Genomic DNA, 230,686 nt, shown 5'->3' with positions numbered 1-230,686 from the left:
CATGGGTTATTGAATATGAGTATGGAAGAAGAGGAAGTGGATAGCCCTGATACATTGAGCCAACGAGAGAAAGAAATTGTGATTTGTGTAGTAAAAGGTATGACGAATAAAGAAATAGCTGAAAAACTATTTTTGTCTATTCATACTGTCATTACTCATCGTAGGAATATCAGTAAAAAACTACAGATACATAGTGCGGCTGGTCTGACTATTTATGCTATTGTAAATAAGCTGGTTGAGTTGAGTGACGTGAAAAATTTATAACTCAAAAATAATGTTATAAAATATGAACTCGTTTGTGGACACAGAGATTCTTTGTATATTTGCAGTGCAGTTGTGAAACTGTTATTAGTTTATAAGGTAAAAGAAAGATTTTTAGGTATTTAAATTAATTAAGGTATTAAATTTAGTTTTCATAGGATAAGTTTTAACAGAAGGTAAAGAACGTTTTTAGGGAAAAGAGGTAAATTAAAGAAAAGCCAAAAGGCTTTTCTGATGTAGGGCGAGTGGTTCCATCTAGGGAATTGGCTCGTTTTTTTATTGCTAACTTTGAAGATATAACGGGTTGCATTAGTTGTAAAATGATAGCTCTTAGAGAAAATAAAATAGCCTAGAATACGCTGAATTCAGCTACTGCTGAGAGAATGAGTCTTGATTGAAACGGTTAATGATGAACTGAAGAATATAGTACAGATTGAACATTAAAGACATCGTTCTTTTAATAACTTCATGGCTAATGTATTATCTGCTATTCTGCTTATTGTTTCTTTAAAAAGAAATTTGTCATTGATGTAGATTTCATTAAGGACGGACAACTTACATGATTTCTTACAAATATACTGAAACTCGCTCACATACGGATGGATTTCGCAGGAATAATGCAAACCGTTGGAATTAAAGGGAGATATGTAGGTTTTACCTATGTTCATCCATTATGGGTTTTTCACCCGTTTTGGAGGAGTTAGGAAAATAAATTATACTTATCCGTTGCCGATTCAAGGTCGAAAACAGTACGGAGAAAAGGTCTTTGTGCTGCCCTTGAAATCACCGTAAAGAATGCTGTTTCACTTATGTTTTGCGCTTACAAAGTTAATACTTTTTTCGCGAAAGGGAGAAAATACAGGTTCTGAATGTTATGTAATGGAGCTTCTTTCCATATTCCGCTATATTCGTCATGCCGTTCATTTGCTCGATATCCGATAATTTTGCAAACAAAGTAAAAGGTTATGGATCAAGTAAATGTAAAGGTATCGTTTTACCTCAAAAAGAGCGAGACGGATGCCGATAGGATGTGCCCTGTAATGGCGAGGCTGAACATCGGAAAGTATTCTGAAGCGGCTTTCAGCGTGAAATTCCGTGTGCCGCAGTCCATGTGGAATTCGGGACGTGCCTCGGGTAAAAGCGTGAAAGCAAAAGAAATCAACAACCGTCTGGATGAAATTCGTGCGATGGCACTGGGTGTATATACGGAGTTGTCGGCTGTCCGTGACGGTATGACGACCGGGGATGTCAAAAGTCTGTTGTTGGGCATGGCGGGAGGACAGGCAACACTGTTGAGCTATTTCCGTACATTTATCGAAAACTTTGCGAAGCGGGTGGGTGTGAACCGGACTGAAGGCAGTTTATACACAGGCATTCTGTACAGTGACATGCGGCTTCTGTCGAAAGAGCACCTGTCTCTTGCCGACGACGGCACATGGTGGATCAGAAGCTCGCGCCGGAAAACCGGAGTTGAGTTTGAAATACCTCTGCTAGATTTGCCGTTACGCATCATGGAGAAATACAGGGACACGACACCGGACGGCAGGCTGCTGCCCATGTATTCCAACAGTACGATAAACCTTAACCTGAAACGTATCGCGCAGCTTTGCGACATAGACTGCCCACTGGGCTTCCACCAGGCAATACAAGCGAAACTTTCTTATTTGCTGAAAATAAGTGATTTACAAAGAGTTATTTCTTAATAGGTAACGATTTAGAAACGAGCAAAGTTCTCAATCTTGTTACATTTTGCATTAAATCAAAAGAACCTTTATTCGAATACAAAGGTATAAACAATCATCAAATTAGCATTTATATTCCCAATATAATTTTCTCTTTATATCAAAATACCACATCATCCATAATGTGAACAAGTAAAATTGCCACAAGGTAAAAATAAACAAATTGTATTTTAAAGCATTACATATTATCCGGCTTAAGACAAAGGAGGGATTATAAACAAGCAAAGTCGGCTATTTGCAATAACCGACTCCATTGTATAATGAAACCATAAGATAAATTTATAGTTTCATCCCGTCCTTAAATGCCTTGCCGACAATATCACCAAGTACACGATAAGAACGAGAAACTGAATCAAACGAGATAGGTTGTAACTTATTGAAATCCACCTTACCTTGCTCATTCAATATTGACTCATCGGCTTGCACATTCATAACCTCACCGACAATATGCATTTCATCTAAGGCTTCCTGCATTTCAACGACCTTGCATTCAAGTGTCAAAGGATATTCGTAGATGACAGGAGCATTCACAAATTCACTTTGCGAGATATGTACTCCGGCTTTCTCGATTTTGTTTTCCTTGCGTCCAGACACAAGTCCGAAATAGTCTGACAATGTCAGCGTATTCACTGTAGCAATGCTCAATGTGAATGCCTTTGTATGCTTCAAGTTGTCGGTAGTCTTATGGTTCAGCGAGAGGTTTAATGCGACATGATGATAGCCACATTGTCCTCCCCAGGCTACATTCATTGCGTTGGGAGTCCCTTTTTCGTCATAGGTTGCGACAATCAGTACAGGCAGCGGAGTGACAACGGGAGTATTTCCTAAATTCTTTTTCATATTCATCCCCTCCATTCCATAAACATACGAGCGGTTTCCGCATCATGGTGGTCAAAGAACAAACTCTTGCCTGTGTCAAGTGTGGCAATTATAGCCATATCCTCATCAGAGAGTGTAAAATCGAAGATGTCTAAGTTCTGTCGCATCCGTTCGATGTGGGTGGATTTGGGGATGATGATAACACCACGTTGAATAAGCCAACGCAGGGCAACTTGCGCAACGCTCTTAACATATTTTGCTCCAATAGCAGCCAAGCGTGCATTGGTGAAAAGACTGTTGCGTCCTTCGGCAAACGGTCCCCATGCCATAATGTGTGTACCGAACTCTTCCATAATCCGTTGCGGTTCTATCTGTTGGTCGAACACGTGGGTTTCCACTTGATTGACTGCCGGAACAATCTCCATGTTGCTGGCTATGTCGATAAAGTGGTCGGGATAGAAGTTGCTTACACCGATGGCACGGAGCTTTCCTTCTTTATAGGCTTCTTCCAAAGCCCGGTATGCTCCATAGCGGTCGCAGAAAGGCTGGTGCAGGAGCATCAGGTCAATGTAGTCCGTCTGCAACTTGCGCAGACTCTCATCTATTGAAGCCTTCGCTTTTTCATAGCCATAGTTGGAAATCCACACTTTCGATACGAGGAAAATTTCTTTTCGGTCAATATCGCTTTTGCGGATAGCATTGCCCACACCCTCTTCATTGTGATAGGCTTGTGCCGTATCAATCATCCGATAACCTACACTGAGGGCATCGCTTACACAACGCTCACACTCGGCGGGTGATACCTGATAGACGCCGTAACCCATCTGGGGCATCTCGACACCATTGTTTAATGTTACTGTATTCATTGTTTTATCCATTTTTTAATTTCTTCCGGTTTGGCAGGCAGACGAAGCCCTTTTCTGATTTTCAAAGCCGGATATCCTTTCTTCAGAGTGGCATCGGCTTCTGACATTGGGCTTTCGTAAGAGGTACAGAAAGGAAGTATAACCTTACCTTTCAGTTGTTCGCCATAATTATCGAGAAAAGTACGGATTACTGCCGGTTCTTCGTGCCACCAGATAGGAAAACCGATGAACACGGTATCCGCCTTTGCGAAGTCGATATCGACAGGTTTGATAGCCGGACGAAGCGATTGATTGAGGTGCTCCTGCGTGCAACGCGACTGTTCGTTTGTCCAATCGACATCTTCCGATGAATAGGACTGTTCGGGCAAAAGCCTTATCATTTTAGCTTCTGTCACTTCGGCAATTTGCTTGGCTGCAAGTTCTGTATTGCCGGAATGTGTGAAATATACGATTACCGATTTTATATTATCACTTGTTTTTGTTTGGGCTTGTACCATATTACTGCATGATATAGCTATAACTGTTGCTATAGCAAGAATGTTTTTAAGAATGTGCATATTTATGTAAATTTATCTATTATTTGATTACTCCGATATCTTTAAGCCATGATGCAATGTTCTGTTCATTTATCCGTCCGCTTGTCAGTCCTTCTCCAGTCAGATGTTCGGCATCGGGAGTAAGCTCTACGATGCGTGCTAGTGTTTCATTGCGATAGGTTGCAGCGTAGGTACAGAACGGAACGACCGTTTTGCCCTTGAAGTCATAGCTTTCGGCAAAGGTACAAATAATCATCGGAGTGGTCCACCACCATACAGGACAACCGATGAATACGATATCATATTGTTCCCAATTTTCCACTTTGCCTACAATAGCCGGACGTGCGTTATTGTCTTTCTCCTCACGTGCAACTTCTGTGCAAGGAGTATATTCCGTAGGATAAGGTACAACCGGTTCTATGCGGAAAACATCTGCGCTTGTTTGTTTGACGATTTCTTGCGCCATACGTTGGGTCGTCCCTTCCCAACTGAAATAGGCAACCAAAATCTTGCTGTCACCGTTTGAAGTGTCAGGTGTTTCCGGTTCATCTGGATTTTTCGAATTATCAGGGTTTCCCGGATTCTCTTCTTCACCATCATCAGGTGTTTCGGGCGTTTCTACTCCCGGAATTTTGGGTTCGTAGTCTTCATTGGGAGAACAAGCTCCGAATGTCATGACGGCAACAACCATCATCAGATAAATCAAATATTTTTTCATATGTACATTATTTAATTGTTGATTGTTCTTATGCTAATCTGAGTGCAAAGTTAAAGATACCTGTTCATTTCACAGGAACAAAAAATGCGGCATGAATTACCATTTTTTCGGAAGTTGATATTGAGCTCTAACACCTTAAATATCGGAATATAAAAACCGAAATATGTGTAGTTTCAACCGAATTTCTTGTAAAGCCTGCCCAAAAGGTTCTCTCTACCTTTGCAAAGTCGGATAAAGACAGTGTAATCAATTAAACAGATAAAGAAATGAGAAAGACAATCGTTACCGGACTTATGGTGCTGGCTTCAATAATAAGCAACACCTCTTTTGCGCAGAATATTTATAAGACTGCGGCTAACGTACCTATGGTACAACTCAACAATGGAATCCTGATGCCGCAATTCGGGTTGGGCACATTTCTCCAGCCTTCCGATGAAGTGTGCGAACAATCGTGTTTGACCGCTTTGAAAGCCGGATACCGCCACATCGACACCGCACACGCTTACAATGACGAAGCGGGAGTGGGACGTGCTGTGAAAAGTAGTGGCATTCCGCGCGAAGATATATGGATTACCAGCAAAATTTGGCCGACCGAATACGGTGAGGGCAAGACGCTGAAAGCCATTGACGAGATGCTGGAACGTATGCAACTGGATTACATCGACCTGCTCTATGTGCATCAGCCCGTAGGCGACTTTGTAGGTGCATGGAAAGATATGGAGAAAGCCGTGGCGATGGGCAAAGTGCGTGCATTAGGTATCAGCAACTTCGATGCAAGCGACGAGGTTTTCAATAAGATTATGAGCGAATCGACCGTGAAACCTGCTGTTCTCCAAATCGAATGTCATCCGTATGCTCAACGTTTGGCAATGCGTGAAAAGGTAAAACCCTATGGTATTCATATCACCTGCTGGTTCCCGTTGGGAGGTGCAATGAGCAACGGTGCTTTATTCAAGAATCCGACCATCATTGAGATTGCGAAAGCACACGGCAAGACACCCGCCCAAGTCATTCTTCGCTGGCACATGCAGGAAGGTTTCTCCGCCATTCCCGGAGCATCGAATCCAGATTACATCAAAGAGAACATCCAGATTTTCGACTTTGAACTGACTAACGAGGAGATGGCACAGATGCGTGCGCTTAACAAGGAGGAACGTTTCTTCAATATGTCACTTGAACAGAAAGAACGGGCTTATCTCGGCAAGATGCAGCTTTCGACAGAGAAAAAGTAAGAGTAAAGACACATAAAGACAAGATAGCAATGAAAGATTTTATTTTCAGAAACGATACCAAACTGTTTTTCCGCAACGATATTCGGGAGAGTGTTCTTGAAATAGCGAAAGGACATAAAGTAATGTTCGTCTATGGCAGTGGTTCCGTCAAACAGAACGGCTGCCATGCCGACATCATATAAGCGCTGACTGAAGCCGGGATTCCTTTTGTGGAGTATGGAGGTTCTTCCAGAGAATTTGCCAAAATCGAAGAGGGTATCCGTTACGCTAAGGCAAACGGTGTGACGATGATTATAGGTGCGGGCGGCGCCAGTGTGATGGACAGTGCCAAGCTGATTGTCTTCGGCTTCTACCACGAGACAGACCTTTGGGAATATCTGAAAGGCAAATCGCCCTACGGGCTGGAACGGCTTCCGTTGGCTCTTATCCCGACTTATCCTTCCAGCGGCTCTGAGAATGGAATGGGTGCGGTGTCGGTCGATTCAAGAACCGGAGATTTCGGGACGGCTTACGGCATCCCTGCCGATTATGCCTTGCTTTGTCCCAAATACTCCTTGACTTTGGACAAGGGAATGACTACCTATACCGGATTGGTGACACTCGTGCAACTCTCCGCCTGCATCTTGGGCGACAAGAACAAGATGTCGTATGATGCAGGAATCTCCTATATAAGAAATGTACTTGAAGCGACTCGGACCTTGCAACAGCATCCCGATGACCTTGATGCAAGAGGCACTATCTTGATGGGTGCTTCACTCTCCACCTCTTCCCGTTTAGGTATCGGTAAGGAGGAACCGTTTGCTTATGAGATTTATGAGCTGGAGTTCCTGCCCGAAGTACTGTTCGGAAGTTCTTATCGTCGTAGCCTTACTTCCGTTTTTCCCCGATTCCTCCAAGCAATGGGAAAACACCATGCGGAAGAGATTCGGGACTACTACCGGGATGCTTTCGGCTTCGATGGTTCCATTGAAAAATCTACCCAAAAGCTAATGAAGCTTTTCACCGAACTGTGCATACCGATGTACTATGAAGGAACGGTCAGTCGTGAAAAGGTCGATGCCATCCCGTGCCAGACCGAACTGAGTAAGGAAGAGGTATTTGATATAATGCAAGCATTGATTCATTAAAAAGACAAGGGCGACTATGTATTACAGAACATTAGGACTAAGCGGTCTGCGTGTCTCCGCCGTAGGGCTGGGCTGCATGGGTATGAGCCATGCCTACGGTGCGCCTGCCGACAAACAGGAGATGACGGAACTCCTTGCCGATGCCGTGGAGATGGGCTACACTCTCTTTGACACCGCCGAGCTGTATGGCACGTTCGACCGTCCACACCATAATGAAGAGCTATTGGGGGAAGCTCTGAGACCGTATCGTGACCATATTGTTATCGCCACGAAGTTCGGCTTGGCTTTCGATAATCCCGATGCAGCAGGGCCTCACGCACTCATTCCCAACGCACGTCCCGAAACTATCCGCCGCTCCGTAGAGGGGTCGCTTCGCCGATTGCATACCGACCATATTGACCTTTATTATCAGCATCGCATCGACCCTTCGGTAGAACCCGAAGAAGTGGCAGCAACTATGGCAGACCTTATTCGTGAAGGGAGAATCCTGCACTGGGGCATTTCGGAAACGACTGAAGAATATCTGCGCCGTGCCCACCGTATTTGTCCTGTGACAGCCATACAGAACCGTTTTTCCATGCTGGCACGTTGGCACGAACCACTGTTGCCCGTCTGCGAGGAATTAGGTATCGGCTTTGTGGCGCACTCTCCGCTTGCCAACGGGGTATTGACCAATCGTTACACTGCCGACACGCCTTTCGACTCCGCAACAGACTATCGTGCTTCCATGCCGCAATATCGTTCGGAAAGTTTCGAGAAGAACCGTTCGCTGTTCTCTTTGCTCGAAAAGCTGGCAGAGGAACACCGTGCCACCGCCTCGCAAATCTCGTTGGCGTGGATGATGAACAAGCGTCCGAATATCGTACCCATACCCGGCACACGCCATCTGTTCCGATTGAAAGAGAATATCAGTGCAGCAGATATTCATCTGGTTGACGAGGAAGTGAAGGCGATAGACATGGCTCTCGACAATATGGAAATGAGCGAAGTGTTCGGAGGATCACCCATAAAAAAGTAAATTATGAAACCGAAAATAATATGTCATATCATGAGTTCCGTTGATGGACGACTGATAGATAGCCGTTGGACTGCTCCCTATAAAGCGGAACACGGAGAACTGTTACAAGTATATTCAGCCATTGGTTGTGAGCTAAATACAGATGCATGGATGTTTGGAAAAAATACCGTCCGAGGTATATTCCCTTATAAGTTCAGTGTTACGGGGCACGTCATAAAGCCTGATACACCGACTCTATTTATTGGTGAACGTCGTTCTAAACGTATGTTTATTATTGCAGACCGAGAAAGTGATATATACTTCACTTCCGCTACTGTGCGAGGAGACAATATACTTGTCATTGCAGGACAGAATGCAACAGAGGAATATCTTGCCCATTTACGGGAGAAGCAGATTTCGTATGTCATCATTAGTGATGCCGCTAATCTTCGAGAAGGACTTGAAGCGGTCGGGCGTGAGTTCGGAATCCGTTCCATATCGGTACAAGGAGGCGGGATCTTGAACGGAGCGTTACTTGCCGATAAATTGATTGACGAATTGAGTCTTGTCATCTATCCCGGTATCGACGGACTTTCGGGCGTGCCTTCTGTTTTCGAGTATGTAGGAGGTACAACAGAACATCCGGCACAAGGACTATGCTTGCAACTAATCTCTGTGTCTGAACGGGAACACGGAGTAATGTGGATGCGATATAAATTTCATAAGAATACACACAAATGAAAAAGATAATGTTACAGACTATGCTGCTTATTTGTATGTGCATGGCTTCTTGCTTGGACATCGAAGATAATAAACCGATTTTATCGCCGGATCAAGAGCAGGAAGAACCCGTAACTTCCAACCGTCCACAGGATTATGAGGGGCTGATAAACAAAACCTATTCTGTTTCTGCCAATTATGGTGGAAAATCCAACGTACGTGCCCCCTGTGTCCACTTTAAATTCCCCCCCCTGTTTCTTTCTCTTCAAACCACTCTGGTTCTCACTTTCAAAATCACTCTGATCTCTATCAGTATGCCAGGATTATAATTAATGTATCCTTGTAAATATAGTAATTTTATTTTTATATTGTAACTTTCTGATCGAGTCACCATGCAGTTCGATCCTGACAGTCTGATGAACAATTCTATCAAGTACGGCATCCGCTATCTTTTTCTCCCCTATGATATCATACCAGTCTTTCACTGGTACCTACGATGTAATTAGTGTGGATTTCTAACCATGTCTATCTTCTATGATATCCATCAGGTTCATTCTCCCTCCGGCATCAAAGGGGTGTATTCCAAAGTCATCCAAAATGAGCATGTCCGTCCGCTCGATTTTCTTCAGTTCCCGCAATATACTTCCTTTTGCCTTGGCAACCTTGAGTTGTCCCATTAATTTGGCAGTATTCGCATACAGGACTTTCATTCCTTTCTGGCAGGCCCTGTATCCTAATGCTGTAGCTATGTAACTTTTGTCCGTTCCGGAACTCCCCGTTATAAATAGTTCTTTACCCTCCTTCACAAAAGTGAGTTCGGCAAGCCTTTCCAGCAGGTTGCGGTCCAACCCTCTTTCGATGCCGTAGTCCATCTCTTCCATATAAGCCTTATAGCGGAAGGCTGCTTACCTGATCAGCCTTTCTATCATCTAGCTACACCAGTCATCCCATTCATTGGCGACAAGGCACGATACGAACTGGTCGGTTGTCATGTACTCTGCTTTAAAGCTGTCCATGCTTGTTTTAAACGCGTAGTACATTCTGGAAAGACGCATTTGACGCATCTTCTCCAAGGTCTCTTGATTCATTTCCATCATTCTAAAGTATTTACTTGTAATATTCTTTTCCACGTATATTTTCATGTGCGGGCATATCCGCCGCTTTGTCCGGCGTATGCTCCTCCAAAGGCAATTCATCCTGCCTGTTCCTGAGTATCTCTTCTATGGCCGGATAATTATATAGCCCATAAGAGGAAGCCCATCTGCAGGCGTTTACTCACCTTTTCCAACCTACCCTTGAAGCGAAGGAAAGTATTCCCCTGCATGACTTGTAAGTTTGTTCTGGGTAAGGCTTTGCCTCGATAACCTGACGGATGTAGTTTTTTACATCCTTGTGTCTCGAAGCCGCTTCCGTTAGGAACTTTTCGGGATTCCATTTCGTAATGACACGCTGGCTGGAAACCTGATGCTCGGGTTCATAAGTATATCCGTAAGGCTTGCAGTTCCTTTTATGGGCGGCTACTTTTTCGTATTTTAATAGATTTCCACCACTGTGCTGTTATACAACACGTTTACTTTCTTGCCAATATGAGCGTAGGGTATACTGTAATAATGCCTTTCCAGGCGTATGTATCCATTCTTCTGGACAGTGGCGGTATGTCGCTGTTTGAGTTCAAAACGGACGGGGTTCAGTGACCCCATGCAGTCACGCTCGATCTCCTCGTATTGTTCGCGGCGGTTGTAGTTCCTTCCTGTCAGCAGGGCGTTGTTATGTAATTCCAGAGCCACGCGTATGGCCGCGTTAAAGGATTCCGGATCATAGAACTCGCGGCCTTCCAGCTTGGTGTAAATACTCCGGTAGATCAGCTTGACGGCCCCTTCAACCAAGGCCTTATCCCCGGTCTTGCGGACCCTGGCAAGCATGACCACGCATCCGTAATGTTCGGCAAAAGAAGAGAAGTCCTCGTTCAGTTCGGCCTCATAGCGGCTGGGCTTGGTGACGGCAGATTTCAGGTTGTCGGGGACGATAGTGGCGGGAGTACTGCCATACAAAAGGAGAGAGACTTCACAGGCATGGATCAGGTCCTCCTTGTGTTGGCTCATGACTGCTTCAACATAAGTCAGCTGGCTACAGGGGAGAATGGCTACAAAAACCTCCACGGGGATGATTCCACCCGTTTCACGGTCAATCAGGGATAATTTGTCACCGACATAGTCGATGTAAAGCTTGTCTCCGTCCTTGTGTTCCAGATGGGCTATGGGACAGGACAAGGCAAGATAAGCCTGGTAATAGGTGTAAAAATGGCTACGGGCATACCCCTTGGGATGCGTGTCCTGGTACTCCTTGAATAACTGGCTGCGGATCACACCTTTTTTCTTCAGACGTTTGGAGTAATCGGGAAAAAGGGCATGGAGTACTTTGTAACGAGAGGACATCTCTTCAGGTTGCTTCTCACGTTCCTGAAAAAGGGAACACAGGGAAGAATCGTCAAAGGAAAGAATTTCCTCCAAACAAAGACCGCTCTTTCGGTAAATGTGTAACTACTTTTTGACGGTGTTCCGAGAGACATTCAGCATATTGCTAATGCTTTTGGTTCCGGAACCAGATGCGTAGCATCGTAACACTTGCCGAATTTTATTCATACTAATCGCTTTGTTGGGCATCTATCTGTTTTTGATTTATTTAACAGACAAAATAGCGATTAGAGGACAAGAAAGCAAGATTTGAAGGGGTCAATTTCAATTGTAAAAGAGGGAGCTGTTTAGAATGGATTCAGGGGATCAATTTCAATTGGACGAGAGGGGGAAACGGGACTGGATTTTCCAAATATAACAAGCAAGTAATTAGTTCTCATGTGAATAAATCAAAAAGAAGTTAGAAACCGATAGGCATTCAATATTTATTTGTACTTTTGCTAAATATTAAAGTACGCATGATAGTAGAGCAGAAAGATATAATCGTTACAGATACGCTTGGTTTGATAAGGACAGATATTGAAGTGGAATATCTGGCGCATCTGCTCTGCCTCGGCGGTAATTGCCGTTTCACCTTCAACGGCAAAGAATTTGAGTTGCAACCGGGCGACCTCTCCATCGTCCGCCGCCGCTCTTTGATAGAGAAGATACGTCCGTCCGATGATTTCCGTTGCAAAATCATCTATGCCCGACCTTGCTTTATCGAATTGAGCACGCCACAGAGTAACTATGCTACGAAAGGGCAGTTATCGCTCTTTAACAATCCCCTCGTACATCTTTCCCCTGAACAGCAGATTATCTGTAAGCGGGATTTTGACATTCTGGAGCAACGCATCCATGATACCGAGCATCGTTTCTACCGCGAAACGCTTATCAACGCTATGCAGACGGCAATCCTCGACTTCTTCGATTTCCACGCCCGCTTTTACGGTGAGAGCGACATTTCCACGCAGAACGCCTCTATTATGAACCGCTTCCTCTCCATGCTCGAAGAGGGTGTCTATCGTGAACATCGGGAGGTGAGCTACTATGCCGACCGTCTCTGCGTCACCTCCAAATACCTCTCCGAAGTGTCGAAGAAAATCAGCGGATATGCCGCCAACTATTGGATAAACCGCTATACGATACTTGACATTTCCCGGCAATTGCGTGACAAGTCGCTGACCTTCGTGCAGATTTCGGATATGTTCGGCTTCTCGTCACCTGCCTATTTCAGTCGCTATGTGCAGCAGTACTTAGGGGTGAAACCGTCGGATTATAGGGAATAATCTTATTATTGGATAATTGCAAAATCGGTAAAAATAGCAATATTTTCCGATTTTTTTGTATCGTCACTTCCCAGCAACACCGCTACCTTTGCAATAGTAATAACGCAATAACAATCAGAATGGTATGAAATCATTAATCATTACAGCGATGTTGTTCCTTACGCTTGCCGTCGGAGCAAACGCACAAGAGAATCAGAAAGTATTCACAGTCGAGGAACAGGCAATCGTGGATTTGTCCAACAACAAATGGGATTGGATGTCGGAGAAGAACGTGGAGCGGCTGGCAGAACTCTTTCACGAGAACTCGCAGTTTGTCCACATGGGCGGCTATTGGGGCAAACAACAGGAATTGGAAACTATCCGCACGGGTGGCATTTGGTACAAGAAAGCCGAGATACACGATGTACAGGTGAAGTTCGCCGCAGGAACGGCAACGGTTTACAGCCGCATCCATCTGAACTCGGTGGTCGGCGGCAACTCCGTGCGCTTCCCCTTTATCGTGACAGAAGTATATGTGATGGAAAGTGGTCGGTGGCAGCTCTCCACGCTTACCTTTACAAAAACATTGGGAGAATAATCCTATAAGACACAGATATGAAAATAAAGACTTTATTCATTACAACGATGATGGCAACACTATCCGTTACAACATACGCACAGATCGTAGAAACTTTCTGTCAACCCTATCCGCTGGGCGACAAACTATCCCCAATCCGAATTTCACGGGCGAAGTGTGGCTTGCTCCTCTGACGGAGAAGAAAGAGTTGAATGTCCTGATGGCAAACGTCACCTTCGAGCTGGGTTGCCGTAACAGTTGGTACTCGCACAAGGCTGGGCAACTTCTAATAGCTACGCAGTCATCGGCTACTATCAAGAGAAAGGACAACCCGCCCGCCTCCTCTTCCCGGGTGACATCGTGGAGATAGTTCCCGATGTGGAGCATTGGCACGGAGCCGTACCGGACAGTTGGTTTGCCCACATAGCCATCACCACCAACCCACAAACAATGCCGTCGTGTGGCTCTCTCCGGTAAGCGACGAGCAATATCGCGTAGCCATCACAGAAGCCACTAACCGTTATGCTGAAGTGAACAAGGCACTGACCGTCCGCGAACAAGCCATCGTCACCGTAGCATCCTATACTGGCAAAGGCGATTTGAAACATTTGAAGCCCGCCTTTGTCCAAGCGTTGGAGGTCGGTATGAACATCAACGAGGTAAACGAAGTCTTGATTTACGTCTACGCCTATTGCGGATTCCCTCGCAGCTTGCGTGCCATTCAGACCTTCATGTAGGTGGTGGACGAGCGGAAAGCCAAAGTCATCAACGACACCGTAGGTCGTGAAGCCTCTGCCCTTGCGGACAGCCGAAGTCGATACGAGCGTGGACGTGATGTGCTTGCCGAAATATCAAGCGTACCAGCCGATGCTCCCCAAGCAGGTTATGCCCTCCTCGCCCCAACCACACGTAACATTCAGAACCTGTATTTTCTCCCTTTCGCGAAAAAAGTATTAACTTTGTAAGCGCAAAACATAAGTGAAACAGCGTTCTTTACGGTGATTTCAGGGGTAGTACAAAGACCTTTTCTCCATACTGTTTTCAACCTTGAATCGGCAACGGATAAGTAGCAATTTATTTTCCTAACTCCTCCAAAACGGGTCAAAAACCTATAATGGATGAACATAGATGAAACCTACATATCTCCCTTTAATTCCAACGGTTTATATTATTCCTGCGAAATCCATCCGTATGTGAGTGAGTTTCAGTATATCGAGCTCTGGTTATTTTAGAAAACTGTTTTCATCTTTATTGTTTCTTTTACTTTTGGGGGTGAAGGATTATCTCCTGGAGACAATTTGCTCTTTATAAAAACATATGGTTTTACTGGTATTTTGAGATCTGGCAGATGAATATTTGTTGAAGCAGATTATGATTTTAGAATAAAAACAAAATCCCGGCGAAATCACTTCGACGGGACTCTATTTCATTTTTACTTAAATGTGGCTACGTAATAAAATTATGACTAATTAATTCAATTCTGATACTGCAAAGATAGATTGTTTTAATTAGTGCCACAATCCCCTTTAAAAGGTATATTGTAAACTAATTCTCATCATTTATAGTTACTAAAGGTTGATTATTACCTTTTTTCCCATTCTTTTGTTTCAAAATCGTAGGACTTAATCACTTTAGCCGGACTTCCGGCACAGACAGAATAAGGGGGAATGGAACGGGTAACAACACTTCCGGCTGCTACTATACAATGTCTTCCTAAAGTTACTCCAGGCAATATAACTGAATTGGCTCCTATCCATACATCATCTTCAATAATGATGGGCTGAGTACTGACTCCTTGTTCATCAATTAATTTTTCTACATTCTGGTAATTATGATTAAGACCAGTGACTGTTATATTCTGAGCCAGATTTACATGATTTCCGATACTGATCGGTCCAATAATTGTGTTTCCTAATCCGATACGAGAGTAATCTCCAATAATAATATCGCCAACTGCATTATTCAAACAGCAGAAATCTTCTATTACGGAATAACGTCCTAAAGAAAAACGATTGAAAGGAGGAAGATCTTTACGGACACTACGATATATGATTGAACCTTTTCCACATTTCAAATAGGTGAAATAGAATAATCGTATCCACCAATTAGGACGTGTCTTGACTGGGTGCATAATAAAGCAATGGATTATCTGTTTTAGAGCAGGATGTTGCTTGATTCGTTGTTTTAAAGTCATCGTTTCCATATTAAAAGTTTTTTTCTTTTTTTCTCTTTAACTAGATAATCTGGTATTGCCAGACTGCATGTAATTGCAAGTCCGAATAATATTATCCACCATTTGAATGATTCCCCAAAATCATAGACTGTCATCAATAAAGTCCAAATACTGGCACAGATATATAATTTAGTTGGAGATGGAAGTAATTGTTGGATTATTCGGTTACAGAAATTCCAGTTTCCTTCAAAAAGAGAAGAGAAAAAATAAGAAAGGAATTTTCTGGTCCTTTTGCGATAGAGATGAGCAGGAATTGAATTGCAATATACTATTGCATCGGGTAAATATTCAATATATATATTCTGTCTGAATAATTTTCGCTCTAGATTCGTTTTGGAAGTTTTTAAGTTGTTTTGTAGCCAAGTCAGATCAATAGCCATATTCGTTCCATATAAATTAGATGAAAAACCAAGTTGGGTATTTCCGGCTCTAAATAAACTATTATTTATTTCTTCGCATAAGGATTGTATATATTTTTGAATTCCTTTACGCTTTTTTATCACGGTATGTAATTGAATAACTTTTATTCCGGCATCATATACATTACAGACTTTTTCTATAAGGCAAGAAGAGAGACTGCCGGTAACATTGGAGAGAAGGATTACTATATCATACTGCTCTCTGTCCAAAGAATAAACAGTTTCCTGTAGATTTTTATATGTGATTAATTCGTATGACGCTTTCTCGTCAGTATCATTAGAGAATTGATTTTCTTCAGGGATGAGAACGACGCAACGGTATTTGCATTTAGTTTTAGAATACTGCATGTGTTTGCAATGTGAAGCAACAGCAAGAATAAACCAATATAACAATATAACTCCTGTGCAAAGCAGTAGTAAGTCGTCTATCATATAAATGAAGGTATTCATAAGTAGAGGGAATTATACATTCTCTTTTTGTACAAAGGCAGTGACTGTTTTCAGGATTATTTTCATATCCAACCCGAATGAAAAGCTTTTTGCGTATTGGATATCCAACTGCTTACGTTCTTCTGCAGATAGTTTTCCAGCTTCACCTCTTTTTTCTACTTGCCATAGTCCGGTAAGTCCTGCTGGTCCCATAAAACGATCGATATGTTCGTCACTGGTCAGTAGCTCTGCTTCGTAAAGTGGGAGAGGACGATTACCAACAATAGACATATCACCTTTCAAGATGTTAATGAGTTGTGGCAATTCGTCAATGCTATATTTGCGAATAAAACGTCCTACTTTGGTTATTCTAGGGTCATTTTCCAGTTTTACGAAAACGTTACTTTTTCTTGGGATTTTTGGTGAATATAATCTTCTTCGGAAATAACAAAGTCGTCAGACACTAAAAGAATTTCTTCAAGGTCTTCTTCATTTATATCCGACGTTTCTTTTTCCTCATTTTCTTTTATTAATATGTCCTCTTCTTGTTGATATTGATTTAGAGCATTAAAATCCTTCAAGTGTTTATCTGCGTCCGTATACATTGAACGGAATTTTAGAAAATCGAATATTTGATAATTGCTTCCAACACGTTTGGATTTATAGATAATTTGCCCTTTACTTTCCAACCGAATAGCTAATGCTGTCGCAATTAGAAGTGGAGAGAGAAATAGTAAAGCCATACTGGAGAAAATAATATCAAAAACTCTTTTCCATAAAGGTAAATGGAAGCTGTATTGATTTTGAGTTTTAAGTTGTAGATCCTCTATTTTTTGTTCTTTTCTGCAATTAAGAAAAGTAGATAGACTAACAAATGTATCACGAGTCGTTTCGTGTTTGATAGTATTATTAGCGCCGGCTTTTAAATATTTTACTCCTTCTTCCTGAGTGATGGAGTCAGTTACTAGTACCATATAAAGCCCCGGATATTTCTTACGTATAAAAGAAATATTCTTAATGTCTTCGAAAATGGTGGACTGCTCAACGAATAATACGGCATCATATTTCTCATGAATATTGTCTAATATACGAAATGCCTTTTGGCAGGTAGGAACTGCACAAAATACTCCTATACTCAGCTTTGAGAACAGTTTTATCGTTTTATTGTTTTTGCCTATGTAGACGAAATATTGCATGATATTACCGTGGATTAATCTATAATTTTTTTGATACGGATTTTAAGTTCCAGCGGATTAAAAGGCTTCAATATATAGTCTTCAGCTCCTTCTTCCAGAAGTCTGATTCTTTCTGTAGTACTTTCTTCACTGGATAACATGATGATAGGGATTGATTTGAATAGTTCGTTAGTTTTCATGTAGTGTAAAAATTCATCTCCCATCATAAGAGGCATACGAATATCTGAAATAATTAGATCCGGCATATTTCCTTCATTAAGCCATTGTATTGCCTTTAAAGGATTCTCTATATAGGTAAAATCATAATCTTTACCTAAATATATACCAGCTACTTTTCCGATGGTTTCTTTATCATCAACCAATAATATTTTCTTTTTCATATAAATACAATTAAGACCGTTTTTAATGTTTGTTTTGTCAATCGGTTTTAAATGGATACATTAAGTTCTTTTGTCATATTTCTATGACTCTATGCAAATATAGCTATTATTTTGAATATTCTTTCAATCTGTGCAGATAAAATTCTGAAGACAGCATCATTAACGCTATTTATATATTGTTTTATACATAATAAAGGCACGAATCCCTTGTGTTTAATGGGGTTTGTGCCTTTATATTAAAAACTAAAGTTAGTTTTTATTTGTTTGAAAAACTTTTGTTTCGTCCCAGTCATTCCACCAATTTTTATTTCCTGTGCCACCACTAGTTACCCAATTATTAAATTGGTTATAAGCTGTTTTAATATTGACGTACTCCAACGGCCATTTAAAATTAGTGGGAACAATGATTCCCCAAGCAAGATTTTCTTTACTCAAATAGTATTTTTTAGCAGAGATAGAGCTATCATCATCATTTCCTCCAAATGAACTCATATCCGCTAACTGAGTAGGTTGATAACCGGCTACATGGATTTCTCTACGGTTTGTCCCATTACCTCCAGTAATGATAAATATATTTAATTTATTGATATTAAAAGCATCTGCAGATACAGTCGGTTCATTAAAACTTATAGTAAAACTTATAGTTTTTACTTCTTTGACATTACTTGAATGATCGGAAATAGTGTTTATTTGTATATATTGATCTCTACCTAATGCCTTATGTGCATCATCAAATAATGGTATTACTACATATTTCTGCCCACTTTCAATATTCTTATCATTTAAATTAAAACTCTGTGCTTGAGTATCATTAATTTCTACTGCTTTCGTAATATCATTTGCGAGAACTTCGTCAAACATAATAGCTGCACCAATTTTTTTTGTAGCTCCAACAGCACTTAATTCAATATCCATTTGGAATTCCTTAACTTTATTTTTAATGGTGCTTATTTTTCTTTTTTTGATAGTCATAACAATATCATTCATGTCGTAGTCTCCATATAAAGGCCATTGATGCTCAAAAAGGTAACTATATTCATGATTGTCCTCTAGTTCGATTGGGAATTGTGGATCTTTGGGGTCTGTTCCTGGGTCTGGTACTTCTGTTGTTTCACTGCATGAAGTGATGATTGTTTTAGAACCATTTGGAGAATATTGTGCAACAGATTTTTCCATTGTGTAACCAAGGTAATTTTGTGATGCTCCTATAAATTTTCCTTCTGGGCATTCAATATCTAAGTTACCCCCAAAATATGCTTCCGAACCGGTAGATATACTTTCGGTTGCTTTTAATAATGAACGAGTTCCTTCTGTTCCTGCTTTGATAGTAGTTCCTGGAATGCTAATAATTTTAGCCTTAATCATGGAACCGTCATTTAGTTCGAAAGTACTACCGCTGTTTCCACATACAAAGGAAGGAATAGCTATAAAATTATCACCTTCTATACCTCCTGCAAGAATCCCTTTATTCATTATAATTTTTCCACTAGTACCTTTAAAATCAAAAGATTCTTTAGCATATAAACTACAATTGTTTGTGAAGGTAGGATTACCACCGCCATTATTCGTTATTTTAAGGGTATTAATTGTTCCATCATTAGTTCCGATTCCACCCATAATGAAAGTTGGCGTATTGATTACAGCTCCATCTCCATTATAGAAAAAACAGGTGGTGTCTTGAGAATTAATTTTAAGAACTCCTTCTTGAACAGTTATTTCTCCGAAATTGTATATAGCACCCATGGTGTATACTGCTTGTTCCCACGAATTTACAGATTTACCTGCAACCGTAATAGTCGCTTTTGGTGCGTTATATAAAATAGAACCTGTATTTAACTGTGTCATGCTATTAACAATGATTGTCCCGAAGTTTTTCATCAATATCTTTGTCGTTAGGTTTAAATTATCTCCAACTAAACTTCCTCCGGATTGGATAGTCAATGTAGAATTATCCGCAATTAGAAGAGATTTCAATATGTTAATTTTACCATTCTTTAAAACTACAATATTGGCATTGTGCATACGATCTTGAGAAGGAGTCCATTCGCCTTCTATAAATATAGTACAATTTCCATTATTTAAATATGCTCCAGTATTATTGATTGCTCCGCTAAATTTATCTTTTATGATATATTTCTTACCTGATTCTAGATGTTGGCTACTTTGATTCCAGTCCGCACCACCAACCAGTTCAATAGCTCCTGTTGTGTCATAAGTTTCTTCTGGATATTTTTCAGGGATCTCATTACTACGAGTACCCGCTTTTAAAGCTTTTGCGGTTCTTACGGACAAGTCTTCTTGTTTATCTCCGACAGCCAGAGCGTTAACGGATACTCTACCTCTAGGATCTGTTTTACGGATATATAGATAAGTAATACTTTGTGGATAAATAACTTCTTGTGAAAAAGCCTGTCCAGGTTTAGCAGTTCCTTTAGCTAATACATTGTAGTCAGAAGTCGAAAATGGATTGGCATCTAATACTTCGACCAAAGAATAATATTGGGCATCTTCATTGTCAGCTTCCACATTGACAGTAGTGCTTGCAGTCATTGACCAATTAAAACCATCAGGAGCAACAAAATCGTCTCCCATTGGATTAGGCATTCGATAAGATGAATCATAGAAATTTTTATCGGAATCAACGCAACTAAATAAAGTGCTTACTATTGCTATCGCAATAATTGATGCATATAGGTTAATTCTTCTCATACTACTGTAAATGTTTGATTGTTTGTTAATTAGTTTAGTACAAAGATACTTGTATATTTTGAAATAAAGATTTTTTTATTGATTTTTTTATTGATTAGAACAACATATTTCTTTTTTAGTTTCAATTTTTGCTTTACAAAGTGAAAGACCTTTGATTTTTTCAATTTTATGCTCTATGAAAAGAAAAAATCAAAGAGATAATTACATGTATGATGTATGCTTTTATGACTTAGTAATTTCTCCAATCAGGCATGAATTCATTTTATTACGAATTTCCTTGTTGGGTAATTCATGTCCCAATAAAAACATCAATTTAGTAATTGCACATTCCGGAGTGCTATCATAACCACTGATAACTCCTGCTTCTAATAAATGCATTCCGGTTTCATAACGTTCCATTTCTACGGCTCCCGAGGAACATTGTGTAATATTTACTATGATAATTCCTCTTTCTGTTGCCTCTTTTAGTTGTCTGATAAACCACTCTTTTTGTGGTGCATTCCCTGAACCGAATGTTTTCAGAACAACAGCTTTCAAACCGGGAACATGGAGTAGAGAAGTGACTATCTCTTCTTGAATACCAGGGAAAAGAGTTAATATGACAACGTTCGTATCAAATAAATAGTGCGGTTTGAGTGGCTTGTTTGGATCTGGTTTGCGAATAAGGTTAGGTTCATATTTAATATGGATGCCTACTCGTGCCAGTGGGGGATAATTAAAAGAACGAAAAGCATTGAAATTTTCAGCGTTTATTTTGGTTGTACGGTTACCACGCATTAAGTGATTTTCAAAGAAAATACAGACTTCAGGGACTATAGCTGTCCCGTCAGGATGTTTCGCAGCTGCTATCTCAATAGCTGTGATCAGGTTTTCTTTTCCATCTGTACGCAATGTTCCAATAGGCAGCTGAGAGCCTGTTAAAATCACCGGTTTACTCAGATTTTCGAGCATAAAACTTAGTGCAGAAGCAGTGTAAGCCATTGTATCTGTCCCATGAAGGATGACAAAACCATCAAAATCATCATAATTGTAATTGATAATTTTAACTAACTTGGCCCAGTAGACAGGCTCCATATCCGAAGAATCAAGAGGAGGATTGAATTGATAAGAAGAAATACGGTAATTGAATCTTTTTAATTCGGGAACATGCTTGAGCAAGTGGTCGAAATTAAAGTTTTCCAAAGCACCTGTTTCGGGATTTTCTATCATTCCGATAGTACCACCTGTGTAAATTAACAAAACGGATGGGGCATCTACTCTCATAATTGACGGATCTTTGTTAAATTGCTAACAAAGATATAGATTTATCATGAATAATAAATAGTGAATGATGTATTTGTTGGTAGTTTATATTATAATGTTATAAAAATGAATATTTATTCGTATATATACTGCGAATTAAAAGAAAAAACAACTGAAATAAATCATTCACTATTTGTCATTGGGGGGATATCTTTATTTGAGTGCTTCTTTTAAGCGAATGATCGCTTTCTCAGGATTCTTTTCTTCTTCAAGTAAAGCTACGAAACGACTACCGATAATAGCTCCGGAAGCATGTTCACAAGCTGCTTCGAAAGTTGCTTTATTAGAAATTCCGAATCCTACCATCAAAGGATTACTCAGATGCATGTCCTCTATCTTTTTAAAATAGGCCTTTTTTTGTCCATCGAAGTCTTGTTGGGCACCAGTAGTAGCTGCCGATGATACCATATAGATGAATCCGTCTGTATGTGCATCAATTTCCTTTACTCGTTCTTCACTTGTTTCAGGAGTGATAAGCATGATAACTTTGATGTTGTAACGTTCAGCTATGATACGATACTGTTCCTGATAGTCTCTGAAAGGTAGGTCTGGAATAATAACACCGTCGATGCCACATTCCACACACTTCTGGCAGAAGTTCTCAAATCCAAATTGCATGATTGGATTTAAATATCCCATTAATATGAGTGGTATCTTTACATCTTGACGAATATCACGTAACTGTTCAAAAAGAAGTTTCAGAGACATACCGTTACGTAAGGCTTGAGTGGCAGCATTCTGAATAACAATCCCGTCAGCCATGGGATCACTGAATGGAATCCCGATTTCAATCATATTGACACCTTGTTTCTCAAGGGTACGGATTACATTGGCAGTACCATCTAGGGTTGGGGTACCGGCACAAAAATAAATGGAAAGCAAATTTTTCTTGTTGCTGCTGAAAAGTTGGTTTATTCTATTCATGATTTTGATTATTTTTGATTGATTATATAATTTCTAATTTATGGAGAAATTCCTGAATGCACTTCGTATCTTTCTTTCCCGGTTCCAGCTCAAAACGGCTGTTGATATCGTATCCTGCTAAACGTGGATGCTTGAATCTTTTCAATTGCTGAATACTATTTATATCGATACCTCCACTTAGAAGAAATGAAGTCTTCCCATTGTAGGTATGGAGAATATTCCAATCGAATTGTGAACCAGAACCACCGTGTTGTTTACATTTAGTGTCGAATAAGAAATAATCACAGACTTCTTCGTAATTGCATACATTTTCCAAATCTTGGATATTGGATATAGAGAAAGCTTTGATAATTTTTATTCCGTGAGTAGATAGGGAATGGCAATATTCGGGTGATTCGTTGCTATGGAGTTGTACATAGTTCAGTCCAAAGCGATCAGCATAAGTCGTGATAACTTGTTTGTCTTCGTTAACAAATACTCCGACACGTTGAGAATGAGCTGGCAAATAGGAGGGTAACTCATATACAAATCGGGGAGATTGAGGATAGAAGATGAAACCTATCATGTCTATACATCCAAGTGCTTCCAAGCTTTGTATATTCTCAGCTTCTCGCATACCGCATACTTTGATTATTTTTCCATTTACCATGATACTATTCGTTTTGAAGATTTGGGATTATTGAATTGATTGTATAAAACTTTGTAGAGTTTCTCCTGGTTGTGGAGTTCTCATAAATGTTTCTCCGATCAAGAAGCCACGAAATCCGTTTGCTTGAAGTTGTTTTACTACTTCAGGATTAGAGATGCCACTTTCCGAAACCAACACTGTATCTTGAGGAAGTTGTCCGGCCAGACGGAAGGAGTTCTCTATGTCAGTAATAAATGTTCCCAAATTACGGTTATTGATGCCTACCATATCAACGTCCTTATTTATATAAGATAATTCTTCGGTACTATGAATTTCTAACAAAACTTCCAATCCCAATATATGCGCTTGTTCTGTCAATTGCTGACATTTGTCTTTTTCCAGTGCGGCAGCAATGAGAAGTACTGCATCTGCGCCAACAATCTTTGCCTGATACAATTGGTATTCATCAATGATAAAATCTTTTCTGAGGATTGGTATATCAACTAAAGGACGTACTGTACGAATGTCTTTCAAAGAACCACCAAAAAACTTTTCATCGGTAAGTATCGATAATGCAGAAGCACCTGCTGCAACATAAGAAGGAATAATCTTTTCTGGACATGCATCCTGCTTGATCCATCCTTTTGAAGGTGAACGGCGTTTGAATTCGGCAATAATGCCTGAACTGGAAGATGATAAAGCCTGCTTCATGGAACGTGCCATCGGAATATCCCCGATGCCTTCTTGCAATTGTTCGAGTGATATTGTTTGTTTTTGCAGATCAACTTCGAATCGTTTGTTAGCTATGATTTCGGATAATATATCTTTCATACGAGTTTTATTTATTCAGTTCGATAAATTTTTTGAGGGTTGCCAGAGCTCGGCCACTTTCCAATGATTCTTTAGCGAGAGCGATGCATTCTTCAATTGTTTTTTCAGGGCGAATCACATGAATAGCAAAAGCTGCATTGATCATTACTACATTTTTTTGTGCATTTGTAGCTGTATTATTCATTACACAGTCAAAAATCTTTGCAGCATCTTCAGGAGTTTGCCCACCATCCAGTTCTGCTTCGGTGCATCGGGAAAAACCAAGTTTTTCCGGAGTATAAATTTTCTCGTGATCACAGGTGGCAACTTTAAATTCGTTAGTCAGAGAGATTTCATCGTATCCATCCAGACTATGAACTACTGCGAACTTTGTTTTACTTTCCTGATAAGTGTAAGTGTAAAGACGTAACAGAGGGAGATTATAGACACCCAATAATTGATAAGCAGGAAGTACAGGATTTACTAATGGACCGAGCATATTGAAGAAGGTACGTACGGCTAGTCCTTTACGTACAGGTGCAACAGCTTTCAGAGCCGGATTAAATAACGGTGCATGTAGATACGCGATGTTACACTGTTCAATGCTTCTCCGTAATTGATCTACATTGCTAGTAAATTTAACTCCATGTTGCTCCATTACATTACTAGCTCCACTGACAGAAGTTGCCCCATAATTACCATGTTTTACAACCGGAAAACCTGCTCCGGCTACAGTAAAAGAAGCCGCTGTAGAAATGTTGAAAGTGTTCTTACCATCACCTCCTGTACCCACAATGTCTATTGGTGAAAACTCACTTAAATCGACAGGGACCCGCATTTCTAACAGAGCATCGCGGAATCCGCATAATTCTTCTACGGAAATATTACGCATCAAAAAGACAGTAATCAGTGAAGCGACTTGTACATCATTATACTTTCCTTGTGAAATGTTTTGTAAAATAGTGCGAGCTTCGTCGCGTCCCAGATATTGATGTTCAAAAAGTTTATATAGAATCTGTTTCATAAGTTTAGCTATTTAAAAAGTTCTTGATAATTTCTTTACCTTGTGGAGTAAGTACGGATTCCGGATGAAATTGAATTCCGTGTACATCATAAGTTTTATGGCGTAGTGCCATGATCTGTCCTTCTTTACTTTCTGCCGTGATTTCTAGACAGTCGGGGAAATTATCACGACTGACTACCCACGAGTGGTAGCGTCCTACAGAAATTTCTTTCCCTAAGCCTTGAAAAAGAATATCTTCATGAAGGATGGATACTGGAGTTTGTACTCCATGATACACTTCTTTTAGGTTTTCCAAACGGGCACCGAAAGATTCTCCAATGGCTTGATGTCCTAAGCAAACTCCCAAAATGCTTTTAGTTGGTGCATATCTTTTGATAATAGGTAGTAACAATCCGGCTTCTTCTGGTATTCCTGGTCCGGGAGAAAGGATAATTTTATCGAATTGTTCAACTTTGTCAAGAGATATCTGGTCATTACGGAATACTTCTACATCTAGAGCACCAAGCTCTTTTACAACGTGTAAAAGATTGTAGGTGAAAGAATCATAGTTATCTAAAAGTAATATTTTCATTTTTATATTTTATTTCTAAAGTTGATATCTTAAAATGAAGTTTTAAGTAGAGTTATAAGATCAATTCTTTAATGTAACAGCTAAATCAATCGCTTTTTTCAAAGCTCCTAGTTTATTGTTCACCTCTTGTAGCTCATATTCTTCCTGGCTACGTGCTACTATACCCCCTCCGGCTTGAAACCACAATTCATTGTTACGACTAACAAAGGTACGTATAGTGATAGCCTGATTTAATTCTCCGTTCAATCCGATGAATCCGATACAGCCTCCGTAAGCACCACGATTGTGCGGTTCTATTTCGCTGATCAGTTGCATAGCACGGACTTTGGGAGCACCGCTTAAAGTCCCTGCCGGGAAAGTGTCGATAAAAGTCTTTATTTTATCCGCTCCTTCGTTTAATACTCCGGAAACACGACTAACCAAATGGATGACATGACTGTAATATTGGGGTTCTTTATAGAATAGCACTCGTACATCATGACAATTTCGTGAAAGATCATTTCTTGCCAGATCTACCAACATGACATGTTCTGCATTTTCCTTGGGATCGGCTAATAATGCTTCTGTTAATTCACGGTCTTTGACTGTATCTCCTGTACGGCGTGTTGTTCCAGCAATCGGATCAATATAGGCGTGCCCATTTTCTATTTTACAATGTGTTTCGGGTGAAGAACCAAATATGCGATATCCTCCGAAATCAAAGTAGAAAAGATAGGGAGAAGGATTTATACTACGTAAGGCACGATAAACTTTGAAATCATCTCCCGCGTATGGCTGTATAAATCTACGGGAAAGGACGATTTGGAATACATCACCACGCATACAGTGAGCAATTCCTTTACGCACATTGGCTTTGTGTTGTTCGTCGGTAATGGAACTGGTAACAGGGCCTGTGACTGCAAAATTGTAAGAAGCATAATTACGGTTTTCAATCGCTGCCTCTAGTTCTGCCAAGCCGCTTTCTTCGCCTTCGGAAAGCATTTCTACTAATGTCAATTCATTTTTGAAATGATTGAAGACAATTACATATTTATATAATATGTATAGTAAATCCGGTGCGTCATTTTGTTCATCATGGCTTTCTTTTACAGGAATCTGTTCGAAGTACTTTACCGCATTAAAAGTGGTGTATCCATAGAGTCCACATACATTTTTGTTTTCTCCGCTGACATGAAACTGATTAATAAAACGATTCATGGCTTTTTCTACAGTGAAAGTCTTACTTAATGGTTCTTGGCTCTGGGAGTGATCCGGATAAGTAGTAGTTACGACGCCACTATTTATTCCGATAGTTGCCAATGGACAAAGTGCGATGAATGACAACGAATTTTCTCCGGCATGATAGTCGGAACTTTCCATTAATGCAGATTGCGGATACATATCACGTACTTTCAGATAGATACTGACAGGAGTATGCATATCTCCAAGTACCTGTTTACTATGAGTGGTGTAATTAAATGTTTTCATCTTTGTTAATTTTGAATGGTCGATCATTTTTTGTTAATCGTTAAATGCTAAATATGTTTCAACATCTTTATCTCCACGTCCTGATACAGTAAGTACGACTATATCATCAGCTTTGAACTTCATCTTTTTCAAAGCACCAAGAGCATGTGCCGATTCTAATGCAGGAATAATACCTTCAAGTTTGGTTAGTTCATAGGCTGCTTCTATCGCTTCATCATCATTTACAGCCAATACGGTAGCACGCTTTTGTGCTGCAAGATTGGCGTGGATAGGTCCGATACCGGGATAATCAAGCCCGGCAGAGATAGAATAAGGTTCTTCAATTTGTCCGTCTTCGTCTTGGATAACGTAAGTTCGTGCTCCATGGATGATTCCCATTTTACCTAACTGAATGGTTGCGGCAGTCATTCCTGTTTCTATTCCTTTCCCGCCAGCTTCTGCAAGAACGATATTGATTCGTTCGTCATTGATAAAATGATAAATAGTTCCGGCAGCATTACTTCCTCCTCCTACGCAGGCGATCAGATAATCAGGATGGTCACGTCCCTCTTTCTCCAAAAGTTGTTTTTTGATCTCTTTGCTAATAACAGATTGCAAACGTGCTACCATGTCGGGGTAGGGGTGAGGTCCTACGGTAGAACCGATAATATAATAAGTATCCGAAGGATGGCAGCACCAGTCGCGGATTGCTTCATTTGTTGCGTCCTTCAAGGTCATGTTACCTGAAGTGACAGGGATTACTGTTGCTCCTAACATTTTCATTTTTTCTACATTAATGTGTTGGCGTTCAACATCTGTTTTGCCCATATATACAATGCATTCCATATTCATCAATGCACATACGGTAGCTGTTGCCACTCCATGTTGTCCGGCACCCGTTTCAGCAATAATCCTTTTTTTACCCATGCGACGTGCCAATAGGATTTGTCCAATAGTATTATTGATCTTATGGGCGCCCGTATGATTTAAATCTTCTCGTTTGAGATATAGTTTACAACCATACTTTTCGGAAAGTCGTCGTGCCGGATAGAGAGGTGAAGGACGTCCTACGTAGTCACGTAATAATTGGTCGAACTCTTTTTTAAATTCTTCACTTTCGAGTACTTCAAGATACGTATTCTTCAATTCCTCTACACATTTGTGGAGTATTTCCGGTACATAAGCACCACCGAACTCTCCGTAATAACCATCCTGATCAACTAAAAAACTTTTCATGATTCTTATTTTTATTTGTTAAAACTCTAACTAGATTTGAAATTTGAGTATATGAAAAGAGCCCTGTCGCAAGTTGCGACAGGGCTCTTTCAAATATCTTATAACTTTAATGAAGTATATACATACGAGCACTGCTCCCTTACGACTGTCGGAGTTGTAACGGGCGCCACCACCAATATGTATTTACTAACATTGTTCTCATATCTTTTTTCTTTAATTCGCAGCAAATATAGACACTTTGTTTTAAACAACAAACTTTTGATGACTTTTTTTCTTCCTGTTTTTGATTTTTTCTAAAATAGAACAATTCCCTTTCTTAATCTGTTCTAATAAATATTGAATATTAAAACAGAAACAAATTATGAAACAGAGAAAGATTTTAGTAGGCATTGCCGTAGCTATTTTTATTATACTTTTACTTTATTGGTTGCTTGTTGCAGAGGATATGAATGCATGGTTATCAGCTATGGTTCTTTGACATGTGCGCCATTGGAGCATATGCAGCCAATTTGAGCGAAAACTTTGAAAAAAGTCAATTACTCGAAATCTTTTTAATAAAAATGTGAGAATCTGAAGTTGAGAAGATGTTTTATGACTAGTTTAAACCTCAGTGATTACTGGAATTTTGAACTGGAAACAGGAACCTTCTCCTTCTTTTGATTCGACTCCAATACTTCCTCCCATACGTTCGACGATTACATTGCTAAAAGGTATACACAAAATTTTAGGAGTGCAGTTCAGTTATAATATCCATAGGGTAGCTTTCTGTTAGGCAACTTTTTCTTTAAGTAAAAAAGAACTTTTATTTTATTGTATTCGATTTGTTAAAACTGTACTTTTATAGCGGAATTGTGATTGTTAATATAATAATGACGTATGAAAACGATACGAATATTCATTGCATCTTCGGAAGAATTATATGATGATAGGAATGTCATTAGCCTTTTCATTGAGCAACTAAATGAAATCTATGAATCTAAAGGGCTACAATTCAAAGTTGTCAGATGGGAAAATCTGAATCCGGCCTATGAAGGTGTGAGAAAGCAAAGCGAATACAATGATAAAGTGCGCAACAGTCAGTTATTTATAGCACTATTTTATCATAAAGTCGGAATGTTTACGTTAGAGGAGATATCGGTAGCTCAGGAATCATTGAAAGAAACGGGATCTCCTGCTATTTGTTTTTACATAAAATCTTTGCAGGTTGGAGAAGAGGAAAAAGAGGAGATGAGGTTATTGAAAGATCGGATCCTAAATGAAATGAAGCATTTTATTGAAAAACCATATTCACATCCGGATTCATTAAAACTAAATATTGTATTGCAATTACAGCGTTTAGAAAATGGAAATGTTATTCAGGCCAAAGCCGAAGAAGATAAAATAATGGTAGATAGCATTTGTATTGGCAGTTTAAATAACATATCCTTTGTTAACAGAAATAAGGTGTTCAGGCAGATAAGTGATACAATAGAATATTTGCAGAATGAATTGATAATGCTGAGAAATGATGAAAAAGATTTAGAAGAAGACGTTCAGGATTTGAAAAGTAGTGGTATCCAAACAGAAAGATTGCAGAGGAAACAGCATCGGTTGGATGAAGTGCGAAAAAGAATTGCCGATCTTATGTTAAGATTAAAAAAACAGAAAAATGAGCTTAACATGCAAAGTAAGTCTTTATTGAATACGGCAATACAGATTAATCAATTTTCCATTGATAATCAGAGTTATAGGCTAAGAACTGCAATCGATTTATTTGAAAAAGGAGAGACTGAGGCTGCGGATGCACTTCTTGATTTTGATGAAATAGCTGATGAAGCTCATAAACATATTTCAGATATTCATCTAGGAGCGAAATTGATGGAAGAATCTATCAAAGCTTTAAAAGTAAATATTTATCAGTTGCTGCTTAAAGCTAAGAATTTGAGGAATAACAGACGTTCTCATGATCAGACCGAACAGATTGATACAATATATAAACAGGTGGTTAAATTGATATCAGAAGTACCTGATGAGAATTTCCGGGCTATGACTATTTATGAAATAGCTCGATCTTATCAATCATGGGAATACAATGCTGAAGCTATTAAGTATTATGTCAAAGCGTTGGATTGCTATCAGAAAATAGCTTTATCTCCGGAGGGTGAAGAAAAACTAGTTGAGACTCAAATAATGATTGCTACTATTAAAAATAATTGGGCATATCTTCTGAAAAGTACAAATCGGAATAGTTCTCGTGTAGAAGATTTATATAAAGATTCTTTGGGGATCTATGCGATGTTGTCTGAAAAGTTTAATGAAATCTATAGATTGGATTTGGCACAAGTACTTAATAATCTAGCTGGTTATTATCAGCAAGAACATCGAATGGCGGATGCAAGGCTGACTTGGAAGGAAGCTTTGGAGATGTATAAAAATGTTTCTCATAAATTGAATAAAAGAGATTGGTTAACGATTGCTTCAATTAAAAATAATTTGGCTGGGATATATGCGCGTACGCATAATCGGAAGAAAGAAGGAGAAATGTTATACAATAGTTCTTTGGATATTTATGCTTCTTTATTGGATAAGTCTAATGGAGATTCTTTTTATCTTCAGGAAGTGGCTAAAATAAAAAATAACTTGGCGACTCTTTATGTTGAAATGAAACGATACGACGAGGCAGAAATTTTGTACAGTGATGCATTGGGATTGTACAATAAGATGAAGGAGCAAGAACAAACCTTTAATGAAACTCATATTGCTTGGACTCAATGTAATATGGGATATTTATATAAAAAAGAAAAAAGATATGATGAAGCTGCTTGTCTTTATGAGAAGGCGATAGACATTTATAATAGTTATGTATGCTGGGACGAAGCTACTTATTTACCGCAATTGGCTTGGGCAAAGGCTTGTTATGGAGGTTTATACTATTATACTCATAAAGATAAAGAAAAATACGAAGCACTTTATCAAGAGGCTTTGAATATTTACCAGAAAATATCTGTTGAAAACAATTATATTTATTTACCGGATATAGCTTCTATTCAGAATAATTTGGCGATACTATATAAACGTAATAATGACTTACTGCATGCGTATGAACTGTATTCCAGGGCATTGGAGAATTATCGTTTGTTGGATGAAAAGACTCCTGGGGTGTTTACAAGAGCTATGGAAGTGATACAGGGTAATATGAGTGCTTTAAAATAAGTATAGAAACAAATTTTCGATATGTTTTTGCCAATTGGTAGTCATCTATAATTTTTATTAAAGGCGGTATGCAAATGCTTATGTGCTGTTTTATTGTTTAAAACTTAGATATGATAGCTTATGAAAAACAATTATATATTTCTCAATTACTATATAGGGATTGTGTTATTGTTATTTCTACCTTTGTTGTTAGGGGATATCAATAATGTTTGGGCTATCTCTGATTCATATTGGAAAAATAAGAGGCAAGGGATAGACAATGCTATTGGGAAAGATAGTTTGGGAGCTTATTATACTGGTGTTTATCCTAACTTGTTTAAAGAGTATTTGGGAATTTCACAGCAACAAACAGATGAAAAAATAGAGCAAATATGGGAGCATTTCTTTGTAAAGGATGCAACGAAGGTTTATTTTGAAAGTGATGACAATACAGCTTACATTTATGATACAGGTAATCGGGATATAAGGACAGAAGGAATGTCCTATGGTATGATGATTTGTGTTCAGTTGGATAAGAGAGCGGAATTTGATAAGCTATGGAGATGGGTTAAGAAGAATATGTTGTATACATCGGGAAAGTGGGCCGGATATTTTGCATGGCAATGTGATATAGAGGGTCGGAAGATAGGAGAGGAGCCTAGTTGTGCTCCGGATGGTGAAGCCTATTTTATAACCTCTCTGTTTTTTGCTTCTCATCGATGGGGAGATGAAGATAGTTGTAATTATGGTCGTGAAGCACAGGAAATCTTGAAGAATATTATGTCAAAAGATGGGACGATTGGTGTTTTTAATATGTTCAACCCGGATTCCAAATTAATAACCTTTGTTCCTTCAGGAAATATGTGGAAAATTACGGATCCTTCCTATAATCTGCCGGCATTCTTTGAACTTTGGGCTGCTTGGACGGATACAAATAAAGATTTCTGGCAACAAACTCCGGATGCGGCTCGCTGTTTATTGGCTGAAGCTTCACATCAAAAGACAGGATTATTTCCTGATTATTCTACTTTTGAGGGGAAACCTTATCAACCGGAGTGGAAAAAAGATTATGATGCAAGACGGTATCAGTTTGATGCAATAAGGTGTGCGATGAACATCGGCATGGATTACTATTGGTTTGGGAAGGATGCTGAAAAACAAACGATTATGATGACACGTTTACTGAAATTCTTCAAACATGATAATTTTTTGCATGGGCAGTTTAACTGGGATGGAAGTGGTGCAAGTGGTAAATATTCGGAAGGAATGGCAGGGGCAAATGCTGTTGGAGCTTTTGCTCTTAAAGATGATAATTTGAAACGTGAATATCTTCAATACCTTTGGGATGTAGCGATTCCTAGCGGTACTTATCGTTATTATAATGGTATGGTATATATGCTTTCCATGTTACATGTAACTGGTAATTTTAGAATATTCAAACCCTGATTCTCGAGAATTCCATACAATTGAATGAACTTGAAATGTATTTATTTTGTTTTTATTAAGGTGGAAAAGAATTATTTTTGTTCACTCAAATAAATTTTTATCCAATCAAAATAAAACATTCATTTTATTTTTGCCTATGCAGGTAACTCTTATCATTCTAGTTCTTTCAGCTGCTTTCTTCGTAAATGGCAAGATACGTTCGGACCTTGTCGCACTCTGTACATTGGTTGCACTACTTGTTTTTCAGATATTAACGCTGGATGAGGCATTGTCCGGGTTTTCCAATTCAGTGGTCATCATGATGATTGGACTTTTTGTACTAGGAGGAGCCATTTTTCAGACAGGATTAGCTAAGATGATGAGTTCACGAATTCTTAAACTTGCCGGGACTAGTGAGATATTTTTGTTGTTGGTTATGTTGGTAACTTCTGCTATTGGCGCATTTGTTAGTAATACAGGGACAGTGGCGTTGATGCTTCCTATTGTTGTTAGTTTGGCGTTGAGAGCCGGTATGAACCAAAGTCGTTTACTAATGGTTCCTGTCCAAGAAAGGGCAAAAAGAAGAGAATGCACTTACAGGTAAATCGTTAAAACAATTAGTCAAAGAGTATGGATTGTCCAGCAATCTTTTTCGTTTACAGGTTATCGGAGATTCCCGGTTGTTGGGAAAAACGATCATTGAACTGGATATTCGCCGTAAATATGGACTAAATATTTTAGAGGTTCGTTGAGGAGATGTATCACAATATCGTTTTCTGAAAACGATTACACAAAAGTTAGCGGCTATATTGCAGGCAGAAGATATTTTGTATGTAACAGGAGATATTGAAAAGGTGCAGCTGTCTGCCGAAGATTATTTGTTAGGGATGTTAGATGGACATGCAACAGAGGAAACGCTACAAAAGAATAAATCGTTGGACTTCTAAATTATAGTTTAATTTACAGCAATGGGTAACAAGAAATTAACAGTAGCGGAATTTATTTGTATGTTGCTACAAATGGCCTCTTTGTGTACGGACAAAGGTACGATAAAAAAGTGAAATTTCATGTAGCGAAAAAGAAGAAGACAAAGGCATTGCGGATTTTTCCATTGTGGTTACGTTATTAGAGTTTGTACTGTCCAGTCCGAACCTGCGTGCAATTTGCGAGACGTTACATTCAATATAGTCCAGACTTCCGCACGTCTCGATAGCATCCTTGTATTTGAGATGGGTGGCAGGTAATTGTCCGCGAAGTTGTCCCAACTTGATATGGTAAGCCTCCTCCTTACTGCAAGTGATGTCATACCCCGTGCCAATAACAGATGACGGTGATACAAGGAGAGGTAGCGTCGAAATCCAGAAACCGTTACCTTGCAGGTACGGCAGATTTCCGCACATGACAAACACGTAGAGCGATACAGTTTGATTGCCTGACGATATTTCTCTTCTGTCTCCGATCGAATCCCCCGGAAACGGTTGCATGGATTATCTTTTTTATCGGGAATATTCACAACAATGCCTTGGCTTTATGCATTAGGAGACTAAACAAGCAAGCCAACTTTCGTTGTTTACCGGAAGTTGGCTTGTCTGTTCGTGAATGCTATCGTTTTGCGTTATAAATGTTATTATTTTTTGCGTGCGGCACGTATCTTATAAGTATTCATGCGATCTTGCTGTGAAACAGCACTATTATATATATATGCATTCACATTATCGCTGGCTGCTGTTGAACTCCAATAGTCATTTGAGAGAGGATAAGCCGTATCGAATAAATCACTTTGCTCATTACTTGCGGGTAAATACCACACAATGTCATCCCTCATAATTTCAGGAATCCAAATCGTTACTTGCTCTCCACCTTGTTCTATAGTAATTTGTTTTTTTGTGAACTTGTTTTTCATGACAGCCATACGGGCAGCAAAGTTCTCAACTGTAGTTTGTTCGCCACCTGTGACGGTCTCCGTAAAATTACCAACTGCATTGTTACGCAACTGGTTCTCTACATCTACGATATCACCAATTCCCTGATGGAAATAAAGGTTACGGGTGTTTTCTAATCCGTCTGTTTCATTAGTTACCCCTTCCAAAGAACTAATTAGAGAATAATCCAGTGTGACTATCGTTTCTGTAATTACATCACCTATTATAGTACTTATTGTTTTTAGTTCCATATTCAGATAATTAGGATTCCCATGAGTCTTCATAGCCTCTTGTGCAATGTCACGAAACACGTAAGCACCAAATAATTGCTTCAAATTTGGGAAAAAACCTTGCCATTTGGGTTTCGCTGAAAACACCACTTTCCTATTCCATTTAAAGCCGAATGGATAGTTGCCGCCGTTATTCTCCTCAATGCGTTCATAACCTATACCCTGTGCATTCCAACTCGGACAGAGTTGTTGTACGGTGGCGGTAGTTGGAGTAGCTCCGGTAACATTATCTGGAGTGACTTGGAATTGGAGGTCGCGGATGTCATCACCAATATTCTCGGTCACATACACGTGGTAAATAAAACTACCACTGCCTGTACCGGATATTGTATTTGCCCCCTTGTCATCATTGATCCAATAACCTTGTTCCTGCAAGGCTGTCTTGGTCTGGGTAAAGAACACATCGTTCGTAAGGTTGGAAGTCAACTTCCATGTTCCGTCGTAGTCTTTTACATTCACGGTAATCGGGAAAGTAATATAGTGAGCATCTTGTGCATCAGTCGGAACTTCAATATTCATCTCATATTCCGGTGTAATGGAGAGCTTGTAAGTCACGGTAGTCCCCATTGTCCATTGCGTATTTCCAATGGAAGCGGTGAGTGTGCGGTCTGTGCCTGAAGCATTGGAGAACACCACTTCCACCATCGCACCTGCGGGCAGTGTCTGCGGCAGCATCATGAATGTGCCTTCCGGTGTAGTGATTGCATCCCCGTTAGCTTCGCTTCCAGTGGTGGTTTTATTCAAAGTCTGCGAGAAATCCGTGATCGCATCATCTAGAGTCCAAGTACCGGTAGCCATATTGTAAGTTCCGGCATTCTTCACCCCTTTTAAGGCTACGCTCTTAATCTGACCAGGTTGCATCTGGCTACCCACGGCAAAACGCACGGCGGTGCAGATGTGTTTGAAGGTGAGAGGTACGGCAGTGTTATTGTTACCTTGTATCTCTGCGGTAGTGGCCACCACAATGTCTTTCTGTGCGGCTGCATCTGCTGGAACTGCATAGCTGAGTTCTTTGCTTTGCGGAGTGGATGGGGTGGTCAGACCACTGGCAGCTGTCGGTGCCCAGGCATAGAATTGGAACGAATGATCTGCTCCCGGCCAATAATATATTTGATTCGTACTCCAAACAGAACCATTATTGGTGGCATCCTCGTCCATATAGAACTGGCTGTCAACGAGCGTTCCATTCTTACTCCAGTATGCCAGCACATGGAACTTGTCATAGAAACTAGCATTTGTGACGGGCACACCGCGTGTCAAGGCTTGTTCGCCCTCGAAGTCGGATACGTTGATGCCGTCTGAAACAATGGTACGGACACAAAGCGTGTCTGCCGAGTTGTCCGACCGCAACACGAAGCGACCAGCAGTATATCCTTCGTCATTACCACTGGCATATCCCCTTGTCTGTATGTTCTTATCGGACGATATGCCAAAACAAATGTTGTCACAGGCTTTCTCCGGATTCCCGCTTTCGAGAAAGTCTTCGTTTTTGCACGAGAAAAGTAGTGTACAAAGCAACATCGTTGCCATGCCACCTGCCATCCTACTCAGATTTTTCTTATGTACCTTCATTTCTTCTGTTTTATATTTGTTTGCCTGAAGCAATACGCCTCAGCTGTTAGTGAGTGTAAGGGGAACATTCAACCCCTTACACCCTGTAGGAAGATCGTTTACTTTATGGATGATAATCCCAGATACACGATCCTAAATCGGTCTTATGAAAGATCTTGAATTAGTTGCCGCTCTGAGTAGTAGGAACCTTCAATGTTTGCTCAACATCAGTGTTGTTCCAGTCATCAACATTAACAACTTGAAATTCGATAGGCTGCAGCGGGTTCTCAGGATCCATGATATTCTCGTGAGTCAAAGTAGCCTTGAAATCGTAGCAGTAACCGAGCTTGAACTCAACGTTCTTGATAGTTACAGTGTGGACGAATGTACCCAATAAAACTTTATCCTTAAACAGTTCGGCGGTGAAAGTTACAGTGTATGTAGCGGAATTATTCATCGGAATCATCAGCTTCTCATTGTAGCTTTCAAGAGTAGTAGCATTTGCGATGACAGCGGCTTCGTCAACGGTAGTATTGTCGGCTACTACATTACCGAAGTTCAATTCAAGATTGTTATTTTCTTGACCACTCCAAGAGTTACCGACAGCTGCTACAGTCAAAGTACCCTTTGTATAAGCATTTATGATTTTCACATTCTTTATTTTTACATTGTAACCTTCGCCCACTGCGTTCTCGAACGAGAATTTCACTTTTGAAAGCTGGTGGCTGAATGTCATGCCAACAGGAGTTTTATATGTTTTCGTTACCTCTGTTCCGGTAATTTGCGCGGGAGCAGCGTGGAGCAAGTCTACTTGGTTTGCGTCCGTGTTGGTGAAAGCCACCTGCATTTCTACTTTTGTGGCATTTTCAGACAATGTAACGTCAGAAACATTCTCCGCAACACTGTAAGGTGCAATGGCACCGAAAGTGTAAGTGTTGCCCGGAACCCAGTACTGTAACTGATCGTATGACCATCCGGTAGAGGCCGTACCTCCTTTATACACCTTGTCTCCCTTAAAGATCTGGCCTTTTTGAGTAAAACCATACACGGCAAAGTCTTCCAAATTGTCCTTCGTAAAACTTGGGTCAACAATGCTACGTGTTCCGTTGTTCACGAATGCGTTGCTGAAACCGATAGCTTTTGACTGAGCCATTTCCACAGTCTCGTCGTTGCTGCAGCTTGCTAACATAGCTGTTGCTGCCAATCCAATCAAAAAGATCTTTTTCATTTGATTAAAAATTAAATTGTGAATAAAAATGTTTTAATAACTCTCTATATAAATCAAAGAGGAAGTTCTATGTCCTCGTAATTTCCCCAGTCTTCCACGTCCACATCGAAGCCGGAGCCGCCTTCCGTACCCTCTTCATCGGATATTTCAATGCCACGCACCACAATGACACCTCCCTGCGGTTGTGCCGCAACCTGATTTGTTACGTCGAAATCGAACGACTTGATTTTTCCGTTCTTCAAGCGTACTTCCAAATTCAGTCCGTATTTCCGGACGGCCCTTGTGCCGTAATGCCCGTTAGGAAAATCTGGTATTCCGAAAGAACGGACCAAGGCTTGTGTGCCAAAATCTTCCACCGTACAGTCGTATAGTACGGTGGCAGCGTCTCCCGAAGTTTGACCGCTGTTCAGCCATACCGACTGCGCCATGCCCGCCAAGGCACCACGTGCCAGCGACACGTATTCTACCCCGTGGCTGAACTCGTAACGTATCAGATAGGTGAACACCAACGGGTGCATGGTGACAGGTATTACGTCGGTCTCGGTCGAGCGTTCTGCCACGTATGAATCCATATAACTGCCATAAAGCATATCGGGCTGGTTTACCGTATTCTCCGATGCCTTCTCCATGTGGGAATTGCCAAGATAAGAGGAACGGGTACGGGTTCGGGTGGTCGCCTTTGCTGAAGCGAACGACTGCATCTCGTCGAATACGATGTATTCCGTATCGTTGTTGTAGAACAGCAGGGAATGTTCACCCGGTCGCATGTACACGACATCCCCTTCGGGAACAATGTTGATGATGTCATCGGAACCATCCGCATTATACACCTGTACGCGCAGACCATCCGGCATTCCGGGGCCTAATGCATCGTATTCCATTCCGAACGATTCCTGCCACGTGGGGTAATTCTTCCAATTTGTACTGCCCTCGTAGGTATATTGCCATTCTTTTTCGTATTGAGCCTCTATGCGCACCTCCGATTTCGGGGCATGCGGGTCATGGTCAAAACATAAGCCCTTGTGTTCGCAAGATGAAAGCAACATGAGCATTCCCACGAACAAGGGAACGTATTCCATTACAGTGTATATCCTTTTCATTTCACGCCTCCTTTCTTATTGTTGCTGTTGCTTCTTCTAATAAGCCACACCAGGGAGATTTCCGCTTTCGTCGGGCCGAACCAGTGACGGTTTTTAGTTGCCTTCCATACATAGTGACCGTCTAAGGGGGTATATTCGTAATATTTCCCTCCCCAGTAACCCACGCCAAGCGTGAAGTCGATGTTCAGACGGTTTGTAACGGGCAACGAGTAACCGTATTCCACGCCTGCTGCGTAATTCGTCTTGTCCCAAAGTGTCCCACCGGGTTCACCGCCCATGTAACCTTTGCCTCCCCATTCGAAATCGTATGTGAATACCTGTCCGTAAACACCCACGTGATGTCCCGTGAGTGGCTTTTCATTAGCTTTCTTTCCGAACCATTTACGCACGGCGATGTCACCTCCGTATATACGCCAATAACGGTGGTTGCTGTTCTTTTTCCACCACCCGTACATCCAGTTGCCGCTGATTGACCAGTTCTTGCCCAAATAGAATTCCACCCCGATATTGGGAACGGCCAGCACGTCATAAAGCATGTTGGTCTTGAGGGCCATGTAGAAAGGTGTTGACGTTTCGGCGGGAACTGTCACGACCTTGTCTGCTTTTTCCACAACGGATGTCGTGTCGGCAGGAGTCGGCACAACCGGGTCTTCCTTGACAACCGGCTTTTCCTCGATTATAGGCTTTTGACGGATCGTCACGAGAATAACACTGGCATTCCGGATCTGGTCAAAGAAATGTTTGTGCATGTAATGCCAAGTCCGGCCATATTGCAGCTCCATCAGGTGTTTCTTGCGGCTGTCAACCAGTACACCTTTATTATTATAGGTAAATTCGGGTACGTTGCGCAACACGTCCACCGCCTCTTCCTTGTGGGGCATATCGGACACCTCGACCAGCTCCGCGAGGCGTTCCCACGCGATAAATCCTTCGGGACGTGATATGATACCATCCGGAAGTGATATGCGTTCACGTACATAACGCTCCAAAGAATTGCGGCGTTTTTCCGCTAATTCCTTGTTTATTGCAAATCCGCCCTCGGGTGAAGCGGAACCGCAAAAAGACACTTCGACCAATTCGAGCGTACTGTCTTTTTTCACACTTTCCAGAAACGACACCACTTCGGACAGGCGTGTGGCGTTGTCACCATAAGCCGTGTCCAGTGTCGAGTTGCCGACCGGAAATCCGATACAGACCTCCTTCCGGCTCTCTTGCCCGAACGCCTGGATGCACCCGAGCAACATGAACGCTGATACTATTAAACCTCTCATGTGCATATTATCTTTATTTAAATCCGTTTCTTTGTAAGAAACGGATGTTTTGAATAATAAGTTGATAATCAATAGGTTTAAGAGTGGAGCTAGTCGTTTTGATTAACAGAAAAACGTGTTATTGAATATAAAATGTGAAAATATATATTCCAATGTGTTACAATTCAAGATTTTTGCTTACCTTTGCATTGAACATCTGTTTCTTACAAAGAGACAGATGTTTTTGTTTGACGAATGGATTATTGTAAATCGCTAATAATCAATTCATTTGCCCGATCAATCACAGTTGAGTCAATCGAAGCGAGATATATTTGCGTGGTAGTAATGGAATCATGCCCGAGCGCGTCCGAGATGACATTGACCGGCACATTCTTCGACTTGGCGATGGTTGCCCAGGCATGGCGGCTGACATACGTCGTGAGCGTAACGGGCAGTTGTATCATTTCGGTTATGATTTTAAGGGATTTGTTCACGCGGCGCAACGCTGTCTCGTACTGCTTGCGTTCATCCCTTCCGGGACGGATTATAACAGGAAGCAGGTATGGCGAGTCTTTATTTGAATAGCGGTTAATTATTTCTTCTATTTGCTTGATAGCTTTTATGTGCAGCAACTGACCGGTCTTGTGACGGCGATAAGACAGCACCCCATTCTGAATGTCTGACTTCTTCAGGAACGCCGCATCTATGAATGACATTCCCCTGCAAAGGAAGAGAAAGAGGAAGAGATCGCGTGCAAATTCAAGGCCGAGTTTTAGCGAGAGGTCAAGATTTCTGATACGCCTGATGTCGTTGATTGATATGGCCCGTTTAAGTGTCTTCTCCATCCCGGTAAACACCGTGCGGAAGGGTCTTCGGTCTTCGGTCAGTCCTTGTTCCACGGCACGGTTATAGACCGCACGAAGTATACGCATGTAAAAGGATATGGAGTTGGGTACAAGTCCATTCGAAATCAGATATGCCTGATAATCCTCCATGAGTATGTAGTCTATGGAATCAATGGAAACATCCCCGTTACCTCGGAATTGTTTGAAACTGCCTAGTGCGGCACTGTAATTTTTGGCTGTCCCGATGTGATTCAACTGCCGGAGGCGGACGATGGCATTCTCCATAAAATTAAAAAAGGAATTCTCCCCTCCGGCACGCCGGAACTCGGCCACCACGTCATCCGATGAATAGCTGTGGCGCCTGTTCTCGAATCGTTTGATGATTGCATCCAGCCGTTCCATATCCGAACGTAACTTTCGGGTTATCGACTGCACGATAGCTGTACGCCCGTTATTGTCTGCCGGTATCGGTTTGGATTGTTCCTCATCCCATTCATGGGGAAACACTTTATAACTGGTGGTGATCTGTCTGGTGATACGGCGGTGAGTTACCAGACAGACGATAGTTCCCGGACGACCTTCGACCGTCGAGGGACGGAATTTTACTTTTACTGTAGTCATACTTATATTTTTTTAATTGATAATGTACCATAGTCAGCGCTTTAACTTGTGGCATGTAAAAATGGTCAATGCAATACAGACGGCAAGAAGGCCAGCGGAATAACCGAGTATTTTCCACAGCATGAGACTGTGTATGAACCGGACGTTGGCCATGCAGGTGCAGATGAAAGCCACCAAAAGAAAAATGATCACCTCTATCATGCACTAGAATGCGGTGGTGGAGATGACCACACGGTCTTTCATCGACAGGTGGTCAAGCAGTTTCGCGCTTTCCTTGTCAATCCTGCCGGCTATCTTCTGGCAGACCGCCTCTCCTTCCCGTTCAAGTGCACGTCTGGATTCCTCGCCAATGGTAATTTTACTCGCTCCGCGCAGGGAGGAAACAGCGTCGTCCAATTTGGGCAGGGTTTCCGAGAACCTGCTTTCGAGTTTTTCCACCTTGTCATAAAGAATGCCTACGGCCTTGTAATTGTTTTCCAGCGCGTCGGTCAGGCGGTCTTCCTCCTGCATCTTTTTAGTGAAGGAAAGATAGAAGGAAGATATATCTTTAAATTATTCAAGTCCACAAAGGAGATTATTTAGGTCTGTAATGAGAGCATCTAAAAGAGGGGGTATTTGATGAATAATATATGAATCGTGAATATTAAAAAGATACGATTTTTTTATATTAATAACATTTATCCATAAAAATCGCTGATTCACTAACTTGTCTGTTTGGGATTTTTCCTCTATTACATAACAATAATGCATATTATTCAATAAAACTAGTGCTTAACTTACAAAAAGACCCTATAGTTTGATTGATTTCTCCTTAATGTTTGACAAAAACAATAGGAAGAATGGATGAAAAGATACGGATGAAGTCACCCAAAGGAGCGGATAATGTCATTAAAAGATACAGATGGTGTAAGCAAACTGTCTTTATAGTATCATTATACAAAATATATGTCTGTAATTTATACTTTATAGCCTTTTAATTTCCTACTTTACTCTTTTAAATGAACGAACTGCAAAAGATAAACTGAAATAAAATAGATATAAAAAGTAATAATCAGGTATTAAAATTACGAAAGAACTGTCTTTAAGGAAGACAATAAATTGAAATATGAGAATTATGACTTTGATTGATGTCTCTGTATGCGCAGAAAATAGTGTGCACTTGAATAAGCATCGAAAAAAGCCACTCTTGGCACTGTACAAAATACAAAATGTCAAAAGTAGCTTTTTGTCAAAGTCAAAATCCGATTATATTTTATTCTTGGTATATAAACTGTCAATGATTCCATCGGACAATCCAATAGTCGGTACTGCGATTCCTGTAGCATTTACTTGATTTGCAATTTCAAGAAATATTTCGGCAGCAGGTACAATAACATCTGCACGATCCGGTTTCAATTTGAATTGTCTGATACGCTCTTCGGGTGAGAGGGCTTTCAGTGCTTCATAGGTATCACGTAGTGATTTGATAGGCAGAAATGAGGCCTTTTTATCTTTTTTATCCGCTAAACGGAAAAGCTTATTGATATTACCTCCCGAACCGATAATATTAATAGGCACATATTCCCGGGCAAGTTCTGCGAGATCAGTACGTAATGCTTCTTTTTCTTTTTCTTTTACCATACCACTAAGCATACGTACTGTGCCGATATTGTAAGACCGTGAATTTTTTAATTCACCATTGCTGATGAGATTGATTTCAGTACTACCACCGCCTACGTCTACATACAAATAATTCTGTCCGGAAATAAACATTTGTTCAATATGGTTATTATATACGGTGTGTGCTTCTTCCTGCCCGTCGATAATCTCAACGCGGATACCGGTCTTCTTGGCAATGCGTTGAGTAATTTCTTTGCCGTTGCTGGCATCACGCATGGCAGATGTGGCACAAGCACGGTAATCGACTACATCATATATTTTCATCAATTGCTTATAAGCCTTCATCAAACGGATTAATTTTTTTTCCTTTTCTTCCGAAATGACTCCTATTGTAAAAGCATCCTCACCTAGTCTCAAAGGAATACGGATGAGCTGTACTTTACTCATTAGTTCCGCAGAGTTCTCTTCATTTATACATTTCACTAACAATCGCACAGCGTTGGAACCTATGTCGATAGCTGCATAATTAACCTTCTTCATTCTGTATTCTTTTTATATTCTTTATAAAGCTCTTTCTGAGAACGGAAAAGAGATTTCTTTGTTTCATCAACTGGTTGTTCCGAAAGAGTAGGGGAAATATCTTTCCAGGGTAGATTCTCTCCACTACCGTCCACGATACGTCCTTTCGCAGTATCTTGCAAACCATAACAAATAATTTGTTTCAAGTCTGCTTGTATTTCTTTATTGTAAATAGGTACAAGTACTTCAATACGGTTATCCAAATTACGTGGCATCCAGTCCGCAGAACCGATGTAATACTTCTCTTCTCCGCCGTTAGAGAAAATAAAGATACGCGAATGCTCCAAATAACGATCGATAATTCCATTGATATATATATTTTCACTAACGTCCGGAATACCAGTTACTAAAGAACAGTTACCTCGTACTAGCAGATCAATTCGAATACCGGCAGTTGAAGCCTCATAAAGTTTTTCTATCAGCGTGCGGTCGGTTATATGATTTACCTTAGCCAGTATATAGGCATCTTTACCCTGCTTCTTATTTTTGATTTCTTTGTTGATAAGAGCTATTAGTCGTTTCCGCATATCATTCGGAGAAACCAGTAACTCACGAAAATTTACAGGAGTATAAGGTTTTTCAATAAAATTGAATACATCATTCACCTCTTTTACGATTTGCCGATGAGCTGTCATAATTGTGTAATCTGTATACATACGTGCATTTCCTTCATGGAAATTGCCTGTACTTATACAAGCAATATCTCCATGACGAGTTGCAATATGAACGAGTTTTGAGTGTATTTTCAATCCTTCCACACCAAAAATGACGTGAATACCTGCATCTTGCATTCTCTTGCTCCAATAGATATTAGAAGCTTCATCAAAACGAGCTAATAACTCGATAACTACTGTTACTTTCTTTCCGTTCTTTGCAGCACAAATCAGTGCTTTAACCACTTTCGAATCTTTAGCTAGGCGGTAAAGTGCTATTTTGATACTTTTTACTTCCTTACTGATAGCTGCTTCACGAAGTACCCGTATAAAAGAGTCGAATGAATGGAACGGATAATGTAACGAACGATCTTTATGACGGATTAGTGTTAATAAACTTTCATTACCGTTCAACTCCGGTTTGAAGATTGGAGACCAGACCGGATATTTTAAATCTTTACGATTACAGTCCGGAAATTTCATCAGGTCTTTGAAGTTATGATAACGACTACCTGCTACACGAGTATCATTTTTGTCTATATTTAGACGTGTAATCAGTTTTTTTAGCAGATCTTTGGGCATTTGTTGATCATAAACAAAACGTATCGGTTCTCCTTTTTTTCTACTTTTCACCCCTTTTGAAATCTTTTGAAGTACTCCGTTACGAAGATCACTGTCTATTTCCATCTCAGCATCTTTGGTGAATTTAAAGGTATAGGCTTCGTAATCCGTGTATTTCATACCGACAAATATCAGAGGCAAACAATAGCGAATGACATCATCCAGAAACATAAGGTAGGTTTTTCCATCTACATCCGGGAGTTGAATGAAGCGTCCGAAATCGGCAGTTGGAAGCTCAATTACTGCATAGTCTTTTTCCTTTATTTTTCCTTCCGTATCTTTTCTGATGAGACGGGTTGCCAGATAGATATTTTCGTCGTTTTGATCCTCTAGAGGACGACTGTTATTTAGAAAAACCGGATTTGTAGAGCCATTTAGTCTGCTACGATAAAAGGAACTGATAAATTCTTGTTGTTCCGGAGTCATCTCTGTTTCTTTGATGACGAAAATATTTTCCAGCTTCAGTTCCTCCATGATTTTGGCAAACGTTTCCTCAAACTGTTGATAGTATCGGTTATGTAGTTTGCCAATCTGTTTTAGAGTTTGTGAAGCTATTTCCTGTTCTTTTCGGATGTTTTTGTCGTCATATTCGATAATACGATTTAAAGTTGCTACACGTACACGAAAAAACTCATCCAAATTGTTCGAATAAATACCAAGGAAAGTCAGACGTTCCAATAAAGGGACTTCCGGGTTGGCAGCTTCGAGTAAAATGCGTTGGTTGAAATACATCCAACTGATGTCACGTTCCACATAAGGAAGTTTTTGTTTTTCGTCGTTTGATTTCATAAAGAAAGACCTTTATTATTATTTTTGCAAAAGTATCGGATGCAGATGTTATTGATATAACTTTTTTAATACGAACTTATTACAATCCGAGTTTGTTATTTTTATATATGGATAGAAACACTTATATTCGCAAAAGTATTGAAATAGACTTCGTTAAAAAATATAGAATATATGAAAACAATGAATTTTTCTCTTATTCGCATTCTATTTGCACTAGTAATAGGTTTAGTATTGGTACTTTGGCCCGATGCGGCTGCCAATTATATTGTTATTACAGTAGGAATTGCTTTTTTACTCCCCGGTGTGGTCAGTCTTATCAGCTACTTCGGACGGAAAAAACCGACAGATGGAATGTCTTTGCGTTTTCCGATTGAAGGGGTAGGCAGTTTGTTATTTGGTCTTTGGCTGATCGTGATGCCTGATTTTTTTGCTGATGTATTGATGTTTTTGTTGGGTTTCATTCTGATGATGGGTGGAATTCAACAGATCGCTTCTTTATCAATGGCACGACGTTGGATGCCGGTTCCGGGAGCCTATTATCTGCTGCCTTCGCTGATTCTTATTGCAGGAATTATTGCTTTATTCAATCCGACCGGGGTACGTAATACTGCGTTTGTTATTATCGGAATCAGTAGCTTGGTATATTCAGTTTCAGAATTGATAAATTGGTTTAAGTTTGCACGTCGTCGTCCTAAAAATCCGGTTTCACATTCAGATGACGATATTGAAGATGCCAAAATAATAGAGTGAGTATAATGAGTATAAAAAGAAGAGGACTACTTCACAGTACCCCTCCCCACAAACTTAAAACAACCAACAAAAGAAATAGATAATCTCAATTTGAATGAGGCTATATCCAAAGTGATATAACCTCATTTCTTTTTTATCTGATAAATAAGAGTTCTCGGTATTTCGGTAGTGTCCACATCTGGTTATCCACAATAAGTTCGAGCTTGTCGATGTGATAACGGATTTCTTCCAGTGCCGGGACAATCGTGTCATGATAAGCAATTGCTTTCTCACGTTCACTCTCAATCTTGTTTGCCACCTTGCGGGCTTCGATCATTGCATCCACGTGTTCTTTGATGAAAGCCGTACGGTCTGCAATCTCTTCGATCAGTTCCAGATTTTTGGAGGAAAGTTTGGCAGCTTTTTCAGCCGGGAATAGAGACTGCATTTTATATACATTATTAATTAAGTCGGTCTGATACTGAGTAGCGACCGGGATAATATGATTCATAGCCAAGTCTCCTAAAACACGTGCTTCGATTTGAATTTTTTTGGTGTACATTTCCCATTTCACCTCGTTACGTGCCTCCAGTTCTTTCTTTGTCATAACTCCGGTAGCTTCGAACATTGCAATGCTTTCCGGTTTCAGATAATTATCGAAGATGACAGGAACACTGGTTTCGCAATCCAACCCACGACGGGCTGCTTCCGCTTTCCATTCGTCACTGTAACCGTTACCGTCAAAATGAATAGGTTTACATTCTTTGATATAACCGCGGATAATTTCCAGAATGGCGGAGATTTTCGGTTCTCCTTTCTCAATCAGAGCGTCCACATCTTTTTTGAACTTATTCAGTTGGTCGGCAACTGCCGTGTTCAAAGCTATCATAGCAGAAGCGCAGTTTGCTTCGGAACCTACGGCACGAAATTCGAACCGATTCCCGGTGAAGGCGAAAGGAGAAGTACGGTTACGATCAGTGTTATCAATTAACAGTTCGGGGATTTGCGGAATATCCAGCTTCATACCCTGTTTACCGCTAAGGTTGATCAAATCGTCTTTGGTACTGTTTTCAATGTGCTCTAATACTTGAGACAACTGCTTGCCAAGGAAAGAAGAGATGATTGCGGGAGGTGCTTCGTTGGCTCCCAGGCGGTGAGCATTCGTAGCGCTGGAAATAGAAGCCTTCAATAATCCGTTGTGGTGATAAACTGCCATTAAAGTATTCACTACGAATGTAACAAAACGCAGGTTGTCTTCAGGAGTTTTGCCCGGTCCCATTAATAAGATACCCGTATCGGTACCTAGCGACCAGTTGTTGTGCTTACCGGAACCATTGACACCTTTAAACGGCTTTTCGTGCAGTAGTACACGAAAACCGTGGCGACGGCTTACCTTCCGCATTAATGACATGATAAGCAAGTTGTGATCATTTGCTAAGTTGCATTCTTCAAAGATAGGCGCCAATTCGAATTGGTTCGGAGCAACTTCATTGTGACGGGTTTTCACCGGGATACCTAGTTTCAAAGCTTCAATTTCCAGATCCTTCATAAAAGCAGCTACCCGGGTTGGAATAGCACCGAAATAATGGTCTTCCAATTGTTGATTCTTTGCGCTATCGTGTCCCATAAGAGTGCGTCCCGTCATCAATAGATCCGGGCGGGCTGCATAGAGTCCTTCGTCTACAAGGAAATATTCTTGTTCCCAGCCCAGATACGCAACCACTTTCTTTACTTCCGGATTAAAATAATGACAAACGGAAGTTGCTGCTTTATCTACGGCACGAAGTGCTTTCAATAATGGAGCCTTATAGTCAAGTGCCTCACCGGTATATGCGATAAAAACAGTCGGGATGCAAAGCGTATCATCAACAATAAATGCAGGTGATGAAGGATCCCATGCACTGTAGCCGCGAGCTTCGAATGTGTTACGAATACCACCATTGGGGAAAGAAGAAGCATCCGGTTCCTGCTGTACTAACAGTTTGCCTGTAAACTCTTCCATCATACCACCTTTCCCGTCGTGTTCGACAAAAGCGTCATGCTTTTCTGCCGTACCTTCGGTCAGTGGTGCAAACCAATGTGTATAATGGGTAGCACCCATCTCAATAGCCCATTTCTTCATACCGGCAGCTACTTCGTCAGCAATACTGCGGTCGAGTGGGGCACCGTTGTCAATTGCGTCAATCAGTGTGTTGTATACCTTGCTGGGCAGGTATTTAAACATCTTTTCTTTGTTGAAGACATACTTGCCGAAATATTCCGAAGGACGTTCGGCAGGCGTTGCTACTTCCACTGCTTTCTTTTTGAAGGCTGTTTCTACTACTCTGAATCTTAGTTTTGACATAATTACCTAATTAATTTGTTGTTAAATATATTAGAGTCCATAATCACTTTCTTTTTAAACTTCCGGGTAGGCGGTCAAACCTGCCCGGAATGATATTTGTTTCGTTGTACAAAATCTATTTTATAAGCGATCAACCGTTTTTTTAGTTATAAGCAGACTCTCCATGCTCGTAAATGTCGAGTCCTTCCTCTTCCACACGTGCCGGAACACGAAGTCCATGAATTTTATCAAGTGCTTTGAATATGATGAATCCCATACTTGCCGCCCATGCTCCGACAACCAAAGCACCGAATATTTGTGCCCCGAAGAAACCGAAACCGTGTCCGTAGAATACTCCCTCACTGATGGAGAAGAGCCCGGTCAGGATAGTTCCGAGGCATCCACATACTCCATGTACGGAAGAGGCACCTACAGGATCATCTATTTTCAGAATGCGGTCAATAAATTCGACAGAGAAGATCATTACCACGCCACAGATTGCACCGATGATAACTGCTCCTGCTGCGGAAACTGTATCACATCCTGCAGTAATACCTACCAAACCTGCTAAAATACCGTTCAACGTTAAGGAGAGTGAGGGTTTGCTATATTTTATCCAGCTCACTAACAGAGCAAAGAAGCCACCCGCACAAGCTGCGAGGTTAGTAGTCAGAAATACGTGTGAGATAGCTTCCTGATCGGCTGTCGTAGCAGCAGCCAGTTGTGAACCGGGATTAAATCCGAACCATCCGAACCATAGAATAAATACTCCGAGGGCAGCAATGGTCAAGTTGTGTCCGGGTATTGCTTTTGACTTACCGTCTTTTCCATATTTACCGATACGGGGACCCAGAACGGCGGCACCTACTAATGAAATCCAACCTCCGACAGAGTGGACAATGGTTGAACCCGCGAAATCATGGAAGGTAGTTCCGAAAAGATCCATCATGAAAGATCCTTCTTCACCATTCATCAACCAACCGCCTCCCCATGTCCAGTGACCTGAAACCGGATAAACTAATACACTGATAAAAATGGTGTAGACTAAATACATAGAAAACTTTGTACGTTCTGCCATTGCTCCTGATACAATGGTAGCAGCAGTTGCACAAAATACAGTTTGGAAAATCAGGAAACCTTCTCTAGGTAATTCGGAATCCAAAAAGGAAAGATTGAAGAAGTGAGGCATTCCAATGAATCCGCCTACTCCAAACATTAGTCCAAATCCGATGAACCAATACAAAAGAGAACCAAACATAAAGTCTACAAAGTTTTTCATTAAGATGTTTGCGGTATTTTTTGTACGGGTGAATCCTGCTTCCACAAGAGCGAATCCCGGTTGCATGAAAAATACCAGCATTGCAGCTAACAACATCCATACGGTATTCAATCCTGTTGCTAATTCTGTGATATTATCGGCTGCTGCTTCCGTAGTAGGGGAGGCTACTATGGTCTCTGTAGTCGTTTCTATTATTTCTGTACTTGTGGGGGCAATACTGTCTTGTGCGAAAGTTTCTGTTGTGAAGATCAGTGCAAAAAGCATAGCACTGGCTATACACAGCTTTATAAGGCTGCGTTTTTTATATGTATCCATAATGTAATATCTTTAGATTTGTAATACCTATTTGTTGTAATCAGAGGTACTCCGATCCTTATTGTTTATCCTGAAATTAACGTTCCTGTTCGGCATTATAAAGAGCGATATCACCTCTTTCTGCAGTCCGGATACGGATGGCATCTTCTATGGGAATGACGAAGATACGTCCGTCACCAATTTCTCCGGTTTGCGCAGCCTTGATGATCGCCTGTACGGTCTTTTCTGCATTTTTATCACGTACTACAATAGAAATCAAAATACGTTCGATGCTACTAGTATCATACACTACGCCGCGGTAGATACGTCCTTGTCTTGCTTTTCCAATACCTCTCACATCATAGTATGAGAACCATTCGATATCCGCTTCAAGAAGAGCTTCTTTCACGTCTTCAAATTTTGTTTTGCGGATAATTGCTTCAATCTTTTTCATACACCTTACTTGTTAGTGTGACTTATTCTTTTTTACTCTCTTAAAAACTTAGCCCGAATGTGAAATAGGCTCCCTCGGTACGGGGATTTACTGTTACTTTGGCAAAGGCAGGAAGGGTGAACGAGCTAGATACCTTGATGTCTTTTGCCGCACTGAGACTGACATCGGAAACACAGAAACCACTGGTGTAACCGTTATAGAAAGTCGTTTCCCAAGGTACCATACCTAAATCCACATTCCATTCAAGTCCTCCGAAAGTTAATGGAACACTGACTGCCAGATAGGAAGAATAAGCTCTTTTCCCATTTTCTTTGATGCCGTCGTTTCCTGCAAAGTTGGTATACCAATTTATAGCCAAAGGACCGAAATCATAGCCAACCTGTGCTTCGAATACATGTGCTGTAGAATAAGTTCCGTAATGAAAATATTCCCCGGAGGTAGGTATTCCTGTTTTAAAGTTGTCACCTTGATTAAACCAATAGTCGGTTACTGAGAAACTGAAACCTTCGGTCGAATATCCAAGAGTTAAATCCAGTTCTTTCGTATCGGATGACTCAATACCGACCGATCCCCAGGCTCCCAGTGAGAAGCCTTTGTAGGTGGCTGCTAAAGAAGGTTGTATGCTAACTCCGCCTAAATTCTGACCACGCCAGATATAACCACTAACCAAATCTGCTCCTACGGAAGCTTCCAATTTGTCCTGTGCCATCATTCCGGATGACGGGACAAGAGTTACAAGTATAGCCAATGCTATCACTTTCAATTTTTTGTTCATCGTCGTTTTCATTGTCTTTTTACCTTATAATAGTTAAAAAAATGTGGATGTACGGTCCATGTGTTATATAGTAGCGCGCAAAATACTATTTAAAGCCAGTTCTTGATTCTTCTCATTGCTTCTATGCAATCATTACGGTCCCCGAATGCTGTTAAGCGAATGTAGCCTTCTCCACTGGGACCGAACCCTACACCGGGAGTGCCGACTACATTGGCTTCATATAGCATTTGTTCGAAGAATCGCCAAGAAGAAACTCCGTTGGGCGTTTTTAGCCATAAATAAGGAGCGTTTACTCCTCCATACACTTTCAGACCTGTTGCTTCCAGTCCTTCTTTCATGATTTTAGCATTAGTCATGTAGTAATGTATGGTTTCTTTCACCTGTTCTTTCCCTTCTGTGCTGTAGATTGCTTCCGCAGCACGCTGGGTGATATAAGAAGTCCCGTTAAATTTTGTACATTGGCGTCGATTCCATAATCTGTTGAGTGGAATGCGGTTACCTTCTAAAGTTGCAGCAGTCAGTTCTTTTGGTACAACTGTATATCCGCAACGTACTCCCGTAAAACCTGCAGTTTTTGAGAAACTGCGGAACTCAATGGCACACTTCTTGGCTCCTTTGATTTCATAAATGGAATGGGGGACATCTGCATCTTGAATATAAGCTTCATAAGCAGCGTCAAATAAAATCAGCGTATCGTTTGCCAAAGCATAATCCACCCATTTCTTTAATTCCGGTTTAGTCAATGTAGTCCCGGTAGGATTATTCGGATAACAGAGATAAACGATGTCTATCCTTTTATCCGGGATTTCCGGAATAAAATTGTTTTCGCTTGTACAAGGCATATAAGTAACATTACTCCATTTGCCTGTCTCTTCTTCTAATATTCCGGCACGTCCACACATCACGTTACTATCAATATATACCGGATAAATAGGATCTGTTACTCCCACGCTGTTGTCATGACGAAGAATATCACCAATATTGCCAGTATCGCTTTTCGCCCCGTCATTAATGAATATTTCTGATGTTGAGAAATGGATACCTCGTGAAGTGAAATCATTTTTTATAATTGCTTCAATTAGGAACTCATAACCCTGCTCAGGACCATATCCGCGAAAGGTATCTTTGTTAGCCAGCTCATCAACTGCCTTGTGCATGGCTTCAATACAAGCTTTCGGAAGCGGTTGGGTGACATCACCGATACCTAAGCGGATGATGTCCTGTTTAGGGTGCGTTATCCTGAATGTATTAACTTTTTTCGCTATATCCGAAAATAAATAACTTCCGGGTAGTTTTAAAAAATGTTCGTTTACTAGTGCCATATTGTTATTGTTTTAAGTTTTTTCAATTTATTGTTGTTATGCCTTCAATATCAATTCTCTATTTCTCCATCGAAAACCTTAGTGGCAGGTCCGGTCATCAATATATGTCCCGAAGCTTGTTCCCATTCGATAGTGACGGTTCCCCCGTCCATTATGATTTCACATTTTCTTTCGGTTAGTCCGTTCTCAAAAGCTGCTACTGCTGTGGCGCAAGCACCGGTTCCGCAAGCTTGGGTAATGCCTGATCCTCTTTCCCACACTCTCATCCGTATTTTATCTTTGTCGATAATTTGTGCAAACTCTACATTGGTCCTGTCCGGAAAAAGAGGATAGCACTCTAATTCGGGTCCTGTTTCTGATAGATTGATTGAAGTAATATCTTCTACAAATGTTACCAAATGAGGATTTCCCATTGATATCCGGGTGGATTGCAGAGGATATTTTCCTTCTAACCGGATTCTTTCTATCTCTAGAGGAGTGCCCATATCTACGGTGACTGATGTTACTTTACCGTTTTCGATATTTAGTTTCAGAACTTTAATACCAGCCAGCGTTTCAAGAGTGATTTCAGTCTGACGGGTAAGGCCATATTCATATACATATTTGCCTACACAACGACTTCCATTACCACACATCATCGCTTCCGAACCGTCTGCATTGAATATGCGCATACTGAAATCTGCTATTTCTGAAGTTCCAATCAATATAAGTCCGTCGCTGCCGATTCCCGTATGATATTTACTCCATTCGATTGCTTTCCTTTCGGGAGTCACTATCGGATACTTGGTAACATCTACATATATATAATCATTACCCGTTCCATGCATCTTGGTGAATCTTATTTTATTTATCATTTCGCTTTTTAATAACTGGTTGTTCTTTCTTTTTGTTTTATTTTAATGCAAAGATATGACTTTTTGATTTATCTTTTTGTTAAAAGTGTGTCTAATATCTATTTGTTTTTTATTCAACTTTCATTTGATATAAATATGGGTATGAATAGTGTTAAATTATAACTATATAGATATTAATAATAGTATATTGTTATTTTTGGGAAGGATACTGCATATCTTTTCATTAAATATGAAGAATGAATAGAGTAAAATAGACTCTGTTTTTGAAGAACTTTTTCTACTGATCTGTTGTTTTAATCACTACTTATAATTAATAAATAATAGAGATGGACATAAAGAAGCAATTAGAAATAGAAGCAAAAGGTGACCATTTGGTTTTAGTCGTTTTTTATGCGGATTGGACTCCTCATTATGAATGGATTGGTCCGATACTGCGAACGTATGAAAAAAGAACGGTTGATTTGATAAAGGTGAATACGGAAGAGAATCAAGATATAGCTGACTTACATAATGTAGAGACAGTTCCGGCTTTTATTCTGTTACATGGGGGACATGAGCTTTGGAGACAGGTAGGTGAGCTGACTGTAGATGAGTTGAAAGAGGTATTGGATGATTTCAGGTAAATCGAAAGGGGTAAAAAGATTGTAAAGCCTTCATTTCCGAATTACAAATTCCGGAATGAAGGCTTATACTTAGTAGGGATATCATTATTTAATTAGCTCTTGCAAAACAACAGGTTCATTCGTTGTGATGAAATCTGCCTTTTGGTCTATGAGCCATTTCATATCTTCTTCTTTATCAATGGTCCATGAATTGACTTTCATCCCCAGATCATGGCATTCTTTGATCCATTCCGGATGTTTCTTGAACACCCCGAGATGATAATCAGGTCCTGCGCATCCAAGCGCTTTCAGTTCTTGAGGTGATAAATCTCCATTTAAATAAAAAACGGGAGTTCCTGTCGGTGCCAGCCGAATAAACTCTTTGATAGCATGCAGAGAAAAAGAGATATATTCCATGCGTTTCTCCAACCCCAACTGTTTAACCAGAGCTATAATTTCTCCCACAGCTTTTGTTTCGCGTTTTTTACTATTGTGCTCTTTTAGTTCCAAAATGAGCTGTGTCGTTCCTTTTTGAGCCGCTTTCAGATATTGTTCCAGCGAAGGCAGTTTTTCACCGTTAGAGAGTCTTAGACCAGTCAATACATCTCCTTTAGAATATTCCATTGCTTTCATCTTGTACATCGGATCATGATTGACTACTAATTTATTGTCTTTAGTCATCCATACATCAAATTCTGAACCGTAACATCCTATTGAATCTGCTTTTTGGAGCGAAGTGATACTATTTTGTGCCGAACCCGGAGTTTTCCAGAAACCTCGGTGAGCAATGACTTGTGTTTGAGCTTGCACATAGCAAGCAGAGACTACTAAAGCAGAGACCATCAATATTTTTATTAACTTCATTTTCTTATGATTTCAAATAGTTTTATGTGCTAGAATTAACCTAGGCTTCAAATTTATAAAAAAGAAAGCGCAAATTAGCTAATAAGAGTGCTAATCTGCGTTAATCGATGCAGAGGATTTGTTTCATACGCTGAATTTCGTTCTTATTATAGGATATTTTATTTCATCTATATGAAAGTTATGGTGTCTATTTAGTTCGAAATAGGTAAATGCTTACATAAAAAACGAAAGAACAATAGGGTATATGTATATAGGATACATATACTTTTTCAGCTAAATTCATTGTATTTCAGAAGTTAAATACATGAATGTCTTTGTGGTGAGGGTGTCGGAACGACATAAAGTGAGGGCAAACATTTGCTCTCACCTTGCTACCACTGGATCTCTAATAGCTGAAACAATGATGAATAGGGGAGTGTATAGAGAAAGTGAGAGCGTGAGAGCAAATTGAATATAAATTGTGTAAATAGTGTTTAGTCAGCATATGCTTCTTCATGTACTCCCTTTACTGCCCTTCCGCTCGGATCATTCAGGTGTTGAAAGGCAACATCCCAAGCCAATGCTTCCGCTGTGGAACATGCCACACTGGGAACACTGGGCACACTGCGTGCAGCGCTTTCACTAGGGAAATGTTCTTCAAAGATACTACGATAATAGTATTCTTCTTTATTCATCGGGGTATTGATCGGAAAGCGTTCGGCAGCATGTTCCATTTGTTCGTCACTGACCGTAGCGGCTGTTACTTCCTTTAGCGTATCAATCCATGAATAACCTACACCGTCACTGAATTGTTCTTTTTGGCGCCATGCTACACTGGTCGGTAACATGTCTTCAAAAGCTTCGCGCACTATTCGTTTTTCAATTTCTTTTCCCGGACACATTTTGGCTTTAGGATTCAATCGCATGGCTACATCCAGGAATTCTTTGTCCAGAAAGGGAACGCGTCCTTCTACACCCCATGCTGCCAGGCTTTTATTTGCACGAAGGCAATCATACAAATGAAGTTTGCTTAATTTACGAACGGTTTCTTCGTGAAAAGCTTGTGGGGAAGGAGCTTTATGAAAATAAAGATATCCACCGAATACCTCATCGGCACCTTCACCGCTCAGCACCATTTTGATTCCCATCGATTTAATAACACGTGCTAATAAATACATCGGTGTGGAAGCTCTGACAGTGGTTACATCATAGGTCTCGATAAAATAAATAACATCCCGAATAGCATCCAGCCCTTCCTGAATGGTATAATTGATTTCGTGATGTACGGTTCCGATATATTTTGCCACTTCGCGGGCCTTGATCAAGTCGGGCGCACCTTTCAGTCCGACGGCAAAGGAGTGGAGTTGAGGCCACCAAGCATCGCTGGCACCATCCGTTTCTATACGTTTGGCTGCATATTTCTTGGCAATAGCAGAAATAACGGAACTGTCTAAACCACCGGAAAGTAGTACGCCATATGGCACATCACTCATTAACTGTCGTTGTACAGCGTCTTCCAGTGCCTTTTTTACATCACTTACTTTTGCATCATTATCTTTTACTGCATTGTATTCCGTCCAGTTACGGGTATACCAGCGTTTCATTTCTCCCTCTTTACTATAAAAGTAGTGTCCGGGAAGAAAAGGCTCATATTTATCACAAAATCCTTCTAATGCCTTGAGCTCACTTCCAAAATAAATTCTTCCCTCTTTATCCTTACCTATATAAAGAGGAATGACACCGATAGGATCCCGTGCAATGAGAAATTCATCTTTTTCCTCGTCATAAAGGACAAATGCGAAAATGCCGTTCAGCTCTTCCAGAAAATGAATCCCTTTCTCTTTATAGAGAGCTAGGATCACTTCGCAGTCACTACCGGTTTGAAAGTGATATTGACCTGTATATCGGGTACGGATCTCACGATGATTGTAGATTTCACCGTTTACAGCGAGCACTTGTTTTCGATTGGGTGAGAACAAAGGCTGTCCTCCGCTTTCCGGATCTACGATCGAGAGCCGTTCATGAGCCAAGATGGCACTTCCACCTACATAAATGCCACTCCAATCCGGTCCGCGATGACGAATTTTCTGAGCCATTTTCAGTACTTTGTTTCTCAGTTCTCTAGATTGAGATTTTATGTTGAGTATACCAGCTATTCCACACATAACTTTTGCTTTTGAAGGTTGATGAAAAACTTTGATTATTATATTGAGACAGAATTTATTTACTCAAATAGGCATCGATTTCCGTAGCGGCTTTCCGCCCTTCTGCCATGGCACGTACTACCAGACTGGCGCCTGTAGCTGCATCTCCTGCAAAAAATACGTTTTTCGCAGGTTGAGGATGTTCAGGTTTCAGGAATCCCATGGCAAGTAAAACCATATCGGCTTCGATGATTTCTTTTTTACCTGTCGGTTTCATGGTTGGTCTGTCACCGTTTGGTGAGGGTATCCATTCCACCTCTTCGACTTCTACTCCCGCCACTTTGCCGTTCTTTCCGATGAATTGGTGGGAAGCCAGACACCATCGTCGGATACAACCTTCCTCATGACTGGAGGTCGTTTTAAAAACGATAGGCCATTGTGGCCATGGAGTAGAAGGATTGTATCCGACAGGCGGTTGAGACATGATTTCAATCTGTGTGACACTTGTCGCTCCCTGACGAATACTGGTTCCGATGCAGTCGGACCCCGTATCTCCGCCACCGATGACCAGAACTTTTTTCCCTTTTGCATTGACTGTTTTATCTTTAGGGAAGTTTTGACCGGCCAGTATACGATTCTGTTGTGAGAGCATTTCGAGCGCGAAATAAATACCTTTCAATTCTCTGCCCGGAATATTAAGGTCACGTGCTGTCGGAGTTCCGGTACAGAAACAATATGCGTCAAAACCTTCGGGTAAATGATTGACATCGATCTCTGTGCCGAATTTGAACTGAATGCCTTCTGCTGTCAGAATCCTTATTCGACGATCTATCACGTTTTTGTCCAGTTTGAAATTTGGAATGCCAAAACGTAACAGTCCTCCGGCAGCTTCGTCCTTATCAAATAAGGTAATCGTATACCCTTTCAGGTTTAACTGATTGGCAACAACCAAGCCGGCAGGACCGGCACCGATCACCGCAACCTTCTTGCCATTTCTTTTAGGTGACTTTACTTGTATGTACCCTTCCCGGAAAGCTGCTTCCACAATTGCCGCTTCATTTTCACGAATGGTAACCGGCTGATTGCATGATAGTTTTAGCACACATGACTTTTCACAGAGCGCCGGACAGATACGTCCTGTAAATTCGGGAAAGTCACAAGTGGATGATAATACTTCATAAGCCTCTTTCCATTTTCCTTTATAGAGTGCATCTTGCCATTCAGGCTGCTTGTTGCCTAACGGACATGCCCAATGGCAGAAAGGTACACCACAATCCATACAGCGTGATGCTTGCAGTTTGCGGCTGTTCGTGTTTAACGTTTGTTCTACTTGACTGAAATCTGTGATTCGCTCGCTTACAGGACGGTATCCTGCTTCTTGGCGGGGTATATTTAAAAATGCTTTAGGATCTCCCATATTACTTTCTAACTTAATTATCAATAGACATTAATGTCGGTTAATAGTCTCTTTGCATATCTGCTATTTTTTGCTGTAACTTTTTCATCTGTTCTTCCTGTAATACCTTCTTGTATTCGATTGGCACTACTTGGATAAATTCATCTGCATAATGATTCCAGTCATCCAACATTGTACGTGCCAGTTTAGAACCTGTATACAGATAGTGTTGACGAATCAGTTCATGGAGTTCTTTTCGGTAACTGGCTTCCTCGATTAGTGATAGTTCCACCATTTCCATGTTGCAGAAATAATCGAAGTTACCATCCTTATTCCATACATAAGCAACACCTCCACTCATTCCGGCTGCGAAATTACGTCCTGTCTGACCGAGTACTACGACACGTCCTCCTGTCATATACTCACAGCAATGATCGCCTACACCCTCTACTACAGCAATTGCTCCGGAGTTACGGACTGCAAAACGTTCACCTACCCGTCCGTTAATATATACTTCTCCACTTGTTGCACCATAAAGTAGCGTGTTACCTGCAATGGTGTTTCTTTCAGCTTCAAAGTTACTGCGGATGGGAGGAAGTACAGCTATACGACCGCCACTCAGACCTTTACCCAAATAATCATTGGCTTCTCCTTCTAACTTGAAATTAACTCCCGGAACAAGGAAGGCACCGAACGACTGGCCGGCAGCTCCTTTGAACTTGATGTTCAGTGTATGTTCCGGTAATCCTCTTTCTCCATATTTTCCGGCAATAACTCCAGAAAGCATGGCACCTATGGCCCGGTCTGTATTGGCAATCGTATATTCCAAAGAAACTTCTTTTTCATGTTCGATTGCTTCTTGTGCCGCATCTATGATAGTGACGTCTTTTACAGAAGAAACTCCGTGCTCCTGATTGATGACATGGCGGATAGCCGCACTATTGTCTATACGTGCCAGCATTTTTGTAAAATCGATTAACTCGTGTTTCGGGTTTAGATCATCTTTCATTGATTTACGTTGAATTAAATCCGTACGTCCGATGATATCGTCTAAGCGAGTAAAGCCCATTTCTGCCAGATATTCACGTACTTCTTGTGCCAGGAAAGTAAAGAAGTTGATCAGGTATTCGCTGCGTCCATGAAAGCGTTGGCGTAGTTCCGGGTTCTGAGTGGCAACTCCTACCGGACAGGTATTTTGATGACATTTACGCATCATGACACATCCCAATACGATCAGTGCGGAAGTAGCAAACCCATATTCTTCAGCTCCCATCAGTGCCATAAGGATAATGTCACGTCCGGTTTTCAACTGTCCGTCAGCTTGTAGAATGACCTGCCCGCGCAATCCGTTCAGAACCAATGTCTGTTGGGTTTCACTCAATCCCAATTCAGGAGATATTCCTGCATACCTGATAGATGATGCCGGAGAAGCTCCCGTACCGCCTTCGGCACCTGAGATTACAATTAGGTCGGCTTTTGCTTTTGCCACTCCTGCTGCGATGGTTCCTACGCCACTTTCCGCTACTAATTTCACACTGATTTTGGCCTTTGGATTTACGTTTTTCAAGTCGAAGATCAATTGTGCCAGATCTTCGATAGAATAAATGTCGTGGTGAGGAGGAGGAGAGATCAGTGAAATACCCGGTATGGAATGACGGGTTTTGGCTATCACATCATCTACCTTAAATCCGGGAAGTTGTCCGCCTTCACCGGGCTTGGCTCCTTGAGCTATTTTTATTTGTATTTCATCTGCATTGACCAAATATTCAGTTGTTACTCCGAAACGACCGGATGCTACTTGTTTAATAGAACTTCTCAGAGAGCTCCCGTCTGGTAAAGGCTGGAAACGAGAAGAATCTTCTCCGCCTTCACCGGTATTACTCCGTCCGTTAATCTTGTTCATAGCAATAGCCATCGCTTCGTGTGCCTCTTTACTGATCGCTCCAAATGACATTGCTCCGGTAACGAAACGATGCAGTATATTTTCTGCTGGTTCTACCAAGTCAATGGAAATGGGGTTGCGACGGAAATCAAGGAAGTCGCGTAGGAAGATGGGAGTTGCCTTGTCATCGACTAAATGAGTGTATTCTTTGAACTTTTTGTAACTTCCCAAACGCGTAGCAAGTTGCAGAGTACTGATCGTTTCTGGATTCCATGCATGTTTTTCTCCGTCTTTACGGAAAGAATACAACCCTTTGTTCGGCAATAAGCCGGTGATTTCTTCTTTTGCCAAAAAGCCTTCATCATGGAAGGTTATTGCGTCCTTTGCAATTTCTTCTAGCCGGATACCGCTGATAGGAGAACTGATTCCTCCGAAATAAGCTTTACTTAATTCTGCACTTAATCCGATGGCTTCAAAGATTTTGGCTCCCCGATAAGAACGGATAGTGGATATTCCCATTTTACTCATGATCTTGAATAAGCCTTTGCAGATAGACTTTATATAGTTTTTCTCAGCAGTAGCGTAATCCAGCTGGATATCTTTATCTTTTACCAACTGATCTAAGATTGCAAACGCCATGTATGGATTCAAGGCACTGGCTCCAAAACCTAATAGCAAAGCCGCGTGCATGACTTCACGAATTTCTCCGCTTTCTACAATCAGTGCGGTTTGTACCCGCTTTCCTACAGAAATAAGATGATGATGAACAGCACTCACTGCAAGTAGGGAGGGAATAGCGGCATGTGTAGTGTCTACTTCACGATCTGTCAAGACAATATAATTAACTCCTTCCGTAACGGATGCTTCCGCCATTTTGCAAAGTTCATTCAGGGACTCCTGTAATCCGGCTTTTCCTTTGGCTACTTCAAACAACATAGGTAATTTCACTGTTTTGAAACCTTTGTAGCGAATGTTGCAAAGAATGTCCAATTGCGTATTACTTAAAATCGGATGGTTCAGACGTACCATCTTGCAGTGGCTTTCGTTGGGAGTGAGAATGTTCATTCCCACAGCTCCGATATATTCTGTGAGTGACATTACCAACTCCTCACGAATCGGATCAATTGGAGGATTGGTTACTTGAGCGAACTGTTGGCGGAAATAGTTATAAAAAAGTTGTGGCTTGTCGGAAAGTACTGCTAACGGCGTATCGTTACCCATAGAGTTTACAGGCTCTGCTCCTGTACTGGCCATCGGTATGATTAACCGTTCGATATCTTCTTTAGAGTATCCGAAGGTACGAAGCATTTGGTTATAGTTTTCTATATGGTGAGGCACTTTACGTCCACTTTTCAGCTCATCCAACTCAATACGGTTGTTTGCCAGCCACGTACGATAAGGTCTGGCTTCTGCCAGTTGTCTTTTCAACTCGCCATCGTAATAGATTTCTCCCTTTTCCGTGTCTACCAACAATATTTTCCCGGGTTGAAGACGACCTTTTTCTTTGATATCTCCCGGCTCGAAATCCATAACTCCTACTTCAGAAGCTACTACCATCATGTCGTTCTTGGTGATTAGGTAACGTGCCGGTCGCAAACCGTTACGGTCGAGCATACCACCGGCAAACCGCCCGTCACTGAACAATAAAGCAGCCGGTCCGTCCCAAGGTTCCATGAGGATGGAATGATACTCGTAAAACGCTTTTAGATCTTCACTGATCGGATTCTTTTCATTGAAAGACTCCGGAACCAACATTGCCATAGCATGAGGTAAGCTTAATCCGGACATTACCAGAAATTCAAGTACATTATCCAGAGATGCACTATCACTCATTCCCAGTTGGATAATGGGTTTTATCTCTTTAATGTCTCCTAATGTCGGAGTGGAAAGTACACTTTCACGTGCTTCCATCCATCCGCGATTACCGCGGATAGTATTGATCTCTCCATTGTGGGCGAGTAGGCGGAAGGGTTGCGCCAAACCCCAGGTTGGGAAGGTATTGGTGCTGAAACGTGAATGCACCAATGCCAGGCCACTGGTAAAATAAGTGTTTGTCAGATCGGGAAAGTAATTGCGTAGTTGCAATGATGAAAGCATTCCTTTATATATAATGCTTTTTGTTGAAAGTGAAACGACATAAAAGTTCTCTTTTCCAGGAATTGCTGACAATCTGATTTTATTTTCAATCCTTTTTCGGATTAAATATAGTTTGCGGTCTGCAGTCTCGGTTTCTGTAAATCCGGTAATAAATGCTTGTTTGATGTCTGGTTCATTTGCAAGAGCCGACTCACCTAGAATTTCCGGGCAAGTAGGTACATTACGCAGATGCATCAATGTAAGTCCTTCTTTTTCGATCTCTTCGATAATGATACTTAAAATACAGGCCTGATCTTTCTCATTTTTAGGCAGAAAGAGTAATCCGGTACCGTAACGTCCTTTCTCGGGGACGGGAATACCTTGTAATAATATAAATTCATGTGGAATTTGCAGCATAATACCTGCACCGTCCCCTGTTTTGTTATCCGCACCTTCAGCACCACGATGACGCATGTTCTCTAATACTTTTAATGCCGACTCAACAATGTCGTGTGACTTTTCTCCATGAATATTTACCAACATACCGACACCACAGGCGTCATGTTCATATGCTGAGTCATAGAGACTCGCCTGTTGAAGCTGTCGTTGGTAAATGAATCCTTTTGTTTCGTTGTTAAAAAGCTCTTTTTTCTTCATCTTTTCTAGCTTTATTGTATGATAATACCTGTTTGTTGTATCAAAATGTTCTGCAAAATTAATAATTTAATTTCATAATGATATTATTTTTCGGTTTTTGTGTGACACTAAATCAGGAAGCTTGCTTTTATTCTTTTAATTTGTAATCAGAATACTTTAATTTAGTTTTAAATTGATAGTAACCGAATAGTTATTTGAATGTGATTGTAATTTGTTTCTTTTTGAGATAAAAATAATATATTATTTAACTTTTTGATGTGTTTGCAACTTTTTTATGTGCTTATGTCAAATAAATATAGAAATAGTTGTCTTTATGTTATTTAAAATATGTATCTTTGCACACGAAATAAAAACATCATAATATATGTGTGGAATCGTAGGCTATATTGGCAAAAAAAAAGCCTACCCCATCCTTATAAAGGGACTGAAGCGATTGGAGTATCGAGGATATGATAGCGCGGGGGTAGCATTGATCAGTGATAACCAACAATTAAAGGTGTATAAGACGAAAGGTAAAGTCTCAGAGCTGGAAAATTTCGTCGCTCAGAAAGATATTTCCGGTACAGTCGGAATCGCCCATACCCGTTGGGCCACTCACGGGGAACCTTGTTCCGCTAACGCTCACCCTCATTACTCTTCTTCTGAAAAACTCGCTCTCATTCATAACGGCATTATTGAAAATTACGCTGTTCTCAAAGAAAAACTTCAAGCCAAAGGCTATACTTTCAAAAGTAGTACTGATACAGAGGTACTTGTTCAATTAATCGAATATATTAAAGTAACCAACAAAGTTAATTTGCTTGCGGCCGTTCAGTTGGCATTGGGTGAAGTGATTGGAGCGTATGCTATTGCTATTCTTGATAAAGAACATCCCGACGAGATCATAGCTGCTCGTAAGAGTAGTCCACTAGTAGTTGGAATTGGTGAAGATGAGTTTTTTCTGGCTTCAGACGCTACTCCGATAGTGGAATATACGGATAAGGTTGTTTATTTGGAAGACGGAGAAATAGCTGTCATTCATCCGGGGAAAGAACTGAAAGTCGTTGATTTGAATAATGTGGAAACAACTCCTGAAATAACGAAGGTAGAGCTAAATCTCGGACAGTTGGAGAAAGGAGGATATCCGCATTTTATGCTGAAAGAAATTTTCGAGCAGCCGGATTGTATTCGTGATTGTATGCGTGGGCGTATCAATGTAGAAGCGAATAATGTAGTACTATCAGCAATTATCGATTATAAAGAGCATTTGCTGAATGCAAAGCGATTTATAATTGTTGCTTGTGGTACTTCTTGGCATGCGGGATTGATCGGCAAGCATTTGATTGAAAGTTTCTGCCGCATTCCGGTAGAAGTAGAATATGCTTCTGAATTTCGTTATCGAGATCCGGTGATTGATGAACACGATGTAGTGATTGCTCTTTCGCAAAGTGGTGAAACAGCGGATACGCTTGCAGCCGTTGATTTGGCAAAAAGCCGCGGAGCATTTATATATGGTATATGTAATGCTATTGGCTCTTCTATACCTCGTGCTACCTACACAGGCTCTTATATCCATGTCGGCCCGGAAATTGGGGTAGCTTCTACCAAAGCATTTACCGGTCAGGTTACGGTATTGGTTATGTTGGCTTTGACACTTGCTAAAGAGAAAGGTACGATTGGCGAAGAACAATATTTGACTATCGTAAAGGAATTGAGTCATATTCCTGAGAAAATGAAAGAAGTCTTGAAACTGAATGATACATTGGCTGAATTATCGAAGACTTTCACCTATGCTCATAATTTTATCTATCTGGGACGCGGATATAGTTATCCTGTAGCTCTTGAAGGTGCATTGAAATTGAAGGAAATTTCGTATATTCATGCCGAAGGCTATCCGGCTGCGGAAATGAAACATGGTCCCATTGCTCTGATTGATGCAGAAATGCCGGTAGTGGTGATCGCTACTCAAAATGGACTTTATGAGAAAGTGTTGAGTAATATTCAGGAAATTAAAGCTCGTAAAGGAAAGGTAATTGCATTTGTGACTAAGGGAGATACGGTAATCAGTAAAATAGCAGATTGTAGTATCGAACTTCCTGAAACAATCGAGTGCCTTGACCCGTTAATAACTACGGTACCTCTTCAATTACTCGCATACCACATTGCGGTATGTAAGGGAATGGATGTAGATCAGCCACGAAATTTGGCCAAGTCGGTAACAGTAGAATAAGAATCTGGTAATTTATAAATTACAAATCTATCAATGGAACAATTGAAACATGAATGTGGCGTTGCCATGATACGCTTACTCAAACCGTTAGAGTATTATGAGAAGAAGTACGGAACGTGGATGTACGGTCTCAATAAACTCTACCTGCTGATGGAGAAACAACATAATCGCGGACAGGAAGGCGCGGGATTGGCGTGTGTGAAATTGGAAGCGAATCCGGGTGAAGAATATATGTTTCGTGAACGTGCTTTAGGTTCTGGTGCCATTACAGAGATTTTTGAAAACATTCAAAGTAATTTTAAAGATCTCACTCCCGAACAATTGCACGATGCGGATTTTGCTAAACGCACTTTACCTTTTGCCGGTGAAGTCTATATGGGACATTTACGTTACTCTACGACCGGTAAGTCCGGTATTTCGTATGTTCATCCGTTTTTAAGAAGAAACAATTGGCGTGCCAAAAACTTGGCTCTCTGTGGTAACTTCAATATGACGAATGTTGATGAGATATTTGCATGTATTACTGCTATCGGCCAACATCCGCGCAAGTATGCTGATACTTATATTATGTTGGAACAGGTTGGACATCGTCTCGACCGTGAAGTGGAACGACTGTTCAATCTTGCGGAAACTGAAGGTCTGACAGGTATGGGAATTACCCATTATATCGAAGAGCAAATTGATTTGGGAAATGTTTTACGTACTTCCAGCAAAGAATGGGATGGGGGATATGTCATCTGTGGCGTGACAGGAAGTGGTGAATCGTTTGCTATTCGTGACCCATGGGGAATTCGTCCGGCATTTTGGTATCAGGATGATGAAATAGCTGTGTTGGCTTCCGAACGTCCGGTCATACAGACAGCTTTGAATGTTCCGGTAGAAAAAATAAAAGAATTGCAACCGGGACAAGCATTGTTTATCAGCAAGGAAGGTAAACTACGTACATCACAAATCAATAGGCCGCGTGAAAAACATGCCTGTTCCTTTGAACGTATCTATTTCTCTCGCGGTAGTGATGTCGATATTTATAAAGAGAGAAAATTGTTAGGAGAAAAACTAGTACCGAATATATTGAAAGCGATCAATAATGATATTGATCACACAGTTTTTTCTTTTATCCCTAACACTGCTGAAGTAGCCTTCTATGGAATGTTACAAGGCTTGGATGATCATCTGAATGAAGAGAAAGTACAACAGATAGCGGCATTAGGCCATAATCCGAATTTACAAGAGCTGGAGGTTATTCTTTCTCGTCGGATTCGCAGTGAGAAGGTAGCAATTAAAGATATTAAGCTTCGTACTTTCATTGCAGAAGGCAATAGTCGTAACGACCTTGCTGCCCATGTGTACGATATCACCTATGGAAGTCTTGTTTCCGGTGTCGATAATCTGGTGATTATTGATGATAGCATTGTGCGTGGAACGACATTAAAGCAAAGCATTATCGGTATTCTCGACCGTCTTGGTCCGAAGAAGATCGTCATTGTTTCTTCTTCTCCTCAAGTCCGCTATCCCGATTATTACGGTATCGACATGGCAAAAATGAGTGAGTTTATTGCTTTTAAAGCGGCCATCGAACTATTGAAAGAACGTGATATGAGAGATGTGATTGCTGCTGCGTATCGAAAATCTAAAGATCAGGTCGGTTTGCCCAAAGAACAAATGGTGAATTATGTGAAAGAGATCTATGCTCCGTTTACTGATGAAGAGATTTCTGCTAAAATGGTGGAACTGTTGATTCCGAAAGGGACAAAAGCCAAAGTCAAGATTGTTTATCAACCATTAAATGGACTACATGAAGCCTGTCCGAATCATAGGGGGGACTGGTATTTTAGTGGTGATTATCCGACTCCGGGTGGTGTTAAGATGGTAAATCAAGCGTTTATCAACTATATCGAACAAATGTATCAATTCTAAACAACCCTACAACGATTCAATAATAAGAATGAGAGATGTGACATTAATCCTTGACGACGGGAGCCGTTTCAACGGTAAGTCGTTTGGCTACGAGAAGCCGGTGGCGGGCGAAGTAGTGTTTAATACCGCCATGACGGGATATCCGGAGAGTCTGACTGACCCTTCGTATGCTGGACAGTTGATGACTCTTACTTTTCCATTGGTAGGTAATTATGGAGTTCCTCCTTTTACAATTGAACCGAATGGACTCGCTACTTTTATGGAAAGCGAGAAGATTCATGCAGAAGCGATTATTGTAAGTGACTATTCTTACGAGTACAGCCATTGGAATGCAGTAGAAAGTCTTGCTGATTGGTTGAAGCGTGAGAAGATACCCGGTATTACTGGTATCGATACCCGCGAACTGACTAAAGTTCTTCGTGAACATGGTGTAATGATGGGGAAAATCGTGTTTGACGAGTCAGATGAAGAATTAATAATTAAGAATGAAGAATTTCCGTCTTATGCTGATATAAATTATGTTGATCGAGTATCCTGCAAAGAAATTATTCATTATTTCCCTGATGGAACCAGTAATTGTAGCGCAACTGGTTCTTCATTCCTCATTCCTCATTCTTCATTAAAAAAAGTTGTTTTAGTGGATTGTGGGGTGAAGACTAATATTATTCGTTGTCTGTTGAAGCGGAATGTAGAAGTGATTCGTGTTCCTTGGAATTATGATTTTAACGGACTTGAATTTGATGGATTGTTTATCTCTAATGGTCCTGGGGATCCTGACACTTGTGATGCTGCAGTACAGAATGTTCGTAAGGCAATGGCGAATGAGAAACTTCCGATCTTTGGAATTTGTATGGGTAATCAGTTATTGTCAAAAGCCGGAGGAGCTAAAATCTATAAATTGAAATACGGACATCGTAGTCATAACCAGCCTGTACGTATGGTAGGCACTGAACGTTGTTTTATTACTTCTCAAAACCATGGTTATGCAGTAGATAATAATACATTAGGTACAGATTGGGAACCACTGTTTATTAATATGAACGACGGATCGAATGAAGGAATCAAACATAAAAAGAATCCTTGGTTTTCGGCACAATTTCATCCTGAAGCCGCTAGTGGTCCTACAGATACGGAATTCTTGTTTGATGAGTTTGTAAAATTATTATAAATAGACTTTCGCCACTCTATTGCGTAGTCTATAGATCATTTGGAGCTATGCTAATCTGTGGCAATCCAGAAAATAGAATCAATGAAAGAAAATATAAAGAAAGTATTACTGTTAGGTTCCGGAGCTCTGAAAATCGGTGAGGCCGGTGAGTTTGACTATTCCGGTTCGCAGGCGCTCAAGGCCTTGAAGGAAGAGGGGATTGAGACAATCCTCATCAATCCGAATATTGCTACTGTGCAGACCTCTGAAGGAGTTGCGGATCAGATTTACTTCCTTCCTGTGACTCCCTATTTTGTTGAAAAAGTCATTCAGAAAGAAAGACCGGGAGGTATCATGCTGGCGTTTGGCGGTCAGACAGCTTTGAACTGTGGTGTGGCATTGTATAAGGAAGGTATACTTGAAAAATATAATGTGAAAGTACTCGGTACTCCTGTACAGGCAATTATCGATACGGAAGATCGTGAATTTTTTGTGCAAAAACTAAATGAAATAGACGTAAAAACGATTAAGAGCGAAGCTGTTGAGAATGTGCAAGATGCCCGTCGTGCTGCTAAAGAGTTGGGTTATCCTGTGATTGTTCGTGCTGCTTATGCGTTGGGAGGGTTGGGATCCGGCTTTTGCGACAATGAAGAGCAATTGGACGTGTTGGTAGAAAAGGCTTTCTCTTTCTCTCCACAAGTATTGGTCGAGAAATCTTTGAGAGGGTGGAAAGAAGTGGAATATGAGGTAGTACGTGACCGTTTCGACAATTGTATCACCGTTTGTAATATGGAAAACTTTGACCCGCTGGGTATCCATACCGGTGAATCTATTGTAATTGCTCCGTCGCAAACATTGACCAATAAAGAATATCACAAACTTCGTGAACTTGCTATCCGCATCATCCGTCATATTGGTATTGTTGGTGAATGTAATGTTCAGTATGCTTTCGATCCGAAATCTGAAGATTATCGGGTGATTGAGGTGAACGCACGTCTTTCCCGTTCGTCTGCATTAGCATCTAAAGCTACAGGATATCCGTTGGCTTTCGTAGCTGCCAAACTTGGGCTCGGTTATGGACTTTTCGATTTAAAGAATTCGGTAACAAAGACGACTTCTGCGTTCTTTGAACCTGCTTTAGACTATGTGGTATGTAAAATTCCTCGATGGGATTTAGGTAAATTCCATGGTGTAGACAAAGAGTTAGGATCTTCCATGAAGTCGGTTGGCGAAGTGATGGCTATCGGTCGTACCTTTGAAGAAGCAATCCAGAAAGGACTTCGTATGATCGGTCAGGGAATGCATGGATTTGTGGAAAATAAAGAACTTGTCATTTCTGATATAGATAAAGCTCTTCGTGAACCGACTGATAAACGTATCTTTGTTATATCTAAAGCTTTTTGCGCCGGATATACGATTGATCAGGTTCATGATTTGACAAAGATTGACAAGTGGTTCCTCCAGAAGTTGATGAATATAATGAAGACTTCTGCAGAACTGCATAACTGGGGCAAGAATCATAAGCAGATTGCCAAGCTTCCTGATGAATTGCTGAAAAAAGCAAAAGTGCAAGGATTCTCTGATTTCCAGATTGCCCGGGCTATCGGCTACGGAGGAGATATGGAAGATGGCATTCTCTATGTTCGTAATCATCGTAAGAAAGTGGGTATTCTTCCGGTTGTGAAACAGATTGATACGTTGGCAGCCGAATATCCCGCACAAACCAACTACCTGTATCTTACTTATAGTGGCGTAGCAAATGATGTGCATTATCTGGGTGATCATAAGTCTATTGTTGTTCTTGGTTCCGGTGCTTACCGTATCGGTTCGTCCGTAGAGTTCGACTGGTGCGGCGTTCAAGCTCTGAATACTATCCGTAAAGAAGGCTGGCGCAGTGTCATGATCAATTATAATCCAGAAACTGTATCTACTGATTATGATATGTGTGATCGTCTTTATTTCGATGAACTGACGTTTGAACGTGTGATGGATATTCTTGAACTGGAGAATCCTCATGGAGTAATCGTTTCTACCGGTGGCCAGATTCCTAATAACCTGGCTTTACGTCTGGATGCGCAGAATATTCATATTCTCGGGACGAGTGCCAAAAGTATTGATAATGCTGAAGACCGCGAAAAGTTCTCCGCTATGCTCGACCGTATTGGAGTAGATCAGCCACGTTGGCGTGAATTGACTTCTATGGATGATATCAATGAGTTTGTGGATGAAGTAGGTTTCCCTGTATTGGTTCGACCTTCTTACGTGCTTTCCGGAGCAGCAATGAATGTTTGTTCCAATCAAGAAGAATTGGAACGTTTTTTAAAGTTAGCGGCAAACGTATCAAAGAAACATCCGGTAGTAGTAAGCCAGTTTATTGAACACGCCAAAGAGGTGGAGATGGATGCCGTAGCACAAAACGGAGAAATCATAGCCTATGCAATCAGTGAACATATTGAGTTTGCAGGAGTGCATTCCGGTGATGCAACGATACAGTTTCCTCCGCAAAAATTATATGTAGAGACGGTACGTCGCATCAAACGTATTAGTCGTGAGATTGCAAAAGCACTTAATATATCTGGTCCGTTCAATATTCAGTATCTGGCAAAGGATAATGATATTAAAGTAATTGAATGTAACTTACGTGCCAGTCGTTCTTTCCCGTTTGTCAGCAAAGTACTGAAGATTAACTTCATCGAGTTGGCAACGAAAGTGATGCTTGGTCTGCCTGTAGAAAAGCTGAACAAGAATCTATTTGAATTGGATTATGTAGGAATCAAAGCTTCTCAATTCTCGTTTAATCGTTTACAAAAAGCCGATCCTGTATTAGGAGTAGATATGGCTTCTACCGGAGAGGTTGGTTGTATCGGAAGCGATACTTCCTGTGCTGTTCTTAAAGCTATGCTTTCTGTCGGATATCGTATTCCGAAGAAGAATGTTCTGCTATCAACCGGCACTATGAAGCAAAAAGCAGATATGATGGATGCAGCTCGTATGTTGGTGAACAAAGGTTATAAACTTTTCGCTACCGGTGGTACTCAAAAGGCACTTGCCGAGAATGGAATAGAAAGCACTCTTGTTTACTGGCCAAGTGAGAAGGGGCATCCACAAGCTTTGGAAATGCTTCATAACAAAGAAATAGATATGGTAGTCAATATTCCGAAGAACCTGACTGCCGGGGAGCTTGATAACGGATATAAAATTCGTCGTGCAGCCATTGACCTGAATATTCCGTTGATTACTAATGCGCGTCTGGCAAGTGCATTTATTCAAGCCTTCTGTACAATGAGTATTGATGACATTGCTATCAAGAGTTGGGATGAATACAGATAAGAAATGATAATTTGTTGTTTTTAAGTTGTGAAGGTCGTTTTCGTTTTTCGGAGGCGACCTTTTCTCTGTATTAGAAATGTAATAGCCTCGTCATACATATGTATTTCAATACTTATTAATTTGCACTTGCAAAATGATAGAAATACATTAGTATGAGAAAAAGGGACATGATTCTGTTGTCCGGGTTATTAGTAGCAAGTTCATTATGGGCACAGGACTCTTCTTCCGACGTGGAAGATGAAACAGGTAAAGTTCCTGTGAAAGCTTATTTTGAGAATGGAAAATTTCATTTTTCCTCTAAGAATGAAAAGTTCCATTTATGGTTTGATAATCGCATCTATCTCGATGCAGTAGTTTACTCCCCTTCGTCAGACTATCCTATCTGACTTCTAGGACCAATAAAGATTTGGAAAGTGACGATAATCAATTTCGTTTTAGTAATTCTGCTTCGGAGTTAAAGCTACATTATATAATAAATGGTTTGCAGAATTAGATTTGGACTTTACCTATAATGAGGTTGAAATAAAAGATATGTATTGGGGATACAAGTTCAATGATCATTGTCAGTTTGCAGAGAGGCGGCAGATTTTTGATTTTGACTAGTAACTTTCTGATATCTAGATAATAATGTGTCTTCTAATTCTTTTGTAGGGAAATCACTCTATTTAATAAAGGGGTTAATTTCGCGTAATATGCTTTCATGCGGATATCCTCTTCTACATGCTTTATAAGCGAGTTTGAATAGGTTGGTATGTCGTTGTTCATTTATTAATGGTTTTAAGAAAATATAGGACGATAAGAATAGCTTGATTTCTTTTTGGGATACTTTTGTTTTAGTCTTATCAGGAACAATATTCCCGAATGTTTTTTGGGAATTTGTAGAATTCACTGTAGAACAAGAAAACGTATTTATAACTGAGGAACTGCATATTTCCAGAACGTATATTAGTATTATGAAATGTGGTTAGGATTTGGCGATGCATTGTTACTTGTTGTATATCAGTTTTGTGATGGAAATGATTGATTTGAAGATATACTACTTAAACTACTAAGAAAGGTGCTGTTAGAAAAATGGGATTTGGTGATTGGAACAGTGCCTCACCACGTACATGGAAATTGTATTTCGAATGATTGGGTGGAAATTCAGGGTTGGGAGAAAATACGATATAAAAAGAATTTTGATTTTTAAGTTGTGTAATTACATTATTTGCCGTATCTTGCATAAATATTATATTAAAGAGAAAAATGGATATGGATAACCATGTTGTTATTATGGCAGGCGGTATTGGTAGCCGTTTTTGGCCGATGAGCACACCTGAATGTCCGAAACAATTTATAGATGTGATGGGGTGTGGAAGAACGTTGATTCAACTGACAGTAGATCGCTTTAGTGGTATCTGTCCACAAGAAAGTATGTGGGTGGTGACTTCCGAAAAATATATTGATATTGTCCGGGAACAATTGCCCGAAATTCCCGAAAGTAACATTTTGGCAGAACCTTGTGCGCGCAACACTGCCCCTTGCATTGCCTATGCTTGTTGGAAAATAAAGAAGAATCATCCGAATGCTAATATGGTGGTGACTCCTTCGGATGCATTGGTAATTGATACGACTGAGTTTCGTAGGGTGGTAGAGAAAGCACTTCGGTTTACAGACAAAAGTAGTGCTATTGTGACATTGGGAATTAAGCCTACTAGGGCGGAAACCGGATATGGGTATATTGCTGCCGGAAATATGCTTCAAACTGATAAGGAGATTTTTACAGTTGATGCTTTTAAAGAGAAACCGGATAAAGATACGGCTGAGCTTTATCTGGCAGAGGGTAATTATTTCTGGAATGCAGGAATTTTTGTTTGGAACGTCCGTACCATAACTTCAGTAATGAGGGTTTATGCTCCGGGTATTGCACAAATTTTTGACCGTATTTTCCCTGATTTCTATACTGAAAAAGAAAATGAATCTGTACGGAAATTTTTTCCAACTTGTGAAAGTATCTCTATAGACTATGCTGTGATGGAGAAAGCACAGGAAATTTACGTACTTCCGGCTTCTTTTGGTTGGTCGGATTTGGGTACGTGGGGAGCTTTACGAGGATTGTTGCCTCAGGATAAATCAGGAAATGCAAAGGTAGGATCTGACATTCGTTTGTATGACAGTAAAAACTGTATAGTGCATGCAAGTGAGAAAAAACGGGTAGTAGTGCAAGGATTGGATGGGTATATTGTTGCTGAAAGAGATAATACGTTATTGATTTGCAAATTGGAAGAAGAGCAGAGAATTAAGGAATTTTCTAAATAAATTATTTTTGATGTTTTTTTAAGTCAAAGTCTGTTTGATTTACACAGAGTAATAATTTTATTATTTTCTATATTGCTCTGTCGAAACGAGTATTAGTTCGTCGTTTCGGCAGAGTTTTCCGTTTCTAATGTATTTGTCAGGTGTTTCTTGCATGGGAAAACATTTCTTTTATTTTACTTTTTTTTAATCAAATATAGGCTTAATACCCAAATTTGCTATTTGCGTTCAATTACAATCGTAAATAGTCTGTTTTAATAAGAATATTTTAAATTTGTAAATCAAATATTGATTTATACCAACTAAAACAAACATTAAATTTTGATGATATATACTGACATATCACATCTCCCTCTAAATATACATGAAGCATATCTGAAAGAAGGTTTCGGAGGATTATGTACAAGTGGGACTGCTGTTATAGAGATTTTTTCGGTCAGCCACCGGATATTTCCAAATGATATTGTTACTGTTTTACCGTTGCAATTGGCATCGATACGTGAGGTAAGTAATGATTTTTCTATGACTTTTTTTAAGTTTGATAAGGTTTTGTTTATTGATATTATGAGTAGTCTGGGGAAAATAACTCCAGATTTCTTTTTCTATATGCGGAAGAATTTTCGGTATCACTTAACTAATGGTGAGGCTCAGAGATTTCTTGGCTTTTGTGAGATTATTAAATTCCGGAATAGTAGTGATGATCCTACCTTTCGCAATGAAACTATATTGCACTTATTACGTATTTATTTCTGGGATTTTTACGTTTCTTTTTTGAAAGCAAATAATGATAATAGCAATTCCTTTACAAATTCTAATAAAGAAAATATTGCTATTAAGTTTACAATGCTGGTTGCTGAGCATTATCGTAATCATCGTGAGATTTCTTTTTATGCTGCTGAATTATGTATATCACCTACTTATCTGACTAAAGTGATTCAAGAGATGAATGGTCAGTCTCCTCATGAACTAATTGCTGATTATGTGATTATTGAGATAAAAAAATTATTGCGAAATCCACTTGTTGATGTAAAAAATGTAGCACAACAGACTAATTTTGCCAGTCAATCGTCGTTAAGTCGTTTTTTTCGTCAGCAGACTGGGATGTCTCCTTCGGAATACCGTCGTAGAATTCATACCATACGGTGAAATTACTATTATAGCTTTAATATTGAATACTGAATGATTCTATTGTATTTAAATAAAAATATCATGTAATATGGAACAAAACAAAGAATACCTTCACGAGAGTGATAAAGAGTGTTTTGAGGAAAAAATGTCAGAATTGTTGGCAGATCAAATCTTGTTTCCGGAAAGTGTTTATGTTCGCTTACCAATAGGAATTGAAATATATGATAAGGAAGGTCTTCTGCGTGGTATCAACCATCGCGCATTGGAGATATATGGGGTGGATGATGCTTCTTCGGTTGTGGGAACAGTTAATCTTTTCAATAGTCCATATGTTGATGATAAACTTAGAGCGAGTATAAAATCCGGAGAGGAAATAACTTTGGAGTTTGAGTATGATTTTGACCGGATAAACAGAGAATATTATTCTTCCCGCCATCAAAATACAATTATTTATGAGGTGAAAGTTGTTCCGATTCGTAATAAACATGAAGCTCTTCTTGGGCATATGTTACTTACTAATGATGTGACTGCCACAAAAGAAGCGGAGTTTCGTACAGAAGAAAGCAAGAAGAATTTGGAAATGGCTATGCAAGCTGCAAATATGTCTTCTTGGGTATATGATTTACAGAATAATGTGTTTGGTTCATTATCTGGAGATACAATTGTTAAAGAAGGCATGAAGTTGGAAGAGTTGAAAAGGATACTTCATGTACAGGATTACGTTACATTGACGAAACTGTTTGATCAGTTGATCGAAAGAAAAATAGAACAAGGGCAAATTACTATACGAGCTATCAATGGACAAGATAGTCCGTATCGTTATTATGAAAGTCGAATGCGATTGTCATCTGAACATTTAGGTAAATTATTGATTATCGGAACACAGCTTGATGTGACTGAAAAAATAGAAATGGCGAAAAACACACAGGAACTGATTACTAAGCGCGAATTAGCTATGAAAGTTAGTAATATAGTTCATTGGGATTTTGACGTATCTTCCCATACTTTTGAGTCTTTCAATGATCCGGTGAATGATTATGTATCGGACAAGCATATAACTTTGGAAGAGTATATGAATGTTATTCATCCTGAGGACCAGTCTATTGCTTGGGATGCTCTTCAATCTATGGTGATGGGTAAGGAGATTAATATTGATTTTGTATGTCGTATGCAAACCAAATATGATGACTCTTGGCAATATTGTAACATAATTGGTGTTCCTTTTGAAAAGGATGATAATGGAAATGTGATTCGTTTCACGGGGCTTAGGCAGAATATCTCCAAGCAGCATCAATTGGATGAGGAGCTCAGAGAGCGTAACTATAGAATGGAGTTGACATTTAAAACTGTTGGTATGTCTTATTGGGTTTTCGACTTGGATACCAGAAGGTTTCGTGCGTTCAATGATCCTGTTAATGATTATAATTCGGAAAAAGAAATTTCATCGGAAGATTATCTGCTCGTTACATTTCCTAATGATGTGGACATTGTTCGTGAGAATATTGACGGAATGGTTCGGGGAATTAACAAGGAATTTAGCTTTCAGTACCGCTCCAGGACTAAATGGGATCAGGAATGGCAGACTTATATTGTGACCGGAATTCCGGCGGAAAGGAATAAAAAAGGAGAAGTAACTCGCTATACCGGTATTGCATATAATAATACGAAATGGGAGAATATGGCTAATGAATTGAAAGTTCTAAAAGAAAAAGCCGAACTTTCAGATCGAATAAAGTCTGCATTCTTAGCTAATATGAGTCATGAAATACGTACTCCTTTGAATGCTATAGTCGGATTCTCTGAATTGTTGGTGGACTGTGATGATCCGAATGATAAAAAAGAGTATATGGATATCATTGAATTTAATAATGAATTATTGCTTCGTTTGATTAATGATATTCTGGATCTTTCGAAGATTGAATCGGGGGTTCTTGAACGTAAAAGGGAAAAGTTCAATTTGCGTAGAGTTTGTGGTGAATTATGTATTACAATTCAGCAAAAGATCACTAATCCGGATGTAGAATTTCGGGCTGCCTCAGGTCCGGATTGTCAGGTATTCCTAGATCCTAACCGACTTAAGCAGGTATGGATGAACTTTTTGACTAATGCTGTGAAGTGTACCAATGCAGGATATATCAGGATGGGATATTCTATTGAAAGGGGAGGGATACGTATTTATGTGGAAGATTCAGGAGTGGGTATTCCATATGAATTACAAGACAGAATATTTGGTCGGTTCCAGAAACTCAATGATTTTGCTCAGGGAACTGGGCTAGGGTTAGCTATTTCCAAGGCTATTGTAGAAGGGGCAAAAGGAGAAATAGGTTTCAATTCAGAACCGGGGGTGGGGGCTACTTTCTGGGCATGGATACCTTGTGAAATAGAGATGTTGGATAATGGTGATGAAGGCGATTCCAGTTCTTCGTCGCAACTTGTTTTCAGAGATATCATTGAAAATGAAAAAGATTTGAATATTTTGATTGCTGAAGATAATGACAGCAATTATATGTTGGTAAAAAGTATTCTTAAAGATTATCACCTCAATCGGGTATGTAATGGAATAGATGCTATACGAAATGTTCTCGGCGGAAAATATGACTTTGTCATTATGGATATGAAAATGCCGATTATGGGAGGATTGGAAGCGACGCGTAAAATTCGTGAATTCAATTCTGGAATCCCTATTATTGCGCTTACCGCTAACGCATTTGATTCTGATAGAGTGAGTGCTATGGAGGCCGGATGTAATGCGTTCCTTACAAAGCCTGTGAAAAAACATCAGTTGCTTGATTTGTTTGCAAGATATGGCGGTTGATCTGAAATGGTTACATAAGGGACAGCATAGTCTGTCCCGTTCTTTCGAATCAGTTGCTTGAGGTTTTGTAAGCCATAGAATACTCCTGACTTGTTCCCGTATCCGATAGTTATTCCTTTTTTATGGTTAGTTGGTAGGCTTCGTTTGCCAGATTCTTCATTTTCTTGAATTTGATAGCTCCGCTTTTTTGTGCTATGAATTTTATACCATATCCTTCTGCCTGTGAAATAATGGTGGCAGGCTCGTTTATTTGATAACTTTCACCCCTTTGGGAGCTTTTATCGTTGATTTGACAGAACCGTCGTTTCTTTGCTCATGGCGTATCTTGATGATGCCGTAGGGAGTAGGGAATGTACCTTCTGCCCATTGCAGATCACCCAGATGAGGTTCTATTTTTACCACTTTAGATCCTGGTTCTATCACTTTTACTCCCAATACATATTCGCTCAGATAAGAAGTGGGACCGGAAGCCCAGCCGTGGCAAAAGCTATGGCGATACCCTTTGTAACAGTAGTTGCCATAACTTTTATGTACGTCCACCTTACCTTCAGAGACTATTTCGTCAATGCGGGCGGCATTTTTAATCCATTCGATGTTGAAGTCTTCCCAAAATGAAGTCGCTCCTAAATCGAGCATTGCTCCCCAGAATTCGCGGATACGATCTAATGCATTTGTATAATCGCCTGCGGCAGCCATTGCTTTTAGCATATAATAACCGTAGAAAGTGGAAAAATTCTTAGAACCACCTATCGATAAAACTTCGTTGTTGGCTGTTTTCGCATCCATTAACCCCGATAAGGTCATCAAAGCAGCTGCCTGTTTTGACTGATTGTGATCTGGACGATAGGTACGCAATCGAACTGCAGCATCTTCGCACTTCTTCGCCATTTCGTTGTCTTTGAGTATGGAAAATAGTTCTTTGCCACAATCCATTGTCTGCACCATTAGTGCTTGTAATCCGGCATCGACTCCTTTTTGATTTTCGCTTGATGGCCAATCCAAAAATCGCATTCCGTCCAATGTTTCTTTTCCGTTTGCATCTATTTTGGTCAATAGATGGTTAATGAGTTGTGTCAGGTAAGTTTTTTGCTCTTTCAAGTAATCTAAGTTACCTTGATAGAAATACCAGTCGCGATGAATGATGATCCACCACAAAGAATATGAACTGATACCGTTCATCCATGCAGGAATAGGGGTAGCATCCCGAATCAGGTCAAGGCTCTTAGGAACAACCTCGTTGTAACCGAATACAGTATTAACTGTCATTATTTCCGGATGCAGGTCACCCACCCATACCAGGCGGTCTCGTTTGATAGCATCCCACAAATATTCTTGCATATTGAGATGCACTGTATATGCTCCAGTCATCCAAATTTCGTTTAATCGTTCGTCATTGCAACGGAATGAACCTAAATAAGGAATGTCACGATAATTAAAAATGGCGAGCACCTCTTTTAATTGCAGTTCAACATCAGTGTCAAGTAAATCGATACGTACAAAGCGGAATCCTGAATTTCCAACCTCCAATACGCCTAACCAAGGAAGTTTGAGCTCAAAATCGCGCATAGCGTGGTCGTTGCTTGCACCATTTTTTCCATCAATATCGCACATGGCTTCACTAACGGATTCACCGAAACGAATTCTTACGCGAATAGGGGTGTTATTGGGAGATTGCCCTGTGACAATTTGAATTCCTCCTTGCAATTCTCGCCCGAAATCAAGCAAGATAGAGGCTGTATCGGTAGTTGTACTGCGCATGCGGCAGACATTTTCGCTGCCTAAAATGGATTGTCTGATGCCGGGACACATTAAATTCTGTTCATCGCTAACTTGCGCAGTTGTGTGATTGGTTTTCCAAATAATACGAGTGGGGGATATATAGCTTCGTGTACGTGAATCTTGCTGTACAGATGTGTCTTTCCATACGGGTGGGAGTTGATGCTTTTGGGCTATGCCCATTTGTGCTGAAATAAGCAAAATAACAATTAGGTATAGATTTTTCATATATTAAAAATGATTTACTTAGATTGAACAAAGATCTTCATTGTTGAACTGTTAAAACAGTGGTACAAATATATAGAAAATTTTCAGATGAAAAGAAATGTATCAGAAAATATTAATTATATAAATGGAATTGATATTGAAATACTTATTTTTAACTTTCTATGAGTGTCTATGAAATACATATGAGACGATAAATTTAATAAGTAGCTTTTGAATATCTTGAAATATTCATATCATTAGGAACCTATTTGAAATAATGGGGCTGACTAAAAAGGTTGAAAAACTGAATTTTACCTCTATATAGATATCTGTAGAGGAAAAAGTTGTAAAAATCTCTTTTTTTGGTCAGCCTCGCGATTATACTCTTGTTTCAATTATAAATGCTCTCCTGTTAGGGTTTTATTTAATGATTACTATTCTTAAATTATATAATATTAGTATAGGATTTAACTCACTATTTACAACTTCGATAGACGTTTCTTTTAATTTGTTGAAGATGTTATTGGGTAATTCGCTTGGTACAATTTGATACATAATTTTTTACTTTCGAAATATTTTTGATTTCGGGTAATGGTGAGACTATCGTTTTTTCATCATGAACAACATTAAAGGTATAAATTTTCATCTTTGAATTTTTTAATGAGATATAGCAATTAAATCCTTCATAATGTATTTTGTCACTAGAAGCATAGTTAAAAGAAAAGAATAAATGATCTCCATAAAGATGAACATTATGGATGTGTCCTTTATAATTATCTGTGTTTATGTCTTCTGATTCTTTGTTTTTACCAAAATCTAGCGCAATAAATGGCGCAATGTTATCTTTGTAGGTCTGGTTTAATCCCGAACACGCAAATAAATCGTTCAAGTATATAAGCATTATGTATGATTGACTTGCATGAGGAAATAGAATAAGATATTCCAAGCCTCTTGCATGCTGCTTTGGCTAAATTTACAGTAGTCAGTGATGCGTTGAAATGAAAAGCCAACTTTCTAAAGTTTGTAGACTGACAGTTGGTGATTCCCGCATATTGCTTACTATCTATAAAGCAAAATTCCAGTTGAAACCTGATCCTTTAAAAATCCAGAACTTCGCGTGCATCTTGAGAATCATCTGTAGAGAAATACAACTGCCACTTGCCTGTTCTGCCATCCATCGGGTACCAAACGGATAGGGGCACATATCGTTTAAGCGCTTTAGCATAAGCTCTCAAACTATAAAGTTTTCTTTTATTCACTTCGTACTCTGCACACCTTATCAGATCTAGATTGGTAAAGTCAATCGTACCATCATACCATTTAGGATGTCCACGTTTTCCTGTTTTCTTTATTAATGTAGGGTAATAGAGAACCGCATCATTCCTAAAGCGACTGATAACATGGAAGTTATTCTCATATATGGGCGTTATGAATATTTTTGGGGAGAAGAATGTGTCAGCAACTACGATATTGGATATTTCCTGCAGCCGGTCTTTTGGGCTAATAAGATAGCTGTTGTACCAATCTACGAGGTTTTTATCCATGTTTTACAATCTGGTGTCTGCATGGAACCTAAGGTCATACATTCATGGTTGTCGATGTCAATGACTCTGATGCCCATGATTTCCAATCCGTGCTTATAGTCTCCTGCACAACCTGAGCAAAAGTAACCAACCCATAGTGTTTTATGACTCGACTTTTGGGGATATAAGATAAATCAATAGTAATGGTCTTTCTGCTGTCAGTGAGATGCTCATTGATGATTGAATCATTAAATGCAAACCAATCGAATTGGTCATTCTCAAAATGGATGGTTATGGTATGTCTGTTCCGAAAAACGTCCATACCTGCCCAATTGGAGAAAATTAATACGGTCTGGTATGGCCATGGATAATTTCATTGCATCCATGAAGACTTTGTCAAAAGGTTTGCTTATATTTACAACTGATTTAAGAGCTGTTTGGCACTCAGATTGGTATTGTATAAGGAGTGTTCTTTAGTCATAATCAGAAGAGTTCAGAGACTTCTAATTTACTAAAATAACGAATTATACAACATTTCTCCTTTATTATCAGTGGCTTATCTCCCTTTTTAAGCCCGTTTTTATTGCTTAACTATTCGTTTTTGACAATATTTCAATGACCTTTTTAGTGTTTTTGAACCAGCAATAGCCGATTTTATTGTTTAATTTTAAAGTTTCGGTAAAGATTTACCGAAGTATTGAAAAACCTACTTATAAGAAATAATTGAATTAATAATAAAAGCGCAATAAGCTAATTAAATATTAATTGCTCTACAGAGTATAACAAAAGTATTAAACTTGCAAGTAAGAATAATAAAATATATTTGGAAATGCGATTTTTTGTTGAGTGAAAAATGATTTTTAGTTGTGATATTAAAGAATTGCCTTACATAGATATTTGTTCTCTTTAATATTTCTTTTGATAATCTTGTGGTGTCATTCCTGTCATTCTTTTAAAGAACTTACAGAAAAAAGACGGATTCGGAAAATTCAATTCATCTGAGATTTGATATACGAGAAGATCGCTATGTTTAAGTAAAATCTTGGCTTCCTGTATAATGGATTGATTGATCCAATCCATTATTGTTTGTTGACTGGTTTGTCGAATAACAGTGTTCAGATAGCGGGAAGTAAGACATAATTTGTCTGCATAAAAGCTAACGTTCCTTTCCTTTTTGCTGTGCGTATTGACGAGAGAGATAAAACGTTGGAAAATGTGTTCTTGGTGTGTTAGATGTTTAGCTGTAGTTCGGGTATTACTCGCTATACATTCTATGTTATATAAGAGGCTTGCTACAAGATGCTGTATGACCTCACGGCGAAAAGTTGTTTCCTGTAATATATTCCATATTAATGTGAAATAACTTTCAATACGAGTTTGCTCTTGTGGAGGTAATGTTAATAGAACATTATTAGGATACTGGGGAAAATGTATGAGAAAATCGTCTTTACTGGTGAAAGGCAGAAAGTTGTTATCAATAGCCATCATTTTCATTTCAAGATCAGGGGATATATTGATGGCTTGTATGATGGAATTGGGAGTAATGAGTGATATAGTGCCGGACTTTAGGGTATATTCTATTAGGTTGATTCGTGCTTGTAAAGATCCTTGTTTGATAAATACGATTCGTCCCTCTTTTATACGGTAGGGTTGATCAAAAGTGAAAAGTTGAGATTCCATTTTGACGAAGCTATTGACAAAACCAAAATCAGAAGTTATGAAGCGAAATTCATTGTGACGGACAATTTTCAATTCTCCTAATAGTTTCAGTCCTAATTCTACCGGTTCTTTCTTTTCCATTTTAATTTTATCGTTTTCCTGCAAAGATAATAAATCATGCCATATCTTTCTTTAAAATTCCAACTTATCGAACTATTAGAACATATTTCTCAACTCTTGGAATGTGAAGCAATGCTTGAAACACCTATCTTTGTCTTTAGAAGAATTCATAGAAAATATGCGTATGAAAAGAATGATTTTTACTCTCTCTCTGTTTGCTTGCGTATCTGGAATGTATAGTCAGGTGACACTGGAAGAATGTCAGCGGAAAACACAGGATAATTATCCGTTGGTACGTCAATATGATTTGATAGAGAAAACAAAGGAATATACTCTGGAGAATGCAGTTAAAGGTTATTTGCCGCAGTTCGCTCTTTCGGCAAAAGCGTCTTATCAGAGTGATGTAACCGAATTGCCGATAAAGATTACAGGAGTAGATATAAAAAGGATGCCTAAAGACCAGTATCAGGTAATGGTGGAATTACAGCAAAATGTCTGGGATGGTGGTGGAATCAAGATGCAAAAGAAGCAAGCAACTGCCGAAGCAGAAGTAGAGAAAGAAAAACTGAATGTAGATATGTATGCGTTGAATAACCGCGTGAACGATCTTTATTTCGGGATTCTTTTACTGGATGAACAATTGAAACAGAATGCTTTATTGCAAGATGAACTGGAAAGGAATTTCCGGCAAATCAGTTCTTATTTTGAAAATGGAATTGCTAACCAGGCTGATTTGGATGCTGTGAAAGTAGAACAATTGAACGCTAAACAGAAGAGAATAGAATTATCTTTCTCCAGGGAGTCTTATCTTAAGATGCTTTCTTTGCTGACGGGGGAGCAACTTTCTCCAGAAACGACTTTGGAGAAACCTGTACCCGAAACGATGGTAAATGCGGTAAGTGAGATTCGCCGACCGGAATTATCGTTGTTTGATGCTCAGACAACCGGATTGAATGTACAGGAAAAAGCATTGAACGTTCGACATCTTCCGCGATTTGGATTATTTGTACAGGGGGCTTATGGAAATCCGGGCCTGAATATGTTGAAAAATGAATTTTCACCCTATTATATAGCGGGTGTCCGGCTTTCATGGAATTTCGGGAGCCTTTATACTTTAAAAAATGATCTTCGCGTGATTGAGAATAAACGGCAGCAATTGGGAAGTAATCGTGACGTATTTCTTTTTAATACCCGTTTGCAGGTGTTGCAGCAAGATCAGGCTGTCCGTTCGGTGGAAAAACAAATGCGGGATGATGATGAGATTATCCGTTTACGTACTAATATTCGTCGTTCTGCCGAGGCAAAAGTAGCGAATGGTACATTGACGGTTGCCGAAATGCTGAGGGAACTGACGAATGAGAGTCTGGCAAGGCAAGCAAAGGCGATGCATGAGATTCAACGTTTGCAAGGTATCTATCAAATGAAATATACAACGAATCAATAATAAAAACTTTCGGATATGAAACGAATGATAAAAATAGGTGTATGGGGAGTGACGTTATTGCTGATGTCAGCATGTGGAAACCGTTTGTCGGATTATGACGCAACTGGCACATTTGAAGCTACGGAGGTGATTGTTTCCGCTGAAGCATCGGGCAAGATACTCCAGTTGAAAGTGGAAGAGGGAACAAGGTTGAAAGTGGGAGAAGAAGTCGGTCGGTTAGATACGGTGCAATTGTATTTGAAAAAGTTACAGTTGAAAGCCAATATGAAATCGGTAGAAAGCCAACGTCCGGATTTAGCCAAACAAATAGCGGCTACCAAACAGCAGATAGCTACGGCACAACGGGAAAAGAGACGGGTGGAAAACTTATTGGCGGCAGGAGCTGCAAATCAAAAACAGTTGGATGATTGGGAGGCTCAGGTAGCTTTGCTTGAACGGCAACTGGTCGCTCAGGAATCATCGTTGCGGAATAGCACGAATAGTTTAACGGAACAGGGTAACTCGGTTGCCATACAAATAGCTCAAGTTGATGACCAGTTGAATAAATGTCATATTCTGTCACCGATTGATGGGACTGTGTTGGCTAAGTATGCGGAAGCTGGTGAATTGGCGACTGTTGGGAAACCTTTATTTAAAGTTGGAGAGTTAGATCGTATGTATTTACGAGCTTACATCACTTCGGAGCAATTATCATCTTTAAAGTTGGGTGATGAAGTGAGGGTATATGCTGATTATGGAAATTCGGAGAGGAAGGAGTATTCTGGTGTGTTGACTTGGATCTCCGACCGTTCGGAATTTACTCCGAAGACTATTCTTACCAAAAATGAACGTGCCAATCTGGTATATGCTGTTAAGATTGCTATTAAGAATGACGGATTATTGAAAATCGGTATGTACGGGGGAGTAACTTTTAAGTAATGGATCATTGGTAATGCGTAAAGATAAAGTAGATTCAGTGGGTGCTGATAAATTCATAGTAACGGTAGATCATGTCTGTAAAAACTACGGAAAGGTAGAGGCGTTGAAGGATGTTTCTTTTTCTGTGAAGCGGGGAGAACTCTTCGGGCTGATCGGTCCTGACGGTGCGGGAAAGAGTACGTTGTTTCGTATTCTGACAACTCTTTTGCTGGCTGATCAGGGAAAGGCAATTGTGGATGGATTGGATGTTGTGACAGATTATAAAGAGATTCGAACGAAGGTGGGATATATGCCTGGTCGTTTTTCGCTTTATCAGGATCTTTCGGTGGAAGAAAATCTACAATTCTTTGCAACTGTATTTCATACGACGATTCAGGAGAACTATGATTTGGTTAAAGACATCTATCAACAGATTGAACCGTTCAAAAAGCGAAAGGCAGGTGCTTTGTCGGGTGGAATGAAGCAGAAGTTGGCATTGAGTTGCGCACTTATTCATAAACCCGATATTTTGTTTCTTGATGAACCTACTACAGGAGTTGATCCGGTGTCTCGTAAAGAATTTTGGCAGATGTTGCGACAATTGTGCGATTTGGGGATTACGATTATTGCATCGACACCTATAATGGATGAAGCCCGACAGTGTGATCGGATCGCTTTTATTAATCATGGACAGATTCATGGCATTGATACTCCTAAAAAGATTCTCCAGCAGTTTGCCGCCACTCTATGTCCGCCTCCTCTTGATCGTGAAGAACTTCGGGAGAAAGGGACTCCTGTAATCGAAGTCGATCAACTGACAAAGTGTTTTGGTCGTTTTACTGCTGTCGATCATATCTCTTTTCAGGTGAGTCGGGGAGAAATATTTGGCTTTTTGGGAGCAAATGGGGCAGGAAAGACTACGGCAATGCGTATGCTTTGTGGGTTGAGTAAGCCTACGTCAGGAGTTGGAAAAGTAGGGGGCTTTGATATTTTCAGGGAAGCGGAGATGGTGAAGAAGCATATTGGATATATGAGCCAAAAGTTTTCTTTGTATGAAGATTTAAAAGTGTGGGAGAATATTCGACTTTTTGCTGGTATATATGGAATGAAGGATCAGGAAATTGAACAGAAGACAAATGAGTTGTTGGAACGTCTTGGATTCTCTGCCGAACGAAATACGTTGGTAAAAAGTTTGCCTTTAGGGTGGAAACAGAAGTTAGCTTTTTCTGTGTCGATTTTCCATGAACCGAAGATCGTCTTTTTGGATGAACCGACTGGAGGTGTAGATCCTGCTACCCGGAGGCAGTTTTGGGAATTAATTTATCAAGCAGCCGACCGAGGAATTACGGTATTTGTGACTACGCATTATATGGATGAAGCGGAGTATTGTAACCGGATTTCCATAATGGTAGACGGGCAAATAAAAGCTCTCGATACGCCTGCTAACTTGAAAAAGCAGTTTAATGCGGAAACAATGGATGATGTTTTCCAACAATTGGCCCGTCATGCGGTGCGTAATGCAGATTAAGTTATGAAACAGTTTATTGCTTTTATCAAAAAAGAGTTTTATCATATTTTCCGTGATCGATGGACGATGTTGATTCTGCTTGGGATGCCAGTTATTCAGATTATTTTGTTTGGATTCGCTATTACTACGGAAGTGAAAAATGTACGTTTAGCAGTGCTCGATACTTCTAATGATGTCATGACGCGAAAGATTATAGATAAATTGGATGCCAGCGAATATTTTACTGTTACCCGCCGGTTTCATTCGCCTCAAGAGATGGAGCTTGCATTCCGGAAGAATGTGGTGGATATGGCACTTGTTTTTAAGGAACATTTTAGTGATGAATTGTATTCAGGGGATGTTCTTGTGCAACTTGTAGTGGATGCTACTGATCCGAATATGTCTATGACTCAAATGAATTATGCAGCTGGAATTATTGCTTCGGCAGGACAGGAGATGTTGCCGTCGAATATTTCGATGGGGCGTTTGATACCGGACATCAAGCTTTTGTATAATCCGCAGATGAAGAGTGCTTATAACTTTGTACCGGGAGTGATGGGATTAATTTTGATGTTGATTTGTGCGATGATGACTTCCATTTCCATTGTTCGCGAGAAGGAGACAGGAACAATGGAAATATTATTAGTTTCTCCTGTAAAACCGTTGTTTATCATTTTAGCAAAGGCCGTACCTTATTTTGTGCTTTCGTTTGTCAATTTGATTACCATTTTACTATTGTCGGTGTTTGTATTGGATGTTCCGGTAGTAGGAAGTTTATTTTGGCTGGTAATTGTCTCCTTGTTGTTTATTTTTGTGTCTTTGTCATTGGGATTACTGATTTCATCCGTAACACGTACACAAGTGGCTGCTATGCTTGCTTCCGGATTGATATTGATGATGCCGACAATGGTGTTGTCAGGGATGATTTTTCCGGTCGAAAGTATGCCGTTGGTTCTTCAAATCATATCGGATCTGATTCCTGCACGCTGGTATATTCAGGCTGTGAGGAAGCTGATGATTGAGGGAGTGCCGATAATGCTGGTTTATAAGGAAATTGGCATTCTTTTGTTGATGGCAGTGGTGTTGATAACAGTTAGTTTTAAAAAGTTTAAATATAGATTGGAATAGAGTGTTATGATTAAGTTTCTATTGGAAAAAGAGTTTAAACAGTTGCTTCGCAACTCTTTTTTACCGAAATTGATTCTTATTTTTCCCTGCATGATTATGTTGCTGATGCCTTGGGCAGTCAGTTTGGAGATAAAGAATATTCAGTTGAATATCGTTGATAATGATCATTCGGTTATTTCGCAACGATTGGTGAATAAGATTACTGCTTCGACTTATTTCCGCTTGAAAGAGGTTCAGGCTTCTTATCAGGAGGGATTGACAAACATTGAGTCTGGTGAAGCTGATATTGTGATGGAGATTCCGCAACATCTGGAACGGGATTGGATGAATGGAGAAGGAGCTCATATTTTGATTGCTGCTAACTCGGTGAATGGAATGAAGGGTGGCTTGGGAAGTTCTTATCTAGCTTCTATTATCAGTGATTATTCAACAGAATTGCGTTCGGAACATCCTGATGCGACATCTGTTTCCGGTGCTATTCCGACCCTTCGTGTCGATACGTTGGGCTTGTTTAACCCGAATCTGAATTATAAGCTTTATATGATTCCGGCATTAATGACAATGTTATTAACAATGCTTTGTGGTTTTCTGCCAGCTTTGAATATAGTAAGTGAGAAAGAGGTTGGTACGATTGAGCAGATCAATGTTACTCCTGTGCCGAAGTTCATGTTTATCCTAGCTAAACTACTTCCGTATTGGATCATAGGCTTTGTAGTATTGACTTTGTGTTTTATATTGGCTTGGTTACTGTATGGAGTCGTCCCTGTGGGGCACTTTATAGTGATTTATTGTTCTGCTATTCTTTTTGTCTTGGTAATGTCTGGCTTTGGACTTGTTATTTCCAATTATTCGGCAACGATGCAACAGTCTATGTTTGTGATGTTTTTTTTCTTGTTGATATTGATGCTGATGAGTGGTCTGTTTACACCGATCAGCAGTATGCCGGAGTGGGCTCAGGTGATAACAGTTTTTAATCCTTTGAAATATTTCATGGTAGCTATGCGAATGGTTTATCTGAAAGGAAGTAGTTTGGTAGAATTGTTGCCGCAACTGGGTGTATTGTTACTCTTTGCTGTTGTTTTCAATACTTGGGCGGTGTTGAGTTACCGGAAGAATCGATAGTAGGAACTTATAACTGAAATTTATTAATGATGAGAATATATAAAACGACTCTATCCTGCAAACAGGAAAGAGCCGTTTTTTATTACTGTCACCGTTTCCGATGATTGATAGATTACAGTCTTATTTAACTTCGATTTGTTTTTCAGCTTTCTTGACTTCTTCTGCGGAAAGTTTCGGTAATTGCACATTCAATACACCATTTTCTACAGCAGCAGAAATCTTTTCTTTGTCTACGTTGTCCGGTAGAATCATGGTTTGCTGGAACTTGGAATAAGAGAATTCGCGACGCAGATAACGGCCTTCTTTCTTCTCTTCTTTGTTCTCTGTCTTCTTCTCCATAGTGATGACGAGGTTGTTGTCTTCATCAATACGAACATTGAAGTCTTCTTTCGTCATGCCAGGAGCTGCCAGTTCTACTTTGTATTCTTTTTCTGTTTCAAATACATTGATAGCTGGTGCAGTAGCATTTGCTTTTACCATCCAATCATTGTCAAAGAAATCGTTAAAAATACTTGGTAACCAATTCTGAGTTCTTCTAACAGGCATCATAATTAAGTCTCCTATTTTTTAAGTTATACATTCTATTTATTCTGAACTTCGGATCTTTCACTTTCGTAGGTGGATCTTTTATTGTGATTCCTTTCGTCCGTTTCTTGAATCGTCGTTCACTTAATCTATTACAAACTTGATGCCAATAGACTTTTGATTTTAGAATTGTCTATTTGTCATAATTATAATGTCAATTTTACCTGATTGGTGACAAAATGTAACTTGAATTTGTTTATTTTATATAAGATAGACATTAATTTGATAAATTATCTCTTCTTTATCAGTTTGAATCTTAGGCGCAGTGTTTTTCTGTCTTCATCATAATCATAACTGATAATTTTGAATGTTCCTATTTCAGAAGTATTAGAAACGTGTACGCCAATACAGGCGCATGCATCATGATCTCCGACACGAATAATGCGTAATGTTTCACTGGCATTAGCTGGAAGTTTGCTGAGATCTACAATGTTTTTGGCTTGTTCCTGTGTCATGAACTCTGTAGTTACCGGTAGATTTTGACTAATTACTTCATTTACTTTATTTTCAATGGCTTGCATTTCTTCTTGTGTCGGGCAAACAGGAAGTTGATAGTCGCATTTACTCTTTTTACGTTCGATATGTGCGTTGTGTGAACGTGGACATCCGAAGGTCTTTACCATTGTGGCGTTTAATATGTGTTCGACTGTGTGCATGGGTGCAATTGACACATCCTGAAACTTGGGACTTGGCTTATTTATTTCTATATTTGTTTCCATATAAAATTAATTTGATGGTTTAATATTGCAAAGATACTGGATCCTTTTTCAGAAGCTCTGTTCCTGCATTGTAAGCCTCTTCATACTTGTTTCCGCTGATTAGTCCTTTGAAATCCTGTAACATATCATACATATTTCCTTGATAATTGGGAGTAAAGGAGTATCCATAATACATCATGGCGTATTCTTGCCGGATGAGTAATGTATCATTCATTTCAAAACGTTGCATGAACTTTTGAAGATCTTCCTTCTTATTGGTCACATATTCTTTGATATACTTATAGTATATATACAACTTTTCCTGTTTTATCTGAGCAGAAATTCCTATGAAGAAGACAGTGGTTATTCTTTTCATGGCATTTAGTTTTTAAGATATGATTCACAAAAATACCATTCTTTTTTAGGATAACAAACGAACGGATATAAAAAAAGGAGTACCGCTGTACTCCAACCTTTGTTAACCTTAAATCTAATACTATGAAAAACACGTTACAAAGATACGGACTTTCTGCATATTTGCAAATAATCCAAGAAAAAGAGTATGTTATATAACACAGATTAAGTTTTTTGCGACTCGTATTAACGGTTATTTGTTTTTTGATTTCATTATATGAAATCAAATTTCTATCTTTACGCGAATTTTAGTATCACTAATACTTACATCAATAAATATGAAAAAGAATTTTTTAGGGCAATGGATGTTATTGACCATTGTATGTTTGGGACTTTCAGTAGGAGAGACTTATGCGCAAAAGTATGAATTTGCAAATTTCAAGCGTTTTGCAAAAGACAATTCTGAATTGTCGAAACCCACAAAGAAGGATAAGAGAGTTGTTTTTATGGGAAATTCTATTACAGAAGGTTGGATAAATACGCATCCGGACTTTTTTAAAAAGAATGGGTATATCAGTCGTGGTATAGGTGGACAGACCTCTTATCAATTTTTGTTGCGCTTTCGTGAAGATGTGATTAATCTTTCTCCTGCTTTGGTGGTGATCAATGCCGGTACAAATGATGTAGCAGAAAATACTGGGCCTTATGTTGAAGATTATACGTTTGGAAATATTGTTTCTATGGTAGAACTGGCTAAAGCAAATAAAATAAAAGTGATTTTGACTTCAGTGTTGCCGGCTGCCGGTTTCGGATGGAATCCAAAAATTACTGATGCTCCTCAAAAGATAAAAGCATTAAATAAACGGATTGAGGCTTATGCTAAAGCTAATAAAATTCCATATGTAGATTATTATCAATCAATGGTTGTTCCTGAAACTCTGGCTATGAATCCTGAATATGCAAGAGCTGGGGATGGGGTGCATCCGGTAAGCAAGGGATATGATGTGATGGAAGGTTTGATTAAGGTAGCAATTGATAAGGCGCTTTAATAAGTAGATACTTATAATATGTAGTATAGTTGAAATGCCACTTGATTATTTTTTCAAGTGGCATTTTTTATTGTAGTATGATTGTAGGGAAATTCAGAATTATCATGTAAATTTGTGGTATATTTAAAATTTAATAGTTATGATTAGACTGAATGTTTTTATTCAAGTAAGTGAAAGTAATCGTGCAGCACTGTTGGAGGCTGCAAAAGAATTGGTAGCTTCTTCTCTGAAAGATGGAGGCTGTATTGCATATGATATATTTGAGAGTTCCACACGTCCGGACATTCTCATGATTTGTGAAACATGGGCTGATGAGGAATCATTAGCTGCTCACGAAAAAGCAGTACACTTTGTGACTTTGGTTCCTAAAATACAGACCTTGGGAGCAATGAAGATAGAAAAATTTACTTTCTAGGATTGCAAAGAATGTAATAAAATTGCCACAGATTACTCTGATTCGCATTGATAAAATACTAGATATATGATATTTATGATCTGTGAGAATGTGTGTAATCTGTGGTAAGAAAAATTATCATTCATTTTTCCTTTTCTTATTTTTGTCAGAGTTTAGACATTATTTCTTTCCAACCGGATACTCTATCATATTGTTCATCAGAGATAAATATATTATGAGGTTGCGTAAATATATATTTTTTTCCATCAAATGTTCTGAGTTTTTTAGGTTGGTTATCAATCATAATATCTCCTTTTATGCTGTCTTTCCGTCCACAAAAGATCATTTGTTCCCAAATGATGAAAGAAAAATGCTTATATAGCCATGCTTGTTTTTCTGTTAAGTTCAGGGGGGATTCTGTGGCAGAGGAGACAATAAGCACTTTGTACTTATCATTAAGGTATTGTAGCCCTTCAATACTATCAGGCATAACAGGAACAGTTCTAAAAAAGCCAATGCTTCTTACATGTTTATTACAGGAAGGTAGTGCTTCTGTTTTCCATTTAAATCCTTTAATGCCTAATTCTTTATACTCCCATTCTATAAATTGAGAATAAACATCGGCTAACACACTATCCATGTCTACTAATATCTGTTGATTCATACTTTTTAGATTTTTTGATAGTTAAATATCATGTTGTTGTAAAATTTAATTAACAAAGCTCTATTTCCCATTTGCGGGCTTTTTCGCCTATCTTGCGGTTTTTCGATTTTTTAAAGAGGAACAATTAGTAAATGCCACATATTTACGAATAAAGTTTCATTATATCTTAGTTCTATTCCGAAATATATGTATATTTCGGTTATATGCAATAGCTTATAACTTTATAATATGCTAAAAGAAGAACGACATCAGTATATATTAAATCGACTTGGCGAAAATTATCGTATTTATATTACAGCGTTAAGTCAGGAATTGGGAGTAGCTGATGATACACTACGACGAGATTTGATAGAATTGGATGAACAAGGTCTAACAGCACCGGATCGTAAGGAGGCTATGGTAAAGAGCTTAATGATGAAACGTGCTCAAAAAAGAATCGTTTTGGCAGATAGTCATAAACTAAATAAAGCAAAAGATTATGTGATTGCTTCGTTAGGAGATGTAGACTATTTGGTGACAGAGGATGTTAAAGTTGAATCTATTAAGGAACATTGGGCGAGGACTTCATATACACTCTTATAATATTTATTCTTTTTCTTAAGGTATAGGCATAAAAAAAGGAGTACCGCTGTACTCCAACCTTTGTTAACCTTAAATCTAATACTATGAAAAACACATTGCAAAGGTACTGACTTTTTTGATATTAGCAAATAAATCAAACCTAACGGGTGTTTTTATAACACTAATTAAAAATAAACACTTTCTATTCTATGTTTATTAAGAAAGTATTAAAATAAAGTCGCTTATTATACTGTCATTATCCGGTTAAGATAGTGACAGTATGTTATAGACATGGTGACACCATTTGAGTTGGATTATGACGCTATTTTAGTCATAGCTTTTTTTGTTCTAAAAATAACAACAGAAAAGTTTATTCCCATTTTTCTTTCATTAAATCTTCTAGTTTCAGTAATTCATCACGATATTGAGCGGCTTCAATAAATTCGAGCTTCTTGGCTGCCTCTTGCATTAGTTTGCGAGTACGTTCGATACTCTTTTCCATCTGTGCCTTGCTCATATATTGGACTATCGGATCTGCTGCAATGTTTGGGCTGCTAGGTTCAATATAAGCCTTACTTTCTTTGAGGGGAGTAGCTGCTTCGGAAGTTGCATTGCCAAATACAGACAGATTCCGCGCTTTCTTGATTTGCTGTGGAGTAATTCCGTTTGCTTCGTTATAAGCTAACTGTTTTTCTCGTCTACGATTGGTTTCATCGATAGTAAGCCGCATACTGTCTGTAATCTTATCAGCATACATAATTACTTTACCGTTTACATTACGGGCTGCGCGTCCTGCTGTTTGTGTAAGTGAACGATGGGAACGGAGAAATCCTTCTTTGTCTGCATCGAGAATAGCTACAAGAGATACTTCAGGAAGGTCGAGTCCTTCACGAAGCAGATTGACTCCAATCAGCACGTCATACACTCCTTGGCGAAGATCATCCATGATTTTCACACGTTCTAATGTATCTACGTCACTATGTATATAATTACATCTTACATTATTATTAAGTAGATACTCTGTTAATTCCTCTGCCATACGTTTGGTGAGTGTAGTGACAAGTACTCTTTCTTCTTTTTCGATGCGTAGTTGAATTTCCTCCATCAAATCATCGATCTGATTTAAGCTGGGGCGGACTTCGATAATCGGATCGAGTAATCCGGTCGGACGGATTACCTGTTCTACAACGATACCTTCAGATTGAATAAGTTCATAGTCGGCAGGAGTTGCACTGACGTATATTACTTGTTTAGCCATTGTTTCGAACTCTTCAAATTTCAGTGGCCGGTTATCCATAGCCGCTGGCAATCGGAAGCCATATTCTACCAGGTTGATTTTTCGTGCACGATCTCCTCCATACATTGCACGTATTTGAGGAACACTTACATGACTTTCGTCTATAACAATTAGAAAATCATCAGGGAAGAAATCGAGCAAACAATAAGGACGAGTACCGGCGGCACGACCGTCGAAATAGCGCGAATAATTCTCAATACCGGAACAATGGCCTAACTCCCGAATCATTTCCATATCATAGGTGACCCGTTCATACAAACGTTTGGCTTCGTATTCTTTACCAATGGATTCAAAGTAGGCTACTTGCTTGGTCAGGTCATCTTCAATTTGATGAATAGCTTGAAGAGTTGCTTCTTTGGTAGTCATGAACAAGTTGGCTGGATATATTTTATAGGCTTCAAACGGAGCAATAGTAACTCCTGTTACAGGATCCACTTCTTCGATACCATCAATTTCGTCTCCCCAGAAAGTGACACGAAGAAGATTATCTGTATAAGCAAGATAAATATCTACTGTGTCTCCCTTAACACGAAAATTTCCACGGTTTAGGTCGATATCATTACGCACGTAAAGACTATCTACCAAACGGCGAAGAAAGACATTGCGGTCAAGCATTCGTCCCCGTTCTATCTCAATTACATTTTTATAGAAATCCGATGGATTACCCATACCATAAATGCAAGAAACAGAGGATACGACTACTACATCTTTTCGACCGGAGAGTAGGGCGGAGGTAGCAGCCAAACGAAGTTTGTCTATTTCATCATTGATGGCAAGATCCTTCTCTATATATGTATCCGAATTTGGTAAATAGGCTTCCGGTTGATAATAATCATAATAGGAAACATAATATTCTACAGCATTTTTAGGAAAGAATCCTTTAAACTCGCTGTATAACTGGGCAGCTAATGTTTTGTTATGACTCAAAATCAATGTTGGTTTATTGATCTGAGCGATTACATTGGCAATGGTAAATGTTTTTCCAGAGCCGGTAACACCTAATAAAGTTTGTGCAGGAACTCCTTGAAGTACCCCATCAGTCAGTTGGGCAATTGCTTCCGGTTGGTCCCCGGTAGGCTTGTAGGTAGATGTTAATTCAAAATTCATAGTTAAATCCTAAAAAGTGAAGCAATATTCGGGAAAATAATCGAGATATCAAATCATTTTTCCAAATAAATCCTTTACTTTGCAACATATTAATATCAAAAAACAGATTCATACAACTAGTAAATACCGGAAAAACATGATTTGGAATGAGAACATTGAGTGTATGGACCGCGAGGGTCTTCGAAAGATTCAAAGCATACGACTCAAGAAAATTGTAGACTACGTTTATCACAACACTCCTTTTTATCGGAAAAAAATGCAGGAACTGGGGATTACCCCTGATGATATCAAAAGTATTGATGATATTGTGAAGCTTCCGTTTACTACAAAACATGATTTAAGAGATAATTATCCTTTCGGACTTTGTGCAGTGCCGATGAGTCAGATTGTACGTATTCATGCTTCTTCTGGTACTACGGGAAAACCAACTGTGGTAGGATATACCCGCAAAGATCTTTCTTCATGGGCAGAATGCATTTCGCGTGCTTTTACTGCTTATGGTGCAGGTCGTTCGGATATATTTCAGGTTTCTTATGGATATGGACTTTTCACAGGAGGATTAGGTGCTCATGCCGGAGCGGAAAATATTGGTGCATCAGTGATTCCGATGTCTAGTGGTAATACGGAAAAGCAGATTACGTTGATGCATGATTTTGGTTCAACTGTCTTATGTTGTACTCCGTCGTATGCACTTTATTTGGCAGATGCAATAAAAGACTCCGGTTTGCCACGTGAAGAGTTTAATTTGAAGATAGGTGCTTTTGGTGCAGAGCCGTGGACAGAACATATGCGTCATGAAATAGAAGAAAAGCTGGGTATTAAGGCTTATGATATTTATGGCTTAAGCGAGATAGCGGGACCGGGAGTTGGTTATGAGTGTGAATGTCAGCATGGCACGCACTTGAATGAAGATCATTATTTCCCCGAAATTATTGATCCGAATACATTGCAATCGGTAGAACCTGGTCAAGCAGGTGAATTGGTATTTACGCATCTGACTAAAGAAGGTATGCCATTATTGCGCTACCGTACGCGTGATTTAACCGCCCTGCACTATGATAAATGTTCTTGCGGACGTACATTAGTTCGTATGGACCGTATTCTGGGACGTAGTGATGATATGTTGATCATTCGTGGTGTGAATGTATTCCCGACTCAGATTGAATCTGTCATTCTTGAAATGGCGGAATTTGAGCCGCATTATTTGTTAGTGATTGGCAGGGAGAATAATACTGATACTATGGAACTGCAGGTAGAAGTACGTTCGGATTTCTATTCTGACGAAATCAACAAGATGTTAGCTTTGAGGAAGAAACTGGCAGCCCGTTTACAAAGTGTTCTTGGCCTTGGCGTCAATGTGAAGCTGGTAGAACCGCGTAGTATTGAACGTAGTGTAGGCAAAGCAAAACGAGTAATTGATAACAGAAAACTTTAATAATTCAACAACTATGGTAGCAAAACAACTTTCTATCTTTTTGGAGAACAAGTCTGGCCGTTTAACGGAAGTGACTGAAGTACTGGCGAGAGAAAATATAAATCTTTCTGCATTGTGTATCGCTGAAAATGCTGATTTTGGTATTTTGCGCGGGATTGTATCTGATCCTGATAGAGCGTATAAAGCATTGAAGGATAATCATTTTGCTGTTAATATAACAGATGTGGTCGGAATCAGTTGTCCTAATGTTCCGGGAGCTTTAGCAACAGTGTTAGGGTATTTGTCTGCAGAAGGAGTGTTTATTGAATATATGTATTCATTTGCCAACAATAACATTGCGAATGTCGTGATTCGTCCTAGCAATCTGGATAGATGTATCGAAGTTCTGAAAGAAAAGAAAGTCGATTTGTTAGCGGCAAGTGATTTGTATAAACTATAAAATCTGGAAGTAAAACAGTGAGTAGCGGATAGACTATGCTATCGGATAAAAACGTAGCGCAGTCTGTTCGCTGTTTTTCGTTCATCGTTTGACGTTCTTTTTGTTCTTTTCGTTGATGTTTAACGCCTTTTTTGTATTAAAAAACATAGATTAATTGGTTAATTCCCTGCGAATACGTAACTTTGCGCATTATTTGAAATAGGATGAAGAAAAATATCATTATAACTTTACTTGTGGCAGCTACTCTAACTTCTTGTGGAGAGTACAATAAATTATTGAAAAGTACTGACTACGAATACAAGTACGAAGCTGCTAAAAATTATTTTGCGAAAGGACAGTATAATCGTTCGGCTACTTTGTTGAATGAGTTAATCACAATCCTAAAAGGAACAGATAAAGCGGAGGAATCTCTTTATATGTTAGGAATGAGCTATTTTAATCAAAAAGATTATCAGACAGCTGCCCAAACATTTATCACTTATTTTACTTCATATCCACGTGGTACTTTTACCGAATTGGCACGTTTCCATGCTGGTAAAGCATTATTCCTTGATACTCCGGAGCCACGTTTGGATCAGACGAGTACTTATCAGGCTATTCAACAGTTACAGATGTTCATGGAATATTTTCCAGAAAGTACAAAGAAGCAGGAAGCTCAGGATATGATTTTTGCTTTGCAGGATAAGTTGGTTTTAAAAGAACTTTATTCGGCAAGATTATATTATAATTTGGGTAATTATATGGGTAATAACTATGAGTCATGTGTAATCACAGCTCGGAATGCATTGAAGGATTACCCTTATACTGACTATCGCGAAGAACTCTCCATATTGATTTTGCGTGCTTTACACGAAATGGCTATATATAGTGTGGAAGATAAGAAGATGGACCGATATCGTGAAACGGTTGATGAATATTACGGCTTTAGGAATGAATTTCCGGAAAGTAAATATTTGAAGGAAGCTGAGAAAATATTCAATGAATCACAAAAAGTAATTAAAGACCAAATTTAAATAGATTTATGGACTACAAAAAGACGAATGCTCCTGCTACGACGGTAACCCGTGACATGATGGAACTCTGTTCTGATACAGGGAATGTTTATGAAACTGTTGCCATTATTGGTAAACGCTCTAACCAGATTAGTGTGGAAATCAAGAATGATCTTTCTAAGAAATTGGCTGAGTTTGCTTCTTATTCTGATAATATGGAAGAAGTATTTGAAAATAGAGAACAAATTGAAATTTCTCGTTATTACGAGAAATTGCCTAAACCGACGTTAATTGCTACGCAAGAATACGTCGAGGGAAAAATTTATTATAGAAATCCATCTAAGGAGAAGGAAAAACTTCAGTAATATATTTCCTGAAAAAAGACTGATAGTCAAGTAGTAAGCGGGAATTATTTCCTTATTTCTTATTGCTTGGCTATTATTGTTTAACTTAACTATTATAGAATATTTATGATTCAACGGATTCAAACTGTTTATTTATTAATTGTTACAGTTGCGCTGATTACAGCAATGTGTTTGCCTATGGGATATTTTGTTGATGCTACCGGGGCAATGGGAGAATGTGCTTTTAAAGCTTTGGGGTTGGATGTGAATGGAGCTTTTCACTCTACTTGGGGCTTGTTCGGTATCCTAATGCTTAGTACAATAGTAGCTCTTGCAACTATATTTCTATATAAGAACCGTATGCTGCAGATTCGTATGTCTATTTTTAACAGCTTGTTATTGGTAGGATTTTATATCGCTTTTGCTGCATTTTATTTTGCTTTAAAGAATGACGTAAATTCTTTCCGGATTGGTTGGGCTTTGTGCTTACCACTTATTTCTATTATTCTTAATATATTAGCTATACGTGCCATTGGACGTGATGAGGTGATGGTGAAAGCTGCAGATCGATTGAGATAGTTTCTTGAATTCTTCCAAGCAATCAATTAAAGAGGAATCTTAGATTAAAAATAATTTTCAAATAAGAATATGACCACTAACTTTTTGATGGGTTAGTGGTCATATTCTTATTTGATTGTACTAATAAAGTTTTTTATTTTTTCAAATCAAACAAGTAGGTGAGTTTCACTGTGATAGTACCATGTGCTGCACGTGAGAAATAGTCTTTCTTTGACGTGCTATAAAAGTCGGATAAAGCGAAATAATATCTTCCTTCAACCAGAAAGCTACCTGCTTTTTTAGTTCTTAGTTCTACTCCACCACCACCGGCAATACCGTAATCGAATTTATTATCAAGCTTGCCACCATAGACCGCTTTCTGAGTATTTGTCAGAGAGTTCATATCTATATTTGTTGTTTTTTCCGATTCTCCTATCAAGAAACCGATTTGTGGACCTAAATTTAGAAAAAACTGCAATCCTTTTTCATTTCCAAATGCTAAATGGGCTAGAAAAGGGATATCGATATAATTCAATTTTCGAGTATATGCTCTGCTGGTATCTTTGACGGGTTCTCCGTTTTCTCCTGCTATCTCAAATAATTCATCCCAACCTCTTTGTGAAAAGTTTAATTCTACTTGCGCACCGCATATCATAGCAAAATACTTCTCGGAAATATAGCGTGCTGTTAATCCTCCGGTAATTCCCATCAAACTATTTTGTTTGATAGTAGGAGTAAAAGATGCACTATTTAAATTCACTCCTCCATTAAATCCGACAGAAAAGTTGTGACGAGCTTCACCTATTTGTGCACTTGCAGGAAAGACTAGTCCTATAAGTAATGAAGCAGCAATCAGACATGTTTTTATCTTTATCATCATTGTACTATTCGAAATCAAGTTTTTCTAATTCAAAATTCTTGGTGAAATGGATGAAGAATACTTTCTTATTGATAAATCCTCCCCAATTATTCACCCGTTCGAATAAGAATCCTGTTTGTATTGGAGTCAGATTCATTTTAGGTAGATTATTTTCTAGCTCGGAACCGAAACGCGACAATCCTTTTAAAAAGAAAAATCCGGTATCAAAGCCTAACATTGCATAATTGGGATATTTGCTGGTAAGATCTTTACTATACCATTTATGATAAGCATTAGTAAATTGTATAGCAGCAGGGAATAAGGTGTTCATATAGAATGATGAATAAAAATAGACATCCAATTCAAAGAAATTCTCCAAGTGATCAAGAGTATATGTTTGCCATTCCGGGTAGCCGAATAGGTGGATTCTCTGATCCGGAGCCTCCCTAACTAACATAGTAAGTTGAGGTAGGGCTTTAATTAACAACACATTACTGCCAGATGTCGGAATGAATATATTTTCTTTGTCACTGCGTAGTGTTGCTTTTAGAGTTTCTTTGGTATCATTTTCACTGACACTGTTCATGGAAATGCCTTTGCTCTTTAGTTCTTGTTTTAATCCTTTAATGAACTCTGCTTTATCTTTGTCCGGACTGGTCGGTTCGATGAAGATAACATGAGCATTGGGAAATTGGCGAGTGAAATGTTCATATACTTTCGAATATAAATAAGACTGAGGGGTGTTTATCTGGTAAATGGAAGGATTGTTGAATACTTCTTCACTGTTTTGAGAGAAAGGAATTACTAGACGAATGTCATTCTTTTGGGCAAAATCAGACAACGGCTTGATATGTTGTTGGTGCATTGGACCAAAAATAATATTCATTTTTTGCATTTCCTTCTTTGACAGTATATTGTTTAGGGCAGAAGCATCTTTGCCTGATTCATATACATACAGATCAATAGAAGTCCCAATACGCTTTAAGCTATCAATTGCCATCAGAAATCCTTCGTAATATTCTACCATACGTTTTTCCTCATGGAAGGGGAGAATTAAAGCTGCTTTTATAGTTGAGATTTCTTCTGGAGCCTCTTTTATTTTGTTGAATAATTCACTGTTACTTGGTGGAATCACATTCAAATCTTCTTTTGGGGTAGGATCCACTGTAGTCGCGTTTGGATAAGGAATACAAAGGAGTTGCCCCTTTTTCATACCTTCCTTTAATTCAGGATTAGCGGCTATCAGTTCTTGTTCAGTGATTCCGTATTCGCGACTTACACTAAAGATCGTTTCTTTGCGTTTTACCTTGTGCATATCTTTGCATCTAGACTGTACTGGTCCTTGAATGGCAGTTTGTTCAACAGGAGGTTGAATAGTGGCAGCAGTAGTCCTTTCTTCTTCTAATGGAATTCGGATTACTTGACCTATGCGGAAATTTTCGGCACTAAGTCCGGGATTGGCATCACAAATTGCTTTGGCAGACACTTTATATAAAGTAGTAAGCTTATAAAGAGTTTCTCCTGCTTGAATAGTGTGAAATGTTTCCCCTTTCTGGCTAGCTTGTCCTTGTGGAATTTTAATAGTTTGTCCAGCATAAATTTTCTCTTCACATCCAGGATTCAACCGAATAATGTCTGCTGTGGTGACATTATACATCTTAGAAATAGAGTATAAATTCTGCCCTTTTTCAATGGTGTGCAAAATGTAAGATTGGTTCTCTTGCGCATAACTAGTTACGTATGAAGCGCTTGCTAAAAGCAAAAGTATAAATATTCGACTGATCGGTTTCATCAATTAATTACTATTAGTTCTTGAAATCAAGGAACAAAGGTACGAATTATGGCTTATATCTTCATAAGATTTGAGTTAAGAAAATAATATTGTGCTTTTTTAGGAGCATATTTCAGGCGGAAACATTAATTTTGCAACATTTATGAAGAAGATGAATATGCAAGAAACAGAATATATTAATGTATATGGTGCACGGGTACACAACCTGAAAGATATTGATGCTGAGATTCCTCGTAATAGTTTGACTGTGATTACTGGATTGAGCGGAAGTGGAAAGTCTTCCCTCGCATTCGATACAATTTTTGCTGAGGGACAACGCCGTTATATTGAGACTTTTTCCGCGTATGCACGTAATTTCTTGGGAAATTTGGAACGTCCGGATGTAGATAAGATTACAGGATTAAGCCCTGTTATTTCTATTGAACAGAAAACGACGAATAAGAATCCACGTTCTACGGTGGGGACTACAACGGAAATATATGATTATCTTCGTTTACTCTATGCCCGAGCTGGTATAGCCTATTCGTATCTGTCAGGGGAAAAGATGGTGAAATATACGGAAGAGCAGATTTTGGATCTTATTCTGAAAGATTATAAAGGCAAGAAAATATATTTGCTTGCTCCATTAGTCCGTTCACGTAAAGGACATTATAAGGAACTTTTTGAACAAGTCCGTAAGAAAGGGTATTTATATGTACGTGTAGATGGGGAAGTTCGTGAAGTGGCACATGGCATGAAACTAGATCGTTATAAAAATCACGATATCGAGGTCGTGATAGATAAGCTGATAGTTGCGGATAAAGATGATAAGCGGTTGAAACAAAGTGTGGCGACTGCTATGCGGCAAGGAGATGGTTTGTTGATGATACTGGATGCTCAGACCGAAAGTGTTCGGCATTATAGTAAACGGTTGATGTGTCCTGTCACAGGATTGTCTTATCGTGAACCGGCTCCTCACAATTTCTCGTTCAATTCTCCTCAGGGGGCATGTCCGAAATGCAAAGGATTGGGTGTAGTTAGTCAGATTGATATAGATAAGGTGATTCCTGATCGGGACTTGTCTATTTACGAAGGCGCGATTGCTCCATTGGGTAAATATAAAAATGCGATGATTTTTTGGCAAATAGGGGCTTTAATGGAGAAGTATGAAGCAAATTTGAAAACTCCTGTGAAAGAATTGCCGGATGATGCGATTGATGAGATCTTATATGGTTCTGATGAACGGATTAAAATAAAGAGTTCACTGATTGGAACTTCTTCTGATTATTTTGTGACCTATGAAGGTGTAGTGAAGTACATTCAGATGTTACAGGAGAAAGATGCTTCGGCTACAGCACAGAAGTGGGCGGAGCAGTTTGCCAAGACAACTGTTTGTCCTGAATGTAAAGGTGCTCGTCTGAATAAGGAGGCACTTCATTTTCGTATTCATGATAAGAATATTAATGAATTAGCTATCATGGATATCAACGAGTTGTATGCCTGGCTGATGAATGTGGATGAGTTTCTGTCTGATAAACAAAAAAAGATAGCAGCTGAGATCCTGAAAGAAATTCGTACCCGTTTGAAATTCCTATTAGATGTTGGATTGGATTATCTGGCTCTGAATCGTAGTTCGGTAAGTCTTTCGGGAGGTGAAAGCCAGCGTATCCGTTTGGCTACACAAATTGGTTCGCAATTGGTCAATGTACTTTATATATTGGATGAGCCGAGTATCGGTTTACATCAGCGCGACAACTTGCGTCTGATTAATTCTTTGAAGGAACTTCGTGATATGGGGAATTCTGTCATTGTAGTGGAACATGACAAAGATATGATGTTGGCAGCCGACTATGTTATTGATATGGGACCGAAGGCTGGGCGTCTTGGTGGAGAAGTCGTATTTGCTGGAACTCCGCAAGAGATGGTGAAAACTGATACGATGACTTCCCAATATTTGAATGGGAGGATGAAGATAGAAGTTCCTGTCAAGAGAAGGAAAGGTAATGGAAAATCTCTGTGGTTGAAAGGGGCTAAAGGAAATAATCTAAAGAATGTAGATGTGGAATTTCCTTTGGGAAAATTAATTTGTGTAACGGGAGTTTCGGGAAGCGGTAAGTCTACGCTAATCAATGAGACCTTGCAACCTATTCTTTCGCAGAAGTTCTATCGTTCTTTGCAAGATCCTTTGGAGTATGATTCTATTGAAGGATTAGAAAATATTGATAAAGTTGTAAACGTCGATCAATCTCCGCTAGGGCGGACTCCGCGTTCTAATCCGGCTACTTATACAGGTGTATTTTCAGATATTCGTAATTTGTTTGTCGGGTTACCTGAAGCAAAGATTCGTGGGTATAAACCGGGGCGTTTCTCTTTTAATGTGGCAGGTGGGCGTTGTGAGGTCTGCTCGGGAAATGGTTATAAAACGATTGAAATGAACTTCTTGCCGGATGTGTATGTGCCTTGTGAGGTTTGTCATGGCAAACGTTATAATCGTGAAACGTTAGAAGTACGTTTCAAAGGGAAGTCTATTGCCGATGTTTTGGATATGACTATTAATCGTGCAGTAGAGTTTTTTGAGAATGTTCCACAAATTCTGAATAAGATTAAAGTGTTGCAGGATGTCGGATTGGGATATATTAAGTTAGGACAGTCGTCCACTACACTTTCTGGTGGAGAAAGTCAACGTGTAAAATTGGCAACTGAGTTGTCAAAACGTGATACTGGTAAAACATTGTACATTTTGGACGAACCTACAACTGGATTGCATTTTGAAGATATCCGGGTATTAATGGGAGTCTTAAATAAGTTAGTTGATAAAGGAAATACAGTTATTGTTATTGAACATAATCTGGACGTTATTAAAATGGCGGATTATATTATAGATATGGGTCCCGAAGGTGGTAAAGGAGGAGGGGAACTCCTGAGTTATGGAACTCCTGAAGAGGTTGCAAAAAGTCAGAAAGGATATACTCCGAAGTTTCTTCGCGAGGAACTTTCCTTATGATTATAAGGAAGTAGAAATAAAAAATGATAAGTGAGAAAGACTACTCAGATAATGAGAATATGAATGATCCAGGTCGTATTTTTCAATATGAACAAGACACTAACGGATACATTACCAAAATTAAATCAAGTAGTAAATTGACCTATCAGGATAAAGTGTATGATACAACAAGTACTTTTATAATAAACTATAAAGAATGATATTTCTTTTCTGAAAAATAATACATAAATAAAAAATGAATGCGCTGATAAATAGGAAACAGGCATTCATTTTTTTATTTAATACATTCTTTTCTGATTTATTGTTCGAACTTTATTATTTTTGCGAATAAAAATTCAGAAAAGAAACAAGAATGAAAATTAATAAGACTAATGCTGCCCGTCTGCTGGATAAGGCTAAAATACCTTATGAACTCATCCCTTATGAAGTAGATGAAAATGATCTAAGTGCTATTCATGTAGCTGCCAGTCTGGGAGAAAATATAGAACAAGTGTTTAAAACGTTAATTCTCCATGGGGATAAAAGTGGTTATTTTGTTTGTGTTATTCCCGGAGAACATGAGGTTGATTTGAAATTAGCTGCAAAAGCTTCTGGAAATAAAAAGTGTGATCTAATTCCTGTGAAAGAGCTTTTGCCATTGACGGGATATATTCGTGGAGGATGTTCACCCATCGGTATGAAAAGGCATTTCCCAACTTATATTCATGAAACTTGCCGGGACTTTTCGTATATTTATGTAAGTGCAGGAATACGTGGATTGCAAATAAAAATAGCTCCGAATGATTTGATTCGTGAGGTGCAAGCAGAAGTTTGTCTGTTGTATATCGAGTAAATTCCGGAAAAAGTATATATTTGCAAGAAATATATAAAAACAAATTCAATTTATTAATTAAAAAACTTATATCTATGTTCAAGAAACACCCTAAGGGTTTGATTGGCGCGGCATTGGCAAATATGGGAGAGCGTTTTGGCTTCTATATCATGATGGCAATCTTAACACTGTTTATTTCTGCAAAATTTGGATTGTCCGAAATTACTACCGGATACATTTATTCCGTATTTTATGCTTTAATCTATATTTTAGCTTTGGTAGGAGGTATTATTGCCGATAAAACGAGGAACTTCAAAAGGACTATTCTGATAGGTCTGATATTAATGGCTGTCGGCTATTTGATAATTGCTATTCCTACTCCCACACCAGTTCCTGATATGGCTCTTTATTTAGGATTAACTTGTCTGGGACTTTTTGTGATTGCTTTTGGTAATGGTTTGTTTAAAGGAAATCTTCAAGCATTGGTAGGTCAGATGTATGATGACCCAAAATATTCTGGTTTGCGCGACTCTGGTTTCCAGATATTTTATATGTTTATTAATATAGGTGCTGTATTTGCTCCATTTATTGCTATTGGTGTACGTAACTGGTGGTTGCAAGTGAATAATTTGGATTACGATGCTAGCTTGCCTGAGTTGTGTCATCAATATCTGGAAAAAGGAAGTGAAATGGCTCCACAAGCTATGGAAAATTTAACTACATTAGCTAATAAAGCTGTTTTAGATGCTACTCCTGTTACAGATATGAATGTATTTGTACATAACTACCTTGATGTGTTTAATCGTGGTTTCCAATATGCTTTTATGGCTGCCATCGCTGCAATGATAATTTCATTAGTAATTTATATCGTGAATAAGAATCGTTTTCCGGATCCTGCAAAGAAAGTTGTAGTCAATAAGGGTGGTAATGCAACGGTTAGTAAAGAAGAAATAGCAATGAGTGCAACCGAAATCAAACAACGTATATATGCTTTGTTTGCAGTTTTTGGCGTCGTGATCTTTTTCTGGATGTCTTTCCATCAGAACGGTTATTCTCTGACATATTTTGCTCGTGATTATGTTGATTTAAGCGTTATTAATGTCGACCTGGGCTTTACCCAAATAAAGGGTGCTGAAATATTCCAAAGTGTTAATCCTTTCTTTGTTGTATTCCTTACTCCATTTATCATGTGGCTATTTGGTGCTTTGAAAAAGATAAATAAGGAACCATCTACTCCTATGAAAATTGCTATTGGTATGGGTATTGCTTCATTGGCATATATATTCCTAATGGTATTCTCGTTCACATTACCTTCAAAAGAAGTATTAGGTACTATGAGTGCCAATGAAATAGAGGCAATTCGTGTTACTCCATGGGTTATGGTTGGTTTATATTTTATCCTTACAGTCGCTGAGTTGTGTATTTCTCCATTAGGGTTATCATTTGTATCTAAAGTTTCACCTCCTCATTTGCAAGGATTGATGCAGGGATGTTGGTTGGCTGCAACTGCGGTAGGTAATTTATTGGTATTTATCGGTGGTATACTTTATACAACAGTTCCGATTTGGGCTTGTTGGTTGGTGTTTGTTGGTGCAACTGGCGTTTCAATGATATTGATGCTTTCAATGGTGAAATGGCTGGAGCGAGTTGCTAAGTAAAGTTCTGGTTATAACATTAAATGAAAAAACCGGTACATCTATTGATACTTTAATAAAAATAGATGTATCGGGGTTATAATTTATAATCTTCGAACTGAATTTTTTAATGACTGTTATATTTAATATCAATCATTGAGAAGTTTTATTTTTTTATTGAGAAGAAAAAAATAATCTATTAGCATATTTTTCTATAAAGAAAATAGGTTTTGTTAATGGAAAAAAGAAGTGCAGAGGCTTCTTTTTATATTTCCAATCCCATGATATAATCATTCATATAATATCCATTTCCGATCGGAAAATCTCCTTCACGTAGTTTTTTCATTCCCATATGTTCGTAGAATTTTAGCGCTTTGTTATTACGGTTTACATTAAGTTCCATCAAGCATGGGCTCGGGTGTACTTCTTTAATGTATTTAATAGCCTCTCTAAATAGGAAGCTACCGCAATGAGCATTCTGGAAATTAGGCAGAACATATATTTTTTGTAGGTGAAATACATTATTTTCCTGAGGTTGTACTGAAACATATCCACATGGTTCACATTCTTCATAAGCAATAAAGTAAACATGCCCTTCTTCTTCTATCTGTTTACGTATGTTTTCAGGACTGTACATCCAATCCATCATATAATTTAATTGCTCAGAAGATAATATTTCTTTGTAGGTGGCAGGGAAAACATCTTGAGCCATCTTATTGATTAAATTGCAATCGTTGACTGTTGCTTTTCGAATAGTAAACATATGATCGTACTTAATTTGTAGTTTTACGGTATGCAAATATAGCCATTATTTCTTTTTATAATAAGGTGATTACTGTTTAATTGATTAATTATTGTTAAATTATAGTACTTTGTAATGCATAGTACTAAAGTAATACATATATTTGTTGCATCAAAAAGATTTGTTATGAATGTAGACAATGTAAAATCTCAGATGCGAAAAGGCCTATTAGAGTATTGCATTATGCTGTTGCTCCATAAAGAACCTGCCTATGCTTCGGATATTATTCAGAAACTGAAAGAAGCACAGTTGATTGTAGTGGAAGGTACTCTATATCCACTGCTTACTCGTCTGAAAAATGATGATTTGTTAAGTTATGAATGGGTGGAGTCTACCCAAGGACCACCGCGTAAGTATTATAAGTTAACAGAGAAAGGAGAAGCTTTTCTTGACGAACTGGAACTTTCGTGGAAAGAACTGAATGAGACTGTGAATCATATTGCTAATAGATAAATTGAAAAAGAAATAGGATGAAAAAGACATTAACTGTTAATTTGGGTGGAACCGTTTATCATATTGATGAAGATGCCTATAATTTGTTGGACAATTATTTAGATAATATTCGTTTGCACTTCCGTAAACAACAGGGAGCAGAAGAAATTGTGAACGATATGGAGAATCGTATTGCTGAATTGTTTTCAGAGAAGATTACTTTAAGTAAACAGGTGATTACAATTTCTGATGTAGAAGAGGTTATTTCGCGTATGGGAAAGCCGGAAGATTTTGAGGACAATTCAGAATATAATGAGTCTCAAAAGAATTCACAGCAGACAGGAAATTCCGGAAGTGATGTATCTAATCAAAGTGGAACAGTACATCGTCGGTTATATCGAGATCCGGACGAAAAAATGCTCGGTGGAGTTGCCGCTGGTTTGGCAGCATATTTGGGATGGGATATTACCTTAGTACGTATATTAATGGTGATATTAGTTTTTATTCCCTATTGTCCGGTAATTATCTTTTATTTGATTGCTTGGATTGTTATTCCTGAAGCACGTACAGCAGCAGAAAAATTGAGTATGCGTGGACAAGCAGTGACGGTAGAGAATATTGGTAAGACTGTAACTGACGGTTTTGAACGTGTATCGAATGGAGTAAACGATTATGTAAATTCGGGTAAACCTCGTTCCTTTTTACAGAAAGCGGTTGATCTTTTTCTTTCTGTGATCGCTTTTTTCTTTAAGCTTGTATTAGTCATTTTGGCAATTGCCATATGTCCTTTCCTGCTGATTGCAGCCATCGTTTTAGTAGCTGCTTTAATAGGAATTATTGCTCTTCTGCTTGGATTGGGAGGAATGCTTTTTGGTGCATTGCCTGCTGTAATACCAGGATTGGATTTGACCATTGCCTGGAACTCACCTTGGACATTTGTTGCTTGGATTGTATTGATTTTATTCTTTGGTATCCCACTTTTTGCATTGGTACATACCATCTTCCGTTCCATATTCAATTGGACTGCGATGTCTAAAAGGTTAAGAGTTTCTTTATTGCTCATCTGGCTATTTTGTTTATTGTTGGTACCTATATTCTTTTTTATGCCAAGCATCAAGAGGACAGAAACACAGTATATACGTTATGAAAAATCAAATACTACGGTAGATACAATTTATAATAATAAAGATACGATTCGAATAGATACCTTGCAATATTAAATATGCCTTAAAATGTGTCCCGTTTGTGTGTCCGGGGCACATTTTTTGTTATGTTTGTAATGAACATATTCAAGAGAGTAAAGTATGGGTGAACATATATGTTTCAGAAGAAACGAGCGCTTGGCTACCGTTAATCCTTATTGGAGAGGAAATCCGATGGTACGTGGGCGTTTTTTTAATCGGCAACACCGTTTCCGTCCTGGTATGGGAAGTGTGCTGAAATGGCGTTTATCTCCAAATCCTCAACGGAAAGAGAAAAAAACAGTGAAATGGGATCCGAAAGTATGCTATCTTCGTTCGTTGGATGCGGTTGTAGGGGATTCATTAATATGGCTGGGGCATAATTCCTTTTTTCTTCAATTGGCAGGAAAGCGGGTGATGTTTGATCCGGTTTTTGGAAGCATTCCATTTGTGAAGAGACGAAGTGAGTTTCCTGCCAACCCTGACATATTTACAGGAATCGATTATTTGCTGGTTAGTCATGATCATTTTGACCATTTGGATAAACAAAGTATAGCAAGGTTATTGAAAAATAATCCTCAGATGAAACTATTCTGTGGATTAGGGACGGGAGAATTGCTAAAGAACTGGTTTCCGGAAATGGAAGTAATTGAAGCTGCATGGTATCAGCAACTTGAAGACGAGGCTCTGAAAATAACTTTTCTTCCTGCCCAACATTGGAGTAAACGCTCTGTACGAGATGGTGGACAACGTCTCTGGGGAGCTTTCATGTTACAGGGCGATGGTATTTCACTTTACTATAGCGGAGATACCGGATATTCTAAACATTTTCAGGAAATCCCAGAGCTTTTTGGAGCACCGGATTATGCACTATTGGGAATTGGAGCGTATAAGCCTCGTTGGTTTATGCGACCTAATCATATTTCACCTTACGAATCATTGACGGCTGCTGAAGAAATGCAGGCGGGACTTACCATTCCGATGCATTATGGTACTTTTGATTTATCAGATGAACCGCTTCACGATCCACCTAAAGTTTTTGCAGCCGAAGCTAAAAAGCGGAAGATACAGATAGAAATTCCACACTTGGGACAGATTGTGAAATTGCATAAAAAGAAATAGATTATTGGAATACGAACAAGTAAGAACTAAAAGTATAAAAAGAGATGAAGAAATTAGAAATCAAAGAATTATCGGATAACTTTTTCGAGTCTATCGGAAAAGAGTGGATGCTGGTGACAGCCGGAACAAAAGAGAAATTTAATACAATGACTGCAAGCTGGGGTGGTATTGGTTGGTTATGGAATAAGCCAGTTGCTTTTGTTTTTATTCGTCCTGAACGCTATACCTACGAATTTATAGAAAAGAATGAGTCTTTGACACTTTCCTTCTTAGGTGAAGAAAATAAGAAAATTCATGCTATTTGTGGTTCCAAATCGGGACGGAATATTGATAAGGTGGAAGAAACAGGTTTAAAGCCTGTATTTACTGAACAGGGGAATATACTTTTTGAGCAATCCCGTTTGACATTAGAATGTAAAAAACTATATGCTGATGGTATTAAACCTGAATGTTTTTTGGATAAAGAATCTTTAGAAAAATGGTACGGAGGAGTACATGGTGGTTTTCATAAGATATATATTGTAGAAATTAAGAATATTTATTCTCGTTAAAATCGTAAGGATAAATCTATAATCAAGATCTGAATAAGACATTAAATATCATAAATCTACTTGCAAACTGCTTACAAAATATCTTTTTGTAGGCAGTTTGGTCTGATTCTGTCATTATTTGAATAAATATTTCTCTTCGTTTTTCTATATTTTTCCAATCTTTGCAGCATTGAAAACTATCAATGAAAGCTTATTTATGCGAAGTAGACTAAAATAATTTTGTAAACCATATAATAAAAAGAAAACATGAAAAAACTTTTTGCAGTAGCTTTATTGGCTCTGATGAATGTGTGGAATGTATTTTCTGCAGACATTCCTCGTCCGGAATATCCCCGTCCACAATTTGAACGTGCGGATTGGGTAAATTTGAATGGTACTTGGACTTATGAATTTGATTTTGGAAATTCGGGAAAAGATAGGAAATTACAGGAAACTGATAAATTTAAAAACAACATTATTGTACCTTTCTGCCCGGAAAGTAAACTTTCTGGCGTCGAGCATACTGATTTTATTAATCAGATGTGGTATCAGCGTCCTTTGACGATACCGGCAAATTGGAATGGAAAGAAGATCTTTTTGAATTTTGGTGCTGTAGATTATTGTGCAGAGATCTTTATTGATAAAAAGTTTATCGCTCGTCATTTTGGAGGTAGTTCATCGTTCTCTATTGATCTAACACGTTATGTAAAACCTGGTCAAACTCATAATTTAGTAGTTTTTGTGAAGGACGATTTGCGTTCGGGTGAACAGACTGGTGGTAAGCAATGCACAAATTACTTCTCAGGAGGTTGTTCTTATACACGTGTAACAGGTATCTGGCAGACTGTATGGATGGAAGCTGTAGCTCCTAACGGACTGAAGACTGTTTTTGCACGTCCTGATATCGATCAGAAACAACTGGTTATTTTACCTGAATTTTATCAGGAATCAAATGACGGAACATTGGAAGTGACGGTATTGGATGGTAAGAAAACTGTTGCAAAGAAAGAAGTTAGCAGTTGTAATGGTTCAGTAGTTGTTCTTCCGATGAAGAATATGAATCTTTGGACACCGGAGACCCCTTTCCTTTATGATGTCGTTTATCGTGTAAAAGATGCTAAGGGGAATGTGATTGATGAAGTAAAATCATATGTGGGTATGCGTAAAGTGCATACAGCAAATGGTATATTCTATTTGAATAACGAGCCTTATTATCAACGTCTTGTGCTAGATCAAGGTTATTATCCTGATGGAATTTGGACTGCTCCCAGCGACGAAGCTTTAAAGAATGATATTGTATTAGGTAAAGAGGCAGGTTTCAACGGTGCCCGTTTACATCAGAAAGTATTTGAAGAGAGATATTATTATTGGGCAGATAAGCTAGGATATATCACTTGGGGAGAATCTGCAAGTTGGGTGTTGGATGTAAATAAAGAACTTGCTGCTCGTAACTTTATCGGAGAATGGTCTGAGGTTGTACTGCGCGATCGTAACCATCCTTCATTGGTGACTTGGACTCCGTTTAACGAAACATGGGGAGGTGGAAAAGATGCTTATGTACGTTTGGTGAAAGATGTATATCATATTACTAAAGGGATTGATCCGACTCGTCCTATAAATGACGCTAGTGGTGATAATCACGTTCTGACAGATATTTGGAGCGTTCATAATTACGAGCAAGATCGTGCAAAACTGACTGAGCAACTGAAGTTTGAAGAAGGTAAAGAACCATACCGTAATACTAGAGATAAAGATTTTTTGGCGGTGTATGAAGGCCAGCCTTATATGTTAGATGAGTTTGGTGGTATTCCTTGGATGGCAGAAAAAGACCGTAAGAATTCATGGGGATATGGTGGAATGCCTGCTAATGAAGAAGAATTCTACAAACGTCTTGAGGGACAGATTGATGCATTGATAGATTCAAAACATGTTTGGGGCTTTTGTTATACACAATTAACAGACGTAGAACAAGAAAAGAATGGGGTTTATTATTATAATCGCACTCCTAAATTGGATATGAAACGTATAAAAGCTATTTTCGAGAAGATTCCAAGCAGACCTGGAAAATAATATTTATAGTTTGAAATTAAAAAAATAAAATGTCCTATATGTTGCATCCAAATAGCAAACATATAGGACATTTCTTATATTCTTTTTTGCAAAAGCTTTATATTTACTTTTTAGCTTCCGGTTTCAGCCATTTATCCAGCCATTCAAAGAAAGTACGTTGCCATAGAATTCCATTCTGCGGTTTCAGTACCCAGTGATTTTCATCAGGATAAATCAACAACTCTGCTGGTACGCCACGCATTACTGCAGCATCAAAAGCCGCCATTGCCTGATTAGCTAAAATACGATAATCTTTCTCTCCATGTATGCAAAGGATAGGAGTGTCCCATTTGTCTACAAACTGGTGTGGAGAATTAGCAAAGGTACGTTGTGCTATCGGATTTTGTTTTTCCCAGTAAGCACCTCCCATATCCCAGTTTGCAAACCATTTCTCTTCGGTTTCGAGGTATTGCATTTCCATATTGAAGATTCCGTCGTGAGCAATAAATGCTTTGAAACGTTTGTCATGATGTCCGGCTAACCAATATACAGAGAAACCACCGAAGCTAGCTCCCACACATCCCAAACGGTCTTTGTCTACATACGATTCCTTGGTCATTTCATCAATAGCAGTGAAGTAATCTTTCATGCACTGCCCACCATAGTCACCACTGATCTGTTCGTTCCATTCAACACCAAATCCTGGTAATCCACGACGGTTTGGAGCAACAATAATATAGTCGTTGGCAGCCATAATCTGGAAATTCCAACGATAAGACCAGAATTGGCTGACAGGACTTTGAGGACCGCCTTCACAGAACAATAAGGTAGGATACTTCTTATTAGGGTCGAACTGAGGAGGATAAATGATCCATGTCAGCATGTCTTTACCGTCGGTTGTTTTCATCCATCGACCTTCCACTTTACCCATTTCCAACTGGTCGTAGATTTGTTTATTTTCTTGTGTTAGTTGGGTAGTGGCACCGTCTAGTGCAACTGCATAAATTTCGTCACCCATGCTGATAGAATGACGTTTGGCTATTAGTTTGTCACCGAAAAGCGCAACTCCTTCATAATCATACATTCCCGAGGTAACAGCTTTTACAGAGTCGTTTGTCAGGTTGAGCGCATAGATTTGAGTTTCCCCATGCCATACTCCTGTAAAATAAATCCTCTTAGCGTCCGCACTCCATACAAAAGCATCCACATTCGATTTAAAAGCTTTGCTGACAAAACGTTTCTCACCCGTTTCCAGGTCCATGATGAACAAACGGTTCAGGTCTGCTTCATAACCGTCACGTTCCATGCTTTGCCATGCGATATATTTGCCGTCCGGAGAATATTGTGGATTCGTGTCGTATCCTTTATTTTCTTCGGTGATGTTTTTGGTTTCCTTTGTCTTTAAGTCATAGATATAGATGTCCGAGTTGGTGGAGATTGCATATTCTAAGCCTGTCTTTTTTCGACACGTATATGCTATTTTATCTGATGTTGTGTTCCATGCCAGTTGTTCAATGCCACCCCATGGTTTCATCGGACTTTCGTATGGTTTACCTTCTAAGATGTCTACGATATTAGAGAGTCCTTTGTTGTCAAGATTGGCAATAAAAGGATGTGGCGCGGTTGTCACCCATTCATCCCAATGTTTATACATTAAATCGGTGATGATGATACCCGTAGCTTTAGGAAGATCCGGATATTTTTCAGCCGTACTTTCCTTAGTCTTTACTTGAGAGATGAAAAGAATCTTCTTGCCATCCGGAGAAATAGAGTATCCCTCGATGTCTCCATCATAGTTGGTTAGTTGCTTACGTTCGCTGCCATCCGGGTTCATTTCATAAAGTTGGCTGCTTCCGTGGTCGTTACTCAGAAATGCAAGTTTACTTCCTCCTTTAATCCAGGTAACTTCATTCTCCTGATAAGGAGTGTGCGTGATTTGCTGATTATCGCTACCATCTGCGTTCATTACAAAAACTTCGCGATTACTTTTGTTTTCCGGCACACTGTAGTAAGCTACTGTATATGCAATTTTTTTGCCGTCGGGTGATACAGAAAGTCCGCCGATACGTCCCATTGCCCAAAGTGCTTCAGGAGTCATGCGTTTCCCTTCAATTTTAATATCCGATTTCCCGATAAGCACCTGATCTGTTTTGCCTGCTTCTTTATTTTCACTACAGGCTGCTAACAACATTGCTGCTGACATCATAAATAGATTTACTTGCCTCATATTTTTTAATAATGATTTAATATTAATCGGACAAATATACGATAATAAAACGATTTTACTTATCTTTGGAACGTATAAAACATTCAGTACCGAACTATGAATATATATAAACCGGAAATAGCAGAACTATTATTATTGGTTGAAAAAAAATATAGTAAACCTTTGCGTACGACTACCGATTTTGATGAGTTTTCTTTCTATTTGCAGAAAAACTCATTTGGGGTAATATCAACTTCTACTCTGAAACGTTTATGGGGATACGTGAATGATATGCATAAACCACGTGTACAAACACTTGATTTATTATCTCGTTATATAGGTTTTGATTTCTTTACTACTTTTTGTAGCTACTTAAAGAGTAGTAGTGCTTACAATTCCTCTTTCTTCTCGGCTCATCAAGTGATGGCAAAAGAACTTGCTCCCGGAGCAGAAGTGGAAATTGGATGGTCACCGAATCGTTATTTACGTTTGCAGTATAGAGGAAATGCGGTGTTTGAGGTACAAGAGGCAAAACAGTCTAAACTGCAAAAGGGAGATTGTTTTGAGACTGCTACTTTTCTCAAAGGACAACCGTTATTTCTTCCGTACATCTTGCGGGATGGGACTCGCACTTCTCCATTTATAGCAGGACGAAACGGAGGTCTTACTTTACTGAACTGTATTGAACATGAATGATGATTCTTTTACTTCCGGTTTCTTAAAGGAAGATATCCTTCCGAATGATACGGCTTTTACGGATATACAGGAAATATATACTTCTACTTCGGGATATAATCAATTATTCCGTTGTCATCGGTATGGTAAATTGCATATACTGAAGGCATTGCAACCCATGTATCGGAAGACGGCCTTTTGTGAACAAGCACTTGAAAAGGAGTTTAATATCGGTTATCAGTTGGAACATCCTCATATTTGCAGAACTTTGAGTTGGGAGAAGATTTCTTCATTGGGGCATTGTATCCTATTAGAATATGTGGACGGGATAACTTTGAAAGAGTTTATACAGCAGGGAAAACTGACTTTACCATTGGCGATTAAAATTTTAACGGAATTGTGCAGTGCTTTGCAATATATCCATAGCAAACAGATTGTCCATCGGGATTTAAAACCAAGTAATATTCTGATTACTCATAATGGTAATAATGTCAAACTCATAGATTTTAGCCTTTCCGACTGTGACGATTACGATGTGTTGAAACTTCCTGCCGGTACTCGGTATTATCTTGCTCCCGAGATACTCCAACCGGGTACTTCTTTAGACTTGCGTGCGGATATCTATTCATTAGGTGTGATAATCGGAGAAATGGCCACTTTGCTTAAAGACAAACATTTGGCTGCCGTCTCACGTAAGTGTACCTGCCAGAAGCGTGATAAACGTTATGCCTCTGCTACGGAAGTGATCAGTGCAGTTGTTGCTACTCATAAAGTGCGGTTTTATATGGTTATAGCTGCTGCCATGTTGGCTGGTATTACCTTCTTGGCTATTTATTTTAATACCGATACTCCTTCGGTTTCTCCGACTTTCTATCCTGTCTACGGAAATCAAGTTAGTAGTGAGAACTGCCGTCGTTTGCTTGCTTCGGAACGGTTACGGATGCTTCATTCTTCCGATTCATTGTCGGATGAGAAACGTTGGCAGACTGACAGCCTGCAACTTATCAGGCGGCTGAAAGAGATGTTGGATGAAGAGTATCCATTACCGGAACTACGACAATCCGTTACTTATCAACGTCAGTGGGAGAGTTTGCAACAAGAGGCGTTCCGGCAATTGCAACAAATTAAACTTCTTGTTCAACAACGTTAATCAGATTGCTTATAGTTACTTATGATGTAGTCTATTAGGTAATAATTTCTTCTCTTTTAATAGTAAAGTTACTTTGTCTTAATGGTAAAGTTTCTGTGTATTAAGAAAAAACTATAAACGGAACTTTTGTTTTTATAAACGCAAGTTCCGTTTATATAACTGCAAGTTGCGATTATATAAACGCAAGTTTCATTTTCAGTTTACTTCCAATGAAGAAAAAGTTTATCATTAGAGAAGAAGAAGTTTATCTATAATACATCGGAACTTATCTATTAATACTCTGCAAGCGAATGTCTGCTATATTTGTGATGTTCGATTAAAAAGTTACTCCTTCAATGTGAAGAAACTGTTTCCAAATATTATGATTTCTATATTGTGTCCGACTTTCTGCAGGGATATGCAATACGCAATCGGTAAAAATACTTTCTGCTCCGCTGAAAGTCTCTGAATGGCAAACGGGAGGAGTAGACGCTTTTACATATAAGTGCTGGAGCGGGCAACCGTCAAAACAGTATGCTGAAATGGATTCGCATTTACTTCCTAAAGTAACGGAAGTAAGACTCTTGCAATTCTGAAATAATCCGGTAGAAACGTTCCGTAATCCGTCAGGAAATGTGACAGATTCGATTCCTGACTCGCAGAAAGCCTGTTTTCCTATGCTGCTGAGTGAATTGGGAAGCACGATGGAACTAATTTTGCATTTCTGCAACGCATAGTCTCCGATACTTTTCAGCGTAGGTGAGAACTGAATCTTATCTCTTGTTATTCCTTCGGGAAACCAAACAAGAACTTCACCACTTTTATTATATACTACTCCATCTATACTGATATAATGGGTATTTGCCGGAGCTATGGATATATGGCTGAGATTTTTACAGCCGGTAGAAGGAGTCAATTCTTCCGTATTACAAGGAATTGAAAGTTCCGTTAATGCCATACTATTCTTGAAAGCATTTTGCTCGATGATCAGTGTACTTGTCGGAAGTTTTATTTCTTTCAGCACTTCCAGTTCACCAAACATTCCGTAGCCGATAGTATAATCCTCTGTATATCGTGATTCATCATAAGACAAACCGCCCGATACGATAAATGCATCTGTCAAATCCAACCGTTGTAAAATTCCTGATGTTGGATTTCCGGTAATGTCTTTCCCAGACATCTCACGGATAAACCGGATATCAGTTCCGTTTAGAGGTCCTGCTATATTGAGTGTACTATATTGTTTTTTTTCTTTTTCACTGATGATCTCAGGCAAAGTTCCCGCATTTGTGAGTATTACAGCATTTCCTGTTTGGAAGTGGTAAGGTTCACTATATGCTCTTCCTATTTTATTCTCGGCAAAGGCTCTGACCGTATATTTGGTATCCTTTTCCAAATCTCCGATACGGAGTTGCCATTGGTTGCTGTCCGAAAGGGGAGCACTCAGCTCATATTCTTCTCCATTTATCTTGGTATAGCAAAAACCACTTTTTATAATTGTTTCTCCACCATTATCTGTGATAGCGCATTGTAAAATAATACTAATAGGTCCTTGTCCTAAGAAACTAATTTTATCGACTTTAGGAACTTTATTGGGAATGGTCGTAAAACTATAAATCGGGCTTTGTTTCAGATATTTCTTATTTCCGGCTTCTAAGCAGTAATAGTAAGTAGTTCCCGGGATTAGATCCTGTAGTTCAGTGCTGACATGACTATTCTTTAATGACTGTTCGTCCATTTGTTCCATTTTTAGGGAAGTCCCGTAACGAAAGCGGTAGCGATCCGTTTTGCTATTGGACGAAGCATTCACTGTTCCGGTAAGTTGGGCGCTGGTACGAGTGATGTTTTGAGCTTCGTGCAGCAAGATCTCGGGTGCGGGATTATCCGGTTGATTCTCATCACTACATCCCGTAGGAAGCAACCAGCAAGCTATGATCAAGAAATGAATTATTTTCGTATACATATATTAATCTGCATAAATAGAATAAAGTTATTATAAACGAATCCCAATGCCAATGTTTAGCTCCCAATAGTTTCCTTCGGTAGTAATGGCACCAGCTGAAAAGACGAACCTTTGTAATCTTAACATAGCACCTAACTCTGCTGCAATACCTTTTGAAGAATAATCCGCATTGCGTAAATAATTTCCTTCGTTTGTTTCCCAAACGACAGTGCGCACACCGTAACCAACTCCTTCGTAGATATAGAAGTTACCAGCAACCCGGTGCAGTCCACCTGCAAGTAATGCATAATGTGAATTTTCAGTTTTTTCTGTGTAATAAGGAGGGATGTCATCACCCTTTGGTATTCCGTTTTTGTCACATTCCATACCATTCGTGTCAGCAACAGTACGGAAATTGCTTAGTACATGCAAGTATATTCCATGTCTTCGCATCCAGCCGAGGCGTATACCTCCGGCAACCTCTTTCTGGTGTATGCTTGCATCCAGCATAATCAGATAGCAGGCGTCTTCTTTTGGCCGTTTGAGACGAAGCTTGGGCGGTTCGGTAAGTTGTGTCGGTAATCTATATATACGTGGAAATTCAACAATGTTATTTTCCATTGGAGGTATTTTTCTTCGGGGCATAGTGATCGGAGAATTTAAAACCAGTTCATAAGTCAAGCGAGATTCCAGCGGGGAGGGGAAACGATAGTCACGAAGTACTCCCCATTGCGGGTGTTTGATTGTGATTTGCACAGTGCCTCGCGGAACGTATATCCATGTTTCTCCGACATCATTTTTTCGTTTCACGATACCTAAAGGGGTAGAGAACACAAAATCAAGGTTTCCTACTATTTTGATAAGTGCACAAGCCTCGTCATTCAGGTCTTTTTCGGGCTGAATATATGCACTGATATCATTAGGAAGCTGTCGAAAACGTTGCACAGAGAACTGTTGCGCATATAGATGTGAGAAGGCCAAGAGTATTCCTAATGTTAGAAGGTATCTCCGGATGTTATGATATGACTCGAATATATTCATTGCAAATTGAAATTACGAATATTGAAAATCTCATTTTCCGGTAATGGAGTCTGGTCGTCCAACATACTGGGTTGCCATGTGCGTACATGTATCAGAGGTGTCGTTTCATCTCTGAAATCCCACAGCAGGAACAGATATCCATCATCCGAATATAGGTCTGAGCTATATTTTTGCCGGAGCGTCACTCCATATAATCCTTGTTGAGTAGGATGTCGCATAATCTTGAAATCGCTAAATTTCAACTTAATTTCTTTGTTCTGCTTAAATAGAACTTTTAAACGTTCTAAATAGGCTTGTTTACTTTTTATGTTGTATTCCACTTGGCCTTTTGACAGATATTCTCCGTCCATTTTAGGAGCATTGCGAATAACTTTTCCTACGATGATCAGGGCTTCTTCGCTAAACAATTGAGTTAAAAAGTCGATGTCTTTGGTGGTGTATGAAGTGCGTAGGTGTTCTACATAATTTAAAATAACCCTTCTGTTGTCCGCATCCGTTTCGGGCAACTTACCTGACAAGATTTTGCTGGCTTCAGTGTAAAAAGGATTCTGTTTGCTGATATTTTTCCACTCCTCGTTGTTGATAGTACAAGTTGCATTTGTTTTCTCAGCTGTTTGGACTTCTTCTTTAGGAGAGTTGGAAACCGGGAGTGTCGGATTCTCTTTTTGGTTCTTCGATTTATCTTCTGTAGCTTCTGTCTTAGCGCTCTTTCTAGTGAATACTTGGGGAGTCAGTTGTAATGCTGATAGGTCTTCTTCGATACGGTGGTATTGTTTACTGTCGAGTGGCTTTCCTTCCCGGTCGATCCATAGGCTCTGGTTATCTGAGTATGCGATTGCCAACCCTGAAGGATAGAAAAACGTTATCCGGTCATAACTCTTCTTCGTTCCTTTGATGTTTCCTTTGAAGTCGGCCAATTGCCATTTGTTGCCGTTGCGGAGGCATATCCGGTCGTTTCCGGCGATGAAACCGTCTTCGTATTCCGGAGTAATAAGTAGCTCTCCCTGTTTGTTGATGAGACCTATTCCATGGTCGCTTTGTATAATGGCGGCATTATGGTAGAAACGGAAAGCCTCTTTGATACTGTCCGGCAAAAATATGTTGGTTTCTCCTTCGGGATTCAAATAACAACATTTTCCATTCAATAAGTTGCTATATTTCATTAGGCCGCAGCTGAACTGTTGATCCAGCAGGCTGAGAGTGATTTGAATGTTAGAACAGACTTTTCCGGAAGGATCAATGAGTTGATAGCACATTTCTCCTTTGTTATTTATATTTCCAACCAGAGCCATACCTTCATGAAAGTCATATGCTTGATCGTATATGGGAGGTATAGCAATATTTCCTTGCGTATCCATAAATCCATACTTACCTTTTCGTGTGCAGAACAATGATCTTCCTTCTGCAAAATTGTGTGCTAATACAATGTCATAATGTAGGCTGATACCGATATCATTGATAATTTTTCCTTTTCGGTTGATGATTAAGATAGGAGAATCCGGAAATTCTTGTGCAAGTGTGACTTTTTCAAAGAAGTGTCCGATTTGTACGAAACGTTGGGCACTGACAGGTTGTGTCGGATGTCCCAGTTGATAGAGCCGGTAATATCCTTCTTCATCCGGTAAACTAAACATTCCGTTTACTACTGCTGACGGCTGCTGGGTAAAACTGCCGGAATGAACTTTAATTTCTCCGTTGGTTGCTATAAGTCCCCAGTTATTTCCTTCACTTTCCTGAAAGGGTAGTGCGTTGATTTCGATACTACATTGGCGGCATCCGTTGCAAAGTAACATTAATAAACTTGAAAGAATGGTAGAAATAATATGAATCAGTTTGCCGTTCATTTATATATAGCTTTTGATAATCCCCTTGCAAATATACTTATTATTATAAGATCCCTATATACAGTTGTGAAAAAGATGAGGCTATATCAAAAGCGAAATAGATATTTAGCGCTTCTGATATAGCCTGCAACTCGTTAAAATGATTTTATGATTCCTGTGTTGATTCCCAATCTTCGATTTCACCCCCTATTTCGATTTTCACTTGATCCGGATTCTTTGATATAGTCAGCGAGATAGTATGCTGTATGCCCGGCTTGAAAAGGAATTTGCTTTCCATCAGATAAGATACACCTTTCATTACCACCTCTATCAGAGGACGTCTGTTATCTATTCTTTGTGGAACAAGGATGGCGGTATATTGGTGATCACCTGCCGGCTTAGCCTTTATGCTGGCTTCTGTACCATATAACGCTTTAGTAGCCACTCCCACGCTAAGATCAATAGTGGCACTCGGCACAGTATTGTGAATATACACTGTTGCATCTTCCGCCAAGTCTCCTTCATAGTCTTCTCCTTTGATGAGTCGTACTATGAGTTTACTCATACAATGCCTGAATTTCAGTGAAACGGCAGCGTTGCCGGCTGTTTGTTTTTTAGCCGATGCCCATAGGAAATCGCTGGCTTCATATCCTCCTAATTTATTAGCTGTCTTTATTGTGCTTTGGTCTAAAGCTACATTGAATTTGGCTTCGTCTACAGATAGAATGGGAGAGGAATGAGGATAATAAGCATATACATCATAGGTGCCGTCATTCCAGTAAATAGGTTTTGCCGGAATCCATGCTGTTCCGTTGTAAGTCAGCGAGGCATTATTTGCATAATTACCTGCTACCTGCAAAGGTTCATTCTGCTCGGTAACATATAAACCGATTTGGTCATTTGTTTCGAAAGCAGTTTCAGTGGCACGGAGAACACTCTTTGATTGTTGTGACGGATGTATGATTTGGAATTTCATGATCTTGTCCTGTTCCGTCTCTTTCCGTATTGTATTTTCCTGTCCGCATCCCGCCATGCAGAATACAAATCCGATACAGGCAGTATAGATAATATGAATATTCTTTTTCATTTTACTTTCAGTTTTAGTTTTACATTTCATCATTTCAGTGGACTGCCTTTATGAATTTTAGGAGGATATTGGAACGAATGTACACGACCTCCCATATAAGGAGCATTCATAGCACGCACCTTGACTTCTTGGCTCACTTTATCATTAGCGACAAAGTCCTCGAATGAATAAGTTTCACCTGCATATTGCTTGATACGTTTCACAATTGATTCACGACTGATGGTACTGTAATATGGAATGTCATTATTCATACAACTATTTTGTTCTGAACGGAATACACCACGGTTGTGCATAAATCCGCCTTCGTAGATATCTACCCGGTCACTATACCGGTCGTCAAAGATCAAATGGCTCCAAGGTACTTCATGCATCTTTCCGGTAAGGGATAGATTGTCGTACCATCCTAATGATTTAGCATATTTGAATTCAAATACGTGTTCGCAACAGGTACATGTACAAAAGTCGATAAATTCATTGTGATAAATATACTCGTCACCCAGTTTTCCGAATCCATGTCCTCCAGCTTCATGTTGGATTACTCCACGAGTGTCAAAAGGATAACCGTAGGTACTCATCGGACAGAAAGCAATTGCCGAACCGTCATCCCACATTTGGCAGATACCACCATAATCGGTTGTATTAGGAGTCATAATAATCAGTGTTTGGTTCAAATTTGCTTTTGTCACTGTCGGCATCCGTAGTGCGTAGTTGAATGCTGCATCATAATCACATCTCAGTCCTACACCTCCGGTAAAGGTTGTTTCAAATTTCGCATAGCGGACCGTGTTGATAGTACCGATACCACTTTCAGGAGAAACAGCAATAGCGGTATACACATTAAAGTAATCACGATAAGACGTATAAGGCTCTATACCAAAGAAGTTTTCGATTTGTTCTTTGATTGCTTTCATATATTTTCCTTTGGATATATCTTCCGCATTGTATCCGTCTCCTAAGAATACAAGATTGATACCGCCATTATTTCCCTTAGTAGCCCTTTGTAAAGTTATAATTTCATCTTCACCGTATGTGTAGTCATATTGCGAAACTGAACATTTAGTCGTATACTCTTTATCTTTCAGTCTGAATACAATGTCACCGGTACGTCCTTCAGTTGTACCTTGTGGCATACTTTGGATAGTTAGAGTCAGTTCTGTTTTCTTCGAACCGCTGGTTTGAGACAAACTGCACCAAGATGGAATACTTTCCACTTCCCAGTCGCTTTCTGCATTCAATGTCAGCTTACGTGTACATTGGGTGTTGATTGCATTAGCTATGGATGGTCGGCAAACTAATTCACGGTGTGCGGCTATGCGTTTGAAATCATTCCATCCCACTGCTGTTTGATATTGTTGGATAGCGGATTCCGGTACCTCGAGGGTGAAGTTATCTTTGGGAACACCGTTGAAAGCACCGGATTGTACGTAAGGGGGGATGGTTCCTTTGCATACGATAGATCCGATGCCGAAACAATTGGAGAAAGCCCCACCTATATCTCCCCATTCACTTTCAAAACGTATGTTTTCTAATCCTTCAGGGAACACAAGTCCTTCTATACTACGGCAATTTGCGAATGCTCCTGCACCGATACTTTGTACGTTTTCAGGAATTTCAAGCACTCCCATTAATCTCCAGTTATTTGTAAAAGCGTTGTTTCCAATAGTGCTTATTTCTTCAGGAAGTTTTAATTCACCGGAAAAATCACAACCTTCGAATGTGTGATCACTAATAACGATCAGTTTTTTTGGCAAGTTTAATTCACCTTTTAAAGGGGTACTTCGAAAAGCTTCGAGGCCAATTCCTGTGATTCCGTCATGCAAACTGAGTAATCCATTAAAACCACATTCTTTGAAGCAAGCTTCATTTATTTCTGTCACTCCTTGTGGAATTTCAAGATCTCCTGTTAGATTTTTACATTGATAAAAAGCTAGTTTTCCAATATATGTTAAGTTGGAAGGTAATTTAAGCTCTCCATAAAATCCAGTACATTCCCTAAAGCAATGCATACCTATCTTTTTAAGCTTCTCAGGTAACTTAAGCTCGCATACAAAACCGCATTTAGCAAATGCTCCCATATTAGTTGAAAAATCTCCCCCGTCTATAATTTCTAATGTCGAAGGTAATGACAGGGAACCGGTTAATGCTGTACATCCACTAAATGCGTCTGCACCAATATATGTTACTCCTTCCGGTATGATTAATGAACCTGATAAATAGTAGCATTCTGAAAATGCACCTCTTTGTATTTCCTTCAATTGATCAGGTAAAACAATACGCGCTAATGTGTTTTTCTCTCTGAGCGCTTGGTAAGGAATAACATCGTCACCCCAAGGACGCCCGTCGATTTCTCCTTCGGATGCTTTTATTTTTACCTCTTTCAGATTCAGTGATTGTAATACGGTCATTTTATCTCTCATGAAATAGAAATCCTCTGCATTAATCTCTCCTATAATCTTCAGATTCTGCAACTTTGTATAATCCTTGTTGGCTTTCGCAATACACTCCTTCAGTGTTCCTGCTTTTTCTACATTTATCACAATGTATTCTTTAGCCGTAGCCTCATGTGAAGCCTGATCATTTTCCCATGCGGTAATTGATTCATCAATAAGTGTAAATTCATATTTACCGCTTGCTTCTTTTTTGTCTACCTTGATCGTGAAATTATGCATTTTTCCGGTTACATAAGTAAACGCTTCGCTCTTCTTGAAAGTATAAGGAACACCGTCTACTGTAATACTGAACAGTGTTTTCCCCGCTTCTATAATCTGTGGGACAACAATGGTACGGAACTCATTATCCTTACAAAAAGGAATGGTTCCTGTTTTGGCCACTTCTCCTGTAGCTGTGACATTACCTGTGGCAAGGTCGATTACTGAATTACGCTTGGTGTTTAGAACTAGAACTTGTTTCTCCAATTTTGTCCAAGTTCCTTCAGTAAATCCCTCGCCTTCTACCAAAGTAATGCGGGCATTACTCATTTTATGCCGCAATGGCAATCGGATTACTTTCTCTGTAGGAGCTACATCCATTGCCTTTCCCCATAGGAAGTCACTTGCTTCGTAACCTCCCAATTCACCATCTCCACTTGTTTTTGCTTGATCTTTTTGTATTTCAAATTCGTATGCATTCACTTCCGACGGTGTACCGACCGGATAATATCCATAGATATCAATGTGAGTCTTATCATCTTTCCAATAGATGTCATAAGCTGAATTCCATTTATAGGCAGTTTCATCAAATGTGTGCCGTACATTATCTCCCCGGTTACCACTATTTTTCAGTTTTCCCGGAGTGTTACCTTTGTAATCTACCACATACACACCCATAACATCTCCGTCACAAAATCCGTTGTCATTGACACGAGTTACTACAATCTGATCGATTTCTCCGGATAATGAGACAATGTTTGAAGTTCCATTCAGAGAGTCATCTTTCACAATCTCATTGTCATGACATGATATGAACATTAGCGCCAACAACATATAGGCCGCTATATATTGATACTGTTGTTTTTTCATAAGGCTTCTAGTTTATTCGGCTGTACCGCCATTATCTATTTCTTCGTCTTCCCAAGCACCTATGCCTACATTGATGCCATTACTTGTTTTGCTCACAGTAACAGGAATACTGTAACGTTTCCCTCCGGCAAAGGTTATATCCTTTTTCAGATTAAAATCTCTTCCGTCCACACTAACCGTGATGAAATTATCAGCAGATATTGTTTGTGGTACAATCAATGCTTTATAAGAAGAGGATTCTCCTGTTTTGAAAGGATAAATACTTTTTTCCGATCCGGAAACTGCGGTAGCAACTCCTTTGGTAAGGTCAATAGAAGCTTTTGTACATACTCTGTTTATCTTTACGCTGACGTTAGCTTGTGCCAGACTTTCTGCTGTAAATCCATTTCCCGGTTGAACAGTTATTACAGCACAACTAAAAATATGATTTGTTGTGATGAGTACTTCTTTTTCAGTTGGAGTTACTCCGGATGTCTTTCCATATAGAAATTCGCTATCTTTATAAGCTTGTTCCGTAGACTGATCTTCTTTGATTGAAAAAGAATATGAAGTAAGTTCGGATGGAGTACCGTAAGGAAAATAGCAGTAGAAATCAGCTTTAGTCTTATCATCTTTCCAATAAATATCTACATTCGGTTTCCATGTACCATTATAGGTAAATCCTATATTGTCTACATGATTCCCGGTACTTTGCAAAGTACCGGGAGTATTTCCCTTATAATTTACTACGTATAATCCGATCTTGTCTTGATTTTCATATCCGTAATCTGTTGCACGGGAACTTGCAGTAATTCCACAGTTTAATGTAATAGGAATCGGATCTGTAGGTTTCTCTTGATCTTTTACATGTTCCTCTTCCCCTGAAGAACATGCACTTGTTGCCATTAAAAGGCAACCAATAACCCAATAGTGTGTTTTCATCCTTGTTTGCTTTTGTTAATTATATGCTACAAAGATAAACACTCATTTGGAAGAAAACAAGTTCATAATGGTTCATAAAAAAGAGAGATGATCCTTAGATCTTCTTTTTCTGCCAGTTTCCTTTTTTCATATACATATAACAGAATAAAAGCGTAAATATACCATACACACTTTCCGTTGTCCAGGAAAAAGCTACGTCCATGCGTAGATAGAGTATAAAGTAGGTAGCATAAATAACGTAAATTGCCAATACTACGAGCTCCATTGCTAATGCTGTGCGAGTATTTCCTGTACCTGATACTGATTGGAAATATACATTAGCAGGTACCAGAACTAGATATGCGCAACATAACACCCACAAGGATGGTATGGAAGCTTCCCTTAAATCGGGCATATCTGTATAGATACTCAGAATCAGATTGGGGAACAAGCAGAAAATAATCAGTATCGGTATAACAAAAGTATATCCGATGCGGATATGTTGTCGTATAGTTCCACGTACACAGTCTTGTTCTCCTGCGCCAATCAAGTTACTTACCAAAGAACCACAGGTCGCGGCAAAAGCCATTGCAATCATAAACGGAATACCGGAAACATTACGAATGATATTTGCAATTGCCAAAGAACGTTCGCCCAAGTGTTCTACGAAAAGGAAGAACATGAACCAGGTAGATAGAGAAACAAAGTTCTGAATCATTGTCCAAACGGATATATTTAGAATTCGTTTTAATGTTTGTTTCTGGAACTTAGGCAGGATATTCAGTGCATACTTCTTACAGTCAATTCTCTTCCATGTATAGATAATGAAGAAAATAACAGATACAAGTTCGGACAATGAAGAACCAATAGCTGCACCTGCTATACCTAATTGTGGGAAACCCAATTTACCAAAAATCAGGATATAGTTGAACATAACGTTTGATAAGACCATTACTATCGAATTCAAAGTCAACGTTTTGGTTTGTGTTGTCCCTACAAAGTATGCTCGGAACATTACCATTATAAAAGAGAAAAAGAATCCGTAAATACGCCAGTTTATATAGCTCGAAGCCGCTTCGTAAATATGTTCCGAAGATATAATGCTCTTCAGTATATGGGGTGAAAATATTCGTGAAATTGTAAATAAGATGGTAGCCATCGCTAAAAGGAAATAGATACCCTGATAAAAAATCGGCCCGATTTCTTTGTAATTACCTTCTCCGTTACGTCGCGCGATTAATATTTGTGCTCCGATACTAAAACCGAATGCCATCATGAAAATGGCAAGATAATAAACACCTGCAATGGCAGATGATCCTAGTTCAATTTCACCTACACGTCCTAGAAAAGCGGTATCTGTCATACCGATCATTTGCTCCATAATCAAACTGATCAGGATTGGATAGGAGATGGTCCATATTTGTTTATATGTGTATTTTGTCTTCATAAAAAAAAATTAAATGTGTTTTTAGCGAAAGAAAGCCGGACAAACCTCATGGCTGCCCGGCTTCCTCAGAATATGTTTTCGGAAATAAACTCCTTATCTTTTATTCTGTTTTTGCTGCTGTAATTGCTCCTGTTGCTTTTGCATAGCTTCCAGGCGTGCAGCAAATCCGGTCTTTTTCATTTGTTTCGGGTCTTTCTTCTTGGCTTCCAGAATTGCCAACAATTTTGTTTCATCCGTTGTTCTGCGCAATAAGATCACAGTTCCCACACTAATCAACGTTGATATGAAATAATAATAGTTCAATCCGGAAGGGTAGTCATTCAACACGAACAAGAACATAATCGGCATCAGATACATCATCCATTTCATCGCTGCCATTTGCGGTTGTGCTCCATTATCCTGCATAGACATCGTATATTTTGTATTCAGAACGTTGGTTATCGTCATCAGCAAACAGAATAAGCTGAGGTGGTTGCCTAAGAACGGAATGTTGAATGGGAATGTAATAAACGCGTCGTAGGTTGAAAGGTCATCTGCCCACAAGAAGCTCTGCTGGCGAAGTTCGATTGCACTCGGTACGAACATAAACAATGCCATCAAAACAGGGAACTGCAACAACATTGGCAAACAACCGCCCATCGGGCTTACACCGTATTGGCTATATAAGCTCATCACTTCCTGTTGTTTCTTCATTGCATCCTCCTGCTTCGGATATTTTTTACCGATTTCATCAATTTTCGGTTTCAGTACACGCATCTTTGCAGATGACATATAAGTTTTCCAAGTAGCCGGATAAACCACAACTTTCACCATGATTGTCAGTATCAGCAATACGATACCCATGCTCAGTCCCCAACCAGACAACCAATCGAATATGTTGATTGTGATAAACTGGTTGATCCAGCGAATCAATGGCCATCCCAAATATACCAATCTGGAAAGTTCCCATTTCTCGTCACGTCCCTTATCCAGTGCTTTGAGTGTCTTGTAGTGGTTCGGTCCGAAATAGAAATACATTTCTGTCGGTTGCTTTCCTGCCGGATCGAAGAAAGTACTCATGTCCGCAGAATAATCTTTGATATATCCGCTTCCTTGTTGTTCCATTTTCGATTTAACGGAAACCTTGTTGAAATCCTGATCAGCAATGAATACAGAAGAGAAGAACTGGTTTTTGAAAGCTATCCAATCAATTGGAATGCTTTCCAAATTCTTTTCATCATCTTTTGCTGCCGACAAATTATCTACATTATCACCTTTCACCTTATAAGTCAGTTCAGCAAGACGGTTTTCATAAGTGAATCCCTTTTCCAATTGGCGTGCACGTTGTGTCCAGTCGATATCAATATAATTCGTATTTGCCAATTTATCCGCCATACCTGTTGCTTTGATTTCAAAGTTCATCAGGTAACTGTTTGGTTTCAATGTATAGATAAAATCGATATAACTGGCACTGTCAGCAGCTAATCGCATTGTTACACTACTATCAGTCTTGTTTACTGCTTCGAAATAACAATCTTTAGTCTGGATAGCTCCTTGTTTATTATAGAAATTGAAATTCATTGAAGCATCATCGCCATCGAATAATACGACCGGAGTCTTTTTATCTTGGGACATGTAATCCTTCAACATTGCAGAGTAGACACGTCCACCTTTTGTAGAGAAAGTTATTCGTGCTACATTGTTCTGAATGATAACCTTTGAATCAGTTCCATGCATTGTATTGAAGAACAGAGAAGAAGAGTCCGCTTGTACAGCTGTTTTTTCATGAGCCAGTGCAGCCTCTGTTTTCGCTTTCAGTGCTTCTGCTTGCTGTTGGACCAAGGTTATAGAATCATAGTACTTCTGTTGTGCAGCAATCTCCTCTTTGCTTGGACGGCTGAAAAAACTGAATCCTACCAATAATATACCTATTAAAACGAGACCAGTGATGGTGTTTTTATCCATTCTTTGTTATTTTTGAATTATAAATTTTTGAATTACGATATTGCGTATTATCACATATCATTTCTTTTCGTTTTTTATCGCAGCTTTAACAAATGCTACAAATAACGGATGTGGATTCAGTACCGTACTACTATATTCAGGATGGAACTGAGTTCCCACATACCATTGCAATGCTGGGATTTCTACAATTTCTACCAGATCGGATTCCGGATTAATACCTACACACTTCATACCGGCATCTTCATACTGAGTTTTGAAATCATTGTTGAATTCATAACGGTGACGATGACGTTCCTGAATATGCTCTTCTCCATAAGCTTCGAATGCTTTTGATCCTTTCTGCAATACACATTCGTAAGCCCCCAGACGCATTGTGCCCCCCATATTCGTAATAGCCTTTTGTTCTTCCATGATGTCAATTACGTTGTGCGGAGTTTTTTCATCCATTTCACGAGAATTGGCATCCGTATATCCTAATACGTTGCGTGCAAATTCGATGGCAATACATTGCATACCCAGACAAATACCGAAAGTCGGAATATCGTGTGTACGGGTATACTTAATGGCAACAAACTTACCATCAATACCTCGCTGACCAAATCCCGGTCCGATCATAACGCCAGCCATACCTTTCAGAGCTTCCCCAACATTCTCATCTGTCAGTTTTTCGCTGTTAATAAAGTGTACTTCTACTTTGCGATCGTTATAAGTTCCGGCTTGTGATAATGCCTCGCGGATTGATTTGTAAGCATCTTGCAAATCATATTTTCCTACTAATGCAATATTAATCGGTGCTTTGGTCTCAGCGGCATGACGACGTTCCAAGAATTTACGCCAAGGACCAAGTCCCGGAGTCTCTCCAATCGGCAATCCCATTTTCTGAAGAATCGTTTTGTCCAAATCTTGCGCTTGCATCAAAATAGGTACTTCATAAATAGTAGGTGCATCGATTGATTGTACTACCGCTTTTTCATCTACATTACAGAACAAAGCAACTTTTTTGCGTAATCCGTCACTCAAAGGATGTTCCGTACGTAAAACCAATATATCAGGCTGGATACCCACACTTTGTAACTCTTTTACAGAGTGTTGTGTCGGTTTGGTCTTTAATTCTCCCGCAGCAGCCAGATAAGGGACATAAGTAAGATGTACGCAAAGTGCATTTTTACCAAGTTCCCATTTTAACTGGCGGATACTTTCGAGGTAGGGGAGTGATTCGATGTCACCTACTGTGCCTCCTATCTCAGTAATTACAAAATCAAATTTGTATTTATTACCCAGCAATTTCACATTACGCTTAATTTCATCTGTGATGTGAGGAATAACCTGGATTGTTTTACCTAAATAATCTCCGCGGCGTTCTTTGTCTATTACACTTTTGTAGATACGTCCCGTAGTAATGTTGTTAGCCTTTGTCGTCTGGATGCCCAAAAATCGTTCATAATGTCCCAGGTCTAGATCGGCCTCGTGTCCGTCTACAGTTACATAACATTCTCCATGCTCATAAGGATTTAGAGTTCCCGGGTCGATGTTGATATACGGGTCAAACTTTTGGATGGTTACATTATAACCTCTTGCTTGCAGCAATTTACCGATGGACGATGAAATGATACCTTTTCCTAATGAAGAGGCCACACCACCGGTGACGAAAATATACTTTGTTTCTCCCACAGCTATAACTGTTTTAATTATTGTTTACTTAGTAGTCTTTTACGAACTTAAAAACCGCAAAATTATAAAAAAAAGAGGAAGTATGTTGTTTTTCGTTCCAACAAATTTATTAAAAAATGCAATTTTAAAAGAATCCTATGATTTCTGAACAAAATAATGTAGTTTTGCAACAAATATATGAATATTATGAGAGGTAAATTTGTTTTGTTAGCAGCTTTTATGATAAGCTTTACTGCATCGCTTATGGCGCAGACAGAGAAGCAACCTACCATAGCAGCGACAGCTAAGGTGGTGGAGGCAGATACACTTTCTACATTTCTACAGAAATATTTGATGTTGCGCTTAAATATGTCCGGTGACACTCCTAAATTGGATACTGTTTCCTTTTTATATAATAAGTATATTGGTCAGCTGGATTATTTGAACGATCCGTCTGTACCACCACGTTATATTCGGCGTGATCCGGATTATTATCGTCTGTTCACTTTGCCGGCTTATTATTATGATCCAATAAAGCAATATTCTACGATGGACTGGAAACCCGCACAATTTGATTCTTTACCTAAAAATCTGACACCTGCGGCACTTTTACCGTACGACACTTCTCCTTTTACAAAGGGTGAACGGACTAAGGTTATGGTCAATGAAGCATTGATGGGTCTTTATCTTAATCATCCGGAGTTAATCGTTACTACGGAAGATAAGATAATGAGCAGGACCCCATTTCGTGAAGAAGCAAAACCGGAAATAGCACCTAAAGCAAGGGTACTTGAATTATTCCAGCCGGAAGAAATGAATGCGAATGTCGGTAAGGCAAAAATGAAACTCAACAGACCTAATTGGTGGGTAACTGGTGGTAACGGTTCTCTGCAAATCACCCAGAATCACATTTCAGAGAATTGGTATAAAGGGGGAGAAAGTAACTTTTCAGGATTGGCTACTCTGTTTCTGAAAGCAAACTATAATGATAATGAAAAAATTCTTTTCGAAAATCAGATGGAAGCCAAGCTTGGTATAACTTCTACTCCGTCAGATGAATTTCATAACTATTTGGTTACAACCGATCAGTTTCGACTTTACAATAAGCTAGGCTTGAGAGCTATTAAAAATTGGTATTATACAATTTCTTCAGAGTTTAAGACTCAGTTTTGTAATGGTTATAAAGCTAATAACGAAACTCTTGTCTCTGCATTTATGGCTCCTGCTGATCTCGCTGTCAGTATAGGTATGAATTATAAGTTAAACAAAAAGAAATTTAATCTTTCTGTTTTTATGGCTCCTTTAACGTATAATTTACGTTATGTCGGTAACTCAGAGGTAAATGAGACTTCATTTGGTATTGAAAAAGGTAAGTGTTCAATAAATAGTTTCGGTTCTCAAGTGCAACCAACGTTCAATTGGAGAATTATTGCCCCAGTCTCTTTTGAGTCTCGTTTAAACTATCTGACGAACTATGAGTGGGTACGTATTGAATGGGAAAATACATTCAACTTTGTATTGAATCGTTATTTTTCTACTAAACTATACATTCATGTCCGTTATGATGATACTTCGAAACCTAAAGACGATCAAAGTTATTTTCAGTTGAAAGAGCTGCTTAGCTTTGGTATCAATTATACTTGGTAATAAAAACTGTTTGTTCATTCATTCATTAGATATCGGATAATACTTGTTTGAGTGTACTATACTAAAATTGTGCCACCTTATTGGCACAATTGTGCCAAAGAGACAAAACGAATGTGCCACTACGATGGCACAGTTGTGCTAATAAGGTGGCACAAACTCGATTGCTTTATCCTATTCAGATATTAGATGTACTTCCCCAACATTCATGATTTCATGAAAATCAATTACTCGTTTTTTAGATACCTTCTTCCTTTTTTTTGAGAGTTTTTTATTCCCCTAATTTGCTGTTATTAAATTGACTGTTAAATACCGCTAACCGGAAACAGGAATATCGGAAAGTGGCGAACGAAAGTATATTCTCGATATGTGCAATGGTTATGTACCACTTTATCTACACTGGATATCTCAACAGACATTGCAAGGCTTGAGTTATTATCTTTCACAGATTGATGAGCGTATTAACGGGATGATTTTTTACGAGTTACCTTATCAGGATGTGGCTGACTTTGATTATCCGGAAATTGCGGTATGATTGAGGAAGACGAGGCTGATATTATTGGGGCAGCTTTGGAGGCTCCTAAGCAGTAGATATTTATGAGCCGCCTGAAGCCATATCTGCAAAGGGGGATTGCCGTCGGAGCCGCTTTAAGTTTTATAATGGCATGGATGTGAAACGGGTCCCGAAGTGGATGGTAAGGATATATCTGGAGTTTGTTCACTGCCTGTTTTTTTGAGTCTAAGAAGCAACTAAAACGGTGTAGGTGGATTGTGTTACGTTGCTAAAGATTCTTTATGAAGAATGGAGAAGAAAATGCGGACGGTAAAGGATTTGCGGCGCAAACAATTCCAATTATATGCTTGGATTCCAACTTTTTTTCTGTTTACCTTTGTTCTCATGAAAGAAAACATAAAAGAAGGGGATGGGCTTATGGCAAGTAATTATGTTCGTTTCGATTGGGTTATGAAACGCTTATTGTGTAATAAGGCCAATTTCGGAGTGCTGGAAGGATTTTTTACAACACTTCTGAATGGAAATTGTGATTCAGAAATTATTGGAGAGTGAAAGTAATCAGGAGGTTTGGCAGGAGCTGTTCCGAATGAAGCTTTCAAAGTTCATGTCGGGTTAGGGGATACGATGACTAAGGATGATATTTTGGCAGGTTTTTTACGGATAAGAATATTAGCTGCTATAACAAAACCGTCTGAGTTTATTGAGATCGATTTTCAATATCAAATACAGGAAGGCTGATAGATCATTGATTTAGAGTATATTTAGAAGTGAATTCCTACTATGAAATATCAGATAGTAGGAATTCTTTTTTTGTGCACGATAACGAATACACGAAAAATAACATTTTTATATGCAGAAAAAATACAGTGAATGCTTCGTAGTTAATAAATAATGCTTAAATTTGCCGCAATTTGTAATGTTGAGTTTGCAAAATGGCTAATACAATAAAGCATCAAGGTATTGTGGAAAACATACAAGGTTCTCATTTGTTGGTGAGAATCATACAGACGTCGGCTTGCGCAGCATGTAGTGCAAAAGGACATTGTTCCTCGGCGGATAGTAAAGATAAGGTAATTGATATTACTGACACTGCGGCATCCTCATATCAGGTAGGAGAGCAGGTGATGATAATAGGAGAAACCTCTATGGGAATGATGGCAGTTGTGTTAGCTTTTGTAATACCTTTCGTACTTCTGGTTACTTCCTTATTTATATTTATGGCATGGATGGAGAATGAGCTTTATGCAGCACTTTCTTCATTAATTATTCTTATACCTTATTATTTCATTTTGTGGCTGAATAAAGCAAGGCTGAAACAAAAATTTTCTTTTACTATAAAACCAATAAATATTTAAAACACTATGAATTTGATTCTGATTGCAGTAATTTCATTGGGGGCAATAGCGCTTGTTCTGGCTGCTATCCTTTATGTCGCTTCCAAGAAATTTGCCGTGTATGAAGATCCGAGAATTGCTCAGGTAGGTGAGGTGTTACCTCAGGCCAATTGTGGCGGCTGTGGATATCCCGGTTGTAGCGGATTTGCTGATGCCTGTGTCAAGGCTGGTTCCTTGGATGGTAAATTTTGTCCGGTGGGTGGACAACCTGTCATGGCGAAAGTTGCCGATATTCTCGGACTGGCGGCTGGTGAAACTGAGCCAATGGTAGCGGTAGTAAGATGTAATGGAACCTGTGCTAACCGTCCACGTATCAATCAATATGATGGTGCAAAGAGTTGTGCCATTGCTGCTTCATTATATGGTGGAGAGACTGGTTGTAGCTATGGTTGCTTGGGATGTGGTGACTGTGTGGCTGCTTGTCAGTTTGATGCTATCCACATGAATCCGGAAACAGGGCTTCCTGAGGTGGATGAAGCGAAGTGTACAGCTTGTGGAGCTTGTGTGAAAGCTTGTCCGAAGTCTATCATTGAAATTCGTCCACAGGGTAAGAAGTCCCGTCGTGTATACGTACAATGTGTCAATAAAGACAAGGGAGCTGTTGCCCGTAAAGCTTGTACTGTAAGCTGTATCGGATGCGGTAAATGTGTCAAGATATGTCCATTTGAAGCAATTACTTTAGAGAATAATTTGGCTTATATTGATCCGTATAAATGTAAATCATGCCGTAAATGTGAAGAAGTTTGTCCGCAGGGAACCATTATTGCTTTGAATTTCCCTCCACGCAAACCGAAATCAGAGGACGCATCTGCTGTTCCCAAGGTAGCTCCTACTAAAAAGGAAACGAAAGTTCCGGTAGCAGAAGTTCCAAAGGCTGTAGAAACTCCGAAGACTACAGTGGATGAAGCTTAAAAGTAACAGAATAATAACAGAATAAAATACAGAATTGTATGTTAAAGACATTTTCAATTGGTGGAGTTCATCCACACGAGAATAAATTGTCGGCACATCATCCTATTATCACTGCGGAAGTTCCTGCAAAGGCTGTCATTTTGTTAGGGCAGCACATTGGTGCACCTGCCAAACCGATTGTGGCCAAGGGAGATGTGGTAAAGGTGGGTACTAAGATTGCCGAACCGGCCGGCTTTGTTTCGGCTGCAATTCACTCTTCAGTCAGTGGTAAGGTAGCTAAAATTGATACGGTAATCGATGCTAGTGGTTATGCCAAACCTGCTATTTATATTGATGTGGAAGGTGATGAATGGGAAGAATCGATTGATCGTAGCACAACTCTGGTGAAAGAATGCGACCTCTCGGCTGAAGAAATTGTGAAGAAGATCGCCGAAGCTGGTATTGTAGGTTTAGGCGGAGCCTGTTTCCCTACTCAGGTAAAACTTTGTCCTCCTCCTTCATTTAAAGCAGAATGCGTGATCATCAACGCAGTGGAGTGTGAACCCTATCTGACCGCTGATCATCAGCTGATGCTGGAACATGCGGAAGAAATTATGGTAGGTGTTTCTATCTTGATGAAAGCCGTAAAGGTAAATAAAGCATTTATCGGAATCGAAAATAATAAGCCGGATGCTATTGAACTGATGACAAAAGTAGCTTCCAGCTATGCCGGTATCGAAGTTGTTCCTTTGCAAGTAAAGTATCCGCAAGGAGGTGAAAAACAACTGATTGATGCAATTACTAAACGTCAGGTTGCCAGCGGTGCATTACCAATTTCTACAGGAGCGGTGGTACAGAATGTAGGTACTGCATTTGCAGTTTATCAAGCAGTACAGAAAAATAAACCATTGTTCGAACGGGTGATTACTGTGACAGGAAAGTCTGTTGCAAAGCCATCCAACTTTCTGGCACGTGTGGGTACACCGATGAGCCAGTTGATTGATGCTTGCGGTGGTTTACCGGAAGATACGGGAAAGGTAATAGGTGGCGGTCCGATGATGGGTAAGGCATTGATGAATATTGATGTTCCTACTGCGAAGGGAAGTTCTGGCATTCTAATTATGAATCGGAAGGAAGCAAAACGCGGTGAAGAACAAACTTGCATCCGTTGTGCAAAATGTGTTAGTGCTTGTCCGATGGGGCTGGAGCCATATTTGCTTGGGGCTTTATCTGAGAATGCCGATTTTGAAAGAATGGAAAAAGAAAGAATCATGGATTGTATCGAATGCGGATCTTGCCAGTTCACTTGTCCTGCAAACCGTCCGTTACTTGACTATTGCCGTTTGGGTAAAGGTAAGGTAGGTGCAATGATTCGTGCACGTCAGGTTAAAAAATAACGAATTATGGAAAATAAATTAATAGTATCATTATCGCCCCATGTTCATGGTGGAGACAGCGTGCAAAAGAATATGTATGGCGTGCTGATTGCACTTATACCGGCATTTTTGGTGTCTCTTTATTTCTTCGGACTGGGTACTCTGATTGTCACGGCTACTTCCGTGGCTGCCTGTTTGTTCTTTGAATGGGCTATCGTTAAATTCTTGATGAAGAAACCTGCTACAACAATTTGTGATGGTTCTGCTATAATCACAGGTGTGTTGCTGGCATTCAATTTACCTTCCAATCTGCCTATTTGGATTATTATTCTGGGAGCATTGTTCGCTATTGGCGTAGGTAAAATGTCTTTCGGTGGATTAGGTTGTAATCCTTTCAATCCGGCATTGGCAGGACGTGTGTTCTTGCTGCTCTCTTTCCCGGTGCAGATGACAAGTTGGCCGATAGTTGGACAACTGACTGCGTATACCGATGCTACTACCGGAGCTACTCCACTGGCATTAATGAAACAAGCTATTTATGGCGATGCCAATGCGTTGCGCCAGCTTCCGGATGCGTTTAGTCTGTTTATTGGACAGAATGGAGGATGTATCGGAGAGGTAAGTGCATTGGCATTGTTGCTAGGATTAGTTTATATGCTTTGGAAAAAGATTATCACTTGGCATATTCCTGTATCCATTTTGGTCACTGTATTTGTTTTTGCAGGAATCATGCATCTGGCTGATCCGGAGAAATATGTATCTCCGGTGTTGCAACTGCTTTCAGGAGGTCTGATGTTGGGAGCTGTATTTATGGCAACCGATTATGTGACTTCTCCGATGAGTAAAAAAGGCATGCTGATTTACGGTGTTTGTATCGGTCTGCTGACGGTAATCATCCGTTTGTTCGGTGCATATCCTGAAGGTATGTCGTTTGCCATCCTGATAATGAATGCGTTTACTCCGCTGATTAATACCTATTGTAAACCTAAACGCTTTGGGGAGGTAGCGAAGAAGAAATGAAAAAGTTACAATCATCTTTGAAAAATATGTTGCTGGTACTTACAGGTGTTACTGCTGTCTCTGTTGCATTACTGGCATACGTGAATGAACTTACAATGGGTCCCATTGCCGAAGCGAATGCAAAAACGCTGAATGAGGCTCTGAAAAAGGTTCTTCCTGAATTTACCAATAATCCGGTAGCCGAAAGTGATACGATTTTCAGCGAGAAAGACGGAAAGAAAATTGTGGATTTTATAGTTTATCCGGCAAAGAACGGTGAAACTCAGGTGGGTACAGCTGTAGAAGCTAAATCAATGGGATTTGGTGGAGAATTGAAAGTATTGGTAGGATTTGATGCAGAAGGCAAAATATACAATTACTCTTTGCTGGCTCATGCAGAAACTCCGGGCTTGGGTTCTAAAGCTGATAAATGGTTTGGCGCGTATGATCCTGCTAAAGGTGAAAAATCCATATCACATGACGAGAGTAATAAGTCTATTTTGGGAATGAATCCGGGAGAATCTCCGCTGACTGTTAGCAAAGACGGAGGTCAGGTAGATGCTATAACTGCTTCTACTATTACTTCACGTGCCTTTTTGAATGCGGTAAATGCTGCTTATCAGGCTTACAAATCCGGAAACGGCGGTGATGTGAATGGAACAACAGGAGCTTCTCAGAGAGCTGCCGGTATGGATGCAGCTTCAGGAGCTACTATTAGAGTTGAAACTACTGATTCTGTCAGTGCTAAATAAGAAAGGAGACAGCTATGAATAACTTTAAAGTAATGATGAACGGGATTGTCAAAGAGAATCCTACATTTGTGCTCCTACTTGGTATGTGTCCCACATTGGGTACTACTTCATCGGCTATCAATGGTATGGGAATGGGGCTAGCCACTATGTTCGTGTTGATTTGTTCGAATGTGGTAATTTCATCCATAAAGAATCTGATTCCGGATATGGTACGTATTCCGGCATTCATTGTGGTAATTGCATCGTTTGTAACCCTACTTCAGATGATCATGCAGGCTTATGTTCCCGATTTATATGCTACGCTCGGTCTTTTTATTCCGTTGATCGTAGTAAACTGTATTGTATTGGGGCGTGCAGAGGCTTTTGCTGCTAAAAACAACCCGATTGCTTCTATGTTCGATGGTATCGGTATGGGACTTGGATTTACTATAGCCCTGACTTTGTTGGGTGCTGTTCGTGAATTTCTCGGAACAGGTAAAATATTCGATCTGACTATCTTACCTGAAGAATATGGTATGTTGGTATTTGTATTAGCACCAGGTGCTTTCATCGCTTTAGGATACCTTATTGCTTTGATTAATTGTTTGAAAAAGGATAAATAATTGGAGAAATGGAATATATATTGATATTTATCTCGGCAATCTTTGTAAACAACATCGTATTGTCGCAATTCTTGGGTATCTGTCCGTTCTTGGGTGTATCTAAGAAAGTAGAAACTGCTATGGGAATGAGTGCAGCAGTAGCTTTTGTGCTGACCATTGCAACCATTGTAACGTTCCTGATTCAGAAATTTGTATTGGACGCTTTCGGATTGGCATACTTACAGACAATTACATTCATCTTGGTAATTGCTGCATTAGTCCAGATGGTGGAAATCATTCTGAAGAAAGTATCTCCGGCATTATATCAGGCATTAGGTGTATTCCTGCCGTTGATTACAACTAACTGCTGTATCTTAGGTGTGGCTATTTTGGTTATCCAGAAAGATTATGATTTGCTGACGGGAGTTGTATATGCATTTTCAACAGCATTGGGCTTTGGCTTAGCATTGGTATTATTTGCCGGATTGCGTGAGCAAATGAGTTTAGTGAAAGTTCCGAAAGGAATGCAGGGAACCCCGATCGCTTTGATTACAGCCGGATTGTTGGCTATGGCGTTCATGGGATTTTCCGGAGTCGTGTAAATATTTGATAAATAGTTTTAATAGAGGAGTTGGAGACCACTTCTGTATGTAGGTATACAGATCGTGTGTTTCCAACTTTTTTGTTATTTCTCCCGAATTATATTTTATTATTCCCCCGAGGAAAATAAATTTATAGTTGATTATTGCATTCTAAATTTTATTTCCATACATTTGTAGCTCAAATAAATCGGAAACCGAAAGAGCTAACCATATTTGTAAAGTTTATGAAAGAAAGAATTTTAGTAACGGGTGGAACCGGCTATATTGGTTCTCATACTGTTGTGGAGTTACAAAATAGTGGATATGAAGTAATCATCATCGATAATTTGTCAAACTCAAGTGCAGATGTTGTGGATAATATAGAGAAAGTATCTGGCATTCGTCCTGCTTTCGAAAAATTAGATTGCCTTGATTTATCGGGTCTAGACGCTGTATTTACCAAATATAAAGGAATTAAAGCTATTATTCATTTTGCTGCCAGTAAAGCAGTTGGTGAATCTGTACAAAAGCCGTTGCTTTACTATCGTAACAACTTGGTTTCTTTAATCAACTTACTCGAACTGATGCCTAAGCATGGAGTAGAAGGCATTGTATTCTCTTCTTCCTGTACAGTTTATGGTCAGCCGGACGAACTGCCGGTAACAGAGCAAGCACCGATCAAGAAAGCAGAATCTCCTTACGGAAATACAAAACAGATTAATGAAGAAATTATTCGTGATACAATAACATCCGGAGCTCCGATTAATGCTATTATGTTACGTTATTTTAATCCGATTGGTGCACATCCTACAGCTTTGTTAGGTGAACTGCCGAACGGTGTTCCTCAGAACTTGATCCCGTACCTCACTCAGACTGCAATGGGTATCCGTGAAAAACTGAGTGTATTTGGTGATGATTATAATACTCCTGATGGTTCTTGCATCCGCGACTTTATCAATGTTGTGGATTTGGCTAAGGCCCATGTGATAGCTATCCGTCGTATTCTTGAAAAGAAACAAAAATCAAAAGCTGAAGTATTCAACATCGGTACAGGGCGTGGAGTTTCTGTATTGGAATTGATTAATGGCTTTGAAAAGGCCACAGGCGTAAAATTGAATTATGAGATTGTTGGTCGTCGTGCTGGTGATATCGAAAAAGTTTGGGCAAATCCGGACTTTGCAAATCAGGAATTAGGCTGGAAAGCTGTAGAAACATTGGAGGACACATTACGTTCTGCATGGAACTGGCAGTTGAAACTCCGTGAAAGAGGAATTCAATAATATTATATATAAATTTTTTTTTGATGTAACCTTAAACAAATGAAAGAAACTGTTTGTTTAATTCTTTGCAAGCCACTCTGATGCTTCTTAGTGTGTATGTGAATATACCTAGTTAGTACTTATACCTCCCCGGTATAGACAGGTGATTGCATAGTAGTTTTGTCGTGTTTTATTTTGTGTTTGTGTTGTGACGGTACTACGACGAGAGTCGTGGTACCGTTTTTTGCATATATAGTTGAAAATACTTTTATAATTTTCCTATGTAGCAGAATGTCCCCTCTTTAAAATTAAAATCCGGGATGCGACATTCAGGTCTGAACAAACCGAATACGGAGGATCCGGAGCCACTCATGGAAGCATAAACAGCCCCCTGGCAGTATAACTCTTCCTTTATTTCCCTGATTATCGGATGTTGTGGAAATACACTAGCTTCAAAATCATTAATTAGTAGTTCTTTCCATTCTTCAATTGGTCTTCGGATCACTTCTTTTACCGGAAATTCCGGATGATGAGGATGAATTTTAGAAAAGGCTTCACGTGTAGATACAAATACATCCGGTTTAATTATGGCAATTTGATATCCTTTTAATGAGAGCGAAATGGGAGAGAAAATGTTCCCAATACCCTCAGCAAAGGTTGGCGTATTTTTAATAAAGAAGGCACAGTCAGCTCCTAAAGTAGCTGCATATACTTCCAATTGACTATCAGTCAGTTTCAGTCGATAATATTCATTGAGCAATTTCAACATAAAGGCAGCGTCTGCCGACCCACCTCCCAATCCTGCTCCTGAAGGGATATGTTTATACAAATGAATTTCGATAGGAGGAAGGTGATACTCTTTGTCGAGCAATAAATAAGCTCTGACTACTAAATTATCTTCCGGATTACCGGTTATTTCTAGCTCATGATGGTATAAAGCGAACTTTTTATCTTCTTGCGAATAAGTATGGATTTCTAACGCATCTTCAAGAGCTACAGGATAAAAAACCGTTTCCAGGTTGTGATATCCGTCCGGACGTTTTTTCGTGATAGAAAGTCCGAGGTTTATTTTTGCATTAGGAAAAGTGATCATTTTGTTGATTGATTAAGAGGTTAATGATTCGTTAAATTACCATTGTGTGTGCAAAGTTACTAAAATCTTCATTTTTCCTTATCTATTCTTCATGATTATGTTTTATCTTTGTCATCCCATTAACAAAGAATTCATGGCTGAGCAAAGAAAAAATACTCGAAATACTAAATCAACCAAAGTACAACCGATCAATGATTATGGTCGTGTTCAACCTCAGGCACCCGAGCTGGAAGAAGCTGTTTTAGGTGCTTTGATGATTGAGAAGGATGCGTATTCATTGGTAAGTGAGATACTTCGTCCGGAATCTTTCTATGAACACCGACATCAATTAATTTATTCTGCGATAACAGATCTTGCTGTAAACCAGAAGCCGGTGGATATCCTGACGGTAAAAGAGCAGCTAAGTAAACGTGGAGAACTGGAAGAAGTGGGAGGTCCTTTCTATATTACTCAGTTGAGTAGTAAGGTGGCTTCTTCGGCACATATCGAATATCATGCCCGGATCATAGCTCAGAAGTCCTTGGCTCGTGAATTGATCACCTTTACAAGTAATATTCAAAGTAAAGCCTTTGATGAAACACTCGACGTAGACGACTTGATGCAGGAAGCGGAGGGTAAGTTATTTGAGATTTCGCAGCAGAACATGAAGAAAGATTATACGCAGATCAATCCGGTGATTGATGAAGCTTATAAATTGATACAGAAAGCTGCTGCGCGAACAGATGGTTTAAGTGGTCTTGAAAGTGGATATACGAAACTTGATAAGATGACTGCCGGTTGGCAGAATTCCGACCTTATTATTATAGCTGCCCGTCCTGCTATGGGTAAAACAGCTTTTGTACTTTCCATGGCAAAAAATATAGCGGTAAATTATCGTAATCCGGTAGCGTTGTTCTCTCTTGAAATGAGTAACGTTCAGTTGGTCAATCGTTTGATCTCGAACGTTTGTGAGATTCCTAGTGATAAAATCAAGAGTGGACAATTGGCAACTTATGAGTGGCAGCAGCTCGATTATAAATTAAAAGATTTGCTGGATGCACCTTTATATGTAGATGATACTCCATCTTTGTCAGTATTCGAGCTTCGTACCAAAGCGCGTCGTTTGGTTCGTGAACATGGAGTACGAATCATTATTATCGACTACCTTCAGTTGATGAATGCTAGTGGTATGGCCTTTGGTAGTCGTCAGGAAGAGGTTAGTACTATATCTCGTTCGTTGAAAGGATTGGCGAAAGAGTTGAATATTCCTATAATAGCTTTGTCACAGTTGAATCGTGGTGTAGAAAGTCGTGAAGGTATTGACGGTAAACGTCCTCAGTTGAGTGACCTTCGTGAATCGGGAGCCATCGAGCAGGACGCCGATATGGTATGTTTCATTCATCGTCCGGAATATTATAAAATTTATCAGGATGATCGTGGTAATGATCTTCGTGGCATGGCTGAAATTGTGATTGCCAAGCACCGTAATGGTGCCGTAGGAGAGGTACTTCTTAGGTTTAAAGGAGAATTTACACGTTTCTCCAATCCGGAAGATGATATGGTTATTCCTATGCCGGGTGAATCTGCTGCTATGTTAGGCTCTAAACTGAATGTAGGGGTTGTTCCTCCACCACCAGTACCGGATTTTGCTCCACAAACGGATAATCCGCTTGGAACACCGGCTGAAGGTCCTTTGCCATTTTAATTTTTGTGTACCTTTTGAAACTGAAATTGTTCTATGCCAATACATTTCGCTAACACGATTTGGTTTAATTGTGCTTATGGAATTGAAACAAAACAACAAATATCTTTGGTGCAATCAAAATGAGAAATATATTTTTATTACTATTCTTTTGTTTTCCTTTGCTATCGATATTTTGGACATTCTATATTTACAAGTGATCGCACACTTTCTGTTTAATGTTATATAGATATTATATTGCTTGTCATTTTAACATTTGATCTAACAATATATTGTTTAAATGTAGTGCCTTTATAATATGAAGAATTAAATATATTTTTTATTTAATATTCTCTACTTCGATAAAATGGGGATTTTTTAATAAAAAGTATAAGAGGTCGCAAATGGTCACTTATTTTTTTTTGCATTAAGATATCTGTTATCTACTTTTGTCTTCATAACATTTTGTCTCTAATAGTAATGTATATTCTGAGAGTTATATTATTTAATTAATAAAATATATTATAGGTTCTGGTATATCTGCAAGATTGAATAAATAAGTATTTTTAGGTACTTATTTAGGATTAGTAATATAGATGTTAGTCATACTAATGTCTATATTATCTATGAGGTTAATCAAAAATGGCATAGCTTCTTTTTTCAATGATGCAGTTTGATCTAAACGGTATATAGTAGATTTTTTTTTCTTATTAATAGACAGCATTCAATCTATCACTTGTAATTTGTCCTGTTGGTTGTTTAAACATTTATATGAGCCTTTCAAAAGATGTACTAGAGTTGTCAGAAAGTTATAGAAGAGTTATATGAAACATATAGGAGAGTGATGAGAAATAGATACTTGAATTGGGTGAAATATATACTTGAGTTGGGTGAGAGATATACTTAAGTTGAGCGAAAGATATACCTGAAATGGAGTGGTTGATTAAGTAAAATTATATAGTCAATCTTTCGCAATCGAACTCTTGATCTATAGTAAAGGACATTCGATTATAGCAAAAGAGTAGTCAGTTATAGCAAAAGTAGCGATGATTTAAATCTATAGGAAGATTGTTTTTATTCTTTTAAATGTTTTTTTTAAACATTGAGATGTTTAGATGCAAATATAACGATCTTTTTTTCGAAAAAGAGTGTTTATTTTGCAAATGAAATCACTTTCCTACTTCGTCATATCTTTTGATAACTAACTGTTGAATAGCTAGATATGATGAAGGAGCATTTGCTACCTACATTTTTTAGTAAAAAAAAGTTTTGATAGAGTAAGTATATATATAAATGAGACTATCAAAAGAGCTACTTCATTATATTAGACTGTGGTATAAATAGATACGTGTAAATATGACGATGAAGGAAGATTGTTTGCGAATACTAAATTAACCAGAAAATATTGAATTATTTTGTATATTTCCTCTATAAAAAGAGTGCGTTTGCTTCCCACTACCCTTTGTTTGAAAGGGGACTCTCCATCTGATTGTGTAAATAGAAAACTACGGGATTTATCTCGTAGTTTTTTATTTATGTATTAACTTTGTAAAAATCAGATTTTATGGACATTCTGAAAGAATTTTTAAGTAAAGAGTTCCTATCTCAGTTTCAAACAGGTGAAGATGTGACTATTTTCATGAAAGAGCTCCATACTCGTGTTTATGAGCAAATGTTGGAAGCAGAGCTGGATAACCACTTAGGTTATGAGAAACACTCCAATCAAGGAAATCATAGTGGTAACTCCCGCAATGGTAGTTATAAGAAGCAGATTCAAACAGAAATGGGGGAATCTGTTATTCAGGTTCCTTGTGATTGGGTAGGTGAATTTGAGCCTATTGTCGTTCCTAAGTATCAATCCCGTGGCTTATCTATTGAACGTCTTGCCATCTCTCTTTATGCCAAAGGTATGAGCGTCACTGATATTGAGTCGGAGATACAGGAAATATACGGTATTAATCTATCTACCTCTGCTATCTCCATTATCACCAATAAAGTCAGCCAGGCTGCAACAGAGTGGCAAAATCAGCCTTTGGAAAGTTTATATATGATTGTCTGGATGGCATTGTATTCAAAGTCAGGAAAAACGGCAACAAGACTGTTTACCTATGTGGAGGTCTGAATAAGGAAGGCTTGAAAGAAGTATTGGGTATGTGGATTGGCAAAAATGAGAGTGCTGCTTTTTGGATGGGCGTTTTAACAGATCTCAAAGCCCGTGGTGTAGAAGATATTCTGATTACAGTCTGATCCCCTGAATGGATTTACGGAAACCATCAAGAGAGTATTTTCGCCCTCTACTACTCAAATATTTGTGGTACACCAAATTAGAAACTCCTGTCGCTATGTCGTTTGGAAAGAAAAAAAGGAGTTTACTGCCGATTTAAAGAACATCTATAATGCACCTACTAAAGAAGCAGCAGAGATGGAGTTGGATAACTTTGAGCAAAAATGGGGTGCTAAATATCCATATGCGATACGCTCATGGAGAAATAATTGGGAAGAACTGACCGTATTCTTTGAGTTCTCCGTCGAGATTAGAAAGATTATCTATACCACTAATCTCATTGAAAATCTGAATGGGAAGATTAGAAAGTACACCAAAAACAAACTATCATTCCCAAATGATGATGCCCTGAAAAAGTCTATCTATCTGGCCATTAATGAAATCGAAAAAAAATGGGATCAACCTATTTGGAATTGGGCATTGATATTTAACCAATTTATTACTATATTTGAAAACAGGATTCAAGTATAAAACCAGAATCCTGTAGTTTTCTATTTACACAAAATTATGGACAGTGCCTTTGAAAGTCATATATTAATTTTCTCTTCGAGCTTTCTATCTCAAACCCATTTTTATGTCCAGATGTAATTTTGTTACTAGTTTGCAAGAATGTTTTTTCACCACAAATAAGGTTCTTAACTAGATTTGCTTTTATTAAACAGTCTTACGTTTCCACAGTTTTGGTTGTGTACGACTGTTTCTTATTGAATATATTCCAAATGATTGCCAATAGTTTTCTGGTATTAGCTAGCAATACCTTATTATGATTCATTCTTTTCGAGAGAGTTTATATTTATAAAAGAACTTGGATTCTTTAGTTCTACAAGTCGCCTGTGTGCATTGAATAAGTAAAATTCTTAAATATTTATTTCCGCGCAATGTCTTTTTTCCTTTGATATTTCCTGCACTTTCTTCATTTTTAGTTTTTAGCCCTGCCCATTCGACAATAGCGGAAGCTGTAAGAAATGCTTTCATATCGCTTCCTATTTCTGCAATGATTCTCATAGCAGTATTCTGCTTTATTCCCCGAATTGTTTCCAAGAGTTCTATCTCTGGTGTAAAATATGAGTTGTAGATTTCTCTCATTTGTTCGTAGCATTCCTCTATTTGACGTTCATAAATCAGAGTTCTTCCTGTGAGAACTTTAAAATCATGCGATCAGCTTTAGAAACAATCTCTGAAGTGCAGGTTTAATCATTTCCTCCCCATGATTGTTACGGGTACGTTTATGAACGAGTTTAATGACTGGCTCTCTCATCCGTATTGGACGAGAAAATTTAGATACTTATTAGCTTCTTGTTTAATTTATTGTGGTGATATGATTATTAATATCCTTTTTCAGTATTTTATAATTAATAAAATGGATATTTTGAGTAAGACGTAAAGTAGAAAATGTTACATTTGTATTGAAATAAAATTTAATGGTAATGTTAATACAACGATATATATTTGTAGCTATAATAATCGTATTAGGACTAATTTGGGGATGGATCGGCAAAATGTCTTATGATTCAAAGCTTTTGGAGTTTGAAGCGAAATCAAAGAAAACTTTTATAGAGGCATTGAATATAGAAATGAGGAACCGGAATATTCCTAATATGCCTATGCATTCAAATTCGACTACCGCATCTCTATTAAAAACTGAATATCCTGATTCTGTTTATATAATGGACGAAACAGGAAAGCACTATTTTAAATTTTATATTGAAAAGCATAATAATAGTACTACGAATGATGTGGAACTACGTGCATTACAATCAGGTGTTTTTTATGAAAATCCAATTCAGCCAGATTCGCTTAATCACATATGGAAGGCACTATTATTGAAAGAGAAAATATGTTCACAATCGGCTTTAAGGTTATCAATTTTAGATCGTCATCATGTAACGACGGTGACCACAACTGTTAATAGTGCCTGGTGTAATAAGATTAATCCTGTGTTTATTACCTATATTGGATATGCTTTTGAGATAGAAGTAACAGGTTTTATAAATTATTCGATATGGTCTATTTTAGGGTGGTGGATTTTAATCTATCTATTATCCTATGTTCTTTCTATTTTTGCAGCATATATTATAGTGTCATATATGCTGACTAAAATTAAAACATTGCGTCAAGTCAAAATAAAAGAGGTACATATACCAGTTTTTGTGAAAGAAAGTGATGGACCTCACGTAAATTCATATGCTTTACGAGAAAATTTTATATTTTATGCCGAACAAAGAGTTATTGAGATAGATGGCGAAAGGAAAAAAATACCATTGCAAGCTTCTTTATTGCTTGAATTATTTTTAAATTCTAAAGATTATATAGTGACAGATGCTGAAATAATGAATACGTTATGGCCTGATGGTTCTGGTCATCTAAAACGTGTACATAAGGCGGTTGCACGCTTGCGAACTTATTTGATGACAGATTTTCCTATTCGTATTGAGAGAGAAAATTTAGATACTTATCAGCTTTTTGTTTGACTTATTGTCTAGAATTGAATAGTTTTATGCCTCGATGAAATGGAGCATTTTTATATGAAAAATATTTGGTCGCAAATAGTCACCCATTTTTGGAGATATATAGTTTTTCATTTTTTAATTTTGTTGGAATGATACTTGTATTCGATAACTATAGTTTATAAATAAATTATATATGTTTTGAAGGATAAATGAATGCTAATATCATTTTCCAAAGGAAAGTTTCAAGTTTTAGGAAACTAAGCTAAAATGGAAATAAGTTAGTTATCAAAAATATGGTGTTAATGGTCAAATATTTTATTGTATTTGTTCCAAGTGTACTGAATATGATTAATCATATTCAGTACACTTGATGTTTTTTGTTTGATAGGATTTGACTAAAATTGATTACTAAGTGTTATCTTTGCGTCACAAAATAGCATAAAGATAAACATTATGAAGCGTATAAGCATTATCCTGTTAACTGTAACAATTACTCTTGGAGGAATTGTTTTCTGTATTGCTTGCAGAGTTACTTATGAATCAAAGAAGTTTGAAGTTCAGCAAAAAGCAAAGGATGCTTTTGTTAAAGCATTAGATTTTGAATTTAAAAGTAGAAACTTAGAAAAAACTTTTTCATTTAAATATGATGGAGTAACTCCTTTAACTGCCGATTTACCAGACTCTGTTTGTATTGGAGGTAAGTCTGGAATGCATTGGTATCGGCTTGATCCTGTGAAACATCGTATGAATATAACAACTGATATAAATGTCCGTTTATTACATTCATTAACTCTTGAAGAAACTCCTTTAAACACTGATTCTTTGAATGAAATTTGGAAGGAATATCTAAGGAGATCTGATAAATATCTTAAAGTTGCATTATCCATTTCTGTATTGGATAAGGACGGTAAAGTAAAAGTTAGTAATTCTTCTCAGAGTCCATGGTATACACCGTCAAATCTAGTTTTTACTATTTATATTGGCTACGCTTGTGAAATAGAGATTATGGGTTATCTTCATTATTCTTTATGGGAGATGATGTATATTGAGATTCTGTTTTATTTATTATTGTATGTTATTTGTGTGTATGTGATTTACAAAATTAGCATAAATGTTATAGTGAGGATGAAATCGATGCGACAAAAAGAAGTAGTAGAAGTTCCTGTGATAGAAGTAGTGCAAGAAATGGCTAATACTCCTATACGATCATATGTTTTGCATGATAATGTTGTGTTTTATGCTGGACTACAAAAAATAGAAAAATTGGGAGGCGGACAAGAAAAGCTTCAGCCTCAATCATGTCAATTGCTGGAACTTTTTCTTAAAGCTAAAGAGCATGATTATATTTTGACGGATGAAAGTATAATGAAAGAACTATGGGGTGGTAAAGTTATAAATGACCGTCTTCATAAATCAATAGGTCGTTTGCGTTCTTGTATTCAGAAGGTAGAGCCATCAATAGACATAAATAGGAATACATCGACTACTTATCAATTGCTTCTTTAATAAAGTTTCTATTAACTAACTTTGAAATACTCCGATGAAAAGGGGGGATATAAGAGAAAATATAGTTGGTCCGAAATGGTCAGCTTCTTTTTTTGGTATATCGTCTTCTCTTCTCTATCTTCGTACCGTAATTAATTTTAATATTAAAAAAGTGAACTAATATGAAAATGTTTTTTGTTTTTTTATTTATATGTTTTGTGGCTGTTTGGAATACTAAAAAAAATAGTCAAGATAAAGCAAGCTTATTGTTATTAGATAATGTAGAAGCATTGGCTTCTGATGAAGGAGCACAAATTTTGAGATGCGTTGGAATAGGAGATGTTGATTGTCCGATAGATCATAAAAAGGTTGAACGTTATGGTATTGGGTATAGTCTTGAAAAATAGTATTAGCCTCCTCTTCCTCTTTTTTTTTGTTTCGTGTGGGATAAAGCAGAAGGAATATTCTGAGAACATATATCCTTATGCTGATTTTCCGCAAGAAAAAGAAATAATAGGAGAAGTTATAGAACTTGATTCTGTTTTGCTTCGTTATCCTTTTAGGATTCATATAGAAGGAGATAGAGCTATTATAATGGATTTACATGGTTTCGATTATTATGGTCACCTCTTTCAATACCCTGATTTTCAGTATTTATGTTCTTTTGGAAGACGTGGCGATTCCCCTTCTGATATGTTATCTCTGGAGAATGTACGATTTGGTAAACATGCAGTGTGGACATTAGATGCTAATAAAAAAGAATTAACTAGGTTGGTTTTTTCTCCATCCTGTGATTCACTTCTTCGAGATGAAGCGGTGACATTGGATGGAGATTTATTAAGACCTCTTGATTTCGCTATATATAATGATACTATTTTCATTATTCCAGACTATTCGGGTGAAAAACGTTTATGTTGGGTGAATCGTAAAGGGAATCTTGTGAATAAGATAGGTGAGATTCCATCTGATAATGAAGAGGCGATGCAATATGCACGTCCGGCTTTAGCTCAAGCTTGGCGCAGTTTTCTAGATTATAATTCCAAAAATGGTGTGTTGGCAGTTGTTACTCAATTGGGAGAAGTTGTAGAAGTCTATAATTTAAAAGATACTACTCATATTGTTCGTATAGGTGAACATGGTGAACCTGAATTTCAAGTTTCCGGAGGGTATGGAATACCTATAGGAATTAAGGGATTTAGTGATGTGCAAGTGACGGATAGTGCTATTTATGCTGTATTTAATGGCACTACTTTTAAAGAATTGGCAAAAAATAATGGTCGTCTTCCAGAAGGAGGTAAATATATATATGTATTCGATCTGAAAGGGGAACCATTATGCAAATATATACTGGACCACTCCATAACTGGTATTTGGGTTGATGAAGCTACAAAAACTATTTTAGCAACGGATGTAAATAACGACCAACCAATAGTGAAATTTCGCTTTGGTTAGGAGTAGTGGTAGATAATAACTGTTTTTTAAAGGAGCATATTGATGGGGTATGGATTTTGCCGGATCTATTCCACATCATATATGCTCCTTGTTCTATATTAAGTGGTGAGATAGGATCAATTTTTCATCAATCTTATCTTATAAAAAAATGAAAAATGACTGGGTTTTATTCTTATTCATCTGTCGATGAAATGGTGGTTTTTAATATAAAATAGGCGTGGTCCGAATTTGTCAGTAATCTCTTTTGGTAATTGCTGTTTTATCGCTTACTTTCGCATCCGAAAAGATATGATATTTATCATCAAAGTTGAATACTATGGAAAGTAATATGAATTATATATTAAAGAGATTATAAGAAAATATTAGAAAGGGGAGAGCTGTTTATTACCTCTGAGAGGGAAAGTATTGGTGGTATTCAGCTTACTCCTTTCTTCTAATTTTAAGATAAACTATAGTATGATTCATATAAAAACGATAAAAGTACTGAATGTGTATAATTAGTCTTATTATAAAGATACAATGCAAAATAAAGGTTGATAAGAAAGTATGTTAAAACGCTATGGATTTCATTTGGTCCTAATAGTCTTACTTATCGTATTAGGATGGCAGATTATGGATTTATTGACTACTCAAGAAGAGTCAATATCTCCATTGGAGGTTTCCTTACAATTAGCTGGAGACAATCGGTATGAATTGGAAAAAGTACTTCGTTATTACCAGAAAGATCCATCTGATAGTCTTAAATATAAGGCTGCCTGCTTTCTAATTCAGAATATGTCGTATTACAAGTATACTGACGGGGAACAGTTAGAAAATTATAAAATATTCTATGTTTGGCTGAAGGACTTTCCAAAAAGATCTCCTGAACAAATATCAGATTCAGTGAAACAAGTTTTTGGACCAATAGGTGAACTGGAAAAAAAATGTGATATACAAGAGGTGGATTCCGCCTATTTATGTAATAATATAGAGTGGGCGTTTAAAGTATGGCAAGAACAGCCTTGGACAAAGCATGTGTCATTTGATACTTTTTGTGAATATATTCTGCCGTATCGTATTGATAATGAATCTTTGACTTATTGGCGTGAAGAGTATTATAATACCTATAATCCGTTACTTGATTCTTTGCGTATGTCGGACAAACTGGATAAAGAGGATCCAATAGTCGCTGCCAATTATCTGATAAGTAGGTTGCCGGATAAATTCACTCGTAATTCAACAGTATCACCCTATTCTTTTGGTCATATAGGTCCGAAATATGTTCCTTACATGACCGGTACGTGTAGGGATCGGTCAGATTTTGGCATGTATTTACTCCGGGCTTTGGGCATTCCCTGTGCAATGGATTTTATATTGGGATGTGATCTTGCTAATGCGGGCCATTTCTGGCTGACTGCATGGGATAAGCAGGGAAGAGATTATAAAACAGAATTTCCCAATTCTTTTGTCTATGTTTGTAAGGATGGCTGGTATAATAATGATGATGCGGTGAAAGTTTATCGTTCTACTTTTAGTGCAAACAAGGAGTTATATAATAAAATGGCTAGTCTTAGCACAGAGTTATATCCCTTTTGGAAACTTCCCAAATTTAAAGATGTAACTTATACCTATGCGCGCTATTATATGAGGGAACTGAAGATCCCTTCATCTAAGATCTGCAAAGATAAGGCGAAAGGAAAAATAGCATACCTATGTATTACTGATCGGGAAAAATGGGTTCCCGCCGATTGGACGGAATATGATGTGGATAATTTAGTATTTAAAGATATACGTAAAGGTGCAATCCTTCGCGTGGCTACTTATGATAATGGGGCATTGTCTTATATAACAGATCCTTTCTATATAGACAGGATGACAAATGAACTGCATTTTTATTCTTGTGGAAAAGATACCGAAGAGGTGGTACTATATTCTAAATTTCCACTAGAAAAAGAGTTTTTATTTAGAGATCGACTTGTTGGTGGCGTGTTTGAGGGGAGTAACCGTCCTGACTTTGCTGAGAAAGACACCTTGTTTATTATTCAACAAAAACCTAAACGCTTGTACACATCAGTAAAGAGTTGGAATAACAAGAAGTACCGTTATATCAGATATTTCGGTTATAAAAATACTCATTGTCAGATTGCCGAGATTGCTTTTTATGGAGTTAATGATACCGTTCCGTTAAAGGGGAAAGCAATAGGTACTTATGGGTGTTACCAACAAGATGGTAGCCATGAATATCCGAACGCTTTCGATGGTCAAACGTGGACTTGTTTTGATTATCTGGAAAATGACGGTGGTTGGACCGGATTGGACTTTGGCGAACCGATGCAGGTGGATAAGATTGTTTATACTCCTGCCAACCGTGATAATTATATCCGTCCGGGAGATAATTTTGAGTTGTGTTATTGTGATGGTAACTGGAAATCTGCCGGTATAGTGAAAGCGACTACAGATTCTCTGGTGTATCGTAATATTCCGCGAAATGCGATTTTATTATTGCATAATCGTACACGTGGAGTACAGGAAAGAATATTTGTTTACGAAAATGGTCGTCAAGTATGGAAATGAAAGAAAACATAAACTATAATGGTCACTCGTTAAACTGTAGCAGCAGTTTACTAGTGGTATGTTTGTATGTCATTTGTCTGCTGACAGCCTGTGATTCACCGGAGAGAAAAGAAGTCATAGCAAGCAATATTCATCCGCCACGGCATACATTGCTTTCTTTGGCACCGGCTTTTTCTATAGAAGCTTCAGGGGATACTTTGTATCATCAATACCTTCGTTTGCCCAAAAGAAGGAATTTCCTTTAATTGGAATAATATATATAGATGGAAAAGGCTATCGTTTTATGGGAGGTGACTCATTGCGTATTCAAGCTTTGGCTCCATTGGCGGGAGATAGTTGCGGTTGGACGGGAAAGTATTCTTTCTTGTGTCCGGAAGATGATTGGAAAAAAGCTGAATATAATGATACCGGTTGGGAGGAGGGAAGAGCTGCTTTCGGGACGGAGGGGCTTTGGTATGTGACTAACACTTTTTGGGATGTTAATAATATCTTTGTCCGCAGAAATGTAAAATTGGATAAAGAGAAGTTAGATGACCGAAAATTGTATATTCGGTTCCTTTGTGATGATATTGCTACTATTTATCTTAATGGTGACGAGGTGGTTCATTCTGATTATACTGACCGAATAGTCGGTTGCCGACAACTTCCGGATACGATTGTTGAGAAGTTGCGAGAAGGAGATAATCTGCTTGCCGCTCATTGCTATGACATTGCTAACAAAGCGTTATTGGACTACGGAATATATGTCGAAAATAAGGAATATAAGGATATTGTTACTGCTCAATTAACATCAGTCGATATTCAAGCTACCCAAACGCATTACAAATTCCAATGCGGCGAAGTGGAACTTCAATTGAGTTTTGTTTCACCTGCTTTGTTGCAGAACAGCGATTTTATGGGTTGTCCGGCAGGATTCATTTCTTATCAGGTTATATCTAAAAACGGTCAGCAGCACAATGTTGAAATCTTGTTCGATTTGGATATGGAATGGATGTTTGACCGGGTTAGAATAAAAGAGTCAATAAAGGAAGGTTGGAAGATCATACAGGGAGATAGTTTGTACATAGCGATGAAGTCGGAAGATGATATGCAATCGGCCTATAAGGATGGACGTATTATCCTGTCACAGAAGAATATGATGCGAAACGGCAAGGATAATGGTGTGCTTCTTTTAGGATATAAAGAAGGAGAGGTTTTACAATATTTTGGTGAGAATCTGCCTTGCTATTGGGAAAAAGGTAAAAAAATGGGTATAAAAGATGCTCTGAGAAATATGGGTAACGAGTATCAGTCGTTGCAACGTAAGTGTAATGAAGTAGATTCCTATTATTTACATAAACTATTACTGGAAGAAAGTAGTATTAAAGCCGATAAAATGCTTCCATTTTATCGTAACTTTATGTCTACTCGCCGAATCTCGGTCGCTCCGGATGGTGAATTGTTGTGCTATGGCAATATCGTTGGTAGGGTGCGCGATGCTTTTGGCAGCTATCCTTATTTACTGTTTTACGAACGTATTGATTGGATGAAAGGTCTTTTGAAACCAGTCTTTGATTGCTGTGAAAGTGGACATTGGCGTAAGCAATTTCCTCCTTTTGATATTGGATTTTTTCCAATTGCTATTCATCAGGAGAGTGTCAATGACTATGCAATAGAAATGGCTTCTGATATGATGATGATGACTTTGGCTGTGGTTAAAGCAGAAAAATCTTTTGATTATGCCGAAAGACATTGGAATGCTGTGTCTCAATGGGGGAATTTTTTGGTGAATATAGTAACGAAGCAGCAGAAAATAACAGTTGAGAAGCAAAACGATTCTGTAGCATTGAAGAAAGTAACAGTTGAACAACGGGAGGTTCCTGTCGAACAGATACCTTCTGCAAATAAGGAAGAAGTGAAGTCTGTTTTAGGTTTAATAGCTTATCAGGAACTGTTAGAGTTACAGAGAAGAAGCGATGAATAACGGAATGAATTACATAAAGAGATTTTTAAATGCTGTCCTGAATATATTGTTTTGGGGAAGTTGCTTTTGCGTTGTCTTGTTCCTTCTTCAACTTTTTTGTTTCGCTTCTTTCAAAATCCCTTCTGATTCGATGGAGCCTACTTTGCGGGATGGTGACTTTATACTAGTAAACAAGTTGGTGCTTGGTGCACGTTTGTTTGATGTATCTGCCTCTCTAAAGAATGAAGAGGTTCCAATCTACAGACTTCCGGCCTTTGGAGATTTAAAGCGGAATGATGTGTTGGTTTTTAATTTTCCATATCGTAAGAAATGGAATTATGTCCATATGGATATCATGCGGTATTTTGTGAAACGATGTATTGCTCTGCCGGGAGATACCCTTGAAATAAGGAGCGGACTTTATGAAATACGTGGCTGTAATGATATTTTGGGCAATAGGAAAGCTCAACTCGAACTTGCCGATTTGGAAGATCCGGGGAAATGGGGTATTGTAACTAAAACTTTTCCGAATGATAATCGCTTGGACTGGAATATCAGGGAATTCGGTCCGTTGGTTATTCCTAAAGAGGGACAATGTGTATTAATGAATGACACCAGTTTTCTTCTTTACAGGCAATTGGTTGGTTGGGAGCAGAAGAAAAAAATGTATCTTAAAGGTGGTAAGGTATTATTGGGGGATAGTGTGATACATGAATATCGTTTCCTGAAAAACTATTATTTTGTTTCCGGTGATAAGATGGCTAACTCAAAAGACTCCCGTTATTGGGGAATGTTGCCGGAGGATTATATTGTCGGAAAAGCAACTCGAATCTGGTATTCGAAAAATAGGAATACAGATAAAACGCGTTGGAATCGGATAATGAAGAAAATAGAATAGGATTGGAATTGGGATGGCAATAATAGTTCGTTTTTTAGCTATTGCCGGTATTAGTTTGAAAAATATGAAAAGAGTGTTTCCCGTTGTTGCTATTGGGGGAAAATGGAATGGCTGCTTCTGGGTTATGCTCTTTTCTTTTATTGAGATTTTAAAAGGTGGATTCTATGACGGTGGATTGTGTCTGGGTGTGAATTATCAGGCGGAGGTGGAAGATCTATCAAAAAGATGTTTGACTGTACAGTATTATGTCTTAGTTGATTAAAGAAAGGTCATTAAAGGGGCGGTTTTAGAGAAAAATATCTTTGGTCCGAAATGGTCAGCCAAAATTTTTTGCGATTTGGCTTTTATCGCCTACTTTCGCTGACGAAATGATATGGAAATTACATAAGAGTCTGAATCTATAAGAAGAGGATAAGAACAAAAATGTATTGGACAGTGACGAAACAAATGATGAAGTATAGTATTATGCTATTGTTATTCTTTTTATTCTCTTGCGGAGATAGTAGAAAGGAGAATATAGCATCTATATTGAAAGAATGGGAGCATCGGGAAATATTGTTTCCTAATAATCCAATATTCTCAATACAAGGAAATGATACGGTTGCTTCTCCGACAGGAGGTAAATATAAGGTGTTTTCTTATGTTGATTCAATTGGATGTATCAGTTGCAAATTGAAACTGAACGAATGGCAGAAGTATATAGCTGATGTTGATTCTTTATATCCTGATGTTGTGCGCTTTTTGTTTTACTTTCATCCAAAGAGTCGGAATGAGATTCGTCGGGTTCTGCTATTTGATAAGTTTAAATATCCGGTTTGTATAGATGAACAGGATTCTATCAACGAATTGAACCATTTTCCTTCGGAGGCGATGTTTCAGACTTTTTTGTTAGATGAACAGAATAAAGTGATTGCTATGGGTAATCCAATAAATAACTCGAAAGTGAAGGAGCTTTATATGAGTATTATTTCAGGTAAGGAGGGATATTCTAATGGGGTGAATAATCGGCAATTGACAACTGCTACTTTATCTGAGACTCATTTGGATTTCGGAGAGTTTCCCTGGAACGCGAAACAACAAAGGGAAATTCAAATCACCAATACGGGAGAGAATCCTTTAGTGATAAATGAAATGGTAACATCTTGTGGATGTACGGTTGTGGAGTATGATAAGCAACCTGTTTCACCAGGTAAATCGATACCGATTAAAGTATATTATCAGGCGGGACATCCAGAGCATTTTAATAAAACTATTACGGTGTATTGTAATGCGAAGAATGCTCCATTTTTGGTCAAACTTAGCGGAGATGCTAAATAAATAGTATGTTTCCATGATTTTATAGATATATAACCATAAACCTTAACTTAAATTATGAAAGAGAGAATGTATTGTATAAACACTACTAGTTGGATTAGTTTGAGATTTGTTGTTAGTCTGGTAGTGTTCATAGGGGTAATGTCACTTTTGGGAGTAGTGTTAGTTTCTCCGGATTATTTTGATACAGGAGAAATGTCATATCAAAAGATGTGGCTCAGTAGAATGGCTGTCGTATTTGCAATATGTTCTCTTTTTTCTCTTAGTATAAATGATAGAAAGAGAGATAGATTCTATAGCTCAGTTGTTTGGAGTTTAATTTTACTGGGTGGTGTTGAAGCTATATGGGGATTAGGGCAAATATATGGTCAGGTGGGATCTCACCATTCATTATTTGCATTGACGGGGTCATTTTATAACCCGGGACCTTATTCAGGTTATTTGGCGATGGTATTTCCTGTTTGTTTGGGAGAATGGCTATTGTTGAAAGATAAGGCTAACCGTGAATGGATTGAACAAGGGAAATATTATGTAAGTTTAGGTGTAATCTTATTGATTATCTGTGTTTTGCCCGCAGGAATGAGTCGTTCCGCATGGTTGGCAACGGTCGTTTCCGGATTATGGGTATATGGAGCACATTATTCATGGGGAACTCGTTTGAGAAAGATAGTAAAAAAATATAAGAAAAGGGTGTTTCTGGTTGCTGTCATTGGGGGAGTAGTAGTGTCAGCCTCCGGTTATGCTCTTTTCTTTTTAAAAGCTGATTCAGCTAATGGACGGCTATTGATGTGGAAGGTTACTAGTGTTGCTATTGCAGAAAAGCCATTAATGGGATATGGTTCAAATGGATTCACTTATGCATACGGAAGAGCTCAGGAAAAATATTTTGCCAATGCAAATTACTCTGAAACGGAAGAATTGGTAGCCGGGAGTCCGGAATATGCTTTTAATGAGTATTTGCAGGTTGCTGTGGAACAAGGTATTCCTTTCTTGTTGGTAGTGTTGTTTGTAATAAGTTTTGGCCTTTGGAAAGGTGTTACCGAAAAACGTTTCAGTATTTGTGGTGGTGTGATTTCTGTTTTAATATTCGCATGTTTTTCTTATCCTATGCAAATTCCCGGTTTTGCAGTGGCATTTTATTTTCTGTTGGCAGCCTGTATTGTGGGGCGTTCACGTTTTTATATGCTATTATTTACCGTAATGATTACGTTGTGGGGGACATTTTATTGGAATCATAATTGGTATGATGCTTGTAAAAGATGGTCTAGCTGCAAGATGCTTTATAAAATAGGCGCTTATCAGGCTGCCAAAGAGGGTTATGAATCATTATATTCGGAGTTAAATAGTAATGGTGCTTTCCTTTTTGAATATGGGCATTGTTTGCATAAGTTGAAAGATTACGAAAGCTCGACAAAAATACTTGAAGAAGCAATTGTGTATTGTAATGATCCGATGGTTCTAAATATAATAGGTAAGAACTATCAGGCGGAAGGGGAGTATGGAAAGGCGGAAGGATGGTTAATACGTTCTACGCATCGGTTACCTAACCGGATTTATCCTTATTATTTGTTGGCGAAACTTTATGCGGAACCCGGATACAGGCAATTGGAGAAATTGAAAAGTATAGCGGAAATAGTGCTGACAAAGGAACCTAAAGTTCAGTCTACAGCGGTGAAAGAGATGCGGGAAGAGGTTAAGAAACTGGTAGTTTCACTGAATAATAATGAGGAAAATAGTAATTAAGTTTCTTCCTTAATAATATCTTCCGAGATGATTCAGATGAATGATTTTGTCTTAATGATGCTGCTTTCTGTTGTCTTTAAACAGAGGGAGCAAGTCCTATATACATTTGACTATGAATTTGATGTAATAGAAGATCATATTTTATTGGTTTATAATTATATGGATAGATTGGAACTGTTGTGTCTTACTAAAGAAAATAAAATAGTACCTCTATACTTATTGTGAGCTCAAACAAAGACCAACAAGGTTTGTGTAATTCGAATTTGAAATGTTGTTTTTTAGGAATAGCTTCTTATAGTAACTTATTTTTCTGTTTAAAGAGTAATGATGGTTCGGAAGAAGGAAATGTCTTATGCATATTTGATATAGATGGTAATTTTAAGTATCAGATTACGTTGCTTTATCGTTATAAGTTGAACGGAATTTTAGATAATATAAAATAGATGAGTGAAGCTAACTGGGTTTTGATAATAATTTAATTAACTAGAAAAATAAAGAAACCTTATTCGGTGGAAGAACTATAAAAAGATGTTTGATTGTAAAGAGACTAAATGTTATTATGTCTTATGTTGATAAAATAAATAGTCATCAAGGGGGTATTTTTATAAAAAACACCTTTGGTCCGAAATGGTCAGCCAAAATCCTTTGCGATTCCGCATTTATCGCCTACTTTTATCGACGAAATGATACAGAAATCATAAGAATCTGAATCTATAAGAAGAGGAAGAGAATAAAAACATATAGGACAGTGACGAAACAAATGATGAATATATATTATGTTGTTTCTTTTATTCTCTTACAGAGAAAGTAGAATAAGCACTTATATTGAAAGAATGTTAGTATTGGGAAATTATTGTTTCTTAATAATCCAATATATTCAACACAAGGAAATACGGTTATTTGTCTAATGTGAGGTAAACTATCTTATTTGTTTAATGATTAACCAATATTATGGTATTAGTATAAGCTGAAAGAGAATTATAATTATGTTAAAAAGGAGCAAGGTGATGACTGTTTGATCTTGCTGAACCGCTTATCATCTGCTCCTAAACCCTGTAAAAAAGGAGGTATAGCGGAAAAATAGTAATATTGAATATGGTAGCAAATATATTTTGCGGTTCTGTTGAAAGGATAGATGCAGAATGTTTAAAGTTTAATAAATAATTTTTAAATAGAAATATGAAAAAGAATAAGGTTTTAATGATTTTAACAGTTTTGTGTGTTTTGGTTTCTATTAGCATTAATGTTTGGAAAGGATCTAAAAATGATGATTTTAGAGATGTTGTTTTAAACCAATTAGATGCATTGGCTAATGATGAAACAGGAGATCATATAACTTGTTATTGTGCTTTAGCGAGTGATAATAATTGTGCAGCAAATAATAATGGTTCCTCAAAGTGCGCAGGAGGAACAAATATTAAATGTTGGGAATACGATAGAAACTGTAACTAAACTAGTTATTAATGCGAATTAGTAGTTGTTATTGATTTCTAGTTGACAAATAAATAGATGGTGCGATAAAATTTTTCTATTGTATATAGTAATACTTTAGGTGTAGATATCGAATATTTGTTTTATTATCCAGCTAGTAATTAAACGATAAGGGCGTTTGTATTACTTATGATACAGTCGTGGAATACACTACTGATTCGTATTATTAATTTATAGAGTAATTGAATAAGTAGAATATTTTATATTTAGTTGACATATGTTTATTTGAAGCGACTTTAGAAGTGGTAGCTTTATACTAGTCCTGTTATTAAAAATATATTATTATGAAATTAATTATTTTTCTTTTTTCTTTTTTACTTATAGTAGGGTGTGGAAAAAGGCAAGATGCATTTAGTTGTGCAAAAGTATTTAATGTAAAAGATGTGAAATATGATAATCTTGTTCTCCAGACTTTATTATTAGATAGTATAAATACATCTTCTTTTGGAGAATCATGTATCTCTCCATCGGGTGATATTGTTTTTATTGATAAACACTTTTGTACTGTAACATTTTTTGATACATGTGGTCATCTGAAAAGTACTCATTTAGGATTAGGAGGTGGGCCTTCTGAAACTCAAGTTGGTAGGATTGCTGCACAAAGTTTTTTACCAACGGGAGAATTATTACTTATGGGGTATAATTTGGACGTACATTTATTTAATCCAAACTTTATGTTGGATAAAGTATTTCTAGTTAATCGAGAAAAACGCCCTAATTTGGTTGAATCGTCAATGACGTATACTAATCAATATAATGATATGGTTTGCCGTAGCTATGGTGATTGTTTTTATATGAATGTATATTCTGAACATCCAGAATTTAATTACTTGGAGGAAACCCAGCAATATTTACAGAGTTGTCGCCATATTTGGGAAATTGATTTTAGAAAAAATATGGATGGGAGATTGTTGGCTAGTGGTTATCCGAATAGTTATTTAAAAGATCTGAATAAGCATGTTGTTTTTCTTGGAACGCGTTTTGATATTGATAAACAAGGTAATTTTTATGTTAGTTATGAAGTGGATTCTTTAATATATGTTTATGATTCTGATTATAATCCGTTGGCCACTTATGGTTTTCAAGGTAATGAAATGAATTTAGATTATTTATCTATTTATGATTATAAAACATGTCGGAGTAATTATAGAAAAGAGAGACAAACCAAAGGGCATTATTATTGGTTAGAGTTTGTAGACGAGACTCAGACGTTATTTCGCTCTTATCGAAAAACAGGAGAGAATGATGGACTTCAAATATATTATGAAGGTAAATTAATTGGAGATATAGAAGTTCCTAAAGATCTTCGTGTGATGGGGTATATTGATCCTTATTATTATTCGTATATAGTGCCAAAATTAGATGAAAATGATGATTCGTTAATTATATATCGTTTTAGATTATGAATATGAGAAGAATAAAAGAATATTTTATCTATTTATTAATAATGTTTATTTCAATAATTAGTATTCTATTTGCATTAACTAAACCGAGTAAGGAGAAACCTATACTACCTATTGATGTAGGACTTAATCATACATTTGATTCAATATCTCAAGTTAAATTCTCTGGAAAAGTTGTGAATTTTGGAGTTGTTCCTGCTGATACAGTATTAAAAGCTAAATTTATATTATATAATGTGGGAAAATATCCTCTTAAGATAGAGGGAATTAATCCTGATTGTTCGTGTACAGATTACTTTTTATCAAATGATATTGTATCTGTGGGTGATTCTACATTACTTGTGTTGATTTATAGTACAAAAGATAAGCTTGGAGAACAAGAGTTGCATACTATAATTAAAATGAATACTACCGAGAAAATGTATAAAGTGACGCTAAAGGCAGATATAGAGTCTTAATTGTATATTTGGAGTGAACTCGATCTAGTGGACTGATTGTAAGTGCTAGAACAGAATTTTGATAATATCAACATCTTATTCCGATTGCTATTCATTAGGAGGGTGTGAATAAATACGGAATAGAAATACAGTGGATATATTGCAGATGAAATGGGTTGTAGTGGAAACGGAAAAATATTATATGGAGCAGCATTAGAAAGCTATTTTCTGATGGAAAGAAGACTATTTAGTGAAGGCAAAATTGATAAAACAAAAATAGCTTCCTTCTATAAATTTGAAGAAGAAGTTTAGTCTATTTTAGGTGTGGTAGTTTATCAGGAATTTATAGAATTACAGAAAAGAAGATAAATAAAAGAGTGAATAACATAAAAAAATGGCTTAATTTTATCCTAAATTCTATATAGACAATTGAATTTTAACTATTGGGGAACGTTACCAAAAGAATTTGTTTTTGTGAAGTCGATCTATTGGGTATTTATCGCAAAGAAGTATAGATTAAATACGCAGGGAGCGGATAATGAAGAAAATATAATAGGCTTCGTATTCTATTTTTGATAGTTATATATTGGGGTTATTAATGGATGGAAAAAGAGATCTCCGTTTTATTTATATATGATTTTCGATAAAATGAGAAATTGAAGAAAAGATAATAAAAACGATGAAATGGACAATTTTAGAACAAAAGCAACATTGGTCATAAATAGTCAGCAAAAATTGAGTGTTTTACTCACATTTTTCTTACCTTTATTGTCGAAATTTAGTATATATGATATAATAAAATAAATAATGATGGAAAAACACAAATGTAAGTGGGTGCTGCTTTGTCTTGCATTAAGCATAATTACGGCATGTTCCGATAAAAAAGAATCATCAGAGAATAAGGATAATAAAAAAGAAGAAGGCATTTCTACTATACTTTCCGATGCACAAAGTGAAGTGACTGTACAAATCCTCCAAAAGCAAGGTTTTAATCATGAACTTGTAAGTAATGGTAAGGTAAGCTCCCGAGATAAAGCGGAGTTACGCTTTGAAAGTAATGAGGTCATTGCACATATTTATGTGAAGAATGGAGATCGGGTACGGAAAGGTCAGAAATTGGCGGAACTGGACAAGTTTCGTTTAGAAAATAAGTTGTCACAGGCTGAAAATTCATTGATGAAAGCGGAACTTGAGCTAAAAGATGTTCTTATTGGTCAAGGGTATAATGTGGACGAACTGGATAAGGTTCCGGCAGATGTAATGAAGTTGGCTAAAGTAAAGAGTGGATATGACCAAACTAAATCTCAATATGCATTGGCTAAAAGAGAAAATGAACATGCTACATTAGTGGCTCCGTTTGATGGAATGATAGCTAACTTGTTTGCCAAACCTTTTAATCTTGCGAATACTTCGGAGGCATTTTGTACATTGATCGATACTAAGGGAATGGAAGTCGAATTTACGGTATTGGAAAGTGAACTTTCCTTGATTCAAAAAGGAGATAAGGTAGTGATTACTCCCTATGCGGGAGGAAGTGCTTTCGAAGGTCGTGTTTCTGAAATTAATCCATTAGTAGATGCCAATGGGATGGTAAAGGTGAAAGCAAGTGTAAACAGTCAAGGTAAACTTTTCAGTGGCATGAATGTTCGTGTAAGTGTTCACCGTTCTTTAGGCGAGCAATTGGTAATCCCTAAAACTGCGGTTGTATTACGTTCCGGCAGACAAGTCGTTTTTACTCTGGAGTCAGGACAAGCGAAATGGAATTACGTAAACACCGGATTGGAGAATGCAACGGAATGTATCGTATCCGATCGGTCGCAGAATGGAGTGACGGATGGATTGCTGGCAGGAGATACAGTTATTGTAACCGGAAATCTGAATCTGGCGCATGAAGCTCCGGTGACTGTGATATGGTAAGATGACGGACTGAGAACGACAAATATTGAGAACATGATAAAATTTCTGATACAGCGTCCCATTGCCGTATTGATGGCTTTTACAGCTTGCTTTATTATCGGGTGTGTGACGTATTCCACTTTGCCCATATCCTTGTTGCCGGATATAGCCATACCGGAAATAACCGTGCAGGTTTCAGCTTCCAATACTTCGGCACGTGAGTTGGAAAACACTTTAGTCAAGCCATTACGGCAACAGTTACTTCAGGTGTCTTCTTTGAAGGATATCCGTAGTGAATCCCGAGATGGTGCAGGTATTATCCGTTTGTCCTATGAATATGGGACTAATACTGATCTTGCTTTTATTGAGGTGAATGAAAAGATTGATGCTGCAATGAATTATCTTCCTAAAGAGGCGGAACGGCCGAAAGTAGTGAAAGCCAGTGCAACGGATATTCCTGTTTTCTATCTGAGTCTTACCCTGAAAAATGACAATTCCTATAGTCCGACCGACCAAAGGGCTTTTCTTCAGATGTGTGAATTTGCTGAGACGGTTATTAAACGGCGTATCGAACAGTTACCCGAAGTTGCTATGGTCGATGTGACCGGATTGCTTGAACAACAGGTACAAATTGTTCCTGATCGGGATAAACTTGCTATCATGGATATTTCTATTGAAGATATTGAATCTGCTTTATCTTCAAATAATGTGGAACCGGGTAGCATGAGGGTACGTGATGGTTATTATGAATATAACATTAAATTCTCTACGTTGCTTCGTACTCCAGAAGATGTGGAGAATATTTATCTGAAGAAAGGGGATCGGATTATCCAACTGAAAGATTTTTGCCGCATCAATATTATTCCTGTCAAAGAGAAGGGGTTTTCACTGTCTGGTGGAAAACGTGCGGTGACATTGGCTGTTATTAAACAGGCTGATGAGAATATGGACCAGATGAAGGATGCTTTGGTTAAAACGATGAATAGTTTTAAAAAAATGTATCCGGATATAGAATTCAATATTAGCCGTAATCAAACGGAATTGCTGGATTATACTATTTCCAATCTTCAACAAAATCTTTCTTTAGGTTTTTTATTTATTTGTATTGTTGCCATCCTTTTTCTGGGAGATGTGAAATCTCCTTTGGTTATTGGAATTAGTATGGTGGTATCTATCGTCATCAGTTTTGTGTTTTTTTACCTTTGTGGTATGTCTCTCAATATTATATCTCTTGCCGGATTAATTTTGGCATTGGGTATGATGATTGACAGTTCGATTATTGTAACGGAGAATATTTCTCAATACCGTGAAAAGGGGTATTCATTACGTCGTGCTTGTATTACCGGAACTAGCGAAGTGATGACTCCGATGCTTAGTTCTTCTCTGACCACTATTGCTGTATTTGCACCGTTGATCTTTATGAGTGGCATAGCCGGAGCTATCTTTTTCGACCAGGCTTTCTCAGTAACTGTTGGTCTGATGGTTTCATATTTTACCGGAATCATGCTGCTCCCAGTATTGTACATGTTGGTTTATCGTACCAGTATTAATACCCGAAAATGGAAATGGTTTTCTTTTAAGTTTAATAACCTGATTAAAGACCATACTTTAGATCGTTTTTATGACGCTGGTGTGAATTGGGTATTTGCTCATAAGACCTTTAGTGTACTATTCTGTATTATTTCCATTCCTCTTTGTATTTTCTTCTTTTTCTTTATTGACAAAGAACGAATGCCTGAGATCGAGCAGACAGAACTGATTGCCCGTATCGATTGGAATGAGAATATACATGTAGACGAAAATCAACGTCGTGTAGATGTCTTGTTTCGTGCAGTGGAGGGAAAAGCTACTGAGCATACAGCTTCCATCGGACAGCAGGATTTTATTCTGAAGCGTGACAGAGAACTTTCTTCTTCTGAAGCGGAAGTCTATTTTAAAGCTAAAAGTGTAAAAGATATCACTGTTCTGCAAGAAGAAGTGTATCAAAAGATAAAATCAGATTATCCGTTAGCGGTAGTCTCTTTTTCACCACCTGAGACTGTCTTCGAGAAGTTGTTTGTCACTGGTGAACCGGATATTGTGGCAGAGTTTTATGCTCGTAACAAGAACCATGCTCCGGAAGCGGGGACGTTGCGTAAGATGGAAAAGAATCTAACAATGCAGACAGGGGTAGAACCTACTAGTATCGCTTTCGAAAATCAGTTGAATTTGACAATCAATAAAGAAAAAATATTGCTCTACAAAGTGTCATATAATGAACTTTACCGGGTTTTGAAAACTGCTTTCAGAGAAAATAGTGTCAATATGTTACATTCTTATCAGCAATATCTGCCGATTACTATTGCCGGAGAAGAGAAAACGGTAAACGAGGTTTTGCATGGGACTCTGGTGCAAACACAACCGGATTCGAAAGGATACTCTAGCTATATTCCTTTGTGGGAATTGGTGAACGTGACTCCATCTGAGGATTTAAAGACGATTACTTCCGGTCGTAACGGAGAGTATGTTCCTTTTGACTTTTACAAGGTAGGAGATGTTAAGGCTTTTATGAAAGAGGTTAAGGAAATGGCAGATAAGAGTGGTGAGTGGGATACAGGTTTTTCCGGTGGCATATTTTCTAATCAGAAAATGTTGGATGAACTTGTAGTGATTTTATTTATTTCACTTTTGCTGATGTATTTCATTTTGGCAGCTCAATTTGAGAGTTTCTTACAACCATTGCTTGTATTGGCTGAGATTCCTATCGATGTCGCTTTCGCATTATTGTTACTTTGGTTGTGTGGCCATACACTGAACCTGATGTCGGCTATTGGATTGATTGTGACTTGTGGTATTGTAATTAACGACTCCATTCTGAAGCTAGATGCCATCAATGAATTGCGTAAAGCGGGAGTACCGCTGATTGAAGCTATTCACGAGGCAGGGCGCAGACGTTTGCGACCAATCATTATGACCTCACTAACTACAATTTTTGCTATGGTTCCTTTGCTCTTTTCTTTCGACATGGGTTCAGAATTACAGAAACCTCTTTCCATCGCCATGATTGGAACAATGACTATCGGAACGGCTGTGAGCCTGTTTATTATTCCTTTGCTTTATTGGTTTATTTATCGGAAAAACAAGATTGAACATGAAGAAAATATATGATTACCTGATAGCTACGGTCTTTTTTTGTACTCCATTTGTTACCGTGTATGCTCAACAACCTGTTGTGCTAGACCTTAGCCGTACGATTGAGTTGGCAAATGACAGCTCACTGGAAGCTTTTCGTACCCAAAATATGTATCTCTCCGGTTATTGGGCATATCGTACTTACCAAGCGAACCGTTTACCGAGTCTGACAATGAATCTGACTCCTGCTCAATATAACCGGGATATAACGAAACGTTATGATTCACAATCCAATCTTGACGTATATCGTACCCAACAATCTTATTATGCTTACGGTAGTTTGTCTGTGAAGCAGAATTTTGATTTGACGGGCGGTACTTTCTATCTGGAATCGAACTTGACATATATGCGTAACTTCGGTGATAGCAAGACCACTCAATTCACTAGTGTACCTATCCGAATTGGATATTCACAAAGCTTGCTGGGATATAATGCTTTTAAATGGGAACGTAAAATTGAACCGTTGAAATATGAACGTGTGAAAAAAGAGTTTCTCTATAATGTGGAGAAAGTATCTGAGAAAGCTACCTCTTATTTCTTTTCTTTAGCTATGGCACAAGCTGAGTATGACTTGGCAAAAGAAAATATGGCTTCCAGTGATACCCTTTATCGTATTGGTGAACAGCGGTATAAGATTGCAGCTATCTCTCAAGCTGACCTGCTAACTCTGAAGTTGGATCGCGTGAATGCGGAAAATTCATTGAAAAATAAAGCGATTGACCTGAAACGTGCCATGTTTTCATTGGCTTCTTTTTTGAATCTGGATAAAAATACACAGATCAAATTGGAACTTCCATCCCATCTTAATGATTTGCAGATTCCTGTGGATTTAGCGTTGCAATGGGGAAGAAGTAATAATCCGCAACTGCTGGAACTGAAACAGAATATTCTGGAAGCGGAAAGGAGTGTGGATAAGACTAAAAAGGAATCACGTTTTAATGCCAGTGTCAATGCAAGTATTGGTTTCAATCAAGTAGCGGAAACTTTTGGTGATGTATATCATAAACCTATGCAACAAGATCTGGTGGCTGTCAGTGTTTCTATTCCTTTGATTGATTGGGGAGTGAGAAAAGGAAAATTTAATATGGCACGTAATAACCTGAATGTCGTGAAAATATCTTCTCGTCAGGATGAGATCAGTATTGAAGAGGAGGTTATTATGACCGTGAATGATTTTAATATTCAGAAACAATTGATAGCTAGTGCAGAAGAGGCGTTAGACTTGGCGATATTAGCGTATGATCAGACCCGGCAGCGTTTTATTATTGGAAAGGCGGATATCAATAGTCTGACCCTTTCGCAAAATCGTCAGCAACAGGCACAACGTAATTATATTTCTTCATTGCAGGAGTATTGGCTGAACTATTATAAGATTCGGCGACTTACTTTGTTTGACTTTGCTACAGGGATCTCACTCTCTGATCGATTTGATTTTAATGGAGGAAGCATAGTTAAATAAATAATAAAGAATGAAGAAGTTACTGGAGAAACATAGTGGGCTGAAAGTCTCTGCTTTTACACTGATTGTTGCTTTTATTTGTGTGGCATTGGTTGGGCTTACACTCATTCCGTTGCTTCCGGTGAAGCTGAATCCTTCAAGAACTTCACCGGGATTCTCCGTATCGTTCAATATGTCCGGAGCTTCCTCGCGTGTAGTGGAGATGGAAGCTACCAGTAAATTGGAGGCAATGCTTGCCCGGGTGAGGGGGATAAGAAGCATCTCTTCTACTTCTGGAAATGGCTGGGGAAGAGTGAATGTGAGTCTGGATAAACATACCAATGTAGAAATGGCGCGTTTTGAAGCGTCTACTATTATTCGCCAGACTTGGCCTGAATTACCTAAAGAAGTAAACTATCCTACTATTCAGATGAGTGGTGTGGGAGAGAGAAGTCAGGGACCTTTTATCTCTTTTACTATTAATGCGCCCTCTACACCAATTCTCATCCAGCAGTATGCAGATGAACATATAAAACCGAGATTAGCCCAAATAGCCGGTGTTTACAAAGTGAATCTTAACGGAGCTACTCCTATGGAATGGAGGTTGGAGTATGATAGTGAGCAATTACGGAGTTTGGGAGTGTCAGTAGATGATATTAGACAGGCTGTCAGCCTGCATTATCGAAAGGAGTTTATGGGGACTTCGGATGTGGAACAAGTCGATGGGGGGAAAGAATGGATTCGATTGGCATTGGTCCCGGAAAAAAGTAACCGAATCTTTGATCCTTCAGATATTTCGATAGTGATTAAAGATGGTAAGATGATTGGTTTGAATGAACTGGTAAAAGTTACGCGTGAAGAAGAAGAACCACAAAGTTACTATCGTATTAACGGACTGAATTCTATTTATTTATCATTGGTGGCTGAAGAAACAGCTAACCAGTTGGCATTGAGTAAACAGGTAGAGGCCGTGATGGAAGAAGTTCATGAATTTCTTCCCGCCGGGTATGAAATACACATGAGTTACAATGCAACGGAATATATTAAGGAAGAACTAAGCAAAATTTATTTGCGTACTGGAATGACAGTACTTATTCTTCTCTTGTTTGTGTTGTTAATTACTTGGCGACCTAAATATTTGTTTCTGATTGTTGTCAGTTTGACTATTAATATGGCAATCGCCATCATTTTCTATTATCTGTTCGGATTGGAAATGCAACTTTATTCCCTGGCAGGTATCACTATTTCTTTGAACTTGGTGATTGACAATACGATTGTGATGAGTGATCATTATCTAAGACACAGGAACTTGAAAGCTTTCTTGTCTGTGTTGGCTGCTACGCTGACTACTATGGGGGCTTTGGTAGTTATATTTTTCCTTGATGAAAAAATACGTCTGAATTTGCAGGATTTTGCAGCAGTAGTTATTATTAATCTAGGAGTCTCTTTATTGGTCTCTTTATTCTTTGTTCCTTCTTTGATAGAGAAGATTGGGCTGAAGAGAAAAGGTAGAAGAAAAAAGAGTGGTGTCAGATGGCAGAGATTAATGGACCATAATTGGTTTCGATGGATCAGGCGGATAATGAGACGGATACCTGTTTATTTTTCTCATTTTTATATGTGGCTGATACGGATTCTTTGCCGTTGGCGAGTTGCAGTTTGTTTACTGCTTTTGTTTGCGTTTGGATTTCCTGTATTCTTGCTTCCCGAGCATATGAAAGGTGAAGATAAGATGGCTGATTTTTATAATCGGACTATAGGAACACCCACTTATAAGGAGAAAGTGAAACCCATAGTAGATAAGGTCTTTGGTGGTAGTTTACGGCTATTTGTTCAGAAAGTTTACGAAGGTAGTTACTTTACCCGTAATGATGAGGTGGTGCTATATGCTAATGCAACTTTACCGAATGGAAGCACATTGGAACAGATGAATACATTGATAAAGCGTATGGAAGCTTATTTGAGTGGTTTTAGTGAAATTAAGCAGTTTCATACCTCCGTACAAAGTGCCCGCCGGGCTTCTATCAGTGTTAATTTTACGAAGGAGCATCAGTATAGTGGTTTTCCTTATACATTGAAAGCGAATATAATCGGTAAAGCATTGCAATTGGGAGGTGGTAGTTGGGATGTATACGGTCTTCAAGATCAAGGATTTAGTAATGATGTACGCGAAAGTGCCGGTTCCTTCCGGGTAAAAATGTATGGTTATAATTATGATGAACTTTATTTTTGGGCAGAAAAGTTGAAAGAGAAATTATTATCCCATCGTCGCATCAAAGAAGTAACTATTAGTTCCGCATTTTCTAATTGGAAAGATGATTATAAGGAATTTTATTTTGACTTGGATAAAAAGAGAATGGCGGAAGAAGGGGTAAATGCTCAGACTCTTTTTGCTGCTATTCGTCCTCTTTACGGTCGTAATATGGAGATTGGCTCAGTATTGACACAAGATGGAGTAGAAAAGATTAAATTATCTTCCCGACAGTCAGAAGAGCGAGATGTGTGGGCGATGCAATATTTTCCGGTTCATGCGGGGCGCCGAGATTATAAGTTATCTGAATTGGCAAAGGTTGAGAAAGGGCAGATGCCACAAGAAGTGGCTAAAGAAAATCAGCAATACCGTTTGTGTCTGCAATATGAATATATCGGCGCTTCTGAGCAAGGGTACAGAATATTAGATAAAGATTTGGAGGAATTTAAAGAAATTCTCCCTATGGGGTATTCCGCTAAGTCAGAAAGGCAGAATTGGTCTTGGGGATCGAGTGGTGTGAATAAGCAATACCGCTTGTTGTTAATTGTGGTTGCCATTATTTTTATGATTACCAGTATTTTGTTTAATTCATTGAAACAACCACTAGCCATTATTTTTGTGATTCCGGTTTCTTATATAGGAGTGTTCCTCACTTTTTATTGGTTTAAGTTGAATTTTGATCAGGGAGGTTTTGCCTCATTTGTATTGCTTTGCGGTATTACAGTGAATGCAAGTATCTATATTTTGAATGAGTATAATGCACTGCGCAGACGTTTCCCGCATCTTTCTTCACTCCGTGCGTATGTGAAGGCCTGGAATATTAAGATTATCCCTATTTTCCTGACAGTAACTTCTACTATTCTAGGGTTTATACCTTTTATGGTAGGGACTGAGAAAGAAGGATTCTGGTTTCCGCTGGCAGCGGGAACAATCGGGGGATTGATCATGTCAATGGTTGGTGTTTTCATCCTGTTACCAGTGCTTACATTAAAAAAGAAAGATATTTAAAGCTAAGAATGTTACGTGTGTAAAGGTTTAGATCTTTTATTCTGTTATGAACTAATTATGTCTCGTATTATAATATAAGTGAAACTTCTGATTATATGTCTGTCGTTTATATTGTAAACAAACAGGCGTATATTGGATTTTATGGCAAGAAGAATGGAAAAACATATGTTTTAAACAGGAATACTTTCAAGAACATATAGGAGGATCGGTTCTTATACTTAATTTAGCAGGAATGATAGATAATTATTGTGTTGTTCCTCTAGATATAAGGTTATTTCATATTACAAACATAAGAACAAAAAATGATATCATAATTTCATTGGTATGATGACATCGTTCTGATACTATGATGAGAGTGTGTCAGACTTTGATTCACCCTCATCATCTTTAATGGTACAGGATGACTTCCTTTTGCATTTTTCTTTCAAATCCTTCACTACCAACCAAAAAATCTTATTAACTTTGCGAATCTTTTTGAGAAACAATAAAAATTTAATTATATGAATATCTCTTATAACTGGCTGAAAGAGTATGTCAATTTTGACCTGTCGCCTGATGAAACGGCTGCTGCACTTACTTCTATCGGCTTGGAAACAGGTGGAGTGGAAGAAGTACAAACTATTAAAGGTGGTTTGGAAGGACTAGTGATCGGTGAAGTGCTGACATGTGTTGAACATCCTAATTCAGACCACTTACATGTTACTACTGTCAATTTGGGAGACGGAGAACCTGTTCAGATTGTTTGCGGTGCTCCCAATGTAGCTGCCGGACAGAAAGTAGTGGTTGCTACTTTAGGTACAAAGCTTTATGATGGTGACGAATGTTTTACGATTAAGAAATCAAAAATCCGCGGTGTGGAATCTATAGGTATGATTTGTGCGGAAGATGAGATTGGTATTGGAACCGATCATGCAGGAATCATTGTATTGCCAGCAGAAGCTATTCCGGGTACACTTGCTAAGGATTATTATAATATTAAGAGTGATTATATACTTGAAGTAGATATTACTCCCAATCGTGCCGATGCGTGTTCACATTATGGTGTAGCTCGTGACTTGTATGCTTATCTTGTTCAGAATGGCAAACAAGCTACTTTGCAACGTCCGTCGGTAGATGCTTTTAAAGTAGATAACCATGACTTGGATATTGAAGTGAAAGTAGAGAATAGTGAAGCATGCCCTCATTATGCAGGAGTAACTGTGAAAGGTGTGACAGTAAAGGAAAGTCCGGAATGGTTGCAAAATAAACTTCGTCTTATTGGTTTGCGCCCTATAAATAATGTGGTAGATATAACTAATTATATTGTTCATGCTTTTGGCCAACCATTACACTGTTTTGACGCCGGAAAGATTAAAGGTAATGAAGTTATTGTAAAGACAATGCCTGAAGGTACTCCATTCGTAACATTGGATGAAGTAGAACGTAAGCTGAACGAACGCGATTTGATGATCTGTAATAAGGAAGAAGCCATGTGCATAGCCGGTGTTTTCGGTGGGCTTGATTCTGGCTCTACAGAAACAACTACCGATGTATTTATCGAGAGTGCTTATTTTCATCCAACATGGGTACGTAAAACAGCTCGTCGTCATGGATTAAATACAGATGCATCTTTCCGTTTTGAACGTGGTATTGATCCGAATAGTGTTATCTACTGTTTGAAGTTAGCTGCTTTGATGGTGAAAGAGTTAGCTGGTGGTACAGTTTCATCTGAAATTAAAGATGTATGTATTGCCCCTGCTCAGGATTTTGTAGTAGAACTTGCTTATGAGAAAGTACATGCATTAGTTGGTAAAGTGATTCCGGTAGAAACGATTAAAAGTATTGTGACTAGCCTGGAAATGAAAATAACTAAAGAAACTACTGAAGGACTAACTCTAGCTGTGCCACCTTATCGTGTGGATGTACAACGTGATTGTGACGTGATAGAAGATATTCTTCGTGTTTACGGATATAATAATGTAGAGATTCCAACTACATTGAAGTCTAGTCTTACCACAAAAGGAGAGCATGATAAGTCTAATAAATTGCAGAATCTGATTGCTGAACAGTTAGTCGGATGTGGATTTAATGAAATATTGAATAACTCGCTGACTCGTGCAGCCTATTATGACGGACTGGAAACTTATCCTTCCAATCGTCTGGTCATGTTGATGAATCCGTTGAGTGCAGATCTGAATGGTATGCGTCAAACATTATTGTTTGGTGGATTGGAAAGCATTGCTCATAATGCCAATCGTAAGAATGCTGATCTGAAGTTTTTTGAATTCGGTAATTGTTATCATTTTGATGCAGACAAGAAGAATCCGGAAAAAATATTAGCAGCGTATTCAGAAGATTATCATTTGGGATTGTGGGTTACAGGAAAGAAAGTTTCAAATTCATGGGTACATCCTGATGAAAATTCATCTGTATATGAATTGAAAGCTTATGTTGAAAATATACTGAAACGTTTGGGATTAGATTTACACAATTTAGTAGTCGGTAATTTGACGGATGATATTTATGCTACTGCGCTTTCTGTAAATACCAAAGGGGGAAAACGTCTCGCTTCTTTCGGTATCATTACTAAGAAACTGTTGAAGGCATTTGATATTGACAATGAAGTGTATTATGCTGACCTGAATTGGGGTGAACTATTGAAAGCAATCCGTTCAGTGAAAGTTAGCTATAAAGAGATTTCAAAGTTCCCGGCTGTGAAACGTGACTTGGCACTGTTGATTGACAAGAGTGTACAGTTTGCTGAAATCGAGAAGATAGCTTATGAAACAGAAAAGAAGTTGTTGAAAGAAATAGAACTCTTTGATGTATATGAAGGTAAGAATCTGGAAATTGGAAAGAAATCGTATGCAGTCAGCTTCTTGCTTCAAGATGAAAGCCAGACTTTGAATGATAAGATGATCGATAAGATTATGTCGAAACTTGTGAAAAACCTGGAAGATAAATTGAATGCAAAATTAAGATAATACTAAAATAAATTATATAATTAAAAATATAAACCAATGGGAAGAGCATTTGAATATAGAAAAGCCGCTAAACTGAAAAGATGGGGCCATATGGCTCGTACATTTACAAAAATAGGTAAGCAGATTGCTATTGCTGTAAAAGCTGGTGGTCCGGAACCAGAAAACAATCCTACTCTGCGTGCCATTATCGCGAATGCAAAACGTGAGAATATGCCGAAAGATAATATCGATCGTGCTATTAAAAATGCAATGGGTAAAGATCAGAGTGATTACAAGAGTATGACTTATGAAGGATACGGTCCTCATGGAGTTGCTGTATTTGTAGATACATTGACCGATAATGCTACACGTACAGTAGCTGATGTTCGTTCTGTTTTCAATAAATTTGGCGGTAATCTGGGTACGATGGGATCTTTGGCATTTTTGTTCGATCATAAATGTATGTTTACTTTCAAGAAGAAGGAGGGAATAGACATGGAAGAACTGATTCTTGATCTGATTGATTATGATGTGGAGGATGAGTACGAAGAAGATGAAGAAGAAGGAACAATTACTATTTACGGAGATCCTAAAAGCTATGCTGCTATTCAGAGACATCTGGAGGAAACTGGTTTCGAGGATGTCGGTGGAGATTTTACTTATATTCCGAATGACTTGAAGGACGTAACTCCCGAGCAACGCGAAACTTTGGATAAAATGGTGGAACGTCTGGAAGAATTTGATGACGTACAAACTGTTTATACTAATATGCGTCCGGAAGAAGGAGAAGAATAAACTAGTTATGGAATATGTATATAAGACAAAAGGTACGTGTAGCACAAGTATCGAGCTGAATGTGGAAGATGGTATTGTGAAAGAGGTAACCTTTTGGGGTGGATGTAACGGCAATCTTCAGGGTATTTCTCGACTGATTAGAGGAATGAAAGTTGAGGATGTTATTCGGAAACTGGAAGGAGTAAGTTGTGGAAGTAAAACAACTTCGTGTCCTGATCAATTGTGTCATGCATTGCATGAAATGGGATATTGATTGACTGTTTGTCCTCTGTTTGAAAATATTTTAGGTACGGATTACACAGAATTCTACGATCTTAATTAATGTAAGAATCGTGTTCTTTGTGTAATCCGTGCTTTTTTATTTTTTGCTTGTTGTCCACTTCCTATTTGTAGGTATTTTGAACCAAAAGTGATTTTTACTCGTTATTTATAAGTACATTTGTATTCAATAAACTATTATGCAATAATGAAAAATATCTTTCGAGACTTAAAACGCAAAGACCATAAACGATATTTGGGTGGATTGGATCTTTTTAAATATATCGGTCCCGGACTTTTGGTAACTGTAGGATTTATTGATCCGGGTAACTGGGCGTCTAACTTTGCCGCGGGTTCTGAATTTGGTTATTCGTTGCTCTGGGTGGTAACTTTATCTACGATCATGTTGATTATTCTTCAGCATAATGTAGCTCACTTGGGTATTGTTACTGGGCTTTGTCTTTCGGAGGCAGCAACTAAATACACACCCAAATGGGTATCCCGTCCGATACTTGGTACTGCAGTTCTGGCGTCTATATCTACTTCATTGGCTGAGATTTTGGGAGGAGCTATCGCCCTCGAAATGCTATTTGATATTCCAATTATTTGGGGAGCGATATTAACAACTCTGTTTGTTTCTATTATGCTCTTTACAAACTCTTATAAAAAGATCGAACGTTCGATTATTGCATTTGTTTCTGTGATCGGACTATCGTTTATTTATGAGCTGTTTTTAGTAAAGATAGACTGGCCGATGGCAATGGAGGGTTGGGTGACTCCATCTTTTCCAAAAGGAAGTATGTTGATTATCATGAGTGTACTGGGAGCTGTAGTCATGCCTCATAATCTTTTTTTGCACTCGGAAGTAATACAAAGTCATGAATATAATAAGCAGGATGATTCTTCTATTAAGAAGGTGCTGAAATATGAACTATTTGACACACTTTTTTCGATGATTGTAGGCTGGGCCATTAATAGTGCCATGATTTTATTGGCGGCTGCAACTTTCTTTAAAAGTGGTATTCAGGTGGAAGAACTGCAACAGGCTAAATTTTTACTTGAACCATTATTAGGTAGTAATGCTGCGGTTGTGTTTGCGTTAGCTCTTTTGATGGCAGGTATCTCATCCACTATAACAAGTGGAATGGCGGCAGGGTCTATTTTTGCTGGTATTTTTGGCGAATCCTATCATATCAAAGATAGTCACTCACAGGTGGGAGTTCTTTTGTCTTTGGGGATTGCTTTGCTGCTGATTTTCTTTATTGGAGATCCTTTTAAGGGATTGATCATTTCGCAAATGGTACTTAGTATACAATTGCCTTTTACCGTATTCTTACAGGTTGGACTGACATCTTCCCGAAAAGTAATGGGAAATTATGTGAATAGTCGTTGGAGTACTTTTGTACTTTACACTATTGCGGTAATTGTTTCAATATTGAATATCATGCTATTATTATCATAAAATGGACATAAATAATAAAAGATGATGAAGATTATTACGTATAATGTGAACGGGCTTCGTGCTGCTGTTTCCAAAGGTTTACCGGAATGGTTGGCACAAGAGAATCCAGATGTTATTTGTCTGCAGGAGACAAAACTACAGCCGGACCAGTATCCAGGTGAAGTATTTGAAGCGTTAGGATATAAATCTTATTTGTATTCCGCACAGAAAAAAGGATATAGTGGTGTAGCTATTCTAACAAAGCAGGAGCCGGACCATGTTGAATATGGTATGGGAATCGAGGTCTATGATAATGAAGGACGTTTCATTCGTGCGGATTTTGGAGATTTGTCAGTAGTTAGTGTTTATCATCCTTCGGGAACAAGTGGAGACGAACGGCAAGCTTTCAAAATGGTTTGGCTAGAAGACTTTCAAAAGTATGTAATGGAATTACAGAAATCTCGCCCGAACCTGATTCTTTGTGGTGATTATAATATTTGTCATGAACCGATTGATATTCATGATCCAATTCGAAATGCAACTAATAGCGGTTTCCTCCCTGAGGAAAGGGAATGGATGACACGTTTTCTTTCAACAGGTTTTATAGACTCTTTCCGTTTACTTTATCCTGAAAAACAGGAGTATACTTGGTGGAGCTATCGTTTTAACTCACGTGCCAAGAATAAAGGTTGGAGAATTGACTATTGCATGGTTAGTGAGCCGGTAGGTGCGATGTTGAAAAGTGCATGTATTTTGAATGGAGCTGTACATTCCGACCATTGTCCAATGACGCTTGAAATAGAATGTTAAACAGAAAATTATAAGATGGTGATACTTAATTTGCGGGTGTCTCCTCCATCGCGAAATTCGCAAAGGTAGACACCTTGCCACGTTCCTAGGTTTAGTCGATGATTTTTGATGGGTATGGTGACAGAGCTTCCAATAAGAGAAGCCTTTAAATGTGCACTCATATCGTCTGGCCCTTCATTGATGTGAATAAAGTAGGGAGCACCGTCTGGTACCAATTTATTAAAAAAAGTCTGGAAATCTTGTCGAACGGCCGGATCTGCATTTTCATTGATTGTTAGTCCGGCAGAGGTATGCTTGATAAACACTACGAGTAATCCGTTTTCTGGTAAAGCGGGGAGTTGAGCGATTATATCGCTCGTAATCAAGTGAAATCCGCGTGAATAATGAGGTAACTGAATATCGAATGTTGTAGCCATCACTTTCTTTAATTTATAAAACAGCTACAAAGATACTTTTTTATACCTTTGCATAAAAATAAAAGAAATAGAAATGGAAGATAGAATACAAAAGGCTGTGGAGCTTTTTAAAAGTGGGTATAATTGTTCGCAATCTGTTGTAGCTGCTTTTGCTGATATGTATGGTTTTACTCAGGGACAAGCGTTACGTATGGCTGCTTCTTTTGGCGGAGGAATCGGAAGAATGAGGGAAACCTGTGGAGCTGCTTGCGGGTTATTTCTGGTGGCAGGATTGGAAACAGGTGCTACGGAAGCAACAGATCGTCAAGGAAAAGCGGCAAATTATGCTGTAGTACAGGAGTTAGCAGCTGAATTTAAGAAACGTAATGGCTCACTAATTTGTGGAGAGTTGTTAGGATTGAAGAAGAAAGAACCTATTGTATCTACTCCTGAAGAACGCACTACTCAATACTATACCAAACGTCCATGCGCAAAAATGGTAGAAGAAGCTGCTAGAATTTGGGTAGAGTATCTTGAAAAACATCCAAAATAAGGATAGAAAAGCTGTTTTTATTACAAAAATAACAAAAAAACAGTAGATAAAGTGTTATATAACATAAAAATAACTATCTTTGCTGTCGATATAAAATCTGATAGTTCTTTTGAATTGTTGATTTAATAGCATGTATAACTAAAATTTTCAAAGCAAATGTTGAAAGAAAAAGCAGGTGAAATTGCAGGTAATATCTGGAATGCACTGAATGGAACTGAAGGAATGACTGCCAAACAGTTGAAAAAGGCAACAAAATTGGTTGATAAAGACTTGTTCCTTGGTCTTGGCTGGTTATTAAGAGAAGACAAACTTTCTGTAGAGGAAGTTGAAGGTGAACTTTTCATCAAATTGATCTAAGCGAGTATCTCACTTATGCAATAAAAAATGCGTTGGTACATTGTTATAATGTTATCAACGCATTTTTTTATATTCCACCATTTACGTATCTTTGCACACCGAAAAAGATAAAATAAATTAGAATTCCGTATGAAGAAAATACGAAACTTTTGCATTATTGCTCATATAGACCATGGTAAATCGACTTTAGCAGACCGTTTGCTGGAATTTACCAATACAATTCAGGTAACAACAGGGCAGATGCTTGATGATATGGACTTGGAGAAAGAAAGAGGTATCACGATCAAGAGCCATGCTATCCAAATGGAATATACCTATAAAGGCGAAAAGTATATCCTTAATCTGATTGATACTCCGGGACATGTGGACTTTTCGTATGAAGTATCTCGTTCCATTGCTGCTTGTGAAGGTGCGTTACTGATTGTAGATGCTTCGCAGGGTGTACAGGCGCAGACTATCTCTAACCTGTATATGGCTATAGAACATGATCTTGAGATTATTCCTATTATTAATAAATGCGATATGGCAAGTGCCATGCCCGAGGAAGTGGAAGACGAAATTGTCGAACTGCTGGGATGCAAACGGGAAGAGATTATCCGTGCATCCGGAAAAACGGGGATGGGGGTTGAAGAAATCTTGACGGCCGTAATCGAACGTATTCCTCATCCAGAAGGAGATGAAGAAGCTCCGTTACAAGCATTAATTTTTGACTCTGTATTTAACTCTTTCCGTGGGATTATTGCCTATTTCAAGATCGAGAACGGAGTAATCCGTGCGGGGGACAAAGTGAAGTTCTTCAATACAGGTAAGGAGTATGTGGCAGATGAAGTAGGGGTACTGAAGATGGAGATGGTTCCACGTAAGGAACTTCGTACAGGCGATGTGGGGTATATCATTTCCGGAATCAAGACTTCAAAAGAGGTGAAAGTAGGAGATACGATTACACATGTGGCTCGTCCTTGCAGCAAAGCTATTGCAGGCTTTGAAGAAGTAAAGCCTATGGTATTTGCCGGAGTATACCCGATTGAAGCCGAAGAGTTCGAAGACTTGCGTGCTTCGTTAGAGAAATTACAATTGAACGACGCTTCTTTAACTTTTCAACCGGAATCGTCATTGGCGTTAGGGTTTGGTTTTCGTTGCGGTTTCTTGGGATTGCTCCATATGGAGATTGTGCAGGAACGTCTCGATCGTGAGTTCAATATGAATGTAATTACGACTGTTCCGAATGTTTCTTATATGATCTATGATAAACAGGGAGAAGTGAAGGAAGTGCACAATCCCGGAGGTATGCCCGATCCGACTTTAATTGATCATATTGAAGAGCCATATATTAAAGCTTCTATTATAACGACTACCGATTATATCGGTCCTATTATGACGCTTTGTTTAGGCAAGCGTGGTGAGTTAATCAAGCAAGAATATATTTCGGGCAACCGGGTAGAAATATTTTATAATATGCCTTTGGGAGAAATCGTTATTGATTTCTATGATCGATTGAAGAGTATTTCAAAAGGATATGCTTCATTTGATTATCATCCGGATGGCTTCCGTCCTTCAAAACTTGTAAAACTGGATATCATGTTGAATGGTGAGCCAGTGGATGCACTTTCTACATTGATCCATTTTGATAATGCGTATGATATGGGTCGCCGGATGTGTGAGAAGTTGAAAGAGTTGATTCCTCGTCAGCAGTTTGATATAGCTATTCAAGCGGCTATTGGTGCTAAGATTATAGCACGTGAGACGATTAAAGCAGTTCGTAAGGACGTAACGGCAAAATGTTACGGTGGTGACGTAAGCCGTAAGCGAAAGTTGCTTGAAAAACAGAAAAAAGGAAAAAAACGAATGAAACAAATTGGTAACGTGGAGGTGCCTCAAAAAGCCTTCCTCGCTGTACTGAAGCTGGATTAAGATACTGCCGCAAAATGATTTTTCAGAGTCTCTTTCTGAACAAATCGTTTTGCGGTTAGTTTCTTATATACCAGGTGATTGCTCTCTGTCTACAGAGCTTTCCCGGGCAATCACTAAGATTAAAAATATATTTATAAATATGAGAAAAGTTCTGTCTTTTTCGGGTTTCCTGATATTGGGACTCGTTATTTCACAATTTTTGCCTATGTTGGCAGGTAACGGTTATGGAACCGTCAAGCTAGTAGCGAATGTGCTACTCTATGTATGTCTTAGTTTTATAATGATTAATGTAGGTCGGGAGTTTGTTCTCGATAAGTCCCATTGGAAAAGTTATGCGCAGGATTATTTTATAGCGATGGCTACTGCGGCTTTGCCTTGGTTCATGATTGCAATCTATTACGTTTTCGTATTGCTTCCACCCGAATATTGGAATAGTTGGGAGGCTTGGAAAGAAAATCTATTGCTAAGCCGTTTTGCTGCACCTACGTCGGCAGGTATTTTGTTTACTATGCTGGCCGCTATCGGGTTAAAGTCAAGTTGGATTTATAAGAAAATTCAGGTACTGGCTATTTTCGACGACTTGGACACTATTATTTTGATGATTCCGCTTCAGATTATGATGATCGGATTGCGTTGGCAGTTGATTATTGTAGTAGTGATTGTATTTTGGCTTTTGGCAATTGGTTGGAGACAGTTGAATAAATATGATTGGCGCCAGGATTGGAAAGCAATTCTATTTTATTCGGTACTTATTTTTCTGGCTACACAGTTGCTTTATCTTGGTAGTAAACAACTATACGGTGAAGAAGGAAGCATTCATATTGAAGTGTTGTTGCCGGCATTTGTATTGGGTATGATTATGAAGCATAGGGAACATGATACCCCAGTAGAGCGGAAAGTATCTTCTGGAGTTTCTTTCTTTTTTATGTTTTTGGTAGGAATGAGTATGCCCCATTTTATCGGAGTGAACTTTGCAGAAACACATACTGGTACTTATTCGGTTACAGGTTCACAGGAAATGATGTCATGGGGAATGATTTTGTTTCATGTAGTGATCGTATCCTTCCTTTCTAATATGGGAAAACTTTGTCCGATGTTCTTCTATCGTGATCGTAAATTGAGTGAAAGACTTGCGCTGTCTATTGGTATGTTTACTCGTGGTGAAGTTGGGGCAGGGATTATATTTATCGCTTTAGGATATAATTTAGGTGGCCCAGCGCTGGTTATTTCAGTTCTAACTTTGGTGCTCAATTTAATTTTGACAGGAATATTCGTTCTTTGGGTGAAAAATCTTGCTTTAAGGAGTTATTCTAATTAAAAAAACTGTTATTGCAAATAATTGCTTTTTCAATTGTTGATTAATCTTGTTTAAAGAATTGTTCTTCAGAGAAAAGTATAAAAATGAATATAGAGAAAACGAGGGATTAAGCGTAAATCCTGGTTGGTGATTTTTCTTCTATTAAATATAGTAACGGTATCCCGTAGGTATAGTGACAGTATCGTAACCACATACCGTCACTATCATAAACATATACCGTCACTGTTTTTACATACCATATAAAATTTAAAATGCGTTTATTTTAATTCCAACAAAGATTTATACTTGATCCAAAACGAGGCTATCTCACAAAAAAAATGCACCTCAAAAGTTTCTATTTAACTTTGAAGTGCATTTCAAAAAAGTGAGTTCAGTCTCGTTTAGTTTATTATTTCTTATTTAAGAAGCGTTTAGCCAAATATCTTCTTATTGGTTCATCGTATAGTTTCAAGCATAGATAAGCTAATAATATATTCCATGCATAAATGCACAATGCAACTTGCCAAGTCTCTTCGAGGGTGAAAAGTTGATTTTTAATCAACCATGCATAGAATAAATACATGAATGGATAATGTATCACATAGATTGGATATGATATATCTCCCAGGAACTTACATATCTTAGTTGATTTCTTGTCTGTGGTGGTACCCGACGCTCCCAGCCAGAGAAGAATAGGGAAAGCTATGATAATGCAAAATGCTTCATAAATCCCATTTGTACAAATGGGATCTGTACCTTCTAAATAAGGTACTGCGAATAAAAGAATTAATATAATTGTACACATCCAAAAAGCACCTCTTACTTTGATAGGCTTGAAATTACGTGATAAGAGCATACCCATAGAGAAAGGGAAAAGCATTCTCAATAGTCCACCTACAAAGTTTATACCATCCAAAGTCCAACCTACCCCTATGTTTCCATAACCTGAGACATCGAGGATTGCGAATAATGCCAATGCTATTCCTAATAATACTACAAGTGCAGTCAGCGCCTTATTTGACAAGCGACGAATAAATATAGCATAAAGAATATTTCCTATATACTCAAAGAACAACGACCAACAAGGTCCGTTTAATGGAAACATTTCACCATTGCCGCGAACTTCGTAACCTACACCAGGCATCGCAGGAATGAAAAATATGGTACAAAGGAGAGATAGCATGACCATTGATATGCCAATATGTGTTCCGTCCCATTGCACGCAACCCTGGATATAGAATGTAATAGCCCCTAGAACGGCCCCCATGACTACCATAGGATGAAGACGTATCAAACGGCGCTTAAAGAAATCTTTCATTGTAAAATTTTTCCCCCAGCGATCATCATATGCGTAACCGATAACAAAGCCTGAAAGGATAAAGAAAAAATCCACTGCTAAATATCCGTGATTGAAGCCTTCAATAGTACCACTGCCACTGGCAAAAGCGTAGCCTTCGAATATATGGTACCATATAACCATAAGTGCGGCTACACCACGAAGTCCGTCTAGAAGATCATAATGCGGCTTGGTATCTGTAAAAGCTGCTGAAGAAATACTTGACATCTGTTTTTTATTATTTTAGTTAATATTTTCAGATGGCAAAGATACGGCTTACAAAATGAAGTTCTTTTGCTTAAAAGCAAAAAAAGACCAATAAATATCTATTTTTTGGCACGTACCCGGCTGAGTGTATAAATAGAAATACCTAGGAAAGCCGCTACATATTTCAGCTTCACTCGATTTACCAGCCCAGGGTAACGCCGATTAAACTGTTCATATCGTTCTTTAGGTGAAAGCTGGAGTCTTTCTACAAACATGTGGCTAAGTTCCTTATTTACGTTCTGATGCAGTATTCTCCCCCAGTTGGCTATATCAATATATGTTTCGTAAAGAACATTCAGCTTGTCTATATGGATGACATAGATTTTGCAATCCGAAAGAGTTTCAATACTCTCTACTGACGGCTGTTTGTAATATAATGAATCCATACCGAAAGTAATGTCACCTTCTTGACTGAACCAAGTAGTGGTGTCTTGTCCATTATGATGAAAAACAGAACGAGTAACTCCTTCTTCAATGAAATAAACTAGTTGGTCTGTTACTCCCGACTGTACTATATAAGTGTTTTTGGAGTAATACTTTACCTGCATACTCGCTTGCAATGCCTGAAGTGCTTCATCGGAAACTGGGTAGACTTGTCTGATTTTGTCGATGATATTTTTCATTGAGGGGGATTTCGTTATTCTACTTGCAAACTTACGTAATTTTATTAATTCCTAAAAATTATCTATTTTAAATTCATAGATATATATAGAAATAAAGGTATGAACTGTTGATGCAGAATAAATAGCTTAATGGATAGAAAGATGATTCTCCAAGAAGTAGATACGGAATAATAAATAATAGACCACAAGGTTGTCCTAATTTTGTTATTATAATAAGGTGAGATAAATATCTATTAATAACAATAGTTAGATAACTATTTATTTTACTAGAGTAACTATTTTTATCAGTTGATTGTTTAAATATAATTTGTATTTTTGGAAGAATCACATAATCCGCTAAGAATAAAAAGTTTACGCAACTAATTAAAAAACGAGGTAACGAGTTGGCAACCGTTCTGATTTCTACATACTTGCATTAATTGCGCTAATGTACAACTCACTTTATGTAAAGATACGATTTTTTACGGAACGTGCAAAATACCTTTGATTTTTCTTTTTCAACAGGCACAGATATTGTCAGGGAGGACGGTTCTTTAACTCCTGAAACGGCAGTAAAGTGAGAAAATTCCCGATCATGGTGGAACCGCCATTATCCACCGGAGCAATGGCATGGAAATCCTGTCCCGTAAGTCGGAAAAGATGGAGAAGGAAATCTGTGAGGCCATCCGACCAAATGAATTTACCATACCAGCTGAAGTTTCCCCTTCCTCATCAAAGTTCGTTCGTCCCTGCGGGTCTGCGTGTTTTCCCTTCGGTTTCCGGCAGAAAATTTCCGTATGGTGAAATTTTCTGCCAGAAAAACGCTCCGAAAGCGCAGGGACGGGCGTGAGGAGGATTCAGAAGACTCTCCAGCTCCCTTTGCATTACATGTGGACGGGGGTTGTAGTGCAGCTCGTTCCCTGCCCCTTGTGAGCGTGTGTATCCCCATACCGGTGCCGGAAAGCAAAAAACACATACCGAACGGCCATGCCGTACAATCCGTTTCCGGAGAGTCCGATACACATACGGACAACGTCAGAATACCGTAAACACATAATTCGGTCAGATACAGGACACAGACCGGAAGTCATCCTCATTTCTTGGGCCAAGAAAGTTGTTTTTCAAGCCAGTCTCGCAAGGCGGCCTTGCGGGCTGGTTGCCCGTTAAAAAATCTTCCTTACGCTGGCGCGTAAGAGTGTTTTTAACGGCAAGCCTTGCCGGAGACCGCCGAAAAACGAACAGCATAAGGCACAAAAAATAAGAATGCCTACACACGTAGGCCATGTATAACGACTTAAAATTATAAGGTATGGCAGACAAGAGCACAGAAAAGGAAAGACTGTTCAACGAGTGGTTCACAAAATCCTACAACAAGTTAAGAGCCTCGGTAAGAAAATACGGTGCATTGGACGAAGACAATTTCCGCGACACCTATCTGTTCGTGAGAAAACAAGTTATGACATCTGGAAAGGACATTGCCGACTATGAGCCGTATTTCATCGGATGTTACAGAAAGGTGGCACTGGTGAAAGTAAAGAAGGAGAACAGATACACCCATCCCGAGGACGATTTCTTCCTCAGATGCGGCGAGGAGGCGAAGTTCATCTCGGAAGACGACCTGAACGGCTGCGAGAGGCTGGTGAAGGACATCCTGCGTTTCATCCGTCAGAAGTTCTCCTACGAGGAATGCCGTATGTTCATGCTCCGGTTCTATGAGGCGCAATTCTCGTTCAAGGCACTGGCGGAATGCATGGGCATATCGCAGAAAGTATGCAGGATTATGGATGCGGTACGGACCCACAGCAGCTTCACATGGAGAAGCCAGATGCTGGTGGTGGAGAGCTTCATGTATTGAAGAGGATTGTTCAACGATAAAAAACAGATAATTATGGCACTGATAGTATATAACAAGGAGAACTCGCGTCCGCAGGAAGTCACATACAAGGGCAAGCGGACCATCAACCTGGACAGCAGGGGAACTGTCTATCTGTTAAAGACTATGTCAATCGAGCTGGGGATACTCGGCGGCGGACGGGTGAACTTCGCCCACGACGACAAGACGGGTGACTGGTACATCTGCCGGGCTGACGGCAACGAAGGCTTCATCGTATGGAAGGACAAACGGTGTGCAAGGTTCTCGGCAGGGTTCATCGTGCACAGGCTCATGCAGCAGGCGAAGGTGGACAGGAAGAGCGTGCAGTTCATGATGGCGAAGACACCGATGGAAATCGGAGGCGTGGTCTATTACAAGATACTGCTTTCGAACCCGATACTCAGATAAACGGGAGGCATACATACGTACAAGGGCTATCCGGCGGTGGTAACGGCACACTGACTGGACAGCCTTTTGTATAGAGGAATTGCCCGTTACAAAAGCAGCCTTTATGATTATTCCCTCTCCCTCAAAGCCCTTGTTACCTTAATATATAAGTGTGTATCCCATACAAAGAGTATAACGAAGTACCTTTATACGTCATGATGACCGGTAATGCTTCCCCTCAAATTACTCTTCCCCAAAATAGAAATTTGGAGACCGGAGACCGTAATTAAAACCTTGTCAATCCTCAGTTTTTCTTTTTGCGGTAGCTTTTAGCTTTGAAGAAAAAATGATATTCAATCATTTATCAAACAAATCGGAATTATAGTTTGCCTGACAGATTAAAAACTGACAAGGTTTGAATTACGGTCCCGAAATTTCAGCCACCCTGCATCCTGCACGTACTCCGGTAGCCCCGGTCCAACACTTGCCCGTTCTCGCTCCACTTGTACAGGACCTTCCCGCCAAGGACATAGTAGGGAAGCGTGCCGTTGCTCCGGTACTCGCCCAGTGTCCTGCGGCTGACTTTCAGCAGGTACGCCACTTCCTTGTCGCACAAATATCCGTCCTCTTTTGGCAAAATCCCCCGTCTTTGGAAATGCCGTCAGTCGTCACCTACAGTCGGTCAATACGCTCGTGGAGGACTACATCCGCACGTCATCCCTTGTCTTCAATTCGTTGTACATGGTTCTTCGGTTTTAGTGACACAATCGTTTTCCTTCAAATCTCCCGCCCCCTGTACCGGGCTTCCCTGTGTCTGTCCTCAACCTTCATGACGACACGCTCCACGTCTTCCGGCAGGTAATAGGTACGGTTGCCTATCTTGGTATAGGCGAGCGTGCCGTTGTCACGCAGGGTCTGCAAGGTGCGCTTGCTGATTTTCAACTTCCGGCAGACATCGCAGTGATCAAGCCACTCATTCGTCTTACCCGCGTCCTTCAGGTACGGCAGGTCCGATACCAGCCGGATGAACCGCTCGATTTTCATGGCGAACTCCTCGAACGCCTTCCTCTTAAAACAAATAATTTCCATAAGCCTCACATCATTCGGGTTATACATGATTCCTTTTCATGCCGCTAATATAAAGCCCTTCCAACCGATATTCCAAATATTTCCGGGCAGGTGGCAGCTTATGACACTAGAAGGTAGCATATGTCCGGTCCACGTATCCCTGCAATGGCTTCCCACTGTCAGTAAAGACATGGAATGAAACGTTTTCAGACCGCCTGCCGGTTTTGTACTCCCGATTTCAGAATAACATAAGAACATGATAACATGATAAAATATGAGGCCCCCGCCGGAGGGATTACAGCATCCATGAACGCATCTTTCCGGCCTTCTGGCAGTGGTATCTTCCATTGCCGGATTTATCCGACAGGCCGACAGACCGGTTTCCATGCATCCGGTAACGGTCGGAAGCGATCGGCCACATGACCACCTTTCCACTGTCGGAAAGCCGGTAACAACCGTTCCATTCCTATGCCTGAACCATAATTCCTTCCGCCCCGTCCTCATGCTCGCCCGTTCGACACCGGCAGAACCGGGAAAGCGTCGCCATATACCAAATGCTCCAAGAAGCAACACGACACATAATTACCAACCTGCATCCAATCAGTTGCGATTGAATACAATGCATACTTCCTTTGCAAGCGACAGAAGGTCATGTAAGCATACATTGACCAAAGTATTAACCATTCAAAGACTGACAAGTATGAGAAAGAGACAGGAATTCAGTGACGGGAAACTGATGCAGGCGATGGGAATAGGAAAGCCGTCGTCAAAGTCCAGAACAGAAGTGGCGCAGGAAATGGTTGCAGAAACTATTGCCCCCATTCCTGACGAACCTGCAAGCATGGAACAGTCCGGAGGAACGGCAGGCGCAGTCCCACCGGCAAGGCATGAGCCCGGTTTCAAGCGGTGGCGGGGAGTTCATCAGCGGTTCGCCGGGACTGTTAGACCTTACCCCTTCATCCTGTGCCGAGGGTCCGGAGGAAGCAGAGTTCCGCCGGCTGATGCAACGGAAGAAGAAGAACAAGGGATTCAGAATTTAACAACAACTTAAAAAGCAATCAAGATGAAAGAAAATGCAGGAACCATCATCGCCATGCTGGAAGAACTGCTGACCATCAGCAAAAGCCGGCAGGCACCGCAAAGCGGCAGTAACAACACCAACAACATGGATATTACTTCCATCAAGGTTTTAATCGAGGAAGGTAACCACCGTAACTATGAACGCATGGAGGCTGAATTGGCGAAGTTCGCCCGGGGCATTACGGACTGCCTGAACGTGATGAACAACCGGATAGACAGGATTGCCCGGAGGGAGCAGCCGGATTTCGGGGAAATCAGACAACTGCTGGAGCAGGCCACCCGAAAGACGGACGTGGCAAGTGTCCGGCACAATATCAACGAGACCCGGCACTCGTTCGCACTTGAGAACAGATGGGACTGGGTGATCGTTACCGGTATCGTCCTTCTGATAGCCTTGTTAGCCTCGGCACTCTATTTCGAGAGGAGACAGGATTACGACCGTACCGACAACGACCTGAAGTACCGTTACATCAGGATGAAGGGCGAAGCATCGCCCGAAAGCATCGCCGGACTGGAAAACCTCTTTGAACTCAACCGGGATAACGGGAAGATAAACCGGATGCACAAGGACGTGGAAACTTACAAGGAGGCGGTACGCAGGCAGGCCGCCCTCATTGAGCAGGCGCGTCTGAAAGAGCAGGCGACAAGGGAACAGGAGGACAAAGCCGACTCAATCAAGAACAAACCTTTAAAACCTTAAAAGTATGGCAAGCGTGAAAATAAAGTTTCGCCCGTCGACGGTCAAAGGCCGTCCCGGCACTATTGTCTATTTTGTAACTTGTTACCGTATCGTCAGGCAAATTGCAACAGAATACAAAGTGTTTCCCTGCGAATGGGATGAAAAACAGTCAAGGCTTGTTGTGACACCGAATAATGAACGAACTGCCATTATTCAACTGATAAACCAAAGGTTGGAGAGAGAGGTGAACAAGCTAAACAGAATTATAGAAGCATTCGATCGTTCAAGACATGATTATTCTTCCGATGATATAATTAGGGAGTTCCAAAATAGTGGAAAAGAGGTTTCCTTTTTCACGTTCTTGGAGAGTGTCATTGTGCGACTACAGCAATTGAAACATACCGGCACTGCCAAGAACTATCGCGCCGCATTGGGTAGTTTCAAGCGGTTTAGAAATAACGAGGACATCCCGATAGAAGCAATAGATCAGATTACAATGGAGGACTATCAGGCATACTTGAAATCGGCTGGTCTTACTCCTAATTCCATATCTTTTTATACGCGTATTCTTCGGGCGGTTTATAACCGTGCTGTTGAACAAGAACTGACCAAAGACCGAAAACCTTTCCGCACGGTATTTACCGGAATGGAGAAGACACTCAAACGGGCAATATTAATCAGTGACATCAAGCGAATCAGAGACCTTGACCTTTCACTAAACTCCAGTCTTGAATTTGCTCGCGACATATTCTTGTTTCTTTTCTTTTGCAGGGGAATGTCATTCATTGACGCGGCATTCCTGAAAAAGACAGACATTCAGAACAGCATACTGACTTACCGGCGACATAAGACAAGTCAAGTGCTTCATATTAAAATCATAAAGCCAATCAAAGAACTGATTGACCGTTATTCAAGCAAAGACTTGCCTTATCTGCTTCCTATTATAACCCGTTCCAACCGTAATGAACGTAAACAGTACGAAACCGCATTGCGCCGTATAAACAATTCCTTGAAACTCATTGCAAATATGGTAAAACTGCCGATTCCACTTACGACATATGTAGCGCGCCATGCTTGGGCAACCATTGCCAAGTCGAAAAATGTGCCTATTAATGTTATTTCGGATGCTCTCGGTCATGATTCCATAGCCACTACACAAATATATTTAGCATCGATTGACACTTCTGTTATTGATAAAGCAAATGAATTGATAATTAAGGACTTGTAAAGGAATGTTGTTACGCAATTATATCCGTTTCCTTGTGAGAAACGGATATGGTTACAAAGATAGCGAAAAATCCCGAATGGTAAACCATTGGAATATAATAATTTTCACAGTTTATAAAAAAAAACATGTCTTGCTTAATCAATTTACCTTGAATAGATGTATATTAAACTGATAGTCAGGTAATTAAATATTATATCCGTTTCTCACAAGGAAACGGATATGGTATTTAATGGAAACAATTGATATAAGTTGTATCCATAATATGGAGGATATTTTATTTATAAATCATTAACACGTAATTAAATCGTATGGAAGAAGTAAAATTAGAGTTCATCAGTCCAACTAAACTTGATGAATTGCAAGATGGAGAAAGTGTAAATAAAGAGATTTGGATTTACGATGGTATTGAAAATGGAGAATTAATTCTCAATACCAATAATTGGGTTATTTCTTGTGTAGCCAATAATGAAAGTAAATCCGTTGACCAATGGCTGGTCAACGAAGAAACACATACAATGAAAGTAGGCACTCAAGAAGAAGCTACAGGAGGATATAGAATGCTTGATTATCAGTTTGCAGTTTCAATGGTTGGGCAATTATGTGAAGCAAAAGATTTGGTTACCTATTTACAGTCATTACAGGATGTGTTTAAAGTCGGAAGAAGGCAGAGTGAGCCAAATGAAACCAATCGTAAAACAGAATAACTTTAATCTTATTAATTATGTCAAAGCAGACTCAAACTAACGTACAAGTACGTAAAAAGGGATTGGATGATGTTTTCCACCGTGCTATTATTGCCCTTGAACGTTTAGAGGTATTCTTGATGATGGCTAATAGTAACCAAGAACAAGTAAACATTACACAGACTGGCATTAAGACTTCGCGCGATTTACACGATGATGAAAAGAATCCGCCTACGTTAGAATCGTTTATGGCAGAAGTCCAGTTGCAAGCATCTGCTCTGTTTTTTCAAACAGAATTTGATGATAAAGAAGTATTTAATAAAGCAGTGGAGTATTTCTTGAACGATTTACTTGAATGGTATGGAGGAAGATGTTCTGATATACCTTATGATGAAGTGGACAAATATTTTATCCCTATAATGGTGTCTCTGAATAGACAAGCTACTACCGTTGTGGATATAATGCAAGCAGTGTCCAAATATGTAGGAAAAATAAAATCTATAGAAGAATTGACGCTTGAAGAAAAAAAGAAAGCTGTAATAGAAGGATTTACTGCTTATATGCTTGCAGACCATAACACAAAAGAAGAGAATAAAGAATTTGAAAAATCCGGTGAAGAAGTAATTTTTACATCTCATAAAAGGGGAAATGTCGTTGATGGGTATAAAAGATTATTCATGGCTTTTATGGAAGTTTATGATGAACCTATGCCTGCCAAACTGATAATTTCTGTCGTTGAGAATTATTTACCGGAAGTAGCAAAAATGTGTCCGGACATATCACAAGAAGCGATTGACGCAAAATTTGTAATGAATAAATAGTAAATTTATAGATTGAAATAATATGGCATTAAATAGTTTTGAGAAAAATGGAGTTACATATTTTGAACTCTATATAAGTTGTCCTGTATGTGTGGATCGTGGGAACAATACGCCTCATGCATATTGGTCTCACCATAACAATAATTGTAATGGAGATATATACATGGGAGAAAACGCATTTTATTATTGTAAAAAATGTGGAGCTACCCAACATGTTTATAAGTGGAAATATGGTTGTCCTAATCATTCTACAGGTGACTATGAATTTTTGGAGGCATCTCCAGCTTCATTAGCACAAGCTGTTGCCACAGCAGGACAAATGGTGCAGGCTACGGGTTTGGCTTGGTTACAAACGTTCCTTGCAAATATGGAAAAAGGATGCTAAGATATTAAGTATATAACGAGGCGGAACATCGCCTCGTTTATCCATTTATAGACTTACAATATGGAATTGGATAGTTTTAAAAAAGATGGAGTTACTTCTACATAAGTTGTCCAGTAGATTCTGATCGTGGTAATGCAATGAGAGAATATTGGACTCGGTTCTGAAAACAGGTTTAGCTTGGTTGCAAACTTGTTTGGTGAATATCAATAAATATAAACAAATAATATAAGTTGCAATGGAATTGGGTTTGAAATGTTTCGGTGCGGAAAACACTATGGGATTTCCTAAATTGGATATGAATGTTTGGGTTTCTGCACATGATAAATTTGAATTGTCAGGTAATAAAGGAGAAATACATGAATTGACATATGTAAAAGTTGAATGCAAAGATGTATTGAGTCATTTTGTTTTCTATGCCAAACTGGAAACTATAAACCCAAATGTCAACTTAGGAGAAGGGTATTTATGGATGCCAAAGGAATTGGTGCATAAGACATGGTTGATTGGTGTCAAAACAAAAGTAGAGGTTTCTTTGGTTGAATATGATACAGCAATTCCGGCTGATTCTATAACTATTCAGTTAGACTCGGAAGCCGTAAAAAATTGGGCAGACGATGAAATCGAGAGAGCGGAATCAAACGTAAGATCATCTTCGCGCATTTGCTTCGCTTCACAAATGATTTATATCAAGCCTATTACCAAAAAAGTAACAATGGGCGAGATAGAAAGCATATATCCAAAGTCAGAGAAGAAAAATTCATTGTATAGATTGACAGAAGATTCCAAAATACATTTTATCGGATTACCAGAAAACCGCCAGAAATCTATCGATTTTTCGCAAATAGGCGGACTGAAAGATGTGATAAACAAATTGCGGGAAATAATCCAAATTCCAATAAACAATCCGGAATTATTGCAAAGATTTGGTATCAAGTCCCCTAAAGGTATGCTTATGTATGGTCCTCCGGGTAACGGAAAGACCATGATAGCAAGAGCGGTCGCCTACTCAATGGGTTCTTCGTTTATAACGATCGAAGGGCCCGAACTGATGTCAAAATATGTAGGAGTGGGAGAACAACGCTTAAGGGAAAAATTTGAGGAAGCGGAAGCCAAAGGCAATTGCATTATCTTCATTGATGAAATAGACTCTGTTACATCAAAAAGAAGCGACGATAGTGCAGAATATCAAGTGTCCATTGTTGCGACATTACTTAATTTAATGGATGGTATGAATAGCAATAACAAAGTATTTGTCATAGGAGCTACCAACCGTTTGAATGCCATTGATCCGGCTTTACGCAGACCGGGGCGTTTTGATTTGGAATTTGAAGTTCCGTTGCCTAACGTGTCTGCCAGATACGATATACTGACCAAATATGTGAAATTGGAAAAAGATGAATTGTTCAACAATGTGGATAATTCTTTTTTGCAGTTGCTTAGCGAACTGACCAACGGATATTCAGGAGCTGATTTATCTCTTCTGTATAGGGAATCGGTAATGAACGCGATAAGAAAACATATCACTGTGGATGACAAAACCGGGAAAATGTCATTGAATACTCCTTCCGACACTATCCGGCTGGCTAACGAGGATTTTCATGCAGCTTTAAAAGTCATAACCCCTACTTCATTAAGAGGCATTGATGTTAATAAACCCACTATAAAATGGAATGAGTTGATAGGGATTGATGACGCTAAAAGTAATATAGAAGAACTGTATTCTAAAATTTGCAAACAATTAAGTGGTAATATTATATCTCAACGCCCTTCACTCTTAAATATTATCATTGAAGGTAAAAAAGGAGCTGGAAAAAGAACATTTATTTATGCTTTTGCCAGACAATATAATTACGAAGTTTTGGAGTTGGACTTTTGGGATCTGGTTTCTGAAAACTTGTTTGATGCCTATACGAAAATTAATGAAGTGATTGCAAAGGCTAAACAAATATCTCCGACTGTATTGTATGTAGCAAATGCAGATAAAGTGAATGATACAGAAAGGTTTCTTTTAAAAATGATAAATGAATTATATAGGCTTAATAAATACACAAATATTATGGCTGTGTTGTCTGTTGAAGACAATGGAAAACTCCCTAAAGCGATAAAAGGGTATAAAGGATTTAATACTATAATAAATATAGATCAGTCCAAAGAAAACATCGAGAAAAATATATTGTCTGAATATGGAGATAAGGCTTTGGTATATTTGGACAATTCCGTGGAAAGCATAGGCCAAGCTATTAGCGTTATTCAGGAACAAATTGAGAAGTAGATTATAACTATGAGAATAGAAATATATATGGCATGTCCTTTATGTGTAGCTGAAGGATATAGTATAGCAAAAGAATATTGGAGACATGGCTCTGATGGTGGTCTTACCAGTTGGATGTTTAAACCTTGCAATGGCATTTTGTGTTTGGATGAAAAGGCCAATGTGATTTGTTCTAAATGTGGAAAATCAACACCTCTTTTAAAGGCTCATCTATCATGTAATGGTGGGCGACATAAATTTGCCGTGGCATCTAATGTGTCATATGCACAAGCTATTTCTACAGCATCAAATTGTGTAAGTAAAGGAGGACTGTCTTATTTGCAAAGTATATTAAAACATATAGGATAATATGGGAACAATGAGATTGGGAGAATTAAGTTCGGCAGGTAAAATATTTATTTTCCTGCTTATTCTGTGTTTAATTGGCGGGGGATATTATGGATATGTAACATATAGATTTAATAATTACGTTGATGCTGGTAATTCCTGTTTAAGTAGCGGTGACTATGAACAGGCTATCGCTTCATATAGCGAAGCATTAGAAATAAAATCATTTGGATCTTCTCAAGCTGAAATTAATAGTCTTATAAATAATGCAAATACTATAAAAGAAGCAGAAATCGCGCGACTTGTTCAGGAAGTTGTTGCCATTATTGGGGATAAGTATTCCGGGATAGAGGGGGCTAATACCATCGCCATTAGAAAGGGATATTATAAAGCTGTTGAAACAGATGAAGCTCAGAAAAAATTGGACAGACTTGAAGAATTAAAATACGAACAAGCCAAGCTAAATCAATTTCAAAATACTCTTAATAAGCAAAAGAATCAGATTAAATACAGAAAAAGATGATAAGAACAGCAATTTTATATATAATCTTAATATTTGGGGTAATACCTATTAATGCCCAAAATAATAATGTAGAAATAGCCCGTTCTGAATTTAGAAAAGGGAATTATAAAGATGCTGTGGGGTTATATAATGGTGCAATAGCTCTTGCTAAGAATTCCGAAGAGAAGAACTTGCTTAATTTAGAAAAAGAAAAATCAAGTAAATGTTGGAAATATTTAGATGAAGCGGAAAGGTGTTATATCCAATCAAACTATAAAGCTGCACTACGACTATATTCTTCAATTATTGCTTTAAATTCAACGGATTCATATTCCAAAAAACGAATGTCATTGTGTCAAAATCATATAGCAAAAGAAGAGTATTTGGCAAGAGAAAAAGTTAGAATCAATAATGTCATAAGTAACCTGTTAAAATTAAATGATATAGATAAAATACGAGCTTTTATAAAAGAATATCCTCTGCACAGTAGTAAAAAGGATTTGGAAGAAATACTTGATTATTACGAGAATCCTGAAAGCTTTGACAAAAAAACTGTTTCCGACAAACAATATTTATTCGTAAAATATGGAAACTTATATTTTGAAAACAATAAGAGTGTTTCTTCATTTTTTTATGAGAAAGCAGCTTCATGCGGTTCGTTGGTAGCATTTTATAATTTAGCACTATCTCTTCCTGATAGTGAAACGAATCGTCGTAAAAGACTTTTGGCTTTTGCAGCAGCAAATGGTAACCAAAGTTCTGCCAAACTTTTAAATTCAAAATACCCTAATACAAAATATAATACCGAAAAAGCTCAAAAGTTATATTACCTGCTAAATCAAGCTAATAAGGGATCTCTTTATTCCAAAGTGTATTGCCAAAAGCATAAAATTGTATTGGGACTTCAAAATCTTGATTTAATTAATGACGACACTGATTATGTCTCTGATGATAGCGGAATATTATATGAGCTGGCATTGATGTATGCCAATGGTGATTATGTTAATAAAAACGTTGACAAAAGTCACATGTATTTATATAAAGCGGCTTCATTGGGTAATCATGTGGCACAGTATCAACTTGCTATGATTCAAACGCAATCAAAATCTAAAAAAGCATTGATGCTTTGTGCAGCCATAAACGGTAACGAATCTGCATATAGCCACTATAATGACGGCTTAAAATACGCAAAAGAATATGTAAAATACCTTTGTAACAAGAAATGTGATTGGTTTGATGTAAAAATGTTTATGTCATTTTATGCAAATAAATATGAAATAGTAGATTTGGATGCAAGATTAATATCCATGGCTTGTTATAAACATTTAGATCGTAAAGGAGCTAAAGAAACAATCAGATTATTAAAAAGTCAAAGAATTTGGGATATTGAGACAATCCGAAGAATAAAAATAAACTTTAATACCTTTAACCCTAATAGACATCATAAAAAAATACTGAAGCAAATAAGCAAAGTTCAGAGTGCGAAAAACATCAAAAAGAGTGGATGTTTTCAGCAATTAATACGGGATGGATATTGTGACAATCCACATACCAAGTATCAAATCTCAATAGTTGATTTCCTTTAAATAGCAAGTAAAATGAAATGTTTTTACCATCATTTGGAACAAGTGGTTGCTCAATGTGTGGATTGTCATAAGGGGCTGGGCTGGAGATGCGCACATCGGTACAAAATCCCCATATGTCCAGAATGTAATCATAAACGAATATACGTAAAATTAAGAGAACATTCAAAATCATTGGTAATATGCTTTTCTCTCTATATAATTGGCTATAATCTTGATATTTTAGGACCGGATAAACAAATGGGGGCTTATATGTTAATGTGCTCTTATGCGGGTTGGAAATTTATTAATAGATTTTGTCCATACATTTTTATTTGGTTTTCTATAGAAGCAATATTTGGGTTCTTTTTAATCAAGTTATGTATATCTATGCTTGTTGGTTTTTTTGCAACGCCATTTTATTTAGCATACTGTTTATATAATATAGTGCAATTGATAATCTTAAAAAAACGACCTAACTGTCATATAATCTATTATGGGAATTATTTCTGAATTATTTCGGTTAGTTTCACTTTGGGCATCGGAAACAGACTATTTGTATCAAGCAGAGAAGTGGTCAGATGGTATATGGAACAAAATGAAAGATGCTTACTGTGGAGATGGACTACTTTTGGAGAAAGATGAGAAGTTGTATAAGCGGTTTCGTGTTACTTTAAATGATGGAGCTACAGGAGTTTTCTTTGACGAAGACGACTTTGGTATTCCCACAAAGGATATTAAATTGAAGTCATATCAGGAAAGAGAACTAAAAAGGAATAGTTATTTTATACTAAAACATTACAATGGATAAATAACGGCGGAATCCGAAAAGCCCGAATAGAGTAGGAATAATAATAATTTTATACCACTATGGTACAGAATGAAGTACTTCTCGCTGAACTCGAAGTTCGTCTCGATGCAAGCGAAGCTCAGGCAGAATGGTGTGATCATTGCAACGAAGGTCATCCAGCTCCGCTTGATTAAAATTTAATAGGTTTATCGTTATGTCAATATTTAAGAATATATATGTTACGTTTAAAGTCACGCTGAAATGTAATCTGGCGTGTCAATACTGCTATGGGCGTGATAATCATGCCCAAGGAAGTGAGATGTCAGACGACGAGATTTTACATGGAATTCAGTTCGTATGCAAATATGCTTCTATTGTAGGCGCCAAAAGCCTTACGATTTGTTGGCATGGCGGTGAACCTTTTTTATTTGCTAATAAATTGCCGAACTTTATAGAGTATGCCAATGGATTGTTTTCAAAGCATGGAATTAAGGTAACTCATGGAACTCAGACTAATGCAACCTTACTCAAATCGAATACATATAATCTAATAAAAAATTATTTTAATGGTTTTGTTGGTGTCAGCATTGATTTATTTAGCAAATATCGTACATTTCCTTCTGGAAAAGATTCTACAGACATTGCTGTAGAAAATATAGACAATGCTTTAGCTTCCGGTATAAGATGTGGAGCTATTAATCTCCTTACAAAGGATAATCTAAACAGAATTGACGACATTTATGACTTTTACAAAAAAAGAAAAATGAATGTTCGTCTTTCGCGTGTTTTTCCAATCAACTATTCAGATACATTGTTATCACCTATGTATATAAGCGATGAAGAATATGCTGAGGCTATGATTAGTTTCTTTGACAGGTGGGCAAACGATTATGAACCAGCAAACAATACTGATATTGTAAAATTGATTGCTGATTTGCTATTGGGTGTACCTTCTCTCTGTCTTCGAGAAGCAAACTGCTACAAAAGATATATGGCATTCAGTCCTGGTGGTGATATTTTTTCGTGTGCTGAATTTGATGTACCAGAATCTGTAATAGGCAATTTTCTTACACAGTCTCCAGAAGATTTTATAAAATCCAATGCGCGGGAAAAAATAGCCGCAATAGCTCCCATTCCAGAAAAATGTTATCAGTGTAGATTCATGCCGATTTGTAATGGAGGATGCTTTCGAGAACGATTTATGCTTGGATATCCATATAGATGTAAAAGCAATATAATTTATTGGGAACATGTGTTGAAATGGATAGAATCTAAAGGTGGAGAACTATATATTCTAAAGGGGAAATCCGTTGAAGAGAAAAAATTGATTATTAATAAAATATTAAACGTTCATACATGAAACGGATGCTATTCATAATTCCTTGGTCTGAATTTTACATCGGAAATACAGATTGTAATTTTACGGATGAGCCAGAAAGAGCTCCTGAAGGAGTTGTAGGGTTGGCTACATATCTAAAAGCGCATGGCATATTGGTAAAGATTGCAGATATGCAGCGAATGTTACGATGTAACAAAGGAGATGATAATCAAACATTAAACGATTTGTGGTCTATATGCCAATCATTCAATCCTGAAGTTATTGGTTTTTCCTTTTTTACAGCTCGGTTTCAATATGCAAGCCATATATTTAAGTATATAACGGGGCGGTTCCAGAAAAAAAAGTTGGAACGTCCTCTAATGATAGCTGGAGGAGTGCACCCAACTCTACTGCCAGAAAACACTCTTTCATATATTCCATTTGATGCAGTGATTATTGGAGAAGGAGAAATACCGCTTTTACAGTTGTTGAGTGGAGTACGTATGGAAAAGATCAAAGGAGTTTTCTTCCTAGGAAAGCTATCTATGGAAAAAGCTGATGTTATATCCAATCTTGATGAACTTCCTTTTCCTGATTGGAATCTTGTTGATAAAGAATTTTATACGCAGCCTTCTCATCAGATTTCTAATACAGACATACATAAGGTAATGCCCATAACTTTCGGAAGAGGGTGTATGTATAGATGCAATTTTTGTGCTCATAATTGTTTTTTATATGCGAGATGCCACTCTTCTGAATACTTCATAAATAAGATGAAATGGGTTTCACATCAGTGTGGTGTTGACACATTCATCGTGCAGGATAGTTCTATCGGTAATTTTCGTGATATATGGAGTGAAGTCTGTATTAAATTGATAAAACTGGGGACTCCATATAAATGGTGGGCGAATTTACGTGTAAATCAAGTTGATGAGAACTTTTTAAGATTATTGAAACAGGCTGGCTGTATTAAATTGTTTTTTGGGTTTAAATCCGGTAGCCAGCATATACTTGATAAAATGAATAAACGGATAACAGTGGAACAATGTCGCCAAACTGCTTTGTTGTGCCATAAAATAGGTATTCCATTTTACTCAAGTTATATCGTAAATTATTTTGATGAAACGGAAGAGGATTTGGAGTTGACTGCACAGCTCATTCTTGAAACCAAGCCGACATCTCTTGCGATTAATATATTCTCTCCTGTCCCAGGCTCTATCGATTATGATAAAAATATTTCAATCATAGAACCATACATTAAAAATATTCACGATTGGACAAAGCTGGGTATGTTGAATTTACCTTTATTATTCGGAAATATGTCGCAAGAACGTTTCGGGTATTGGTATAATTATTTGCGGAACTTAAAAAAATACATCAACGCACATGAAACTATTATTGGAAAATAATGTAAGCCCTTTCGATTTACAGTTAACTGATGCTGATAACTTGAAGTGGTCTGTATGGAATGATAATATTGATGTTGGTGAAAACAGATTAGTCATTTTCAATACCTTTTCACGCAATGCTGTATTGATGGAGACCTCAGAAATTAAGGAACTGGATGAGCCACTTTTGAATATTCTATTTAAATTAGGCATTTTGGTGGAGTCTAAAAAAGAGGAAAAAAAAGAATGGGAAGTGCGTTATTCAAAAGACAAGGAGGATTTGTCATATATAGATTTAACGATACTTCTGACGCTAAATTGCCAGATGAGATGTGTTTATTGTTTTGAAGGAAAAAAGAATACAAGTACTCTTACCCCATCTGTAATGAATGATATTCTTCTATTTCTAAAAAAACGGATTGGAGCATGCAAAAAACTTCGTGTAACATGGTTTGGTGGAGAACCGCTACTTGCTTATAACAGGCTCAAAGAAATGTCTATCGCCTTGATGCTTTTCTGTAATGAAAATAACATTCAATATTTAGCGGACATTACTACAAATGGAGTTGCATTAAATCAGCAACGATGTAAAGAGTTGATATATTCTTTAAATGTAAAGAGATATATTATTACAGTAGATGGTTTGGATGATATTCAAGAACAGCGTCGCCCTTTATTGTCACGAAAGGCATATTTTTCCATTTTATGGCATAACCTTGAAATTCTTGTAGAAATGGGTGCGTCAGTTACCGTACGTATGACAATTGATAAACAAAACGTTTCTCATATTCCAGCATTACTCGATCGCATTGCTAATAGTAAATTAAATAAACGTGTAGGGTTGTCATTTTGTAGAACAATAGATTATAACTTTACACCCCACGACATTTCTGGAAACCTTTATTCAGAAGCTGAATTTACAGAGGTCGAATGGGATCTTATTCAATATGCCCACAATTTAGGCTTATGGAAATACAAATTTCCACACGCTGCACCATCTGGTGGATGTTTAAGACAAGGTGATATTGTCATTGGAGTAGATGGGGAAATTTACAAATGTTTGGATACTGTTGGTGATATCCGATGGATAACCGGAAATATTAGAGAACAAGGAGATATTCCACAGGTCAAACCTGAATGGTATGAATCGTGGAATAAATGGTCTCCTCTTAAGAATGATATTTGTAAAAAGTGTGTTCTGGTTCCTCTGTGTAATGGTGGATGTCCTCATAATGCATTATTCACAGATAAACAACATGGAACTCTGTCTGGCTGCCCAGATTGGAAAGCCAATTATCGGAAACAAATTAAATCATTAGTAGCTGAAATTTATGATAATAAAACCATATAAAGCAGATGTTCCCCTGAGAACTGTCAAGCGAATTAAAAATATTATAGCTAAAAACGGTCTTCCAGTTAAAGAGATGCAGCTTGGAGATGGCTCTAAATTTTGTTCTTGTCGTATTTTTTTGTCATATGATGAAGATTCGTCAATTGGAACAAATGGCAAGGGCATGGATATGAACTATGCTCTTGCGAGTGGTTATGCAGAGTTCATGGAACGGTTTCAAAATAGGGTAATTATTTATCCTAATCCAGCCTGTATTCATGAACATTGCCGTTTTTTTCCCGATGAGAAGCCTTACAGACTGAATCATGAGGAAGCATTGGAGAAGATAAAAAAATTTATGCCACGTGTATTGTCTTCTGATGGATTAGAGGCCGAAATAGTAGAAGGTGTTTCCGTCCCCTTTTATCATGTTAATAATGGAAAAGTAGAGGACGTACCATATTCACTTATTCGTTGGATAAATGGATCAAATGGTATGTGTGCGGGTAATATTCATGAGGAAGCACTTATACAAGGCTTTTGTGAAATTTTTGAGCGATATTGCATACAAGAAATGTATCGCAGAAAAATAGTTCCACCAGATGTTCCACTTCATGTATTTGAAGGTTCTGATGTTATACAACGACTTAACGAACTTCGCGACAAATATTGCATGGAATATTATATCAAGGACTATTCTTTGGGAGAAGGCTTTCCTGTTATTGGACTTCTCTTGTTTAATAGCGATAAAACAAAATATATTTTACATTTAGGAGCGGATCTTTACCCCCAAATCGCGTTGGAACGTTGTTATACGGAAATATTTCAAGGTTATACAGCTGAAACATTGACTTTTGAAAATGATGTGAACGATTGTGAACGACTTGATGTATTCAACGAATTCAAACGAAGTTTGATGTACGGACGAGGCAGGCAACATGAAAAGTTCTTTACCTCATCACCTACATATTTATATTCCGGTCATACTACGATTCCGATTGGAAGAAATTTTCGAGAAGATTTGCATAATATCTGTCAATGGATTATTGCAAAAGGGTACAATATCTACATTCGTGATAACTCTTTTCTTGGATTTCCAACGCTTCATATTGTTGTACCGGGTCTTTCAGAGATCGATCACACATTTTGTAATTTGAATAGGCGTGTTTATCATATGCAGTTAACTGAAAATCAAATAAATCCTTTATTCAGATTTTCAACCTTAAATGATATGGAATGCTTTGAGACTATCAAATATCTTAGCCTTTTAGACAAAGAAGCGATTGAACTATTTCCTCGGAACTTAAATCCGAAGAACATCGTAAATCGTCATTTGTTGCTGATGTTCCTTCATGTTAAATTGGGACATAAAGAAGAAGCCATCCAATGCTTGGAAGGTTATGCGGAATATTGTCGTTCGCAGCAACGTCCGATGCGTTCTTATTATGTACGAATGCTTGATATTCTGCAAGGCAGATTATCTGCAGAAGATACCAAATCACATGATTATTTGATAGCTCGTTCGTTTCTTTCTTTTCCTGAGAAAGCATTGCTAGCAATTGATACTCCGACATGTTTCAACTGTAACCGATGTCCTTTGGCTATCGGTTGCCGATATTCATTATTGAAAGATATTGAAAAAATATGCCAAGAAACAATGAAAAATAATATGCCTAAACAGGATTCATTAAATAAAATATTCAGTTCTTATGAATAATATAAACTTCCGATTGAATCCGTATACATATGTGCGGAAATATTCTGACTATTTCTATTTGGAGAATCAAGTCAGCCACCTGCACGCCAAATTACCGACCGATAAGTTCAAATGGCTTTCTGTCGTTAATCATGGTTTAACTTACAATATTGAATATTTGCACAAAGATGAATCTGATTTTCAGGAAGTTGTTAAAATTATACAGCAATTGCATGAGGCATGGATTATAGATATCGAAGATGTGCCTATATCAATGGAACGTCGTTTCTCTTATGCAAATAAACGAGAAATAGAACGTCGCTTTGAAGATTTCCCAGAAATCGGAATAGCTACCCCAAATGAGAAACCTTATCTGCGCAATTTACAGATAGAGTTGACAGATGCCTGTAATGAGCGTTGTATCCATTGTTATCTGCCTAATGCAAAAAAAGACACATCCAAAGCTCTCACAAAAGAGCAGGCGATTGATATTCTTCGCCAATATAGAGAGATGGAAGGATTGAAAGTTGTCTTCTCTGGAGGAGAGATATTGTTGTATCCCTATTTTTTTGATGTTATTGAAGAATGTAAGAGATTAAATTTAATGATATTGCTCCAAAGTAACTTGCTATCTCTTACGGAAAGGGATATTCAAAGAATAAAGGAATTGGAGGTCTTTAATGTACAAGTATCATTATACTCTACAGATGCGCATATACACGAATCAATTACTCAACGGAAAGGTTCATTTGCTAAAACAAAGCATAATCTTGAACTTTTGGTACAGAATAATATCCCCGCTATGATTTCATGTCCTGTTATGGATGTTAATTTCCCTACAGTACAAGATTTACGTCGTTATGCTGATGAAATGCAATTGGACATATATTTTGATTTTATGATGATGGCAGGATGTGATGGTTGCAGTGATAATTTAACAACAAGAATAGATTTGAATCTGGTAAAAGATGCTGTGAAGTTTCGTTTAGAAACAAATCCTGCATACGTTAACGCAATTTCCATATCCAGAACTTTAGAAGAAGCATTATCGAAAAAGTATGCACGAAGAAGAACTATGTGCAACATCCTTTCTGCTTCGCTCTGTATAGATTCTGATGGTTCCATTTACCCTTGTCCAGGATGGAATGCTCTGAAGTTGGGTAACATCAATTCTGCGACATTATCCGAAGTTTGGGACAGTAATGCTGCTGATAAGCTTCGTAAAATAGGCATAAAGGATTTTGCAAAATGTCAAGTATGTGACAAACTTAATTTTTGTGATATGTGTGTCGTGTATAATTTCAATGAGAATGGAAATTTATTCGACATCTGTAATCGTTTCTGCGAAATGGCTGAAATATTAAGAGAGTGTGTCATCGAAAAATACAACGAATTACATTAAAGTGTTTTATATGAATTTTGACAAAATAGATGAGTGTGATATGAAGCTGTTGGATTCCTTATCGCAGTCATTAGGGGTTTCAGGCTTTGAAAAAGAGGTATGCACATGGTTTCTTAAAAATGTAACGTCTTCTGTGGATACGAGTTTTCTCGATATTATGGGGAATGCTTACGCTACTATTCCAGGATTGGAAAATGGAAAGAACATCATGATTGAAGCTCACGCTGATGAAATAGGGTTTCAGGTATTGCACATAGGTGAATCAGGATTTTTGTATTTACGACGTAACGGAGGAATTGACGAGCAATGTATTCCTGGCTCTCAAATTGTAATACTTACACGTAGTGGAGAACGTATTTGTGGAGTGATAGGCAAGAAACCGATCCATCTAATGACAACAGATGATAGGAAACGTACCTTAGAACTTAATCAATTATGGGTAGATACAGGACTTGATATAGAGGAGGTTAAGTCAAGAGTTTCTGTCGGTGATATTGTAGCTATAAAGCCTAATTGGCAATGGCTTAGTAAAAACAGAATTTCTGGAAAGTCATTGGATAATAAACTTGGAGTTTTTATTCTCGTAAAAGTAATGGAGGCTTTGTCAAAAGTAAAGCCAATATTTAATTCAGTTACAAGTGTAGCTACGGTACAAGAAGAAGTGGGTAGCCGTGGAGTTGTCATTGCAGGTTATAAAATCAAACCAGACATCGCCATCACCATTGATCTTGATTTTGCTACAGATGTACCAGACTGTTCGTCAAATAAATATGGGAAAATAGAATTAGGACGTGGGGTTGTTATTCCTCTCAATGTGGATAGTGATATTGAATTAAGCAGACAAATGGAAAAAATTGCAAAAAAAAATGGAATTATTTATCAAATGTCTGCAAAGCCACATGCTACTGGAGGAACAAACATTTCTCGTTTGCAACTAGTTAGGGAAGGTGTGCGTACTATATCGTTAGGAATACCTTGCCGATATATGCATACCCCAGTGGAAGTGTGTGATATGCGTGATGTGGGTGCGGCAATTCAACTTATTACATACTTTTGTTTGCAGAGGGAATTTTAAAGTGAAGCTCTATTCGCTTATTACAAATAGATAAAGAACTTATGCCTATTCTGATGTTTATAAACAATATGTAACATAATAAAAACTGTTTAAATTCAATTATCCATTGAAACGGATTCAGATTTGCCAATAGTGGCAACAGTGATTATCGGTTTTAATGAAGAAGGTGATTTGATGTTAGAATATGAGATTGTGAATTATGACCATCCATTAGAATCACATATAAAGAATGTTGTGGTTGATAAACAAGAAGCATACATATTAACAAAAGAAGTAAATATTTCTTTAACTCAACTTCCTGCTTATATTGCAAAAAAGTATGGTGTTCAACCATTTTGTCAATCAGCTCCTTCAGAAGCTATTGCATTATTTAAGGAGATATTGGGGCATTTTGCATCCTCTGGTGTAAAATACGAATACCGGATAAAGTACAAACAGTAATTTTATATCCGTTCTTTTCAGCTACAAGAGTACTTGATAAACTTAACCGTTTAATTTGCAAAATGTCTAAACAACAAAAAATAGCTCAATGTAATTCTAATGGAGAGCTATGGCTAACCTCTGATGTATTTGAAGATGTTAGTTGGGAGTTTTTAGCCGATATAGAATATATATCGGATGAAAAGGAAAAACTACATGAATATCTTAAATACGCAGATTACTGTTCATAATTCCAAATGAACAAAGAAGCTTTTTACTATTATCGGTTGGTTCTTGGTAAGTCCATTAATCAAAATGTGATATTATCTGATCTAAGAGAGATTGCTGAAAATGCGTATTATGGTGTAATTAATTTAATGCATAGTAATGACGAGTATATCTGGGAATCAGGATTAACGATTACAGATTGTTATGGAGAGTTGTTCAAGGACTGATGATACACTATAGCATTCGAGAAAAAACGCAACAATGGATTGGTCTTAATTTTTATGGTTGTTCTAAACATAAGTATTGCTAACCCTCATGCTGATAATGAAATTTGTATAGAAACTCATGTGGAGTTAGATGAAAAGATTTAGAGAATGTAAATTAAACTGTATCAGCAAAGTTAATATTTTATTCCTTGCTGACACAGTTTAATTTACACATCCAATGGAATCAGATAATGAACAATAAAAATGATCCTCTGGATTTAGTCTATTAGATCATCCTCTCCATTATCAATAGGCAGAATCTTTTGGCTTTCTTCATGAGGTAATTGTTCTACTTGCCGGAGTTTTCGTTCAATAGCACGAGTGCGTTTACCCATCACCTCTTCTAATTGATCACCGGCATTTTGCAGATTCTTTTGTACTTTTTCGAGTAAACCTCCGAATTTGCTGAATTCTGTTTTAACAGCACCCAATACAGTCCATACTTCTCCGGTACGTTTCTGGATGGCAAGAGTACGGAATCCCATTTGAAGGCTATTCAAAATAGCACCTAAAGTTGTCGGTCCTGTTACAACAATCTTATATTCCTTTTGAAGAGTTTCTACAAGATTGGTCCGTCGGATTACTTCTGCATAGATACTTTCAAATGGCAAAAACATAATGGCAAAGTCTGTTGTAAAAGGGGGATCTACATATTTATCATGAATATCTTTTGCCATTTTTTTGATTGTATTTTCCAGTTGTTTTCCGGAAGACTCTATTAGTATAGTATCTCCGGCCTCAAATGCATCATAATATTGTTCGTAGACATCCTTGGGGAATTTAGCATCAATAGGTAGATAAACAATACTGTTTGCATCGTCTTTTCCCGGCAGTTTGATAGCATATTCAACAAATTCTGTTCCGCTTTTTTTTGTTTTGACATTGGCATCGTACTGTTCCGGACTCATCATTTGTTCTAATAAAGCACCAAGTTGTACCTCACCGAAAGTACCCCGCATTTTGACATTACTCAACACCTTTTTTAACCCACCGACATCTTGCGCCAATGATTTCATCTCTCCCAATCCTTTCTGCACATTTTCAAGTTGAGAACGTACAATCTCAAATGATTGGCCAATCCGTTCGTTCAATGTTTTTTGAAGCTTTTCTTCTACCATCAGACGCATATCATCCAACCGCTTTTCGGTCAATTGGATTAGTATCTCCTGTTGGCGTGCCATCGTCTCAAACTTCTGACGTTGCAATTCTCCGGTTGTCATCATATTCTTATGCAGTACATCCTGAAGTTGTTGCAAGTTCTGGTTCAGCGTTTGCATCATTTCCATGCGGAGTTCCCGAATACTGCGGTTTAGTTCTTCCCGGTTCTCTTGCATCTGCTGTCGCAAAGCTGTTTGTAATTGCTCTGTCTGAGCTTGGTTATTACTTTTTGTAAGTGATAGTATGAGTAAAGCTATTACTAGCGCTGCTATAACAATAAGTAGAATCAATTCCATCAATAGGTAAGGATTTCATTTCCGGTTTCAGTAATCAGAATCATATTCTCCCATTGTGCAGAAGGCAGCCCGTCATCTGTGCAGACAGTCCATCCGTCAGTTTCATCTATAAATATTTCAAAAGTTCCCATGTTGATCATTGGTTCGATGGTAAAAGTCATACCCGGCACGATCACCATACCTGTACCACGACGTCCAAAATGTTCCACGTCCGGTTCTTCATGGAATTTCATACCTACACCATGTCCACAGAGCTCGCGTACGACACTATATCCATTCTTTTCTGCATGTTCTTGGATGGCAGCACCTACGTCTCCCAATTGTTTCCATGGTTGGGCGGTAGCAATACCAATTTCTAAGCATTCTTTAGTTACTTGGACTAATTTACGCATTTCAGGGCTGACTTCTCCAATCATAAACATACGAGATGCATCAGAAAAATAACCTTTGTAGATGGTGGATACATCTACATTGATAATATCTCCACTTCTCAGGAGTTCCGACTTACTGGGTATTCCGTGACATACAACGTCGTTGATACTCGTACAGACACTTTTAGGAAAGCCTTCATAGTTGAGTGGAGCAGGGATTGCTCCGTGACTAGTAGTGAAATCATACACCATGTTATCAATTTCTTCGGTAGACATTCCTTCATGAATATTCGCGGAGATATAATCAAGTAATGCGGTGTTGATTTTAGCACTTTCGCGAATTCCTTCCAACTGTTCAGGAGTACGGAGCGCTTTGCGTGGGGGGAGCTTATAACCTTGTTTTCTGAGTTTCTGTATCTTTTCTTCTACTTCTGCCGGATAATTGGATGGGGTAAACCGGAATCCCTTGATAAACTTTTTCATTATAATAGGATGTTTTTTCTGAATCTTTTTACAAAGGTAGAGAATAAAATGGAAGATATACTTCCTTCTCAGATAAAACTTTCCTGTTTTTACAGCAGAATTAAATCGTTTTCGCATTTAATCTCTTTCGTATCTAGATGTTAAAACGAAAAAAATATCATGCGGATTCGAAAAGAACTATATGTGAATACGATTATTTTTATAGTAGTTATTAAATAATTGATGTGATATGGCATATACAAGGTTCATGCTATTGATAACAAAGAGAAAGAAGAAAAATATCGTGCAAGAATTGTTTCTGAGGGGACAATTAGCAAGGAGAAACTATATAAATGGGTAGAGAAAACCTCTGGTGGTTTCAGTCGTGGGCAAGCTGATGTAATAATGACTTGTATAACAGATGCTGTCATTGAATTTCTGCGTGATGGATATATTGTACAATTGGCGAGTTGGGATATTTATCGGCTACTGTTATTAGCCGTCCAGTAAATGAGAAAAAGAAATCCGCTCGGGTTCTCTTCATTTTAAGAATGTAAATCTTCAGATTAGTAATAGTCTGCGGAAAAGTATGCGGTCAATTCCTTTGGAACGAGTAGAAAAACTGTTAAAATTTTTAAAGAAATAACTTTGAAACAGAAAGAAGCTATTTGGAAACTCACCCATGTATAACTCGAACTGACTATTGTCGCATTACTCATAAGTTGAAAAACAAGGTAATTCATGATCTAAATCAGTTTGTAGAAGATGGGTGGCTAAGTCGCGATATGGGGCAGGTCGGATGGTAATTTATTTGTTGGTGAAATAATTGTAAGGTTTACTGTAAGACATTCCTATTAATTCTTTAAATATATCTGTTATGATGCTATAATTGAGACATCTGGTTTTGTATAGTGCTTTTTTATATTTCCGATGTGAAATTTCGTTTAATAGAGTAAAGTCAATCTTTCTTTTTTATATAACATCAAATTGATTAAAATTGTAACGACATTAACATTTCCTGTGGTGAAAGGACTTATGAAAAGGAATTCGTTGTATACCAGTGTTAAATATTTCGCTAAGTGTTGAATTGAGTTATGATATTCTGTGTACTGTTTTAGTATTCTTCTATCAAATGAAGTCATATAATCTTTTACCAAAAATGCTGTTGGATGGTAAAGTGTATTATTGTTAGCATAATTTGTACGATAGTTCCCTGCGTGTTCATATATATGACCCATAGACCATATAGTAAATTCTTTTTATTAGTTATAAATCGAATTTAGTGTTATTCTCCATTTGAGATATAAGTCTGTTATCTGTATATATTTTTTTTGTTATTTATTGTTACAGTTAATCTTTTAGTATCCCTAATATGTAATAGGTTAGGGAGGTGTTTTTCTTTATTCCATGAATTTGTTCTCATATTATTTCGATATTAAGATGATATATTTGGGCAAATGTAGTGAATTGAAATTGAATACAGTATTATGTTGGATAAAATATGAAAATTCAACCTTGAGATGATTTTCATATCTCTAGTTGGCATTAATATTTAGAGAAAATAATTTAGGATATGCTTTTTTGATGTATCTTTGCACTTGGATAGTTTAATTTAAAGATAGTATAATGTGAAGTTGAAGCTAAATATGTGTATGCTTTTGGGTTTTAATTATATCTTGTTGAATTAAAACTTGAATCCAAAATGGATATATGTGTTTTCGGTTATTTATTAATTGTACCTCTTGTAGAATTGAAATTGGAGTTACGAATAGTTTACTTGCAAAATCTTTTAATTATAACTATTTTATTTGTCTTACCAGCTGTATGTAATCTTGCATTGAGGAACCCATTCCCATTCTTTTAGTATCATATTATGTTGATATTGAATTCCTGTCTTTATTTTCCAATGCTTGTTTAGTTTAAAACAAACATTACTTCCAAATTCGGTAGGTATTATTTCAGAAGGAACTCCTCTATATCTCCGATGGTTTAGATTTTGCATACCGTATAAGTTCATAGCCCACTTATTCGACAAACGATATTCCATGATAGTTTGTATATGGAAATAGTTGGATGTTTTTGAAAAGTTACTATTGCTGTGCAGATAAAGCCTTTTGTTGAGTTTCTGCCATGAATAAGTGGGCACAAACGTAGAATTAGATAGATAAAAATCTGTCTTTGTATTAGCCAGAAATCGTAAGATATTGGTTGATGAAGGTTTAAATACAGGTAGTGTAGGATCAAAATCAACAAACGAACTTGATTGATGAGATACGTGCTCAATCATTTCAATTACATTCTTGTTAATTATAATTTCCTGGTCAGATTCAAGTAGCTTTTTTAACTTCAGAGAATCCTTGGAGTTCCATTCTTGTCCGGTAACAGATATAGGGGACAACAACAAACATATAATAATGAACTTACATTTTCTGTGATTCATACTTCTAGTTAAGTTTATTGTATAGACGTTGAAAATGTATGAATGCTGTTTTAAATTGTTTGCAAACGCTTGTTATTTCACATGTTGTAACAATCTTTTTTTTATATGTTCAAAATGGGTATTAGCTATTAGGATATTCTTTTTTCTTAATAGCAAAAAAGAATATCCTAATGATATATTTTCAGGAAGTGATTTTATAACGTTACTGCTTTAAATACAGGTTCGATTTTTTGAATTTCCGATTCAAAACCAAACCAGTAACCGTTTCCTTCTTCATCGGTAGGTAGAAAACACAATCTTAGATTCTCACGATATGTCCCATATATTATTTGCCAGTTTTTTGGGGGTGTCTGTCGTTTAGTTCTGACTTTTTCTGCAGGAATCTTTTTGAGTGACATACCAGCTTCTATCCATGCAATTGTTACTTGGATAAGATAATCCGGATAATAGCTTTTACAGAAATTATAGAGGATCAATCCGCGTTTTTCTAAACTTAAAGGATTATCTATCACATCAGTTTCAATGAGATGATGAAGTAGATCATGGAGAAAATGTGGATTTTCCAGAATTAAAGTTTGAGTAATTCCTCTCCATGTAGAAGTATTGTAGAATCCATCTAATAATCTGGATAAATAGTGGGCAGTTTGTAATTCTTCCACTGTGATTTCCTGGGTCTGTAATACTTCATAGGGAGGGAGAGGAGAATATTGTATTCCTAGTTCTTTAGCCCTTTTTCGCATTTCTGTTCCAGGCAGTAATTTAAGAGATTCCAGTTGGATTTCTCCTGCACCGTAACTAGCCAATGTGTGTACATCTTCAAAGATTTCCGAAAGGTGATAGAGTGGAAGACCTGCAATTAAATCTGCATGAGTCTCCATATTTTCTAATGAACAGAGATATTTAAGTCCTGCTAATGCGTCATCAAGTTTACCTATTCGTCGGCTTTGTTCAAGTACCGGTTCTCGCAGACTTTGTATACCAGCTTCCAAATGTAATAAACCTTTAGGCAGGGTAGCAAGCTCTTGTTTTAATTCTTCTGTGAGTAAAGCAGGATGGATTTCAAGGTGGAAACAAATATCCGGATATTCACGAAATAGATCTAGTAATGCTTTGGCTCGTTTACTATTGTAATTGAAAGTACGATCTAAAACTCGTACATTTTTTATACCGTGTTGATGAATAACATTCAATCGTTCCCTAATAGCTTCAATAGGGATCGTACGAACAGGCTTTTCTCCTCCACTTACGCAAAAGGCACAAGTATTAAAACAGCCTCTTGTTGTTTCTAATTGAATAAATGGTTTACTCCAATTGAAGAAGCGACTTTTTTCGGGAGGAACAAGTTCCGAAAAGTGCATGACACGGGCAATACCATTATCCTGATATTTTCCTGATTGATCCAGATAACAAAGACCAGGTATGGAACTCCATTCTTTTATCGGCTGATTCCAAACTTTTAACCAAATAGGGAATACTTCTTCGCCTTCTCCCCGAAACACTCCACTGACAAATTTGTTTCTTCTTAAGAAGTCTTCATTATCTCCAAGAAATTCCGGACCACCAAGTATGACGGAACTATTTGGAAGCAAGGACTTTGCGCGTGAAACGATGTGGAGTAATTGTTCGTGGTTGAATAGCCAATTGGTAGCAGCGATAATGTCGGGTTGGCAATGATAGATTTGCTGCACGATATTACCAATGTTTTCGTTAATGGTTGCAGATACCATGCACCATTCAATCGTGCTATCATTCGCAATTTGAGCATGTAGTGCAGGCAGCGCCAATGATGAATGAGCATACGAACTATTTAAATCAAGCCAAAGAAGTTTCATGTGAAAGTTTTAATATTATGATGCAAAGGTACAAAAAACTTGTGGCTTGATGCGTATCGTAAAATAAAAACGCTATTTTTGTAAACTATAAACGCAATAAACTAGAATAATATGAAAACAGTGAAAAAATATGCAGGTATCTTGATGATGCTAACGTTATTCGTTGGTTTTACTTCGTGTGAAGATGATGATACGATATTTGATCATATTGTAGGTCGCACGTGGGTTGGTGATTTGGGATTTTATGTAGATGGTGAGCCTGTAGAAAGTGGTATTACTTTTAAAAGTAATGGCTTTGGACAAGATGAGCAGTGGTTTTATGATTGGGATCAGAGGGCCGCTATTTTAGATGTACGCTGGTGGATTGACCATGGAGACTTGTACTTGGATTATGGGAATAGATATCCTTTGTTAGTTTTAGAAGCTATATATGTAGATGGTAGATATCTTACAGGGCGATTGTATTCTAATAATATAGATCAGGGAACGGTTACTTTGGAGATGGCAGATTGATGATAATATTTTTATTTATAAAAAAGGCTATCTGTTGAATATATGGGAGAAATATATTCAGCAGATAGCCTTTTATGTTTTTCCTTTTATCTTCAGAATTATCTTTTCAGAAACAACTTTTTGAAGTCTGACGGATATGGAGTTTCAAACTCCATCAAATCTCCTGTAACCGGATGATAGAAACAAAGTTTGAAAGCATGGAGAGCTAATCGTCCTATGGGATTGGGAGAATCTTCGCCCCCGTATCTGCCATCACCAATAATCGGATGCCCTAAGTCTTGCATATGCACGCGGATTTGGTTTTTGCGACCAGTTTCCAGATCAAGTTCCAGTAAAGAATATCCATTGGCACGTTTGATTGTCCTATAATGAGTGATTGATTTGGAACCTCCGTCATCAAACTGGCTGGAACTTACATATATTGTTTTGTCTGTTAGCCAAGAGACTACTGTATCATAGTTTTTTTCCATCTCACCTTCTACTACAGCAACATACCTGCGGTCTGTTACGATGTCATGCCAATTATCACGTAACGTTCGTTGTGTCTTTTCATCTTTTGCAAACATCATTAACCCAGAAGTATCTCTATCCAGACGATGAACGATATATACCCGGAATTGACGTCCTGAGCGTTGTACGTATTCATTTAAGATTGTATAGGCTGTCCGTTCCTTTTGACGTTCTGTATTTACGGAAAGTAATCCTTTCATCTTTTCTACAACGATGATATATGCATCCTCATATACAATCTTTAGCAGTTTATTATTGAATTCTTTCTTACCTTTCTCTTTGCTGATTTGCACCTTCATTCCAGGTTGCAGAAGAAAATTAAATTGCGTGGTAATAACATTATCCACTAGCACAACCCGTTTGCTTAACAATGATTTCAGCTTTGTACGACTTGCATCAGGCATTTTGGCAGCCAGAAATTCCATGAGTTCAGCAGGCTCTTTAACTGAATAGTTTGTATACTGGGCACGTGCTTTTTCTGCAGGAGTTCTTCTCGGTCTTTTTTCCATTTCTATATTTTCTTTTAAGAACGGTTCAATGAATTATCGAAATTCCAGCAATACTACATTTTCCACATGATGAGTATGTGGGAACATATCTACCGGCTGTACAGCTTTTACTTTATATTTACTGTCAAGCAATTGCAGATCACGTGCTTGAGTAGCTGGATTGCAACTTACGTATACTATTCGTTTTGGCTCGGCAAATAAGATGACATCAATTACATCTTGATGCATACCGGCGCGAGGAGGGTCAGTAATAATTACATCAGGCCGCCCATGCTGATTGATAAAATCCTGCGTCAGCATATCTTTCATGTCACCGGCATAGAATAAAGTGTTTTTGATGTCATTAATTTCGGCATTAACCTTAGCATCTTCAATCGCTTCCGGTACATATTCAATACCAATGACTTGTCGTGCCTGGCGAGATACAAAATTAGCGATGGTTCCTGTTCCGGTATAAAGGTCATACACAAGTTCATTTCCTGTTAATCCGGCAAAGTTTCGTGCTATCTTATATAAATTATAAGCTTGTTCTGAATTCGTCTGATAGAATGATTTCGGACCAACTTTAAAACGCAAACCTTCCATCTCTTCGAAGATATGATCTTTTCCTTTGAATACATGCACATCGAGATCATTGATCGTGTCGTTGCACTTATTGTTAATAATGTATAGGAGTGAAGTAATTTCAGGGAAAGAATCAGCAATGAATTGAAGTAATTGCTTGAATAACTCCATTTCGTGGTCTTCCGTAATTTTACAGATCACAATCACCATTAATTCTCCAGTAGAAGAAGTGCGGACAATCATATTCCGCAACATACCTTCTTGCGAACGTAGATTGATGAACGAATAATCGTGTTCGTAAGCATAGTCGCGTACTGCATTACGTATACGATTGGATATATCATCTTGTAGCCAGCATTTCTCTATAGCCAATACTTTGTCAAAGGCTCCCGGGATGTGAAAACCTACTGCATTCATCTGGTCATACTTCACATCCAAACGAATCTCTTCGGCAGTCAGCCAGCGTTTGTTAGAAAAAGTGAACTCAAGTTTATTCCGGTAGAACTCTGTTTTTTCAGAGCCTAAGATTGGCAAAATCTCTGGTAATTCGATTTTACCAATACGTTTCAGATTATCTTCTACCTGTTTTTGCTTATACTTGATTTGTTCCGAATAGGGGAGTACTTGCCATTTACAACCACCACATACGCCATAGTGTTGGCAGAAAGGAACGGTACGGTTGGGTGAGTATTCATGAATCTTCACTACCTCAGCTTCGGCATATTTGTTCTTTTTACGCTTGATTTGTAGGTCTACAACATCACCCGGAACTACATACGGAACAAAAATAACCAGGTCATTTACTTTTGCAATGGCTTTTCCTTCGGCAGCCACATCCATGATTGTTATCTTCTCCAAAAGGGGAAGCTCTTTTTTCTTTCTTGCCACTTTTACACCAGTCTAATAATTATGACGCAAAAGTAGGTATTTTTTTTGGAAAATTTTCGTGTCAGCGAAAATATTCCAGATTGTAATGTCGAAATTGCATCTTGATAGAAAGTTTTTTCTTAAAAAGTTTTCTGGTTTGCGAAATATACTTAGATTTGCGAACAGAAAAAAGTCATAATGTAACTTTAATCACAATATTATGGATAAAAAAAGAGTTTATACCTTTGGTAATGGTCAGGCAGAAGGAAAGGCTGGCATGAGAAATCTATTAGGTGGAAAAGGCGCCAATCTTGCCGAAATGAATCTTATCGGTGTTCCCGTACCTCCGGGATTTACAATTACTACAGAGGTTTGCATCGAATATTATGAACTAGGAAAAGATAAAGTTGTATCTCTTCTGAAAGCTGAAGTAGAAAAAGCAATCGCCAATATAGAAACATTGATGAAATCAAAGTTCGGTGACGTAGAAAATCCTTTATTGGTTTCTGTACGTTCCGGTGCACGTGCTTCTATGCCGGGCATGATGGATACTATCCTGAACTTGGGTTTGAATGACGAAGTAGTGGAAGGTCTGACACGTAAAACTGGCAATGCCCGTTTTGCATGGGACTCTTATCGTCGTTTTGTTCAAATGTATGGTGATGTAGTATTGGGTATGAAACCCGTCAATAAAGAAGATGTAGATCCATTCGAGGCAATTATCGAAGACGTGAAACATAAAAAAGGTGTGAAGCTGGATAATGAACTGGAAGTGGAAGACTTGAAAGAGTTGGTAAAACGCTTTAAGGCTGCCGTTAAGGATCAGACTGGAAGAGATTTCCCGACTTGTGCTTATGAGCAACTTTGGGGGGCCATTTGCGCGGTGTTCAATTCATGGATGAACGAACGTGCCATTCTTTATCGTAAAATGGAAGGAATTCCTGATGAATGGGGAACTGCTGTTAGCGTTCAGGCAATGGTATTCGGTAATATGGGTGATACTTCAGCTACTGGTGTATGTTTCTCACGAGATGCTGCAACAGGTGAAGACTTGTTTAATGGTGAATACCTGATTAATGCACAGGGCGAAGACGTTGTTGCCGGTATCCGTACTCCACAACAAATTACTAAGATCGGTTCTCAACGCTGGGCTAAATTGGCTGGTGTGAGTGAGGAAGATCGTGCAGCTAATTATCCTTCTATGGAAGAGGCTATGCCGGAAATCTTCAAAGAGTTGGATACGCTTCAGACAAAATTGGAAAATCACTACAAGGATATGCAGGATATGGAGTTTACTGTACAGGAAGGGAAACTCTGGTTCCTTCAGACTCGTAATGGTAAACGTACAGGAGCTGCTATGGTGAAGATTGCTATGGATCTGCTCCGTCAAGGTATGATTGATGAAAAGACTGCTTTGATGCGTTGTGAACCTAATAAATTGGATGAATTGCTTCATCCGGTATTTGATAAAGAAGCATTGAAAAAAGCGAAAGTCCTTACTCGCGGTCTTCCTGCTTCTCCGGGTGCTGCTACAGGACAAATTGTATTTTTTGCTGACGATGCTGCTGAATGGCATGCTGCAGGTAAACGCGTTGTGATGGTTCGTATTGAGACATCTCCAGAAGACTTAGCCGGTATGGCTGTTGCCGAAGGTATTCTTACTGCACGTGGTGGTATGACTTCTCACGCTGCTGTAGTTGCTCGCGGTATGGGTAAATGCTGTGTCTCAGGTGCAGGTGCATTGAATATTGATTATAAAGCACGTACTGTAGAAATAGATGGCGTTCTTCTGAAAGAAGGTGACTATATATCTTTGAACGGTAGCACAGGTGTAGTTTATCAAGGTAAGGTAGAGACAAAAGCTGCTGAACTTTCCGGTGACTTTGCTGATTTGATGAAATTGGCAGATAAATATACCCGTTTGCAAGTTCGTACTAATGCAGATACTCCTCATGATGCGGAAGTTGCACGTAACTTTGGTGCAGTAGGTATTGGTCTTTGCCGTACAGAACATATGTTCTTCGAAGGTGAAAAGATCAAAGCTATGCGTGAAATGATCTTGTCAGAAAATGCTGAGGGACGTCGTAAGGCATTGGCTAAGATTCTTCCTTATCAGCAAGCTGACTTTAAAGGGATTTTCAAAGCTATGGCTGGTTGCCCGGTAACTGTACGTTTGCTTGATCCTCCTTTGCATGAGTTTGTTCCTCATGATTTGAAAGGTCAGCAGGAAATGGCGGATACAATGGGGGTAAGCCTACAATATATTCAACAACGTGTAGAATCATTGTGTGAACATAACCCAATGTTAGGACATCGTGGTTGCCGTTTAGGAAATACCTATCCGGAAATTACTCAAATGCAGACACGTGCTATTTTAGGTGCCGCTTTGGAATTGAAGAAAGAAGGAATAGAAACTCATCCTGAAATTATGGTTCCATTAACAGGTATCGTGTATGAATTCCAGGAACAAGAAAAAGTAATTCGTTCAGAAGCAGAAAAGCTGTTTGCAGAAGTGGGAGATAGAATTGACTTTAAGATAGGTACAATGATCGAAATCCCGCGTGCTGCATTAACTGCTGATCGCATTGCGTCTTCTGCTGAATTCTTCTCATTTGGTACGAATGACTTGACACAGATGACATTCGGTTATTCTCGTGATGATATAGCTTCTTTCCTTCCGGTATATCTGGAAAAGAAGATTTTGAAGGTAGACCCATTCCAAGTACTTGACCAGAAAGGTGTAGGTCAATTGGTACGTATGGCTACTGAAAAAGGTCGTGCCATTCGTCCGGATTTGAAGTGTGGTATTTGTGGGGAGCATGGAGGTGAACCTTCTTCTGTGAAGTTCTGTCATAGGGTAGGTCTTAATTATGTTAGTTGTTCTCCATTCCGTGTACCTATAGCACGTTTGGCGGCGGCGCAGGCTGCAATAGAGGAATAGAGCAATTATTTATATAGTTATTGAACTAGGCTGTAATGGACTGTTTATCAGACATTACAGCCTAAGTTGTTTTTAGGCGGTTCGTACACTTGACCACAAAAAATGAGCCAAATGAACGACATTTGCATACACCTGGACATACACCTGTGAACATAAGCGCATACACCAACGCATACACCATTAAATTATTGATATATGGCAACATTTAAAGCAGTTATTAGAAAAAAAAGAGCCGATGGCTTTTATCCGGTGTACATTCGCATTGTTCACCGTTCAAGAATGGGCTACATCAAAACGGACAAGCTCATAACCGATAAACAAATCCTGAAATCAGGAGAGATTAAAGATGCAGTAGTAAATGAATACTGCTCTCGTGAAATTCTGAAATATACGGATATGATAAACCGTAAAGATATTTCAAATTATTCTGTTACGGAGTTAATAGACTATCTTACCCGTGTAGATGATAACGTGTGTTTTAGCGAATTTGCGACATTGTACATAGATCGTATGATTCGTGAAGGGCATGAACGGAATGCAAAGAATTATCGACTTGCCGTAAACCATTTGGAACGATATTTGGGAACAACACGAATTATGTTTAATCACTTGACAAGTACTGTTTTGAAGAAATGGATAGACTACTTATCTAAAACTAATCGTGCTAAAGAAATGTACCCGACTTGTATCCGTCAGATTTTCAAGAAAGCAATTATTGAGTTTAATGATGAAGAAAGAGGCATAGTCCGTATCAAGTTTAACCCATGGCTGAAAGTCAGCATTCCTAAATCAGACAATACCGTACAACGTGCCATTAGTGCTGAAGCCTGCCGTGAGTTTTTCAACCGGCCACTCCCCGAAACGAAGATGATTTCTTCCCTGCCGGAACTTGCCCGTGACGTATCACTCCTCTCCCTTTGTCTTGGAGGAATCAACACGGTTGACTTGTACGAACTTAAAAAAGAGAACTACAAGGATGGTATTATCGGCTACAAACGTGCAAAGACCCGCCACAGCCGCAGAGACGAAGCATACATTGAAATGCGTGTCGAGCCGTTCATCCAGTCCACATTCGACAAATACCTCTCACATGATGAGAACGAGGAATACTTGTTCAATTTTCATAAACGATACAGCAACTCCGACAGCTTCAATGCAAACGTAAACAATGGAATCAGGAAAATCTGTGCCGACATGGGAATGAAGAAAAAGGACTACTACTGCTACTATACGTTCCGTCATACATGGGCGACCATCGCACAGAATGACTGTGATGCCAATCTTTATGAAGTGGCATTCGGCATGAACCACAGCCATGGTCTGAATGTAACGAGAGGATATGTAAAAATAGACTTCTCTTCGGCATGGCGGTTAAACGCCAAAGTGATAGACTTTATTTTCTTCAGCGATGAAAAGAGCAAACAGGGCAAAGCCCGTGACATAGAAGAACCGGCAGACAAGATGTTCCGTATATCCAAGAAAATGATGATTTATGGACGTGCCTATTTCAAAGGGAAAGTTGTCGGAGAACTTACGGATATAGGTTTCAGTAATGTGGATGAAGTCATTGCTGAACTTGTGAAGCAGTTGCCCAAAGACATTCCGACAGGCTGTAACGTCCAGTTCCGTCTGACTAATTGTGATTCACAAAAGGAAGTTGTCTATGAACGGAGCAAAGGCAAGGGATTTTAGCAGGCAGTCAGCCAAAGAATTATAAACATAAAGGGAAGAACTTACCCACCATCCACAGAGCCGTATCGGTCATACCCGGCAGGTACGGCTTTACCCATCCCTACCGATTGAAAATCCTACCCGTCATAATCAGTGTGAAAGCCAGTGTCAGACCTTTGCCCAACAAGACAAAGAAGTTCCTCACAAGCCACCACAGCAGCCTGAATGTATTTCGGACAAGCCATCTCGCCAGCCTGAACAGCAGCATTACTATCACTACTATCGGAAACAGGTATATCAGCAACAACAATTCAAACATACAGGGTTACTTTTTTAATGAAACTTTATACTCTAAAATCCTGGTCCTATATTATAAAGGTAGTGAAAAATAGTCATACTTCAAAATATTATCACATTTATATTCAGTGAATTAAAAAGGAAAACATAAGAAAATGAATAGCCGAAGAAACAGAAATATTCGGATATGGGAAACCGTGGGGCTATCATAAAAACAACCCATTTATCAAAGTCCGCAAGTCATTTCAAAACACATTTTTCAGTAAACAGTCCATTGCCTGATACTGATACCGAACTCTTCATTTCCCTTGATGTCCTGATTACTCAAACTCCCGACAACAGCTTCAACATACCGCCAAACTTGGAACATTCAGTCATTTCGACCTTTATTTCTTATATCGCTTGACACCCTAATCATGGCTGTACGTATCCGTCTGCATAATTTATCCAACCATGACGGATTAATTGCCCTGTCAAGTCAAATTTCCGATAAACCGATACACGAGCTGTCATAGTACTACAGACAAATCATCCGAACTACCGGAGATAAAGTATCCTGATTTCCGATAACCGGGTTATCCGTCATATCGGATTATCCGTGTTCCGGGACTTCCGGATGGAAACCTACAATTCTGTTGCGCATTTCTCCGCAAGGCGCATTCTTCGGTAATTTTGGTGCGAGAATGACCCCGGGAGGACATCGAACTGCGTTGCAGGATTTGTCAGGCAAGTTGTACCTTTGTCATTACAAAACTCCGTTTTGTCCTGCAAAGGTGACTTGCCGACTGCTGCGCATCGGGGCGGCAATGCTGCTGTTTCGCCCTGCGAAAGAAGTTCCGGGAAACCCGTTTATCAAAATATCACAATATGATGAGACAGAAGACCAAAGTATTCCAGTTACGGCTCACCCCGGAAGAAGCCGATATTTTCAAGGAAAAGGCAAAATCTGCGAAACAGTCTATCAGCCAATATATACTTTCAGCCGTAAATGAACATTCCAATGTCAATGTGAGGCAGAAGCTCAAACTCATTCAGGCACTCGGTGAGTTCTACCGGAAATATCATAACGAGCTTTCCCATATAGGCGGCAACCTGAACCAGTCGGTCAAACGGACCAATGAACTTGCGGCGGCAGGACTGCTGCCTCCAAGCTATATCCGTGAAGTCTTGCTGCCGGCCATCCTTGAAACCAAAAGCACATTGGACGCGATAAAGAAGGGACTTGAAGAAGTCACCCAAAAAGCCGTCAAGGTCTGAATAATCGCATGAATAATCGCAATGACCGGGTTCTCGAAACCAAAGCAACACAATACAGACATTCACAGATAAGCCAAAAGTAAGAATGATAGCCACCATATTACCCGGAAGCTCGAACTTCCATGCCATCGGTTACAACGAACGGAAAGTATCGAAAGGCGTAGCCCGCTTACTCGAAATCCAGAATTTCGGGGCACTCGGCACGTTCGGGAAACCTACTCCCGATGAACTGGTCAGGTATCTTCAGGAATACACCTCACAGAACAACCGCATCCGAAAGGCCCAGTTCCATGTAGCCATCTCCTGCAAGGGACACGAGAAGTCGGAAGCCGAGATGCTGGAGTTCGCCCACCAATATCTCAAGGAAATGGGATATGCAGAACCCGGACAACCCTTGCTTGTCTATTCCCACTACGATACTGACAATACACACCTGCATATCGTCACCTCGCGGATTGCCCCCGACGGACGCAAGATTGCGCACGACCATGAGCGCAGACGCTCGCAGGAGGTCATAGACCGCATACTCGGAAACAACCGCAAGGAAAAGACCGACCTTGATATACAAGCCGCCAAAGAATATTCTTTCGCATCCTTCGCCCAGTTCAAGGCGGTGATGGTTTCAATGGGCTATGAAGTCTATCAGAAAGACGGCACGGTGTTCGTCAAGCATGGCGGAAAGGTACAGTGCAAACTCCCACTTTCCGACATTGAGGCTTTATATAGGAAGGGCAATACGGACAGAGCACGCAGGCGACAACTTCGGAGCATCCTCAAAAAGTACAGGGATATAAGCACCGACAAGGAGGATTTAAGGAAAGAGATGAAAAACAAATTCGGCATCGACCTTGTATTCTTCGGCAGAAAGGATGCGGTGTACGGCTATATGCTGGTTGACCACAAGAACAAGACTGTACTCCACGGGGCAAGGATATGGGCAGTGGAGGAACTTCTGGACTTCTCCACCCCCGAAGAGCGTCTTGACCGCATCGAGGACTTCATAGACCGCCTGCTCACGCTCAACCCCAAGATTACCCAAGGAGAGATTTACGGCAAGCTGCGCAAACAGCGCGCCTATATAAAGAAAGGTGTCGTCTATTTCGATGGTCAGTCCCGACCGTTGAAACCGTTCATGGCGGAAGCCATCGACCGCAACAACCGCATCGCATGGGTGGAAATGTTCCGTCCGGCCACCGAAGCGGAACGGAATATGCTCTGCAAGATATTCAAGGTAAACCGCCCCGACCTTGTAGATCTCACTCCTGAGCATCCATTTTCACATACAAATACAGTCAACCGTCTACATGAAATCTTCGATGATGAAGCCGCCGGTTCTGTCAAATCGAAACTCTTTGAGGAAGGCTTCACCATCCGTCAGGACGATAATGCCACCTATGCCGTCAACTTCAAGGAACATATCATTATCAACCTGACCGAAGAGGGTTTTGACCTTGAAAGACTGAAACGCAAGCCAAACAGACAGCAACCTGCCAGACAGCCCGGCCACAGCCAATCAGGCAAGCCATTCACCCGGCTTGTCAAACTCCGTGACAACGGAGAAGGCAGCCACAGCGAGAAACGTGAATGGGAAGTCGGACAGAAAGGCAACTATGACGAGATTGATGACGGACGCTCCTTGAAAAGATAATACTCCATCATCCCATAAGCAGGAGAAAGGTTACGGTATGAAGTTCCTTCGTGGACTTTGTATCGTAACCTTTTCTGTCTGTATGAACCCAAATAGCCCGGCATTTTACGCATCAAACGTGCAGGTTACAGCTACCACAGGCATATAAGTGTTGCGCATTTCGTTTTTCAAGTGCATCGGTTGATAATTTTGAAGCGCAATCAATCATCGCACGTATATGATACAGACACCGGTCATCGTGACATTCGCCAATCAGAAAGGAGGAGTCGGCAAGACGACACTCTGCGTAACCTTTGCCAACTATCTGGTGACAAAGGGCGTGCGTGTCGTGGTCATCGACTGCGATTTCCAGCACTCCATCATCAAGTGCCGCAAGGCGGACATCAGGAAATACGGAGAAGAGTTCGCCCCCTATGATGTGCTGGCCTACGAAGCCGGGGACAAGAAAGTGATGACCTCCCTCATGGAGAAGCTGCATAACGAGCCGAGCATTGATGTGGTGCTGGTGGATTCGCCAGGAAGCCTGAAAGCGGACGGACTGGTTCCCATGTTCGTGAACTCGGACATCATAGTCGTACCCTTCCACTACGATCTGGTGACCATCCCGTCCACCGCCGCTTTCCTCATGTTCATCGACAGACTTCGGAAAGCCGTGGGCGAACGGATGAAAGCCCAGCTCTTCATCGTCCCCAACCTGAATGACGGCAGGGTCGGCAAACGCTCCGAACTGGTCATTTGGGACAATGCAAGGGAAACCTTCTCCAATTATGGCCACGTCACCGCCAAGATACCCAAGCGTGCCGACATGGAGCGTTTCAGCACAATGGCCGCCCTTGATATGCAGGCTGGTATCATCGCTCCGGTATTTGAGAGAATCTACGTCAGTATCTTCGACACGGCAAATCCCATCCGTGAACCTGTACTGTCAGGCATACAGCTTACCAAAAAGAGCGATAAGTGCAAACCTGAAACAACAGGTGAAGGCAACCAGAATCAACAATAATCAGTAACATCAATATCCATAGCGCAATGACAAAAGAAATTCCGGAAATAGATGACCTGATGAAAGGCATCAATGACAGCGACCTCGTCCTGAATGCTGAAGCTCAGGAAGCAGACCATGCGGAAACCATAGCAGGTGCTTCCACTTCCCTGCCGGACGGCATCGACAAATGTTGGGAGAACTTCCTTACCTATCTTGAAACGGAGGACACACGCGAGAACAAGGAAGACCGGCTGGTCTGCAAACTGGACCGCGACCTTGCCGATTCGCTGGACGACTGCGACATCCATAACCGATGCCGTTCCGATTTAGTGAACGCCATCGTCCGTGCCTTCTTTGAGGCGTTCCTGCCACAACTTGCCAAATACCGCCGGGAGAAGAAGTCCCTGTTCATGAATTTCAAGGAGGGCTGATTATGGGAAAGGAAAAATGGAACGAGCGGATGATCGCCGTACTGTCCGAACTCTACCCGGTGGAAACCACGGCAT

The 230,686-nt window shown here is 38.7% G+C and carries 190 protein-coding genes and 10 pseudogenes (2 of these 200 only partly in view); 121 read left to right on the top strand and 79 right to left on the bottom strand.

Translation table 11 applies throughout. The annotated features are described in order from the left end of the window. The 3 genes and pseudogenes from EJF25_RS03955 to EJF25_RS03945 form a co-directional block, all read left to right on the top strand. On the top strand, nucleotides 1-264 hold the 3' portion of the coding sequence (locus EJF25_RS03955) for a response regulator transcription factor (RefSeq protein ID WP_125040141.1). Its footprint begins 348 nt before the window's first position; the window shows 264 of its 612 coding nt (coding positions 349-612); its start codon lies off the left edge, out of view; its stop codon occupies nucleotides 262-264. Between the two features lie 387 nt (nucleotides 265-651). Continuing rightward, nucleotides 652-824: pseudogene (locus EJF25_RS25435) on the top strand (transposase); the annotation flags it as partial. 402 nt (nucleotides 825-1,226) lie between these two features. Next, nucleotides 1,227-1,904, top strand: a pseudogene (locus EJF25_RS03945) (site-specific integrase); the annotation flags it as partial. 378 nt (nucleotides 1,905-2,282) lie between these two features. Here EJF25_RS03945 and EJF25_RS03940 read toward each other — a convergent pair. From EJF25_RS03940 to EJF25_RS03925, 4 genes are all read right to left on the bottom strand, one after another. Next, nucleotides 2,283-2,843 (bottom strand): flavin reductase family protein, encoded by a 561-nt coding sequence (locus EJF25_RS03940; RefSeq protein ID WP_125040139.1) that lies wholly within the window; start codon nucleotides 2,841-2,843, stop codon nucleotides 2,283-2,285. A 2-nt stretch (nucleotides 2,844-2,845) separates the two neighbouring features. Further along, nucleotides 2,846-3,688: an aldo/keto reductase gene (locus EJF25_RS03935; RefSeq protein ID WP_125040138.1), complete on the bottom strand. Its 843-nt coding sequence runs from the start codon at nucleotides 3,686-3,688 to the stop codon at nucleotides 2,846-2,848. Continuing rightward, entirely contained in the window at nucleotides 3,685-4,185 is a 501-nt protein-coding gene (locus tag EJF25_RS03930) for a flavodoxin (protein WP_235016709.1), read from the bottom strand. Before EJF25_RS03930 ends, EJF25_RS03935 begins: the two co-directional genes overlap by 4 nt. A 79-nt stretch (nucleotides 4,186-4,264) precedes the next feature. Further along, a complete protein-coding gene (locus tag EJF25_RS03925) occupies nucleotides 4,265-4,942 on the bottom strand; it encodes a flavodoxin (RefSeq protein ID WP_125040136.1) in 678 nt (225 codons plus the stop codon). A 266-nt stretch (nucleotides 4,943-5,208) separates the two neighbouring features. Between EJF25_RS03925 and EJF25_RS03920 the strand changes: the two genes are divergently transcribed. Genes EJF25_RS03920 through EJF25_RS03900 form a run of 6 tightly spaced genes read left to right on the top strand, consistent with a single transcriptional unit; the run spans nucleotide 5,209 to nucleotide 9,347 of the window. Then, nucleotides 5,209-6,174, top strand: a complete 966-nt coding sequence (locus EJF25_RS03920) for an aldo/keto reductase (RefSeq protein ID WP_235016708.1) — start codon at nucleotides 5,209-5,211, stop codon at nucleotides 6,172-6,174. Between the two features lie 29 nt (nucleotides 6,175-6,203). Further along, nucleotides 6,204-6,356, top strand: coding sequence for a hypothetical protein (locus EJF25_RS25430; protein ID WP_235016707.1), 153 nt, complete (start codon nucleotides 6,204-6,206; stop codon nucleotides 6,354-6,356). A gap of 3 nt (nucleotides 6,357-6,359) precedes the next feature. Continuing rightward, entirely contained in the window at nucleotides 6,360-7,301 is a 942-nt protein-coding gene (locus EJF25_RS03915; protein WP_262707192.1) for an iron-containing alcohol dehydrogenase, read from the top strand. Between the two features lie 16 nt (nucleotides 7,302-7,317). Beyond that, a complete protein-coding gene (locus EJF25_RS03910; protein ID WP_125040135.1) occupies nucleotides 7,318-8,319 on the top strand; it encodes an aldo/keto reductase in 1,002 nt (333 codons plus the stop codon). Between the two features lie 3 nt (nucleotides 8,320-8,322). Further along, nucleotides 8,323-9,039 (top strand): dihydrofolate reductase family protein, encoded by a 717-nt coding sequence (locus EJF25_RS03905; RefSeq protein ID WP_125040134.1) that lies wholly within the window; start codon nucleotides 8,323-8,325, stop codon nucleotides 9,037-9,039. Further along, complete coding sequence (locus tag EJF25_RS03900; protein ID WP_125040133.1) at nucleotides 9,036-9,347, top strand: hypothetical protein; 312 nt, start codon at nucleotides 9,036-9,038, stop codon at nucleotides 9,345-9,347. The genes EJF25_RS03905 and EJF25_RS03900 overlap by 4 nt, the downstream gene beginning before the upstream one ends. Here the strand turns inward: EJF25_RS03900 and istB are convergent. The 4 genes and pseudogenes from istB to EJF25_RS25410 all read right to left on the bottom strand — a co-directional run bounded on the left by istB (nucleotide 9,348) and on the right by EJF25_RS25410 (nucleotide 11,660). Then, nucleotides 9,348-10,112 (bottom strand): annotated as a pseudogene (gene istB, locus EJF25_RS25425) (IS21-like element helper ATPase IstB). It abuts the gene before it with no gap. A gap of 140 nt (nucleotides 10,113-10,252) precedes the next feature. Continuing rightward, nucleotides 10,253-10,453 (bottom strand): hypothetical protein, encoded by a 201-nt coding sequence (locus tag EJF25_RS25420; RefSeq protein ID WP_235016705.1) that lies wholly within the window; start codon nucleotides 10,451-10,453, stop codon nucleotides 10,253-10,255. Nucleotides 10,454-10,550: 97 nt separating this feature from the next. Continuing rightward, nucleotides 10,551-11,528, bottom strand: a complete 978-nt coding sequence (locus EJF25_RS25415; protein ID WP_235016704.1) for a Mu transposase domain-containing protein — start codon at nucleotides 11,526-11,528, stop codon at nucleotides 10,551-10,553. Between the two features lie 30 nt (nucleotides 11,529-11,558). Then, complete coding sequence (locus tag EJF25_RS25410; RefSeq protein WP_235016703.1) at nucleotides 11,559-11,660, bottom strand: LuxR C-terminal-related transcriptional regulator; 102 nt, start codon at nucleotides 11,658-11,660, stop codon at nucleotides 11,559-11,561. Nucleotides 11,661-11,950: 290 nt separating this feature from the next. Between EJF25_RS25410 and EJF25_RS03885 the strand changes: the two genes are divergently transcribed. The 3 genes and pseudogenes from EJF25_RS03885 to EJF25_RS26810 form a co-directional block, all read left to right on the top strand. Next, nucleotides 11,951-12,760, top strand: coding sequence for a helix-turn-helix domain-containing protein (locus EJF25_RS03885; RefSeq protein WP_235016702.1), 810 nt, complete (start codon nucleotides 11,951-11,953; stop codon nucleotides 12,758-12,760). Between the two features lie 124 nt (nucleotides 12,761-12,884). Further along, nucleotides 12,885-13,337 (top strand): nuclear transport factor 2 family protein, encoded by a 453-nt coding sequence (locus tag EJF25_RS03880; RefSeq protein ID WP_125040132.1) that lies wholly within the window; start codon nucleotides 12,885-12,887, stop codon nucleotides 13,335-13,337. Nucleotides 13,338-13,354: 17 nt separating this feature from the next. Further along, nucleotides 13,355-13,807, top strand: a pseudogene (locus tag EJF25_RS26810) (cupin domain-containing protein); the annotation flags it as partial. Between the two features lie 1,091 nt (nucleotides 13,808-14,898). On the opposite strand, the gene EJF25_RS03870 reads toward EJF25_RS26810, so the two are convergent. The 13 genes and pseudogenes from EJF25_RS03870 to trpB form a co-directional block, all read right to left on the bottom strand. Further along, nucleotides 14,899-15,519, bottom strand: a complete 621-nt coding sequence (locus EJF25_RS03870) for an acyltransferase (protein ID WP_125040131.1) — start codon at nucleotides 15,517-15,519, stop codon at nucleotides 14,899-14,901. Further along, nucleotides 15,507-16,400, bottom strand: a complete 894-nt coding sequence (locus EJF25_RS03865; protein ID WP_370685692.1) for a glycosyltransferase family 2 protein — start codon at nucleotides 16,398-16,400, stop codon at nucleotides 15,507-15,509. The genes EJF25_RS03870 and EJF25_RS03865 overlap by 13 nt, the downstream gene beginning before the upstream one ends. Nucleotides 16,401-16,430: 30 nt before the next feature. Further along, a pseudogene (locus EJF25_RS03860) lies at nucleotides 16,431-17,593 on the bottom strand (sugar transferase). Between the two features lie 14 nt (nucleotides 17,594-17,607). Next, nucleotides 17,608-17,973: a response regulator gene (locus EJF25_RS03855; RefSeq protein ID WP_125040129.1), complete on the bottom strand. Its 366-nt coding sequence runs from the start codon at nucleotides 17,971-17,973 to the stop codon at nucleotides 17,608-17,610. A gap of 249 nt (nucleotides 17,974-18,222) precedes the next feature. Further along, nucleotides 18,223-20,682 carry an LruC domain-containing protein gene (locus EJF25_RS03850; RefSeq protein WP_125040128.1) on the bottom strand — a complete coding sequence of 820 codons (2,460 nt, stop codon included), beginning with the start codon at nucleotides 20,680-20,682 and terminating at the stop codon, nucleotides 18,223-18,225. Between the two features lie 222 nt (nucleotides 20,683-20,904). Next, nucleotides 20,905-21,945 carry an asparaginase gene (locus tag EJF25_RS03845; protein WP_125040127.1) on the bottom strand — a complete coding sequence of 347 codons (1,041 nt, stop codon included), beginning with the start codon at nucleotides 21,943-21,945 and terminating at the stop codon, nucleotides 20,905-20,907. A gap of 192 nt (nucleotides 21,946-22,137) precedes the next feature. Then, complete coding sequence (gene trpA / locus EJF25_RS03840) at nucleotides 22,138-22,908, bottom strand: tryptophan synthase subunit alpha (RefSeq protein ID WP_125040126.1); 771 nt, start codon at nucleotides 22,906-22,908, stop codon at nucleotides 22,138-22,140. Between the two features lie 22 nt (nucleotides 22,909-22,930). After that, complete coding sequence (locus tag EJF25_RS03835; RefSeq protein WP_125040125.1) at nucleotides 22,931-23,557, bottom strand: phosphoribosylanthranilate isomerase; 627 nt, start codon at nucleotides 23,555-23,557, stop codon at nucleotides 22,931-22,933. Nucleotides 23,558-23,584: 27 nt separating this feature from the next. Then, on the bottom strand, nucleotides 23,585-24,367 hold the full coding sequence (gene trpC / locus EJF25_RS03830; RefSeq protein WP_125040124.1) for an indole-3-glycerol phosphate synthase TrpC: 783 nt from the start codon (nucleotides 24,365-24,367) through the stop codon (nucleotides 23,585-23,587). A 7-nt stretch (nucleotides 24,368-24,374) separates the two neighbouring features. Continuing rightward, nucleotides 24,375-25,370, bottom strand: coding sequence for an anthranilate phosphoribosyltransferase (gene trpD, locus EJF25_RS03825; protein ID WP_125040123.1), 996 nt, complete (start codon nucleotides 25,368-25,370; stop codon nucleotides 24,375-24,377). Between the two features lie 4 nt (nucleotides 25,371-25,374). Beyond that, a complete protein-coding gene (locus EJF25_RS03820; RefSeq protein ID WP_125040122.1) occupies nucleotides 25,375-25,941 on the bottom strand; it encodes an anthranilate synthase component II in 567 nt (188 codons plus the stop codon). Between the two features lie 60 nt (nucleotides 25,942-26,001). Further along, a complete protein-coding gene (locus EJF25_RS03815) occupies nucleotides 26,002-27,408 on the bottom strand; it encodes an anthranilate synthase component I family protein (RefSeq protein ID WP_125040121.1) in 1,407 nt (468 codons plus the stop codon). Between the two features lie 33 nt (nucleotides 27,409-27,441). Next, nucleotides 27,442-28,623 (bottom strand): tryptophan synthase subunit beta, encoded by a 1,182-nt coding sequence (gene trpB / locus EJF25_RS03810; RefSeq protein ID WP_125040120.1) that lies wholly within the window; start codon nucleotides 28,621-28,623, stop codon nucleotides 27,442-27,444. A gap of 1,152 nt (nucleotides 28,624-29,775) precedes the next feature. On the opposite strand from trpB, the gene EJF25_RS03800 reads away from it, so the two are divergent. From EJF25_RS03800 to EJF25_RS03790, 3 genes and pseudogenes are all read left to right on the top strand, one after another. Beyond that, complete coding sequence (locus EJF25_RS03800; protein WP_160119369.1) at nucleotides 29,776-31,815, top strand: tetratricopeptide repeat protein; 2,040 nt, start codon at nucleotides 29,776-29,778, stop codon at nucleotides 31,813-31,815. 120 nt (nucleotides 31,816-31,935) lie between these two features. Next, on the top strand, nucleotides 31,936-33,240 hold the full coding sequence (locus EJF25_RS03795) for a family 8 glycosyl hydrolase (protein ID WP_125040118.1): 1,305 nt from the start codon (nucleotides 31,936-31,938) through the stop codon (nucleotides 33,238-33,240). 136 nt (nucleotides 33,241-33,376) lie between these two features. Continuing rightward, nucleotides 33,377-34,163, top strand: a pseudogene (locus EJF25_RS03790) (cation:proton antiporter regulatory subunit); the annotation flags it as partial. Between the two features lie 69 nt (nucleotides 34,164-34,232). Here the strand turns inward: EJF25_RS03790 and EJF25_RS03785 are convergent. The 9 genes from EJF25_RS03785 to EJF25_RS03745 form a co-directional block, all read right to left on the bottom strand. Continuing rightward, nucleotides 34,233-34,703, bottom strand: a complete 471-nt coding sequence (locus tag EJF25_RS03785; RefSeq protein WP_235016700.1) for a hypothetical protein — start codon at nucleotides 34,701-34,703, stop codon at nucleotides 34,233-34,235. A gap of 143 nt (nucleotides 34,704-34,846) precedes the next feature. Then, entirely contained in the window at nucleotides 34,847-37,003 is a 2,157-nt protein-coding gene (locus EJF25_RS03780) for a fimbrillin family protein (RefSeq protein ID WP_235016699.1), read from the bottom strand. 160 nt (nucleotides 37,004-37,163) lie between these two features. Beyond that, on the bottom strand, nucleotides 37,164-38,210 hold the full coding sequence (locus tag EJF25_RS03775; RefSeq protein ID WP_125040117.1) for a fimbrillin family protein: 1,047 nt from the start codon (nucleotides 38,208-38,210) through the stop codon (nucleotides 37,164-37,166). Between the two features lie 53 nt (nucleotides 38,211-38,263). Beyond that, nucleotides 38,264-39,310 carry a DUF5119 domain-containing protein gene (locus EJF25_RS03770; RefSeq protein WP_125040116.1) on the bottom strand — a complete coding sequence of 349 codons (1,047 nt, stop codon included), beginning with the start codon at nucleotides 39,308-39,310 and terminating at the stop codon, nucleotides 38,264-38,266. Next, nucleotides 39,307-40,581 carry a DUF3575 domain-containing protein gene (locus EJF25_RS03765; protein ID WP_125040115.1) on the bottom strand — a complete coding sequence of 425 codons (1,275 nt, stop codon included), beginning with the start codon at nucleotides 40,579-40,581 and terminating at the stop codon, nucleotides 39,307-39,309. Before EJF25_RS03765 ends, EJF25_RS03770 begins: the two co-directional genes overlap by 4 nt. A gap of 239 nt (nucleotides 40,582-40,820) precedes the next feature. Beyond that, a complete protein-coding gene (locus EJF25_RS03760; RefSeq protein ID WP_125040114.1) occupies nucleotides 40,821-42,026 on the bottom strand; it encodes a tyrosine-type recombinase/integrase in 1,206 nt (401 codons plus the stop codon). Nucleotides 42,027-42,230: 204 nt separating this feature from the next. Then, nucleotides 42,231-42,536, bottom strand: coding sequence for a hypothetical protein (locus tag EJF25_RS25390; RefSeq protein ID WP_125040113.1), 306 nt, complete (start codon nucleotides 42,534-42,536; stop codon nucleotides 42,231-42,233). Nucleotides 42,537-43,271: 735 nt separating this feature from the next. After that, the gene (locus EJF25_RS03750; RefSeq protein ID WP_125040112.1) at nucleotides 43,272-44,165 is read right to left on the bottom strand and encodes a Ppx/GppA phosphatase family protein; all 894 of its coding nucleotides are present in this window, start codon (nucleotides 44,163-44,165) and stop codon (nucleotides 43,272-43,274) included. Then, on the bottom strand, nucleotides 44,162-46,267 hold the full coding sequence (locus EJF25_RS03745; RefSeq protein WP_125040111.1) for an RNA degradosome polyphosphate kinase: 2,106 nt from the start codon (nucleotides 46,265-46,267) through the stop codon (nucleotides 44,162-44,164). Before EJF25_RS03745 ends, EJF25_RS03750 begins: the two co-directional genes overlap by 4 nt. Nucleotides 46,268-46,438: 171 nt before the next feature. Between EJF25_RS03745 and EJF25_RS03740 the strand changes: the two genes are divergently transcribed. Further along, nucleotides 46,439-47,017: an HdeD family acid-resistance protein gene (locus EJF25_RS03740; protein ID WP_125040110.1), complete on the top strand. Its 579-nt coding sequence runs from the start codon at nucleotides 46,439-46,441 to the stop codon at nucleotides 47,015-47,017. 133 nt (nucleotides 47,018-47,150) lie between these two features. On the opposite strand, the gene EJF25_RS03735 is transcribed toward EJF25_RS03740, so the two are convergent. The 6 genes from EJF25_RS03735 to dapF all read right to left on the bottom strand — a co-directional run bounded on the left by EJF25_RS03735 (nucleotide 47,151) and on the right by dapF (nucleotide 54,297). Continuing rightward, nucleotides 47,151-49,340, bottom strand: coding sequence for a glutamine synthetase III family protein (locus EJF25_RS03735; protein WP_125040109.1), 2,190 nt, complete (start codon nucleotides 49,338-49,340; stop codon nucleotides 47,151-47,153). A 142-nt stretch (nucleotides 49,341-49,482) separates the two neighbouring features. Beyond that, nucleotides 49,483-50,913: an ammonium transporter gene (locus EJF25_RS03730; RefSeq protein ID WP_125040108.1), complete on the bottom strand. Its 1,431-nt coding sequence runs from the start codon at nucleotides 50,911-50,913 to the stop codon at nucleotides 49,483-49,485. A gap of 76 nt (nucleotides 50,914-50,989) precedes the next feature. Continuing rightward, nucleotides 50,990-51,346: a P-II family nitrogen regulator gene (locus EJF25_RS03725; protein ID WP_077153904.1), complete on the bottom strand. Its 357-nt coding sequence runs from the start codon at nucleotides 51,344-51,346 to the stop codon at nucleotides 50,990-50,992. Between the two features lie 40 nt (nucleotides 51,347-51,386). Continuing rightward, the gene (locus tag EJF25_RS03720) at nucleotides 51,387-52,133 is read right to left on the bottom strand and encodes a hypothetical protein (protein WP_125040107.1); all 747 of its coding nucleotides are present in this window, start codon (nucleotides 52,131-52,133) and stop codon (nucleotides 51,387-51,389) included. 77 nt (nucleotides 52,134-52,210) lie between these two features. Continuing rightward, the gene (locus tag EJF25_RS03715; RefSeq protein ID WP_125040106.1) at nucleotides 52,211-53,443 is read right to left on the bottom strand and encodes an LL-diaminopimelate aminotransferase; all 1,233 of its coding nucleotides are present in this window, start codon (nucleotides 53,441-53,443) and stop codon (nucleotides 52,211-52,213) included. 50 nt (nucleotides 53,444-53,493) lie between these two features. Next, nucleotides 53,494-54,297: a diaminopimelate epimerase gene (gene dapF / locus EJF25_RS03710; protein ID WP_125040105.1), complete on the bottom strand. Its 804-nt coding sequence runs from the start codon at nucleotides 54,295-54,297 to the stop codon at nucleotides 53,494-53,496. Between the two features lie 326 nt (nucleotides 54,298-54,623). Between dapF and EJF25_RS03705 the strand changes: the two genes are divergently transcribed. Beyond that, on the top strand, nucleotides 54,624-54,920 hold the full coding sequence (locus EJF25_RS03705) for a thioredoxin family protein (protein WP_125040104.1): 297 nt from the start codon (nucleotides 54,624-54,626) through the stop codon (nucleotides 54,918-54,920). Nucleotides 54,921-55,004: 84 nt separating this feature from the next. Here the strand turns inward: EJF25_RS03705 and EJF25_RS03700 are convergent, their stop codons facing one another. The 4 genes from EJF25_RS03700 to gltB form a co-directional block, all read right to left on the bottom strand. Continuing rightward, on the bottom strand, nucleotides 55,005-55,763 hold the full coding sequence (locus EJF25_RS03700) for a glycerophosphodiester phosphodiesterase family protein (protein ID WP_125040103.1): 759 nt from the start codon (nucleotides 55,761-55,763) through the stop codon (nucleotides 55,005-55,007). A 473-nt stretch (nucleotides 55,764-56,236) separates the two neighbouring features. Beyond that, a complete protein-coding gene (gene asnB / locus EJF25_RS03695; RefSeq protein ID WP_125040102.1) occupies nucleotides 56,237-57,907 on the bottom strand; it encodes an asparagine synthase B in 1,671 nt (556 codons plus the stop codon). 55 nt (nucleotides 57,908-57,962) lie between these two features. Beyond that, nucleotides 57,963-59,303 (bottom strand): glutamate synthase subunit beta, encoded by a 1,341-nt coding sequence (locus EJF25_RS03690; RefSeq protein ID WP_125040101.1) that lies wholly within the window; start codon nucleotides 59,301-59,303, stop codon nucleotides 57,963-57,965. Nucleotides 59,304-59,343: 40 nt separating this feature from the next. Beyond that, nucleotides 59,344-63,897, bottom strand: a complete 4,554-nt coding sequence (gene gltB / locus EJF25_RS03685; RefSeq protein ID WP_125040100.1) for a glutamate synthase large subunit — start codon at nucleotides 63,895-63,897, stop codon at nucleotides 59,344-59,346. Nucleotides 63,898-64,261: 364 nt separating this feature from the next. Between gltB and glmS the strand changes: the two genes are divergently transcribed. From glmS to EJF25_RS25385, 5 genes are all read left to right on the top strand, one after another. Then, nucleotides 64,262-66,106, top strand: a complete 1,845-nt coding sequence (glmS, locus tag EJF25_RS03680) for a glutamine--fructose-6-phosphate transaminase (isomerizing) (protein WP_125040099.1) — start codon at nucleotides 64,262-64,264, stop codon at nucleotides 66,104-66,106. Between the two features lie 33 nt (nucleotides 66,107-66,139). After that, a complete protein-coding gene (locus EJF25_RS03675) occupies nucleotides 66,140-68,023 on the top strand; it encodes an amidophosphoribosyltransferase (RefSeq protein ID WP_125040098.1) in 1,884 nt (627 codons plus the stop codon). 28 nt (nucleotides 68,024-68,051) lie between these two features. Continuing rightward, nucleotides 68,052-69,191, top strand: coding sequence for a glutamine-hydrolyzing carbamoyl-phosphate synthase small subunit (gene carA, locus EJF25_RS03670; RefSeq protein ID WP_125040097.1), 1,140 nt, complete (start codon nucleotides 68,052-68,054; stop codon nucleotides 69,189-69,191). An 81-nt stretch (nucleotides 69,192-69,272) separates the two neighbouring features. Further along, nucleotides 69,273-72,500, top strand: coding sequence for a carbamoyl-phosphate synthase (glutamine-hydrolyzing) large subunit (gene carB, locus EJF25_RS03665; RefSeq protein WP_125040096.1), 3,228 nt, complete (start codon nucleotides 69,273-69,275; stop codon nucleotides 72,498-72,500). 152 nt (nucleotides 72,501-72,652) lie between these two features. After that, entirely contained in the window at nucleotides 72,653-72,886 is a 234-nt protein-coding gene (locus tag EJF25_RS25385) for a hypothetical protein (protein ID WP_235016698.1), read from the top strand. A 275-nt stretch (nucleotides 72,887-73,161) separates the two neighbouring features. Here EJF25_RS25385 and EJF25_RS26520 read toward each other — a convergent pair whose 3' ends face one another. Beyond that, entirely contained in the window at nucleotides 73,162-73,389 is a 228-nt protein-coding gene (locus EJF25_RS26520) for a primase C-terminal domain-containing protein (protein ID WP_370685691.1), read from the bottom strand. 362 nt (nucleotides 73,390-73,751) lie between these two features. Here EJF25_RS26520 and EJF25_RS03655 point away from each other — a divergent pair, with 362 nt between their 5' ends. The 3 genes from EJF25_RS03655 to EJF25_RS03645 all read left to right on the top strand — a co-directional run bounded on the left by EJF25_RS03655 (nucleotide 73,752) and on the right by EJF25_RS03645 (nucleotide 78,738). After that, nucleotides 73,752-74,798: a mannose-1-phosphate guanylyltransferase gene (locus EJF25_RS03655; RefSeq protein WP_200832860.1), complete on the top strand. Its 1,047-nt coding sequence runs from the start codon at nucleotides 73,752-73,754 to the stop codon at nucleotides 74,796-74,798. Nucleotides 74,799-75,119: 321 nt separating this feature from the next. After that, nucleotides 75,120-75,941 (top strand): helix-turn-helix domain-containing protein, encoded by an 822-nt coding sequence (locus tag EJF25_RS03650; protein WP_125040094.1) that lies wholly within the window; start codon nucleotides 75,120-75,122, stop codon nucleotides 75,939-75,941. A gap of 70 nt (nucleotides 75,942-76,011) precedes the next feature. Then, entirely contained in the window at nucleotides 76,012-78,738 is a 2,727-nt protein-coding gene (locus EJF25_RS03645) for a PAS domain-containing hybrid sensor histidine kinase/response regulator (protein WP_125040093.1), read from the top strand. On the opposite strand, the gene EJF25_RS26515 is transcribed toward EJF25_RS03645, so the two are convergent. From EJF25_RS26515 to EJF25_RS03620, 6 genes are all read right to left on the bottom strand, one after another. Beyond that, complete coding sequence (locus EJF25_RS26515; RefSeq protein WP_370685701.1) at nucleotides 78,702-78,845, bottom strand: glycoside hydrolase family 20 zincin-like fold domain-containing protein; 144 nt, start codon at nucleotides 78,843-78,845, stop codon at nucleotides 78,702-78,704. The genes EJF25_RS03645 and EJF25_RS26515 overlap by 37 nt on opposite strands. Before the next feature lie 139 nt (nucleotides 78,846-78,984). Further along, nucleotides 78,985-80,697, bottom strand: coding sequence for an alpha-L-rhamnosidase-related protein (locus EJF25_RS03635; RefSeq protein ID WP_235016729.1), 1,713 nt, complete (start codon nucleotides 80,695-80,697; stop codon nucleotides 78,985-78,987). 544 nt (nucleotides 80,698-81,241) lie between these two features. Next, a complete protein-coding gene (locus EJF25_RS03630; RefSeq protein ID WP_125040091.1) occupies nucleotides 81,242-81,610 on the bottom strand; it encodes a hypothetical protein in 369 nt (122 codons plus the stop codon). A gap of 208 nt (nucleotides 81,611-81,818) precedes the next feature. Next, nucleotides 81,819-82,265 (bottom strand): hypothetical protein, encoded by a 447-nt coding sequence (locus EJF25_RS26740; RefSeq protein WP_235016697.1) that lies wholly within the window; start codon nucleotides 82,263-82,265, stop codon nucleotides 81,819-81,821. 34 nt (nucleotides 82,266-82,299) lie between these two features. Next, nucleotides 82,300-82,566 (bottom strand): hypothetical protein, encoded by a 267-nt coding sequence (locus tag EJF25_RS26735; protein ID WP_235016696.1) that lies wholly within the window; start codon nucleotides 82,564-82,566, stop codon nucleotides 82,300-82,302. 584 nt (nucleotides 82,567-83,150) lie between these two features. Continuing rightward, the gene (locus EJF25_RS03620; RefSeq protein WP_125040090.1) at nucleotides 83,151-84,044 is read right to left on the bottom strand and encodes a helix-turn-helix domain-containing protein; all 894 of its coding nucleotides are present in this window, start codon (nucleotides 84,042-84,044) and stop codon (nucleotides 83,151-83,153) included. 157 nt (nucleotides 84,045-84,201) lie between these two features. Between EJF25_RS03620 and EJF25_RS03615 the strand changes: the two genes are divergently transcribed. From EJF25_RS03615 to EJF25_RS03595, 5 genes are read left to right on the top strand one after another with little or no spacing between them, the layout of a single operon-like run. Further along, nucleotides 84,202-85,467: a TolC family protein gene (locus tag EJF25_RS03615; protein WP_125040089.1), complete on the top strand. Its 1,266-nt coding sequence runs from the start codon at nucleotides 84,202-84,204 to the stop codon at nucleotides 85,465-85,467. 15 nt (nucleotides 85,468-85,482) lie between these two features. Beyond that, on the top strand, nucleotides 85,483-86,385 hold the full coding sequence (locus EJF25_RS03610) for an HlyD family secretion protein (protein ID WP_125040088.1): 903 nt from the start codon (nucleotides 85,483-85,485) through the stop codon (nucleotides 86,383-86,385). Between the two features lie 13 nt (nucleotides 86,386-86,398). Further along, on the top strand, nucleotides 86,399-87,892 hold the full coding sequence (locus EJF25_RS03605; protein ID WP_125040087.1) for an ATP-binding cassette domain-containing protein: 1,494 nt from the start codon (nucleotides 86,399-86,401) through the stop codon (nucleotides 87,890-87,892). A 3-nt stretch (nucleotides 87,893-87,895) separates the two neighbouring features. Continuing rightward, nucleotides 87,896-88,999, top strand: a complete 1,104-nt coding sequence (locus EJF25_RS03600; RefSeq protein WP_125040086.1) for an ABC transporter permease — start codon at nucleotides 87,896-87,898, stop codon at nucleotides 88,997-88,999. A gap of 6 nt (nucleotides 89,000-89,005) precedes the next feature. Continuing rightward, entirely contained in the window at nucleotides 89,006-90,121 is a 1,116-nt protein-coding gene (locus tag EJF25_RS03595) for an ABC transporter permease (RefSeq protein WP_125040085.1), read from the top strand. Between the two features lie 120 nt (nucleotides 90,122-90,241). Here EJF25_RS03595 and EJF25_RS03590 read toward each other — a convergent pair whose 3' ends face one another. The 3 genes from EJF25_RS03590 to EJF25_RS03580 all read right to left on the bottom strand — a co-directional run bounded on the left by EJF25_RS03590 (nucleotide 90,242) and on the right by EJF25_RS03580 (nucleotide 91,780). After that, nucleotides 90,242-90,670, bottom strand: coding sequence for an Hsp20/alpha crystallin family protein (locus tag EJF25_RS03590; RefSeq protein ID WP_025073483.1), 429 nt, complete (start codon nucleotides 90,668-90,670; stop codon nucleotides 90,242-90,244). Nucleotides 90,671-90,936: 266 nt separating this feature from the next. Then, nucleotides 90,937-91,425: an alanyl-tRNA editing protein gene (locus tag EJF25_RS03585; RefSeq protein ID WP_125040084.1), complete on the bottom strand. Its 489-nt coding sequence runs from the start codon at nucleotides 91,423-91,425 to the stop codon at nucleotides 90,937-90,939. Between the two features lie 19 nt (nucleotides 91,426-91,444). Beyond that, nucleotides 91,445-91,780, bottom strand: a complete 336-nt coding sequence (locus tag EJF25_RS03580; RefSeq protein WP_125040083.1) for a DUF4919 domain-containing protein — start codon at nucleotides 91,778-91,780, stop codon at nucleotides 91,445-91,447. Nucleotides 91,781-92,096: 316 nt separating this feature from the next. Between EJF25_RS03580 and EJF25_RS03575 the strand changes: the two genes are divergently transcribed. Continuing rightward, nucleotides 92,097-92,807 carry an SGNH/GDSL hydrolase family protein gene (locus EJF25_RS03575; protein WP_073350184.1) on the top strand — a complete coding sequence of 237 codons (711 nt, stop codon included), beginning with the start codon at nucleotides 92,097-92,099 and terminating at the stop codon, nucleotides 92,805-92,807. 139 nt (nucleotides 92,808-92,946) lie between these two features. After that, nucleotides 92,947-93,222, top strand: a complete 276-nt coding sequence (locus EJF25_RS03570) for a putative quinol monooxygenase (RefSeq protein ID WP_125040081.1) — start codon at nucleotides 92,947-92,949, stop codon at nucleotides 93,220-93,222. 145 nt (nucleotides 93,223-93,367) lie between these two features. On the opposite strand, the gene EJF25_RS03565 is transcribed toward EJF25_RS03570, so the two are convergent. Next, nucleotides 93,368-93,865: a 5' nucleotidase, NT5C type gene (locus EJF25_RS03565; RefSeq protein WP_125040080.1), complete on the bottom strand. Its 498-nt coding sequence runs from the start codon at nucleotides 93,863-93,865 to the stop codon at nucleotides 93,368-93,370. A gap of 228 nt (nucleotides 93,866-94,093) precedes the next feature. On the opposite strand from EJF25_RS03565, the gene EJF25_RS03560 reads away from it, so the two are divergent. Then, on the top strand, nucleotides 94,094-94,447 hold the full coding sequence (locus tag EJF25_RS03560; RefSeq protein ID WP_125040079.1) for a DeoR family transcriptional regulator: 354 nt from the start codon (nucleotides 94,094-94,096) through the stop codon (nucleotides 94,445-94,447). Between the two features lie 349 nt (nucleotides 94,448-94,796). Here the strand turns inward: EJF25_RS03560 and uvrB are convergent, their stop codons facing one another. Continuing rightward, a complete protein-coding gene (uvrB, locus tag EJF25_RS03555; RefSeq protein WP_125040078.1) occupies nucleotides 94,797-96,830 on the bottom strand; it encodes an excinuclease ABC subunit UvrB in 2,034 nt (677 codons plus the stop codon). Between the two features lie 136 nt (nucleotides 96,831-96,966). Between uvrB and EJF25_RS03550 the strand changes: the two genes are divergently transcribed. From EJF25_RS03550 to EJF25_RS03530, 5 genes are all read left to right on the top strand, one after another. Next, the gene (locus EJF25_RS03550; RefSeq protein ID WP_125040077.1) at nucleotides 96,967-98,265 is read left to right on the top strand and encodes a phenylacetate--CoA ligase family protein; all 1,299 of its coding nucleotides are present in this window, start codon (nucleotides 96,967-96,969) and stop codon (nucleotides 98,263-98,265) included. 13 nt (nucleotides 98,266-98,278) lie between these two features. Further along, nucleotides 98,279-98,704 carry an ACT domain-containing protein gene (locus EJF25_RS03545; RefSeq protein WP_125040076.1) on the top strand — a complete coding sequence of 142 codons (426 nt, stop codon included), beginning with the start codon at nucleotides 98,279-98,281 and terminating at the stop codon, nucleotides 98,702-98,704. A gap of 203 nt (nucleotides 98,705-98,907) precedes the next feature. Then, on the top strand, nucleotides 98,908-99,717 hold the full coding sequence (locus EJF25_RS03540; RefSeq protein WP_125040075.1) for an outer membrane protein assembly factor BamD: 810 nt from the start codon (nucleotides 98,908-98,910) through the stop codon (nucleotides 99,715-99,717). A gap of 8 nt (nucleotides 99,718-99,725) precedes the next feature. Further along, nucleotides 99,726-100,061, top strand: a complete 336-nt coding sequence (locus EJF25_RS03535) for a DNA-directed RNA polymerase subunit omega (protein WP_125040074.1) — start codon at nucleotides 99,726-99,728, stop codon at nucleotides 100,059-100,061. 105 nt (nucleotides 100,062-100,166) lie between these two features. Beyond that, the gene (locus tag EJF25_RS03530) at nucleotides 100,167-100,619 is read left to right on the top strand and encodes a DUF4293 domain-containing protein (RefSeq protein ID WP_125040073.1); all 453 of its coding nucleotides are present in this window, start codon (nucleotides 100,167-100,169) and stop codon (nucleotides 100,617-100,619) included. Between the two features lie 133 nt (nucleotides 100,620-100,752). On the opposite strand, the gene EJF25_RS03525 is transcribed toward EJF25_RS03530, so the two are convergent. Beyond that, a complete protein-coding gene (locus tag EJF25_RS03525) occupies nucleotides 100,753-101,475 on the bottom strand; it encodes a porin family protein (protein ID WP_125040362.1) in 723 nt (240 codons plus the stop codon). Between the two features lie 7 nt (nucleotides 101,476-101,482). Beyond that, a complete protein-coding gene (locus EJF25_RS03520; protein WP_125040072.1) occupies nucleotides 101,483-103,249 on the bottom strand; it encodes a muramidase family protein in 1,767 nt (588 codons plus the stop codon). A gap of 157 nt (nucleotides 103,250-103,406) precedes the next feature. Here EJF25_RS03520 and uvrA point away from each other — a divergent pair, with 157 nt between their 5' ends. The 3 genes from uvrA to EJF25_RS03505 all read left to right on the top strand — a co-directional run bounded on the left by uvrA (nucleotide 103,407) and on the right by EJF25_RS03505 (nucleotide 108,701). Next, a complete protein-coding gene (uvrA, locus tag EJF25_RS03515) occupies nucleotides 103,407-106,232 on the top strand; it encodes an excinuclease ABC subunit UvrA (RefSeq protein ID WP_125040361.1) in 2,826 nt (941 codons plus the stop codon). A gap of 352 nt (nucleotides 106,233-106,584) precedes the next feature. Next, entirely contained in the window at nucleotides 106,585-107,064 is a 480-nt protein-coding gene (ybaK, locus tag EJF25_RS03510; protein WP_125040071.1) for a Cys-tRNA(Pro) deacylase, read from the top strand. A gap of 74 nt (nucleotides 107,065-107,138) precedes the next feature. Beyond that, nucleotides 107,139-108,701 (top strand): peptide MFS transporter, encoded by a 1,563-nt coding sequence (locus tag EJF25_RS03505; protein WP_125040070.1) that lies wholly within the window; start codon nucleotides 107,139-107,141, stop codon nucleotides 108,699-108,701. Nucleotides 108,702-108,942: 241 nt separating this feature from the next. On the opposite strand, the gene EJF25_RS03500 is transcribed toward EJF25_RS03505, so the two are convergent. Next, a complete protein-coding gene (locus EJF25_RS03500; RefSeq protein WP_125040069.1) occupies nucleotides 108,943-109,440 on the bottom strand; it encodes a GNAT family N-acetyltransferase in 498 nt (165 codons plus the stop codon). Nucleotides 109,441-109,605: 165 nt separating this feature from the next. Between EJF25_RS03500 and EJF25_RS03495 the strand changes: the two genes are divergently transcribed. The 5 genes from EJF25_RS03495 (at nucleotide 109,606) to EJF25_RS03475 (ending at nucleotide 114,814) form a co-directional block, all read left to right on the top strand. Beyond that, the gene (locus EJF25_RS03495; protein ID WP_125040068.1) at nucleotides 109,606-109,932 is read left to right on the top strand and encodes a PadR family transcriptional regulator; all 327 of its coding nucleotides are present in this window, start codon (nucleotides 109,606-109,608) and stop codon (nucleotides 109,930-109,932) included. Nucleotides 109,933-109,949: 17 nt separating this feature from the next. Beyond that, nucleotides 109,950-111,131, top strand: a complete 1,182-nt coding sequence (locus EJF25_RS03490; RefSeq protein ID WP_125040067.1) for a PspC domain-containing protein — start codon at nucleotides 109,950-109,952, stop codon at nucleotides 111,129-111,131. Between the two features lie 84 nt (nucleotides 111,132-111,215). Further along, entirely contained in the window at nucleotides 111,216-112,214 is a 999-nt protein-coding gene (locus tag EJF25_RS03485) for an MBL fold metallo-hydrolase (protein ID WP_125040066.1), read from the top strand. Nucleotides 112,215-112,258: 44 nt separating this feature from the next. Continuing rightward, nucleotides 112,259-112,765 carry a flavin reductase family protein gene (locus tag EJF25_RS03480; protein ID WP_125040065.1) on the top strand — a complete coding sequence of 169 codons (507 nt, stop codon included), beginning with the start codon at nucleotides 112,259-112,261 and terminating at the stop codon, nucleotides 112,763-112,765. A 246-nt stretch (nucleotides 112,766-113,011) separates the two neighbouring features. Beyond that, complete coding sequence (locus tag EJF25_RS03475; protein WP_125040064.1) at nucleotides 113,012-114,814, top strand: glycoside hydrolase family 2 protein; 1,803 nt, start codon at nucleotides 113,012-113,014, stop codon at nucleotides 114,812-114,814. A gap of 103 nt (nucleotides 114,815-114,917) precedes the next feature. Here EJF25_RS03475 and dpp5 read toward each other — a convergent pair whose 3' ends face one another. Beyond that, the gene (gene dpp5 / locus EJF25_RS03470; protein ID WP_125040063.1) at nucleotides 114,918-117,020 is read right to left on the bottom strand and encodes a dipeptidyl-peptidase Dpp5; all 2,103 of its coding nucleotides are present in this window, start codon (nucleotides 117,018-117,020) and stop codon (nucleotides 114,918-114,920) included. Between the two features lie 96 nt (nucleotides 117,021-117,116). On the opposite strand from dpp5, the gene EJF25_RS03465 reads away from it, so the two are divergent. Next, entirely contained in the window at nucleotides 117,117-117,695 is a 579-nt protein-coding gene (locus EJF25_RS03465) for a hypothetical protein (RefSeq protein ID WP_125040062.1), read from the top strand. Beyond that, nucleotides 117,688-118,824: a serine/threonine protein kinase gene (locus EJF25_RS03460; protein ID WP_125040061.1), complete on the top strand. Its 1,137-nt coding sequence runs from the start codon at nucleotides 117,688-117,690 to the stop codon at nucleotides 118,822-118,824. The genes EJF25_RS03465 and EJF25_RS03460 overlap by 8 nt, the downstream gene beginning before the upstream one ends. Before the next feature lie 316 nt (nucleotides 118,825-119,140). On the opposite strand, the gene EJF25_RS03455 is transcribed toward EJF25_RS03460, so the two are convergent. From EJF25_RS03455 to pyrG, 9 genes are all read right to left on the bottom strand, one after another. Then, a complete protein-coding gene (locus EJF25_RS03455; RefSeq protein WP_125040060.1) occupies nucleotides 119,141-120,766 on the bottom strand; it encodes a leucine-rich repeat protein in 1,626 nt (541 codons plus the stop codon). Nucleotides 120,767-120,796: 30 nt separating this feature from the next. Next, nucleotides 120,797-121,786: a hypothetical protein gene (locus tag EJF25_RS03450; RefSeq protein WP_125040059.1), complete on the bottom strand. Its 990-nt coding sequence runs from the start codon at nucleotides 121,784-121,786 to the stop codon at nucleotides 120,797-120,799. After that, on the bottom strand, nucleotides 121,783-123,630 hold the full coding sequence (locus tag EJF25_RS03445) for a WG repeat-containing protein (protein WP_125040058.1): 1,848 nt from the start codon (nucleotides 123,628-123,630) through the stop codon (nucleotides 121,783-121,785). Before EJF25_RS03445 ends, EJF25_RS03450 begins: the two co-directional genes overlap by 4 nt. Before the next feature lie 145 nt (nucleotides 123,631-123,775). Further along, nucleotides 123,776-124,696, bottom strand: coding sequence for a fimbrillin family protein (locus EJF25_RS03440; RefSeq protein WP_160119368.1), 921 nt, complete (start codon nucleotides 124,694-124,696; stop codon nucleotides 123,776-123,778). A gap of 29 nt (nucleotides 124,697-124,725) precedes the next feature. Then, nucleotides 124,726-128,214, bottom strand: a complete 3,489-nt coding sequence (locus EJF25_RS03435; protein WP_125040056.1) for a leucine-rich repeat protein — start codon at nucleotides 128,212-128,214, stop codon at nucleotides 124,726-124,728. Between the two features lie 12 nt (nucleotides 128,215-128,226). Beyond that, nucleotides 128,227-129,135 carry a fimbrillin family protein gene (locus tag EJF25_RS03430; protein ID WP_125040055.1) on the bottom strand — a complete coding sequence of 303 codons (909 nt, stop codon included), beginning with the start codon at nucleotides 129,133-129,135 and terminating at the stop codon, nucleotides 128,227-128,229. A 94-nt stretch (nucleotides 129,136-129,229) separates the two neighbouring features. Then, a complete protein-coding gene (locus tag EJF25_RS03425; protein ID WP_125040054.1) occupies nucleotides 129,230-130,561 on the bottom strand; it encodes an MATE family efflux transporter in 1,332 nt (443 codons plus the stop codon). A 93-nt stretch (nucleotides 130,562-130,654) separates the two neighbouring features. Next, nucleotides 130,655-132,505 (bottom strand): membrane protein insertase YidC, encoded by a 1,851-nt coding sequence (gene yidC, locus EJF25_RS03420; protein ID WP_125040053.1) that lies wholly within the window; start codon nucleotides 132,503-132,505, stop codon nucleotides 130,655-130,657. A 57-nt stretch (nucleotides 132,506-132,562) separates the two neighbouring features. Beyond that, the gene (gene pyrG, locus EJF25_RS03415; protein ID WP_125040052.1) at nucleotides 132,563-134,176 is read right to left on the bottom strand and encodes a CTP synthase; all 1,614 of its coding nucleotides are present in this window, start codon (nucleotides 134,174-134,176) and stop codon (nucleotides 132,563-132,565) included. 219 nt (nucleotides 134,177-134,395) lie between these two features. Between pyrG and EJF25_RS03410 the strand changes: the two genes are divergently transcribed. From EJF25_RS03410 to galE, 12 genes and pseudogenes are all read left to right on the top strand, one after another. Next, a complete protein-coding gene (locus tag EJF25_RS03410; protein ID WP_370685700.1) occupies nucleotides 134,396-135,802 on the top strand; it encodes a DUF3078 domain-containing protein in 1,407 nt (468 codons plus the stop codon). A 364-nt stretch (nucleotides 135,803-136,166) separates the two neighbouring features. Next, the gene (locus EJF25_RS25005) at nucleotides 136,167-136,334 is read left to right on the top strand and encodes a hypothetical protein (RefSeq protein WP_200832859.1); all 168 of its coding nucleotides are present in this window, start codon (nucleotides 136,167-136,169) and stop codon (nucleotides 136,332-136,334) included. Nucleotides 136,335-136,601: 267 nt separating this feature from the next. Then, complete coding sequence (locus tag EJF25_RS26510) at nucleotides 136,602-136,865, top strand: hypothetical protein (protein ID WP_370685703.1); 264 nt, start codon at nucleotides 136,602-136,604, stop codon at nucleotides 136,863-136,865. A 9-nt stretch (nucleotides 136,866-136,874) separates the two neighbouring features. Beyond that, nucleotides 136,875-137,051 (top strand): annotated as a pseudogene (locus EJF25_RS25000) (phage tail sheath family protein); the annotation flags it as partial. A 194-nt stretch (nucleotides 137,052-137,245) separates the two neighbouring features. Continuing rightward, the gene (locus tag EJF25_RS03395) at nucleotides 137,246-137,668 is read left to right on the top strand and encodes a SoxR reducing system RseC family protein (RefSeq protein WP_125040050.1); all 423 of its coding nucleotides are present in this window, start codon (nucleotides 137,246-137,248) and stop codon (nucleotides 137,666-137,668) included. Between the two features lie 6 nt (nucleotides 137,669-137,674). Continuing rightward, nucleotides 137,675-138,619, top strand: a complete 945-nt coding sequence (locus EJF25_RS03390; protein WP_125040049.1) for a Fe-S cluster domain-containing protein — start codon at nucleotides 137,675-137,677, stop codon at nucleotides 138,617-138,619. 38 nt (nucleotides 138,620-138,657) lie between these two features. Beyond that, nucleotides 138,658-139,995 carry an electron transport complex subunit RsxC gene (rsxC, locus tag EJF25_RS03385; protein WP_125040048.1) on the top strand — a complete coding sequence of 446 codons (1,338 nt, stop codon included), beginning with the start codon at nucleotides 138,658-138,660 and terminating at the stop codon, nucleotides 139,993-139,995. Nucleotides 139,996-140,001: 6 nt separating this feature from the next. Next, nucleotides 140,002-140,994 (top strand): RnfABCDGE type electron transport complex subunit D, encoded by a 993-nt coding sequence (locus tag EJF25_RS03380; protein WP_125040047.1) that lies wholly within the window; start codon nucleotides 140,002-140,004, stop codon nucleotides 140,992-140,994. Further along, nucleotides 140,991-141,725: an RnfABCDGE type electron transport complex subunit G gene (locus EJF25_RS03375; RefSeq protein ID WP_125040046.1), complete on the top strand. Its 735-nt coding sequence runs from the start codon at nucleotides 140,991-140,993 to the stop codon at nucleotides 141,723-141,725. The genes EJF25_RS03380 and EJF25_RS03375 overlap by 4 nt, the downstream gene beginning before the upstream one ends. Before the next feature lie 14 nt (nucleotides 141,726-141,739). Further along, the gene (rsxE, locus tag EJF25_RS03370) at nucleotides 141,740-142,327 is read left to right on the top strand and encodes an electron transport complex subunit RsxE (protein WP_125040045.1); all 588 of its coding nucleotides are present in this window, start codon (nucleotides 141,740-141,742) and stop codon (nucleotides 142,325-142,327) included. Between the two features lie 8 nt (nucleotides 142,328-142,335). Beyond that, a complete protein-coding gene (rsxA, locus tag EJF25_RS03365) occupies nucleotides 142,336-142,908 on the top strand; it encodes an electron transport complex subunit RsxA (protein WP_125040044.1) in 573 nt (190 codons plus the stop codon). 224 nt (nucleotides 142,909-143,132) lie between these two features. Then, the gene (gene galE, locus EJF25_RS03360) at nucleotides 143,133-144,167 is read left to right on the top strand and encodes a UDP-glucose 4-epimerase GalE (RefSeq protein ID WP_125040043.1); all 1,035 of its coding nucleotides are present in this window, start codon (nucleotides 143,133-143,135) and stop codon (nucleotides 144,165-144,167) included. A 247-nt stretch (nucleotides 144,168-144,414) separates the two neighbouring features. Here galE and ispE read toward each other — a convergent pair whose 3' ends face one another. Next, entirely contained in the window at nucleotides 144,415-145,239 is an 825-nt protein-coding gene (gene ispE / locus EJF25_RS03355; protein ID WP_125040042.1) for a 4-(cytidine 5'-diphospho)-2-C-methyl-D-erythritol kinase, read from the bottom strand. Between the two features lie 133 nt (nucleotides 145,240-145,372). Here ispE and dnaB point away from each other — a divergent pair, with 133 nt between their 5' ends. Both dnaB and EJF25_RS03345 read left to right on the top strand, forming a co-directional pair. Beyond that, nucleotides 145,373-146,923 (top strand): replicative DNA helicase, encoded by a 1,551-nt coding sequence (dnaB, locus tag EJF25_RS03350; RefSeq protein ID WP_125040041.1) that lies wholly within the window; start codon nucleotides 145,373-145,375, stop codon nucleotides 146,921-146,923. A 1,540-nt stretch (nucleotides 146,924-148,463) separates the two neighbouring features. Continuing rightward, a pseudogene (locus EJF25_RS03345) lies at nucleotides 148,464-149,654 on the top strand (IS256 family transposase). A 297-nt stretch (nucleotides 149,655-149,951) separates the two neighbouring features. Here the strand turns inward: EJF25_RS03345 and EJF25_RS25375 are convergent. Next, entirely contained in the window at nucleotides 149,952-150,269 is a 318-nt protein-coding gene (locus tag EJF25_RS25375; RefSeq protein WP_235016695.1) for a transposase, read from the bottom strand. Between the two features lie 341 nt (nucleotides 150,270-150,610). Between EJF25_RS25375 and EJF25_RS03335 the strand changes: the two genes are divergently transcribed. The 25 genes and pseudogenes from EJF25_RS03335 (at nucleotide 150,611) to EJF25_RS03225 (ending at nucleotide 182,361) form a co-directional block, all read left to right on the top strand. After that, nucleotides 150,611-151,654: a winged helix-turn-helix domain-containing protein gene (locus EJF25_RS03335; RefSeq protein WP_160119367.1), complete on the top strand. Its 1,044-nt coding sequence runs from the start codon at nucleotides 150,611-150,613 to the stop codon at nucleotides 151,652-151,654. A gap of 432 nt (nucleotides 151,655-152,086) precedes the next feature. Continuing rightward, on the top strand, nucleotides 152,087-153,139 hold the full coding sequence (locus EJF25_RS03330) for a helix-turn-helix domain-containing protein (protein WP_125040039.1): 1,053 nt from the start codon (nucleotides 152,087-152,089) through the stop codon (nucleotides 153,137-153,139). Nucleotides 153,140-153,300: 161 nt separating this feature from the next. Continuing rightward, a complete protein-coding gene (locus EJF25_RS03325; protein WP_125040038.1) occupies nucleotides 153,301-153,525 on the top strand; it encodes an NVEALA domain-containing protein in 225 nt (74 codons plus the stop codon). Then, nucleotides 153,515-154,570 (top strand): BF3164 family lipoprotein, encoded by a 1,056-nt coding sequence (locus EJF25_RS03320; protein ID WP_370685699.1) that lies wholly within the window; start codon nucleotides 153,515-153,517, stop codon nucleotides 154,568-154,570. Before EJF25_RS03325 ends, EJF25_RS03320 begins: the two co-directional genes overlap by 11 nt. Nucleotides 154,571-155,182: 612 nt before the next feature. After that, nucleotides 155,183-157,123 carry a transglutaminase domain-containing protein gene (locus tag EJF25_RS03315; protein ID WP_370685690.1) on the top strand — a complete coding sequence of 647 codons (1,941 nt, stop codon included), beginning with the start codon at nucleotides 155,183-155,185 and terminating at the stop codon, nucleotides 157,121-157,123. After that, nucleotides 157,114-157,368, top strand: a complete 255-nt coding sequence (locus tag EJF25_RS03310) for a hypothetical protein (RefSeq protein WP_125040035.1) — start codon at nucleotides 157,114-157,116, stop codon at nucleotides 157,366-157,368. Before EJF25_RS03315 ends, EJF25_RS03310 begins: the two co-directional genes overlap by 10 nt. A 38-nt stretch (nucleotides 157,369-157,406) precedes the next feature. After that, nucleotides 157,407-159,086, top strand: a complete 1,680-nt coding sequence (locus EJF25_RS03305; RefSeq protein ID WP_125040034.1) for a DUF5127 domain-containing protein — start codon at nucleotides 157,407-157,409, stop codon at nucleotides 159,084-159,086. A gap of 4 nt (nucleotides 159,087-159,090) precedes the next feature. Then, entirely contained in the window at nucleotides 159,091-159,963 is an 873-nt protein-coding gene (gene lepB / locus EJF25_RS03300; RefSeq protein WP_125040360.1) for a signal peptidase I, read from the top strand. A gap of 13 nt (nucleotides 159,964-159,976) precedes the next feature. Then, a complete protein-coding gene (locus EJF25_RS03295) occupies nucleotides 159,977-160,225 on the top strand; it encodes a hypothetical protein (RefSeq protein WP_125040033.1) in 249 nt (82 codons plus the stop codon). A gap of 185 nt (nucleotides 160,226-160,410) precedes the next feature. Further along, entirely contained in the window at nucleotides 160,411-161,280 is an 870-nt protein-coding gene (locus EJF25_RS03290; RefSeq protein WP_235016694.1) for a DUF1573 domain-containing protein, read from the top strand. A 138-nt stretch (nucleotides 161,281-161,418) separates the two neighbouring features. Beyond that, nucleotides 161,419-163,020, top strand: a complete 1,602-nt coding sequence (locus tag EJF25_RS03285; RefSeq protein ID WP_370685698.1) for an O-antigen ligase family protein — start codon at nucleotides 161,419-161,421, stop codon at nucleotides 163,018-163,020. A gap of 1,179 nt (nucleotides 163,021-164,199) precedes the next feature. Beyond that, entirely contained in the window at nucleotides 164,200-164,472 is a 273-nt protein-coding gene (locus tag EJF25_RS03280; RefSeq protein WP_125040032.1) for a hypothetical protein, read from the top strand. Between the two features lie 323 nt (nucleotides 164,473-164,795). Beyond that, nucleotides 164,796-165,917 carry a hypothetical protein gene (locus EJF25_RS03275; protein WP_125040031.1) on the top strand — a complete coding sequence of 374 codons (1,122 nt, stop codon included), beginning with the start codon at nucleotides 164,796-164,798 and terminating at the stop codon, nucleotides 165,915-165,917. A 2-nt stretch (nucleotides 165,918-165,919) separates the two neighbouring features. After that, a complete protein-coding gene (locus EJF25_RS03270; RefSeq protein ID WP_160119366.1) occupies nucleotides 165,920-166,372 on the top strand; it encodes a DUF1573 domain-containing protein in 453 nt (150 codons plus the stop codon). 150 nt (nucleotides 166,373-166,522) lie between these two features. Then, nucleotides 166,523-166,663 carry a hypothetical protein gene (locus EJF25_RS24805; protein WP_160119365.1) on the top strand — a complete coding sequence of 47 codons (141 nt, stop codon included), beginning with the start codon at nucleotides 166,523-166,525 and terminating at the stop codon, nucleotides 166,661-166,663. 498 nt (nucleotides 166,664-167,161) lie between these two features. Then, on the top strand, nucleotides 167,162-168,268 hold the full coding sequence (locus EJF25_RS03265; RefSeq protein WP_125040357.1) for an efflux RND transporter periplasmic adaptor subunit: 1,107 nt from the start codon (nucleotides 167,162-167,164) through the stop codon (nucleotides 168,266-168,268). Between the two features lie 33 nt (nucleotides 168,269-168,301). Next, complete coding sequence (locus tag EJF25_RS03260; RefSeq protein WP_125040029.1) at nucleotides 168,302-171,394, top strand: efflux RND transporter permease subunit; 3,093 nt, start codon at nucleotides 168,302-168,304, stop codon at nucleotides 171,392-171,394. Next, complete coding sequence (locus tag EJF25_RS03255; protein WP_125040028.1) at nucleotides 171,378-172,877, top strand: TolC family protein; 1,500 nt, start codon at nucleotides 171,378-171,380, stop codon at nucleotides 172,875-172,877. The genes EJF25_RS03260 and EJF25_RS03255 overlap by 17 nt, the downstream gene beginning before the upstream one ends. A gap of 10 nt (nucleotides 172,878-172,887) precedes the next feature. After that, entirely contained in the window at nucleotides 172,888-176,115 is a 3,228-nt protein-coding gene (locus tag EJF25_RS03250) for an efflux RND transporter permease subunit (RefSeq protein ID WP_125040027.1), read from the top strand. A 62-nt stretch (nucleotides 176,116-176,177) separates the two neighbouring features. Further along, nucleotides 176,178-176,315, top strand: a pseudogene (locus EJF25_RS26505) (hypothetical protein); the annotation flags it as partial. Between the two features lie 300 nt (nucleotides 176,316-176,615). Next, nucleotides 176,616-179,078 (top strand): phenylalanine--tRNA ligase subunit beta, encoded by a 2,463-nt coding sequence (gene pheT, locus EJF25_RS03245; RefSeq protein ID WP_125040026.1) that lies wholly within the window; start codon nucleotides 176,616-176,618, stop codon nucleotides 179,076-179,078. A 36-nt stretch (nucleotides 179,079-179,114) separates the two neighbouring features. Then, complete coding sequence (locus EJF25_RS03240) at nucleotides 179,115-179,852, top strand: YebC/PmpR family DNA-binding transcriptional regulator (protein WP_125040025.1); 738 nt, start codon at nucleotides 179,115-179,117, stop codon at nucleotides 179,850-179,852. A gap of 7 nt (nucleotides 179,853-179,859) precedes the next feature. After that, the gene (locus EJF25_RS03235) at nucleotides 179,860-180,105 is read left to right on the top strand and encodes a TIGR03905 family TSCPD domain-containing protein (protein ID WP_125040024.1); all 246 of its coding nucleotides are present in this window, start codon (nucleotides 179,860-179,862) and stop codon (nucleotides 180,103-180,105) included. 213 nt (nucleotides 180,106-180,318) lie between these two features. Next, a complete protein-coding gene (locus tag EJF25_RS03230; protein ID WP_125040023.1) occupies nucleotides 180,319-181,572 on the top strand; it encodes an Nramp family divalent metal transporter in 1,254 nt (417 codons plus the stop codon). A 24-nt stretch (nucleotides 181,573-181,596) separates the two neighbouring features. Next, entirely contained in the window at nucleotides 181,597-182,361 is a 765-nt protein-coding gene (locus tag EJF25_RS03225) for an exodeoxyribonuclease III (RefSeq protein ID WP_125040356.1), read from the top strand. A gap of 8 nt (nucleotides 182,362-182,369) precedes the next feature. Here the strand turns inward: EJF25_RS03225 and EJF25_RS03220 are convergent, their stop codons facing one another. Continuing rightward, nucleotides 182,370-182,777, bottom strand: coding sequence for a secondary thiamine-phosphate synthase enzyme YjbQ (locus EJF25_RS03220; protein ID WP_125040022.1), 408 nt, complete (start codon nucleotides 182,775-182,777; stop codon nucleotides 182,370-182,372). A gap of 73 nt (nucleotides 182,778-182,850) precedes the next feature. Here EJF25_RS03220 and EJF25_RS03215 point away from each other — a divergent pair, with 73 nt between their 5' ends. The 4 genes from EJF25_RS03215 (at nucleotide 182,851) to EJF25_RS03200 (ending at nucleotide 186,895) form a co-directional block, all read left to right on the top strand. Continuing rightward, nucleotides 182,851-183,309 (top strand): C-GCAxxG-C-C family protein, encoded by a 459-nt coding sequence (locus EJF25_RS03215; RefSeq protein WP_125040021.1) that lies wholly within the window; start codon nucleotides 182,851-182,853, stop codon nucleotides 183,307-183,309. A gap of 156 nt (nucleotides 183,310-183,465) precedes the next feature. Then, nucleotides 183,466-183,666 (top strand): winged helix-turn-helix domain-containing protein, encoded by a 201-nt coding sequence (locus EJF25_RS03210; protein ID WP_077154015.1) that lies wholly within the window; start codon nucleotides 183,466-183,468, stop codon nucleotides 183,664-183,666. 129 nt (nucleotides 183,667-183,795) lie between these two features. Next, the gene (gene lepA, locus EJF25_RS03205; protein ID WP_077154016.1) at nucleotides 183,796-185,577 is read left to right on the top strand and encodes a translation elongation factor 4; all 1,782 of its coding nucleotides are present in this window, start codon (nucleotides 183,796-183,798) and stop codon (nucleotides 185,575-185,577) included. Between the two features lie 139 nt (nucleotides 185,578-185,716). Further along, nucleotides 185,717-186,895: a cation:proton antiporter family protein gene (locus tag EJF25_RS03200; RefSeq protein ID WP_125040020.1), complete on the top strand. Its 1,179-nt coding sequence runs from the start codon at nucleotides 185,717-185,719 to the stop codon at nucleotides 186,893-186,895. A gap of 388 nt (nucleotides 186,896-187,283) precedes the next feature. Here the strand turns inward: EJF25_RS03200 and EJF25_RS03195 are convergent, their stop codons facing one another. Both EJF25_RS03195 and EJF25_RS03190 read right to left on the bottom strand, forming a co-directional pair. Continuing rightward, the gene (locus EJF25_RS03195) at nucleotides 187,284-188,438 is read right to left on the bottom strand and encodes an acyltransferase family protein (protein WP_125040019.1); all 1,155 of its coding nucleotides are present in this window, start codon (nucleotides 188,436-188,438) and stop codon (nucleotides 187,284-187,286) included. A 98-nt stretch (nucleotides 188,439-188,536) separates the two neighbouring features. Next, a complete protein-coding gene (locus tag EJF25_RS03190; RefSeq protein ID WP_125040018.1) occupies nucleotides 188,537-189,100 on the bottom strand; it encodes a Crp/Fnr family transcriptional regulator in 564 nt (187 codons plus the stop codon). A gap of 556 nt (nucleotides 189,101-189,656) precedes the next feature. Here EJF25_RS03190 and EJF25_RS03185 point away from each other — a divergent pair. The 3 genes from EJF25_RS03185 to EJF25_RS03170 all read left to right on the top strand — a co-directional run bounded on the left by EJF25_RS03185 (nucleotide 189,657) and on the right by EJF25_RS03170 (nucleotide 191,360). Further along, nucleotides 189,657-189,929: a hypothetical protein gene (locus EJF25_RS03185; protein WP_125040017.1), complete on the top strand. Its 273-nt coding sequence runs from the start codon at nucleotides 189,657-189,659 to the stop codon at nucleotides 189,927-189,929. Between the two features lie 459 nt (nucleotides 189,930-190,388). Further along, nucleotides 190,389-190,934, top strand: coding sequence for a sigma-70 family RNA polymerase sigma factor (locus tag EJF25_RS03175; RefSeq protein WP_125040015.1), 546 nt, complete (start codon nucleotides 190,389-190,391; stop codon nucleotides 190,932-190,934). A 33-nt stretch (nucleotides 190,935-190,967) separates the two neighbouring features. Then, nucleotides 190,968-191,360 (top strand): hypothetical protein, encoded by a 393-nt coding sequence (locus tag EJF25_RS03170; RefSeq protein WP_125040014.1) that lies wholly within the window; start codon nucleotides 190,968-190,970, stop codon nucleotides 191,358-191,360. 415 nt (nucleotides 191,361-191,775) lie between these two features. Here EJF25_RS03170 and EJF25_RS25370 read toward each other — a convergent pair. Next, nucleotides 191,776-192,082, bottom strand: a pseudogene (locus EJF25_RS25370) (helix-turn-helix domain-containing protein). Between the two features lie 34 nt (nucleotides 192,083-192,116). Beyond that, on the bottom strand, nucleotides 192,117-192,428 hold the full coding sequence (locus tag EJF25_RS03160; RefSeq protein ID WP_125040013.1) for a helix-turn-helix domain-containing protein: 312 nt from the start codon (nucleotides 192,426-192,428) through the stop codon (nucleotides 192,117-192,119). A gap of 313 nt (nucleotides 192,429-192,741) precedes the next feature. Between EJF25_RS03160 and EJF25_RS24795 the strand changes: the two genes are divergently transcribed. From EJF25_RS24795 to EJF25_RS03065, 18 genes are all read left to right on the top strand, one after another. Continuing rightward, nucleotides 192,742-193,458: a hypothetical protein gene (locus EJF25_RS24795; protein WP_160119363.1), complete on the top strand. Its 717-nt coding sequence runs from the start codon at nucleotides 192,742-192,744 to the stop codon at nucleotides 193,456-193,458. Nucleotides 193,459-193,470: 12 nt separating this feature from the next. After that, on the top strand, nucleotides 193,471-194,187 hold the full coding sequence (locus EJF25_RS03145; RefSeq protein WP_125040011.1) for a hypothetical protein: 717 nt from the start codon (nucleotides 193,471-193,473) through the stop codon (nucleotides 194,185-194,187). Nucleotides 194,188-194,191: 4 nt separating this feature from the next. Then, a complete protein-coding gene (locus EJF25_RS03140) occupies nucleotides 194,192-195,394 on the top strand; it encodes a tyrosine-type recombinase/integrase (protein WP_125040010.1) in 1,203 nt (400 codons plus the stop codon). 308 nt (nucleotides 195,395-195,702) lie between these two features. After that, nucleotides 195,703-196,098, top strand: coding sequence for a hypothetical protein (locus EJF25_RS03135; protein ID WP_125040009.1), 396 nt, complete (start codon nucleotides 195,703-195,705; stop codon nucleotides 196,096-196,098). Between the two features lie 17 nt (nucleotides 196,099-196,115). Next, nucleotides 196,116-196,898 carry a hypothetical protein gene (locus tag EJF25_RS03130; RefSeq protein ID WP_125040008.1) on the top strand — a complete coding sequence of 261 codons (783 nt, stop codon included), beginning with the start codon at nucleotides 196,116-196,118 and terminating at the stop codon, nucleotides 196,896-196,898. Nucleotides 196,899-196,920: 22 nt separating this feature from the next. Then, nucleotides 196,921-197,283: a hypothetical protein gene (locus tag EJF25_RS03125; protein ID WP_125040007.1), complete on the top strand. Its 363-nt coding sequence runs from the start codon at nucleotides 196,921-196,923 to the stop codon at nucleotides 197,281-197,283. 274 nt (nucleotides 197,284-197,557) lie between these two features. Then, nucleotides 197,558-199,555 (top strand): AAA family ATPase, encoded by a 1,998-nt coding sequence (locus EJF25_RS03120; protein WP_160119362.1) that lies wholly within the window; start codon nucleotides 197,558-197,560, stop codon nucleotides 199,553-199,555. A gap of 9 nt (nucleotides 199,556-199,564) precedes the next feature. Then, complete coding sequence (locus EJF25_RS03115; RefSeq protein WP_125040005.1) at nucleotides 199,565-199,903, top strand: hypothetical protein; 339 nt, start codon at nucleotides 199,565-199,567, stop codon at nucleotides 199,901-199,903. Nucleotide 199,904: 1 nt separating this feature from the next. Further along, nucleotides 199,905-200,405 carry a hypothetical protein gene (locus EJF25_RS03110; RefSeq protein WP_125040004.1) on the top strand — a complete coding sequence of 167 codons (501 nt, stop codon included), beginning with the start codon at nucleotides 199,905-199,907 and terminating at the stop codon, nucleotides 200,403-200,405. Next, the gene (locus EJF25_RS03105) at nucleotides 200,402-201,970 is read left to right on the top strand and encodes an SEL1-like repeat protein (RefSeq protein WP_125040003.1); all 1,569 of its coding nucleotides are present in this window, start codon (nucleotides 200,402-200,404) and stop codon (nucleotides 201,968-201,970) included. Before EJF25_RS03110 ends, EJF25_RS03105 begins: the two co-directional genes overlap by 4 nt. A 472-nt stretch (nucleotides 201,971-202,442) precedes the next feature. Beyond that, nucleotides 202,443-202,757: a hypothetical protein gene (locus tag EJF25_RS03100; protein ID WP_125040002.1), complete on the top strand. Its 315-nt coding sequence runs from the start codon at nucleotides 202,443-202,445 to the stop codon at nucleotides 202,755-202,757. Nucleotides 202,758-202,950: 193 nt separating this feature from the next. Continuing rightward, nucleotides 202,951-204,096: a radical SAM/SPASM domain-containing protein gene (locus EJF25_RS03095; protein ID WP_125040001.1), complete on the top strand. Its 1,146-nt coding sequence runs from the start codon at nucleotides 202,951-202,953 to the stop codon at nucleotides 204,094-204,096. Next, on the top strand, nucleotides 204,093-205,463 hold the full coding sequence (locus tag EJF25_RS03090) for a B12-binding domain-containing radical SAM protein (protein ID WP_125040000.1): 1,371 nt from the start codon (nucleotides 204,093-204,095) through the stop codon (nucleotides 205,461-205,463). The genes EJF25_RS03095 and EJF25_RS03090 overlap by 4 nt, the downstream gene beginning before the upstream one ends. Next, nucleotides 205,441-206,793, top strand: coding sequence for a radical SAM/SPASM domain-containing protein (locus tag EJF25_RS03085; RefSeq protein WP_125039999.1), 1,353 nt, complete (start codon nucleotides 205,441-205,443; stop codon nucleotides 206,791-206,793). The genes EJF25_RS03090 and EJF25_RS03085 overlap by 23 nt, the downstream gene beginning before the upstream one ends. Further along, a complete protein-coding gene (locus EJF25_RS03080) occupies nucleotides 206,774-208,489 on the top strand; it encodes a YcaO-like family protein (protein WP_125039998.1) in 1,716 nt (571 codons plus the stop codon). Before EJF25_RS03085 ends, EJF25_RS03080 begins: the two co-directional genes overlap by 20 nt. Then, the gene (locus EJF25_RS03075; protein ID WP_125039997.1) at nucleotides 208,482-209,870 is read left to right on the top strand and encodes a radical SAM/SPASM domain-containing protein; all 1,389 of its coding nucleotides are present in this window, start codon (nucleotides 208,482-208,484) and stop codon (nucleotides 209,868-209,870) included. Before EJF25_RS03080 ends, EJF25_RS03075 begins: the two co-directional genes overlap by 8 nt. Before the next feature lie 10 nt (nucleotides 209,871-209,880). Then, the gene (locus EJF25_RS03070; RefSeq protein ID WP_125039996.1) at nucleotides 209,881-210,945 is read left to right on the top strand and encodes a M42 family metallopeptidase; all 1,065 of its coding nucleotides are present in this window, start codon (nucleotides 209,881-209,883) and stop codon (nucleotides 210,943-210,945) included. A gap of 123 nt (nucleotides 210,946-211,068) precedes the next feature. After that, nucleotides 211,069-211,386, top strand: a complete 318-nt coding sequence (locus EJF25_RS03065; protein WP_148098081.1) for a hypothetical protein — start codon at nucleotides 211,069-211,071, stop codon at nucleotides 211,384-211,386. Nucleotides 211,387-212,077: 691 nt separating this feature from the next. Here EJF25_RS03065 and EJF25_RS03060 read toward each other — a convergent pair. Then, a complete protein-coding gene (locus EJF25_RS03060) occupies nucleotides 212,078-213,313 on the bottom strand; it encodes a DNA recombination protein RmuC (protein ID WP_125039994.1) in 1,236 nt (411 codons plus the stop codon). Continuing rightward, entirely contained in the window at nucleotides 213,313-214,167 is an 855-nt protein-coding gene (map, locus tag EJF25_RS03055) for a type I methionyl aminopeptidase (protein WP_125039993.1), read from the bottom strand. Before map ends, EJF25_RS03060 begins: the two co-directional genes overlap by 1 nt. A 234-nt stretch (nucleotides 214,168-214,401) precedes the next feature. On the opposite strand from map, the gene EJF25_RS26500 reads away from it, so the two are divergent. Further along, nucleotides 214,402-214,656 carry an HU family DNA-binding protein gene (locus EJF25_RS26500; RefSeq protein WP_160119378.1) on the top strand — a complete coding sequence of 85 codons (255 nt, stop codon included), beginning with the start codon at nucleotides 214,402-214,404 and terminating at the stop codon, nucleotides 214,654-214,656. A gap of 1,303 nt (nucleotides 214,657-215,959) precedes the next feature. Here EJF25_RS26500 and EJF25_RS03045 read toward each other — a convergent pair. Beyond that, the gene (locus tag EJF25_RS03045; RefSeq protein WP_125039991.1) at nucleotides 215,960-216,586 is read right to left on the bottom strand and encodes a DUF4858 domain-containing protein; all 627 of its coding nucleotides are present in this window, start codon (nucleotides 216,584-216,586) and stop codon (nucleotides 215,960-215,962) included. Nucleotides 216,587-216,780: 194 nt separating this feature from the next. Continuing rightward, the gene (locus EJF25_RS03040) at nucleotides 216,781-218,418 is read right to left on the bottom strand and encodes a B12-binding domain-containing radical SAM protein (RefSeq protein WP_125039990.1); all 1,638 of its coding nucleotides are present in this window, start codon (nucleotides 218,416-218,418) and stop codon (nucleotides 216,781-216,783) included. Nucleotides 218,419-218,529: 111 nt separating this feature from the next. Between EJF25_RS03040 and EJF25_RS03035 the strand changes: the two genes are divergently transcribed. Then, the gene (locus EJF25_RS03035) at nucleotides 218,530-218,931 is read left to right on the top strand and encodes a hypothetical protein (RefSeq protein WP_125039989.1); all 402 of its coding nucleotides are present in this window, start codon (nucleotides 218,530-218,532) and stop codon (nucleotides 218,929-218,931) included. Nucleotides 218,932-219,029: 98 nt separating this feature from the next. On the opposite strand, the gene EJF25_RS03030 is transcribed toward EJF25_RS03035, so the two are convergent. Both EJF25_RS03030 and rlmD read right to left on the bottom strand, forming a co-directional pair. Beyond that, nucleotides 219,030-219,950, bottom strand: coding sequence for an RluA family pseudouridine synthase (locus EJF25_RS03030; protein WP_125039988.1), 921 nt, complete (start codon nucleotides 219,948-219,950; stop codon nucleotides 219,030-219,032). 33 nt (nucleotides 219,951-219,983) lie between these two features. Continuing rightward, the gene (gene rlmD / locus EJF25_RS03025; RefSeq protein WP_262707191.1) at nucleotides 219,984-221,354 is read right to left on the bottom strand and encodes a 23S rRNA (uracil(1939)-C(5))-methyltransferase RlmD; all 1,371 of its coding nucleotides are present in this window, start codon (nucleotides 221,352-221,354) and stop codon (nucleotides 219,984-219,986) included. A 247-nt stretch (nucleotides 221,355-221,601) separates the two neighbouring features. Between rlmD and ppdK the strand changes: the two genes are divergently transcribed. Both ppdK and EJF25_RS03015 read left to right on the top strand, forming a co-directional pair. After that, nucleotides 221,602-224,322 carry a pyruvate, phosphate dikinase gene (gene ppdK / locus EJF25_RS03020; RefSeq protein ID WP_125039987.1) on the top strand — a complete coding sequence of 907 codons (2,721 nt, stop codon included), beginning with the start codon at nucleotides 221,602-221,604 and terminating at the stop codon, nucleotides 224,320-224,322. Nucleotides 224,323-224,517: 195 nt separating this feature from the next. After that, the gene (locus EJF25_RS03015) at nucleotides 224,518-226,014 is read left to right on the top strand and encodes a tyrosine-type recombinase/integrase (protein WP_125039986.1); all 1,497 of its coding nucleotides are present in this window, start codon (nucleotides 224,518-224,520) and stop codon (nucleotides 226,012-226,014) included. Between the two features lie 100 nt (nucleotides 226,015-226,114). On the opposite strand, the gene EJF25_RS03010 is transcribed toward EJF25_RS03015, so the two are convergent. Then, nucleotides 226,115-226,312 carry a hypothetical protein gene (locus EJF25_RS03010; protein ID WP_125039985.1) on the bottom strand — a complete coding sequence of 66 codons (198 nt, stop codon included), beginning with the start codon at nucleotides 226,310-226,312 and terminating at the stop codon, nucleotides 226,115-226,117. A gap of 845 nt (nucleotides 226,313-227,157) precedes the next feature. On the opposite strand from EJF25_RS03010, the gene EJF25_RS03005 reads away from it, so the two are divergent. The 5 genes from EJF25_RS03005 to EJF25_RS02985 form a co-directional block, all read left to right on the top strand. Beyond that, on the top strand, nucleotides 227,158-227,547 hold the full coding sequence (locus EJF25_RS03005) for a plasmid mobilization protein (protein WP_125039984.1): 390 nt from the start codon (nucleotides 227,158-227,160) through the stop codon (nucleotides 227,545-227,547). A gap of 85 nt (nucleotides 227,548-227,632) precedes the next feature. Beyond that, nucleotides 227,633-229,195 (top strand): relaxase/mobilization nuclease domain-containing protein, encoded by a 1,563-nt coding sequence (locus tag EJF25_RS03000; RefSeq protein WP_125039983.1) that lies wholly within the window; start codon nucleotides 227,633-227,635, stop codon nucleotides 229,193-229,195. A gap of 217 nt (nucleotides 229,196-229,412) precedes the next feature. Further along, nucleotides 229,413-230,198 (top strand): ParA family protein, encoded by a 786-nt coding sequence (locus EJF25_RS02995; protein ID WP_125039982.1) that lies wholly within the window; start codon nucleotides 229,413-229,415, stop codon nucleotides 230,196-230,198. 26 nt (nucleotides 230,199-230,224) lie between these two features. Beyond that, nucleotides 230,225-230,611 (top strand): hypothetical protein, encoded by a 387-nt coding sequence (locus EJF25_RS02990; RefSeq protein WP_125039981.1) that lies wholly within the window; start codon nucleotides 230,225-230,227, stop codon nucleotides 230,609-230,611. Between the two features lie 2 nt (nucleotides 230,612-230,613). Next, nucleotides 230,614-230,686, top strand: partial view of a MarR family transcriptional regulator gene (locus EJF25_RS02985; RefSeq protein ID WP_200832858.1) — the 5' portion only. The gene runs 518 nt beyond the window's last position; 73 of the gene's 591 nt are visible here — the first part of the coding sequence; it begins with the start codon at nucleotides 230,614-230,616; the stop codon falls past the right edge of the window.

This window comes from Bacteroides faecalis (assembly GCF_003865075.1).
GTDB classification, from domain to species: domain Bacteria; phylum Bacteroidota; class Bacteroidia; order Bacteroidales; family Bacteroidaceae; genus Bacteroides; species Bacteroides faecalis.
Note: the sequence above shows the minus strand (reverse complement) of the source record. Positions and strands in the feature narration are given on the sequence as shown.

Coding starts and splice junctions, on each gene's coding strand:
- EJF25_RS03940 (WP_125040139.1), bottom strand. CDS start 2,843: ATGAAAAAGAATTTAGGAAATACTCCCGTTGTCACTCCGCTGCCTGTA.
- EJF25_RS03935 (WP_125040138.1), bottom strand. CDS start 3,688: ATGAATACAGTAACATTAAACAATGGTGTCGAGATGCCCCAGATGGGT.
- EJF25_RS03930 (WP_235016709.1), bottom strand. CDS start 4,185: ATGGTACAAGCCCAAACAAAAACAAGTGATAATATAAAATCGGTAATC.
- EJF25_RS03925 (WP_125040136.1), bottom strand. CDS start 4,942: ATGAAAAAATATTTGATTTATCTGATGATGGTTGTTGCCGTCATGACA.
- EJF25_RS03920 (WP_235016708.1), top strand. CDS start 5,209: ATGAGAAAGACAATCGTTACCGGACTTATGGTGCTGGCTTCAATAATA.
- EJF25_RS25430 (WP_235016707.1), top strand. CDS start 6,204: ATGAAAGATTTTATTTTCAGAAACGATACCAAACTGTTTTTCCGCAAC.
- EJF25_RS03910 (WP_125040135.1), top strand. CDS start 7,318: ATGTATTACAGAACATTAGGACTAAGCGGTCTGCGTGTCTCCGCCGTA.
- EJF25_RS03905 (WP_125040134.1), top strand. CDS start 8,323: ATGAAACCGAAAATAATATGTCATATCATGAGTTCCGTTGATGGACGA.
- EJF25_RS03900 (WP_125040133.1), top strand. CDS start 9,036: ATGAAAAAGATAATGTTACAGACTATGCTGCTTATTTGTATGTGCATG.
- EJF25_RS25420 (WP_235016705.1), bottom strand. CDS start 10,453: ATGGAATCCCGAAAAGTTCCTAACGGAAGCGGCTTCGAGACACAAGGA.
- EJF25_RS25410 (WP_235016703.1), bottom strand. CDS start 11,660: ATGAATAAAATTCGGCAAGTGTTACGATGCTACGCATCTGGTTCCGGA.
- EJF25_RS03885 (WP_235016702.1), top strand. CDS start 11,951: ATGATAGTAGAGCAGAAAGATATAATCGTTACAGATACGCTTGGTTTG.
- EJF25_RS03880 (WP_125040132.1), top strand. CDS start 12,885: ATGAAATCATTAATCATTACAGCGATGTTGTTCCTTACGCTTGCCGTC.
- EJF25_RS03870 (WP_125040131.1), bottom strand. CDS start 15,519: ATGGAAACGATGACTTTAAAACAACGAATCAAGCAACATCCTGCTCTA.
- EJF25_RS03865 (WP_370685692.1), bottom strand. CDS start 16,400: ATGATAGACGACTTACTACTGCTTTGCACAGGAGTTATATTGTTATAT.
- EJF25_RS03855 (WP_125040129.1), bottom strand. CDS start 17,973: ATGAAAAAGAAAATATTATTGGTTGATGATAAAGAAACCATCGGAAAA.
- EJF25_RS03850 (WP_125040128.1), bottom strand. CDS start 20,682: ATGAGAAGAATTAACCTATATGCATCAATTATTGCGATAGCAATAGTA.
- EJF25_RS03845 (WP_125040127.1), bottom strand. CDS start 21,945: ATGAGAGTAGATGCCCCATCCGTTTTGTTAATTTACACAGGTGGTACT.
- trpA (WP_125040126.1), bottom strand. CDS start 22,908: ATGAATAGAATAAACCAACTTTTCAGCAGCAACAAGAAAAATTTGCTT.
- EJF25_RS03835 (WP_125040125.1), bottom strand. CDS start 23,557: ATGGTAAATGGAAAAATAATCAAAGTATGCGGTATGCGAGAAGCTGAG.
- trpC (WP_125040124.1), bottom strand. CDS start 24,367: ATGAAAGATATATTATCCGAAATCATAGCTAACAAACGATTCGAAGTT.
- trpD (WP_125040123.1), bottom strand. CDS start 25,370: ATGAAACAGATTCTATATAAACTTTTTGAACATCAATATCTGGGACGC.
- EJF25_RS03820 (WP_125040122.1), bottom strand. CDS start 25,941: ATGAAAATATTACTTTTAGATAACTATGATTCTTTCACCTACAATCTT.
- EJF25_RS03815 (WP_125040121.1), bottom strand. CDS start 27,408: ATGAAAACATTTAATTACACCACTCATAGTAAACAGGTACTTGGAGAT.
- trpB (WP_125040120.1), bottom strand. CDS start 28,623: ATGAAAAGTTTTTTAGTTGATCAGGATGGTTATTACGGAGAGTTCGGT.
- EJF25_RS03795 (WP_125040118.1), top strand. CDS start 31,936: ATGAAAAACAATTATATATTTCTCAATTACTATATAGGGATTGTGTTA.
- EJF25_RS03785 (WP_235016700.1), bottom strand. CDS start 34,703: ATGCAACCGTTTCCGGGGGATTCGATCGGAGACAGAAGAGAAATATCG.
- EJF25_RS03780 (WP_235016699.1), bottom strand. CDS start 37,003: ATGAAGGTACATAAGAAAAATCTGAGTAGGATGGCAGGTGGCATGGCA.
- EJF25_RS03775 (WP_125040117.1), bottom strand. CDS start 38,210: ATGAAAAAGATCTTTTTGATTGGATTGGCAGCAACAGCTATGTTAGCA.
- EJF25_RS03770 (WP_125040116.1), bottom strand. CDS start 39,310: ATGAAAAGGATATACACTGTAATGGAATACGTTCCCTTGTTCGTGGGA.
- EJF25_RS03765 (WP_125040115.1), bottom strand. CDS start 40,581: ATGAGAGGTTTAATAGTATCAGCGTTCATGTTGCTCGGGTGCATCCAG.
- EJF25_RS03760 (WP_125040114.1), bottom strand. CDS start 42,026: ATGACTACAGTAAAAGTAAAATTCCGTCCCTCGACGGTCGAAGGTCGT.
- EJF25_RS25390 (WP_125040113.1), bottom strand. CDS start 42,536: ATGCAGGAGGAAGACCGCCTGACCGACGCGCTGGAAAACAATTACAAG.
- EJF25_RS03750 (WP_125040112.1), bottom strand. CDS start 44,165: ATGAAGAAGGTTAATTATGCAGCTATCGACATAGGTTCCAACGCTGTG.
- EJF25_RS03745 (WP_125040111.1), bottom strand. CDS start 46,267: ATGAAATCAAACGACGAAAAACAAAAACTTCCTTATGTGGAACGTGAC.
- EJF25_RS03740 (WP_125040110.1), top strand. CDS start 46,439: ATGAAAACAATGAATTTTTCTCTTATTCGCATTCTATTTGCACTAGTA.
- EJF25_RS03735 (WP_125040109.1), bottom strand. CDS start 49,340: ATGTCAAAACTAAGATTCAGAGTAGTAGAAACAGCCTTCAAAAAGAAA.
- EJF25_RS03730 (WP_125040108.1), bottom strand. CDS start 50,913: ATGGATACATATAAAAAACGCAGCCTTATAAAGCTGTGTATAGCCAGT.
- EJF25_RS03725 (WP_077153904.1), bottom strand. CDS start 51,346: ATGAAAAAGATTGAAGCAATTATCCGCAAAACAAAATTTGAAGACGTG.
- EJF25_RS03720 (WP_125040107.1), bottom strand. CDS start 52,133: ATGAAAACGACGATGAACAAAAAATTGAAAGTGATAGCATTGGCTATA.
- EJF25_RS03715 (WP_125040106.1), bottom strand. CDS start 53,443: ATGGCACTAGTAAACGAACATTTTTTAAAACTACCCGGAAGTTATTTA.
- dapF (WP_125040105.1), bottom strand. CDS start 54,297: ATGATAAATAAAATAAGATTCACCAAGATGCATGGAACGGGTAATGAT.
- EJF25_RS03705 (WP_125040104.1), top strand. CDS start 54,624: ATGGACATAAAGAAGCAATTAGAAATAGAAGCAAAAGGTGACCATTTG.
- EJF25_RS03700 (WP_125040103.1), bottom strand. CDS start 55,763: ATGAAGTTAATAAAAATATTGATGGTCTCTGCTTTAGTAGTCTCTGCT.
- asnB (WP_125040102.1), bottom strand. CDS start 57,907: ATGTGTGGAATAGCTGGTATACTCAACATAAAATCTCAATCTAGAGAA.
- EJF25_RS03690 (WP_125040101.1), bottom strand. CDS start 59,303: ATGGGAGATCCTAAAGCATTTTTAAATATACCCCGCCAAGAAGCAGGA.
- gltB (WP_125040100.1), bottom strand. CDS start 63,897: ATGAAGAAAAAAGAGCTTTTTAACAACGAAACAAAAGGATTCATTTAC.
- glmS (WP_125040099.1), top strand. CDS start 64,262: ATGTGTGGAATCGTAGGCTATATTGGCAAAAAAAAAGCCTACCCCATC.
- EJF25_RS03675 (WP_125040098.1), top strand. CDS start 66,140: ATGGAACAATTGAAACATGAATGTGGCGTTGCCATGATACGCTTACTC.
- carA (WP_125040097.1), top strand. CDS start 68,052: ATGAGAGATGTGACATTAATCCTTGACGACGGGAGCCGTTTCAACGGT.
- carB (WP_125040096.1), top strand. CDS start 69,273: ATGAAAGAAAATATAAAGAAAGTATTACTGTTAGGTTCCGGAGCTCTG.
- EJF25_RS25385 (WP_235016698.1), top strand. CDS start 72,653: ATGAGAAAAAGGGACATGATTCTGTTGTCCGGGTTATTAGTAGCAAGT.
- EJF25_RS03655 (WP_200832860.1), top strand. CDS start 73,752: ATGGATAACCATGTTGTTATTATGGCAGGCGGTATTGGTAGCCGTTTT.
- EJF25_RS03650 (WP_125040094.1), top strand. CDS start 75,120: ATGATATATACTGACATATCACATCTCCCTCTAAATATACATGAAGCA.
- EJF25_RS03645 (WP_125040093.1), top strand. CDS start 76,012: ATGGAACAAAACAAAGAATACCTTCACGAGAGTGATAAAGAGTGTTTT.
- EJF25_RS03635 (WP_235016729.1), bottom strand. CDS start 80,697: ATGGGCATAGCCCAAAAGCATCAACTCCCACCCGTATGGAAAGACACA.
- EJF25_RS26740 (WP_235016697.1), bottom strand. CDS start 82,265: ATGGATAAAAACCTCGTAGATTGGTACAACAGCTATCTTATTAGCCCA.
- EJF25_RS26735 (WP_235016696.1), bottom strand. CDS start 82,566: ATGGACGTTTTTCGGAACAGACATACCATAACCATCCATTTTGAGAAT.
- EJF25_RS03620 (WP_125040090.1), bottom strand. CDS start 84,044: ATGGAAAAGAAAGAACCGGTAGAATTAGGACTGAAACTATTAGGAGAA.
- EJF25_RS03615 (WP_125040089.1), top strand. CDS start 84,202: ATGCGTATGAAAAGAATGATTTTTACTCTCTCTCTGTTTGCTTGCGTA.
- EJF25_RS03610 (WP_125040088.1), top strand. CDS start 85,483: ATGAAACGAATGATAAAAATAGGTGTATGGGGAGTGACGTTATTGCTG.
- EJF25_RS03605 (WP_125040087.1), top strand. CDS start 86,399: ATGCGTAAAGATAAAGTAGATTCAGTGGGTGCTGATAAATTCATAGTA.
- EJF25_RS03600 (WP_125040086.1), top strand. CDS start 87,896: ATGAAACAGTTTATTGCTTTTATCAAAAAAGAGTTTTATCATATTTTC.
- EJF25_RS03595 (WP_125040085.1), top strand. CDS start 89,006: ATGATTAAGTTTCTATTGGAAAAAGAGTTTAAACAGTTGCTTCGCAAC.
- EJF25_RS03590 (WP_025073483.1), bottom strand. CDS start 90,670: ATGATGCCTGTTAGAAGAACTCAGAATTGGTTACCAAGTATTTTTAAC.
- EJF25_RS03585 (WP_125040084.1), bottom strand. CDS start 91,425: ATGGAAACAAATATAGAAATAAATAAGCCAAGTCCCAAGTTTCAGGAT.
- EJF25_RS03580 (WP_125040083.1), bottom strand. CDS start 91,780: ATGAAAAGAATAACCACTGTCTTCTTCATAGGAATTTCTGCTCAGATA.
- EJF25_RS03575 (WP_073350184.1), top strand. CDS start 92,097: ATGAAAAAGAATTTTTTAGGGCAATGGATGTTATTGACCATTGTATGT.
- EJF25_RS03570 (WP_125040081.1), top strand. CDS start 92,947: ATGATTAGACTGAATGTTTTTATTCAAGTAAGTGAAAGTAATCGTGCA.
- EJF25_RS03565 (WP_125040080.1), bottom strand. CDS start 93,865: ATGAATCAACAGATATTAGTAGACATGGATAGTGTGTTAGCCGATGTT.
- EJF25_RS03560 (WP_125040079.1), top strand. CDS start 94,094: ATGCTAAAAGAAGAACGACATCAGTATATATTAAATCGACTTGGCGAA.
- uvrB (WP_125040078.1), bottom strand. CDS start 96,830: ATGAATTTTGAATTAACATCTACCTACAAGCCTACCGGGGACCAACCG.
- EJF25_RS03550 (WP_125040077.1), top strand. CDS start 96,967: ATGATTTGGAATGAGAACATTGAGTGTATGGACCGCGAGGGTCTTCGA.
- EJF25_RS03545 (WP_125040076.1), top strand. CDS start 98,279: ATGGTAGCAAAACAACTTTCTATCTTTTTGGAGAACAAGTCTGGCCGT.
- EJF25_RS03540 (WP_125040075.1), top strand. CDS start 98,908: ATGAAGAAAAATATCATTATAACTTTACTTGTGGCAGCTACTCTAACT.
- EJF25_RS03535 (WP_125040074.1), top strand. CDS start 99,726: ATGGACTACAAAAAGACGAATGCTCCTGCTACGACGGTAACCCGTGAC.
- EJF25_RS03530 (WP_125040073.1), top strand. CDS start 100,167: ATGATTCAACGGATTCAAACTGTTTATTTATTAATTGTTACAGTTGCG.
- EJF25_RS03525 (WP_125040362.1), bottom strand. CDS start 101,475: ATGATAAAGATAAAAACATGTCTGATTGCTGCTTCATTACTTATAGGA.
- EJF25_RS03520 (WP_125040072.1), bottom strand. CDS start 103,249: ATGAAACCGATCAGTCGAATATTTATACTTTTGCTTTTAGCAAGCGCT.
- uvrA (WP_125040361.1), top strand. CDS start 103,407: ATGCAAGAAACAGAATATATTAATGTATATGGTGCACGGGTACACAAC.
- ybaK (WP_125040071.1), top strand. CDS start 106,585: ATGAAAATTAATAAGACTAATGCTGCCCGTCTGCTGGATAAGGCTAAA.
- EJF25_RS03505 (WP_125040070.1), top strand. CDS start 107,139: ATGTTCAAGAAACACCCTAAGGGTTTGATTGGCGCGGCATTGGCAAAT.
- EJF25_RS03500 (WP_125040069.1), bottom strand. CDS start 109,440: ATGTTTACTATTCGAAAAGCAACAGTCAACGATTGCAATTTAATCAAT.
- EJF25_RS03495 (WP_125040068.1), top strand. CDS start 109,606: ATGAATGTAGACAATGTAAAATCTCAGATGCGAAAAGGCCTATTAGAG.
- EJF25_RS03490 (WP_125040067.1), top strand. CDS start 109,950: ATGAAAAAGACATTAACTGTTAATTTGGGTGGAACCGTTTATCATATT.
- EJF25_RS03485 (WP_125040066.1), top strand. CDS start 111,216: ATGGGTGAACATATATGTTTCAGAAGAAACGAGCGCTTGGCTACCGTT.
- EJF25_RS03480 (WP_125040065.1), top strand. CDS start 112,259: ATGAAGAAATTAGAAATCAAAGAATTATCGGATAACTTTTTCGAGTCT.
- EJF25_RS03475 (WP_125040064.1), top strand. CDS start 113,012: ATGAAAAAACTTTTTGCAGTAGCTTTATTGGCTCTGATGAATGTGTGG.
- dpp5 (WP_125040063.1), bottom strand. CDS start 117,020: ATGAGGCAAGTAAATCTATTTATGATGTCAGCAGCAATGTTGTTAGCA.
- EJF25_RS03465 (WP_125040062.1), top strand. CDS start 117,117: ATGAATATATATAAACCGGAAATAGCAGAACTATTATTATTGGTTGAA.
- EJF25_RS03460 (WP_125040061.1), top strand. CDS start 117,688: ATGAATGATGATTCTTTTACTTCCGGTTTCTTAAAGGAAGATATCCTT.
- EJF25_RS03455 (WP_125040060.1), bottom strand. CDS start 120,766: ATGTATACGAAAATAATTCATTTCTTGATCATAGCTTGCTGGTTGCTT.
- EJF25_RS03450 (WP_125040059.1), bottom strand. CDS start 121,786: ATGAATATATTCGAGTCATATCATAACATCCGGAGATACCTTCTAACA.
- EJF25_RS03445 (WP_125040058.1), bottom strand. CDS start 123,630: ATGAACGGCAAACTGATTCATATTATTTCTACCATTCTTTCAAGTTTA.
- EJF25_RS03440 (WP_160119368.1), bottom strand. CDS start 124,696: ATGAAAAAGAATATTCATATTATCTATACTGCCTGTATCGGATTTGTA.
- EJF25_RS03435 (WP_125040056.1), bottom strand. CDS start 128,214: ATGAAAAAACAACAGTATCAATATATAGCGGCCTATATGTTGTTGGCG.
- EJF25_RS03430 (WP_125040055.1), bottom strand. CDS start 129,135: ATGAAAACACACTATTGGGTTATTGGTTGCCTTTTAATGGCAACAAGT.
- EJF25_RS03425 (WP_125040054.1), bottom strand. CDS start 130,561: ATGAAGACAAAATACACATATAAACAAATATGGACCATCTCCTATCCA.
- yidC (WP_125040053.1), bottom strand. CDS start 132,505: ATGGATAAAAACACCATCACTGGTCTCGTTTTAATAGGTATATTATTG.
- EJF25_RS03410 (WP_370685700.1), top strand. CDS start 134,396: ATGATAAGCTTTACTGCATCGCTTATGGCGCAGACAGAGAAGCAACCT.
- EJF25_RS25005 (WP_200832859.1), top strand. CDS start 136,167: ATGTGCAATGGTTATGTACCACTTTATCTACACTGGATATCTCAACAG.
- EJF25_RS26510 (WP_370685703.1), top strand. CDS start 136,602: ATGGAGAAGAAAATGCGGACGGTAAAGGATTTGCGGCGCAAACAATTC.
- EJF25_RS03395 (WP_125040050.1), top strand. CDS start 137,246: ATGGCTAATACAATAAAGCATCAAGGTATTGTGGAAAACATACAAGGT.
- EJF25_RS03390 (WP_125040049.1), top strand. CDS start 137,675: ATGAATTTGATTCTGATTGCAGTAATTTCATTGGGGGCAATAGCGCTT.
- rsxC (WP_125040048.1), top strand. CDS start 138,658: ATGTTAAAGACATTTTCAATTGGTGGAGTTCATCCACACGAGAATAAA.
- EJF25_RS03380 (WP_125040047.1), top strand. CDS start 140,002: ATGGAAAATAAATTAATAGTATCATTATCGCCCCATGTTCATGGTGGA.
- EJF25_RS03375 (WP_125040046.1), top strand. CDS start 140,991: ATGAAAAAGTTACAATCATCTTTGAAAAATATGTTGCTGGTACTTACA.
- rsxE (WP_125040045.1), top strand. CDS start 141,740: ATGAATAACTTTAAAGTAATGATGAACGGGATTGTCAAAGAGAATCCT.
- rsxA (WP_125040044.1), top strand. CDS start 142,336: ATGGAATATATATTGATATTTATCTCGGCAATCTTTGTAAACAACATC.
- galE (WP_125040043.1), top strand. CDS start 143,133: ATGAAAGAAAGAATTTTAGTAACGGGTGGAACCGGCTATATTGGTTCT.
- ispE (WP_125040042.1), bottom strand. CDS start 145,239: ATGATCACTTTTCCTAATGCAAAAATAAACCTCGGACTTTCTATCACG.
- dnaB (WP_125040041.1), top strand. CDS start 145,373: ATGGCTGAGCAAAGAAAAAATACTCGAAATACTAAATCAACCAAAGTA.
- EJF25_RS25375 (WP_235016695.1), bottom strand. CDS start 150,269: ATGAGAGAAATCTACAACTCATATTTTACACCAGAGATAGAACTCTTG.
- EJF25_RS03335 (WP_160119367.1), top strand. CDS start 150,611: ATGTTAATACAACGATATATATTTGTAGCTATAATAATCGTATTAGGA.
- EJF25_RS03330 (WP_125040039.1), top strand. CDS start 152,087: ATGAAGCGTATAAGCATTATCCTGTTAACTGTAACAATTACTCTTGGA.
- EJF25_RS03325 (WP_125040038.1), top strand. CDS start 153,301: ATGAAAATGTTTTTTGTTTTTTTATTTATATGTTTTGTGGCTGTTTGG.
- EJF25_RS03315 (WP_370685690.1), top strand. CDS start 155,183: ATGGATTTATTGACTACTCAAGAAGAGTCAATATCTCCATTGGAGGTT.
- EJF25_RS03310 (WP_125040035.1), top strand. CDS start 157,114: ATGGAAATGAAAGAAAACATAAACTATAATGGTCACTCGTTAAACTGT.
- EJF25_RS03305 (WP_125040034.1), top strand. CDS start 157,407: ATGGGAGGTGACTCATTGCGTATTCAAGCTTTGGCTCCATTGGCGGGA.
- lepB (WP_125040360.1), top strand. CDS start 159,091: ATGAATTACATAAAGAGATTTTTAAATGCTGTCCTGAATATATTGTTT.
- EJF25_RS03295 (WP_125040033.1), top strand. CDS start 159,977: ATGGCAATAATAGTTCGTTTTTTAGCTATTGCCGGTATTAGTTTGAAA.
- EJF25_RS03290 (WP_235016694.1), top strand. CDS start 160,411: ATGATGAAGTATAGTATTATGCTATTGTTATTCTTTTTATTCTCTTGC.
- EJF25_RS03285 (WP_370685698.1), top strand. CDS start 161,419: ATGTCACTTTTGGGAGTAGTGTTAGTTTCTCCGGATTATTTTGATACA.
- EJF25_RS03280 (WP_125040032.1), top strand. CDS start 164,200: ATGAAAAAGAATAAGGTTTTAATGATTTTAACAGTTTTGTGTGTTTTG.
- EJF25_RS03275 (WP_125040031.1), top strand. CDS start 164,796: ATGAAATTAATTATTTTTCTTTTTTCTTTTTTACTTATAGTAGGGTGT.
- EJF25_RS03270 (WP_160119366.1), top strand. CDS start 165,920: ATGAGAAGAATAAAAGAATATTTTATCTATTTATTAATAATGTTTATT.
- EJF25_RS24805 (WP_160119365.1), top strand. CDS start 166,523: ATGGGTTGTAGTGGAAACGGAAAAATATTATATGGAGCAGCATTAGAA.
- EJF25_RS03265 (WP_125040357.1), top strand. CDS start 167,162: ATGGAAAAACACAAATGTAAGTGGGTGCTGCTTTGTCTTGCATTAAGC.
- EJF25_RS03260 (WP_125040029.1), top strand. CDS start 168,302: ATGATAAAATTTCTGATACAGCGTCCCATTGCCGTATTGATGGCTTTT.
- EJF25_RS03255 (WP_125040028.1), top strand. CDS start 171,378: ATGAAGAAAATATATGATTACCTGATAGCTACGGTCTTTTTTTGTACT.
- EJF25_RS03250 (WP_125040027.1), top strand. CDS start 172,888: ATGAAGAAGTTACTGGAGAAACATAGTGGGCTGAAAGTCTCTGCTTTT.
- pheT (WP_125040026.1), top strand. CDS start 176,616: ATGAATATCTCTTATAACTGGCTGAAAGAGTATGTCAATTTTGACCTG.
- EJF25_RS03240 (WP_125040025.1), top strand. CDS start 179,115: ATGGGAAGAGCATTTGAATATAGAAAAGCCGCTAAACTGAAAAGATGG.
- EJF25_RS03235 (WP_125040024.1), top strand. CDS start 179,860: ATGGAATATGTATATAAGACAAAAGGTACGTGTAGCACAAGTATCGAG.
- EJF25_RS03230 (WP_125040023.1), top strand. CDS start 180,319: ATGAAAAATATCTTTCGAGACTTAAAACGCAAAGACCATAAACGATAT.
- EJF25_RS03225 (WP_125040356.1), top strand. CDS start 181,597: ATGAAGATTATTACGTATAATGTGAACGGGCTTCGTGCTGCTGTTTCC.
- EJF25_RS03220 (WP_125040022.1), bottom strand. CDS start 182,777: ATGGCTACAACATTCGATATTCAGTTACCTCATTATTCACGCGGATTT.
- EJF25_RS03215 (WP_125040021.1), top strand. CDS start 182,851: ATGGAAGATAGAATACAAAAGGCTGTGGAGCTTTTTAAAAGTGGGTAT.
- EJF25_RS03210 (WP_077154015.1), top strand. CDS start 183,466: ATGTTGAAAGAAAAAGCAGGTGAAATTGCAGGTAATATCTGGAATGCA.
- lepA (WP_077154016.1), top strand. CDS start 183,796: ATGAAGAAAATACGAAACTTTTGCATTATTGCTCATATAGACCATGGT.
- EJF25_RS03200 (WP_125040020.1), top strand. CDS start 185,717: ATGAGAAAAGTTCTGTCTTTTTCGGGTTTCCTGATATTGGGACTCGTT.
- EJF25_RS03195 (WP_125040019.1), bottom strand. CDS start 188,438: ATGTCAAGTATTTCTTCAGCAGCTTTTACAGATACCAAGCCGCATTAT.
- EJF25_RS03190 (WP_125040018.1), bottom strand. CDS start 189,100: ATGAAAAATATCATCGACAAAATCAGACAAGTCTACCCAGTTTCCGAT.
- EJF25_RS03175 (WP_125040015.1), top strand. CDS start 190,389: ATGGCAGACAAGAGCACAGAAAAGGAAAGACTGTTCAACGAGTGGTTC.
- EJF25_RS03170 (WP_125040014.1), top strand. CDS start 190,968: ATGGCACTGATAGTATATAACAAGGAGAACTCGCGTCCGCAGGAAGTC.
- EJF25_RS03160 (WP_125040013.1), bottom strand. CDS start 192,428: ATGGAAATTATTTGTTTTAAGAGGAAGGCGTTCGAGGAGTTCGCCATG.
- EJF25_RS03145 (WP_125040011.1), top strand. CDS start 193,471: ATGAAAGAAAATGCAGGAACCATCATCGCCATGCTGGAAGAACTGCTG.
- EJF25_RS03140 (WP_125040010.1), top strand. CDS start 194,192: ATGGCAAGCGTGAAAATAAAGTTTCGCCCGTCGACGGTCAAAGGCCGT.
- EJF25_RS03135 (WP_125040009.1), top strand. CDS start 195,703: ATGGAAGAAGTAAAATTAGAGTTCATCAGTCCAACTAAACTTGATGAA.
- EJF25_RS03130 (WP_125040008.1), top strand. CDS start 196,116: ATGTCAAAGCAGACTCAAACTAACGTACAAGTACGTAAAAAGGGATTG.
- EJF25_RS03125 (WP_125040007.1), top strand. CDS start 196,921: ATGGCATTAAATAGTTTTGAGAAAAATGGAGTTACATATTTTGAACTC.
- EJF25_RS03120 (WP_160119362.1), top strand. CDS start 197,558: ATGGGATTTCCTAAATTGGATATGAATGTTTGGGTTTCTGCACATGAT.
- EJF25_RS03115 (WP_125040005.1), top strand. CDS start 199,565: ATGAGAATAGAAATATATATGGCATGTCCTTTATGTGTAGCTGAAGGA.
- EJF25_RS03110 (WP_125040004.1), top strand. CDS start 199,905: ATGGGAACAATGAGATTGGGAGAATTAAGTTCGGCAGGTAAAATATTT.
- EJF25_RS03105 (WP_125040003.1), top strand. CDS start 200,402: ATGATAAGAACAGCAATTTTATATATAATCTTAATATTTGGGGTAATA.
- EJF25_RS03100 (WP_125040002.1), top strand. CDS start 202,443: ATGGGAATTATTTCTGAATTATTTCGGTTAGTTTCACTTTGGGCATCG.
- EJF25_RS03095 (WP_125040001.1), top strand. CDS start 202,951: ATGTCAATATTTAAGAATATATATGTTACGTTTAAAGTCACGCTGAAA.
- EJF25_RS03090 (WP_125040000.1), top strand. CDS start 204,093: ATGAAACGGATGCTATTCATAATTCCTTGGTCTGAATTTTACATCGGA.
- EJF25_RS03085 (WP_125039999.1), top strand. CDS start 205,441: ATGAAACTATTATTGGAAAATAATGTAAGCCCTTTCGATTTACAGTTA.
- EJF25_RS03080 (WP_125039998.1), top strand. CDS start 206,774: ATGATAATAAAACCATATAAAGCAGATGTTCCCCTGAGAACTGTCAAG.
- EJF25_RS03075 (WP_125039997.1), top strand. CDS start 208,482: ATGAATAATATAAACTTCCGATTGAATCCGTATACATATGTGCGGAAA.
- EJF25_RS03070 (WP_125039996.1), top strand. CDS start 209,881: ATGAATTTTGACAAAATAGATGAGTGTGATATGAAGCTGTTGGATTCC.
- EJF25_RS03060 (WP_125039994.1), bottom strand. CDS start 213,313: ATGGAATTGATTCTACTTATTGTTATAGCAGCGCTAGTAATAGCTTTA.
- map (WP_125039993.1), bottom strand. CDS start 214,167: ATGAAAAAGTTTATCAAGGGATTCCGGTTTACCCCATCCAATTATCCG.
- EJF25_RS03045 (WP_125039991.1), bottom strand. CDS start 216,586: ATGAATCACAGAAAATGTAAGTTCATTATTATATGTTTGTTGTTGTCC.
- EJF25_RS03040 (WP_125039990.1), bottom strand. CDS start 218,418: ATGAAACTTCTTTGGCTTGATTTAAATAGTTCGTATGCTCATTCATCA.
- EJF25_RS03035 (WP_125039989.1), top strand. CDS start 218,530: ATGAAAACAGTGAAAAAATATGCAGGTATCTTGATGATGCTAACGTTA.
- EJF25_RS03030 (WP_125039988.1), bottom strand. CDS start 219,950: ATGGAAAAAAGACCGAGAAGAACTCCTGCAGAAAAAGCACGTGCCCAG.
- rlmD (WP_262707191.1), bottom strand. CDS start 221,354: ATGGATGTGGCTGCCGAAGGAAAAGCCATTGCAAAAGTAAATGACCTG.
- ppdK (WP_125039987.1), top strand. CDS start 221,602: ATGGATAAAAAAAGAGTTTATACCTTTGGTAATGGTCAGGCAGAAGGA.
- EJF25_RS03015 (WP_125039986.1), top strand. CDS start 224,518: ATGGCAACATTTAAAGCAGTTATTAGAAAAAAAAGAGCCGATGGCTTT.
- EJF25_RS03010 (WP_125039985.1), bottom strand. CDS start 226,312: ATGTTTGAATTGTTGTTGCTGATATACCTGTTTCCGATAGTAGTGATA.
- EJF25_RS03005 (WP_125039984.1), top strand. CDS start 227,158: ATGATGAGACAGAAGACCAAAGTATTCCAGTTACGGCTCACCCCGGAA.
- EJF25_RS03000 (WP_125039983.1), top strand. CDS start 227,633: ATGATAGCCACCATATTACCCGGAAGCTCGAACTTCCATGCCATCGGT.
- EJF25_RS02995 (WP_125039982.1), top strand. CDS start 229,413: ATGATACAGACACCGGTCATCGTGACATTCGCCAATCAGAAAGGAGGA.
- EJF25_RS02990 (WP_125039981.1), top strand. CDS start 230,225: ATGACAAAAGAAATTCCGGAAATAGATGACCTGATGAAAGGCATCAAT.